Raw genomic sequence first — 186175 nt, forward strand, 5'->3', positions numbered from 1 at the left:
CCCAACGCTATCGCGAGCAGGCTCACTCCTACACGGGGCAGCAGCGTGACTAGGGATTGCGCGCCAAGTGCTCGGGTTGCAGAACGCGCTTGGCGCTCAGGTAAGCCCGTTGCCAATAGGCTTTGGACAAGCTGTCGAGCTTCACCGTGCCGCCCGTGGCGGGTGCATGAACGAAGCGGCCCTCGCCCACGTAAATCCCGGCATGGCTCACCTGAGAACCGCCATTGGTAGCGAAGAAGATGAGATCACCGGTTTGCAGACCTTCCTTGCCCACATTGGCGGCTTGCATGCTGATCATCTCGTGCGTGGTACGCGGCAGGGAAATGCCGGCGGCATCACGATAGACAAAGCCGATTAACCCACTGCAATCAAAACCGGAGTCCGGCGTATTGCCGCCCCAACGGTAAGGCGTGCCCACCAGGCCCAACGCGCGAAAGAGCACCTCTTCTGCTTCAGGGGAAGATGCCTGGGAGGAACCAAAGATGATCGGCGCGCGATTCACCGGCGCAGGAGGCGGTGTGCGGCTGGCGCAGGCGCTGAGCAGCGCTGCGAAGAACATGAGTGCAAGGCGGGCCGACATCGTCATAAGCAGAGCATCCTGATCTGGCTGCGGCTTTTTTCTGCCGGGAGTGCAGAAAAGAAAACCGCCTGCGCGTGACGCAGGCGGTTTGCCATCATTAAGATCAGAATTCTAGCGCCTACGCGGCAAACTTCAAGTAAGACTTTAACTTCGCCTTACAACTTGTACGTTTACTTGCGAGCGGTGACCACTGTCGGTGCCATCGCGAGGGCGCGTTTGGCTTCGATAAAGGTCTTGCTCCAGTAGCTGTCACCCAGGCTGTCGACCCGGACGCCACCGCTTTTGCGGCTGCTGGAGTGGATGAACTGGTTGTCACCCAGGTAGATCCCGGCGTGACTGACGCGACCACGACGACCATTGGTCGCGAAGAACAGCAGATCGCCTGGCTTCAGTGCGCTGCGAGCCACCAGCGGGGCGTCCACGTTGATCATTTCGCGAGTAGAACGAGGCAGGTTCATGCCCGCTTCCTCACGGAAGAGGTAACCGATGAAGCCGCTGCAATCAAAACCGGCTTCAGAAGTGCCGCCGAAACGGTAACGGGTACCGATCAGGGACATGCCACGCTCAAGAATGCTGTCGGCCAGAACCGGTAGCTGGTAGGCCTTGCCGTCGGCAAAGTCAGCCAGTTCTTTATCGGTGGCCAGTTCTTCCTGGAAAAGAACGGAAGAAGATTGTGCGGTAACTGAATTTTTAGCCTGCTGTTGTTGCTCTTGCTGGGACACTGGAGAGTGAGCAGCGCAACCGAACAACAGGGTGACGAGTGCGAGAGGCACGAGGGGTGCGAAGCGCTTTAGCATGGGCACGACCGTGGCTGATAGTTGTAAAGAAGTCGAGACTATGCCCGCTATCATCCTCATTTGCAAATTCAATCGAACTTTATGTGACTTATCGGTTTCTCGTTAACATCTAAGCGCTTAAGCCCATTTTAAACGCTTGCGCAGCCTGCAGCCCTGTAGGAAAGCCGATTTCCTGGCGCCTGAAATATGCCGAAACCCCTGCCAGGCTTTGGTTTTACCAGCCCAGCGTTTCCTTCAGGAAGGGGATTGTCAGCTTGCGCTGAGCTTGAAGAGAGGCCTGATCGAGACGTTCAAGCAGCTCGAAAAGCGCACTCATGCTGCGAGTACCGCGAGTCAAAATAAAATGGCCGACTTCATCGGTCAGGTGTAGGCCGCGACGCGACGCACGCAATTGCAAGGCGCGCAATTTGTCTTCGTCGGAGAGTGGACGCATCTGAAAGATCAGCGCCAGGGTCAAGCGGGACTTCAAGTCTGCCAGCTTCACCGGCAGTTCACGCGGGGATGTCGACGCGGCGATCAGCAAGCGCCGACCACTGTCACGCAACCGATTGAACAGATGGAACAGTGCCTCTTCCCAATCAGCCCGGCCGGCAACCGCCTGCAAATCATCCAGGCAGACCAGTTCGTATTGTTCGAGGTTATCGAGAATCGAGATGCCACGATCCAGCAGCTCGGCCAACGGCAGGTACACCGCCGGCTCCCCCAACTGCTCGAAGCGCAGGCAGGCCGCCTGCAACAAATGCGTACGCCCTACCCCGTCCTTGCCCCAGAGATAAATCAGGCTTTCGGTCCAGCCGGCGTCGGCTTCGCATAGCCGCTCGACATAGCCGAGTGCTGCGGCATTGGCGCCAGGGTAGTAATTGATAAAGGTAGCGTCATCACGCAGACGCACACCTAGGGGCAGCTGAATCGGTTTCATGCTGACTGAACAGTTCCAAAGGAACCGTTAGTGGCCTCTGTGTAAAGTTTGCGAAGTTTATACCCGTGACGCTGGTCGCACAATGCGACAGACCACAAGCAAAATCAAAGGTTTGCGTTAACGCACCGGTTTTATGACAGTTTCTTTGACAGCACCGGCCTCTGGCACACCCGGGATGCAGGCCGACCTGGCACGAAAACAGGCCGACCTCTGTGAACCGTCGACAACCGTTGCAATCAAGGTTTGTCGACACCACCGTACATATCTGAATCCCTATACAAATCTTGTACATGGCGCACCAGCACCATGATCACCGCCGCCACCGGCAATGCCAGCAACACGCCAGTAAAACCGAACAATTCTCCCCCTGCCAGAATCGCGAAGATCACCGCCACCGGATGCAGGCCAATCCGGTCGCCAACCAGCAATGGCGTCAGCACCATACCCTCCAGCGCCTGCCCGACCATAAACACCGCGACGATCCCCAGCATGGGATACAGTTCGCCGCCGAACTGAAACAGACCGGCAATCAATGCCGCGCCAATCCCGATGACAAAGCCCATGTACGGCACGATAGCGGCCAGACCGGCAATCAGGCCGATCAGCAGCCCCAACTCCAGCCCCACCAGCATCAGGCCCGACGCGTAGATCACGCCCAAAGCCACCATCACCAGCAATTGCCCACGCACGAACGCACCGAGCACTTCGTGACATTCACCGGCGAGCTCGACGACGCGCTCTTCACGATCACGCGGCAGCAGGCTGCGGATTTTTGCCATCATCAGGTCCCAGTCCCGCAGCAGGTAAAAACTTACCACCGGGATCAACACCAGATTGGCCAACCAGCCAATCAATGCAAGACCGGACGCTGTGGCCTGGCTCAACACCACACCGACAATATCGCTGGTCTGCCCCATGTGTTCACTGATCGCGGCCTTGAGCTTGTCGAATTTCCAGAACCCCTCCGACAACCCGAACTTCGACTGCGCCCACGGCAATGCGGTGTGCTGCAGCCAATCGAGCATTTGCGGCGCCAGCTCATACAAACGAAACAACTGCCTGGCCAGCAGCGGCACCAACACCAGCAGCAGCGTGGTGAAAATCAACGTGAACAGCGCGAACACCGCCACCACGCCCCACGTCCTTGAAAGTCCGGCTTTCTCCAGCCGATCCACCAGCGGATCGAACAGATAGGCCAGCAGCAACGCCACCAGGAACGGTGTCAGGATCGGATGCAACAGCCAGATAAACGCGCAGAGCAGAACCACTCCACCCAACCAGAACCAACGCCGCGTATCAGCCATGTACCACTCCATATGCATCTATATAAAGAAAGAAAACCTTACCAACGGAAGCGCAATTGCGGCACCGGTGCCGGCGCTGGGGCCACGGCAGGCGTCGCACCCTGCGCCACGGGCTGAACCGGCGCAACGGGCGCGGGCACTTCACCGGCGGGCATTTCCTGCAACTTCGCCAGCGACAACTGCGAGCGCAATTGCTCGGCGCTGCCGTTAACCCGATAAAGAATGCGATCACCGTCAACACTTTGCAGACGCGCGCCAAAAGGGTCGAGCAATCGCCCCAGCGCCGCATAGCGCTCCAGGTTCATGCCCTGCACTTCCAGCAATTGCTCGCCAGAAGCGCCCGGCTTGACAACAAACCGTGGCGCCAGTCGCTCGCTGACCGCCAGCATCACAGCGTCAGCCACAGCGGCCTGATCCGCGCCCTGTACGTTGCCCGCTTCCTTCTTGTCGCCCATCCACAAATTCCATTTGGCCTGCCACTGGCCGCCCTCTTCGCGGGCATGCACGGCGAGCAAGGCGTCAGCGTTGTAACGTTCCGAGACCCCGCGCAGTGGCGTTGCGTCGGTGCCTTCCAGGTTGGGCGCCGTAGCGACCAGTTGCTCACTCAGGTCCGCCAGCGGCAAACGCAGCGGCAAACCACGGTGCTGCGCCGCTCGACGCAACGGTGTAGCGGCGGCCTGGCCATCGCCCACCAAACTTGAACCCTCGGTGGCATCGTTCAACCACCAACCGAGGATCGACGGTCGATTGGCACCCCACAACGACAACCCGGCACGACGCAATGCTTGCTCGGTAGTGTTCGGATCAAAATCGACCTTCAGTACTTCTGGAGGGCCCGCGTCAAAACCAAATTGGCTGATGATTTGCTGCGGATCTTTGCGCAGGGCTGCCAACCCCGGACTCTGCACCGCCTTGGGATCGCCGGTCAGACGCAACACCAGCGTGTCCAGCGCCCGCTGGATCGCTTGATCACGCTCCGCGGGCGCCTGACTGGTGACAGGCTCGCGCACCTGATAAAGGCCTTTCACGTTTTCGGCATGACTCGTGAGGCTGATCAGGGAAAAACAGCTCAAACACAAAAATTTAGAAAAAAAACGCATGGAAGATTCCTGACGACAAGAGCGGCTGGAACAGACCGCATGAAGACGATCGAACAGGGCTGTGACCACTTCCCTGTGCAAAACATTCACACGGCCGCGATAAGTTTTCGCACTGTCATAACGATAGACGGTTAATCGCGTTACCTTATACAGCCCACTAACACGCTCAATATCAATTTTTTTAATAGGATATGCCCCTGCCGTCGGCGTGAGGATGGCCGCTGCCCCTCAAGCCTGATAAAATCGCGCGCCTTCGCAGACCGGCAACAGCCGGGCACATCGAATTTCGCGTGAGGCAATCGCCCCCGTCGATTTCGGCGTCCCCCGCTGGACTCGGTCGTTACCCCTGAATCCCCCCTAAAGGCCTGGATCATGAGCAAGCAACCCTCCCTGAGCTACAAGGACGCCGGTGTAGACATCGACGCCGGTGAAGCATTGGTCGAACGCATCAAGAGCGTCGCCAAGCGCACTGCGCGCCCGGAAGTCATGGGCGGCCTGGGCGGTTTCGGCGCCCTCTGCGAAATCCCGGCTGGCTACAAGCAGCCTGTGCTGGTTTCCGGCACCGACGGCGTGGGCACCAAGCTGCGCCTGGCCCTGAACCTGAACAAGCACGACAGCATCGGCATCGACCTGGTGGCCATGTGCGTGAACGACCTGGTGGTCTGCGGCGCCGAGCCACTGTTCTTCCTCGACTACTACGCTACCGGCAAACTCAACGTCGAAACTGCGACCCAGGTCGTCACCGGCATCGGTGCTGGCTGCGAACTGTCCGGTTGCTCCCTGGTTGGCGGCGAAACCGCTGAAATGCCGGGCATGTACGAAGGCGAAGACTACGACCTGGCCGGTTTCTGCGTCGGCGTCGTGGAAAAATCCGAGATCATCGACGGTTCCAAAGTCGCAGCCGGCGACGCCCTGCTCGCCCTGCCGTCTTCCGGCCCGCACTCCAACGGCTACTCGCTGATCCGCAAGATCATCGAAGTGTCGGGTGCCGACATCGAAAACATCCAGCTCGACGGCAAACCGCTGACCGATCTGCTGATGGCCCCGACCCGTATCTATGTGAAGCCGCTGCTCAAGCTGATCAAGGAAACCGGCGCTGTCAAAGCCATGGCCCACATCACCGGTGGCGGCCTGCTGGACAACATCCCGCGCGTTCTGCCAAAAGGCGCACAAGCCGTGGTTGACGTGGCGAGCTGGAACCGCCCAGCTGTGTTCGACTGGCTGCAAGAGAAAGGCAACGTCGACGAAAACGAAATGCACCGCGTGCTGAACTGCGGCGTCGGCATGGTGATCTGCGTCGCTCAGGAGCACGTTGAAACCGCGCTGAACGTTTTGCGTGAAGCCGGCGAGCAGCCTTGGGTCATCGGTCAGATCGCCACCGCTGCCGAAGGCGCGGCCCAGGTTGAACTGAAGAACCTCAAGGCTCACTGATGTCAAAGACCTGTGATGTCGTGGTGCTGCTCTCCGGCACCGGCAGTAACTTGCAGGCCTTGATCGACAGCACGCGGACCGGCGACAGCCCGGTCCGCATTGCTGCGGTGATTTCCAACCGCGCCGATGCCTATGGCCTGCAGCGCGCCAAGGACGCGGGTATCGACACCCGCGCCCTGGATCACAAGGCTTTCGAAGGCCGCGAGGCCTTCGATGCCGCGCTGATCGAACTGATTGACGCCTTCAATCCCAAACTCGTGGTACTGGCCGGTTTCATGCGCATTCTCAGCGCTGACTTCGTGCGCCACTATGCGGGTCGCCTGTTGAATATCCACCCGTCGCTGCTGCCCAAATACAAAGGGTTACACACTCATCAGCGCGCGCTGGAGGCCGGCGACACCGAGCACGGCTGCTCCGTGCACTTCGTCACCGAGGAACTCGATGGCGGACCACTGGTCGTACAGGCAGTAATACCGGTAGAGTTGCACGATTCGCCGCAAAGCCTGGCGCAGCGAGTCCACGTTCAGGAACACTTGATCTACCCGTTGGCAGTACGCTGGTTTGCCGAAGGTCGCTTAGCACTCAGCGAACAAGGTGCTTTACTGGATGGGAAGTTACTCGCGGCCAGCGGCCACTTGATTCGAACTTAGGAGATATTATGCGTCGCGCCCTGCTCTTCGCTTGCGCTCTGTTTGCCCTGCCCCTGGCACAGGCTTCGGAACTTCAACCTTTCTCCGCCAGCTATACCGCCGACTGGAAGCAGTTGCCCATGAGTGGCACGGCTGAACGCAACCTGACCAAGGAAGCCAACGGCGTCTGGAAACTCAGCTTCAAGGCGTCGATGATGATCGCCAGCCTGACGGAAGAAAGCACCCTGACCGTCGACAAGGAAACTCTGCTGCCTCAGACCTACCACTTTGAACGTGGCGGCCTGGGCAAAGCCAAGAAGTCTGATCTGGATTTCGACTGGGCCACCAAAATGGTCACCGGCACTGATCGCGGTGACGCAGTCAAGGTCCCGCTGAACCCTGGCATGGTCGATAAATCCACTTACCAGTTGGCCTTGCAGCACGATGTCGCCGCCGGCAAGAAAAGCATGAGCTATCAGGTAGTCGATGGCAACGAAGTCGACACCTATGATTTCCGCGTGCTGGGCTCTGAAAAAGTAGACACCAAGGCTGGCAAGATCGATGCAATCAAGGTCGAGCGTGTGCGCGACCCGACACAAAACAAGCGCATCACCGTCCTGTGGTTTGCCAAGGACTGGGATTACCTGCTGGTCCGTCTGCAACAAGTTGAAACCGACGGCAAGGAGTACAACATCATGCTCCTCGATGGCACGGTCAACGGCAAATCGGTCAAGGGTAGCTAATCCGGGATCGACAAGAAAATCCGGAATTCGATAAGGGTTCCGGATTTTTTTTGTCCGCTGAAACTCAGATAATCGCCAGCGCTTGTGCCAGATCGGCACGCAAGTCTTCGACGTCCTCAACGCCCACGGACAACCGCACCAGCGCATCGCCAATGCCAAGTTGTGCGCGGGTATCGGCGGGGATGCTGGCGTGAGTCATGATCGCCGGATGCTCGATCAGGCTTTCCACCCCGCCCAGACTCTCCGCCAACGCAAATATTTGCACGTTCTCAAGGAAGCGCTTGGCGCCGGCCAGGTCGCAGTTCAGGTCGAGGGAGATCATGCCGCCAAAACCGCGCATTTGCCGTTGTGCCAGTTCGTGCTGCGGATGTGACGGCAGGCCTGGGTAGTAGACACGCGCCACTTGCGGCTGTTGTTCCAGCCATTGCGCCAGCGCCAGTGCGTTGCTGCAGTGGCGCTCCATGCGCAACGCCAGGGTCTTCACCCCGCGCAACGTGAGGAAGGCGTCAAACGGCCCGGCGATAGCGCCCACGGCGTTTTGCAGAAAGCCCAGCCGTTCGCCCAGCTCCGCGTTCTGCCCGACCACCGCAATGCCACCGATGACGTCAGAGTGACCGTTCAAATACTTGGTGGTCGAATGCACCACGATATCGAAGCCCAGTTCCAGCGGACGCTGGATCCACGGGCTCGCAAAGGTATTATCGGCCACACAAATGATGCCGCGCTGGCGACAGATGCGCGCGATGGCTTCGAGGTCAGTCAGGCGCAACAACGGATTGCTCGGCGTCTCGACGCAGACCATCCGCGTGTCCTCCTGCAGCGCCGCTTCAAAGGCCGCCAGATCCGTCAGGTCGACGAAACTGAAGCGATGCCCGGCGCTGCGCCGGCGTACTTTGTCGAACAGGCGAAACGTCCCGCCATACAAATCATTGCCCGAGACGATATGCGAGTCGGCATCGAGCAATTCGAGCACGGTGGAGATCGCCGCCAGTCCGGACGCGAACGCGAACGCCTGGGTGCCGCCTTCGAGGTCCGCCACGCAGCGCTCCAGCGCCCAACGTGTCGGGTTGTGCGAGCGCCCGTAGTCGAGGCCTTTGTGTACGCCGGGGCTTTGCTGCAAATAGGTGGAATTGGCGTAAATCGGCGGCATCAGCGCCCCGGTGGAAGGGTCCGGCGTCTGCCCGGCATGAATCACCCGAGTAGCGAACCCACGTGGCGCAGCGTTTTCATCGTGTTGACTCATGCAAGAGATCTCCGTAAATGATTGAGTAGGTCAACGCGGGTAATCAGGCCATGGAAGCCCGAGGCATCGGCAATGATCGCCACCAACCCACGGTCGAGTTCGGCTTGCAGCTCTGCCAGGCTGGCAGCGGCCGGCAAGGTTTGCAGTTTGCCCGTCATGGCGCTGGCGACGGTCAAGCGGAAGTGCGATGGGTCTTGGTGCACACCCAGCAAAATGTCGGATTCGTCGATGACGCCGACCAAACGCTGCCCCTCTACCAGCACGGGCAGTTGCGACACATCGGCCAGGCGCATGCGCTGGAAAGCGGTGAGCAACGTGTCGTCCGGGCCGACGCTGATCACCCGCCCGTCCTCGAAGCGCCGCGAGATCAAATCGCGAAGATCACCGTAGCGCTTGTATTGCAGCAGGCCCTGATCGTTCATCCATTGATCGTTGTAAACCTTCGACAGGTAGCGGGTGCCGGTGTCACAGACAAAACTCACGACCCGCTTCGGCTCGGTTTGCTCACGGCAATAACGCAACGCCGCCGCTAGCAACGTGCCGGTCGATGATCCGCCGAGAATACCTTCGGCGCGCAGCAGCTGGCGGGCATGATCGAAGCTTTCCTCGTCGCTGATCGAATACGCGTGGCGCACGCTGGACAGGTCGGCAATCGAGGGAATGAAATCTTCGCCAATGCCCTCCACCGCCCACGAACCGGGTGTCCCAAGGGTGCCGCTGCGGCTGTATTCGGCCATCACCGAGCCCACCGGGTCGGCCAGCACCATGACCAGGTTTGGCTGCACACGGCTAAAAAACCGGGTCAAGCCGGTCAGCGTGCCGGCTGAACCGACGCCGACGACGATGGCATCGACATCATGCTGGGTCTGTGCCCAGATCTCCGGCGCGGTGCTGCACTCGTGCGCCAGAGGGTTGGCCGGGTTGTTGAATTGATCGGCAAAGAACGCGTCGGGAATTTCCTTGGCCAGCCGCGCGGCCACGTCCTGGTAGTACTCGGGATGGCCCTTGCCGACATCGGAACGGGTGATGTGCACCTCGGCGCCCATCGCCTTGAGGTGCAGGACTTTCTCGGTCGACATCTTGTCCGGCACCACCAACACCACGCGATAACCCTTGGCGCGGCCGACAAGGGCCAAGCCCAGGCCGGTGTTGCCGGCCGTGGCCTCGACGATGGTGCCACCGGGTTGCAGGCGACCATCGCGCTCGGCGGCGTCGATCATCGCCAGGCCGATGCGGTCCTTGATCGAACCGCCGGGGTTTTGTGATTCAAGTTTGAGGAACAGCGTGCACGGGCCGGTATCGAAGCGGCTGACACGCACCAGCGGCGTGTTGCCGATCAGTTCGAGTACGGCGGGGCGGGAGTCGTTTGGCATGTCTTCACCTTGCTCTGGTTTTCGCACTGGATGGACACAAACCTGCGGCGCGTCATTGTGTGACAGTCGCAGGCAATACTTCGCTTGGACCATAGGCCGCGATCGCCTCATTCGCAACCGCGCGCGGCCAGCCGGTAACCCGCTCGTATGAACCCCGCAAGAAAGTGGAACGCGCCGCTGGCGCAATGCTCTATAACTTCACAGTCTTTTTTGATCGAACGACTTTTCCAGCCTGGGAGGCTTTCCATGACCGTTACCGTCAATACCGTTTCCGCCGAAGGTTTTCGCCATAGCGTTCAAATCGATGAACACGAACTGTTTGCCGACGTACCGACCGCTTCCGGCGGCGAAGGCTCGGCGCCCGAACCCCACGATTATTTCGATGCCGCTCTGGGTGCCTGCAAAGCCCTGACCCTGAAGATGTACGCCAAGAAGAAGGACATCCCATTGACCGGCGTCACCGTCGAGGTCAAACGCGACAACAGCCAAGAGCAGAAAGGCAAATACGCCCTGCATGTCAAATTGACCCTCAAAGGCGTGCTCACCGATGCGCAGCGCGAGGAACTCCATCGTGTCGCCGACCGCTGCCCGGTCCACAAACTGATGACGACCACTGACGTCAGCATCGAAACCCACTTGTCCGAAGGGGCGTTCAGCCAATAGCGGCAAGGGCTGCGCAAGCGGGTTATGCTCCACGCATCACCCGCTCAGCCTGGAATGCAGCATGAACACTCCGCTCGTGATCCGCCCCCGCGCCGAAGATGTAGAAGGCCAGCCGATACTTCGCCCGTTGCCGTCCGCCAAATGCCGCAGCGTCGGGCCTTTCGTGTTTTTCGACCACATGCTCGAAACCGTTTACCCGGCGGGCAAAGGCATGAATATCCGACAACATCCGCACATCGGCCTGTCGACCCTCACCTACTTGTTCGAAGGGCAAATCCAGCACAAGGACAGTCTCGGCTCCGACCAGGTGGTGAGCGCCGGTGATGTCAGCTGGATGACTGCCGGCAGCGCAATTGCCCACGTAGAGCGCACGCCTATGGCATTGAAGGAGAGCGGCTTTACGATGCACGGCTTGCAGATCTGGCTGGCCTCACCCAAGGACCATGAGCAGGGTCCAGGCCACTACAGCCATCACCCGGCGGCCACCTTGCCGGTCAGCGATAACCTTGGCGTGAAGATCCGGATGATTGCCGGGTCAGGCTTTTGCCTGGAGTCGCCGGTGCCAGTGCTGTCCCCTACGTTGTACGCGGAACTGAACCTGCAAACGGCGACCACACTGCTGATTCCCACCGAACATGAAGAGCGTGCGTTGTATGTCTTGAGCGGTGAAGCGCAGCTGAATGGCGACACGCTGGAGGTGAATTCGCTGGTGGTGTTGCCTGCGGGGGAAGAAATGACCCTGTTCGCCGAAAGCGACTGCCACGCCGTGTTGTTCGGCGGCGCGCCGCTGGACGGGCCACGGCGGATCAACTGGAATTTTGTGGCCAGCGATCCGGCGGCCATCGATGAAGCGCGGCGGCGCTGGGCGGCCGGGGATTGGCCGACGGTGCCGGGGGAAAGTGAGCGGATCGAACTGCCTTAGCTTTTTGTTCGTTCCCACGCATCATCGTTCCCATGCTCTGCGTGGGAATGCAGCCCGTGACGCTCCGCGTCACTGGACGCAGAGCGTCCCTAGAGGCGTTCCCACGCAGAGCGTGGGAACGATCCGAAAATCAGTGGTCAGCCTTTAAACACTTCATCCAGCAAATTGTGCATCGACGTAAACGCCCGTGCAGCGATCTTCGCGTCGTACATCATCATGCCTGGCACATTGGCATGCGGATCGGTAAAGGAATGCACCGCCCCGCCGTAGCTCAGCAATTGCCAGTCCACGCCCGCCGCATTCATTTCCGCTTCGAATGCCGGCAGTTGCTCCTTGGGCACCAATGGATCGGCGGCACCGTGCAGCACCAGCACCGAGCCCTTGATGTTTTTGGCATCCGCCGGGTTTGGCGAGTCCAGCGTGCCATGGAACGACACCGCCGCCTTCAACGGTGCCCCCGTGCGTGCCAGGTCCAGGGCGCAGCAACCACCGAAGCAAAAACCGAATGCCGCCAGTTTCGAGGTATCGACCGCCACCTCGTCCTGATTTTGCAGTTGTTCAAACGCCGCCTGCAGGCGTTTGCGCAACAACGGACGGTCATGTTTGAGCGGCATCATCGCCGCGCCCGCCTCGTCGCCGTTCTGCGGGCGAACCGACTGACCGTACACATCCGCGATCAGCACCACGTACCCCTTGGACGCCACCGTCTTGGCAATCACTTCGGCCCCGGCGCTCACACCCATCCAGTTCGGCGCCATCAGCAAGCCCGGGCGCGGGCCTTTGTGGTCGGCGTCGAAAGCCAGGCGGCTTTCATACGAGTGGCCATCAATTTGATAAACGACTGAACGAACAGTGATTTGACTCATGACTCTCTCCCAGCAAAAGGCACCAGAATGAAAAAAACCCGCCGAAGCGGGTTTTTTTACAACGCAGTTAAACCGACAGTTCAACCAGCAGCTTGTTCAGACGGCGCACGTAGGCGGCCGGGTCTTTCAAGCTGTCACCGGCAGCCAGTGCCGCCTGATCGAAGAGAATGTGCGACAGGTCGCCGAAACGCTCCTCGCTCTGCTCGTTGTCGAGCTTCTCGATCAGTGGATGGGCCGGGTTGAATTCGAAGATCGGCTTCGAGTCCGGAACCTTCTGACCGCTGGCTTCCAGGATCTGACGCATTTGCATGCCCAGGTCCTGCTCGCCGATGGCCAGAATCGCCGGGGAATCGGTCAAACGGTGGGAAACCCGTACTTCAGCAACCGAGTCACCCAGTGCGGTTTTCAGACGTTCAACCAGACCTTCTTTGGACTTGGCGACTTCTTCTGCGGCTTTCTTGTCCTCTTCCGAGTCCAGATTGCCCAGGTCGAGGTCACCGCGCGCCACGTCAACGAAGCTCTTGCCGTCGAAGTCGTTGAGGTAGCTCATCAGCCACTCGTCGATACGATCGGTCAGCAGCAGCACTTCGATGCCTTTCTTGCGGAAGACTTCCAGGTGCGGGCTGTTTTTGACTTGCGCGTAGGTTTCGCCGGTCAGGTAGTAAATCTTGTCCTGACCTTCCTTGGCGCGAGCCAGGTATTCGGCCAGGCCAACCACTTGCTCGCCTTCCTCACCATTGGTCGAGGCGAAACGCAGCAAGCCAGCGATTTTCTCTTTGTTGGCGAAGTCTTCTGCCGGGCCTTCTTTCATGACCTGACCGAAGTTCTTCCAGAAGCTCTTGTATTGCTCAGGCTCGTTCTTCGCCAGTTTTTCCAGCATGTCCAGAACGCGCTTGGTCAGCGCCGACTTCATCGAATCGATGATCGGGTCTTTCTGCAGGATTTCCCGCGACACGTTCAGCGACAGGTCATTGGAATCGACCACGCCTTTGATGAAGCGCAGGTACAGCGGCAGGAACGACTCGGCCTGGTCCATCACGAACACACGCTGCACGTACAGCTTCAGGCCTTTCGGCGCTTCACGCTGGTACAGGTCGAACGGAGCACGGGCCGGCACGTACAGCAGCGAGCTGTATTCGAGCTTGCCTTCGACCTTGTTGTGGCTCCAGCTCAGCGGGTTCTCGAAATCGTGAGCGACGTGTTTGTAGAACTCCTGGTATTCCTCGTCTTTCACTTCAGTGCGAGGACGAGTCCACAGGGCGCTGGCACGGTTGACGGTTTCCCACTCAACGGCTGGCTGCTCTTCGCCTTCTGCGGCGGCCGCTTCCTTGGGCAACTCGATCGGCAGCGCGATGTGGTCGGAGTACTTCTTGATGATGTTGCGCAGACGCCAGCCATCGGCGAATTCGTCTTCACCGGACTTCAGGTGCAGGACGATGCGAGTGCCGCGCTCGGCTTTCTCAACGGTGGCGACTTCGAAATCGCCTTCGCCCTTGGACGACCAGTGCACGCCTTCGCTGGCCGCATCACCGGCACGACGGCTGAACACGTCGACTTTGTCGGCGACGATGAATGCAGAGTAGAAACCCACACCGAACTGGCCGATCAGGTGCGAATCTTTCTTCTGATCGCCGGACAGGTGTTTCATGAAATCGGCGGTACCGGATTTAGCGATAGTGCCCAGATGGGTGATCGCGTCTTCGCGGGTCATGCCAATGCCGTTGTCTTCGAGGGTGACGGTTTTGGCGTCTTTGTCGAAGCTCACACGGATTTTCAGTTCGGCGCCACCTTCCAGCAACTCAGGCTTGGACAGGGCTTCGAAACGTAATTTGTCGACAGCGTCAGAGGCGTTCGAGATCAATTCGCGAAGGAAAATTTCCTTGTTGGAATACAGCGAATGGATCATGAGGTGCAGCAGCTGCTTCACCTCGGTCTGGAAGCCCAGGGTTTCCTTTTGAGTTTCCACACTCATGGTCATCAAACTCCAATCAGATGGCTAAGCCGCGACCTTGAGGGTCGGCGGCGGGATGTCATCAGAGTTGGGGGCTGTGTTCAGGATTTCAAGGGCTCTTCAATTTTGAAATGCGCGCGGGCCGTGGCAATGGGCTCGGATTCGGTGCTTTGCCAGGCCGTCACGGCCACGTTGGCGACCCGGCGCCCCTGCCGGCAAACCTGACATTTGGCCCAGGTATCGCGAAACTGCCCGGCGCGCAGGTAGTCGAGGGAGAAGTCGATGATTTTCGGCACACCCGGTGAGCCGGTAAAAATCAGCAAGTGCAGCGCAGCCGAGAGTTCCATGAACCCGGCGATCACGCCGCCATGAATCGCCGGCAATAAAGGGTTGCCAATGTTGTCCTTGTTGGCCGGCAGGCGAAACAGCAGGTCATCCCCTACCCGCGAACATTCGACGCCGATCAGTTTGGCGTAAGGAATCAGGTGCAGCAGCGAGGCGTAGTCACCCTGCTCATGGGCCAGTTGAAGTTGTTCCTTGAAAGCGTCCGTCATTGCGCACCTCCGGCAATCGCGCCGCCAAAACTTTTGGTGCCCTTAATGCCTTTGCCCATGCGCATGAATGTACCGACAACATGAGCGATAGGTTGCTCGGGATCATCCTGATAGGCAAAGCCGCGAGCGAAGATCACGTCAGTGGTCACCCGATAGCATTGGGCAAAGCCGTAGACATCTTTATGTGGCTCGGCGGCATGCATGTAATCGATGCGCAAATCGAGGGTCGGGCAGACTTCGAATTCGGGCAGCACACACAGTGTCGACATACCGCACGCGGTATCCATCAACGATGTCAACGCCCCGCCATGAATGACCCCGGTTTCTGGATTCCCCACGATTTCCGGACTGTAAGGCAAGATGACCGTTAGTCCGTCACTGCTGGCGCTGTGAACCCGCAGCCCGAGGACCTGACAATGACGCAGCGCCGACAGGAATCGCGTCGCACGCTCAAAAACGGGGTTTTCGGCCATGTGTTTAAAACTCTTCTTAATGTTCGGTCAAAGTAGCTCGTCAGCGGGGAAAAGTTCCATCACCTAACAAACTTATATATCTGAACGAATTGAGGAACTTAACGCTATGGAGCGTGCTCGAAAGGCCAGTAGTTATTTCCATAAGGAGAAACACCCCATGCGTAAGACTTTAGCTATTGCCTTGATGTTGACCGCTACCCTCGGTCTCGCTGCCTGCGATAAAAAATCCGAGGACAAAGCTCAAGATGCTGCCAAACATGCTGAGCAAGCTCAGCAAGATATGAGCAAAGCTCAGGATAAAGTGAACGACGCGGCAAAAGAAAACGCCGAAGCTGCCAAAGCTCAGGCTGAATCGAACGAAGCTGCTGCAAAAGAAGCACCTAAAAACTAAAACAGTTTTTAGCGTGACAAAAGAAAACCCGCCAAGTGCGGGTTTTCTTTTATTTGTGATTTGGTGCGTTAGAGCAAAACGCTTCTAAAAGTCGGACTAATCATCAGTAACAACGAACAGACGAAACCCACAAACCAGACCAGACTGCGCTGCCAGGCCAAATCCCCCCAGTAACACAGCAAGTAAATAACACGTGTGATCACAAAAATGATCGCCAACACATCGATCAACCATCCTGCAGTTTGTGTGGTGTGCGCCATCAACACGCCCACCGCAAACAATATGAATGCCTCAAAACAGTTTTGATGCGCAGCCACCGCCCTGGCGCCGAAACCGGTAAGTTGTGCCTGTTGCTGGCGTGGCGAGTGATTGTTGTAACCACCCTGCTCTTTCATCGCCTTGGCCACCGGCATGCGGGCCACGTAAATCAGTAGTGCGCTGATAAACACACACCAGAACGGAATACTCATCAAGCGGCCTCTTTGTTCGCCTCAGGCAAGGGTGCCTCTGTAGGGGTATAGACCATCACGTCGAGCACGTCGGAATGGAATTCCCGGCGATACAACACCAGCACCACGCCGGCACTCATCAACATGAACAACCACGGGCTGACAAACCAGGCCAGCATGGTCATGCCGAAGTAATAGGAACGCAGGCCAAAGTTGAACTGGTTCGCCGCCATCGAGATAACGCGAGCCGCTCGGGCAGCAAAGGCTTTGCGCTCCTGTTCGGACACATGGCGCTCACCCACCATCGGCGCCGAGCCAATCAGGATCGCCGCAAAGTTGTACTGACGCATGCACCAGCTGAACGTGAAGAACGCGTAGACAAACACCATCGCCAGGCACAGCAACTTGATCTCGGACATGCCCTGGGACACCTGCTGCACCATCGGGATATCCGCCAGTAACGACACTGCTCTTTCGGATGCACCAAGTACCGTCAAAATACCCGCCAGGATAATCAATGTGCTGGAGGCAAAGAACGAAGCGTTGCGCTCCAGGTTGCCGATCACACTGGCGTCGGCAATGCGGTTATCGCGCAGCAACATGCGACGCATCCAGTCTTCCCGGTAAAGGTGCAACACACTGGCCAGGCACGCGGTGTCGCGACCCTTCCACGAGGCATAGCGGGTGTAACCGCCCCAGCAGATGACAAACCAGAGCGCGGCGAGGATGTGGATCAGGTTGGCGTGGATGAACGACATGCAATTCCTTGTGAGACGTTGGCATTGGTAATCCCCGTAGGAGCAAGGCTTGCCCGCGATAGGGCCTTGGAAATCGCCATCGCGGGCAAGCCTTGCTCCTACAGGTAGTGCTTCGACGTTAGCTCAAGGAAAAAGACACTGCCTGACGCCCATAAAAAATGCCCCGTATCGATTGATACGGGGCATTTCTGTTTTAGCGTGACAGCCCGTTTGTGGCGGGCCATTGCGCGACTTAAGCCAGCACTTCTTCGCGCTTGCCCAGCAGACGATCGCAAACCACTGCGACGACCAGGGTCATGACCGATGGCACCAGCCACGCCAGGCCCTGCTCGCTCAGCGGCAAGTGGGACAACTGAGTCGGCATCCAGTCTGCCAGACCGGCGCCCTTGAGCGCGTCGATCAGGCCGAAGATGAACGACACCAGCATCACCGGACCGACAATGCGGCCCTGCTCATGCCAGAAGTCCTTGCAGAAGCTCAGCGCCACCAGGGCGATGCACGGCGGGTAAATCGCGGTCAGTACCGGGATCGAGAACGCAATCAGCTTGGTGAGTCCCAGGTTGGACACCAGCAAGGAGAACGCCGCCAGGATGATGACCAGGGTCTTGTAGGACAGTGGCAACACGCGGCTGAAGTACTCGGCGCAGGCACAGGTCAGGCCGACCGCCGTCACCAGGCAGGCCAGCGAGATCAGCACCGCCAGGAAACCACTGCCCAACGAACCGAAGGTGTGTTGAACGTAGGCGTGCAACACGGCCGCGCCGTTGGTTGCACCGGCGGCCACTTCATGGCTGCCCGAACCGAGGCGGAACAGGCTGACATAAACCAGCGCCAGGCCCACGCCGGCAATCAGGCCGGCAATGATCGCGTAACGGGTAATCAGCGCCGGCGATTCCACACCGCGGGAACGGATCGCGTTGACGATGACAATGCCAAACACCAGCGCGCCCAGGGTATCCATGGTCAAGTAACCATTGATGAAGCCCTGAGAGAACGGTGCCGCCACATATTCAGGCGTGGCCATGCCGATATCACCGGCAGGCAATGCAAACGCGGCGATACCAAGCGCGGCCAGGGCGATGATCTTCAGCGGCGCGAGGAAACGTCCGACGGTATCCAGCAAACGGCCCGGATAGAGCGAGATGAAGAACACCACAAGGAAGTACACGGCACTGTAGATAAACAACGCCAACGGGCTCTCGCCGGTCAACGGCGCCAGGCCTACTTCGAACGATACGGTGGCGGTACGTGGTGTCGCGAACAACGGGCCGACGGCGAGGTAGCACGCGGCAGCCAGCAGGCCACCGGCGATTTTGCCGATAGGACTGCTCAGGGCATCCATTGCCCCGCCGACTTTTGCCAGCGCAACCACCGTGACCACCGGCAAACCGACTGCGGTGATCAGAAAGCCCAGCGCCGCCATCCAGACATTAGGCCCGGACTGCAAACCGACGATAGGCGGGAAGATGATGTTGCCAGCCCCGACAAACAGGGCAAACGTCATAAAACCAAGTGCCAGGATGTCCTGGCCTTTCAACACTTTCATTAAGGAAATACCACACTACTGAATCGGAATTTAGAGAGGGACTTCCCTTGGGGGTGAGGGAAATGCTGTCGGTCCGTATAGGACTGACCCTTTAGCGCGTAGCAACCTTGTGGGACGCGGACGCAAAAATGGCGAGTAGCCTAACGAATTTGCCCGACAAACGCACTGTTAGAGGGCGAACTATCCGATACGCGACGTTTCTGTGTCGCGTTTATGCATGTAAATGGTGGGTGCCTGTAAATTCGTCTTCGCGAGCAAGCTCGCTCCCACAAGGATTTGGGCCGTTCAACCGATGATTGATCGTTCCCACGCTCTGCGTGGGAATGCATCGTGTGACGCTCTGCGTCACTTTCAAGAGTGGGACGCGGAGCGTCCCCGGCGGAGTTCCCACGCAGAGCGTGGGGACGATCACCCGGAAACGACAAAGGCCACCCGAAGGTGGCCTTTGTTTGGTGAAGCATGAATTAAGCGCGAGGCTTACTTCATCGCCCAACCGGTCAGCTCGGACAAAGCCTTGCCGATGTCTGCCAGCGAACGCACGGTTTTAACGCCTGCGTCTTCCAGGGCAGCAAACTTCTCGTCTGCAGTGCCTTTGCCGCCAGAGATGATTGCGCCAGCATGGCCCATGCGCTTGCCCGGAGGAGCAGTCACACCAGCGATGTAGGAAACAACCGGCTTGGTCACGTGTGCCTTGATGTAGGCTGCCGCTTCTTCTTCAGCCGAACCGCCGATCTCACCGATCATCACGATCGCTTCGGTCTTCGGGTCTTCCTGGAACAGCTTCAGGATGTCGATGAAGTTCGAACCCGGGATCGGGTCACCGCCGATGCCGACGCAAGTCGACTGACCGAAACCGGCGTCAGTAGTCTGCTTCACAGCTTCGTAGGTCAGGGTGCCGGAACGGGAAACGATACCGACCTTGCCTGGCAAGTGAATGTGACCTGGCATGATGCCGATCTTGCATTCGCCTGGAGTGATCACGCCTGGGCAGTTAGGGCCGATCAGGGTGATACCCAGCTCGTCGCACTTGACCTTGGCATCCAGCATGTCCAGGGTAGGAATGCCTTCAGTGATGCAAACGATCAGCTTGATGCCGCCGAAGGCTGCTTCCAGGATGGAGTCCTTGCAGAAAGGAGCTGGAACGTAGATCACGCTGGCGGTGGCGCCAGTGGCAGCTACAGCATCTTTCACGGTGTTGAACACTGGCAGACCCAGGTGCTCGGTGCCGCCTTTACCCGGAGTTACGCCGCCAACCATCTTGGTGCCGTATTCGAGCGCTTGCTGGGTATGGAAACTACCTTGCGAACCGGTAATACCCTGGCAGATAACTTTGGTGTCTTTATTGATCAGGACGCTCATTATTTGCCCTCCGCAGCTTTAACAACTTGTTGAGCAGCGTCGGTCAGGCTGGTAGCAGCGATGATGTTCAAACCGCTTTCTGCCAGTACTTTAGCGCCCAGCTCAGCGTTGTTGCCTTCAAGGCGAACAACAACCGGGATTTTCACGCCGACTTCTTTCACAGCGCCGATGATGCCTTCGGCAATCATGTCGCAACGAACGATGCCGCCGAAGATGTTAACCAATACTGCAGCGACGTTGGTGTCGGACAGAATGATCTTGAACGCTTCGGTAACGCGTTCTTTGGTAGCACCGCCGCCCACGTCGAGGAAGTTGGCTGGTTTGCCGCCATGCAGGTTGACGATGTCCATGGTACCCATGGCCAGGCCAGCACCGTTGACCATGCAACCGATGTTGCCTTCCAGTGCTACGTAGTTCAGTTCGAACTTGGCAGCGTGCGCTTCGCGCGGATCGTCTTGCGACGGATCGTGGAAAGTCTTCAGCTTAGGCTGACGGTACATGGCGTTGGCGTCGATGTTGATCTTGGCATCGAGGCAATGCAGATCGCCGTCAGCCTTGATCACCAGCGGGTTCACTTCCAGCAGAGCCAGGTCGTGATCCTTGAACAGCTTGGCCAGACCTACGAAGATCTTGGCGAACTGAGCAACCTGCTTGCCTTCCAGACCCAACTGGAATGCCAGCTCGCGACCCTGGAATGGCTGAGCGCCAACCAGTGGATCGATAGTGGCTTTCAGAATTTTTTCTGGAGTGTCGTGAGCGATTTTCTCGATGTCCACGCCACCTTCGGTGGAAGCCATGAACACGATACGACGGCTCGAACGGTCAACGACAGCGCCCAGGTACAGCTCTTTAGCGATATCAGTGCACGATTCAACCAGGATCTTGGTGACTGGCTGACCATTGGCGTCAGTCTGGTAAGTCACCAGACGCTTGCCCAGCCACTGCTGTGCGAATGCCTTAGCGTCTTCTTTGCTGCGAACCAGCTTTACGCCGCCCGCTTTACCGCGACCACCAGCGTGGACCTGGGCTTTGACAACCCACTCGGTGCCGCCGATTTTGTCGCAAGCTTCTGCTGCTGCTTCCGGGGTGTCTACTGCATAACCGGTGGAAACTGGCAGGCCGTATTCAGCGAACAGCTGCTTACCCTGATACTCGTGAAGATTCATGCTTATTACCGTCTTCGTTAGGTACTGCGCATTCGGTGCTGCACTCATTCAAGTGCCGCACCACCTGTGACTGCTGCTTGCGTAGCCTTTCCGGGCATCCGGTGCAGCTACGCAAGACTGCGTCCAGCGGATATTCCGCGGTGAGTCTTGCATGCAAGGCTCACGACGGGCCATTCCGCCGTGGTTTCTTATTGTCTTAACGCTTCTTGCGGTTGGCGATGTGGATGGCGCCGCCATTCACTGCCAGAGCAGCTTCGTGCAAGGCTTCAGACAGGGTCGGATGGGAGAAAACCATCATGCCCAGGTCTTCAGCGCTGGTGCCGAATTCCATACCGATCGCGCCCTGCTGAACCAGTTCTGCAGCGCTCGGGCCAATCACGTGGACGCCCAATACGCGGTCGGTCTTGGCATCGGCGATAACTTTTACGAAACCGCCGGTATCGTTGGCAGCCATGGCACGGCCACTGGCTGCGAACGGGAAGGTGCCAACGTTAACTTCAACGCCTTCTGCCTTCAAGGTCTGCTCGGTTTTGCCGACCCACGCGATTTCCGGGTGAGTATAAATAACAGACGGGATCAAATCATAGTTCATCTGGGCTTTGTGGCCCTTGATGCGCTCGACGACCATGATGCCCTCTTCCGAGGCCTTGTGTGCCAGCATCATGCCGCGAACCACGTCGCCGATAGCGTAAACGCCCGGTACGGTGGTGGCGCAGTGATCATCAACGTGCACGAAACCGCGCTCGTCCAGGGTCACGCCGCAATCAGCGGACAGCAGATCAGTGGTCACTGGACGGCGACCAACGGCTACGATCAGCTTGTCAAAAGTGATGTTCTGCTCGCCTTTGGCATCGGTGTAGTTCACAACGACTTCGTCGCCGTTCACTTTGGAACCGGTAACGCGAGCGCCCAGCTTGATGTCCAGACCTTGTTTGGTCAGGGTTTTCAAAGCTTCTTTGGACACAGCAGCGTCGGCAGCCATCAGGAACGTGTCCAGGGCTTCCAGAACAGTGACTTCAGCACCCAGACGGGACCATACCGAACCCAGTTCCAGACCGATCACGCCAGCGCCGATCACGCCAAGACGCTTAGGTACGGACTGGAATTCCAGTGCGCCAGTCGAATCGACGATCACATTCTGGTCAACCGGAGCTGGTGGAATGTCGATCGGACGCGAACCTGGAGCCAGGATCACGTTCTCGGCTTCAATGATTTCTACCGAACCGTCAGGCTTGGTGACTTCGACTTTCTTGCCGGCCAGCAGTTTGCCGTGGCCCTGGATCGAGGTCACGCCGTTAGCCTTGAACAGGGTGGCTACACCCGAGGTCAGGCCTTTGACGATGTTGGCTTTACGGCCGACCATTGCTGGCACGTCCATGGTCACGCCAGCGTGGTTGATACCGTGGATCGCGAAGCCGTCTTGGGCTTCGTGGAACTTCCAGGAGCTGTCCAGCAGCGCCTTGGATGGAATGCAGCCGACGTTCAGGCAAGTACCGCCGAGGGCCAGTTTGCCTTCCTTGTCGGTGTACTTCTCGATGCAGGCAGTGGTGAGACCCAGCTGGGCTGCTTTGATGGCAGCAACGTAGCCGCCAGGGCCCGCGCCGATCACTACTACGTCAAATTTCTGCGACATTCAAAAAATCCTCTTTTTTGCGGCAAGCTTGAAGCCGCAAGCCTCAAGCCAGACTGCCCTTTCGTGCAGCCTGGACCTTGAAACCTGCAGCCGCTTCTATCAGATATCCAGCAACAAACGAGCCGGGTCTTCCAGCAGGTTCTTGATGGTAACCAGGAAGGTCACAGCTTCTTTGCCATCGATCAGACGGTGATCGTAAGACAGAGCCAGGTACATCATCGGACGGATAACGACCTGACCGTTGATCGCCATAGGGCGCTGCAGAATGTTGTGCATGCCCAGGATAGCCGCTTGCGGCGGGTTGACGATCGGGGTCGACATCATCGAACCGAAGGTACCACCGTTGGTGATGGTGAACGTGCCGCCGGTCATTTCGTCCATCGACAGTTTGCCGTCACGAGCCTTCTTGCCGAAGGTGGCGATGCCGCCTTCGATTTCAGCCAGGCTCATCAGTTCGGCGTTACGCAGAACCGGTACAACCAGACCACGGTCGCTGGAAACAGCAACACCGACGTCGGCGTAGCCGTGGTAAACGATGTCGCCACCGTCGATCGACGCGTTGACAGCCGGGAAGCGTTTCAGTGCTTCGGTAGCGGCCTTGACGAAGAACGACATGAAGCCCAGGCGTACGCCGTTGTGGGACTTCTCGAACAGGTCCTTGTACTTCGAACGCAGGGCCATGACTTCAGTCATGTCGACTTCGTTGAAAGTGGTCAGCATCGCCATGTTCGACTGAGCTTCTACCAGGCGCTTGGCCACGGTAGCGCGAACGCGGGTCATCGGTACGCGCTTCTCGACGCGGTCGCCGGCGGCGAACACAGGAGCAGCGGCAGCCGGGGCAGCAGCCTTGGCAGGCGCGGCAGCCGGAGCGGCTTTCTTGGCAGCGACAGCGGCTACTACGTCTTCCTTGGTCACACGACCGCCTTTGCCGGTGCCGGCAACGGAAGCGATGTTGATGCCGTTTTCTTCAGCCAGCTTGCGAGCAGCCGGTGCAGCAACAGGATCGTCTTCGCCATCAGCAGCTGGAGCAGCCGCTTGTGCAGCGGCCGGAGCGGCAGCAGGAGCAGCGGCTGCAGCGCCGCCTTCTACGATGGAGCCCAGAACTTCGTCGGACAGGACGGTCTCGCCCTCGCCCTTGACGATTGCGCCCAACACGCCATCAGCGGTAGCCAGAACTTCCAGTACGACTTTGTCGGTTTCGATGTCGACGATCAGTTCGTCACGCTTGACGGCGTCGCCCGGTTGCTTGTGCCACGTGGCAACGGTGCCATCGGCAACCGATTCCGGGAAAGTGGGGGCTTTGATTTCGATAGCCATTATCTGTGAGTCCTTAAATTCGGTTTCAGGTGCGCGAAGGCGTTAAACAGTAAAGGCGTCTTGCAGCAGTTTTTCCTGCTGTTCGGCGTGCATCGATGCATAACCACATGCCGGTGCAGCAGAAGCCTCACGGCCCGCGTACTCGAGTACGAGAGACTTGTTGAGGGTACTGATGCTGCGACGCAAGTGGTGTTGGCTGCAGTACCAGGCACCCTGGTTCATCGGCTCTTCCTGACACCAAACGGCATGTTTGGCGTTGGTGTAAGGAGCCAGGACTTCTTTCAAGTCGTCCTCAGGGAATGGGTACAGCTGCTCGATACGCACGACGGCGATGTCGTCACGACCTTCGGCACGGCGTTTTTCCAACAGGTCGTAGTAGACCTTGCCGCTACACAGAACAATGCGCTCGACCTTTTTCGGATCTTGAGCATCGATTTCCGGGATCACGGTCTGGAACGAACCTTCGGCCAGATCTTCCAGCGTCGAGATGGCCAGTTTGTGGCGCAACAGCGACTTCGGAGTCAGAACGATCAATGGCTTGCGCAGCGGGCGAATGACCTGGCGACGCAGCAAGTGATAGATCTGAGCCGGCGTAGTCGGTACGGCTACCTGAATGTTGTGCTCGGCGCACAATTGCAGGTAACGCTCCAGACGTGCCGAGGAGTGCTCAGGACCCTGACCTTCGTAACCGTGCGGCAACAGCATGGTCAGACCGCAGAGACGGCCCCACTTGTGTTCGCCACTGGTGATGAACTGGTCGATAACCACCTGGGCACCGTTGGCGAAGTCGCCGAACTGGGCTTCCCAGATCACCAGCGCATCAGGCGTGGTGGTCGAGTAACCGTATTCGAACGCCAGTACGGCTTCTTCGGACAGGAACGAATCGTACAGGTCGAAACGTGGCTGGCCGTTGTACAGGTTTTGCAACGGGATGTAGGTACCCGCGTCTTTCTGGTTGTGCAAGACAGCGTGACGGTGCGAGAACGTACCGCGACCGATGTCCTGACCCGTCATGCGAATCGGGTGACCTTCGAACGCCAGGGTCGCGTACGCCATGGTTTCGGCGTAACCCCAGTTAATCGGCAGGCCGCCGGCTTGCATTTTCTGACGGTCTTCGTAGATTTTTGCGACCTGGCGCTGAACCACGAAACCTTCTGGAATTTCCAGCAGCTTGGCGGACAGTTCCTGCAGGGTCTTGAGGTCGAAACGAGTGTCGTGACGCGCAGTCCAGGCATGGCCCAGGTACGGACGCCAGTCCACGAACAGCTCTTTGTTCGGCTCTTTGACCAGGCTTTTTACAACATGCAGACCGTTGTCCAGTGCGTTGCGGTATTCGTCGATTTTCGACTGCACACGCTCTGCGTCCAGCACACCGCTCTGTGTCAGGCGATCGGCATACAGCTCACGGGTGGTGCGCTGTTTGGTGATCTGCTGATACATGATCGGCTGGGTGCCGCTTGGTTCGTCGGCCTCGTTGTGGCCGCGACGACGGTAGCAGACCAGGTCGATCACCACGTCACGCTTGAACTGCATGCGGTAGTCGATGGCCAGCTGGGTCACGAACAATACAGCTTCCGGATCATCACCATTCACATGGAGGATCGGTGCCTGGATCATTTTCGCAACGTCAGTCGCGTACTCGGTGGAACGCGAGTCCAGCGGGTTGCTGATGGTGAAACCGACCTGGTTGTTGATCACGATGTGCACGGTACCGCCGGTTTTGAAACCGCGGGTCTGCGACATCTGGAACGTTTCCATGACCACGCCTTGACCTGCGAACGCAGCGTCACCGTGGATGGAGATCGGCAGGACTTTTTCACCGGTAGGATCGTTACGACGGTCCTGACGGGCGCGAACCGACCCCTCGACCACCGGGGAAACGATTTCCAGGTGGGACGGGTTGAACGCCATGGCCAGGTGAACTTCACCGCCGGCGGTCATCACGTTGGACGAGAAGCCCTGGTGATATTTAACGTCACCAGAACCCAGCTCGACCTTCTTCTTGCCTTCGAACTCGTCGAACAGCTCGCGCGGGTTCTTGCCGAAGGTGTTGACCAGCACGTTAAGACGACCACGGTGGGCCATGCCGATGACGATTTCCTTGGTGCCGTAGGAACCGGAACGCTGGATCAGTTCGTCGAGCATCGGAATCAGGCTTTCGCCGCCTTCCAGACCGAAACGCTTGGTACCCGGGTATTTGGTGCCCAGGTATTTTTCCAGGCCTTCGCCGGCGGTCACGCGCTCAAGCAAGTGGCTCTTGATGTCAGCGGAGTACGTCGGACGACCGCGCACGCTTTCCAGACGCTGCTGGAACCACTGGCGCTGCTCGGAATCGGTGATATGCGTAAATTCAGCGCCGATGGTGCGGCAATATGTCTGCTGCAACGCTTCGTGAATTTCGCGTAGGCTCGCCTCCTCTTTGCCGATGAACAGGTCGCCGGCACGGTAGGTCGTATCAAGATCGGCATTGGTCAAGCCGTAGTGATTGATTGACAGGTCTGCAGGTGCAGGACGCTGCCACAGCCCCAGCGGGTCAAGCTGGGCTGCCTGGTGGCCACGCATACGGTAGGCCTGGATCAATCGCAGCACTTCAACTTGCTTCTTCTCGTGCTCACTGCTCACGCTGCCGGCGGAAACCGGTTGGGCGCGGCGCTGGTTCTTTGCCAGCAAGACGAAATGATCGCGAATTGTGGAGTGCGAAACATCGGTGGCAGTGTTGCCGTCAGCAGGCAACTTCTGGAAGTAGGTGCGCCACTCTTCTGGCACAGCGTTAGGGTCGTGCAGGTAGAGCTCGTAAAGCTCTTCCACATAGGCAGCGTTACTACCGGACAGGTAGGCGCTGTTCCACATGCGCTGCATCACGCTTTCTTGCATGCTTGGTCACCCTCGGTTAGGGGAACACCACCGGCGTCGACACCGAGCAAACTTGCAGAAGTCCGAATGCAGCGACCAAAACAAGCCACTTAGGATCACGCTGATAGTCCGGGTACCAGCCCGGATGCCCCTGCTTGTCTCATTTCTTCAAAATAAGAGCTGCAGCTTTGTGAGCTGCTGCTCAGGTTAAAACTACGGCGCCGGTTGAAGCCTGCGCCGTAGCATCTACGGGTACAGCGGTCTTACGGGTACAACAGCTGAATCACACGCCGCTTTGCAGAAGCATGTTACGAATGTGACCGATGGCCTTAGTCGGGTTCAGGCCTTTCGGACAAACGTTGACGCAGTTCATGATCCCGCGGCAGCGGAATACGCTGAACGGATCATCCAGCGAAGCCAGACGCTCGGAAGTCTTGGTGTCGCGGCTGTCTGCCAGGAAGCGATAAGCTTGCAGCAGAGCAGCTGGACCCAGGAACTTGTCCGGGTTCCACCAGAAGGACGGGCAAGAAGTCGAGCAGCAAGCGCACAGGATGCACTCGTACAGACCGTCAAGCTTTTCACGCTCTTCAGGGGACTGCAGACGCTCGATGGCCGGAGCCGGCGTGTCGTTCTGCAGGTAAGGCTTAACCTTCTCGTATTGCTTGTAGAAGATGCTCATATCGACGACCAGGTCACGGATAACCGGCAAACCTGGCAGAGGACGAACGATCAACTTGTTACCTTTTACGACGGCGGACAGCGGCGTAACGCACGCCAGACCGTTTTTGCCGTTGATGTTCATGCCGTCGGAACCGCATACACCTTCACGGCAAGAGCGACGATAGGAGAAACCTTCGTCCTGCTCTTTGATCAGGGCCAGCACGTCCAGCACCATCAGGTCTTTACCACCGGTATCGACCGAGAATTCCTGCATGAACGGCGCAGCGTCCTGATCAGGGTTGTAACGATAAACGCTGACTTTCAACATGGCGGCCACCCTTAATAAGTCCGAATCTTAGGTTCAAAAGTCGGAACAGTCTTCGGCGAGAAGTTCACAGCACGCTTGGTCACGCGCTTGTCACCCGGGAAGTACAGGGTGTGGCACAGCCAGTTTTCGTCGTCACGGTCTTCGAAGTCTTCACGGGCGTGAGCACCGCGGGACTCTTTACGTACTTCGGCAGCGATGGCAGTAGCTTCAGCCACTTCCAGCAGGTTCTGCAGTTCCAGAGCTTCGATACGTGCAGTGTTGAACGCCTGCGACTTATCGTTGATCTTGACGTTGGCGATGCGCTTGCGCAGGTCAGCCAGCTGGGCAATACCCTTCTGCATGTATTCGCCAGTACGGAATACACCGAAGTAGTTCTGCATGCAGTTTTGCAGCTCGCGACGCAGGGTTGCCACGTCTTCGCCTTCGGTACGCTCGTTCAGAGCAGACAGACGCGCCAGGGCCGCATTGATGTCGGCGTCGGTGGCGTCGTCGTATTCGATACCGTCGGTCAGTGCTTTTTCCAGGTGCAGGCCGGCAGCGCGGCCGAATACCACCAGGTCGAGCAACGAGTTGCCGCCCAGACGGTTGGCACCGTGAACCGATACGCACGCCACTTCACCCACTGCGAACAGGCCAGGGATGATTTCGTCGACGCCTTCGTCGTTCTGGGTGATTGCCTGACCGTGAATGTTGGTCGGAACGCCGCCCATCATATAGTGGCAAGTCGGAACAACCGGAACCGGAGCAACAACCGGGTCAACGTGAGCGAAAGTCTTGGACAGTTCGCAGATGCCTGGCAGACGGCTGTGCAGCACTTCCTCGCCCAAGTGGTCGAGCTTGAGCATTACGTGGTCGCCATTCGGGCCGCAGCCGTTACCAGCGATGATTTCCTTAACCATCGAACGGGCAACAACGTCACGACCTGCAAGGTCTTTGGCGTTCGGAGCATAACGCTCCATGAAACGCTCGCCGTGCTTGTTGATCAGGTAACCACCTTCACCACGGCAACCTTCAGTAACCAGTACACCAGCGCCGGCGATACCGGTCGGGTGGAACTGCCACATTTCAATGTCTTGTACCGGCACGCCAGCACGCAGAGCCATGCCGACGCCGTCACCGGTGTTGATCAGGGCGTTGGTGGTGGACGCGTAGATACGACCTGCACCGCCGGTAGCCAGTACGGTGGCCTTGGCACGGATGTAGGTGGTTTCGCCGGTTTCGATGCAGATGGCGATCACGCCGACGAACTCGCCTTCGCCGTTCTTCACCAGATCGACAGCGTAGTACTCGTTCAGGAACACGGTACCGGCTTTCAGGTTGCCCTGATAAAGGGTGTGCAGCAGCGCGTGACCGGTACGGTCGGACGCAGCGCAAGTACGAGCAGCCTGCCCGCCTTTACCGTAATCCTTCGACTGACCGCCGAATGGACGCTGGTAGATACGACCTTGCTCGGTACGCGAGAATGGCATGCCCATGTGGTCCAGCTCGTAAACGGCAGCCGGGCCTTCCTGACACATGTACTCGATAGCGTCCTGGTCACCGATGTAGTCGGAACCCTTGACGGTATCGTACATGTGCCAGCGCCAGTCATCGTTCGGATCAGCCGAAGCGATGGCGCAGGTGATGCCACCCTGGGCAGATACAGTGTGCGAACGGGTCGGGAAAACCTTGGTGATCACGGCAGTCTTGTGACCGCCCTGTGCCAGTTGCAGCGCAGCGCGCATGCCGGCACCGCCACCACCAATGATGATGGCGTCGAAAGAAATCGTTGGAATGTTAGCCATGAATCAGATACCCCAGAGAATCTGCACACCCCAGACGAAGTAAGCGAACATCGCAACGCCGCATACTGCCTGGAAAAGGAAACGTACTGCAGTCGCGGACTTGCCCAGCGCCATCGGCGTCAGGTAGTCGGTCGCGATGGTCCACATGCCGACCCAGGCGTGAGCGCCCAGGGCTACAAGGGCCAGCAGACTGAAGATACGCATCCCGTTGTGGGCGAACAGGCCATGCCATTGGTCGTAACCAATGCCCGGATTCGCCGCGAGGTATCCGATCAGGAAGATGAAATAAGCCGCGAGAACAACCGCAGACACACGTTGTGCCATCCAGTCATAGAGGCCCGAACGCGAAAGGTTCGTAACGCTGGTTACCATATCCAAACTCCTGCCAGAACGATCAACACCACGGAAACGGCGATGATAATTTTCGAGCCCAGGCGGCCGCCTTCAAGCGTCTCGCCGATGCCCATATCCATGATCAAGTGGCGCACACCGGCTACCAGGTGATACAGAAGAGCGGACAGGAGGCCCCATGCTACGAACTTGGCCAGCGGGCTGGTCAAGCATGCCTTCACCTCGGCAAAACCTTCCTCGGAACCCAGGGATTTGCCCAATGCATAAAGCATGAAGCCAAGGCCCAGGAAGAGGATGATGCCGGAAACACGGTGAAGAAACGACGTAACGCCGGTGATGGGGAGTTTGATGGTCCTTAGGTCTAGGTTTACAGGTCGTTGGCTTTTCACGGCTTTTTTTTCACACTGAAGAGCCCCTAACAATCAGGGCAAAGTTGTTGGGGAGTGCACTGGTCAGGTAACCACCACCCAGGGATGCGACCCCCAATAAAGCAGGCCCAAAAGCCCCTGGCGGTCGGTGGCCGAGTATAGACAGTTAGGCTACTAATGACAACGCGTTCACCTTCCCCTAATAGCTGATTGCACAAGTTGGATAAAAGGCGTAAATGGCAGTCAATTTCGAGGAAAAAGTCCGGTTAAAGCCTTCTGGAGCAAGACTTTAGGCAAATTGACATTCGAATTTATCTCACTATAGTGGTGCGGGCCCTGCGTGGGGGGTCTGTCTGATGATTTCAAGCATAAATAGGAGGCCACATGGCTGACAAAAAAGCGCAGTTGATCATCGAGGGCGCAGCCCCCGTCGAGCTGCCCATTTTAACCGGCACCGTTGGTCCCGATGTTATCGATGTTCGGGGCCTGACGGCCACGGGCCGTTTCACCTTTGACCCTGGTTTCATGTCGACAGCCTCCTGCGAGTCGAAGATCACCTATATCGACGGCGACAATGGCATCCTGCTGCACCGCGGTTACCCGATCGAACAACTGGCTGAAAAGTCGGACTACCTGGAAACCTGCTACCTGCTGCTTAACGGCGAATTGCCGACCGCAGAACAGAAGGCCCAGTTCGTCAGTACCGTCAAGAACCACACCATGGTTCACGAGCAGTTGAAGACCTTCTTCAACGGTTTCCGCCGCGACGCCCACCCAATGGCTGTCATGTGCGGTGTAGTCGGCGCCCTCTCGGCCTTCTACCACGACTCCCTCGACATCAATAACCCGCAGCATCGCGAAATCTCTGCGATCCGCCTGGTTGCCAAGATGCCGACCCTGGCAGCAATGGTTTACAAGTACTCCATGGGCCAACCCATGATGTACCCGCGCAACGACCTGACGTACGCGGAAAACTTCCTGCACATGATGTTCAACACCCCGTGCGAGATCAAACCGATCAGCCCGGTGCTCGCCAAGGCCATGGACCGGATTTTCATCCTCCATGCCGACCACGAGCAGAACGCATCGACGTCAACCGTACGCCTGGCCGGTTCTTCGGGTGCCAACCCGTTCGCCTGTATCGCCGCCGGCATCGCTGCACTGTGGGGCCCTGCCCACGGCGGTGCGAACGAAGCCGTTCTGACCATGCTGGATGAAATTGGCGATGTATCGAACATCGACAAGTACATCGCCAAGGCCAAGGACAAGAACGATCCGTTCAAGCTGATGGGCTTCGGTCACCGGGTTTACAAAAACCGCGACCCACGCGCCACCGTGATGAAGCAGACCTGCGACGAAGTACTGAAAGAACTGGGCATCAAGAACGACAAGCAGCTCGAACTGGCCATGCGCCTGGAAGAGATCGCCCTGACCGACCCGTACTTCATCGAACGCTCGCTGTACCCGAACGTCGACTTCTACTCGGGGATCATCCTCAAGGCGATCGGCATTCCAACCAGCATGTTCACCGTTATCTTCGCCCTGGCGCGGACTGTTGGCTGGATCTCCCACTGGAAAGAAATGCTCTCCAGCCCGTACAAGATTGGCCGCCCGCGCCAGCTGTACACCGGCTACGAGTCGCGTGACATCACCAAGCTGGAAGACCGCAAATAAGACCTGTCTTGCGATAACGTCTTAACTGCACCGGAAACGGCCTCTATTTATATAGAGGCCGTTTTTGTTTGTGCGCTTTGAAAGTCTTCATCCCACCTCCCTCCTCGCCGCGCCGGAAAAAGCGGGACGCAGAGCATCCCTGGCAGCATTCCCACGCAGAGCGTGGGAACGATCATCCTGCACATCTGTTAGGGATGGGTCGGCTGGCAGGCCGCCATCGCTGGCAAGCCATGCTCCTACAGGGAATGAGTACATCTGCAAAAGGCTGGTCGGCTGGCAGGCCGCCATCGCGGGCAAGCCCGCTCCCACAAAAAGCAAAACAACACACATCCGCTGTTGCCCCTCACCACTCATCAGGCCGAGCGTTAGCTCGCCTACAGCTTTTGATCTTGATCCACCCGCCCCTTCGGGAGGCTGAGTAGAGGTGTTCATCCGGGGAGTGGCGCGCAGCGCCGTTCGACGCAGTCGAACACGCTGCATGTAGGTCGAAGCGAAGCCGACCGGAGGGCAGTGTCCCCGGAGGGATACCGGAGCGAAGGAACGCCGAGCCTTAGCGAGGGGCCGGACGCTCGGGGCGAGCGCTTTTGGTTACTTTTAAGGCGTTTGTTAAAAGTGACTCGCCGTAAGGGCGAAACCCTAAGCCGCCATTACCGCAGCAACGGATATGTACTCAACCAACCAAAACACAGGCCGGCTATCAGGCCGCCTCGACAAAAAACCAAATTCAGACCGATAACCGCCCAATAAAAAATGCCCCGATCTCTCGACCAGGGCATTTCATATTTAACGCAACTTACATAAATACCACTGAAACCTTAGTGCGCAACCGCCCCACTCGCCCCCAACCCAGTCTGCGAACGAACAAACTGCGGGAAGAACAGCGCACGCTCATTGTCAGCTGCGGTCGATTTGTCAGTAACCGAGAAGAACCAGATACCGACAAACGCAATCGCCATCGAGAACAGTGCAGGGTACTCATACGGGAAGATCGCCTTCTCGTGATGCAGGATCTGCACCCAAATGGTTGGCCCAAGCACCATCAAGCCCACAGCGCTGACCAGCCCCAACCAGCCGCCAATCATCGCACCGCGCGTGGTCAGCTTCTTCCAGTACATGGAAAGCAGCAGCACCGGGAAGTTACAGCTCGCCGCGATGGAGAACGCCAGGCCCACCATGAAGGCGATGTTCTGGCTTTCGAACAGAATGCCCAGGCCGATCGCCAACACACCGAGTGCGATGGTGGTGATTTTCGAGACGCGGATTTCATCCTTGTCGTTAGCCTTGCCCTTCTTGATCACACTGGCGTACAGGTCGTGAGATACCGCAGTAGCACCGGCCAGAGTCAAACCAGCCACTACAGCCAGAATGGTTGCAAACGCGACCGCCGAGATAAAGCCCAGGAAAATACTGCCACCCACCGCGTTGGCCAGGTGCACCGCCGCCATGTTGTTACCGCCCAACAGTGCGCCAGCCGCATCTTTAAAGGCCGGGTTGGTGCTGACCAGCAAGATCGCGCCGAAGCCGATGATGAAGGTCAGGATGTAGAAGTAACCAATGAAGCCGGTTGCGTACAGCACGCTCTTGCGAGCTTCTTTCGCGTCACTCACGGTGAAGAAGCGCATCAGAATGTGCGGCAGGCCAGCGGTACCGAACATCAGCGCAAGCCCTAAGGAGAATGCCGAGATCGGGTCTTTCACGAGGCCGCCTGGGCTCATGATCGCTTCACCTTTAGGGTGAACCTTGATCGCCTCGGAAAACAGCGTGCTGAAGTCGAAGTTGACGTGCTTCATCACCATCAGTGCCATGAACGAGGCACCGGACAGCAGCAGCACAGCCTTGATGATCTGAACCCATGTGGTCGCCAGCATGCCGCCAAACAACACATACAGGCACATCAGGATGCCGACCAGAATCACCGCAACGTAGTAGTCGAGACCGAACAGCAGCTGGATCAGCTTGCCGGCACCCACCATTTGCGCGATCAGGTAGAACGCCACCACCACCAGCGAGCCGCAAGCAGACAGCGTGCGGATCTGGGTCTGCCCCAGGCGATAGGACGCCACGTCGGCAAAGGTGTATTTACCCAGGTTACGCAGGCGCTCGGCGATCAGGAACAGAATGATCGGCCAGCCTACCAGGAAGCCGATCGAGTAGATCAGGCCGTCGTAGCCGGAGGTGAATACCAGGGCGGAAATCCCCAGGAAGGACGCCGCGGACATGTAGTCACCGGCAATCGCCAGACCGTTCTGGAAACCGGTGATCTTGCCGCCCGCCGCATAATAGTCGGCAGCAGAATTATTGCGCTTGGAAGCCCAATAGGTGATGCACAGGGTCAAACCGACAAACGCCACGAACATCAAAATGGCGGAAACGTTGAGCGGTTGTTTATGCACTTCGCCGGTCAGGGCTTCACCCGCCCAAACGGCCGGGGCAAAGGCTGCGATGCTCAATAGAGCCATTAGACGCCGGATCATTGCTGAGCCTCCTTGAGAATCGCATTGTTCAGGTCGTCGAATTCGCCATTGGCGCGTCGTACGTAGATTGCAGTCAGGACAAAGGCCGAGACTATCAGCCCGACACCAATGGGTATCCCCCAGGTAATCGAAGACTCAGGGCTGATTTTCGCCCCCAGCAGCTGCGGCCCGTAAGCAATCAAAAGGATGAATCCGGAGTAAAGCCCAAGCATGATTGCCGAAAGAATCCAGGCGAATCGCTCCCTCTTGCTGACCAGCTCCTTGAAGCGCGGGCTGTTTTGAATCGAGAGGTAAATGCTGTCGTTCATTGTTTTTATCCTCGCAGCACAGATTATTGTTAGAACGTTATCCACTCTATGCGGCTGCGGAACAGGTTCCAGACGACCTTAGTATTAGAACGACATGACAGAATCGTCATTTTCCAGCAGACACTAAACAATGTGGGAGCGAGCTTGCTCGCGATAGCGGCGTGTCAGTCAACATCAATATCGACTGATACACCGCTATCGCGAGCAAGCTCGCTCCCACAGAGAAACGCAAAAGGCCGCTTGGCGGTTATGCCAAGCGGCCTTCAGAAGTGCTGACCAGACGCGTCAACTCAAATCATTTGGTCCAGTCGGCAACACGTTCCGGGTGTTTGGCCACCCAATCCTTCGCCGCGGCTTCCGGCTTTGCACCATCCTGGATTGCCAGCATGACTTCGCCGATTTCATCTTTCGACGCCCACTGGAAGTTCTTCAGGAACTTGGCCACTTCCGGTGCCTTGGTGGCGAGTTCTTTGCTGCCGATGCTGTTTACGGTTTCAGCGGCGCCATAAACGCCTTTCGGATCTTCCAGGAAGCGCAGTTTCCACTTGGCAAACATCCAGTGCGGCACCCATCCGGTCACGGCGATGGATTCGTTTTTCTTCTCGGCACGGGTCAGCTCGGCAATCATGCCGGCGCCGGAGCTGGCCTTGAGTTGATACCCGGTCAGGTCGTAGTCCTTGATTGCCTGTTCGGTCTTGAGCATCACGCCTGAACCGGCGTCGATGCCGACAATGCGGTTTTTGAAGCTGTCGTCGGTTTTCAGATCGCCGACGGTTTTGGCTTTGACGTACTCCGGCACGATCAGGCCGATTTTTGCGTCTTTGAAGTTCGGACCGTAATCGACGACCTGATCCTTGTTCTTGGTCCAGTAATCACCGTGTGTTACCGGCAACCAGGCCGACAGCATGGCATCGAGTTTGCCCGTGGCCACACCCTGCCACATGATCCCGGTCGCGACGGCTTGCAGTTTCACGTCATAACCCAGTTTCTGTTTGATCACTTCAGCCGCTACGTGGGTCGTCGCGACGCTGTCGGACCAACCGTCAACGTAACCGATGCTCAGGGTCTTGCTCTCGGCATTGGCCATGGTGGAGCCAATCGCAAGCACCAGAGCGGCACCTGCACCTAAAAGTCGTCGCATCTTCATCGTTACTTCCCCGAAAGTGCTGCGCTCGACGGATGCCGAGTCGCGTCAACGTATTGTTATGGTGCACAGCGCCCTCATCACGCCCACCGCAAACTCGTTCGAACATCAGCGTGATTTATCTATGAGAGCACTGATGCTTCGATAATCAACCTCGCGACAATAGCGACCTGCTCTGCCAGCGACATCAAGGCATCGAGAAACGACATCAGAACGCCATTAATCTTGAGCGGCGCAAACGCCTCGACCGCTCCGCCCGAACTTTGCATGTCAAAACCATGCAGGCCACCTGAGCCGGGAGAAATGCAGGTAACATGCGCGGCTTTGCTCTCAGACGGCCTGACCATGCCCGCGACATCACGCTTTCCTTTTTTTGCTTACCTGTTCGCCTGTCTGCTGGGGTTGTTTGCCTTCGGCGGCTTTTGGTACGGCCTCGGCAAACCGGTGATTCTGCCGGACGTGGCCAGCGCGACACACAAACTGCAATGCGCCTCCTACACCCCGTTCGACAAAGATCAATCGCCGTTCGATGTGCCGTTCAAATTGCGCCCGGAGCGCATGGACGCCGACCTCGCGCTGCTGGCCAAAAGCTTCGAATGCATCCGCACCTATTCCATGACCGGCCTAGAGGCCCTGCCCGACCTGGCGCGCAAACATGGCTTGAAACTGATGATCGGCGCCTGGGTCAACAGCAACCCGGTGGACACCGAGAAAGAAGTCGACCTGCTGATCGCCTCGGCCAATGCCAACGCCGACGTGGTGACCTCGGTCATCGTCGGCAATGAAACCTTGCTGCGCAAAGAAGTCACCGGCGCGCAGCTGGCCAGGCTTATCAACAAGGTCAAAAGTCAGGTCAAGCAGCCGGTCACTTACGCCGACGTCTGGGAGTTCTGGCTCAAGCACCCGGAAATAGCCCCGGCGGTGGACTTCCTGACCATCCACTTACTGCCGTACTGGGAAGATGATCCCTCGAACATCGATGCGGCCCTGCAACATGTGGCCGAAGTGCGTCAGGTGTTCGGCAACAAGTTCGCGCCCAAAGACGTGATGATTGGCGAAACCGGTTGGCCGAGCGAAGGCCGTCAACGGGAAACAGCCCTGCCGAGCCGGGTCAATGAAGCCAAGTTCATTCGCGGTTTTGTCGTGATGGCAGAACAGCATGGCTGGCATTACAACCTGATCGAAGCCTTCGACCAGCCATGGAAACGTGCCAGCGAAGGTGCGGTCGGTGGCTACTGGGGATTGTTTGACGCTGATCGCCAGGACAAGGGCGTGCTCGCAGGCCCGGTGTCGAACGTGCCGTACTGGTCGCAGTGGCTGGCGGTGGGCGTGGTAATTTTTTTCGGCACGTTGATGCTTGGCGGTCGCGTTCGCAGCACTCGCGCCGCGTTGGTACTGCCACTGCTCGGCGCACTGGCGGCTTGTTCGATTGGCGCGTGGGGTGATCTGGCTCGCGTCACCACACGGTTTGCCAGCGAATGGCTGTGGGTGGCGCTGCTGACGGCGTTGAATTTGCTGGTGTTGACCCATGCCGCACTGACGCTGAGCGCCCGCACGGGTTGGCGTGAGCGCGCCTTCAATGCGCTGGAGCGCCGGGCTGGCTGGTTACTCGCGGCGGCAGGATTTGCCGCCGCGGTGATGATGCTGGAACTGGTGTTCGATCCGCGCTATCGCAGCTTCCCGAGTGTCGCGTTCATCCTGCCGGCGTTGGTTTACCTGTGCCGCCCGGTGAGCGTGCCACGTCGCGAGATTGCGTTGCTGACCTTCATCATCGGGGCTGGCATTGCGCCGCAGTTGTTCCGTGAAGGTTTACACAACCAGCAAGCCTGGGGCTGGGCGCTGGTGAGCGGGCTGATGGTTGCAGCGTTATGGCGCAGTTTGCGGGTTCGCAACAGGTAAACGTCAGCGAAGCTTCTGGCCTCATCGCGGGCAAGCCACGCTCCCACAGGACTCTGCAGCGAATGCAGCATTTGTGTACAACAAAATCCCTGTGGGAGCGGGCTTGCCCGCGATGACGATTTATCAGGCGCTACGAGACGCCCGAACCAACCGCAAACCCGCAATCACCACCGCAAAAACAGCCAGCGTCGTGTTGTACAACGCCAGTGCCGGGAACCCGAACACCAGCGCCAGCACCGCCAGCCACCACCCTGCCCGGCCCGGCAACACGAAGCCAAGCACCGCTGCCGAAATCGCCGCCCAGCCCAGCACGTTGAAGTGAATCATCAAGCCCAGATTCGAACGCACCCCACATTCCCAGCGGTTAGCCTCGTCCACGCAGATGCCCACCCACTGCCCATCCTCCATGAAGCCATAACGCGCGCCGTAACTGGCGGCCAGCCATAAAGGCAGCAAAACGAGCAGCAAAAACACGGGCAGACGGCGGGACATGAAACACTCCAATAGGGGAAAACGGCGGCCAGCTTAATCCCCCGACAGCGGTATGCAAACGCGAGCAACAGATAATTGGTAAGGAAACCGCTGCAAAGTGTATCGTCCAGCTACTATTACCCAAAAATAAGCCTCTTTGGTGCCGATGCGTGGCACTTTGGCGCAATACAAGTGGTCTTAGCCTGCGAACTTTATTCAGCACCTTCTTCTAAGGGATCTAGTCATGCTCCGTTCCTTGCGCTTCGCCGCCCTGTTTTGCGGCCTTATATTGAGTGCGTCCGCACTGGCAGTCGATATCGACGCCGCCAGTTATGGCTACCCCTTGACCAACCCGTTCGAGGCGACCATCGCAACGACACCTCCGGACCTGCGTCCGGAATTGCCGCTGGACGACGACATCAATCAGCGGGATGAAACCATCACGCTACGCCCGGAGCGCGCCTTCGAATTGCCAGACAACTTCTGGGCCGTGAAGAAGCTGACCTACCGCATCGCCACGCAAGATAAAGCCGCACCGCTGATCTTCCTGATTGCCGGCACCGGTGCCCGTTATGACAGCACCCTCAACGAATATCTGAAAAAGCTCTACTACCAGGCCGGCTATCACGTGGTGCAACTCTCGTCGCCGACCAGTTTCGACTTCATCGCCGCCGCCTCTCGCTTCGCCACCCCCGGCATTACCAAGGAAGATGCCGAAGACATGTATCGAGTGATGCAGGCCGTGCGGGCACAAAACCCGAATCTGCCGGTCACCGATTACTACCTGACCGGTTACAGCCTGGGCGCCCTCGACGCGGCGTTTGTCGCGCATCTGGACGAAACCCGCCGCAGTTTCAACTTCAAGAAAGTCTTGCTGCTCAACCCGCCAGTCAACCTGTACACCTCGATCACCAACCTGGACAAACTGGTCCAGACAGAGGTCAAGGGCATCACCAGCAGCACTACGTTTTATGAGCTGGTGCTGAACAAGCTGACCCGCTACTTCCAGCAGAAAGGCTACATCGACCTCAACGATGCCCTGCTCTACGACTTCCAGCAGTCCAAGCAACACCTGACCAACGAACAGATGGCCATGCTGATCGGCACTTCATTCCGTTTCTCGGCTGCCGACATTGCCTTCACCTCGGACCTGATCAACCGTCGCGGCCTGATTACGCCGCCGAAATTCCCGATCACCGAAGGCACCAGCCTCACGCCGTTTCTCAAGCGTGCGCTGCAATGCGACTTCGACTGCTACATCACCGAACAGGTCATTCCGATGTGGCGTGCCCGCACTGACGGCGGCAGCCTGCTGCAACTGATCGACCAGGTCAGCCTGTATGCGCTCAAGGACTACCTGCACGACAGCCCGAAAATCGCTGTGATGCACAACGCCGACGACGTGATCCTGGGCCCGGGCGACCTCGGTTTCCTGCGCAAGACCTTCGGCGATCGCTTGACCGTTTATCCACTCGGCGGCCATTGCGGCAACCTTAACTACCGCGTCAACAGCGACGCCATGCTGGAGTTCTTCCGTGGCTAAATATCTCCTGCTTATCGCTGCGTTACTCTGTGCAGGCGTCGCCAATGCCGACAACAGCAAAGCCAACGCCCCCGTCGTGATCGACAATGACGGCTTCAAGGAGCCGCTGAGCAAACTCAAGTTCAACCCCGGGCTGGACCAGCGCGAGTTCGAACGCTCGACGCTCAATGCACTGGCCGTCTATGACCCGCTGGAAGAGTGGAACCGCCGGGTGTATCACTTCAACTACCGCTTCGACCAATGGGTGTTCCTGCCCGTGGTCGACGGCTATCGCTACGTCACGCCAAGCTTCCTGCGTACCGGCGTGAGCAACTTCTTCAACAACCTCGGCGACGTGCCAAACCTGGTGAACAGCCTGCTGCAACTCAAGGGCAAGCGTTCGATGGAAACGTCTGCGCGCCTGCTGCTCAACACCACCATCGGCATTGCCGGCTTGTGGGACCCGGCCACCGCCATGGGCCTGCCGCGCCAGAACGAAGACTTCGGCCAGACCCTGGGCTTCTACGGTGTACCAGGCGGCGCCTACTTCGTCTTGCCAATTCTCGGGCCGTCCAACATCCGCGACACCGGCGGCCTGGCTGTCGATTTCACCGTAGAGTCGGCGATCAACTACCTGAACGTCTCCGAAGTCAGCTCCAATCATCCTGAAGTGTGGATCCTGCGCGGCATCGACAAACGCAACCAGACCCGCTTCCGCTATGGCCAGCTGAACTCGCCGTTCGAGTACGAGAAAGTGCGTTACGTGTATACCGAGTCACGTAAGTTGCAGATCGCCGAGTAATTCCGGCGGCAACAAAAAAGGCCATTCGATGCGAGTCGAATGGCCTTTTTACATTCCCGCCGCACGACAATCCCCCTGTAGGAGTGAGCCTGCTCGCGATGACATCAGCACAGTCAAAATCTCTACTGACTGACCCACCGCAATCGTCGGAACGCCGCCCGGAGCCGGCTCACGCCTACAGGACAGTGTTCGGCTTTAGCCTTTCAGCGCTTTCCAGATTTTGCTGGCTACCAGCACACCCGCCAACACCACCGCGCCGGCCACAATCCCCGCGACCCCATTGAGCAAGGTCGGCACGATAAACCCGGCGCCACCGGCCGCTGCGCCAACACCTTCAATCCAGTGATGAATCACCGGCACCCCGTGAGTCAGGATCCCGCCGCCGACGAGGAACATCGCCGCCGTCCCGATCACCGACAGGCTTTTCATCATGTACGGTGCCGCTCGCAGTATTCCGCCGCCGATGCTTTTGGCCATCTGGCCGGGCTTTTGGGTCAACCACAAACCGAGGTCGTCGAGTTTGACGATGCCGGCGACCAGGCCATAGACGCCGACGGTCATGACGATGGCAATCCCCGAGAGCACGATCACTTGCTGGGTCAGCGAGGCACCCGCCACGGTGCCCAACGTGATGGCGATGATTTCTGCCGACAGGATGAAGTCGGTGCGGACCGCGCCCTTGATCTTGTCCTGTTCGTAAGCCACCAGATCGACCGCCGGATCGGCAACAGCCTCGACCAGCTCTGCATGTTCAGCCTGATCCTCGGCCTTGCTGTGCAAAAATTTGTGGGCAAGTTTCTCGAAGCCTTCGAAACACAGGTACGCGCCGCCGACCATCAACAGCGGTGTGACCAGCCACGGAATGAACGCGCTGATGGCCAACGCCGACGGCACCAGGATCAGTTTGTTGCGAAACGAGCCCTTGGCGACCGCCCAAACCACCGGGATTTCCCGCTCGGCCCGCACGCCGCTGACCTGCTGGGCATTGAGCGCCAGATCGTCGCCCAGTACACCGGCGGTCTTCTTGGCGGCCATTTTGGTCATCAATGCCACATCGTCGAGCACAGCGGCGATGTCATCGATCAGCACCAGCAAACTGCTTCCTGCCATGAATCAGGTTTCCTTCTTGAATGAATGCTGCGCAGCATAGCGCGGCCGAGTGCCACACGGGGCATTCTTGAGCGGCGCGCGAGGCCGGTGATACCATGCGCAACCGCCAGAACAGGCAAGGAACCCCCTGGTTTATGAGCACTATCCGCGAGCGCAACAAAGAACTGATCCTGCGTGCCGCCAGTGAAGAATTTGCCGACAAGGGCTTCGCTGCGACCAAAACCAGCGACATCGCAGCCAAGGCGGGATTGCCCAAGCCCAACGTCTACTACTACTTCAAATCCAAGGAAAACCTCTACCGCGAGGTCCTGGAAAGTATCATCGAGCCGATTCTGCAGGCCTCGACACCGTTCAACCCTGAAGGTGTGCCCAGCGAAGTGCTGAGCGGCTACATCCGCTCGAAAATCCGCATCTCCCGCGACCTGCCTTTCGCTTCCAAGGTGTTCGCCAGCGAAATCATGCACGGCGCCCCGCACCTGAGCGCCGACCTGGTCGAACAGCTCAACAGCCAGGCCAAGCACAACATCGACTGCATCCAAACCTGGATCGACCGCGGCCAAATCGCCGCCATCGACCCCAACCACCTGATGTTCAGCATCTGGGCCGCAACCCAGACCTATGCCGACTTTGACTGGCAGATCACCGCCATCACCGGCAAAGCCAAACTGGATGAGGCCGATTATGAAGCAGCGGCGCAGACGATTATCCGGTTGGTGCTCAAGGGGTGTGAGCCGGATCGGTAGACCGCGTTGTCCCCATCGCGAGCAGGCGCACTCCTACACGGGCTGTCGGCGTACGCAAAATAGGTGAACACCGCTAATCCGTGTGGGAGCGGGCTTGCCCGCGATGGCTGCAACTCGGTACTTGATCAGACCCAAATCGCATCCCACAACGGATAGTCGCCCAGTCGTTCTACCAACCTCGCCCGCAATGGATTGGCCACAACATACCGCGCCATCTTCACCAAATCCTCATCTCGCCTTAACGCCCGGTCGTGATACCCCTGCTGCCAAAGCGGCCCTTTCCTGTTACTGAAAAGGTTTACGTCTCGAGCAATCAATGACTTGGTTTGACGCATCAAATTGCTGAGCGAACACTTCTGCAGCTCGACCAGCCAGTGAAAGTGGTCAGGCATAACGACCCAGGCCAGCGAGTTTACGAAACCCAGTTTTTGAGCCTGACGGAATTGGTGAACCACCAATCGGCCCAAAGCGAAATCGGTAAAAACCGGTTCTCGGTCAAGGGTATTGGTGGTCAGTAAGTAGATTCGATTGGGTTCGGCGTAGCGACCTGTTCGCAGGCGATGTGAAGAAGGTACATCGGGCATTCCTTTGCCACTCTCGTGATGAAGTCATGAAAAGGCTAGACCCGGAATTGGCAGCGGGCGGTACAGACCTTTAGCAGGATGTGTCTGATAGAGAGCCATCGCGGGCAAGCCCGCTCCCACAGTGTTTGATGGCGTACGCAAAAATGTGAGCACCTCCAATTCCTGTGGGAGCGGGCTTGCCCGCGATGGCAATTACTCAAACGCTACAGATCAAGCAGTAACCCCAGCATCCGCCGTCAACCCCAACGCCTCGATCGCACTAATCGCGCACTGTTCATCAACATCCGACAGATCCCCGCTGATGCCGACCGCCCCCAGCACGTTCCCTGCCAGATCGCGAATCAGCACACCACCCGGTGCCGGCACGATGCTGCCCTGCCCCAGGCTGTTCAACGCCGCGATAAACGCCGGGCGTTGTTGTGCGTCCAGCGCCAGCAGACGCGAGCCTTTGCCCAGGGCGATGGCGCCCCAGGCCTTACCGATGGCGACCTGCGGGCGTAGCAGGCTGGCGCCGTCTTCGCGTTGCAGGGTGATCAGGTGCCCGCCGGCATCCAGTACTGCAATGGTCAATGGAGCTGCAGAGATTGCACGCCCGGCAGAGATGGCCTGATCGATCAGGTTGACTGCGACTTTCAAGGTTAAAGCGCTCATGGTGCCGTCCTCATTTTGTTTTTCGGAAAGCCGTTGGGCTGCGCCGTTGTGCCGCAGTCCGATGCAACAAATAGAACACAATGAATTATTTTTTTGTATACAATAATTATCGAAAAGCGCCACATGCGACGAAAAGCCACACGTTAAAGGGCTTCCGACGAATGAAACAGTCGCTTGAGAAAATGGATTGACCTGCGCCGTCCGCCGTGAATACACTCTGCGCAAAGCCACTTGTATACAATTACAAAACGTAAGAGGCACAAAACCATGAGCAAAATGAGAGCAATCGAAGCCGCCGTTCTGGTGATGCGCCGTGAAGGGGTTGATACCGCTTTTGGCATCCCGGGTGCTGCAATCAACCCGCTGTACTCCGCCCTGCAGAAGGTCGGTGGCATCGATCACGTCCTCGCTCGCCACGTTGAAGGCGCCTCGCACATGGCCGAGGGCTACACCCGCACCAAGGCCGGCAACATCGGCGTGTGCATCGGTACTTCCGGCCCTGCCGGTACCGACATGGTCACCGGGCTCTACAGCGCCTCGGCCGACTCGATTCCAATCCTTTGCATTACTGGCCAGGCACCCCGCGCCCGTATGCACAAGGAAGACTTCCAGGCTGTCGACATCACCACCATCGTCAAGCCAGTGACCAAGTGGGCAACCACCGTCATGGAACCGGGCCAGGTGCCTTATGCGTTCCAGAAAGCCTTCTACGAAATGCGCTCCGGCCGTCCAGGCCCGGTGTTGATCGACCTGCCGTTCGACGTGCAGATGGCCGAGATCGAATTCGACATCGACGCTTACCAACCACTGCCGCTCGCCAAGCCCACCGCTAACCGCGTGCAAATCGAGAAGGCCCTGGCCATGCTCGATCAGGCTGAACGCCCATTGCTGGTTGCCGGTGGCGGCATCATTAATGCGGACGCCAGCGAGTTGCTGGTCGAGTTCGCCGAACTGACCGGCATCCCTGTCATTCCAACCCTGATGGGCTGGGGCACCATCCCGGACGATCACCCGTTGATGGTGGGCATGGTCGGCCTGCAAACCTCGCACCGTTACGGCAACGCGACGATGCTCAAATCCGACCTGGTACTGGGCGTCGGCAACCGTTGGGCCAACCGCCACACCGGCTCGATCGACGTGTACACCGAAGGCCGCAAGTTCATTCACGTTGATATCGAACCGACGCAGATCGGCCGCGTGTTCAACCCGGACCTGGGCATCGTTTCTGACGCCGCAGCCGCGCTGACCGTGTTCATTGAAGTCGCTCGTGAATGGCAAGCCGCCGGCAAGCTGAAAAACCGCAGCGCCTGGCTGCAAGACTGCCAGCAGCGCAAAGCCAGCCTGCAGCGCAAGACTCACTTCGACAACGTGCCGGTCAAGCCGCAGCGCGTCTACGAAGAAATGAACCAGGTGTTCGGCAAAGACACCTGCTACGTCAGCACCATTGGCCTGTCGCAGATTGCCGGCGCGCAGTTCCTGCACGTCTACAAGCCGCGTCACTGGATCAACTGCGGTCAGGCAGGTCCCTTGGGCTGGACCATTCCGGCGGCACTGGGCGTGGTCAAGGCGGATCCGACCCGTAAGGTCGTGGCGCTGTCGGGCGACTATGATTTCCAGTTCATGATCGAAGAGCTGGCAGTCGGCGCGCAGTTCAAACTGCCGTACATCCATGTTGTGGTAAACAACTCGTACCTGGGGCTGATTCGTCAGGCTCAGCGCGGTTTCGACATGGACTACTGCGTGCAGCTGTCCTTCGATAACCTGAACGCTCCGGAACTCAACGGTTACGGTGTCGATCACGTCGCAGTGGCCGAAGGCCTGGGCTGCAAGGCATTGCGCGTGTTTGAACCAAGCCAGATCCAGCCTGCCCTGCGCAAGGCTCAGGAACTGATCGAAGAGTTCAAGGTGCCGGTGATTGTCGAGATTATTCTGGAGCGCGTGACCAACATTTCCATGGGCACCGAGATCAACGCCGTCAACGAATTCGAAGACCTGGCGCTGGTCGGCAACGATGCGCCAACGGCGATTTCGTTGCTTGATTAAGAAGACCTGATACCTGTAGCAGCTGCCGAGGCACGAGGCTGCGTTGCGTGTCCGCAGGACCGCCCTCGGGGGCCGCTTCGCAGCCCAACGCAGCCTCGTGCCTCGGCAGCGGCTACAGGCAACTATTTTTACAGGAGACCACCATGCCGCGTTTCGCAGCCAACCTGTCCATGCTGTTCACAGAGCAGGATTTTCTTGCCCGTTTCGAAGCGGCCGCCAAGGCCGGCTTCAGTGGTGTCGAATACCTGTTCCCATACGACTTCAGCTCTGCCGAGATCAAGGCCAAGCTGGATGCCAACGGTCTGACCCAAGTGCTGTTCAACCTGCCGGCCGGTGACTGGGCCAAGGGCGAACGCGGTATCGCTTGCCTGCCGGATCGGGTTGAAGAGTTCCGCGCCGGTGTCGACCTCGCCATTGCTTACGCGCAAGTGCTGGGCAACACCCAGGTCAACTGCCTGGCCGGTATTCGCCCACAAGGCGTGGACGATGTCACCGTGGAAAAAACCTTCGTCGCCAACCTCAAATACGCAGCAGACAAGCTGCAAGCGGTGGGCATCAAACTGGTGATGGAAGCGATCAACACTCGCGACATCCCGGGTTTCTACCTGAACAACACCGCGCAAGCCCTGTCGATTCGCGAACAGGTCGGCAGCGCCAATCTGTTCCTGCAATACGACATCTACCACATGCAAATCATGGAGGGTGACCTGGCCCGCACCATGGCCACGCACCTGGGCGAGATCAACCACATCCAGTTGGCCGACAACCCTGGGCGCAACGAACCGGGCACCGGTGAAATCAACTACCGCTTCCTGTTCGAACACCTTGACCGCATCGGTTATCAGGGTTGGGTGGGTTGCGAATACAAGCCGCTGACCACCACTGAAGCTGGCCTGGGCTGGCTGAAAACCCATAACGCGATCTGACACCGATCCCTGTAGGAGTGAGCCTGCTCGCGATGAAATCACCTTGGTACACCTGATGTACCGCAGCGGCTGAATCGCGAGCAGGCTCACTCCTACAAAAAGCTACGCCCCCTATTTGCTTGAGCAAGACAAAAACAAGAGGATTTTCTCATGGCTAAAATCGGATTTATCGGCACCGGCATCATGGGCCACCCAATGGCGTTGAACCTGCAGAAAGCCGGCCACAGCCTGTTCCTGTCGGCGCACCACGACGCTGCCCCTGCCGACTTGGTTGCTGGCGGCGCCGTTGCTCTGGCGAACCCGAAAGAAGTCGCACAAGAAGCCGAATTCATCATCGTCATGGTGCCGGATACCCCCCAGGTCGATGACGTGCTGTTCCGCGCCGACGGCGTTGCAGCCGGTGTTGGCAAAGGCAAAGTCGTCATCGACATGAGCTCGATCTCGCCTACTGCCACCAAGGCTTTCGCCGCCAAAATCAATGAAAAAGGCGCCCAGTACCTCGACGCACCAGTGTCCGGCGGTGAAGTCGGCGCCAAGGCGGCGAGCCTGAGCATCATGGTCGGCGGCGATGCCGATGCTTTCGAACGCGCCCTGCCGCTGTTCCAGGCCATGGGCAAGAACATCACCCTGGTCGGTGGCAACGGCGACGGTCAAACCGCGAAAGTGGCGAACCAGATCATCGTGGCGCTGAACATTCAGGCGGTGGCTGAAGCCCTGCTGTTCGCTTCGAAGAACGGTGCTGATCCAGCCAAGGTGCGTGAAGCACTGATGGGCGGTTTCGCCTCCTCGAAGATCCTCGAAGTACACGGCGAGCGCATGATCAAAGGCACCTTCGATCCGGGTTTCCGCATCAGCCTGCACCAGAAGGACCTGAATCTGGCCCTGCAAGGGGCCAAGGAACTGAACATCAACCTGCCGAACACCGCCAACACCCAGCAAGTGTTCAGCACCTGCGCAGCCATTGGTGGCAGCAATTGGGACCACTCGGCGCTGATCAAGGGCCTGGAGCACATGGCGAATTTCTCGATTCGCGATAAGTAAGCCCTGCGCTACAGAGGGCCTGACTGGCCCTCTGTAGGAGCAAGGCTTGCCCGCGATGGAATCGCCTCGGTGCAGCAGAAACACCTCAGCGTCTGCATCGCGGGCAAGCCTTGCTCCTACAGGGATCGTGCACGTTCGATAACCCCAATAACAAGAATTCCGGGAGCCCGCCATGTCGGTCGATCCGCAACAATTCCTGCGCGAGCTGTTTGCCACAGCCATCGACGCCGCCCACCCACAGCAAGTCCTCGAAGCCCATTTGCCCAAAGACCGTAGCGGTCGGGTGATCGTCATCGGCGCCGGCAAAGCCGCGGCCGCCATGGCCCAGGTGGTCGAGCGTTGCTGGCAGGGTGAAGTCTGCGGTCTGGTGGTGACCCGTTACGGTCACGGTGCCCCGTGCGAAAAAATCGAAGTGGTCGAAGCGGCCCACCCAGTGCCGGACGCTGCCGGTCAGGCCGTTGCCAAACGGGTCTTTGAACTGGTCAGCAACCTGACCGAAGACGACCGCGTGATCTTCCTGCTTTCGGGCGGCGGCTCTGCCCTGCTGGCATTGCCGGCGGCCGGCATCACCCTCGCCGACAAGCAATCAATCAACAAAGCCCTGCTCAAATCCGGCGCGACCATCGGCGAGATGAACTGCGTGCGCAAGCACCTCTCGGCGATCAAGGGTGGCCGTCTCGGCAAAGCCTGCTGGCCTGCCACTGTTTATACCTATGCGATTTCCGATGTACCGGGCGACCTCGCCACGGTCATCGCCTCCGGTCCGACCGTGGCCGACCCAAGTACCTCTGCCGAAGCACTCGCGATCCTCAAGCGCTACGACATTGACGTTTCGGTCTCTGTGCGCAACTGGCTGCAAAGCCCGGAATCGGAGACGGTCAAACCCGGCGACCCGAGCCTGGCCCGCAGCCACTTCCAGTTGATCGCCCGCCCACAGCAATCGCTTGAAGCGGCCGCCGTGAAAGCGCGGCAGGCCGGTTTCAGCCCGCTGATCCTCGGTGATCTGGAAGGCGAATCCCGTGAAGTGGCCAAGGTTCACGCCGGCATTGCGCGGCAAGTGGTCCTGCACGGCCAGCCACTGGCGGCGCCATGTGTGATTTTGTCGGGCGGTGAAACCACCGTGACCGTGCGCGGCAATGGCCGTGGCGGGCGCAACGCCGAATTCCTGCTGAGCCTGACCGACAGCCTCAAAGGCCTGCCCGGTGTGTATGCCCTGGCCGGTGACACCGACGGCATCGATGGCTCCGAAGACAACGCCGGCGCCCTCATGACCCCGGACAGCTACGCCCGTGCCACGGCGTTGGGCCTGAGCGCCAGCGACGAGTTGGACAACAACAATGGCTACGGTTATTTCGAGGCACTGGACGCCCTGATCGTCACTGAGCCGACCCGCACCAACGTCAACGACTTCCGCGCCATCCTGATTCTCGAGAACCCAAAAAATGACGCCTGACAAGAAGGTTAAAATCCTCGCCACCCTCGGCCCCGCCACCGACGGGATCGACGACATTCGCGAACTGGTGCAGGCCGGGGTCAACATTTTCCGCCTGAACTTCAGCCACGGCGATCACGCCGACCACGCACAGCGCTACCAGTGGATTCGTGAAGTCGAGCGCCAGCTTAATTATCCGCTGGGTATTCTGATGGACCTGCAAGGCCCGAAACTGCGGGTCGGCAAGTTTGCCGAGGGCAAGGTGCAACTGCATCGCGGTCAGGCCCTGCGACTGGACCTGGACCCGACGCCAGGGAACGAGCGCCGCGTTAATCTGCCTCACCCGGAAATCATCGCGGCGCTGGAGCCGGGCATGGACTTGCTGCTGGACGACGGCAAGCTGCGTTTGCGAGTGGTCACCAAGTACTCCGACGCCATCGACACCACCGTGTTGAATGGCGGCGAACTGTCGGACCGCAAAGGCGTGAACGTGCCGCAAGCGGTGCTGGAACTAAGCCCGCTGACCGCCAAGGATCGCCGCGACTTGAGCTTCGGTCTGGAGTTGGGTGTGGACTGGGTCGCGCTATCGTTTGTGCAACGTCCGCAAGACATTCGCGAAGCCCGCGAACTGATCGGCGACAAGGCCTTTTTGATGGCCAAGATCGAGAAGCCATCGGCCGTGACGCAACTGCGGGAAATCGCCGAGTTGAGCGACGCGATCATGGTGGCGCGTGGCGACCTCGGCGTGGAAGTGCCCGCCGAAAGCGTGCCGCAGATTCAGAAAAACATCATCACCCTCTGCCGCGAGCTAGGCAAACCGGTGGTGGTGGCCACGCAGATGCTGGAGTCGATGCGCTTCTCCCCGGCCCCGACCCGGGCCGAGGTTACCGACGTGGCCAACGCCGTGGCCGAAGGTGCGGATGCGGTGATGCTGTCGGCGGAAACCGCCTCCGGCGAGTACCCGCTGGAAGCCGTGCAGATGATGAGCAAGATCATCCGCCAGGTGGAAAACGGCCCGGACTATCAGGCACAACTTGACGTGAGCCGACCGAAAGCCGAGGCGACGGTGTCCGATGCGATCAGCTGCGCGATTCGTCGCATCAGCAACGTGCTGCCGGTGGCCGTGCTGGTGAACTACAGCGAGTCCGGCACCTCGAGCTTGCGCGCGGCGCGGGAACGGCCGACGGTGCCGATCCTCAACCTGACACCGAACCTGCAAACCGCGCGCCGCTTGACCGTGGCGTGGGGCGTGCATTCGGTGGTCAATGACCGACTGCGGCAAGTGGATGAAGTGTGCTCGACGGCGCTGGAAATCGCCCAGGCACAGGGCATGGCCAAGCGTGGCGATACATTATTGATCACGGCAGGTGTGCCGTTTGGGCAGCCGGGATCGACTAACTCACTGCGTATCGAGACATTGATTTAGCGCCTATCCGGCCTCATCGCGAGCAAGCTCGGCTCCTACGGTTCGTTGAGGACCTGTAGGAGCCGAGCTTGCTCGCGATGCAGGCGACACGGTCCCACTGACACACTGAACTAAAATGCCTGCCCACCATTTCAACACCCACTGTCCCGACTGGGCCGAAGCGTTGCTCAACGGCTTCAGTCAGATCTTCCTCCAGCGCAATCCGCTGTGCGGCCTGCTGTGCCTGTTGGCGATTCTGTTTACCGCGCCGACGTTGCTCGGCGGTGCGCTGCTGGGCGGTGTCGCCGGTTTGCTCACTGCGCAACGCCGCAACTATGCCAAGGCTGATCGTCAGGCCGGGTTGTTCAGCTACAACGGCGTTCTGCTCGGTCTGTTGCTGAGTTTGTATTTCCCTTGGTCGGCGATGATGCCACCGCTAATTCTGGCCGCCGGCGGTCTGAGCGCGATGATCACCCAGCAGTGGCTCAAGCGCGTCCGGGTCAGCCAATGCCTGCCGGCCTACACGGCGCCCTTCGTCGGGCTGGGCTGGTTGCTGCTGTGCTTCGCCACGCCCTCGACAACGGCGCATTTGATCGAAATCAACACGCTGAACATGCTCGCCGCCCCCTTCAAAGGCGTGGGTCAAGTGATGTTCCTCGGCCATCCACTGGCCGGTGCGATGATTGCCGTCGGTTTGCTGATCGCAGATCGCCGTGCATTCTGCTGGGCGTTGTTGGCGTCTGTCGCGGGCATGGGCTGGAGTATGTTGCACCACGACTTCTACAGCGCATTGCTCGGTCTCGGGAGCTATAACGCCGTACTCGCCGCCCTCGCCTTCAGCTCACAGCGTCGCCAACCGTGGCTGCCGTTGGTGGGCATCGGCCTGGCGCTGTTACTGACGCCGGTCTTTGCCGCCATCGGCCTGCCCACGCTGACCGCGCCGTTCATTCTCGCAGGCTGGTTGATCCGCACGGTTGTGCAGATGCTCGGCAAAGCCACGGTCGAAAGCGCGCCTTGCGTTCCCGGGGAGAATCAACCTAGGCTGCGCTGATTAGCGGCCAAGGCGATTTGAATGAACAGCAACGACACGTGGCGCAATCGCCTTTACGTGATTATTTTCCAGACCGACACCGTCGCCGGACGGCGCTTCGACTCAAGCCTGCTGCTGATTATTTTCGCCAGCCTGGTGGTGGTGATCCTCGACAGCATCGATGACGTTCATCAGAACTACGCCGGCCTGCTGGCGGCCATCGAGTGGGGCTTCACGGTGATTTTCCTGGGCGAGTACTTCCTGCGCCTGTATTGCTCGCCCAAACCCATGCGTTACGCGTTCAGTTTTTACGGCCTGGTGGATCTGCTGGCCATCGTGCCGGGCATCCTCGCGCTGTATTACAGCGACGCCCAGTACTTGCTGATCATTCGGGTGATCCGGATGCTGCGCATCTTCCGCGTGCTCAAGCTCGGTCCCTACCTCAAGCAAGCCCATTACTTGCTCGATGCCCTGCGCGGCAGCAAGCAGAAAATCCTCGTGTTCCTCCTCAGCGTCTGCACCCTGGTCACGGTGTTCGGCACCCTGATGTATGTGGTTGAAGGCCCGCAACATGGCTTCACCAGCATTCCCAAAGGCATCTACTGGGCGATCGTGACGCTGACCACCGTCGGCTATGGTGACATCGTGCCCAAGACCGCGTTGGGCCAGGTGATTTCGTCGATGGTGATGATCACCGGTTACTCGATCATCGCCGTACCCACCGGGATCTTCACCGCCGAACTGGCCACGGCCATGCGCGGTGGCCAGTTGCATCACGATTGCCCGGTGTGTACCAAAGACAACCATGAACAGGAAGCATCGTTCTGCTCTCGCTGCGGCAATGCGCTGTTCAAAAAACAGGAATAAGCAAAGAGCTTTTTAATCTTTAAGGCTCTATGCGAGCCCAGTTATAGTCGCTGGCAAATTGCCTCAATTTAAATAGAACAAGGACTGCGCAGTGAAAAAACTCTTTGGCGCCTCACTTCTGGCCGCTGGCCTGGCACTGACCAGCATGGCCCAGGCCGCACCGACCCTGCTCAACGTTTCTTACGACGTGATGCGCGATTTCTACAAGGACTACAACACTGCCTTCCAGAAACACTGGCAAGCCGAACACAACGAAAACATCACCCTGCAGATGTCCTTCGGCGGCTCCAGCAAACAAGCGCGCTCGGTCATCGACGGCTTGCCGGCTGATGTCATCACCATGAACATGGCCACCGACATCAACGCCCTGGCAGACAACGGCAAACTGGTGCCGGAGAACTGGGTCACGCGCCTGCCGAACAACAGTGCGCCGTTTACTTCCGCCACGGTGTTCATCGTCCGTAAAGGCAACCCGAAAGCCCTGAAAGACTGGCCTGACCTGCTCAAGGACGGCGTTCAGGTGATCGTGCCCAACCCGAAAACCTCGGGCAATGGCCGCTACACCTACTTGTCCGCCTGGGGTTATGTGCTGAAGAACGGCGGTGACGAGAACAAGGCCAAGGAGTTCGTCGGCAAGCTGTTCAAGCAAGCACCGGTGCTGGACACCGGCGGTCGTGCCGCTACCACAACGTTCATGACCAACCAGATCGGCGACGTCCTGGTGACCTTCGAGAACGAAGCGGAAATGATTGCCCGCGAGTTTGGTCGCGACCAATTTGAAGTGATCTACCCAAGCGTTTCCGCCGAAGCCGAGCCACCGGTGTCGGTGGTCGACAAAACCGTCGACAAGAAAGGCACCCGTGCCGCCGCCGAGGAATACCTGAAGTACCTGTGGTCGCCGGAAGGCCAGGAAATTGCGGCAGCCAATTACCTGCGCCCGCGTGACCCGGCGGTGCTGGCCAAGTACACGGATCGTTTCCCGAAAGTGGACTTCCTGTCGGTGGAGAAGACCTTCGGTGACTGGCGCACCGTGCAGAAGACTCACTTCAATGACGGTGGGGTTTTCGATCAGATCTACACCGGTCAGTAATCACTGAGCGGCCATGAAAAAGGCGACCTTTGCAGGTCGCCTTTTTTGTGGGTTTCAGCGGTTACAGTTTCCTTGTACGACGTCAATCCTGTGGGAGCGGGCTTGCCCGCGATGGCGGTTTATCAGTCACATCAATGCTGAATGTAGCGCCTTCTTCGCGTGCAAGCCCGCTCCCACAAGGATTTCGCCAAGCCCTTACATCGGCGGCGTCACACCCTCCTTACCCGCAGAAATCGACTGAGCCGTCAGCGTCCCGTCCGCACTCTGCGTCACAAATGTCACGATCTTCACCCCCACTTTCAACAAGCTGCGATCCCCCGGCATCAGGTTCACAATCGGCACGTCCTCCGGCACCAGAATCTTCTGCTGGCCGCCCTTGTAGTTGACCGTCAAGACCCGGCCGTTGCTGACCACCAGATCGCCGACGCTGCCGTTGGTCATGCTGCTGCCCTTGACCAGGTCGAACGGTCGATGGCCGTCGCCGCTGCCTGCCAGTTCCGGTGGGAAGACATGGACTTCCAACGCCTTGAGAGTGCCATCCTCCTGAGGAATAGCCGCCGAGCCGATGTAGCTGCCCGGTTTGATGTCGTCGATATTGGCCAACGTAACAGCGCGGACTTTGGTATCTGGGGTCAGGTTGATCACGACGTTTTCGCCGCTGTTGACGTGAACCTTCAACACATCAGGGCTGACGCCGGTGATCTCGCCGCGCACACCTATGCGCAAACCCGGTGCGTCGGCGGCCTGGGCCAGGCCTGTGGTGAACAATGTGATCAGTGTCAGGGCCGAAGCGCCGCGAATCAGGTGACGGAACATCGTATTCATGGAAGTACCTTGCGGTGATGAAACGTGAGAGAGAACATAAGCACGCTATCGAACAGGATGTAAGTGAATGTATCATCGGACCTGATTATTTGGACGCAAGGTGCATTGGCCAACCGCACATGCCGGCGCCACTCATTCCGCAATGGAATGATTACTATCACTTCAATCCCACTTCCGCCGTCCAGGCTTGCCGCTTAGCCTTCGCGCATTCCCTTCTGTTCAGCGAGACACGTTATGAAACCAGCGACGCAGGCGCCTCACGGTGCCACGACAATGACCAAAGGCATGGTGCTGCTCTTCGCCTTCTGTTGCGGCGCCATTGTGGCCAACCTCTACTATGCCCAACCGATCATCGGCCTGATCGCGCCGGACATCGGCCTGACCAGCACCATGGCCAGCCTGATCGTTTCCCTGACACAGATTGGCTACGCACTGGGGCTTTTCTTCCTCGTGCCGCTGGGCGATTTGCTGGAAAACCGCCGACTGATGATCATCACCACCGTGGTGGCGATTGCGAGTTTACTGGGCGCCGCGTTCACCGATCAGCCCAATGTGTTTTTACTGATTTCGTTGCTGGTGGGCTTCAGCTCGGTGTCGGTGCAAATCCTGATTCCACTGGCCGCGCACCTGGCTCCGGAAGAGTCGCGTGGCCGCGTGGTCGGCGGGATCATGGGCGGGTTGCTGCTGGGGATTCTCCTGGCTCGCCCGGTGTCCAGCGTGGTGGCTGACTATTTCGGCTGGCGCGCGATGTTTGTGATAGCAGCGGTGTTGATGGCGGCGATCAGCATCGTGCTGGCGCTGACCATACCCAAGCGCCAGCCTGATCACAGTGCGTCTTATGGGCAATTGCTGGGTTCGCTGTGGACATTGCTGCGCCAACAACCGGTATTGCGTCAGCGTGCGTTTTATCAAGGCTGCATGTTCGCGACCTTCAGCCTGTTCTGGACCGCCGTGCCGCTGGAGTTGGCGCGCAATCACGGCCTGTCGCAAACCCAGATCGCGATCTTCGCCCTCGTCGGCGCCATCGGCGCTATCGCGGCGCCCATCGCCGGGCGCCTGGCGGATGCCGGCCACACGCGCATCGCCTCGCTGCTGGCCCTGCTATTCGCCAGCCTGAGCTTTCTGCCGGCATTCATCCATCCGCTCTATAGCGTCATTGGCCTGGCCGTGACCGGCGTGGTCCTCGACTTCTGTGTGCAGATGAACATGGTGCTCGGCCAACGCGCGGTCTACGCCCTCGACGCCAAAAGCCGCAGCCGCCTGAATGCGCTGTACATGACCAGCATCTTCATCGGCGGCGCCTTCGGCTCTTCGGTGGCCAGCGCCGTGTACGAGCACGGTGGCTGGTTGTGGATCGTGATAGTCGGCAGCGCGTTTCCACTGTTGGCGTTGCTGCGGTTTTTGAGTGTTTCGCAGAAGGGCTCGCTGGCGACGGCTTAAGTGTTCAAAAACAACTTCGCAATGCCGGCCGGAGCAAGATCCGGTCGGTGTTCCGACAAATGTGACGTATCCGCCACCTCATTCCCCCCAAGAATGAATCCTATGCCCCCACCTGCGTTCCGCCCTCCCCGCCTCAAGGTCACCATTGATCCCAGCCAACCGGCTTTCCCACCAAGGATTACGATCATGACCCTGCAAGCAAAACTCGATGCCTTCAAAGCGGACTTCAAGGCTGGCAAGCCGCCCTATAACGCCCCGGCTGACATCCACCCGATCATGGAGCGCGCGACTGCCGAGCTGATCGCCTCGGGTGCGGCGAACAAAGCGCTGAAGGTCGGTGACAAGGCGCCGCTGTTTACCCTGAAAGATCCCGACGGGCATCCAGTGTCCTCCATCGATCTGCTGGCCAAGGGGCCTTTGGTGCTGACGTTTTACCGTGGCGTGTGGTGCCCTTACTGCAACATGGAGCTGCAAGCGTTACAGGATTTTCTACCAATGTTGCAGGACGCCGGCGCCAGCCTGCTGGCGATTTCGCCACAGATCGCCGCCAACAGCCGCAAGTCGATGCGTACCAATGGCCTGACGTTTCCTATCCTCAGCGACACCCACAATGACGTGGCGCATGCATTGGGTTTGCGCTTTGAGTTGCCGGATTACCTGATCGAGCTGTACAAGAATCTGCGTAACGATTTGCCAACTTTCAATGATGATCCGTCGTGGACGCTGCCGATGCCGGCACGCTATGTGATCGGTCAGGACGGTGTGATTCGTTACGCCGAGGTCAACCCGGATTACACTCAGCGTCCTGAGCCTGAAGCGATGCTGGATGCTATTCGCGGCTAACCGATCAAATGCCGCCTGACCCGCGGCATGTTTTTTCAAGGAGTGTGAAATGACCCGTCGTACCTTCCTCATCACCGGCGCCAGCAAAGGCATTGGCCGCGCTGTGGCCGAGCACCTGGATCGTGCGGGCCACCGGGTGGTGGGCATCGCCCGCACGCCCGACCTGACGTTCCCCGGCATCCTGTTTCCGCTGGACCTGAGCGACCGCGTCCTGACCCAGGAAGTGCTGGCCGATCTGGCCCGGACTTACGAATTTGACGGGCTGGTGAACAACGTCGGCCTGGTGCGCCCACAAGTACTGGGCGAGATTGACCTGGACACCTTCGACGACGTGATGCGGGTCAACCTCCATTCGGCGTTGCAGGCCACTCAGGCGCTGCTGCCCCACATGCGCGACAAGGGGTGGGGTCGGGTGGTGAACATCTCCAGCCTGACCGTCCTGGGGATTACCCAACGCACGGCCTACGCGGCGGCCAAAGCAGCGCTGATCAGCTTCACGCGCTCCTGGGCGCTGGAACTGGCAAAAACCGGCGTGACGGTGAACGCCGTGGCGCCAGGGCCGACCGAGACCGAACTGTTTCGCACCAATAACCCGCCGGGCAGTGAAGGTGAAGCACGGTATCTGGCGGGAGTGCCGATGGGTCGATTGGGGCAACCACAAGAAATCGCGGCGGCGATTGCGTTTTTGTTGTCCGAGCAGAGTGGGTTTATTACCGGGCAAACGTTGTTTGTCGACGGCGGCGCCTCAATAGGAAAAGCCGCTTTCTGACCGACAATTTTCGGTGAATTTCAGAACTTCATAAGGACCTTCGATGGACCGCCTCGGCGCAATGGAAACCTTCGTCTACGTGGTGGAAACCGGCTCGTTTTCCGCCGCCGCCCGGCGTCTGAATATCGGCCAGCCCGCCGTGTCGAAAGCCATTGCGCAGCTGGAATCACGTCTTGCCGTGCGACTGCTGTTGCGCTCAACCCGAGGCCTGACACCGACCGAGGCCGGCCTGGCCTTTTTCGAGCGTTCCAAACGCGCCCTCGAAGAAGCCGACGAGGCCGACAACGCCGCCCGCGGTGCCGCCAGCGGACTCACTGGCAACCTGCGCATTTGCGCCGCCGTGACCTTCGGCCGGCTGCACATCGTGCCGCACCTCGGGCCGTTTCTCGAACAGAACCCGGACTTGAACATCGACCTGATGCTCGACGACCGTAACGTCAATCTGGTCGAGGAAGGCGTCGACATTGCCCTGCGCATGGGCGCCCTGAGCGACTCGGGGCTGACGGCCCGCAAAATCGCCGAGTGTCGACGCGTGGTATTGGGCACACCGGCCTACTTCGAAAAATACGGCGAACCCACCTGCCCCGCTGACCTGTGCAAGCATCAGGCGGTCGTCTACTCCTTGGGCGGCGGCGCCAATTGGCAATTTCGAAACGCCTCTGAAGAACAGGCCGTGATCATCAGCGGCCGAATCCGCGTCAACGCCGCCGAGGGATTGCGAGAAGCAGTGCTGGCTCATCAAGGGCTGACCATGGCGTCGCAATGGATGTTTGCCCCGGAGTTGGCCAACGGGGCGGTCAGGGAAGTGATGACCGACTGGACGCTGCCCAACCTGGACCTGTGGGCAGTGTTTCCGACCGGAAGAATGGCCAGCGCCAAGGCGCGGGCGTTTGGGGAGTATGTGCAGGGGTTGCTGACAAAAGAGAACTGAGGTTCGCCGGTTTCGTTTCCTGACAGTACGCGTGGACTGATTTCACGACTGCTTCGCCCGAGCGCGGACCGGCCGAACGCAGGCTTCGCCAGTTGCTACAGGTTTGGGGTGAATCGGGAATTTCAACAGGCACAAAAAAGGCGACCCGAAGGTCGCCTTTGCTTACTGCCCGAATTGCCGTCCCAACCCACCCGGCACGCCGTGAATATCCGTGTCTTCCCATGGCCCGTTGGGGCTGATCGAGCGGCTCCAGCCATTGTTCCAGCGGTAGTAGGTGCGCTGGCGGTAGAAGGTGTTGGTCTGGTCATCCAGCACGTAGACGCCGAGTTTGGCATCCCAATGGCTGTTGCCACCCGGCGGCGGCGCGAAGCTGGCGGAAGTGCGCGGCATCGGTTTGGCAGGCTTGGCCGGAATGCCCGGTTTACCTGGCGTGGGTGTTGGCGACGGAGTAGGCCTTGGCTGTGACGGCGGAATCGGTGGCGGCGATGTTCGCTCCGGCGGCTGGACCGCACAAGCGCTTAACCCCAAGACCAGACTGAGCAGGGTGATACGAGCGATGGCGGTCATGGGGCGTTTTCCTGTTATTTGTCCGGGCTGTCGATGGTCAGTGTCTGCGGCGCCGTCGTGTTGCTGGCCAGAGGCTGGCTGCGACCGACCCATTCACCGGCAGTCGGTTGGCCGGCACGGGAGACGCGCGCAACCAGTTGGACTTCAGGAAAGTTCGACAGTTTCAACTGCGGCATCATGGCGTCGGCATCGCCCAATTCGACGGTCACCGGCAAGTCGGCCACGGTCAGGCGCTTGGCGGCCAACGGTGCAGGTGGACCGGAGGTGGCGCGGGCGAAAATGAACACGCTGTCGCCCGGCTGGACCTTGGCTTTGAGCGCCGGGGCCAGGTCAACGGTGACTTTCAACAACGCTGCAGCTTTGGCCGCAGGTGCCTGAACCACCTTGCCGCCGCTGGCTTCGAGCTTCTCGGTGGCCCGGGCAATCCCGCCTTGCAGCGCAGCGCGGGAGTTGTCATCGGGTGGCAGTTGCGTCAACAGACGATTCCAGTAGTTGATGGCGTCCTGGTAACGCTGGCTTTCAAACGCCGCGATACCGAGCAGGCCCAGGCTGGTGACTTCTTTCGGATCGGCTTTCAGCGCTTCATCGGTCAGGGCCTGAATCTTGTCCGACCACTTTTTACCTTCGGCAAAATACAGCGCCTGAGCCCATTGGCCGAGCAGTTCCGGTTGGCGACCGGCCAGGTTCACGGTGCGTTCGAAAATCTTCGCCGCGTCGCCCGGACGATTCTGAGCCATGTACGTGCGGCCGAGGAAATACAGGCCTTCAGCCGACTCCGGTTGAGCGGCGACGGCGCGTTCCAGCCGACGGGTCATCTCTTCCATCGACTGCGGCGCCTGAGCGAACTCGCGGGTCAGCTCGACTTTGTCGCTGGCACCGAAATGCAGGTACAAACCAAGGCCCAACACCGGAACCAGAACCGCCGCCAGCAAAGGCAACGGCTTGCCCAGGCGGGTCACTCGCGGCGCCCCAACGCCTTCGGTGTCGGCGAGCAGCTCACGGGCCGCTTCGGCGCGGCCGGCGTCCATTTGCGCCGCGTCGAGAACGCCCTCTTCCTGCTGAACCTGCAGCTCAGCCACGCGCTCTTGATACAGCGCGACGTTCAGGGCAGTACGATCCTCTTCACGCTGAGCGCGGCGACCGCGCAGAACCGGGATCAACAGAAAACTCAGGGCAACCAGAAGCAGCAGACCTGCAGCGAGCCAGAAATCAATCATTCTTGGTTTTTATCCAACAGGTGGTCGAGGCGCTCACGCTCATCGGTGGAAAGCTCAGTCTTGGTTTCGGCGCGTTGCACGCGACGACGGCGGACGATCACGGCGATGACCACAAAACCGCCCAAAAGCAGACCGGCCGGGCCGAACCAGAGCAGTGCAGTCTTGGCGTTCAGTGCAGGTTTGTAGCGGACGAAATCGCCGTACCGATCAACCATGAAGTCGATGATCTGCTGGTTGTCCTTACCCTCGCCCAGCATGCGAAAAATCTCTTTGCGCAGGTCGGCGGCAATCGGTGCGTTGGAATCGGCAATGTCCTGATTCTGGCACTTGGGGCAACGCAGCTCTTTGGTCAGCTCGCGAAAACGCTCGCGATCACCTTCTTTGGCGAACTCGTAGGTGTCGATGGCCGCGTGTGCCACGCCGGCCAAGCTCAAGCCCAACACCACGGCGGCTATCCAGCGCTTCATGGCTTGGCCTCATCGACCAGCGCCTGATACTTGGCGGCCAGTTTTTCACGCCAGACTTGCTCGTCGATCACGCCGACGAACTTGTCGCGGATGATGCCCTTGGCGTCGATGAAGAAGGTTTCCGGCGCGCCGTAGACACCGAGGTTCAGACCCAGGGTGCCGGCATCGTCACGAACATCCAGTTGGTAGGGGTTGTGAAACTCCACCAGCCACTTCAAGGCGTCGGCATTGACGTCCTTGTAGTTGATGCCATAAATCACCACGCCCTGCTGGGCCAGCTTATTCAGCACCGGGTGCTCGACCCGGCAGGAAATGCACCAGGTGCCCCAGACATTGACCAGCGCCGGTTTACCGACGATGTCAGCGCGGGTCAGGGTCTTGTCGCCCTGCACCGAAGGCAGGGAAAACTCCGGGAACGGCTTGTTGATCATCGCCGAAGGCAGCTCGGCCGGGTCCAGGTACAACCCACGGTAAAGGAATACAGCGACCACTAGAAAAATCGCCAGTGGCAACAACATCAACCAACGCTTCATGCAGTGGCTCCCGACATGCCCAGTGCTTCACGCACCCGGCTTTTCACCTTGACCCGATAACGACGATCCAGCGCCGCCAGCAACCCACCGAAACCGGTCAGCAGTCCGCCGAACCAGATCCAGCGCACAAACGGTTTGACGTGGACACGAACAGCCCAGGCGCCATCGCCCAGTGGCTCACCGAGGGCGACGTAGAGGTCACGGGTGAAGCCGGCGTCGATCCCGGCTTCGGTCATCACCGAGTTCTGCACGGTGTAGAGGCGCTTTTCCGGATGCAACACGCTGACTTCCTTGCCGTCGCGAATCACTCGAACGGTGCCCTTGTCGGAGGTGAAGTTCGGGCCTTCGAAGTGCTTGGCGCCTTCGAACACGAAGTGATAACCGGCCAGGTCCATGGACTCGCCCGGCGCCAGGCGCAGGTCACGCTCGGCGCTGTTCTGGCTCGACAACACGACGCCCAGTGCGCACACGGCAATGCCCAAATGCGCGACCTGCATGCCCCAATAGCTGCGGGTCAGGGTCGGCAAGCCTTTGATCAGGCCTTTGTGGCGGGTCTTGTCGAAGATGTCGCGCACGCCGGCCAGCAATACCCAGGCCGCGAGCATGAACGTCGCGATCACCGCCCAGTTGAAATCGCCGTAAGCAACGCCGGCCACTACGGCCAGTGCGGCACTGCCGAGCAATACCGGCGTGAGCATGCTGGCCAGCCATTTCACCGGCGTGTCTTTCCAGCGCACGATCACACCGACGGCCATCACCATCATCAGCAACGCCATCAATGGAATGAACAACGCGTTGAAGTACGGCGGGCCGACCGACAGCTTGGCGCCGGTCATTGCGTCGAGGATCAGTGGGTACAAGGTGCCGAGCAGGATCATCGAAGCCGCCACCACCAGCACCAGGTTGTTGCCCAGCAGCAGGGTTTCCCGGGACCAGAGGTTGAAGCCCACCTGACTCTTGACCACAGGCGCGCGCAGGGCGAACAGCGTCAGCGAACCACCGACCACAAACAACAGGAAGATCAGGATGAACACGCCGCGCTCAGGGTCAGACGCAAACGCGTGAACCGACGTCAGCACGCCGGAACGCACGAGGAACGTACCCAGCAAGCTCAACGAGAACGCGGCGATGGCCAGCAGCACGGTCCAGCTCTTGAACACGCCACGTTTTTCCGTGACCGCCAACGAGTGAATCAGCGCGGTGCCCACCAGCCAAGGCATGAACGAGGCGTTTTCCACCGGGTCCCAGAACCACCAGCCGCCCCAGCCAAGTTCGTAATACGCCCACCACGACCCGAGGGTGATGCCGATGCCGAGGAATGCCCAGGCGACGATGGTCCACGGACGCGACCAGCGAGCCCACGCGGCATCCAGGCGACCGCCCATCAGCGCCGCGATGGCGAAGGCAAAGGCCACCGAGAAACCGACGTAACCCATGTACAGCATCGGCGGGTGAACGATCAGGCCGATGTCTTGCAGTAACGGATTGAGGTCGGCGCCATCGCTGGGCATCTGCGGCAGGATGCGCTTGAACGGGTTGGACGTGAGGATCAGGAACAACAGGAAACCGGTGCTGATCATGCCCATCACGGCCAGTACCCGGGCCAGCATGACTTGCGGCAATTGGCGGGAGAACACCGACACCGCGAAGGTCCAGCCGCCGAGGATCAATGCCCACAACAGCAATGACCCTTCGTGGGCGCCCCATACCGCGCTGAATTTGTAGTACCACGGCAAGGCACTGTTGGAGTTGCTGGCGACGTAGCCGACCGAGAAGTCGTCAGTCATGAACGCGTAGGTCAGGCACCCGAAGGCGAACACCAGGAAGGTGAACTGACCCCAGGCGGCCGGCTGCGCCAGGCTCATCCACAAGCGGTCACCGCGCCAGGCACCGAGCAACGGCACCACGGCCTGAACCAGCGCGAAACACAGCGCCAGGATCATGGCCAGGTGGCCCAGTTCGGGGATAAACAGCCCTGAATTATAGAGAGCGGATGTCATCAATTAACCCTCTTTGGCTTGTGTGGGCGCCGACTGGCCGCTGTCTTTCAGGGCCTTGGTCACTTCCGGCGGCATGTACTTCTCATCGTGCTTGGCCAGCACTTCGTCGGCCACCACCACGCCGTCGGCGTTGATTTTGCCCAAGGCCACGATACCCTGCCCTTCACGGAACAGGTCTGGAAGAATGCCGCGATAGGTGATGGTCACGGATTTGTTGAAGTCAGTGACGACAAATTTCACGTCCAGCGAATCACCGGAACGTTGCAGCGAACCTTTCTCGACCATGCCACCGGCACGGATGCGCGTGTCTTGCGGCGCTTCGCCATTGGCGATCTGGGTCGGGGTGTAAAACAGATTGATGTTCTGCTGCAGGGCGCTCAGGGCCAGGCCGACGGCAGCGCCGACACCCACCAGGATCGCGAGAATGATGATAAGACGCTTTTTGCGCAGCGGATTCACTTGCAGTTCTCCCGGCGCAGACGACGCGCCTCTTGTTGCAGATACCGCTTGCGGGCCAGGATCGGCGCCGCCACGTTGAGGGCCAGCACCGCCAGGCAGATGCCATAGGCTGACCAGACATACAGGGCGTGATGGCCCATGGCGAGGAAGTCGCCAAATGAAGCAAAACTCATCGAGCGACCTCCAGACTGTTCTGTACTTCGGCCTTGACCCAACTGGCCCGCGCTTCGCGCTTGAGTACTTCAAGGCGCATGCGCAGCAACAGGACCGCGCCAAAGAAACAGTAGAAGCCCAGCACCGTCAGCAGCAGAGGCAGCCACATTTCGGCCGGCATGGCCGGTTTTTCGGTGAGGGTGAAGGTCGCGCCCTGGTGCAGGGTGTTCCACCACTCCACCGAGTATTTGATGATCGGGATGTTGATCACGCCAACAATCGCCAACACCGCACACGCCTTGGCGGCGCTGTCACGATTGCTGATGGCGTTGCCCAGCGCAATCAGACCGAAGTACAGAAACAGCAGAATCAACATAGACGTAAGTCGCGCATCCCAGACCCACCATGAGCCCCAGGTCGGTTTGCCCCAGATCGCGCCGGTGACCAGCGCCACGGCAGTCATCCAGGCACCGATGGGCGCTGCGCATTGCAGGGCGACATCGGCCAGTTTCATCTTCCAGACCAACCCGACAATGCCGCACACGGCCAGCATCACATAGCAGGATTGCGCCAGCATCGCGGCAGGAACGTGGATATAGATGATGCGAAAGCTGTTGCCTTGCTGGTAGTCGGGCGGCGCGAAGGCCAGGCCCCAGACTACGCCAACGCCGATCAACAGCAACGCCGCGACGCTCAGCCAGGGCAACAGTTTGCCGCTGATGCCATAAAACCATTTGGGCGAGCCGAGCTTGTGAAACCACGTCCAGTTCATACTGTTTCCATCACGGTTGCCCTTCGCTGTGAAGGGCTGGGTCTTTACTGGTCAAATTTTAACCAGACCTCATTATTCGCCGACGCTGATCTTCAGGCCAGCAGCTATTGCAAACGGTGTCAGGGTTATCGCCAGGGCGGTCAGGCTACCAAGCCACAAGAGATAACCGGTCGCCGGCATGCCCATCAAGGCTGCCTGCAAGGCGCCACTGCCGAGAATCAACACCGGGATGTACAGCGGCAGAATCAGCAGCGCCAGCAATAGGCCGCCACGCTTCAATCCTACCGTCAGGGCTGCGCCCACCGCACCGAGCAGGCTCAGTACCGGTGTACCCAGCAATAACGAAAGCAGCAACACCGGCAGACAAGCGGCAGGCAAACCGAGCATCAACGCCAGCAGTGGAGCGAGCAAAACCAGTGCCAGGCCCGAGAAGGCCCAGTGTGCCAGTACCTTGGCCAAAACCAGAAGAGGCAGAGGGTGCGACGAAAGGACCCACTGTTCGAGGGAACCGTCCTCGAAATCACTGCGGAAAAGCCCGTCCAGCGAGAGCAAAACCGATAAAAGGGCCGCGACCCAGACCAACCCCGGAGACAAGGTTTGCAACAATTGAGCCTCGGGGCCGACCGCTAGCGGGAACAGCGCAACCACGATGGCGAAGAATACCAGCGGGTTCGCCAGCTCCGCAGGACGGCGGAACAACAAACGGGCCTCACGGGCGACCAACAGGCCGAAAACACTCATACGGCCCAATTCCCCAGATCAATGTCGCGATAACCGGCCGGCATCCGTGTCAGCGTGTGGTGAGTGGTCAGAACGACCATGCCGCCGCGCTCGCAGTGTGCGGCCAGGTGCTCTTCGAGCTGCGCCACGCCTTGTTTGTCGAGTGCGGTGAACGGTTCATCGAGAATCCACAGCGGCGGGCTGTCCAGGTACAACCGCGCCAGCGCTACACGGCGATGTTGGCCGGCAGACAGCGTGTGACAGGGAACGTCCTCGAAACCGCGTAACCCCACCGCCGCCAAAGCTTGCCAGATGGCGTCATGGGACGCCGGATGATGCAGGGCGCAGAGCCAGCTGAGGTTTTCCTCAGGGGTCAGCAACTCCTTGATACCGGCGGCATGTCCGATCCACAACAGGTTGCGCGCCAGCTCAAAGCGTTGCTCATTGAGCGGCTGGCCATTGAGCAGCACTTGACCGGCGGTCGGTTGCATCAGACCGCACAGCAGGCGCAACAGGCTGGTCTTGCCACTGCCGTTGGGGCCGCTGATTTGCAACATTTCGCCACTGGCCAGTCTCAAATCGAGATTTTCGAAGAGCAGCCGAAGGTCTCGCTCACAAGCGAGGGCAACGGTTTGCAGGACAGGACTGGTCAAGAGATCACGGGCCTTTTGCGGTTCAAGTCGGCAGTAGTACGGCCGCTAAAGAGATGCAGAATAGATGCATTGGCGGCCCGTCATAGAGAGCTGGGTCAAACATTTGCAATGTTTTTAGCGCCCCAGTGATAACGGGGCGGCATTATACATGCCATGCCCTACTCTCAAGAGGGCAATTTCCTCAGGTTGTGACCGCGTATGACAGGCGAAATGAACATCCTCCCGCTACCGCAGACCCCGCCCGCGACTTCGCGGCCGCTGGTGGTGAGTGGCGACCTGCTCAAGTTACTGACGCCGATGGAGGGCCTGATCTCCGTCGGGCAAACCGCCAAGGCTGAAGTGCTGTCGCTCAAGCAGACGGATCAGACCTTTCAATTGTTGCTCAAAGTCACCCTCGACAGCGGTCGCCAGACCACGGTCCAGGCCACCAGCAGCCAGCCTCTGCCCCAAGGCACCAGCCTGGCGATCACCCAACCGTCGGCCAGCAACCTGGCGATCACCGTGCAACAGGCCGTCGCGGCGAGTGTCGCCACCCTCACCCGCATCGACACGGCACAACTGCCCGCTGGCACGCTGTTGCAGGGCAAAGTGCTGACCTCACAAGTCCTGCCACAAGTACCGGGGCAACCCACGGTGTTCCGCTCCATGGTGAGCTTGCTGAACACAGTGCTGAGCGGCAGCACGCTGAGCATCGACAGCCCCACGCCCCTGCGCATTGGCACGTTGTTGAGCGCCATGGTGCAAGACACCCAGACGCTTAAATTCGTCCCGCTGAGCAGCCGTCAGGAACAGTTGGCGGTGACGCAGCAACTGGTCAGCCAGCAAAGCCGCCAAGGTTCGCTGGATGGCTTGATCAAAGCCTTGCAAAACCTGACGCCGACGCCGCAATCGTCACTGCAGCCGCCATTGCAGCCATCGCCACTTGCGTTGGACCCAACCTCCAGCGACCTGCGCCTGGCCGTGGAAAAACTCCTCGCCGGCCTGCCGGACGTTCAGCAACTGAGCACGCCAAAGGGCCTGGCTCAAGCGCTGGCAAACAGCGGACTGTTCCTGGAAGCGAAATTGCTCACCGGGCAAAACCCGACATTGGCGCCGGACATGAAAGGCGATTTGCTCAAGCTGATCGCGCAACTGACACCGGGACTACCGGCCAATACCAACCTCAACGCGATCATCGCCGCCAATACATTGGTGCAGACGATGCCGAGCTTCGTGCGCAGCGCCCTGGGGATGCTCGGGCAAGTCAGCGCCAAGCCGCTGCCGACCAGTTTCCCGCTGCCCGAACGCCTGCTGCAAAGCCATGACGGTGAAGGTGATCTGGAGCATTTGCTGCGTTTGGCGGCGGCAGCCGTTTCGCGCCTGCAAAGCCATCAACTGTCGAGCCTGGAGCAAACCGGCGTGACCGACGATGGTCGGCTGCTCAGCACCTGGCAACTGGAAATCCCGATGCGAAACGCGCAGGACATTGTCCCGCTGCAGGTCAAGTTCCAGCGCGAAGAAGCGCCCGAGAAAGAACACCCCCACGAACGCCGCGACGAACACGAACCCAAGCAACCGCTGTGGCGTGTCGACCTGGCCTTCGACATGGAACCGCTGGGCCCCTTGCAGGTTCACGCGCAACTGATCAAGGGCAGCCTGTCCAGCCAGCTCTGGGCCGAACGGCCGTACACCGCCAGCCTGATCGAAAGTAACCTGGCCGGCCTGCGCGAACGCTTGCTGGCATCGGGCCTGAACGTCGGCGATCTGGATTGCCACCTCGGCACCCCGCCACAAGGACCGCAAACCCGTCTGGAACAACGCTGGGTCGACGAAACCGCATGAAAACCACCAACGCCCCACGCCAGGCCATCGCCCTCAAATACGACGGCAGCCACGCCCCTACCCTCACGGCCAAGGGTGACGAAGAACTGGCCGAAGAAATTCTGCGCATTGCCCGCGACTATGAAGTGCCGATCTATGAGAACGCCGAGCTGGTAAAGCTGCTGGCGAGGATGGAACTGGGGGAAAGTATTCCGCAGGAGTTGTACCGCACGCTGGCCGAGATCATCGCGTTTGCGTGGAGTTTGAAGGGCAAGTTTCCAGCGGGGCATGATCCGCACGCGCCGATGATCGAGAAGGATGTCACCGATCGCGGGGATGATTATTGAATCTTTGTTGAATGCAAAAAATCGCAGCCTCGTTTCACTCGACAGCTCCTACATTGGAATGGCGTACGCCTTGTAGGAGCTGTCGAGTGAAACGAGGCTGCGATCTTTTGATCAGTTCAGTTCAATTCTTGTGCAACTTACGCATCAACTCCGCCTCAGCCTGGGTCAACCCGCAAGACTGAGTCAGTTCATCAACCGTCGCCCCCATTCCCACCAATCGCGCCGCCTGGGCGAACGACAGGCTCGACGGGTCGCGCTGTTCCAGCTGTGCCAGTTTGTCCGGCAAGGGACCAACCACCGCGCGCAGTTCGTGCAGGTCTTCACCCATGCGCACGTTGCCGCTCTGGTAGTCGTCCACGCGTTTGGCCAGGTCCTTGATGCGCTGATCCCGCAGCGCATCGCCCTGGGCCTGTTGAGCGGCGATCAGTCGTTGACCGCGAATGTACGCCAGAAACATCGCCAGCGTGCCTGCCCAGAAGAGGAACAGGACAATGACCGCAACCTCAAGAATCAATCAGATGTTCTCCAGGTCCGACCATTCTTCTTCGCTCATCATCTTGTCCAGCTCGACCAGGATCAGCAGTTCGTTGTTCTTGTTGCACACGCCTTGAATGAACTTGGCGGATTCTTCGTTACCGACGTTTGGCGCAGTTTCGATTTCCGACTGACGCAGGTAAACCACTTCGGCCACGCTGTCGACCATGATCCCGACAACCTGCTTGTCGGCTTCGATGATGACGATACGGGTGTTGTCGCTGATCTCCGCATTCATCAGGCCGAAGCGCTGACGGGTGTCGATCACGGTGACCACGTTACCGCGCAGGTTGATGATGCCCAGCACGTAGGTCGGGGCACCCGGAACCGGGGCGATTTCGGTATAGCGCAGGACTTCCTGGACGCGCATCACGTTGATGCCGTAGGTTTCGTTGTCCAGCTTGAAGGTTACCCATTGCAGGATCGGATCTTCGGAACCCTTTGCAGCCGTCGCCTTATCATTCATACCCTGACCCCTCAAAAAACCGCCCTGGCGGTGTGTGTTCTGTGCAGCGGCATTCACTGCCGTTGCGTGTTTTTTATGCTGGTTTGTGAGCCGGCTTGATACTGCTCATGTGCTTTGCCCCGCCACTGGCGATCAACTCGGCCAGCGCGGAGACGTCGAGCAATGCACACATGTGTTCAATCACAGTGCCCGCCAGCCATGGCCGTTGACCACGGTGGCTGCGCCATTTGATTTCGTTCGGGTCCAGGCGCAACGAGCGGCTGACCTGATGCACCGCCAGCCCCCACTCGTAGCCCTGAACCGAAATAACGTATTGCAGGCCCTGCCGGAAATCGTCGCGGTAGCGGTCGGGCATGACCCAACGTGCGGTGTCCAGGACTTTCAGGTTGCCGGCCTGGCTAGGCAGAATCCCGAGGAACCATTCTGGCTGGCCGAACAGCGGTGTCAGCTCGTGGCCCGCCAACGAATAAATCGAACCCAGGCACACCAGTGGCACCGCCAGGGTCAACCCGGCGACGTCGAATAACAGACACTCGAACGGCTCGGCGGCCCACGACGGGCGACCATCGGTTTCGACCGGTGGCGGCGTGTTGCTCGGTGGCAAGTGGACTTCGACGACGGGCGGCACCAATGTTTGCAGCAGGGGTGCAATGGTCGATACCGGTGCGAAGATCGGTGCCGGCGCCTCCATGACCGGCGCTGGCGCCTTGGCCACGGCGGCGATCACGGGCGCTGCAACCACAGGTGCGGCAACTACAGGCGCAGCAACCGCCGCCGGGCGTGCATCGCGCGCTTGTTCTTCGAGGACCGCGGCCTGGAATTCGTCCAGGGTGTTATCCGGTTCGAGCACTTCGGCGGGCGCTTCGATGATCGGCTCAAGCTCCTCCGTCGCGTCCTGCAGCAAGCTGTCCAGATAATGCTGGAGCGCCAGTTGCGGGCGAGAGGTGATCTTCACCGGCCGATTCATTTAAGCACCACGCAAGGAAGGTTCATCTCACGCCACCTGCGCGACAGATTGCTGCGCCAGCAAATGCTTGAGCAGCGCACGGTAAGCGAGAACTCCACGGCTCTTGCCGTCAAATTGCGAAGGCGTGAGGCCGGCCCGGCTCGCATCCCGCAAGCGGGTGTCGACCGGGATGTAACCTTGCCAGATTTCTTCCGGGTACTTGTCACGCAGCACACGCAGGGTCCCGAGGGACGCCTGGGTACGACGGTCAAACAAGGTCGGGATGATGGTGAACGGCAGCGCCTGTTTGCGTGAACGATTGATCATGTCCAGGGTGTTGACCATGCGTTCCAGGCCTTTGACGGCCAAGTGCTCGGTCTGCACCGGGATCACCAATTGCTGGCTCGCCGCCAAGGCATTGACCATCAGCACACCGAGCAACGGCGGGCTGTCGATCACCGCGTAATCGAAGTCCTGCCACAACTGCGCCAGGCTCTTGGCGATCACCAGGCCCAAGCCACTCTGCCCCGGCGATTGACGCTCAAGCGTGGCCAGTGCGGTGCTCGAAGGCAGCAGCGAAATACTCTCGTGACTGGTGGGCAACAACAACTGACCGGGCAAGCCTTGCGGCACACTGCCCTTATGCAGAAACAAGTCGTAGCTGCTGTGTTCCAGGCTGTCGGGATCGTAGCCGAAGTAGCTGGTCATGGAGCCGTGCGGATCGAGATCGACCACAACCACGCGCTTGCCCGCCTCGGCCAGCAAACCGGCTAAAGCGATAGAGGAAGTGGTTTTACCAACACCACCCTTTTGATTGGCAACGGCCCAGACTCTCATTTGAATGTTTCCTCCCGGCCGACGAGGTCAGCCGAGAAATAGCTCAACGTTTTAATGCGGGTGACGGAGAATTGACGGCGCTCTCTCGTACCGGCGACTTGACCGCTGACGGTGCAGTTTGTGTGCCAGCACGCTTCAACGCGGCGTCCGGTTGCGCATGAGCGGTTCCGGTGCCGGTGAGGCTGCGACGTACATCGAGATTGCGCGAAACCACCAGCACCACACGACGGTTGCGTGCCCGGCCTTCGGCGGTGGCATTGTTGGCCACGGGCTGAAACTCGCCATAACCCACGGAGGCCATTCGGCTCGGGTTCACACCCTGCATCGCCAGAATGCGCACAATGCTCGCCGAGCGGGCCGAGGACAGTTCCCAGTTAGTGGGGTACTGCGCGGTGCGGATCGGTTGATCGTCGGTAAAGCCTTCGACGTGAATCGGGTTGTCGAACGGCTTCAGAATCCCGGCCACCTTGTCGATGATATTGAACGCGTTGTCGCTGGGCATGGCATCGCCGCTGCCGAACAACAGGCTGGAATTGAGTTCGATCTCGACCCACAACTCGTTGCCACGCACGGTCATCTGATTGGAGCTGATCAGGTCGCCGAACGCCGCGCTGATGTCGTCTGCAATGCTTTTGAGCGGGTCGTTGGAACCGGCAACACCGGCATCGACCTGCTCGCTGTCTTTCACCAACGGCTTGGCCGGCGTCACTGTCATCGGTCGCTCTTCACCCACCGGGATCGGTTTGAGAGAGCGATCGGCATCGGTGAAGACCCCGATCAGCGCTTGCGAAATGATTTTGTACTTGCCTTCGTTGATCGACGAGATCGAGTACATCACCACGAAGAATGCGAAGAGCAAGGTAATGAAGTCGGCATAGGAAACGAGCCAACGTTCATGGTTTACATGTTCTTCAGGTTGCCTGCGACGAGCCATAGTCCATCACTCCCTCAATCCATGAAGCCCTGAAGCTTCAACTCAATAGAGCGAGGGTTTTCACCTTCGGCGATCGACAAGATCCCTTCCAGCAACATTTCGCGGTAACGCGATTGGCGCAATGCAACGGATTTGAGCTTGGACGCAATCGGCAGCAACACCAGGTTGGCACTGGCCACGCCGTAGATGGTGGCGACGAAGGCCACGGCAATGCCGCTGCCCAGTTGCGTCGGGTCAGCGAGGTTGCCCATGACATGGATCAGGCCCATCACCGCACCGATAATCCCGATGGTCGGCGCGTAGCCGCCCATGCTTTCAAAGACTTTGGCGGCCTCGATATCGCGGCTTTCCTGGGTGTAGAAATCCACTTCCAGAATGCTGCGAATCGCTTCCGGCTCCGCACCGTCGACCAGCAACTGAAGGCCTTTGCGCGAGTAGCTGTCGGGTTCGGCATCGGCCACCCCTTCCAGGCCCAGCAATCCTTCCTTGCGCGCGGTCAGGCTCCAGTTCACGACTCGATCAATGCCACCGGCCAGATCAACGCGAGGTGGAAACAGAATCCAGCCAACAATTTGCATGGCGCGCTTGAAGGCGCTCATCGGCGACTGCAACAAGGCTGCGCCAATGGTCCCACCGAGAACGATCAGCGCCGCCGGGCCGTTGGCCAGCGCGCCAAGGTGGCCACCTTCAAGGTAGTTGCCGCCAATAATGGCGACGAACGCCATGATGATGCCGATAAGGCTTAAAACATCCATCAGATACACGCCTCGACCAAGTGCTTGCCAATATCTTCCAGCCCATAGATCGCATCCGCGAGATCGGCTTTGACGATGGCCATCGGCATGCCGTAGATCACGCAACTGGCTTCATCCTGAGCCCAGATCGCGCTACCGCTCTGTTTGAGCAGGCGAGCACCTTCACGACCGTCGGCGCCCATGCCGGTGAGTACGACCGCCAGAACTTTGTCGCCGTAGGACTTGGCTGCCGAACCGAAGGTGATGTCCACGCACGGTTTGTAATTGAGACGCTCGTCGCCCGGCAGGATTTTCACCGCGCCACGGCCGTCGATCATCATTTGCTTGCCACCCGGTGCCAGCAACGCCAGGCCCGGACGCAGGATGTCGCCATCCTCGGCTTCCTTGACGCTGATGCGGCAGAGCTTGTCCAGACGCTCGGCGAAGGCCTTAGTGAAGGCTGCCGGCATGTGCTGGACCAACACGATCGGTGCCGGGAAGTTGGCCGGCAACTGAGTCAAGACTCGTTGCAGCGCAACCGGACCGCCCGTGGACGTGCCGATGGCAACCAGTTTGTAGGCTTTGCGCTTGGGTGCAGGCGACGATGGGCCGGGGGACGCAGGGGCATGATGCGTACGTGTCGGGATCGGTGTCGGTACAGGGCGCGAAGGTGTGCTGCTGCCGTAACTGCTGACGCTCGAAGGCGCAGGCGTCGGGGCTGGCGCGGCAACCGGTGCCGGCGCGCTGTAGGCACTGGCGCGACGGTTACTGCGCGAAATGCTGAGAATCTTCTCGCACAGCAGTTGCTTGACCTTCTCCGGGTTACGGGAGATGTCTTCAAAATTCTTGGGCAGGAAATCGACGGCGCCGGCGTCCAGCGCATCAAGGGTGACCCGGGCGCCTTCGTGCGTCAGCGACGAGAACATCAACACCGGCGTCGGGCAGCGCTGCATGATGTGTCGCACGGCAGTGATGCCGTCCATCATGGGCATCTCATAGTCCATGGTGATCACGTCCGGCTTGAGGGCCAGGGCCTGATCGATCGCCTCTTTTCCGTTGGTCGCCGTACCGACGACCTGGATATTCGAATCCGCTGAAAGAATTTCCGAGACGCGGCGGCGGAAAAACCCCGAATCGTCCACCACCAGGACTTTAACTGCCATAAACACTCCGTTAGACGCAGCGGGGCCTCAGTCGCCCCGCTCCACCAGAATCAAATACGCCGTGTGGCGTAACGCTTGAGCATGCTCGGAACATCGAGAATCAGCGCAATACGGCCGTCACCGGTGATGGTGGCGCCCGACATGCCCGGGGTTCCCTGGAGCATTTTGCCCAATGGCTTGATGACCACTTCTTCCTGGCCCACCAGTTGATCGACGACAAAGCCGATCCGCTGCGTGCCCACCGAAAGGATCACCACATGGCCTTCGCGCTGCTCTTCGTGAGCGGCGGAGCTGACCAGCCAGCGCTTGAGGTAGAACAGTGGTAGCGCCTTGTCTCGCACGATCACCACTTCCTGGCCGTCCACCACGTTGGTGGTCGACAGGTCGAGGTGGAAGATCTCGTTGACGTTCACCAGCGGGAACGCAAACGCCTGGTTGCCGAGCATGACCATCAGCGTCGGCATGATCGCCAGGGTCAACGGCACCTTGATGACGATTTTCGAACCCTGGCCCTTGGTCGAGTAAATGTTGATCGAACCGTTGAGCTGGGAAATCTTGGTTTTCACCACGTCCATGCCCACGCCACGACCCGACACGTCGGAGATCTCGGTTTTGGTCGAGAACCCTGGCGCAAAAATCAGGTTGTAGCACTCGGTATCGCTCAAGCGATCGGCCGCATCCTTGTCCATCACACCGCGTTTAACCGCGATGGAACGCAGGACGTTCGGGTCCATGCCTTTGCCGTCATCGGAAATCGACAGCAGGATGTGGTCGCCTTCCTGTTCGGCAGCAAGGACCACCCGGCCGCCACGGGACTTGCCCGAAGCTTCGCGTTCTTCCGGCGACTCGATGCCGTGGTCGACCGCGTTGCGTACCAAGTGGACCAGCGGGTCGGCCAGGGCCTCGACGAGGTTCTTGTCGAGGTCGGTTTCTTCACCGACCAACTCCAGGTTGATCTCTTTCTTGAGCTGGCGAGCCAGGTCGCGAACCAGGCGCGGGAAGCGCCCGAAGACTTTCTTGATCGGTTGCATCCGGGTCTTCATGACCGCGGTTTGCAAGTCAGCCGTGACCACGTCGAGGTTCGACACAGCCTTGGACATGGCCTCGTCGGCACTGTTGGCACCCAGGCGAACCAGGCGGTTACGCACCAGCACCAATTCGCCCACCATGTTCATGATTTCGTCGAGGCGCGCGGTATCGACCCGCACGGTGGTCTCGGCTTCGCTGGCCGGTTTTTCCGGTGGCGGCGCGGCTGGAGCACGGACCGGGGCCGGTGCAGCAGCGGCGGCTGGTTTCGGTGTTTCAGCTTTCGGTTCAGGCGCCTTGGCGATCGGGGCCGGTGCGGCAGCCTTGGCGACGGGTGCCGCGACATTCGATACAGCAGAACCTGTGCCGACTTCGCTGAACTTGCCTTTACCGTGCAATTCGTCGAGCAGCGATTCGAACTCGTGATCGGAGATCAGATCGCCACCCGCCGCCGCTGCAGTTGGCGCAGCAGGAACTGGCACAGAAGCAATGGCCGACTCCAGCGCATCCACCGCAAAGTTGCCTTTGCCGTGCAACTGGTCGAGCAGTGCTTCAAATTCGTCGTCGGTAATGTCGGAGCTATCGCCTGCCGCTTTCGGGGCGGCTGGTGCAGCTGGCGCGGCGGCCACGGCATCGACAGCGAACTGGCCTTTACCGTGCAGTTGATCGAGCAAGGACTCGAACTCGGCATCGGTGATTTCGTCGCTCGCAGCGGCATCGCTGGAAGGCGTTGGTGCAGGTGCAGCCGCCGGAGCCTCAGCTTGAGCCTTGACGGCATTGAGCGAGTCCAGCAGTTGTTCGAATTCGTTATCGGTGATGTCGCCCGATTCGGCTTCAGCGGCAGGCGCTTCAAACACTTCAGCGACCGGTGCAGCTTCATCAGCCGTTTGCGGCTCGGCCAGTCGGGCCAGAGCTGCCAGCAATTCAGGTGTGGCAGCCGTGATCGGGCTGCGCTCGCGGACTTCGCTGAACATGCTGTTCACCGCGTCCAGCGCTTCGAGCACCACGTCCATCAGTTCTGAATCAACGCGACGCTCACCCTTGCGCAGGATGTCGAACACGTTCTCGGCGATATGGCAGCACTCCACCAGCTCGTTGAGCTGGAGGAAGCCGGCGCCCCCTTTTACAGTGTGAAAACCGCGAAAAATTGCATTGAGCAAGTCCGCATCATCCGGTCGGCTCTCAAGCTCGACCAGCTGTTCGGACAGTTGCTCTAGAATCTCGCCGGCCTCAACCAGGAAATCCTGAAGGATCTCTTCATCGGCGCCGAAGCTCATGTATGGGGTGCTCCTAACAGGTTTAAAAACCTAAAAAACCTAGAATGCTAAAACTCTAAAATCCCAGGCTGGATAGCAAATCGTCCACATCGTCCTGACCGGACACAACGTCTTCTCTTTTATCGGCATGAATCTGCGGACCTTCACCCTGAGAGAGATGTTTTTGCGGATCTTTTTCAGCCAGCATCGATTCACGGTCATGTTCGATACCCGCAAAGCGGTCTACCTGGCTGGCCATGAGTACGAGCTTGAGCAAATTGCTTTCAACTTCGGTGACCAATTGGGTCACACGCTTGATGACCTGACCGGTGAGGTCCTGGTAATCCTGAGCCAGCAGGATGTCGTTGAGGTTGCTCGACACCATGCGGTTGTCTTCGATACTGCGAGTCAGAAAACCGTCGACCCGACGGGCCAGTTCACGAAACTCTTCAGCCCCGACTTCACGACGCATGAACCGGCTCCAGTCGGTGCTCAACGCCTGGGCTTCATCGCTCAGGTTGTTGACCAGCGGCGTGGCGCTTTCCACCAGGTCCATGGTGCGGTTGGCCGCGGCCTCGGTGAGCTTGACCACATACCCCAGGCGCTCGGTGGCGTCCGTGATCTGTGACACTTCCTCGGCTTGCGGCATGTTCGGGTCAATCTGGAAGTTGACGATCGCGCTGTGCAGCTCGCGAGTGAGCTTGCCCACTTCCTGATACAGGCCGCGGTCACGGGTCTGATTGAGCTCATGGATCAGTTGCACAGCTTCGCCGAACCTGCCTTTTTCAAGGCTGGCGACCAGTTCGACGGCGTGTTTTTTCAGGGTCGATTCAAAATCGCCCAGTGAAGATTCTTTATGCTCCATAGCTCCCCCGTGGCGCAGTGGATCAACCGATGCGTTCGAAAATCTTCTCGATTTTTTCTTTCAACGCCTGGGCCGTGAAGGGTTTGACCACGTAGCCGTTTACACCGGCCTGGGCTGCTTCAATGATCTGCTCGCGCTTGGCTTCAGCGGTCACCATCAGCACCGGCAGGTGCTTGAGCTTTTCATCGGCGCGCACGTGACGCAGCAAGTCGATACCGGTCATGCCAGGCATGTTCCAGTCCGTTACCAGAAAGTCGATGCTCCCGCTGTTGAGAACCGGAATGGCAGTAGTGCCATCGTCGGCCTCGACCGTGTTGGTGAACCCAAGGTCACGCAACAGGTTTTTTATGATCCGCCGCATCGTTGAGAAGTCATCAACGATGAGGATTTTCATGTTCTTGTCCAATTCGACCTCCAAGCAGTCTTAAACGCGCCCAGCACCTGGACGCGCCATTTCAATCAATCCGGCAATGCATTCGATGACTGTCTGGAGCACAACAGATCGCAACCGGTGCCGTTCAAAACCGCACCAGCCACGTTCGCAGTGTCCCCACACTGCCTTCAGCGCGCTCGCCACTCCCCCAAACGCCCCCGCAAGCGGGCCGCGCACTGGCTGTGTAACTGGCTGACCCGCGATTCGCTGACCCCCAGGACCTCACCGATTTCCTTGAGATTCAACTCTTCGTCGTAGTACAGCGCCAACACCAGTCGCTCGCGCTCCGGCAAATTGGCAATCGCGTCCGCCAGCGCCGCCTGGAAGCGTTCATCTTCCAGATCGCGTGACGGTTCGAGATGAGCACTCGCGCCATCCTCGTGCAGCCCTTCGTGTTCGCCGTCTTGCAACAGATCGTCGAAACTGAATAGGCGGCTGCCCAAGGTGTCGTTCAAAATCCCGTAATAATCGTCGAGACTCAATTGGAGTTCGGCCGCAACCTCGTGATCTTTAGCGTCACGGCCGGTTTTAGCTTCAATAGAGCGAATTGCGTCACTGACCATGCGGGTATTTCGGTGGACCGAACGTGGCGCCCAGTCCCCCTTGCGCACTTCATCGAGCATTGCGCCGCGGATTCGTATGCCCGCGTACGTCTCGAAACTCGCGCCTTTGCTGGCGTCGTATTTGGTCGATACTTCCAGCAGGCCGATCATCCCGGCCTGAATCAAATCTTCAACCTGCACACTGGCTGGCAGACGCGCCAGCAAATGGTAAGCAATGCGTTTGACCAGTGGCGCGTAACGCTCGATCAGCTCGTACTGCGCGTCACGCGCCGACTTCTTGTAGAGGTTGTAGCCACTGGCTGTCATAGGACGGGTCCTGCGGTCTGTTGCACGAGGCGCTCGACGAAAAACTCCAGGTGCCCACGCGGGTTGGCAGGCAACGGCCAGGTATCGACCTTCTGAGCGATGGCCTTGAACGCCAGGGCGCACTTGGAACGCGGGAAGGCTTCGTACACGGCGCGCTGTTTCTGCACGGCCTTGCGCACGCTTTCGTCATAAGGCACCGCGCCGACGTATTGCAGGGCGACGTCGAGGAAGCGATCGGTGACTTTGGTCAACTTGGCGAACAGGTTGCGACCTTCTTGCGGGCTCTGGGCCATGTTGGCCAGGACACGGAAGCGGTTCATGCCGTAATCGCGGTTGAGCAATTTGATCAGCGCGTAGGCGTCAGTGATCGAGGTGGGCTCGTCGCAGACCACCAGCAATACTTCCTGGGCCGCGCGAACAAAGCTGACTACCGAGTCACCAATACCTGCAGCGGTGTCGATGACCAGTACGTCGAGGTTGTCGCCAATATCACTGAACGCCTGGATCAGGCCGGCGTGTTGCGCCGGGCTCAGGTGAACCATGCTCTGTGTACCGGACGCCGCCGGAACGATTCGAATACCGCCCGGCCCTTGCAACAGAACGTCGCGCAGCTCGCAGCGGCCTTCGATCACGTCGGCCAGGGTACGTTTGGGTGTCAGTCCCAGCAGGACGTCAACGTTCGCCAGGCCCAGGTCAGCGTCCAACAGCATGACGCGACGGCCGAGCTCAGCCAGGGCCAGCGACAAATTCACTGACACGTTAGTCTTGCCGACGCCACCCTTGCCGCCGGTCACCGCGATCACCTGTACGGGATGCATGCTGCCCATGTTATTTCTTTACCTTGTCTTGCATAGACGGAGGCCACATTACTGGCTGCGCGTTCGCAATTGGAACAATGCATGGCAGACCATCGATGTAGGTACAAAAACTGTTCATTACTACCTTAGCCAACCTGCTTGGTCGGGCTGTGGTAAATATCAGCGAACATGTCAGCCATGGCTTCTTCGCTGGGTTCTTCCTGCATTTGTACGCTGACGGCACGGCTGACCAGTTGATGACGACGCGGCAGATGCAAATCATCCGGAATCCGCGGACCGTCAGTCAGGTAGGCCACCGGTAACTCATGACTGATCGCCAGGCTTAACACCTCGCCCAGACTTGCCGTTTCATCCAGTTTAGTCAGGATGCAGCCAGCGAGCCCGCAGCGCTTGTAACTGTGATAAGCGGCTGTTAGAACCTGTTTCTGGCTGGTGGTTGCCAATACCAGATAATTTTTTGATTTGATGCCACGTCCGGCCAGGCTTTCAAGCTGCATGCGCAGTGCCGGATCGCTGGCCTGAAGGCCCGCGGTATCGATCAGCACTACGCGTTTGCGCAGCAGCGGCTCCAGTGCCTGAACCAGGGACTGGCCCGGGTCGACGTGGGTTACCGACACATTGAGGATACGCCCCAACGTCTTGAGCTGCTCCTGGGCACCGATGCGGAAGCTGTCCATGCTCACCAGCGCGATGTTCTGCGCGCCATACTTGAGCACGTAACGGGCCGCGAGCTTGGCCAGCGTGGTGGTCTTGCCCATGCCGGCAGGACCGACCATGGCAATCACACCGCCCTCTTCCAGTGGTTCGACTTCCGGCGTGGCAATCATCCGCGCCAGGTGCGCCAGCAACATGCGCCAGGCCTGACGGGGCTCATCGATGTCGGGAACCATCGCCAGCAAATCGCGGGACAACGGGCCGGACAAGCCGATGCGTTGCAGGCGACGCCACAGATTGGCCTGGGCCGGACGGCTGCCTTGCAGTTGATTCCAGGCCAGCGAGCCGAGCTGCACTTCCATCAGTTCGCGCAGGCTGTTGAGTTCGAAACGCATCGAGTCGAACGCACGCGGATCCACGCCGCCCGCGGCAGGTGCCGGTGCTGGCGCAGCGCGACGCGGCTCGGCGTAGGTCGGCTCGATCAGCGGCTCGGCGGCGGTCAGCGGCAGACCGGCGAACAGCTGGCGATTGGTGGTCTTGTCGCCGTCAGTTTCGCCATCGCCACGCAGGCTCAGTTCGGCCTGGGCGGTGACGATCCGCGACTGGGTCTTGCGCAGCTCATCCTCGAGTTCCATGTTCGGAACACGCGGGGCCAGCGCCGACAACTTGTAATCCAGGGCAGCCGTCAGCTCGACACCACCGGCGATCCGGCGATTGCCAATAATGGCCGCATCGGCGCCCAGCTCATCACGAACCAGTTTCATGGCCTGACGCATATCGGCGGCGAAAAAACGCTTAACTTGCATAAACCACTACCTCAGCCGTTGGGCCCTACTGTCGCAACGATGGTCACTTGCTTGTTGTCAGGGATTTCCTGATAAGCCAACACATGCAAACCCGGGACTGCCAGTCGGCCAAATCGCGACAACATTGCGCGAACCGGACCGGCCACCAGCAGAATCACCGGTTGACCTTGCATTTCCTGACGCTGCGCCGCATCGATCAACGAGCGCTGCAGCTTCTCTGCCATGCTTGGCTCCAGCAGAACACCCTCTTCCGAGCCTTGTCCTGCCTTCTGAAGACTATTGAGCAATATCTGTTCCAACCTTGGCTCCAGAGTGATCACTGGTAGCTCGGAGTCAGTGCCTACAATGCTTTGCACGATTGCGCGCGATACGCCGACGCGCACTGCGGCCACCAATGCGGCAGTATCTTGACTCTTGGCCGCATTGTTGGCGATCGCTTCGGCGATGCTGCGAATATCGCGCACGGGCACCTGTTCGGCCAGCAGCGCTTGCAACACTTTGAGCAGCTGCGACAGCGAAACCACGCCCGGCACCAATTCCTCGGCCAGTTTAGGCGAGCTTTTGGCCAGCAACTGCATCAGTTGCTGGACTTCTTCGTGACCGATCAGTTCGCTGGAGTGCTTGTACAGAATCTGGTTCAAGTGGGTTGCCACGACCGTACTGGCATCGACCACGGTGTACCCGAGCGATTGCGCCTGGGCCCGCTGGCTGATTTCGATCCAGACCGCCTCCAGGCCAAATGCCGGATCTTTGGCAGTTATGCCATTAAGCGTACCGTAAACCTGCCCCGGGTTGATCGCCAGTTCGCGATCCGGATAAATCTCCGCCTCGGCCAGGATCACCCCCATCAACGTCAGGCGATAGGCACTCGGCGCCAGATCGAGGTTGTCACGGATATGCACGGTCGGCATCAGGAAGCCCAGATCCTGGGACAGCTTCTTGCGTACGCCCTTGATCCGCGCCAGCAACTGACCACCCTGATTGCGGTCCACCAGCGGGATCAAGCGGTAGCCGACTTCAAGGCCAATCATGTCGATTGGGGTGACGTCATCCCAGCCAAGCTCTTTGGTTTCCATGGCGCGGGCCGGCGAAGGCAGCAGTTCCTGCTGACGCTTGACCTCTTGCAGCGCCTGAACCTTGACCACGTTCTGTTTTTTCCAGAACAGGTAGGCACCACCGGCGGCGACGGCGGCCATGCTCAAGAACGAGAAGTGCGGCATGCCGGGCACCAGGCCCATCACTGCCATCAAGCCAGCGGCCACCGCCAACGCTTTGGGCGAGGCGAACATCTGGCGGTTGATTTGCTTGCCCATGTCTTCCGAACCGGAAGCACGGGTCACCATGATCGCCGCAGCGGTGGACAACAGCAGTGATGGCAATTGCGCCACCAAACCGTCACCGATGGTCAGCAGCGCGTAAACCTTGCCTGCGTCGGCAAATGACATGTTGTGCTGGAAGATACCAACCGCCATGCCGCCGATCAGGTTGATGAACAGAATCAGCAGGCCGGCGATGGCGTCACCGCGCACGAACTTACTGGCACCGTCCATGGAACCGTAGAACTCGGCCTCCTGAGCGACTTCCATCCGGCGCAGCTTGGCCTGGTTCTGATCGATCAGGCCGGCATTGAGGTCGGCGTCGATCGCCATTTGTTTGCCGGGCATCGCATCGAGGGTGAATCGCGCACTCACCTCGGAAATCCGCCCGGCGCCCTTGGTCACCACGACGAAGTTGATAATCATCAAAATCGCGAACACTACGATACCGACCACGTAGTTACCGCCGATCACCACCTCACCGAAGGCTTGGATCACCTTACCGGCGGCAGCATGACCGTCCTGGCCGTGGAGCATCACCACTCGCGTCGAGGCCACGTTCAGCGCCAGCCGCAACAGCGTCGCCACCAGCAGAATGGTCGGGAACACCGCAAAATCCAGCGGCCGCAAGGCGTAGACGCAGACCAGCAACACGACGATGGACAGCGCAATGTTGAACGTGAAGAACACGTCCAGCAGGAACGGCGGCACCGGCAGCATCATCATGGCCAGCATGACCAGCAGCAGCAACGGCACGCCCAGATTGCCCCGACTTAAGTCGGCAACGTTTGTGCGGGCACTGTTGAGTAACTGAGAGCGATCCACCGGTTTTCCCCGTTCCTTTAAAGCAAACTTTTGACGCCTGAAGCAGGCGCAGGGCGGCTACTGCAAGAAGCCTTCCAACTTTTGCAAAGGTCGTAAATAGAGGGGTTTATTAGGGTTTGTAGCAGCTGCCGAGCCTGCGAGGCTGCGTCCGAGGACGGAGTCCTCGCAAAGCCTTACGACTGCTTCGCCCGAGCGCGGACCGAGCCGGACGCAGCCTCGCAAGCTCGGCAGCTGCTACAGGCGTAGGGATCAGGAATCGCGGCGCAGATCCGGTGGAATCGGCAGATCATCCTTGAGCGGCTCCGGCGGCTTGCCCTTGCCCGCACGGTGCTGGCGGATCTGGTAGACGTAGGCCAGGACCTGAGCGACCGCCAGGTACAGCCCGCCGGGAATTTCCTGCTCAAGCTCGGTGGAGTGATAGATCGAACGCGCCAGGGCTGGCGATTCGAGCAGCAGCACTTCGTTGGCCACGGCGATTTCACGGATCTTCAAGGCCAGGAAATCAGTACCCTTGGCCAGCAGCACCGGCGCGCTGCCTTTGTCCGGGTCGTACTTGAGCGCGACGGCGTAGTGGGTCGGGTTGGTGATAACCACATCGGCCTCGGGAATGGCTGCCATCATCCGGCGCTGCGACATCTCGCGCTGCAACTGGCGAATGCGCTGCTTGACCTCCGGCCGCCCTTCCTGATCCTTGTGTTCGTCGCGCACCTCCTGCTTGGTCATCAGCAGTTTATTGTGGCTTTCCCACAACTGCACCGGCACGTCGACAGCGGCGATGATGATCAGCCCACAGGCCATCCACAACGTGCTCCAGCCGACGACTTGCAGACTGTGAATGATCGCCATCTCCAGCGGTTCGTGCGCGATACGCATCAGGTCGTCGATATCGGAAGACAACACCGCCAGCGCCACGAACAGCACGATCAAAAACTTCGCCAGCGCCTTGAGCAGCTCGACGATAGCCTTGGCCGAAAACATTCGCTTGAGGCCCGCACCGGGGTTCATTCGACTGAATTTCGGTGCCATCGAGCCTGCCGCAAATAACCAGCCACCCAGGGAAATCGGGCCAATCAAAGCAGCCAGCAACAAGGTGATCATCACGGGTTGAATCGCGACCAGGGCAATCTGCCCTGAATGCAGCAGGAAGGTCCCCATGTTGCGCTGATCCAGAATGACTTCCCGCGACAGCGTGAAGTTCATCCGCATCAATTCCATCATCTCCTGCGCCAGGGCACCGCCGAAAATCAGCAATCCGCCCGCGCCGGCGAGCATGATCGCCAGGGTATTGAGCTCCTTGGAGCGCGCAATTTCACCCTTGTCCCGGGAGTCCTTTTTGCGTTTCTCCGTGGGGTCTTCTGTTTTGTCCTGACCGCTTTCGCTCTCAGCCATGACTCAGCGCGCCCGTGCCAGTTCGCGTAAAAACTGCAAGGCCTCGCTGGCCAGCGGTTGATACTGATTGATGATGTCCGCCAGCCCGACCCAGACAATGAACAGCCCGAGCACCAGCGTCAGCGGGAAACCGATAGAGAAAATGTTGAGCTGCGGCGCAGCCCGGGTCATCACGCCAAACGCGATGTTGACCACCAGCAGCGCCGTAATCGCCGGCAGCACCAGCAACAACGCGGCACCGAGGACCCAGCCAAGCTTGCCGGCCAGCTCCCAGAAATGATTGACCATCAACCCGCTACCGACCGGCAGCGTGGTGAAGCTTTCCGAGAGAATTTCGAAGACCACCAGATGCCCGTTCATCGACAGGAACAGCAGCGTGACCAGCATGGTGAAGAACTGCCCGATCACCGCCACCGAAACGCCGTTGGTGGGGTCGACCATCGACGCGAAACCCATGCCCATTTGAATCGAGACGATCTGCCCGGCGATCACGAAGGCCTGGAAAAACAACTGCAAGGAGAAGCCCAGCACCGCGCCAATCAGGATCTGCTCGGCAATCAGCAGCAACCCGCTCAGGTCCAGCGCATTGACCGGCGGCATCGGTGGCAGGCCCGGTGCAATCACCACGGTGATTGCCAGCGCGAAGTACAAACGCACTCGCTTGGGCACCAGCGTCGTACCGAACACCGGCATGACCATCAGCAACGACCCGATGCGAAACAGCGGCAACATGAAAGTCGCCACCCAGGTACTGATCTGGATGTCGGTCAGCTGCAACAACGAGGGCATGGTTCAGCCAATGACCTGAGGAATACTGCCGTACAGCTGCAGGATGTATTCCATGAACGTCTGCACCAGCCACGGACCGGCAACGATCAGCGTCACCAGCATGACCAACAGGCGCGGCAGGAAGCTCAGGGTCTGTTCGTTGATCTGCGTCGCGGCCTGGAACATCGCCACCAACAGGCCGACCAGCAGGCTGGGAATCACCAGCACGGCAACCATCATGGTGGTCAGCCACAGCGCTTCGCGAAAGATGTCTACCGCGACTTCCGGCGTCATGGCGATACACCGCCGAAGCTGCTCGCCAACGTACCGATGATCAACGCCCAGCCATCCACCAGCACGAACAACATGATTTTGAACGGCAGGGAAATAATCAGCGGCGAGAGCATCATCATCCCCATCGCCATCAACACACTGGCCACGACCAAGTCGATGATCAGGAACGGAATGAAGATCATGAAGCCGATCTGGAACGCGGTTTTCAGCTCGGACGTGACAAACGCCGGCACCAGAATGGTCAGCGGCGCCTGATCCGGCGAGGCGATATCGGTACGCTTGGACAGGCGCATGAACAGTTCAAGATCACTGCTGCGCGTCTGGGCCAGCATGAAATCCTTGATTGGCACCTGGGCCCTGGTGACGGCGTCCTGAGCGGTGAGTTTTTCCGCCAGATACGGTTGCAAGGCGTCCCGGTTCACCCGATCAAAGACGGGCGCCATGATGAACATCGTCAGAAACAACGCCATGCCCGTGAGAATCTGGTTCGACGGTGTCTGTTGCAGGCCCAGGGCCTGACGCAGAATCGAGAAGACGATGATGATCCGGGTGAAACTGGTCATCAGCATGACGAACGCCGGGATGAAACTCAGCGCCGTCATGATCAGCAGGATTTGCAGGCTGACCGAATATTCCTGAGCGCCATTGGCGTTGGTGCCCAGGGTGATCGCCGGGATCGACAACGGATCGGCGGCGAACGCCAGCGGTGCAGCCAGCATCAGGGCCAGCGTCAAGACGATGCGTAACGCACCCATTACTTCTTATCCTTCTGATCCTTGCCGAGCATCTTCAACAGATGCTGGGCAAACTCGGGGGTCGCTTTCTCAGTCCCGCCCGGCACTTGCACCGGCTCCTTGAGCACATGCAGCGCAGTGATGGTGCCAGGGCTGAGGCCGAGCAGAATCTGTTCGTTACCGACTTGCACCAGCATCAAACGGTCGCGCGGGCCCAGCGCACGGGAACCGATCAACTCGATCACCTGCCCTTTACCGGCCGGCCCGGCCTGCTGGACCCGGCGCAGCAGCCAGGCGAGGAAGAAGATCAACCCCAGCACCAACAGCAAGCCGAACACCAACTGTGTCAATTGCCCGGCCACACCGCTGCTGACGGCGGGCGCTGCGGCCACCGTCGCGGTCGTTACCGGTTCGGCAGCCAGCACGCTGAACGGCAACGCCAGCGCGAATGCCAGCAAAGAACCCAGGACCTTTTTCACTTAGCGCAGCTTCTTGATGCGTTCGCTTGGGCTGATCACGTCGGTCAGGCGAATGCCGAACTTCTCGTTGACCACAACCACTTCGCCATGAGCGATCAATGTGCCGTTGACCAGCACGTCCAGCGGCTCGCCGGCCAGACGATCCAGCTCGATCACCGAACCCTGGTTGAGTTGCAGCAGGTTACGAATGTTGATGTCGGTGCTGCCCACTTCCATGGAAATCGATACCGGGATATCCAGGATCACGTCCAGGTTCGGACCTTCCAGGCTTACCGGATCGTTGCTTTTCGCCACGCCGCCGAACTCTTCCATCGGCACACGGTTGGACGACGAGCCAGCGGTATCGGCAGCCAGCAAGGCGTCGATATCGTCCTGACCGGCGTCACCGGTTTCTTCCAGGGCCGCAGCCCACTCATCAGCCAGCGCCTGGTCGTCCTGGGCGTTCATATCGTCGTTCATCATTTGTCCTCGGCGGGCAACTATTCAATCAAGAGCAGTCAATTAATAGGGAAGTGGAGCGCCGGTCAGCGGCGCTCGATCGGCTCGATCACTTGCAACGCGAGGTTGCCTTTGTGCGAGCCCATCTTGACCTTGAAGGCCGGCACGCCATTGGCGCGCATGATCATGTCTTCCGGCATCTCGACCGGGATAACGTCCCCCGGCTGCATGTGCAGGATGTCGCGCAAGCGCAACTGGCGACGGGCAACCGTGGCGCTGATCGGCACGTCGACATCCAGCACGTCCTGACGCAAGGCATTGACCCAGCGCTCGTCCTGATCGTCGAGGTCGGACTGGAAACCGGCGTCGAGCATTTCACGCACCGGCTCGATCATCGAGTACGGCATGGTGACGTGCAGGTCGCCGCCACCGCCATCGAGTTCGATGTGGAACGTGGACACCACTACCGCTTCGCTCGGGCCGACGATGTTGGCCATGGCCGGGTTCACTTCCGAGTTGATGTACTCGAAGTTCACTTCCATGATCGCCTGCCAGGCTTCCTTCAAATCGACGAAGGCCTGCTCCAGCACCATGCGCACCACACGCAGTTCGGTCGGGGTGAATTCACGCCCCTCGATCTTGGCGTGACGGCCGTCGCCACCGAAGAAGTTGTCCACCAGCTTGAACACCAGCTTGGCGTCGAGGATGAACAGCGCGGTACCGCGCAACGGCTTGATCTTGACCAGGTTGAGGCTGGTCGGTACGTACAGCGAGTGCACGTATTCGCCAAACTTCATGACCTGCACACCGCCGACGGCAACGTCCGCCGAGCGGCGCAGCATGTTGAACATGCTGATGCGGGTGTAACGGGCAAAACGCTCGTTGATCATTTCCAGGGTCGGCATGCGTCCGCGGACGATGCGATCCTGGCTGGTCAGGTCGTAGCTTTTGACGCTGCCGGGTTCAGCAACGTTATCGGTCTGTACCAGACCATCGTCGACGCCATGCAACAGCGCATCGATCTCATCCTGGGACAGCAGGTCCTGCACGGCCATGTCGTGTTCCTACTGCAGTACGAAATTAGTGAAAAGCAACTGTTCGATAACCACTTTGCCGAGCTCTTTCTGCGCCACTTCCTGCACGCTGGCCGTAGCCTTCTGGCGCAACATTTCCTGACCAACCGGCGTTGCCAGCGTGGCGAAATCCTGACCGGAGAACAGCATGACCAGGTTGTTGCGGATCACCGGCATGTGCACCTTGAGCGCTTCCAGGTCGGCCTGATTGCGCCCCTGCATGGTGATGCTCACCTGCATGTAGCGCTGACGGCCATTCTGGTTGTAGTTGGCCACGAAGGCCGGCGCCATGGGTTCGAAGATCGCGGGCTGCTTGCCAACCACTGCGGGTTCCGCGGCAACAGGCTTGCTCTGGGCGCTATTCATGAAGAACCAGGTCGCCCCCACGGACATGCCGATCGCCAGCAGCAAGGCCACCACGATCAAAATGATCAGCTTGATCTTGCCTTTGGTTGCGGGGTCTTTTACTGCTGCTTCGCTCTTCGCCATGCCAATAATCCGTCACTATTCGGGTTTTCACAGTCGCACGGCAAGGCAAGAGCAAGTGTTATGCCAGAAGTGTCGGAGGCAGTAGGGACCGGGAGCTTCAGCCACCCTAAACGACTGTGGGAGCGGGCTTGCGCGCGATAGCGGTGTGACAGTCAATGAAGATTTTGACTGTCAGACCCTCATCGCGGGCAAGCCCGCTCCCACAGGTTTTTGTTGCGTTTGATCAGGCGTAGTAGTCGACCGCGCTTGAGCCGATCACGCTGCTGGTTTCGGCGGCGGCTTCAGTGATGGAAGCCGAAAGCTCCTCATCCATCGAATCAACGCGACCGCCACTGGCGCTGGTGCGTCCACCCTGCCCCTGCTGAGCCTGCTCTTGACCCTGCCCCTGCCAGCCACGGGACTGATCGGACACGTTGACGTCGACCTGCCCCATGCCCTGTTGCGAGAACATGTCACGCAGGCGATGCATTTGGCTGTCCAGCGCTTCGCGAACGCTTGGATGGGCGCTCATGAAGGTGACTTGGGTCTGCTGGTCCGGAACCATGTTCACCCGAATATCCAGGCGACCCAGTTCGGCCGGTTGCAACTGAATGTCCGCCGCCTTGAGATTGGCGCTGGAGAGGTACATGACCCGGTTGACCACTTCTTCGGTCCAGCCACTTTGATGCATGGCGATCGGCTGATTCACCGGCAACGCGTTGGCGGTCTTGGGTGTGGCTGCCTGAGTCAATGCCGCCAGACGGTTGGCGAAGTCGTCGACACGGGTATCGCTGCTGGCGGAGGTCAGGTCTTTCAGGCCATCGTCGATGAGACCGCTGAAGGCTTTCTCGCCGCCTTGGCTGGTGCTGTCTTTATCGACTTGCAGGTCGAGCATGCTCGCCATGCCGGCGGCAAAATTCTGCGCCGACGTCGGCTCGCTGTTGGCCTGGACTTGGGCCTGGGAAGCTTTTGGCTGGGCCTGGCTGGAAGCGGACACGTGACCACTTTGCTCCATGGCCAGACGCACGGCTGGCAGCGCATCAAGTGGATCGGCTTCAGGATCGAACCCGCTGTCAGCGAGAGGAGCGGCCACTTGCGCGGGAGCGGCAACGACGGCTGCAGCCACCGGCGCTTCAACTTTCGGCGCAACGCTCGCCACAACCGGTGCAGGTGCCGGCGTTACCGGCACAGTCACCAACGGCAGCACGGCTTGCATCAAGACAGGATCGAGGGCCGGATCGAGGGTCGGATCTGCCGGTGGAACATCGGCTACCGGCGTATCAATCGTCAGCAGTGGGTCATCGCTGGCCGTCGTGTCATCTGTCGGCGCCGGTTTATCGGCGGGCAAGGAATTGCCGCTATCGGCAACCGCAGGTTCCACGACGGCAGCCGTATCGGTGCTGGCGCCAGGCTTGGCGGCGTCTTGCGGCGCATTGTCAGTCGTCGGCTTGGCCGATTTATCAGCGACCACAACAGGCGTGTCCTGACCCTGTTTGGCGTAAACCTCAGCAAAGCTGGACGCCTTGTCCCCTGGCTCGGCAGCCACCGCCGGGGTATTGGCGGAAGCGGCGGGAGTCTTGGCCGCCGGGCTGGCCTGAAGAAGTGAATTGGGGGTAACGGGCATAAAACGGTCTCCGCTGCACTGGGATCGTAGGTACAGTTGATCGGTATACGTGCAAGTGTCGGGCCAGAATTGCCAGAATAATGTTTAAAACGTCGAGTGGCTGGATAGCCCAGCCAGAGAGCGTTGCTTTTCCGCCCCGTAAAGCACTCGGACGATGGCGAATTCAGCCTCAATTTTCTCCACCAGATTCCCAATGACTTCGGGGCTTTCTTGCTTGGCACGCCGTTCAAGGTCACCGCACAACTCAGCCAGGCGAACGGCGCCCATGTTGCTGCTGCTGCCCTTGAAGCTATGGGCGGTTTCCACGAGCTGCGCGGCATCGCCAGCCTTTTTCAGCAGAAGCAAACGCTCTTCTGAATCGCGAAGGAACGTATCCAGCAATTCGGGATAGTCTTGTTCCATGACCTCTTGCAACGCGCTCAGCACGTTTCGGTCCAGATGTTCGTCAGCCACTTGCTCACTCCTTGATCAAGAATGGGTGAATTATGCCAGAGCCTCCCAGAGAAACTCCACGCGCGCACTTCGACCATCGTCAGACCAGCTCGCGTTACGGCTCAACTGGCGGATAAGACTGATGCCACGACCCGACAGACGGATACCATCAAGCGGTCGCTCCAGCACCCGATCCACATCAAAACCGATACCGCTGTCCTCAACCCGAACAATCAGCCGACCGCCCTCGCCTTCGGGCACCACTTGCAAATGCACCCGCACATAGCCGTCCTGCAGTGCCTCCAGCCGCTCATTTCGCTGAAGATAATAGCGCGCGAACCCCGACGAATCACGCTTGAGGCTTGAATCCAGCCCCAGCACGCCGTGCTCCAGGGCATTGGAATACAGCTCGGCGAGCACGCTGTGAAGCGCGCCACTTTGAGCCCGCAGCCCATGAACCTCAAGCAACAACTGCAAGAGGTATGGCAGCGGGTTGAAACGCTTGAGGGTGGCCGCACGAAACTCGAAACTCACCGACCAGTCCAGCGGGCAGGACTGACCACTGTCGGAATACACCAGTGCCGGCGGGCTCAGTTGCGCCGCCTCCAGCAGACTGACCTCGACCATACTCACGTCATCACGGGCCTGGCCACCGAAATCGCGCAAGGCCTGTTCGATTTCCTCAAACAGCAGGTCAGGCTGACGATTGGCTGCAAACACCTGCTGCAACCGGTCCACGCCAAACAATTGTTCGTGGCTATCGCAGGTGTCGATGACCCCGTCGGACAGCAGAAACACGCGATCCCCGACCGCCATCGGAAACACTTCGGTGCGGTCATCGAAGGTTTGCGGACTCAGCACCCCCAGCGGCAGGTGGCGCGCTTTCAATGGCTTGCGCTCCCCCGTGGCGATGGCATGCAGGTAGCCGTCCGGCATTCCGCCATTCCAGACCTCCACCGAGCGGCGCTGAAAACTCAAACACAGCAGCGTTGCGCAACAGAACATGTCCACCGGCAGAATGCGTTTAAGCTTGGCGTTCATTTCACGCAGGGTTTCGGCCAGCCCGTAGCCCTTGGCGGTCATGCCGTAGAACACTTCCGCCAGCGGCATGGCGCCCACGGCCGCCGGCAAGCCATGGCCGGTGAAATCCCCCAGCAGCACGTGCATGTCGCCGGCCGGGGTGAAGGCCGCTAACAGCAGATCACCGTTGAACAGCGCATAGGGTGATTGCAGGTAGCGGATGTTCGGCGCATTCAGACAGCCCGAATGCGCCACTTTGTCGAACACCGCCTTCGCCACCCGCTGCTCATTGAGCAAATAATCGTGATGTTTGGCGATCAGGTCGCGCTGTTGCAGCACCGTCGCCTGCAAGCGGCGCAAGCGATCCATCGCGTTGATCTTGGCGGCGAGAATGACCGGGTTGTAGGGCTTTGCCAAAAAGTCGTCACCGCCGGCCTCCAGGCATCGGGCCAAGGCTTCACTTTCGGTGAGCGACGTCAGAAAGATGATCGGCACCAGGGTTTCCCCGGCCAACAGTTTGATCTGGCGCGCCGCCTCGAAACCGTCCATCACCGGCATCATGGCGTCCATCAAGACCAGTTGCGGTCGCTGTTCACGAAATGCATCGACCGCTTCGGCGCCATTGGCAGCCGTCAGCACCTCATGGCCCTGGCGACGGACGATAGTCGACAGCAGCATGCGATCGGCCGCGCTGTCTTCGGCGATGAGGATCGTCAGGGGGGCGAGCGATGGAGACATAGCGGTCACGCTACGTCGAAAATCTGTTCAAAGTTGGAGATGGCGAGAATTTTTCGCACATCGGAATTCGCGTTGGTCAACTTGATTTCCGCATTCTCGCCGCCAGCGTGATCTCGCAACAGCAACAGCATGCCGAGCGCCGAACTGTCGAGATAGGTGGCGTCCTTCAGATTGACTTCGAAGGATTCAGGTTTTGGCTGAAGATTTTCGTAAGACTCACGAAACTCCTGATGCTTGGCGAAATCGAATCGTCCCTTGATCGAAATCGTCAGTTTTTGCCCATCTTTGGACACTTCTGAGATGACTGACATTTAACGGCTTCCTTGTCATGGGGTAGCGTGCTGTACAAGGTTTAGCACTTGGTAGAGAGGGGAGCAAGGCGCAGCGATTGTTCAATACGGATTCTGACGCGGCAAGCGCTGGGACAGCTCATCCAGCAATCTCTGCTCGCGCTTGTCCTCCAACTGCCGCGCCTCGTCCATGTAACGTTGTACAAGTTTGCGCAAGCCTTCAACCCGCGCGAACGCCTGCTGCCAGGAATCGCGCGCTTTGCTCAGGTTGTTTTGATGCCAGTTCAGGCTCTGTCGCTGCTGATCGATGGCCGTACCGAGTTGCGCCAGAAAGCCCTGATAGCCCAGCAGCCATTGGCCAGAAACGCCACTGCTGCCGCGCACGATCCATTGTTCCTGGTATTCAAGGCGGAAGGCTTCGAGGTCGGCGAGTTTGCTTTCCGCCACGCGAACCTGACCCTGAAAGTGCCCGAGGCGCATGACGGCGGTTTTCTCGGCCTTTTCGGCCATTTCCACCACCGGCGCCAGGCGCGCGGCTCGACTCAGGGCCATGGTCGGTTAGCCGCCCGCTGCCGGGGCAAAGACGGAGGCGAGATGGTTGACGCTGGCGCCCATGCCAATGTTGTCGTTCAACCCCTGACGCAGGTAAGTGACCATGGCCGGCTGGAGGGAGATCGCGGTGTCGGTTTCACGATCGCCGCCCGGCACATAGGCGCCGACGCTGATCAGATCGCGACTCTGCTGATAGCGTGACCAGTATTGCTTGAACATTTGCGCACGGGTCATGTGTTCCGGGCTGACCACGGACGGCATGACCCGGCTGATGGACGCCTCGATATCGATGGCCGGGTAATGCCCTTCCTCGGCCAGGCGCCGGGACAACACGATGTGCCCGTCGAGCACGCCTCGCGCGGCATCGGCAATCGGGTCCTGCTGGTCATCGCCTTCGGACAACACCGTGTAGAACGCGGTGATCGAACCTCCGCCCTTCTCGGCGTTACCGGCCCGCTCCACCAGTTTTGGCAACTTGGCGAACACGGACGGCGGATACCCCTTGGTGGCAGGTGGTTCGCCGATGGCCAGGGCGATTTCCCGCTGGGCCTGGGCAAAACGGGTCAGGGAGTCCATGAGCAGCAGGACGTTCTTGCCCTTGTCGCGGAAATATTCAGCGATGCGCGTGCAGTACATCGCTGCGCGCAGACGCATCAGCGGTGCATCGTCCGCAGGCGACGCCACCACCACGGAACGCTTGAGCCCTTCTTCACCGAGGATGTGCTCGATGAATTCCTTAACTTCGCGACCCCGCTCACCGATCAGCCCGACGACGATGATGTCGGCCTCGGTGAAGCGCGTCATCATGCCCAACAGCACCGACTTACCGACGCCGGTACCGGCGAACAACCCGAGCCGCTGGCCGCGACCGACCGTCAACAAACCGTTGATGGTACGAATGCCGACGTCCAGCGGTTCGCTGATCGGCTCGCGCTTGAGCGGGTTGATCGTGGGGCCGTCCATCGGCACCCAGTCTTCGGCTTTCATCCCGCCCTTGCCGTCGAGCGCGCGGCCGGCGCCATCAAGCACCCGCCCGAGCATGCTCATGCCCATCGGCAAGCGACCGGTATCGGCCAGGGGAACCACGCGGGCACCGGGCGCAATACCGGCAACGCTGCCGACCGGCATCAGGAAAACTTTGCTGCCGGAGAAGCCCATGACCTCGGCTTCGACCTGCACCGGGTGATACGTGTCGTCGTTGATGACCATGCAGCGGCTGCCCATGGCCGCCCGTAGCCCTTCGGCTTCGAGGGTCAGGCCGACCATGCGCAACAAACGGCCTTCCAGGATCGGCGCGCCGGCAAGCTCCGTGGCCTCGGCGTAACCGCCCAGGCGCTTGGCGAAGCTGGTGCGATCAAGGCGCATCGGGGTCGTCCAGTGTCGGCTCGGCAACAGGTTTTTCGTCGACCGGAACGTCCAGGCTCAGATCCGGCGCAGACGGGTGCAACGCCTGATCGTGCAGTTGATCGAGCAACTTGGCCATGACTTGGGCAACGCGGGTTTCGACGGTGGCATCGATGCGGCTGTGTTCAGTCTCGACGCGGCAACCGCCAGGCAACAGCGACTCGTCTTCGACGATGCGCCAGGTTTCTTCATGGCGTTCGCGCAGAGCTTTGACTTGTTCGAAGTCTTGCGGGTTGATGTACAAGCGCACGTTACCCACGCCCAATGGCAGGAGCTTGAGCGCTTCACGCATGACGTGTTCGATCTGTGTCGAATCGATGGCCAATTCGCGCTGGATCACCTGTTTGGTGATGTGCTGCACGAGGTCGACCAGCGATTTTTCAATCTGGGTGTCCTGCTCGGCGATGGGCTCGAACAGGTTGACCATCAGTTGCTCCAGCCCGGCGATTTTCGGCGCCAGGGCCGCTTCGGCTTCCTGACGGACCTTGAGCGTGGTGCTGTGGAAACCTTCTTTCTCGCCAACGGCGAAGCCTTCGTTGTAGGCCTCCTGGCGAATGGCTTCGAGCTCTTCGAGGGTCAGTGGCTGGACTTCTTCCAGCGGCACTTCTTCCATCTCCGGTGGCTCGGGCTCAGGTTCTGGCTCGGGCTCCGGGACGAAAGGGTCGAAACTGGGCAGCGCCCAGACGTCGAAACCGGCAACGTGCTTACCGCGAATCAGGTCGGTCTGGGACTCATCATGTTTGGACGACATAGTGACCTTAGATCATCTCTTCGCCGCCCTTCCCGCCGAGAACGATTTCTCCGGCTTCGGCCATACGGCGGGCAATGGTGAGGATTTCTTTCTGCGCGGTTTCCACGTCGCTGACGCGCACCGGGCCTTTGGCCTCGAGGTCGTCGCGCAACAGTTCGGCCGCCCGTTTGGACATGTTCTTGAAGATCTTTTCCTTGACGCCTTCGTCCGAACCCTTGAGGGCCAGCACCAGCACGTCGGAGGACACTTCGCGCAGCAACGCCTGAATGCCGCGGTCGTCGACATCGGACAGGTTGTTGAACACGAACATGAGGTCTTCGATCTGACCGGACAGGTCTTCGTCGACTTCGCGGATCGAGTCCATCAGCTGACCTTCGATCGAGCTGTCGAGGAAGTTCATGATGTCGGCCGCGCGCTTGATACCACCCAGGGTGGTGCGCGAGGCATTCGAGTTGCCGGAGAACTGCTTCTCGAGAATCTGGTTGAGTTCCTTCAGGGCCGCCGGCTGCACAGTGTTCAGCGAGGAGACTCGCAGAATGATGTCCAGTCGTACCTTGTGGTCGAAGTTACCCAGCACTTCGCCAGCCTGATCCGGGTCGAGATACGCCACCACGATCGCCTGGATCTGCGGGTGCTCGTAACGGATCACGTCGGCGACGGCGCGCGGTTCCATCCACTTCAGGCTGTCGAGGCCACTGGTGTTGCCACCCAGCAGGATGCGATCGATCAGGCCGTTGGCCTTGTCTTCGCCCAGTGCCTGGGTGAGCATTTTGCGCACGTAGTCGTCGGAGCCGACGCCCAGGCTGGTCTGGTCGCCGACGATGTCGACGAACTCGCTCATGACCTGTTCGACTTGCTCGCGGTGCACGTTGCCCATCTGGGCCATCGCCACACCCACACGCTGAACCTCTTTAGGCCCCATGTGGCGCAACACCTGGGCAGCATCGGTCGAACCGAGGGACAGCAGCAGAATCGCGGCTTTGTCGACCTTGGTCAGTTTGGCGGCAACGGCTCGGTTATCACTCATCTGCGTTAATCCACTCTTTCACGACCTGGGCCACGCGACCCGGGTCTTCTGCCACCAGACTCTTGATTGCATTCAACTGTGCGTCATAGCCTTCGCTCGGGCTCGGCAGCAGGATGCTTTGCGGGCCACCGAGGCTGACGCGATCGTTGGCCAGTTCGCCGTCCAGGCCGCCCATGCCACCGAGTTCTCCGTCGCTGCCCAAGCCAGCCAGTTGCTTGTCTTTGCCGCCACCGGTGATGTTGTTGAGCACCGGACGCAGTACGCCGAACACCAGCACGAGGATGAACAAGACACCCATCACTTGCTTGACGATGTCCCAGAACCACGGCTGCGAGTAGAACGGAATATCGGCAATCACTTCACCGCGTTCTGCGGAGAACGGCATGTTGATCACGCTGACGCTGTCGCCACGGCTGGCGTCGAAACCGACGGCGTCCTGCACCAGGCGAGTGAAGCGCGCCAATTCGTCGGCACTCCACGGCGCACGGGTGGTTTCGCCGTTGGCGGCATTGACCTTGACCTGATCGTCCACCACCACCGACACCGACAGGCGATTCAATCGACCCTGCTGTTGCTTGGTGTGACTGATGGAGCGGTCGAGCTCGAAGTTCTTGGTGGATTGTTGACGCTTGTCTGCCGGGTACGGCGCCAGCATTGGCTGACCGGTGGCAGGATCCATGATTTGCTGGCCGTTGGCATCGATCAACGGCTGGCCTGGCTGCACCATGCCGGCCGAGGCGGTCGTGCCACCAGTGGTTTGCGGTGCCGAGGCTGGCGACGGCGGCTGGTTGCTCAGGGCACCCGGCACACCTTGCGGGCCATTGCTGGCGGTGCGTTGTTCGTTGACCGACTGCTCGCTGCGCAGCGCCGGTTGATCCGGGTTGAACTGCTCGGAGGTCGACTCGACGGCACTGAAATCGACGTCGGCCGACACTTCGGCTTTATAGCGATCATTGCCCAGCACCGGCTGCAGGATGTTGTGCACGCGCTGGGTCAGCATGGTTTCCATGCGGCGGCTGTAATCGAATTGCTTGCCGGCCATCGTCAGTTCGGAGTTCTCCGCCTGATCCGACAGCAGGTTGCCTTTCTGGTCGACGACGGTGATCTGCGACTTGCTCAATTCGGGAACGGAGGTCGCCACCAGATTGATGATCGCGACGACTTGGCCCGGCTCCAGCGAACGACCGCTGTACAGTTCAACAAGAACCGAAGCGCTCGGCTTGCGTTCGTCACGCACGAACACCGAACTCTTCGGAATCGCCAGGTGCACGCGGGCACCCTTAACGTTGTTCAGGCTGGAAATGGTACGTGCCAGTTCGCCTTCGAGGCCGCGACGATAACGGGTCGCTTCCATGAACTGGCTGGTCCCGAGCCCCTGATCCTTGTCGAGGATTTCAAAGCCGATATTGCCATCACTGGGAGTGACACCAGCGGCCGCGAGCTTGAGGCGCGCACGGGACAGGTCATCGGCCTTGACCAGCAAGGCACCGGAATTGGGTTCAACGGTATAAGGAATATCGGCGGAGGCCAGGGTGTCCATGACCTGCTTGGCGTCCATACCGGCAAGGCTGCCGTACAGAGGCCGGTAGTCCGGCTGCTGAGACCACAGCACGACGGCAAAACCAATCGCCACGCTCGCAGCCAGGCCGACCAACAGGCCTACCTGACGCAACATGGTCATCTCGGAGAGGTTTTCCAGGAAGGACAACCCGAACAGCGGCGGTTTGCCGTCTATTGGAGTGACCTTGGCCGGAACGTTATCGGCGACTGCTTCTGCCATGACTCAATTCGTCCTTAAACCGGCATCTGCATGATGTCTTGGTAAGCCTGAACCAGCTTGTTGCGCACTTGCGTCAACGCCTGGAAAGACACGCTGGCCTTCTGCGAGGAAATCATGACGTCCGTCAGGTCGACGCCGCTCTTGCCGATCTCGAAGGCACTGGCCAACTGATTGGACGCCTGCTGGGTGTCGTTCACTTTATTGACGGCCTGACCGAGCATGTCGGAAAAGCTGCTGCCACCCAATTCAGGGACTGCGGCAGTCGATTTCGGCGCAGACATGGCATCCATTTGCATGGAACGCATATCCAGCATCAACCGATTAAATTCAATACCTTGGCTCATGGTCTACTCTCATTGGCGACCCGCAATTTTTTGACACTCACTCGGCGGGTAGTGAGGTGTTAGCAACAAGGGTGCCAGCTCCGTGGCCACTCCAAACAAAACCGCATCCTCACAACCTGTAACGCTATCTGTAGCAGCTGGCGCAGCCTGCGTCCGGCTGCGCAGCAGTCGTAAAATCAGTCAATGCGGTGTTTCAGGAAAATCGAGTACTCAGGCTTTACGACTGCTACGCAGCCGGACGCAGGCTTCGCCAGCTGCTACAGGGATCAGGTGGCGAACAAGTAAGCTTCGACGTCCATGCCGGCGTCGCGCATCTGCGCCAGCTTGTAGCGCAAGGTGCGCGGGCTGATGCCCAGTCGTTCGGCGGCCTCTTTGCGACGGCCGCGCTCGGAACGCAAGGTGTCGACGATCATCTGGTACTCACGGCGACGCAGGTCATCACCCAAAGCGCCAGCCGATTCAGCATCAACCTCCACCGCACGCACCTGCACCGGCGCCATTGCAGGCAACGGCGCGCAGGCGACCGGCCCGGACAGGCAGAAATCCTGCGGCTGAATCAAACCACCCTGCTGCAAAATCAAGGCACGCTGGATCGCATTATCCAGCTCCCGCACGTTGCCCGGCCACGGATATCCCATCAGGCAGGCCTGCGCCTCGGGCGACAGCTTCGCCGCGGCATGCTTCATTTTATTGACGTGCTTGGCCAGAAGGCGCTCGGCCAGCGGCAGGATGTCGGCGGTGCGTTCGCGCAGCGGACGCCAGGCCAGCGGAAACACCGACAGCCGATAGTAAAGGTCTTCACGAAAACGCCCCGCCGCCACCTCACCGGCCAGATCCCGGTTGGTGGTGGCCACCACTCGGATGTCGAGCGTGATCGTTTTGCGTGCACCCACCCGCTCGACTTCGCGCTCCTGCAAAACACGCAGCAACTTGGCTTGAAGCCCAAGGGGCATTTCGGAAATTTCGTCGAGCAGAATCGTGCCGCCGTCAGCCTGTTCGAACTTGCCAGCCTGCGCCGCGATGGCGCCAGTGAACGAACCTTTTTCGTGACCGAACAACGTGGCTTCGAGCATGTTGTCGGGAATCGCCGCACAGTTGATCGCAATGAACGGCTGACTGGCGCGATGGGAATGCTGGTGAATGTAGCGCGCCAACACTTCTTTACCCGTGCCCGACTCGCCAGAGATCAACACCGTGGAATCACTGCGCGCCACTCTGGCGGCCAACTCCAGCAACTGCGCACTGGCCGGCTCGAACGCCACCGGGCCTTCGCCCTCGGCCGTACCGAGATTGCCCAGCGCATGCCGCGCCACCAAATCAAGCAATGCCTTGGGTTCGAACGGCTTGACCAAATAATCCGCCGCGCCCTGGCGCATTGCATCGACCGCCCGCTCGACGGCGCCATGGGCCGTCATCAGCAACACCGGCAATTGCGGCTGACGCGCCCGAAGCAAGCCAAGCAGTTGATGCCCGTCCATGCCCGGCATGTTGACGTCACTGATGACCAGATTGAACGCCTCGACAGCCACAGCCGCCAACGCATCCTCGGCCGAGCCGACTGCCTTGTAGTCGTGACCCGCCAACATCAGCGTATCGGCCAACGCTTCGCGCAGCGCGCGGTCATCTTCGACCAGCAGAACCTTGATTGTCATGCCCTTCACTTCGCTCCCTGAGCATTGCGCTTTTCACCCGAGAACAGCGGCAGGATCACTTGCGCACACGTGCCGCGCCCGGGCCGCGAGTGCAGCTGCAATTCTCCCTGATGCGCACGCGCTACCGCCTTGACCACGGTCAGGCCCAGGCCGGTTCCGGTGGTCTTGGTGGTAAAGAACGGCTCCCCCAGACGCGCCAGCACTTTGCTGTCGATGCCACTGCCACTGTCGCTGACGCACACGCGCAGGTTGTTTTCACGGGTATAAAAATGAACCTTCAAACGGACATCGCCGGTACTGGCCTGAATCGCATTCTCGATCAGATTGAGGATCGCCCCAATCAGCGTGTCGCGATTGCACAGCAACTCTCCGGCGTGACTGTCGCACTGCCAACGCACCGGCAAATCCTGAACATGGGTCAATGCCGCCGCTTGCAGCGACCGCATCAGCTGCCCGGGCGTGAGGCGATCGGTCAACGGTAACTCCCCACGCGCGAACACCAGCATGTCGCGAACCTGATGCTCCAACTCATGCAAGCGCTCTTTCAGGCGACCGGCAAAACGTTGCTGCGTGGCGACGGGGAGTTCCTGCTCAGTCAAGTGACTGGCGTAAAGCAGAGCGGCCGACAACGGCGTACGAATTTGATGAGCCAGCGAGGCAACCATTCGACCCAGGGAAGACAATCGCTCATGACGGGCCAGTTGATCTTGCAGGTGGCGGGTTTCAGTCAGGTCGTTGAGCAACACCAACTGCCCCGGCTCAGCATCAAGCGAGCGAGTGGCGATCGACAGACGGCGACCGTCCTTTAGCGAAACTTCGTGACCGTCGTCTTCGCGAGGCGCGAAGCAACGGGCGATGACATGGCGCCACAGCTCTCCTTCCAGAGGCAACCCAAGCAATTCGCAAGCCGCCGGGTTGGCTTCGCGCACGATGCCTTGGGCATCGATAACGATGACGCCGCCGGGCAATAGATCGAGGAGGTTTTGCAGACGATTAGCCAGGCGTTCTTTTTCCGCCAGCTCTTGCATGCGCTGGGCACTGACCACGGCCAGCTCGCCCTTGAGCTCAGTGACCCGAGCTTCAAGCATGCTGTAGGAATCGGTCAATTGGCTCGACATCTGACTGAACAGTGCAAAGGCCTGCTCAAGGCCTGGCCGGTTTGCCTGCTCTACGGACGACAGTTGCCCCGAGGTGTCAGGGACAGGAGACATCTGGGCGGCTTGGGGCATCGTGCTCTCTCGCTTGGCTGACCGTCAGTTAAACGGAACGTTGCGAGGGACTTAGCAATACCCGTGCCTAAAAAAAACCGCCCAAATATGAAGGACTTGAAAAACAGGCGTCAATCATCCGCCTGTTCATCACCGTCACGACGGCTCATGCCGTACTTGCGCATCTTTTCCACCAGCGTGGTGCGACGAATACGCAGGCGTTCAGCCGCGCGAGCAACGATGCCATTGGCATCATCCAGCGCCTGCTGAATCAGGCCCTGCTCCAGACCACCGAGGTAGTCCTTCAGGTCCAGGCCTTCCGGCGGCAGCATGGCATTGGCGGTGAAGTCCGGGGTATGACCGTTGATGGCCACCCGCTCTTCAAGCTCGCTGCGCAAGCTGTCGACCAGTTGCTCGTCTTCGTCATCGACGTAGCGGAATTTCTTCGGCAACTCGACGACGCCGATTACCCCGTACGGATGCATGATCGCCATACGCTCCACCAGGTTGGCGAGCTCGCGGACGTTGCCCGGCCAACCGTGACGGCACAGCGACATGATCGCGGCGGAGTTGAAACGGATCGAACCGCGCTTCTCGTGCTCCATGCGCGAGATCAACTCGTTCATCAGCAACGGAATGTCTTCGACGCGTTCGCGCAGCGGCGCCATTTCGATCGGGAACACATTCAGGCGGTAGTACAAGTCTTCGCGGAACGTGCCGATCTCGATCATGCTTTCGAGATTCTTGTGGGTCGCGGCAATGATGCGCACGTCGACGCTTTGGGTCTTGTTGCTGCCCACGCGCTCGAAAGTGCGTTCCTGCAGTACGCGCAACAACTTGACCTGCATCGGCAGCGGCATGTCGCCGATTTCATCGAGGAACAGCGTACCGCCATTGGCCAGTTCGAAACGCCCGGCACGGCTGGTGATCGCCCCGGTGAAGGCACCTTTCTCATGACCGAACAATTCGCTTTCCAGCAACTCGGCCGGGATCGCCCCACAGTTGACTGGAACGAATGGCGCATCACGGCGCTTGGAGTGGTAATGCAAGTTGCGCGCAACCACTTCCTTGCCAGTGCCGGACTCACCGAGGATCAGCACGCTGGCGTCGGTGTCGGCCACTTGCTGCATCATCTGACGGACGTGTTGAATCGCCCGGCTGGTGCCGACAAGGCTGCGGAACAGATTGGGTTCACGGTGACGACCGCGCTCGCGAGCCTGGTCGTACATCTCGCGATAGACCTGGGCACGGTGCAGCGAATCGAGCAATTTGCTGTAGCTGGGTGGCATTTCGAGGGTCGAAAGTACCCGGCGACGCTGGTCTTCTGGCAGGTCAACGGAAGAATTATCGCCCATTAACAAAACCGGAAGGAACTCATCCCAGGTTGCGAGTGTCTTTAACAAGCCCGTAAGTGCGCCAGGAGCATTGACCGTCCCGATGAGGACACAGATCACTTCACGACTTGATGACAAAGAGCCGACAGCCTGCTGCCAGTCATGGCTACCACAGGGTAAATTTTCTTCGCCGAGAAAATTTAAAATCACCGCCAAGTCGCGGCGGCGGACGCTATCGTCATCAATCAGCAGAATTTTGGTTTCACGCCACATGCAATAGCAACTTCCCTAGTCAACTCAATGCCCAAAAATGATGGGGCAAGCTAGACGCTTGCAGACACATTCTGCCTGTAGACGCCTGAAATCTGGAACCAGCCACTAGTTAAGTCAAAAAACCGTGCACAGTCAAATTTATGGCGCACTATCATTGGATTAACTGAGGATTAATTAACCGAACAGATGGTAAACCTTTGCCGCGTTCTGTGCTTGATGGATCTGCGACATCTCGTCGACTATCGCTTGCCTCTCCCCCGTCGCGGCCTCAAGAAGCTGCTTGTACACCCCCAGCAACTCCTCAAGATTGTCGCGCAACGCGGCCTCGTCCACCGACGCTTCACTCAAGACGTCTTCCATGCAGGACCGGCACGCCAGGTCCAACTCACCGATGGCCTCCCAATTACGCTCGGCCAATGCACCGACCAGGGCTTCGCGGGTGTGTTCGATTCGCTGCAATACAAGACTCATGGCGACCTCCTTAAAACTGCGGAACAGGTGCGGCAATACCATCCCAACCGTCTTTGACAGTACGAAGCAAATCAGAGACTTCGTCGAGAATCTTCGGATCAGTCTTAATATTGGCTTCTGCCAGACGCTTCATCATGTAGGTGTATAGATTGTCCAGCTCACCGACCGTTTCGATGGAGTTTTCGAGGTCCAGGCCTTCACGCAAACCACCGATGATGCCGATGGCCTTGCCGATCAGAATGCCTTTGTTCGGAATGTCTTTACGCTCCATCGCGCCTTTGGCCTGGGCAATACGATCCAGGCCACCTTCCATCAGCATCTGCACCAGTCGATGAGGACTGGCTTCGGAAGTTTGCGCTTGAGCGCCAATCTTCTGGTACTGGCGAAGGGCTAACATTGGATTCATGTTGTACCTCATCAAAATTCTGTGTTCGTCTAACCAGTGTATCGACGACGCGTCAAAAAACTTTAGATTCAAATGCAAAAAGCCCGGAGCGCTTGAAAACGCTGCCGGGCTTTTGGCGTTTTGGGTGTTACGAGTTCTTCTGCTGAGCAACCATGGCATCGAACATGCTGGTGATATTGCTGGCTGTCGCCTTCAATTTACCAACGAGGGAATCCATGTCGTTGTACTTTTTAGTCAATAGAGCGGTCAGCGTTTCGACTCGACGATCCAAATCAGCCTGATCGGCGGTCAGCTTGGTTTTGGTTTTATTCAGGCTGGCAGTGCGTGTGTCGATAATGCCACCGGTATCGGTGTAGGGCTTGATCACATTGTTCATGCGCTCAAGCAGACCGTTAGTACCGGTAAACAGGGTCTGAACCTCGCCACCAAGCTTCTTGTCGTTCATGGCAGCGGTGAACTTGGTGCCATCAAAGGTCAACGCACCGGTTTTCTGGTCGGTGTTGATCCCCAGCTGCGACAGAACAGTCAGCTTGTCGCCGGCACCGGTCTGGGACAATGGACCACGAATGGCCGCCAACAGGGCACGAGGCATCGGGTCACCGGTCAGCGCAGCCGGTACGGTTGGCTTGCCATCGTCGTCCAGGGACGGTTTGGTCAGCGAGGTCACAGCGTTGGCGACTGCGTTGTAGGCGTCGACGAACTTCTGGATCGACGCTTTCAGACCATCGTTGTTGGAAGCGACGGTTACAGTCGATGTACCTACGGCGACCAGGTTCAGACTCAGACCAGAGATCGTCTTGTCGATGGTATTGGACTTGCTGGTCATCGCCAGACCGTCGACCGAGAACACCGCATCCTTGGCAAGGGCACTAATGGCACCCGAAGACGTCGCCGTCGGGGTGGCGCCCATTGGGAGCGACCCGTTGATTGCCAGTTCCGCAATACCGCTGACAGAGATATCGGAGCCTGCACCGGTCGTGGTAGAGCCCAACACCAGGCGGGAACCGAAACTGTCGGTCACGATGTTGGCGCTCAGACCACTGGCCTGGTACTGGCTGTTGATCGAGTCACGCACCGATTGCAGCGTGGCGCCGGCACCGACGGTAACAGGGTAGCTGGTGCCGTTCTGAGTAATGGTCAGCGTGCCCGGAGTGATCGCACTGGTCGCACCGCCGGCAAATGCCGCAGAGGCTACTTTGGACGCAGTGGCAAGACTGGTGACGTTGACGACGTAGTTGCCGGCAACAGCCGTGTTACTGGACGTGGCGGTCAGCACCTTGGCGTCGGACGACGTGGCCGCATACCCCGTGAACTGAGGGGTTGTCGTGCTGCCCAGATCGGCGAGCGCTTTCTGGAACGTGGCCAGCAGCGACTTCAGGGTACCGATCCCAGAGATGCTCGCGGTATTGGTAGTGGTCCCACGGTCAATCTGACCTTGCTTGGCCGCTTTGTCAGCGTTCACCAAGGCCTTGACGATAGCACCGGTATCAATACCTGAACCTAAACCCGTGCCCGGTAAAATTGGACTTGCCATGTGGAACTCCCTTCAGTGTGTCGCCGGTCTTTTGACCACTACAACGCCCAAAAGAACATAGCAACAAAATTCGTGCCAGCTGTCAGGCTTTAGCGCTGAACAACAGGCTGCTTGCATCATTCAAACTATTGGCCAGCTTCAGGACTTCTTCGTTGGGGATCTGGCGAACCACCTCACCCGACTCACTGGCAATGACTTTCACAACTACTTGCCCGGAAGGCTCATCAATCGAGAATTCCAGGTTACGCTTGACCGACTGAACGAACTTTTCAATTTCCTGGACAGCCATCTTCAGCTTGTCCTGTTCAGCCTGGGCAGTCTGGCGCGCGCCCTTGACGTCGACCACTTTCGCGGGCTCCGCTCGAGGCTTTTCCGCAGGCTTATCGGCAACGGTCGTCGCCTGCTTGGCCGCCGGATAAGACAAGTTCAGCTTCACGCTCATATCCATGTCCATCACCTCTAAAAGTGAAAAAGCGAGAGGGCGCCAACAGCGCGCACCCCTCGCCAAAACTCAATCAGCTATTACTGAAGCAGTTTCAGTACAGACGACGGCAGTTGGTTGGCCTGAGCCAGAATTGCGGTGGAAGCTTGTTGCAGAGTTTGTTGCTTGGTCAGCTGTGCAGTTTCAGCAGCGAAGTCGGTGTCTTGTACACGACCACGAGCAGCTTCAGCGTTTTCGTTGATGTTCTGCAGGTTGGAGATGGTGCTGGTCAGACGGTTTTGTGCAGCACCCAGGTCAGCACGGCTGGCGTTGATGGTTGCCAGAGCAGCGTCGATCTTGGTCACAGCAGCGGTGAACGAAGCCTGAGCAGTAGCCGAGCTGTTACCAGTGATCTGCAGGGCAGCCGAGTTAACGGACAGAGTTGTTGCGTCGAAGCCGCTGGCCAGAGTCAGAGTGATCTGGTTAGCAGTACCGCTGTTGGAACCAACCTGGAAGGTCATGGTGCCGGCGGTGCCGTCGATCAGGTTTTTGCCGTTCAGGTTGGTCGACTGGGCGATACGAGTCACTTCGTCCGACAGAGCCATGAATTCTTTGTTCAGAGCGGCGCGGTCAGCAGTACCGTTCGAGTCGTTTCGTGCCTGAACAGCCAGTTCACGCATACGCTGCAGAATGTTGGTCGATTCCTGCATCGCGCCTTCAGCGGTCTGAGCGATCGAGATACCGTCGTTGGCGTTTTTGATCGCCATGTTCTGACCGCGGATTTGCGAGGTCATACGGGTAGCGATCTGCAGGCCGGCGGCGTCATCTTTAGCGCTGTTGATTTTCAGGCCGGAAGACAGGCGGGACATCGAAGTCGACAGGGCATCGGAAGCGCGGTTCAGGTTTTTCTGAACGTTCAACGACGTGGTGTTGGTGTTTACAGTTAAAGCCATGACGAATTCCTCGTTGGTTGGGTACTGCGGCTTCCGGCCCTGGCAACCGCCGGGTATGGCCTAGAGAACCTTCGTAATAGTTATCGTCGCCAATGCAACTTGCTTTAGGGGATTTTCAAAAATATTTGCCATCACGTTGCCACCCCCCATAAATCAAGGGGTTGGCAACGATTTGATTGCGAAAAAATGACGTCAGGGAACCGTCGGCGACAGATTGGCGAGCGTTCGCCGGCACCGAAAGAAGAGAAAATTGCTTAAATGGACAGGCTTTCGGTCAACAACTCGACCAGTTCGTATTCCAGATAATCGGCCAGCGCGAGCCAGTTCTGCGCTTCCTGACACGCAAACAGCTGGCCGAGCAGAGATACCCACTGCTGCTGCGCTTGCTGCGACGCCGAATCGAATGCTCGGTGGACCGCACCGACCAGGTCGGTCATCGCCAGCCCGGCTTCGACATCTCGCCCAAGTCGGAACAAGGTGGCGCAGTGTTGCGCGTCGGCAATAAAGGATTCACGAACACTCATGACGCAAACTCCGGATGAAACGTGGTCCCGACGATCATCGCCCCTGCCCGGCTGCTGTTATAGAAGCGCACCTGCGGATGGCCGGCAATAAACCGCTCCAGCTCACACAAGTAGCTGCGGAAATTGAGCTGCGTCTTGATCCGCTGACCGTGACCATCCAGCACCCAGTGCTTGGCCGCGCCCAATTGCGGCCCCAGATCGCCATCGCTCCAGCCGGCGTGGGTCTTGTCGCCGGGGAAGGCGAAATCGGCGCCAAACAGCGTGATCTGCGCCGCTCCCATTTTCACCGCCAGGTCTGCCGCCGGATGAATCACGCTGCCACCGACATACAACTCGCCCTTGGGCAATTGTTCGCGCAACGATTGGTAGATCGGGCTGGAGGAGTAAGCGGCATACCGCGCCCCCTGCCAGGCTTGAAGTACCAACGGGTCCAGCATGGGCATGTACACCAGGCGAATGCCGGCCGAGTCTTCAGAAGGCAGATGGCGAGCCGAGATGCGTTGATCGATGCTGACCACTATATCCGGGTGAATCCCGTGTTTAAGCAAGGGTCGGTAAGCGGTATCGACGCAAATGAACAACGGCCGTCCTTCCTGCCCGCGAATCGCACGCAACGTATCGAAGTGCTGCTCCAGGCTTGGGCCGGTGGCAATCACAAAGACCTCCCGCCCCGCTTGCGAGCCAAACAGTTCAGCCACGTCGGCATCGGCGGTCGCGAGCGGCAAACAGGCCTGCAAGCGTTCGATGATCTCAGGCGACTGCGGGTTGAACTCACGATTATTGAACGTCAGATGAGTTTCGCTGATCAACCGGTCGCGGATCTTGGCATTGAAGTCATCCGCCAGCACCAGCTCGGACGGCAAGGCAAAAAACGGCAGTTGGATTTCCGCCAGGTCGCCGGCATACAACAGCTCGACGCGAGGGTCGCTGAGCCATTGATGTTGTTCGAGCAACTGCAACACCAGCGCAAACACCGCGCCATTGAGAATGTGCACATACAATCGCTGCAGACTGGCGCGCTCAAGCAACTCGACCTGCAGATCGCCAAGCCCGGTGCCGTAGACATGCAGCACCGCACTGTCGACGGGCAAGCTATCGGCCTGGACCCTGGCCTCGCGAGTGCGATCGTGGCGGCTGGTCAATTGAATGCCGTTGATGCTCAACGTCGAACCCAGGCCTTCCACCAGATCAGCCTGCAACAGGCTCGTGTCTTCAACCAGCAAACGCACAGCCAGTGCCGGCCAACGCTGCTGGATGACGTCGACGTTGCGCTCAAAGAACTCGCTCATGCAGCCTCGCTTTTCGTTCGGGCAAAAAAATAGCGCTCAAGATTACACCTTGAGCGCTATTTTTGTGTCTGGCTTTCTATGACTGAAGCGCCGCCGTCACGGGCGATAAAGAATCGCCGAACCCCATGACAATCCAACACCGAAACCACTCAGTGCGACACGCTTCCAACTGGAATCCAGTACATGTTTTTCCAGCAGCAACGGAATGCTCGACGACACGGTATTGCCGGTCTCGACCATGTCCTTGATGAACTTCTCCGGCTCGCCTTCGAAGCGGCGTGCCACGGCGTCGACAATCGCCGCACTGCCCTGGTGAATGCAGAAGGCATCGATGTCGTCGGCGGTCAGTTGCGAATCGGTCAGCAGCTCATGCAAATGCGCCGGAACTTTGAGCAACGCAAAGTTGAACACCTGACGACCGTTCATGAAGAACACGCCATCGGTCACTTTCAAGTGCGGTGCACCGGCACCGTCGGTGCCGAACTTGGCCTTGCCCAACTGCCAGGGGGCGTTTTCACCCATCCAGGTCGCGGTGGCGGCATCACCGAACAGCATGGTGGTGTTACGGTCTTCCGGGTCGACGATCTTGGAGTACGGATCGGCGGTGATCAGCAAGCCATTCTTTAGGCCCGCAGCTTCCATGAAGCCCTTGATCGCGTAGATGCCATAGACGTAGCCGGAGCAGCCCAGGGAAATATCGAACGCTGCCACAGTCGTTGGCAGGCCCAATTTGTCCTGAACGATGGCCGCCGTGTGTGGCAAGCCTTCTTCGTCACCGTTCTGGGTGACCACGATCAGCGCGTCGATCGCTTCACGTTTCAAATCAGGGTTATTGGCGAACAGCGCGTTGGCAGCTTCGACGCACAGGTCCGAAGTCTCTTGCCCGTCGCCTTTGCGCGGCAAGAAAGCCGAACCGATTTTGCCGAGGATGAACTCTTCATCCTTCTCGAATTTTGCACCTTGTGCGTAATTGTCTATGCCGGCTACAGGAACGTAGCTCGCAATGCTCTTTATGCCAATCATTACGGCTTCCCAATAATAAACAGCCCAATACCACCGCTCGTAATGATTCGAGGGGCGCCGACAAGCAGAGAAATACGTCGCCCCGAAAAGGCGACGGCGGGAAGAATAAAAGGCTGTCACTGGGCCAAAAAGCAGGCCAGGCGCCACCTTCCCGATTAATACAATACAGTGAAGATGCGCGTTATGACTCGCAGGTCACGCTAATTTGCCGAATCAACCCGATAAGCTGTTATTCGACCAGCGACCAATCCAGCGGGGTTCCACGCGTGATGGCGTGGCGGGCGCGGCGGCCCAGAAGGGTTTCAGCGTGTTTGGGGGCCAGCCCCAGGCCAGGACGGATGGCTCGCAGGTTGGCCGTGGTGAATGGCTCGCCGGCGGCCATGTCCTGGGTGACATACAGCGATCGGCGGTACACCAGCGATTTGCGCTCGGCGTCAGTCACGCCGTAATGCACCTGCCCCATCGCCTGCCAGGCGCGTTCCGTTTCGATCACCAGGCTTTCGAGTTCGGCCGGTTCCAGCGAGAAACTCGCGTCTACACCACCGGCCGCGCGGTCGAGGGTGAAATGTTTCTCCACCACTGTCGCCCCCAGCGCCACCGCCGCCACGGACACCCCGACACCCATGGAGTGATCGGACAAACCGACCTGGCAACCGAACAATTCGCGCAGATGAGGAATCGTGCGCACGTTGCTGTTGGCCGGGGTCGCCGGATACGTGCTGGTGCACTTGAGCAGAATCAGGTCCTTGCAACCGGCCTCGCGGGCGGCACGCACGGTTTCATCGAGCTCGGCGATGCTGGCCATGCCGGTGGAGATGATCAATGGCTTGCCAGTGGCGGCGACCCGGCGAATCAGCGGCAGGTCAGTGTTTTCAAAACTGGCGATTTTGTACGCTGGCACATCGAGGCTTTCAAGGAAGTCGACGGCGGTGTCATCAAACGGCGTGGAGAAGGCCAGCATCCCAAGCTCTTTGGCCCGGGCGAAAATCGGCGCATGCCATTCCCACGGCGTATGCGCCTTCTCGTACAACGCATACAACGAAGAACCGGCCCACAGGCTGTTTGGATCCTTGATGAAGAACTCGCCTTCAGATAAATCCAGGGTCATGGTTTCAGCGGTGTAGGTTTGCAGTTTCAAGGCATGGGCGCCGGCCTTGGCCGCCGCTTCGACGATGCGTAAGGCCATGTCCAGCGACTGGTTATGGTTACCACTCATCTCGGCGATGATGAAGGGTGGCGCATCCGCACCGATCAAGCGGTTGCCGATCTTGAAACTAGTCATTGCAGTGATCCTTCAATACGCGCGTAAACGCGCAGGCACTCTGGGTAAAACCGGCTTCGCGAAAGACTTTCAGCGACGGCTGATTGGTCGGCACTACCTGGGCGGTAATCACCTGCAATTGCGGCCAGTGGGCTTTCACAAACGTTTCGCCCCGCGCCAGCAGCGCCCTGCCCCAGCCCAGCCCGAAACGGCCTTCAAACAGATAAATCGAGACTTCGGCTTCAACGCCGCGCCGGTCATATCGCAGCACACCCACCGGGCCGTCATCCGCCTCGGCGATCAACAACAAGCGCTGGGCGTTGCTCAAGCTGGCGGTCAGCCAGTTTTGATGCGATTGCCAGTCGATGACCCCGGTCTCCAGCGACCAGCGTCGCACGGCCTCGGCATTGCGCCCCTCGAACAGCAACCGGGCATCGGCCGGTGTCGCCGGGCGCATCTGCAAAACAGCACCGGCCAATGCGGCAGCCACGCGTTGCGCGCCCCGGCCATCGACCAGTTGCCGGGAATGTTGCGCGAGACTCTGGCGCAGCCCCTGATTGCCAGCGACAAAGCCAATGGCCTGACGCAACTGTTCAACGCTGACCTGCTCGCGAGGCCCCAGATAGACATGGGCGCCCGCCGTCGCCATCACCTCGCCGTTGGCCTGCTGATTATTCGACACGGCAATGCAAATCGTCGGCAGTCCCAGGGCCGCCCGCTCCCAACTGGTGCCGCCACCGGCTCCGATAAACAGGTCCGCTTCGGTCATCAACCGATAGAAGTCGCTGACGAAACTGTGCAATCGCCAGTTCGGACGCTTGGCCGCCAGCGCCTGCATTGGCTCCCAGGCCGGGTTATCGGCACCGGCAACAAAATCGACTTCCAAGTCATGGAAATCCGTCAGCGCCAACATCGCATGGTGAGTCTGCAGGGCGGCATCGAAACCACCGAAGTTCACCAGCACGCGTTTGGCCTGCGGTTTGATCTCGATGGCCGGGCAGCTGAATTCTTCGCGCAGCATCGCAAACCGTGGGCCGAGCAAGACCTGGCAACCGGGCGATAGCAGCGAGGCGTAAGCCTCAGGTGTACCGGACAGGTTTTGATTGAGCAGCAGATCGACATCGTAGGTGCGCGTCGCGAGATCATCCACGGCCGCAATCCGGGGCGCCCAGCGCCGTGCTGCGCGCTGCCAGTGATGGTCGAGGCCATAGTGATCGACGACGATCCAGTCGAATACCGGCTGGTTTTCCAGCGCCTGCGCCAACGCGTCGATGTCGGCCTGCCACGGCAGCATGGACTCGATGGCTTGCTGCGGGTCTTCATCGGGATAGCGATCGGGCAGCGCAAAGGTTTCGAAGCCTTCGCCCGCCAGCATGTCCAACCGATGTCCCGGCAGCCGCCGGCACGCAAACACCACGTACACCCCCTGCTTGCGCAAGGTTCTGGCCAGTGGCAACAAACGGGCGATATGCCCGCTGCCAATAGTCGGCGAGGCGTCGGAACGAATCAGCACTCTCATTGCAATTCACCGCCGGCTTTCAACGCGGCGTACAAATATTCGGCGCGTTTCCAGTCTTCAGGGGTGTCGATGTCCTGCACCAGATAGCGTGGCAGAATCACCGGCAGGCTTTGTGGCGAGTACAAGGTGTCGCCCCGCAACCATGCCTCGCGGCGGCCCCAGTAAAACTGGCCGGCGTCCTGATAGGCCGGCGGCAAGTCCTGGGAACGCGTATTGCGAAACTGCGGGTACAACGCGGTCACGGCCCCCTGATCATCAATAGTCAGGGCACGCTGTACAGGGAAACCGAAATCGCACACCGAAAACGCGAAAGACTTGGCCGGGTGCTGCTGCAGAAGCGCCAGCCCTTGTTGCAAAAACCGGGCTTGCAGCAGCGGCGCAGTGGCGTAGATGCAACAGGCAAAATCAAAATCCAGCCCCTGTAACGCTTGCAAGGCATGAGCAATCACCGCCGCCGTGCCGGTGTAGTCATCAGCCAGTTCTACGGGCCGCATGAATGGCACCTGAGCGCCGCACGCCAGGGCCAGCTCGGCAATCTCCTCGTCGTCAGTGCTGACCACGACTTGAGTGAACAAACCGGAATCGAGCGCTGTTTGAATCGAGCGGGCAATCATCGGAACGCCATCGAACGGCTTGAGGTTCTTGCGCGGGATACGCTTGCTGCCGCCTCGGGCCGGGATGATCGCGACGCTGTTCAAGGACGTTTTTCCAGAAGAAACCAAGTGATGTCATCCACCGGGAATTGCGGGTCGCGATGATAGCCAAAACCGTAGTCCAGCAATTGCAGGTCGCTGTAACGATCAAGCATTTCACCGGCGAAATCGCGTTTGAACAGCTTGCCGCTGTTGCCGCGATAAGACACCTCCACCGGTGCCGGGTTGTAGTACTCGGCGATCAGGATGTAACGCTCGCTCAGTTCATACAACTGTGCATAGGCGGCGGGCAGCAGCTCGGGCGCCAAGTGAATCAGCACGCCCTTGCTCAAGGTCAGGTCATAGCGGCGTGTCCGGGGGAAGTCGAACAGCGATCCATGCCAGATCTGCGCAATGTCCAACGCCTGGGCCTGGGTGCAGGCGCCGGCATTGATCTCCACACCAAACAGCTCGCACCGGGGCAACAGTTGACGCAGCGCCTGCAAATTGTTGCCGGCATTGGTGCCCAGCTCCACCAGGCTGTCGATCCGCCCGGCCCGGGTCAGTGCCTTGGCAAACAGCGCCAGGTTAGCCGCCACCAGCGGCTGCCCGACGTTGCGGTCAACGTACTGGTGACCAAAATCGCCCTGCCAGAATTTTTCCTGCTCGGTCAGTCCACGCATCACACATTCTCATCAGCCGCTTTCGCAGTGTTTACTCAGTCATTCGTCGCAATTGCTCGACCACATAATCTTGTTCTGCATCCGTCAGGTCGGGATACAACGGCAAGCTGATGGCCTCGGAAAAATACCGTTCAGCCTGCGGAAAATCGCCGTCCTTGAAACCTTGTCCGCGGTAGTACGGCTGCAAATGCACCGGAATGTAATGCAGGTTCACGCCCACACCGGCAGCCCTCAACGTTTCAAAAACCTGTGCCTGGTTGAGCTTGAACCGAGGCAGCTGCAACCTGACCACATACAGGTGCCAAGCCGACTCGGCACCTGGCTGAGCCACCGACAATGTCACTGCAACATCGGCCAGCAGTGTTTCATAGCGCGCGGCCAATTGACGACGCTTGGCGACAAACGCGTCCAGGCGCGCCATTTGCGACAACCCCAGCGCGGCGTGCAGATCGGTCATGCGGTAATTGAAGCCCAGCTCCAGTTGCTGGTAGTACCACAACCCCGTCGCAGGCACATTCATCTGTGCCGGATCACCGGTAATGCCATGGCTGCGCAGGCGCCGTAACCGCTCGGCGAATTCCGGGCGATTGGTCAGCACCATGCCACCTTCGGCACTGGTAATGATCTTGACCGGATGAAAACTGAAAATCGTCATGGCCGCGTATTGACCACAACCGACTGGCCGCCCCAGATACGAAGCACCCACGGCATGCGAGGCGTCTTCGATCAGCGTAAAACCGTAACGCTCGGACAGTTGCGCGATGGCGCGCATGTCGCAACTCTGCCCGGCGAACGCGACCGCGACCACCACTTTAGGCAGTTTACCTGTGGCTTCGGCGATCTCTAGTTTCTCCGCCAGCAACCGCGCATCCATGTTCAGGGTGTGCGGGTCGATGTCGACGAAATCGACATCAGCGCCACAGTAACGACCACAGTTAGCCGACGCGACAAAGGTGTTGGGACTGGTCCAGAGTGCGTCACCCGGCCCTAGCCCGGCAGTCAGACAAGCAATGTGCAGCGCCGCCGTGGCGTTGCACACCGCGACGGCGTATTCAGCCTGACAGTGTGAGGCCAGGGCTTTTTCGAAGCGCTCGATCGTCGGGCCTTGTGTCAGCCAGGGCGACTTGAGCACTTCCATGACTGCATCGATATCGGTCTGATCAATGTTTTGCCGGCCGTATGGAATCCGGTAGGGCATCATGGCCGTGACTCAACACAAGGCCCAGCCAGCGAGCACGCATGAGCGTCCTTGAACATCATTTTGCCGTTGCACATGTGATGAGTCCTTTTGCTATTCAGACAGCTCAAGCCAGCAACTGAGCCCAATTCACACCGGACGCTGCGCCGAGGGTAAAGCCCTTGCCGGTCAAGGCCAGGTTCTGGTTGTACGCCACATCCTGGGTGAAGCGTGCGCGCCACTTGTCTTGCAGGGCGGCAGCCGTTTGCGGTGCATCCGGCAACAGGCCCGGGTGCAGCATCTGGGCTTGAGGGCACCAGACAATCAGGTAACCGGCGTCTGCGGCTTTCAGGCACAGGTCGATGTCGGCAAACGCTTCATCGAAATGTTCTTCGTCCAGCCCACCGACGGCTTCATACAGATCCTTGCGAATCATCATGCAAGCCCCGGACACGGCCGAGTAGTTTTGCTCGACCTGGTGACCGTTCATGTAGCCCTTGGCATCTTTGCGCTCACCGATAAACACCGAACCGACCACACCATTGAAGCCCAGCACCAGACCGCCTTGCGTGGTAACGCCACGGAAATCCATCAGTTTGGCGCCGACGATCCCGACTTCCGGACGCTGGGCCTGGTTCAGCAAACTGTCGAGCCAGTTGGAGTTGACCACTTCGACCTGGGCCGACATCAACACCACATACTTGCCCTTGGCTTCAGCGACCGCGAAGTTGTACAGCGCCGAGGCGCTCAGACGTTCACCGGTGCGCAATATGCGCAAGCGATCACTCTTGCCGTCCAGGCTGGACAGCCAGGCTGCCAGTTCTTCGGACTGACTGTGATTGTCGGCGATCAGAATTTCGTGCTGCTGGTAACGGGTACGTTGCAGCACACTGACCACGGCGCGTTGCAGCGTCTCCAAATTGTCCTGGCTGTGCAGGATGATCGAGACCTTTGGCCGATCGCTGTGCTGGTAATCGATCTGCCAGGTCTGTGCCAGCTCGGAGCTGACCTGACCACGATAGCCGCGGGCCGTCAGGTGTCGGGTCAGGGTTTGACGCTCGTGAGGGTTTTCCTCTGTGGACGGCGCATTGCAGATCAGCAGCGGCTCGGCCAGATGCGCCAGGCCACCGAGGCCGCCGTCTTCGATCAGGCGCAACAGCAGGTCGAACTCCAGCGCCGACATGTATTCAGCCGAGTAGCCACCGGCGCCCACCAACACGTCACGCTGGATCAACCAGTGCCGGGCCATCATCGACGGCACGGTTTGCAGCAGATCAAGATTGACGCCCGGACGGAACACATCCGCCAGGGAACCATTGTCCTGGCGCTGGATTTCGTCCATCGCCACCGCACGAACGCCTTCGGCCCCCATCAGTTCGAGGCTGGCGCGCAGCAGGCCACTGGCGGTGAACTGATCACCAGCCTCGGCCAGTACCAGCCAGTCGGCGGTGGACTGGTTAACGCTCTGGTTGAGGCGTTCGACGTAGTTGTTGGCCGTGACTTTGACAAAGTGCACGGTGTCACGCGACGTGGTGGTCGCCGGCAAATCGCCGGTGGTGAACACCACGACTTTGAACGCCTTGCAGTGACCTCCGACCAGACTGTCGAAGGTGGCCTGCAACTTGACCATGTCCGCATCGAGATCCAACAGCATGATGCCGAACTGCGGGCCACCATTGCGTTTGCGCAGCTGCGCCGCAATGACTTTGAGCTGTTTGGCATCCGGGTTGCGAGCCTCCAGCCAGTTCAGCAGACGCCCGGACGGCATGTTTTCGAACAACGATTGTTCGTCCTGTGCCGGCACCGACGCCAGACGGTCGGCCCAGGCTTGCAGCTTGAGGCCTTCTTCCGCTTCTTCTGTGCCCTTGAGCGACTCGACCAGACGCGAAACCACCGTGCGGTTGAACGCATAGAGGCTCAGGGCTTCCCACAAACGACTGCGCAAAGTGCGCTCGTTGTCGTTGGGATGGACGCGCATCAACTCATGCTGTTTGAGCAAAATGCCTTCCAGTTCCTGCAACTGATAATTGGCGGCCGGCATGGTGTGCAGAAGGAATTCGAACTCAGTCAGCAGATCGAAAACCGGCTGGTTATAGAACGGCATCTCGACAAATTGCAGTTGACCAAACAGACGCTCCGGCTCTTCGCCGGCTTTATGCCAGGCCGAATTGAAAATGGCCGTTCCCTTGAGCGAGCGGGTGTTACTCAGGCAGTCAGCCATGGTGGCGAAACTGTCCAGCGCAACCTGCTTGCCCTCGGCCAGAGTCTTGTGGCTCATACCGGTCGGTAGCGACGCCAGAAACTCGGCAAAACGCTCGCGATCGGCAACGGTTTTGGCGTCCTTGAGCGTCAACACCGTCAGTACGTTGGTGTTGTGCTCCGTGGCACCGTAAGTGATTTCCCGCACAGCGAACGGAATCGGCAGGATCCGCGCCTTGGCGCGCGCGAGCATGTAATAGGCATGCCCGATTTCCTGCCACTCGAAGCTGGTGCCCGGCAGTAACGTGTTGTGCCAGTCCTGCAGCAACTCGGTACGGCTGACCGCGTAGAACGGCGGCAGGAAGTGCCCCATGAATTGCATCAGGCGCTCTTCGGCGCTATCCGAGCAGTAATCTTCCGGCCCCTTGCGGTCACGGCGGAAATAATCCACTTGCGTGGCGCGCGCCAGGTACATGATCCCGTAGCCGTGGCACATGCCGTAGTCGGCGTTGTCTTCCAGAAACTCCAGGGACTCGGTCACCGCGTCGTGAATCAGGAAATCATCGTCGGCCGACAGCACCATGTACGGCGTAGTGACCTGATTGACGCCAAAGGCGAGTTTTTCCTGCAACCCGGTATAGGTGAATTGCGGCAGATGCCGGTAATCAACCATCGGGTAATCACGGGCGATGTTCTCGTCGATTTTCAGCGAAGAGTCCAGCACCAGGATCTGGCAGGGATAGCTGCTGTAATACTGCAAGGTGCGCCGCAGGTAGGCGTTGCGGTTGTGGGAAATCACCACCACCGTCAATCGTTCATTCAGCGGTGCCACATCATTTCGAGCAGTGTTTTGAACGCGCATATTTCTATCCCCACAACCGGCCAGACGCCGAGAACCTACTTTCAATAATGATTAACGAACGCGACGCAGGTAGCCGTCCGGCGCCACGGTGATCAGCAGTTTGTTCTGCAACTGACGGTCGATTTCGAAGTCAGCGTTTTCTTCCAGGTATTTCCATACCGCGGTTTTCGGGTTGTCGCCCGGGCCCCATGGACGGTCCGGGAAGAAGTCGGCAGGCATGTCTTCAACCACGGTGTCCATGACCACGCAGTAGCTGTCCACCGACACCAGTGGTGCGTACAGGCGCAGCTCTTCGAGCACGTGATCGTGGGTGTGGTTGGAATCGAGGACCAGAATGACTTTCTTGCCTTCGGCGGCAGCGCGTACTTGTGCGGCGATGGCCTCGTCGATGCTCGACCCTTCGATCATTTTGATGCGCTTGCTCATCGGGTGGCTTTCGATGGCTTCGCGGTTGTGCGGGCGAATGTCGAGGTCGATGCCCAGCACTTCGCCGTGGCCTTGCAGCTCCAGCAACGAGGCGTAGTAGATGATCGAGCCGCCGTGGGCAATGCCGCATTCAATCACCAGGTCGGGTTTGACCTGCCAAATGATTTCCTGCATGGCCATCATGTCTTGCGGCAACTGGATGATCGGACGGCCCATCCACGAGAAGTGGTAGCTGTACTTGTGCTTGGCCGACTGATTGAAGAAATCCTGGGCCAGGCCGGTGAGTTTCTGGTCGTCGCCCTGAGCTGCGATTTGTTCTGCGCATTCGGCTTCGAAGGCTTTATTGATGGTGTTGTCAGTCATTTTTCTAATCTCAATAGTCACTGGAACGAAGCGCTGTCGACGGCGTGATAGACGTAGCGTCCACCGGTCATCCGCTTGATTTCTTCGAGGTAGTTGGAATTCATCACAAACAGGTTGGCGCCTTCGGGCAGTGCATCCATAGCCTCTTGCGGCGAGGACACACGGGCGCCACTGAGGGGCAGATACCGGCCCTGTTTGGCCGGGTTGATATCCACCACGCGGTCCACCGCCACGCCGGCCCGTTGCAGGAACAGCGAATAGATCACGCCTTTGGATGATGCGCCCCAGATCGCCGAACCTTGCTGCGGCGCGCCTTGAACAATGTGCACCGCACGCTCAAGGCTCGCGGTGAAACCGTCAGGCAGGTCCAGGCGTGGCACCGGTTGTTCCGGGGTCAGGCGCAAGGTTGCAAGGTCTGCAACGATGTACAGGTACTGGCCACCGAAAAGATGGCCGGCCTCATGCACGGTGCCGAACATCCGGCGCAGGTCATCGAGGCGGAAATAATTGACGTGCTCGTAGAACAGGTCGAACCAGGCTTTGTGTTCCAGGATCCAGTCGAAGCACGGCACTTCGATGTAGATCTGCCCGCCCTGATTGGCGTCGGCGATCTCGGCGAGGAAACTCACCGGGTCCTGAATGTGTTCCAGTACATGGCGCAGCACGATGGCGTCCGCCGCCAGACCGAGGCCACGGGTGAACGGTGCCTTGATCACGTCGGCGTTGCTGCCTTCGTAGGCTGGGTCGATGCCGGTGATGGCGTAGCCCAGGCCTTTGAGCAGTTCGAGGAAGTAGCCTTTGCCGCAGCCGACTTCGATCAGTTCCTGGCCCTTGAAGTGGCGGGCAATGATGCCCTCGACATCGTTCAAGTGCTTCTGGAACTGGCCTGAATGCGCCTGCTCGTTCTGATAGTCGGCGTCGTAGCTGAGCTTGTTGGCGTTAAAGGCCTGATTGAAGATCAACCCGCTCTTTTCGTCCTGCACCAGCAGCATGTCGGCGCTGGCCGAAGCCCTGGCTGACGCGGGGTCGGCGAAGGTGCGGTTTTGCAACACCGGCAGGTCGGCGACCCGATACAACTCATGCCTCATGCTCTGCTCCCAGTAGCTGTTGCAAACGGTCCGTCACGCCCCAGAACGCCATCGGTTCGTGAGTCGGGTATGGGTAATGACCGAGGTTCAACCGGATCGATGAACCACGCGCCTGTAGCCGTTGCTCAACCAGCGCCCGCACCGAAATCGGCTGGCCGCTGGCGCAATTGATTACGCCATCGAATTCGCGTTGTTGCAGGATCGCGGCGAGGTAACCCGCTGCGGTTTCAATCGCCAGGTAATCACGCAACTGCTCGCCGGCCGACATGTTGAAACGCTCGTCACCGGCATCGATTGCCCGGTCCAGTGCCGCCAGCAAACTGTTGGGGTTTTGCCCCTCGCCATGCAGGTAAAACAACCGCGCCCATTGCAGGGTGAACGGTTGAACCTGCTGCAGGTTTTGCAAAAACACACGCAGCGTATTTTTTGCCAACCCGTAAGGGTTGCTGGGTTGCGCTGCGGTTTGCTCGCTGAGCGGGCCGCTTTGCAGGCCGTATTCGAAACAGGTGCCGGTGACTAATACCTGCGAGACACCCGCCTCCACCGCGCTTTTGATGAACCGGTAATCGGCCATCAGGTTGTGCTCGAAGTGAAACAGCGCCTGATAGTTCGGCAAGCCCGGCCACGCCAGATGCACCAGCGCATCGACGCCATCGGTCAGTGCCTGGATGTTCAGTGTCGGGGCGTGAATATCCGCCGCAATGAACTCCACCGCATTGATCCACGACAAATCCGCAGCGGTCTCGGCGTTGCGCGCCACGGCGCGGACTTCGCAGCCACGAGCAAGCAAGGCCTGGACCACATGGCGGCCGACAAACCCGGTGGCACCGGTCACGAGCACTTTCACAGGACGGTCAACTCAGGCACGGCGATGACAAAACGGCCATCCCACTGGCGCACCTGCGCCAGTTGCTGACTGACTTCGTGCAGCAGGTTCCACGGCAGCACCAGGACGTAATCGGGCTTTTCAAGATCGATCTGCGCCGGCGACACAATCGGAATGCGGCTGCCCGGCAAGTACTTGCCCTGCTTGTGCGGGTTGGCATCGGCCACCCACGCCAGCAAGTCAGGTTTGACCCCGGCGTAATTGAGCAAGGTGTTGCCCTTGGCGGCGGCGCCATAACCGACCACACGCTTGCCGTCGGCCTTGGCCTGCAACAGGAAGCGCAGCAGTTCGTGCTTGATGCGTTCAGCGGCGGGCGCGAGGGTCGCGTAGTACTCGGCGGTTTTCACCCCGGCGGTGAGTTCGGCTTGCAGTTGCTGTGCAACCGCTGGCTGCACGTCGCGACGCACGCCATCGGCACGCTGGACGAAAACCCGCAGCGACCCGCCATGGGTCGACAACTGACTGACGTCGAACACGTGCAGACCGTTGCGCTCGCACAAGGTCTGCACGGCCGTCAGTGACAAGTAGGAATAGTGTTCGTGATAGAGCGTGTCGAACTGCTGGCCGGCCATCAGCGTCAGCAGTTGCGGAAACTCGAACGTCGCCACACCGGTCGGCTTGAGCAGGGTCGCAAAGCCGCCAAGAAAATCATTGATGTCCGGGACATGGGCCAACACGTTGTTGGCGGCCATCAGGTCGGCGGACCAGCCTTCGCTGACCAGCTGCGATGCGGTGTCGCGACCGAAGAACAGTTCACGAATTTCCAGGCCTTTTTCCCGCGCCGCTTGCGCGGTACTGCGGGTCGGCTCAACGCCCAGGCACGGGATGCCGCGACCGGCGACGTACTGCAACAGGTAACCGTCGTTGGCGGCGATCTCCACCACGCGGCTGTCCGCCGTCAGGCCGAAGCGCTCAGTCATCTCGGCGACGTAACGCTCGGCATGGGCCAGCCAGGTTGTGGAGAACGAACTGAAGTAGGCGTACTCGGCGTCGAACAGGCTGTCGGCGCTGGTGTAATCCTCGGTCTGCACCAGCCAGCATTGCTGACAGACCGCGACCTTGAGCGGCACCCATTGCTCGGCTTGCTCAAGTTGATCGGCACGCACGTAAGCGTTGGACGGCGGCGAGGTGCCGAGGTCGATCAGCGGCAAGGCCAGGGAAGTCCCGCAACCACGGCAGTTCATACACGCACTCCAGCGAAGTGTTGATCGAGCAAGGGATGGCTGGAATCCCGGGCCGACAGATTATTGACAGGCAACGGCCAGGTTATCGCCAGCCGTGGATCGTTCACACTCAAACCACCCTCGTGCGCAGGCGTGTAATCGGTGCTGTGCAGGTAGAGCAATTCGGCATCGTCAGTCAGGGTCTGGAAGCCGTGGGCGAAACCGGCCGGGATCAGCAAGCTGCGTCCGTCGCCGGCACGCAGGTGCTCGGCATGCCAGTGCAGGAAGGTCGCCGAATCAGGGCGCAAATCCACCGCCACATCCCAGACTTCGCCACGCAAGCAGGTGATCAGCTTGGCTTCCGGCGCACTCGCATTTTGAAAATGCAGGCCTCGCACGCTGCCCCGCTCGCGGGTGCAGGAATGGTTGATCTGGCGGATATGAAACGGCTGGCCGAAGGCGCTCAGGCTACCTTCGCAGAACAGGCGCGCGAAGTGTCCGCGCTCATCCTCGAAGCGTTTGTGCTGCACGCAGAACAGACCGGCCAGCGGCAATGGCTTTAACAGAAACTCGCTCACAACGCGCCCCGATACAGGTTCAACTGAGCCAGGGTGATGGCGCGCATGTCGTCCCCGTTTTGCCAGGCCAGGTGCCAGTCCAGCGTGTGGGTCAGGCACTGCTGCAACGACCAGCGCGGTTGCCAGGCCAACAGTTGACGTGCGCGGCTGCTGTCCAGGCGCAGCAGGCCGGCTTCATGCAACTCACTCGGTTCGATGCGCAAACCACGGGCTTGCGGCCAGCGGTTGGCGAGCAACTCGACGACTTCGCCGACGCTGCACATGTCCGTTTCACTCGGGCCGAAGTTCCACGCACCGGCAAACTTGGGGCCATTTTCGTAGAGGCCGGCCGCCAGTTGCAGGTAACCGGCCAGCGGCTCCAGCGCGTGCTGCCACGGGCGCACGGCTTGCGGGTAGCGCAGGGTCACCGGTTCGTCAGCGGACCAGGCCTTGAGCACATCGGGAATCAAACGCTCAGGCGCAAAATCACCGCCGCCCAGCACATTGCCGGCACGGGCCGTGGCCAGGGCCAGACCATGCTCGGCATATTTTTCAGCCGGGAAGAACGAAGCCGCGTAAGACTGCGCCAGCAACTCGCAGCAGGCTTTGCTGCTGCTGTAAGGGTCATGCCCGCCCAGCGCTTCGTTTTCGCGGTACGGCCACGCCCATTCCTGATTGGCGTAGACCTTGTCGGTGGTCACCAGCACGCAGGCGCGCACACCGCCAACCTGACGGATCGCTTCGAGCAGATTGAGCGTACCCATGACGTTACTGGAGTAAGTCCCCAGCGGGTCACGATAACCTTCGCGCACCAGCGGCTGGGCCGCCAGGTGCAGGACGATTTCCGGTTGGGTCTCGGCGATCAGCTCCAGCAACGCGCCCAGGTCGCGCAAGTCGCCGCGCTGATCGTTGATGCCTTCGTGCACGCGCGCCAGTTCAAACAGGCTGGGCTCGGTGGACGGGTCCAGCGAAAACCCGCTGACCTCGGCACCCAGGCTTTGCAGCCACAACGTCAGCCAACTGCCCTTGAAGCCGGTATGGCCGGTCAGCAGAACCCGCTTGCCGCGCCAGAAGTCCTGGCTCAGTCCCATTGCTTCCATGGGGCCTCCCCGCTCTGCCACAGATGCTCGAGGTGGTTTTTGTCGCGCAGGGTGTCCATCGGATGCCAGAAGCCATCGTGCTGGAACGCTTGCAACTGTTGTTCGTTGGCCAGCGCGGCCAAGGGCTCGGCTTCCCAGGAGGTTTGATCGTCGGCGATGTACGGCAGCACTTTGGGCGACAGCACGAAGAAGCCGCCGTTGATCCAGCCACCGTCACCGCGCGGTTTTTCAATGAAGCCCTTGACGCTGTCACCGTCACGCTCCAGGGCGCCGTAGCGTCCCGGTGGCTGCACGGCGGTCACGGTCGCGAGCTTGCCGTGGGTCAGGTGGAAGTCCACCAAAGCGCCAATGTTCAGGTCCGAGACACCATCGCCGTAGGTGAAGCAGAACGCTTGCTCGCCTTCCAGGTAACGGGCGGCACGACGCAGGCGGCCACCGGTCATGGTGTCTTCGCCGGTGTCGATCAGGGTCACGCGCCACGGTTCGCTGTAGTTCTGGTGAACGTCCATGCGGTTGTTGCACATGTCGAAGGTGACATCGGAGGTGTGCAGGAAGTAGTTGGCGAAGAAGTCCTTGATCGCGTAGCCCTTGTAGCCAAGGCAAATCACGAAGTCATGAATCCCGTGGGCGGAGTACTGTTTCATGATGTGCCAAAGAATTGGCTTGCCGCCGATTTCGATCATTGGCTTGGGCTTGAGGTGCGACTCTTCGCTGATCCGCGTACCGAGACCACCCGCCAGAATTACTGCCTTCATCGCTGTCCTCTTGCTCTTCACGCGGCTTGGCCACCCCCGCAAGGGTTGGCGAACCGTCAGATGCACATCATTAACCCGCAGCCACTGGGGCCTTCACGCCTTTGAGGTGAAGGATTTATGGCGATATACGGGGGACTTGCAGGAAGTGAGCCAATTGCTTGGGGTGGGCGACTGATGGGGCTTTGTTGGTTTTTCGGGGCTGGAGTACATATCCGTTGTTGCGGTAATGGCTGCTGGCGGTTTCGCTCTTACAGCGAGTCCCTTTTCCAAACGCCGAAAAGGAACCAAAAGGCTTTGCCCCTCCATTCGGTGCCTCGCCTAGGCTCGGCATGCCCTCACTCCGGCATTGCTCCGGGGGCCCGCCGCCATCGGCCATCCATGGCCGGGGGCGGCTACCGCGGCATCCTTGCCGCGGTGCCCCCTACGCAACGCCTGCGTTCGGCCTCTGGGAAAGGGGCAAAAGATCAAAAGCAAAAGCAAAAGCAACGGCAACGGCAACGGCAACGGCAACGGCAACGGCAACGGCAACGGCAAAATCAAAAGCTTCGCGAGCAGGCTCACTCGCACCCGGAGATGCGTGCTCTGAGCTCAGGCCGGCCCTTAGGCCGCCTCGCTTTTGATTTTGATCTGCTTTTGATCTTTCGCCCCTTCGGCAGGCCGAGTGGAGGTGTTCATCAGGGGATTAGGCGCGTAGCGCCGTGCGGCGAAGCCGCACACATCGAGAGGAGGTCGTCGCGAAGCAGACCGTAGGCGATGCCCCCCGATGAATACCGGAGCGAGGGAACACTGAGCCTTAGCGAAGTGCCGTACGCCGGGGCGAAGCCTTTTGCTTACTTTTTGGCGTCTGAAAAAGTGAGTCGCTGTAAGAGCGAAACCATAAGCCGCCGTTACCGCAGAAACGGATATACGCACAGACCAACGCTTACACACGAAGCCACTGATTTTGATCTGCCTAAACACCCAAACAGAATGGTGAAAAACGAAGTCGTATGCCGATCCATTGTCGGAGTGAACCCGCTCGCGAAGCATTTGATCTTGATCTTGATCTGCTTTTGATCTKTCGCCCCTTCGGCAGGCCGAGTGGAGGTGTTCATCAGGGGATTAGGCGCGTAGCGCCGTGCGGCGAAGCCGCACACATCGAGAGGAGGTCGTCGCGAAGCAGACCGTAGGCGATGCCCCCYGATGRATACCGGAGCGAGGGAACACTGAGCCTTAGCGAAGTGCCGTACGCCGGGGCGAAGCCTTTTGCTTACTTTTCGGCGTCTGGAAAAGTGAGTCGCTGTAAGAGCGAAACCATAAGCCGCCGTTACCGCAGAAACGGATATACGCACAGACCAACGCTTACACACGAAGCCACTGATTTTGATCTGCCTAAACACCCAAACAGAATGGTGAAAAACGAAGTCGTATGCCGATCCATTGTCGGAGTGAACCCGCTCGCGAAGCATTTGATCTTGTTCTTGATCTGCTTTTGATCTTTCGCCCCTTCGGCAGGCCGAGCGTAGGTGTTCATCAGGGGGTTAGGCGCGTAGCGCCGTGCGGCGAAGCCGCACACATCGAGAGGAGGTCGTCGCGAAGCAGACCGTAGGCGATGCCCCCTGATGGATACCGGAGCGAGGGAACACTGAGCCTTAGCGAAGTGCCGTACGCCGGGGCGAAGCCTTTTGCTTACTTTTTGGCGTCTGAAAAAGTGAGTCGCTGTAAGAGCGAAACCATAAGCCGCCGTTACCGCAGAAACGGATATTCACTCAGACCAAAGCGCACACACGAAGCCTTTGATTTTGATCCGCCCCCCATGGACCGAACGCAGAAAATCAGTCCGGCAACCACCCCCACAACCAATGCTGAAGATTATCCCCCCGCAACATGAAGTCCCGATGCACCGCCTCACGCAATTGATCACCCATGCGATAACTGGCATCAGGATCAGCCAGATGCATGCGAATCGCCTGCAACCACTCATCGGTGCTATTGCTCAAAATCTTGGTGCACGGCAAGAAACCGTCATAAGCACGGGTATCCGTGCAAATCACCGGATAACCGCACGCGCCATATTCCAACAACCGCAGGTTACTTTTGCAGTCGTTGAAGATATGGAACTCCAGCGGCGCCAGTGCCAGATCGAGATTCAGGCTCGCCAGTTTGTACGGGTAGTTTTGCAGATCGATGGTGCCATAAAACTCATGAACATACGGGCGCAAGGCGTCCGGGCACATGCCGAAGAACACCCACTCCACTTCATCGGCCAGCTCGCGGACCACCTCGGCAATGATTTCCAGATCACCGGTGTGGCTGGTGCCGCCCCCCCAGCCAACCCGTGGTTTTTTCGACGTGCGGCGTTGACTGGTCAGCGTCGCCCACGGCTCGGGTGGCAGCATGTTGGGCACCACGCGAATTTCACTGTGCATACTCGACAGGGCATCCGCCAGCGCCTGGGTAGTCACCACCACGCGGTCGCATTGGGCAATGCCCTCACGCAGCAACTGCTCGGTGTTGACCGGTTTGTTGCGCGCATGAGTGTTCTTTTTCGGCGTGCTGACGATGTAGTCGTCCAGCTCGAAAATCCGCAAGGCGTTGGAGAATTTCTTTATGCGCAGAATGTCTGCCGCCGAGCCTTCCCCGTAGCGCCCCTGCAAAACAATAGTGTCAGGCGACAGGCGCTCGATTTCCACGGTCGATGGCGACTCGTAGGCCACACGTGAAATAACTCGCCCAGCCGACTCAAGTGCCGCCAGGGGTGCTGTCACGCGGTAATACCCGATCGCCGACTCGTTGACCGGCAACCCGAGAATCACCGGCAGGTCGCGATGACAGAACGGATTCCAGTTATTGCGCAGCGAAGGCTCCAGACTGAAACTCGACACACCGAGTGTCAGCGCCGGATTGTAGGCCGGATCGCGAGATATTTTCGGCAACCACTTTTGGTAGAAAATTTCCTGTTCAAGTACCAGCGCCTGCACATCGCCCGGCGACGCTGCTGGCGGGGCATCCTCCCCAATCACGACGCTCGCAAAAGGCGTCCAGACGATCAAGTAGCCGTTTTTATCCGCCTTGAGGCACAGATCAGTAGCGCCGAGTTCCAGATTGAATTCGGCGTCATCCAACCGACCCAGGCTGTCGAACACTTCTTTACGCACCATCAGGCAATCACTGCTGACCGCGCTCCAGTTCTGCACTACTTGCAGACGCTGCATGTAGCCACGCGCACTGACATGTTCGCCAAGGAACGGCGAGGTGGCGGGCCCGGCCAGCCCCAGAATCAAACCGGCGGAGACAATCGCACCGCTGGGGTTCATCAGGCGCGCGCCGACCACGCCGACTTCCGGACGCTGGGCGTGGTTGAGCAGTTCGGCGAGCCAGTCGCCGGCGCAAATCACACTGCGCGGGTTGAGCGTCAGCAGATACTCGCCACGCGCCTGGCTGGCTGCGAAGTTGACCAGGGACGCTTCACCGGTACGACCGTCAAAAGGCAGCACTCGCAACATCGCGGCGCCCAGCTGAGACATCGCGCCCAGCCAATCGGCCATCGCCGAATCGCCGCGCCCTTCATCGACAATCAGGATTTCGTATTCAGCGTACGTAGTCTGCTCGATCAGGCTTTCCGTGCAGCGTTGCAAGGCGGACAGCGAGGCGCCCGCCACAATGATGATCGAGACCACAGGTCGGTGAGTGTGCAGGTAGTCGATGCGCTTGAGCAGCGGCAGCTCTTGATCGCGAATCCGGTGTTCGAGACCGATGCGGGTCAGGTGCGCGCTGACCAGCGCCTCACTGCCTTCGATCACTTCAGGCAACGACAGCCAATCGGCGTAGGTCTGTGTCGACTCCACCTGAATCTCGCTGATGTGCTCAATGGTGTGCAACCCGGCCTCTTCCACCAGCCGCCAGAGCAAATCATGCGGCGCCAATTCGCCATGAGCCGAATCGAAACCGCCCACCGCCAAAAAGCGCTGGCGCTCAAACGCCAGGGTGCGCCCGACGTATGGGTAGGAACGCATCAGGTCGAGATTGAAGCCTGGCTTGAACACCGGCTCCACGGACTCCCCTTCCACCAACGCGCCTTCGTCACTGTAGGCGCAGAGCATGCCCGGCGTACCGGCAATGCGTTCCGCGAGCACCACCAGTGACGACTCACGCAACGTGTCGCCGGCGCGCAGCAAGTAGAACCAGTGCGCGCCTTCCAGCTGCGGTATCACAGCATTGAGCTGGCGCGACCAATTTGCCTCAAGCGGCAATGGCAGCACGTTATCGGCGGCATCGAATGGCGTGTTGGACAACACCACGATGGCTTGCGGTGCGTAGAGTTGAGTGGCGAGGCTGTCCAGCGTGGCTTTCAGCGCGACGCCATCCGACTCGGTGTCGATGATGATTGGCACCAGGTTCGGACGCACAGCCCAGCGGCTGATTGTTTGCGGCATGTGCCGCGTTTCCGCCGAGGTAAATCGGCGGCTTGCCAGCCATTCGCGATAGAACTCGGCATAGCTGTCGCTCTGCCCGCCGACTCGGCCGTTGACCACGGTGTTGCGGCCGCCCAGCACGCGTACCACGCACAACTCTTCCCACTGACGAGGCTCATCAGCAGCCTTGTTTAAATCAACCATGCGCACCCAACCCGAGGCCGGTGCCGACTCCCCCCCTCGCGAGGTGAGCATTTGAATCAACCATTCCAGTTCCTGAGCGCCGGCGCGGACCATTTCCGACGTCTTGCTCAGACGTTCCGGGTACATACGCTCGGTGCTCATTACCGTGTTGAGCGCCGCCATATTGCCGCGTCGCAGCAGGCACACGAATAAAGCGAAATCGAGCATCGCGACAAAACCGGTGCCTTCCTGGACCAGCGCAGGCAACACTTCCAGCACATCGGCACGGCGCATCAGGGTCGAGCTGAAGTTGCCGATGAAATTCTTCGTCGTGTTCTCGAAAATGGCCAACATGTCATCGCCCTTGAGCAACGCATCACCATACGTGAAACGGCAGTTATCGAGCCGCGGCGGCAGGATGAAGTTACCGGCATCGCTCAACATGCGCAGACCGCAAACGAGGTTGACCTCGGGATGATCGATCAGTACCCGGGCCTGCAACTCGATGCTCGGCGCAAACAGACGGTCGTCGTCGCACAGCACTTTGATGAACTCGCCTCGAGCTTCCTTGACGCAGCGCAATACGTTCTTTTGCAGGCCCAGACGCTTTGGGTTGCGCAAGTAACGAACGGTGTGTGCAGGGTCGGCAAACGACTCGACGATGCGCTGTATCTCGGTGGAGGACGAATCGTCACAAATGACGATTTCAACGTTCTCGTAAGTTTGAGCAAGCGAGCTTTCCAGCGCCTGACTGAAGAAGCGCGGGTTGAAGGCAGGGATGACGATACTGACTAGAGGGCGTTGATTCACGACAGAACTCTCGAGCGGCGAGCCTCTGCCCTTTCAGGCAGAGGCTGCGGAACCGCTTAGGAAAAGACGGCTGGTAGCTCGGCAGCCACAGACTCAGATTTTGTTGAACAAGCCCAGTTGAGCAATCTTGCTGAAAGCCAGTTGCGACGCTTGCAACATGGTTTGCTGCAAGGTCAGGCGGGTCATGACTTCGGCTGGATCAGAATCGCGGATCGCCGACTGGGTCTGGGTGTTGGCCATGACCAGACTCTGATTGGTTTCGCTCTGGGTAGACAGGGCTGCACCACGACCGCCCACCGAACTCAGGGAGCTGGACAACTGATCGCTGCCGCTCGCCAGGTTGCCGATGCCCGAGGCCAACGCAGCCTGAAATTTCTGAATCTGGATCGGATTGCCGCTGATTGGCGTATTCAGCGCAGTCTTCAACTGGTTCACGGTATCCAGGATGTTCTGGGTTTCGTGGGTATTGACGGCCACGCTGAACTGATCGCCCGCGCCCGGCGTACCGGCCAGGGTGAAGCTCACGCCTGAAGCGGTGGCGATGCCAGCCGCTACGGTGCCGGAAGACACTGGCTGGCTGTTGGCGGTCAAAGGTGCGGCGTACAGGTCGAACGCCGTGGCGCTGGTGAACTTCATCACTGCCGATCCCGTAGGGAAACTGGCGTGATAAGCCACTGGGTTGGTGATGCTGCTGCCAGTGACCTGAGTGGCTGTCGGGTTGCCCGGGCTGCGGGTTGCCGTGAAGGTGTCAGGCTTGGCCGCAAGCGTAAAGCTGTGGCCCGGCAGCACGGTGGCTGCGTTGTCACCGACCGCCAGATTGATGTTCAGGTTCAGGTCGACGCCACGGAACGACACGGTCTGGCCAACCGTGGTAGCCGGGTTGAACGCGCCCCCCTGACTGGCTTCAGCGGTCACGTCGTTACCGCCCGAGTCGGTGATTTTCAACTGGGTGCCGCTGACGAAATCGACGGTGTACGGCTCGCCCGAACGGAACTTGCTGTTGTAGGTCACGCTCGACGACACCTGACCATTGGACAGGACCACGCGACCGTCATCCACGGCCGGCGCGGTCATGGTGACCTGGCTGCGGCTGGTGTTGATGGCCTGCTGGAACACTTCCCAACCGGTGCTGTTGGTGGCCATCGACATGGTGTCGCCCACTTTCAGGTCGAGGGTGACCTGGTCGCCGTTGTAGCTGTAGGTACCATCGGCGTTGCGGGTGAACGGCACGGTGTCGCCCTTGGAGCCGGAGAAGATGTACTTGCCGTTCTCGTCCTGGCTGTTCATCAGGCTCAGCAACTGCTCTTCGATCTGCCCCAGCTCCGAAGCGTTAGCCTGACGGTCGGCGTCGGTGTAACCGGCGTTGCCGGCACCGATCGCCAGTTCCTGGGCGCGCTGCAGTACGTTGGTGATGCTGGTCATGACCGACTCGGTCTGACCCAGGGTCGACTTCAAGGTATTGGTGTTGGCTTTGTACTGGTCGAGCATCGAAGCCTGTTGGCCGAGCTGCAACAAACGCGAAGCGCCAACCGGATCATCCGCAGCAGTGTTGATGCGAACCAGGCTGCTGGCCTCTTCGCTGCTCTTGACCACGTTGGAGAAGTTCTTCTGATAGTTGGCAGCAGAGGACTCGTAAAACTGGGCGGTAGAAATGCGCATGGGCTACGACTCCTTAAAGACTGTTGATCAGTGTGCTGAAGATTTCTTGCGCAGCTTTAATGATCTGCGAAGAGGCGGTGTAGTACTGCTGGTATTTGACCAGGTTGCCGGTTTCCTCATCGAGGTCGACACCGGACAGCGAATCGCGAGCGCCCTTGGCGTTGTCCAGGATGGCGCCGGTCGCGGCGCTGTCGAGCTTGCCCTGAGCAGCTTTGGCGCCCACACCCTCGACCAGTTTGCCGTAGGCGTCGGTCAGGGAAATGCCTTTGCTCGCGGAGCCGGTGTCGACCACCTGCTTGGTCTGCAAGCCGGCCAGTGCGGTGCCGTTACGGTTATCCATCGTGCCTGGTTGCGCGATGTTGATGTCCACCGCTGTGCCAGTGGCCGGCGAACCGGCCACGGTCATGTCGAAGCTGACCGTACGCTGCACGGCAGGTGGGCCCGGATCCATGATCGGCGCACCCGTGCCATCTTGCAGCGGCACGGTCAGACTCAGGGTGTTGTTCTGGTTCGGTATGATGGTGCCGGTGCTGATCTGCACGCCTTTGGCATCGAGCAACTGGTAAGGCTGGCTGGCACCACCGGCCGCCGGGGCACCGAACACCACTTTGACCGGCATGGAGGTTTTCATGCCGTTCTGGATGAGTGCGGTGGTGGCCGTGTCGTAGATGTCGAACTTCGTGGTCACGGTTGGCTGACCGCTGGACGAAATGGTCAGGGTACCGCTGCCGCCCGGCGCAATGGCCGCGCTCAACGGTGCCGCGATCGCCAGACGCTTGGAGTCGGTCATCTCGGTCTTGATGTTCGCCGCCGCGTTGCGGGTCGGGGTGATCTTGAACGTGTCACCGGCGGCAGCAGTACCGCCGCTGAGCGTCAACGAGAAACCGTCAATCACTGGCGGCGGCGTGGTCAGGGTGCTGAATGCGCCCATGGACGTGCCGTCCGGCAGACGTTGTACGGTGTAGTTGGTGCCGCTGGTGAAGGTGACTTTGTAATCGTTGATGGTCAGTTTGCCGCTGTCCTCGATGCTCACATCGAAGTCGCCTGAACCGGCGCTGTTGCCGACGGTGGCAACACTGCGATCGGCCATCTGTGCGGCACTGTTGACGCTGTTGAACAGGTTGGAACCGAACGCACCGTTCTTGTCGATGCCCTGGGCCTGGAGGCCGTTCATCTGATCGGCGACGACCAGCGCCACGCGTCCCAGCTCGTTCATGGCCGGATCGAGCACGGTGCTGCGGTAGCGCAGCAGACCGCCAATCTCGCCACCGGTGATCACCGAGGTGATGTCGACAGTGCTGCCGCCACGGTTGAGCTGAATGCCCATGCGCGAAGGATCGGCCAGGCTCGGCACCATTTGCAGGGTGCTGGCGGTGCCGCCCATGACCAGCGGCTGGCCGCTGCCCAGATACACATCAAGGTTGCCGTCGCGCTCGATGACTTGCGCGCCGGTGAAGGTGGAGAGCTGACGCACGGTTTCGTTGCGCGCATCGAGCAACTCGTTCGGCATGCCGCCGGCCTTGGAAACCTCGGAGATTTTCTGGTTCATCTGGGCCACGGTGGCGGCCAGTTTGTTGATCTGGTCGGCCATGTTCGTCAGGTTGCCGTTGATGCTCGCGTTCTGCGCGGTCAACTGGCTGGACACCGAGTTGAAACGGGCGCTCAAGGCCTGAGCATCGCTGAGCAGCAATTGACGAGACGCATCGTCACCCGGCTTGGCGTTGACGTTCTGCACCGAGGCGAAGAACTTGGTCAGCGCGCCGTTGAGGCCGGTGCCGCTGTCCGACAGCAAGGCATCGAGCGGGCTGATCTGCCCGGCGTACGCGGCCGCATCGCTGTTGAGCGAGGTGGTGGTCTGCAGTTGTGCATCGAGGTAGCTGTTGTAGACGCGACGCACATCGGCCAGGGTCGTGCCGGTGCCGATGTAGACGTTGCCGAATTGATTCGAGGCTTTGCTGCTCTGCACGGTTTGCTGACGCGAATAACCGGCGGTGTCGGCGTTGGCAATGTTATTGCCGGTAGTCATCAACGAGGATTGGCCAGCGGCCAGACCCGACATCCCGATATTGAGCAAACTCATGGTTCAGACCTTATGCCTTGTGCCTATAGAGGCGTGGTGGAAGCGCCCGCCGCAGCGTAGTTTTGGTAACTCGTCATCTGCTTGGCTATCTGCGAGATCTTGCTTGCGTAATCCGGGTCGGTTGCATACCCGGCTTTCTGCAACTCGCGTACAAACTGTTCTGGGTTATCGGCCGACTTCACAACATCTTGATAGCGATTGTTGGTTTGCAGCAAAGTCACAAGGTCATGGAAGCTGTCTTTGTACGAGTCGTAGGAACGGAACTCGGCCGTCTCCTTGACCATCTCGCCATTCCTGAATTCGCTGGTGATGGCCCGCGCCGAATCGCCCTTCCAACTGGTGCCGGCCTTGATGCCGAACAGGTTGTGGCTACTGCTGCCATCCTGGGCGCGCATGACCGATTTACCCCAACCGGTTTCCAGCGCCGCCTGGGCTACCAGGTAACGCGGATCGACGCCAATGCGCTCGGCGGCTTCCTTGGCCATCGGCAGCATGGTGTTGACGAATTCGTCGGCGGAACTGAAGGCTTTCTTCGGCGGTGCCAGGGGAATCTGCGCCATGGCACGGCCGTAAACCTGCATGCGTCCGCTCGATTTCGTGTCCGTTTGCGAGGCCAGCCAGTCACCATTGAACAGCGGACCGGCACCGGTCGCTGCCGCAGGCGTCGCGACGCCACGCTCAGGCAACAACGGTTTGTTGGCGGTCGCAGCAGTCGTTGCCGAAGGCACCAGACCGGCGAGCAAGCGATCCGCCAGTTTCGGTGGCAAGGCCAGACGACGCTGATTGATCAGCTCCATGTCATTGCGATGTGTGCCCTCGCCTGCCGGCGCTTTCACCGAGCGCGAAGCCCACAACGGACGCTGACCATTGAGCCGCGACAGCGGACCGTCGGTGGCCACGGTGCCCGCCGCAATCGGCGTCGGCACGGCGGCTTTCGCCGCTTCCTGCTTGGCCGCGGATGCCGCTGCCGCCTCACCCGGCGCCAGTGGTTTGTTCTTCGACATCTGACGCATCAGCACGTCCGCCAGACCAATACCACCGCCCTCACGGGACATGGAAATGGCCAACTGCTGGTCGTACATTTCCTGATACTGCTTGGCCGCCGGCGTGTTGAGCGGATTGTCCTTGCCCAGCGCTTCGGTGGCCGAGCGCATGGATTTGAGCATTTCACCAAGGAACAGCGACTCGAATTCCTGCGCAACCTTGCGCATGTTGCCGTCACTGTTCTTGTCGCCCACCTTGAGCTGATTCAAGCGATTCAAGTCCGAATAGGAACCGGAGTCGCTGCTGCTGACCAGACCGCTCTTGCGCATATCCATGACGACGGTCCCTTAGATCACGATCAGGTCGGCTTGCAATGCGCCAGCCTGTTTCAGTGCTTCGAGGATCGCCATCAAGTCGCCCGGTGCCGCGCCGACCTGGTTCACCGCACGCACGATTTCGTCGAGGGTGGTGCCCGGGCCGAACTTGAACATCGGCTTGGCTTCTTGCTGTGCGTTAACCCGCGAGCGCGGCACAACCGCCGTCTGACCATTGGACAGAGGGCCGGGCTGGCTGACAATCGGGTCTTCGGTAATGGTCACGGTCAAGCTGCCGTGCGTCACGGCGGCCGGCGAAACCTTGACGTTCTGGCCGATCACGATGGTGCCGGTACGCGAGTTGATGATGACTTTCGCCACCGCCTGCCCCGGATCGACTTCAAGGTTTTCCAGGAGCGACAGGTAGTCGACCCGCTGACTTGGATCAAGCGGTGCGCTGACGCGGATCGAACCGCCGTCGATGGCCTGGGCAACGCCCGGACCGAGCATGTTGTTGATCTTGTCGACGATGCGCTTGGCGGTGGTGAAGTCCGAACGGTTGAGGTTCAGCGTCAGGCTGTTGCCTTGGTTGAAACCGCTCGGCACTGAACGCTCGACCGACGCACCACCAGGGATACGACCGGCCGACGGAACGTTGACGGTGATCTTCGAACCGTCACGGCCTTCGGCATCAAAACCACCCACCACCAGGTTGCCCTGGGCGACGGCATAGACGTTGCCGTCGATACCCTTGAGCGGCGTCAGCAACAGGGTACCGCCGCGCAGACTCTTGGAGTTACCGATGGACGACACGGTGATATCGACTTGCTGACCCGGCTTGGCAAACGGCGGCAGGTCCGCGCTGATCGATACCGCGGCCACGTTCTTCAACTGCACGTTGCCCGAACCCGGCGGCACCTTGATGCCGAACTGCGAGAGCATGTTGTTGAAGGTCTGCAGGGTGAACGGGGTTTGCGTTGTCTGGTCACCGGTGCCGTTAAGCCCCACCACCAGACCGTAACCGATCAATTGGTTGGAGCGTACGCCGGAAATACTGGCGATGTCCTTCAGCCGCTCGGCTTGAACGTTGAAGGCTGCCGACAGCAAAAACGCAGCCACCATAAGGCTTTTGAAATTCAACGTAGCCACCTAGAAAGGGAACAGCGGGCTGAGGAAGAAACGGTCGAACCAGCCTGGCTGACTCGCATCGGCAAACGAACCGGTGCCCGAGTAGGTGATGCGTGCATCGGCGACACGAGTCGACGACACAGTGTTATCGGTCGAGATGTCATCGGCGCGCACCAGTCCGGCAATCCGCACCAGTTCATCGCCCGTGTTAAGGGTCATCCACTTCTCGCCACGTACGGCGATGATGCCGTTAGGCAACACGTCGGCAACGGTCACGGTGATCGAGCCGGTCAGGGTGTTGCCCTGCGCCGCCTTGCTGTCACCCTTGGTCGCGCGGTCGCCTTCATAGCTGGCGTCCAGGCTCAAGTCACCACTGCCAAACGGGTTGTTGGTATTGGGGGTGGAACCGAACAGCGAACTCAGGCCGATGCTGGCCTTGCTGTTCTTGCCAATCTGCGAGTTGGCGTTTTTGCTGGCCTGGGTCTTCTCGTTCAGCGTGATGGTGATGATGTCACCCACCCGGAACGCCTTGCGGTCGCTGTACAGGTTCTGTTCGAAACCGGCCTGATAGATCGAGCCATTGTTCGCGGCCGCCGGCAACGGCGTGCGCGGCAACACCGGGGCGTAATAAGGGTCATTGGGCTTGGGCGTCGTTGGGACGCAGCCCGCGAGCACAACAGCCCCACTCAGTGCCAGAACAGATACAAAGCGATTCATGACCCTACCTCACGGTGTTGCAGGCGACCTCATGGCCGCCTCATAGACTTGATTACAGATTCTGCGTTACGAACGAGAGCATCTGGTCGGCGGTGGAGATCACCTTGGAGTTCATCTCGTAGGCACGCTGAGTGGTGATCATGTTGACCATCTCTTCAACGGTGCTGACGTTGGACGTTTCCAGGGTGTTCTGCAGCGTGGTACCGAAACCGTTCAAGCCCGGGGTACCGACTTGCGGTGCGCCGCTGGCCGCAGTTTCCAGGAACAGGTTGTTGCCCACTGCTTGCAGACCGGCCGGGTTGATGAAGTCGGCGGTTTGCAGGTTGCCGATCACCTGGTTGGCCGGGTTACCCGGAACGGTGATGGACACGGTGCCGTCGCGACCGACCGTGAAGGTCTGCGCGTCGTTGGGAATGACAATGGCCGGCTCAAGGGCGAAGCCGCTGGCGTTCACGACCTGACCGTTGGAGTCGAGGTGGAACGTACCGTCGCGGGTGTAAGACGTGGTGCCGTCCGGCTGCAGGATCTGGAAGAAACCGCGACCGTCGACCGCCAGGTCAAGTGGCTGCTCGGTGGTTTGCAGGCTGCCGGCGGTGAAGTTTTTCTGGGTGCCGACGATGCGCACACCGGTACCCACTTGCAGACCCGACGGCAGTTCGCTGTCCTGGGTCGACTGGGCGCCTGGCTGGCGCTTGATCTGATAGAGCAAGTCCTGGAACTCGGCACGATCACGTTTGAAACCCGTGGTCGACACGTTGGCCAGGTTGTTGGAAATGGTGGTCAGGTTGGTGTCCTGGGCGGACAGACCTGTTTTGGCAACCCATAGAGCCGGAAGCATTCGATTCTCCTCGTGCGCCTGTTTTACGGCGCGACGTTCTGATAATTAGCTGATCTGCAAGACCCGAGCCATGGCCTGGTCATCGTCTTTGGCGGTGTTCATCATCTTGATGTGCAGCTCGAACTGCTTGGACAAAGCCAACACCGAGGTCATTTCTTCCACGGCGTTGACGTTGCTCGACTCCAGGAACCCGGACACCAGTTTGACGCCGGAATCGGCTTGCGCCGGCTTGCCGTCCTTGGTGTGGATCGAACCATCCAGGCCTTTGGTCATGTTCTTCAGGTCAGGGTTGACCAGCTTGATGCGGTCGACTTCAGCCATCACGCGCGGGCCTTCGCCCATCGCACGGATGCTGATGGTGCCGTCCTCGCCCACTTCGATTTGCTGCTCGGGCGGCACGGCGATCGGTCCGCCATTGCCCATCACCGGCATACCGTTGCCGGCCCGCAGTACGCCTAGGGCGTCCACGTTCAGGCTGCCGGTGCGCACGTAAGTTTCTTGACCTGCAGGGTTCTGCACGGCGATCCAGCCATTGCCTTGCACGGCGACGTCGAGGTCGCGGCCGGTCTCGACCAGCGAGCCAGGGGAGAAGTCGGTGGCCGGGCGCTCGGTCATGGCAAACGCACGCGCCGGAAAGCTGTCACCAAACACCGGCATCGAACGGGCCTGTTCCAGGTCCTTCTGAAAACCGTTGGTGGAGATGTTTGCCAGGTTGTTGGCATGAGCCTTCTGCGCCAGTGCATTCTGGCTGGCGCCGGTCATTGCCACATAAAGGTACTTGTCCACACTCTTTCCTCTGCATGCCGGACGTTTGCCGCCCACCGCTGTACTTCGCAGGCTGTAGCAATTTGCAGACCAACTTGCACGCAGAGGCTCAAAGCCCTTTAAAACACTGGGCTTGAGGGTTATCAGGGGAGGATGACGGATTGTGTCAAAGTCGAAAAACCGGCGCGGATATGCCGCTTCGCGGCAATACGGTGAAAGCCCTCGGCCGGATTTGCTACCAGCCTTTGACTCCGCTCATGTCGGGCAACTGGTGGGCAATGCCCTTGTGGCAGTCGATACAGGTCGCCTGGCCGCTGGCCAGTGACGTGGAGTGCATATTGGCGGCGCGTTTGCCCTGACGGGTGAAATCCATGAATTCGAAGTTATGGCAATTGCGGCACTCCCGGGAGTCGTTGGCCTTGAGCCGCCCCCACTCGTGTTCGGCCAACTCACGCCGCATATCGAGAAACTTTTCACGGGTATCGATCGTGCCGAACACCTTGCCCCACACTTCCTTGGAGGCCTGCATCTTGCGGGCAATCTTGTGCGTCCATTCATGGGGAACATGGCAGTCCGGGCACGTGGCTCGAACGCCGGAGCGATTGGTGTAGTGAATGGTTTCCTGCAACTCGACAAAAACGTTGTCGCGCATTTCATGGCAGGAAATACAGAACTTCTCGGTATTGGTCGCTTCCAGTGCAGTGTTGAAACCGCCCCAGAAAATCACCCCGGCAATAAACCCGCCAAGCGTCAGGAAGCCCAGGCTGTAATGCACGCTGGGCCGACGCAGAACACCCCAATAATCCTTGAGCAGGGCAAGCAACGATTTCATGTCCTCTCCTCAGGGTTTCGACTGGCCGTTGATTTCGTCTTGCAGCACTTGGTCAATGTTCTTGAAGCTGTTGTTCACCAGAGGTTTCACGTCTTTTTGCGGCACATGGCACTGATTGCAGAAATACCGGCGTGGCGATACCGCGGCCAGCGCCTGACCATCACGGTCCATGTAGTGGGTGATGCTGATCATCGGCGCCTGAGTGCGAGCGCTATTGGCGCGGCTATGACAAGACAGGCACTTGTTGCTGTTCTTGTCGATGCGGTATCCCCGAGTGCTGTGCGGGATGGTGGGCGGTTGCTCGGGATAATTGCGCTCGCGCTTGAGGTCCTTGTTCTCGTCTTCAGCTATCGGCGGGGCCGGGAACTCCTGCGTCAAGGTCCCTCCGGGTCGCCGACCATCCGGCGCCGGGGCGTCCAGCGGGTAACCCGGCTGCGCCGCGAATGCCGCTGGCAACCCAACCAGCAGAGCAGCAAGCAAGGACAGCGAACGACAATTCATCAGAACTCTCCTTATGCCGTCTTGATCACTTCAATCCTGATCGCGCATTTTTTGTAATCAGTTTGTTTGGAGATAGGGTCCGTCGCATCGAGCGTGACTTTGTTGATCAGCCTGTTGGCATCGAAGAACGGTACAAACACCAGGCCTTCGGGTGGCTTGTTACGCCCTCGGGTTTCGATGCGCGCACGCATCTCACCGCGCCGACTGATCAGTTTCACTTCGCTGCCACGGCGGGCATTCAAGGCTTTCGCATCCGCCGGATGCATGTAGACCAAGGCGTCGGGGACCGCTTTATAGAGTTCCTCAACGCGCTGCGTCATGGTCCCGGTGTGCCAGTGCTCAAGGACCCGGCCGGTGCTGAGCCAGAACGGGAAGTCCGCGTCCGGGGACTCTGCTGGCGGCTCGTAAGGGAGCGCGAAGATGATCGCTTTCTTGTCGGGATAGCCATAGAACTGCACACCGCTGCCCTTCTCCACGTAAGGGTCATACCCCTCTCGGAAACGCCAGAGTGTTTCCTTGCCCTCGACGACGGGCCAGCGCAATCCACGTTCGGTGTGATAGCGATCAAACGGAGCAAGGTCATGACCGTGGCCACGGCCGAACTGGGCATATTCTTCGAACAGCCCTTTTTGCAAGTAAAAACCAAAATCCCGGGCCTCGTCGTTTTGATAACCCGCCGCCATCTGATCCAGTGGGAACTGATCGACCTGACCGTTCTTGAACAGCACCTCATACAGGGTCTTGCCCTTGTACTGCGGTGACGTGGTCAACACCTCTGCCGACCAGACCTCATCGGTTTTAAAGCGCTTGGAAAACTCGACCAGTTGCCACAGATCAGACTTGGCCTCACCCGGTGCCGAGACCAATTGATGCCAGAACTGCGTACGCCGCTCCGCGTTGCCATAAGCGCCCTCTTTCTCGACCCACATCGCGGTGGGCAGAATCAGATCGGCCGCTTGGGCGGAGACCGTGGGGTACACGTCCGAGACCACCACAAAGTTCTCGGGGTTGCGCCAGCCCGGCAACACTTCCTGCATGATGTTCGGACCGGCCTGCATGTTGTTGCTGGCCATCGTCCAATACACGTTGAGCACACCGTCCTTGAGCATGCGGCTCTGCTGCACGGCGTGAAACCCGACCTTTTCATTGATGGTGCCCGGCGGCACTTTCCAGATCTGCTCGGCCTTGGCGCGATGCGCCGGGTTGGTGACCACCAGGTCGGCGGGCAAGCGATGGGAGAACGTGCCCACTTCGCGCGCCGTCCCGCAGGCCGAAGGCTGGCCCGTCAGGGAGAATGGACTGTTGCCCGGCTCGCTGATCTTTCCGGTCAACAGGTGGATGTTGTAAATCAGGTTATTGGCCCACACGCCACGCGTGTGCTGGTTGAAGCCCATGGTCCAGAACGAAACCACTTTGCGCTTGGGGTCAGCATACAGTTCGGCCAACGCCTTGAGGCGCTCGGCTGGCACGCCGGTTTCCTTGGCCGTGCGCTCAAGCGTGTAAGGTTTTACGAACGCCGCGAATTGCTCAAAATCGATATCGGTCCAGGTATTCGCCTTGGCGGCATTGCGCGCCTTCATCTCCAGCGGATTATCGGCACGCAAGCCGTAGCCGATGTCATCCGTACCTTTGGCGAACTTAGTGTGCTTGCTGACAAAGTCCTTGTTGACCGAGCCGCTTTCAATAATGTGATTGGCAATGTAGTTGAGGATAAACAGGTCAGTCTGTGGCTTGAACACCATGGGAATGTCGGCCAACTCAAAACTGCGATGCTCGAAGGTAGAAAGCACCGCGACCTTGACGTTGGGCTGGCTCAATCGGCGATCCGTCACCCGACTCCAAAGAATCGGATGCATCTCCGCCATGTTTGAACCCCACAACACGAACGCGTCGGTGACTTCGATATCGTCATAACAGCCCATCGGCTCATCGATACCGAACGTACGCATAAACCCCATGACCGCGGACGCCATGCAATGACGTGCATTGGGATCAATGTTATTTGTGCGAAACCCGGCCTTCATCAACTTGTTGGCCGCATACCCTTCCCAGACGGTCCACTGACCAGAACCGAACATGGCGATTGATTCAGCCCCTTTGTTTTTTATCGCCTCCTTAAACTTCAATTCCATCACATCAAACGCTTGATCCCAGGACACCGGCTGAAACTCGCCCTGCTTGTCATACTGCCCGTTGGTCATGCGCAACAGTGGCTGAGTCAGGCGATCAACGCCGTACATGATCTTTGACAAGAAGTAGCCTTTGACGCAGTTCAGCCCGCGATTGACCTCGGCTTTCACATCACCGTGAGTGGCGACCACCCGATTGTCCTTGGTCGCCACCATCACGCTGCACCCGGTACCGCAAAAACGGCAGGGTGCCTTGTTCCAGTCCAGGGCCACCCGGTCTTCTTCGGTGATGAGATTACTGGCAGAGGTAAATACCGGAAGTCCCGCAGCCGCCGCAGCAATCCCGGCAGCCTGGGCTTTGACAAATTCTCGCCGCGTCATAGGCATGTGCTTTCTCCCGTCACATCGAGAATCTCGTGATAAACGAGGGAGGCATTGAGCACACCCGGCAAGTTGTTGATCTGGTTTATGCGCTGGGAAATCTCGCTTTCCTTTTCCATCTCCAGCACCACCACCAGTTTGCCGGCGAGACTTTCCTGATGCAGTTCAACGCCATTGAGCAAACGCAAGTTAGCCTTCACCGCCTCGAACAACTCAGGACGAGCAAGCACTACCAGACTGGCAATATGCAGCGTCTTTTCCATGATCAGTACTCCCCGTCATGCCACTAAGAGGGACAACAATCAATTGGGTGGTCCGGGAGGGCCAAGCAGCATTTGCAGAAACCAGACAAAGAAACCGTAACCACCCACTATCGCCACCGACAGCACTGGAAAAAGAACAACAATCAGAAAAAAGAACAGGCGAGTTTCTTTGCGCACTTGCTGGGTAGAGTCATCCGCTGATGGCATGGTGATCGCTCCTGCCAAACTTTGAATTGAGCCTAGATGGCCTGCCTGGGAAGCTCTACGATTCGGATCAACGGTAAGGGTAAAGCGCTTCCAATGCGATTTAGAAGCGCTAGAGAACAACTAACAGCCGATAATTATTCTTGTTTTGGTTGCTCGCCGACTAACGTTAACGCTCAACTTTGCCAATTTCATAATCACGCAACTTGTTGGCAATGGTGGTATGAGAAACACCCAGGCGCTTGCCCAATTGCCGGCTGCTGGAATGCTCCGAATACAGGCGTTCCAACACCGCTTTCTCGAAACGCCCGACAATCTCGTCAAGCCCGCCTTCCAGCGAAAAATCGCCAAGCGGCTGACGCACACCGTAATCCGGCAGACGAATATGTTCGGCCTTGACCGTCCCGCCCTCACACAACGAAACCGCCTGGAACAACACGTTTTCCAATTGCCGGACGTTACCCGGCCAGTGGTAATGACTGAGCCGCTCCATCGCGGCCGGTGCCAGTTTCGGCAGCGGGCATCCGATTTGCCGGCTGGCCTGATCGAGGAAGTGCTCCACCAGCGGCGTCAAACCATCAAGGCATTCACGCAGTGGCGGGATGTGCAGCGACAACACATTCAAGCGGTGATAAAGGTCTTGGCGAAACTCGCCCCGCGCGCACAGTTCGGACAAATCCACTTGGGTCGCGCAGATCACGCGCACATCGAGGTAGACCTCTTCATCACTGCCCACACGACGGAAGCAACCGTCCTGCAGGAAGCGCAGCAATTTCACCTGCAAGCGCGGGCTCATTTCTCCCACGCCATCGAGAAACAGCGTACCGCCCGCCGTCAGTTCCAGCAGCCCGAGCTTGCCTTCGGCGCGTGCGCCTTCGAAGGCACCGGGGCCATAGCCGAACAATTCGGTCTCGGCCATCGACTCCGGCAGCCCGGCGCAGTTGAGTGCCATCAGGGGTGACTGCCCGCGCGGGCTGGCCAAATGACAGGCCCGGGCCAACAATTCCTTGCCGGTGCCGGTTTCGCCTTCTATCAAAAGCGGCGCATCCAGCGGCGCCATGCGCCGGGCTTCGCGCACCACGGCCGCCATGACTTTCGAGCTTTGGAAGATGCTGTCGAACCCACGCAGTTCCTGCTTGCGCACGTTATAGATGCGCTCCCCTACCCGGTCCGCGCGGTGCAGCGTCAGGACCGCGCCGGCCATGGCTTCGCTGTCGTCATGTTCCGATTGCAGCGGCGCGATGTCCGCCAGAAACACGTCGCCCTTGACCTTGACCCGCAGCCCGTTGATTCGCGACTTGTTGGCGCGCACCAGTTCCGGCAAATCGAAATCCTCGGCATAACGCGACAGCGGAATCCCCGGCACTTCATCCACCCGCACCCCGAGCAACTGCGCCGCCGCGCGGTTGGCCGCAACGATGGAACCGCCCATGTCGATCGACAACACCGGAAACTCCAGGGCACCGAGCAACGCATTGAGTTCCATGTGCCGACGCTCGCTGGGCATCAGCCCTACGCGCTTGACGCCGAATACGCCGGCAATCGATTCAAATTTCGGACGCAGCGCCTGGAACTGAATGTTGATCAGGTTCGGGCAATGCAGGTAGATCGCGTTGCCATGTTCGCCGCCGACCTCACCGCGGGCGACGTTGATCCCGTATTCAACCAGCAAGTTGAGAATGTCGCGCAGGATACCGATACGGTTCTGGCAGTGGACTTTGATACGCATATAAATGGCCCGAAAAACGATAAATGAGGTCAGTGCCTGCACACATTCCCTGTGGGAGCCGAGCTTGCTCGCGATAGCGGTGTACCAGCCGACATCCATGCTGAATGTGGCCCCCTCATCGCGAGCAAGCTCAGCTCCTACAGGGGAATCGCAGCGCTCAACTGAACGTGCCGGCAGAATTTTTCTGTCGCGCGTGAAGATAGTCGTCAAGATTATGTGACACCTTTGCACCATTTCAAACCCGCGAATCTCAACAGCTAGGCCATAGCCGTCAATCCGTAACGAATTCTTTACGAAAAATGGCGAATTTTCCTACGCAACAAGCCGTCACCCTGCTGCAACGCAGCAATCCTTGGGGTATTTCTAGGTCCATAGCAGTACATAACAAGAACGAATCCCCTCGCAGGAGAGCAGCATGAAGCAGACGCAATACGTGGCTCGCGAGCCCGATGCGCAAGGTTTTATCGACTACCCCGCTGAAGAGCATGCGGTGTGGAACACGCTGATTACTCGTCAACTGAAAGTGATCGAGGGTCGTGCGTGCCAGGAGTACCTGGACGGTATCGAAAAACTCGGTCTGCCCCACGACCGCATTCCGCAACTGGGCGAGATCAACAAAGTCCTCGGTGAAACCACCGGCTGGCAAGTGGCCCGGGTTCCGGCGCTGATTCCCTTCCAGACTTTTTTCGAGTTGCTGGCCAACAAGCAGTTTCCGGTGGCGACGTTTATTCGTACCCGCGAAGAGCTGGATTACCTGCAAGAGCCGGACATTTTCCACGAGATTTTCGGGCACTGCCCGCTGCTGACCAACCCTTGGTTTGCCGAATTCACCCACACCTACGGCAAACTGGGCCTGCAAGCGACCAAGGAAGAACGCGTTTACCTGGCGCGCCTGTACTGGATGACCATCGAATTCGGTCTGGTCGATACCGCTGAAGGCCTGCGCATTTACGGCGGCGGCATTCTTTCTTCTCCAAAAGAAACCGTTTACTGCCTGTCGAACGAACCTGAGCATCAGGCGTTCGATCCGCTGGAATGCATGCGCACGCCGTATCGCATCGACATCCTGCAACCGCTGTACTTTGTCCTGCCGAACCTCAAGCGTCTGTTTGATGTGGCTCATGAAGACATCATGAGCATGGTCAAACAAGGCATGCAGCTGGGCTTGCACACCCCGAAATTTCCGCCAAAGGCTGCGTGATCCGCTGCTTTTAGAAACAAGTGAGCCTGTCAGGAACCGACGCTTTGGTTTAGCGTGGTGTTACTGACGGCCGATTTCCAATCATTCGATTTCAGGTACACATCATGTCCACATTGAACCAAGCCCACTGCGAAGCCTGCCAAGCCGGTGCCCCTCAGGTCAGCGACGAAGAGTTGCCGGTACTGATCAAGCAGATCCCAGACTGGAACATCGAAGTACGCGACGGCGTGATGCAGCTGGAAAAGCTGTTCCTGTTCAAAAACTTCAAACACGCGCTGGCGTTCACCAATGCCGTTGGCGAGATCTCCGAGGCCGAAGGTCACCACCCGGGCCTGCTGACCGAATGGGGCAAAGTCACCGTCACCTGGTGGAGCCACTCCATCAAGGGCCTGCACCGCAACGACTTCATCATGGCTGCGCGCACTGACGAAGTGGCCAAGGACGCCGAGGGCCGCAAATAATGCATTTCGACGCCATAGGTCGAGTCCCCGGCGACCCGATTCTCGGCTTGATGGAGGCTTATGCGCAGGACCCCAACCCGCGCAAATTCGACCTCGGCGTGGGCGTCTATAAAGATGCCCAGGGCCTGACGCCGATTCCGCAGTCGGTGAAGCTTGCCGAGCAGCGTCTGGTGGATCGTCAAACCACCAAGACCTACATTGGCGGTCACGGCGAACCGGCCTTCGGCAAAGCCATCAATGAGCTGGTGTTGGGTGCCGATTCCGCCTTGATCGCCGGGCAACGGGCCGGGGCGACCCAGACCCCGGGCGGCACCGGTGCATTGCGCTTGAGCGCCGACTTCATCGCCCAGTGCCTGCCGGGCCGTGGCGTGTGGCTGAGCAACCCGACCTGGCCGATCCACGAAACGATTTTCGCGGCGGCCGGGGTCAAGGTCAGTCACTACCCGTACGTGGGCAGCGACAACCGCCTCGACGTCGACGCTATGCTCGCGGTACTCAGCGAAGCGCCGAAGGGCGACGTGGTGTTGCTGCACGCCTGTTGCCACAACCCGACCGGTTTCGACTTGTCCCACGACGACTGGCACCGAGTGCTGGACGTGGTGCGCAGTCGAGACCTGTTGCCGTTGATCGACTTCGCTTACCAGGGCTTCGGCGATGGCCTGGAGCAGGATGCCTGGTCGACCCGGTTGTTCGCCGCGGCGTTGCCGGAAGTGCTGATCACCAGTTCCTGCTCGAAGAACTTCGGTTTGTACCGCGACCGCACCGGCGCACTGATTGTCTGTGCAAAAACCGCTGAAAAGCTCGTGGACATCCGCAGCCAGCTGGCCAACATCGCGCGCAACCTGTGGTCGACACCACCGGATCATGGCGCGGCCGTAGTCGCGACCATTCTTGGCGATCCGGAGCTGAAAAGCCTCTGGGCCGACGAAGTGGAAGCCATGCGTTTGCGCATCGCCCAATTGCGCAGCGGCCTGGTCGAAGCGCTGGAGCCACATGGCTTGCGCGAGCGCTTTGCCCACATCGGCGTGCAACGCGGGATGTTTTCCTACACCGGGCTGTCGCCGGAGCAGGTTAAACAGCTGCGTGATCATCACAGCGTGTACATGGTCAACTCTGGCCGGGCCAACGTGGCAGGGATTGATGCTACGCGTCTGGATCTGTTGGCCGAGGCAATCGCCAAGGTTTGCAAATAACCCCCGCCTTACGCTGATCGTTCCCGCGCTCTGCGTGGGAATGCAGCCCGGGACGCTCCGCGTCCCTTCCAGAGCCGAACGCGGAGCGTCCGTTGAGGCATTCCCACGCAGAGCGTGGGAACGATCAGCGCAGGCTGCGCCAACTCCTACACAGACCTGTCTAGACAACCCCTTCCGTCGCAACAATTGGATATAAAAGTCCGATTGTCATTTTTACTGCTGTATTCTGCCCAAGCTTTTTAAAAGCGCGGATCTACCAGATCTATCAACAGACTTTGCGAGGAGCGCGAAACATGCACGAGATTCCTAATCTCCCCTTCCCAAGCCTGCACGAAACTGAGCAGACAACCACGCAACAAGCCGGCGCCCAACAGCCCGAGCCAAAAAAAGAAGCCACTGAACGCCGCCAGGCCGACAGCGAAGACTGAAACACCTGCAATGCCAGACCGTGTGGAAAGCGCTAACATGCGCTTTCCACACCGCCTGAACCCTTGAGCTACACACCATGACCGATGAATTCAGCGAGACCCAAGCCAGCGTCCTGATCGGCACTGCCGAGAAGATGATCGAGATCTGGAATCGCCTTTCCCCCGAGAAACAAGCCGCGTTGCTCGCCCGTTTCGGCAGCGAAGAAAACGCCTTGGCCGCCTTGGTCACGACGCAACTGGTTGCCCCCGCCAAGCCCTGATTCACCCCGTCCGGCAAATAGTTTTACTTTTTCCACGACCCGCAGCCGCTCGCGCCGCTATCATAAGCAGCCTATCTATCCTGCTTTCCCGTGGACCTTTACCCATGTCTGAAAACCAGCGCCCCCTGGCGGTCACGCTGCAAGTCGTTTCCATCGTTCTGTTTACCTTCATCGGCTACCTGAATATCGGCATCCCCCTGGCCGTATTGCCCGGCTACGTCCACAGCGACCTGGGTTTCGGCGCAGTCATCGCCGGCCTGGTAATCAGCGTGCAATACCTGGCCACCCTGCTCAGCCGCCCTTATGCCGGAAAAATCATCGACAATAAGGGCAGCAAACTGGCGGTGATGTACGGCCTCGCCGGTTGCGGCTTGAGCGGCGTGTTCATGTTGATTTCGGCCTGGACCCAGAGCCTGCCGACCCTGAGCCTGATCAGCCTGCTGATCGGCCGCCTGGTACTCGGCAGCGCGGAAAGCCTGGTCGGTTCAGGCTCGATTGGCTGGGGCATCGGCCGGGTTGGCGCGGCGAACACCGCCAAGGTGATTTCCTGGAACGGCATCGCCAGCTACGGCGCATTGGCCGTCGGCGCGCCGTTGGGTGTGCTGTTGGTCCATCAATTAGGCTTGTGGAGCATGGGCGTGAGCATTGTGCTGCTGGCCATTCTTGGCCTGGCACTGGCCTGGCCAAAAACCGCTGCGCCAATCGTGGTCGGCGAACGCCTGCCGTTCATGCATGTGCTGGGGCGCGTGTTGCCGCATGGTTGCGGCCTGGCGCTGGGCTCGATTGGCTTCGGCACCATCGCCACCTTCATCACCTTGTATTACGCCACGCAACACTGGGACAACGCGGTGTTGTGCCTGAGTTTGTTTGGCGCCAGCTTCATTGGTGCACGCTTGCTGTTCGGCAACTTGATCAACCGCCTCGGCGGCTTTCGCGTGGCGATTGCCTGCCTGTCCGTGGAAACCCTGGGCTTGTTGCTACTGTGGTTGGCACCGGACGCCCATTGGGCGTTGGCCGGCGCGGCGCTGAGCGGTTTCGGGTTCTCGCTGGTGTTTCCAGCGCTGGGCGTGGAAGCGGTCAACCTGGTGCCGGCCTCCAGCCGTGGCGCGGCCGTCGGTGCTTATTCGTTGTTCATTGATTTGTCGCTGGGGATTACCGGACCGCTGGCGGGGGCCATTGCCGCCGGATTTGGTTTTGCCTCGATCTTCCTGTTCGCCGCCCTCGCCGCGTTGAGCGGTTTGATGCTGAGCATTTACTTGTACCGGCAAGCACCGAAGCAACGCGAAGCGCGTGAGTCGCGTTAAAAATCGACCTTGCCGCGTCCGGCCTTGATACTCCCGCGCTGGCTCTTCGATTCGAGCCGACGCTTTTTTGAACCCAGCGTCGGTTTGGTCGGGCGGCGCTTCTTTTCGACTTTGGTCGCGCTGAGGATCAGTTCGGTCAACCGTTCCAGCGCATCGGCGCGATTGGCCTCCTGCGTGCGGTATTGCTGAGCCTTGATGATCAACACGCCTTCGCTGGTGATGCGACTGTCGCGCAGTGCCAGCAACCGCTCCTTGTAGAACTCGGGCAAGGACGAGGCCGGAATGTCGAAACGCAGATGCACGGCGCTGGAAACCTTGTTGACGTTCTGGCCGCCGGCACCCTGAGCGCGAATGGCCGTCAACTCGATCTCGGCATCCGGCAGATGCACGTTGTTGGAAATTACCAGCATGTAAAAGCGTCCGGGTTCAGAGTGCGCAGGATACCGCGAATAGACCGGTGCAACGCGCCCCTGTAGGAGCATGGCTTGCCCGCGGTGAACGAAAACGCGGTGTACCTGGTAAACCACGGTGTCTGAATCGCGGGCAAGCCATGCTCCTACAGGGATTTTGTGTGAACCCTGAAAACAACAAACCCGGCACATGGCCGGGTTTGTTGTTTCTGCGCCCTGCGCTTATTTAGCGCTGGAGCCTGTCGCCTGCAGCGCATGCTGCGCACTGCGCTTGTTCTTGATGCCGTAGCAAATCCACATGAACACGACCCACACCGGAATCGCGTACACCGAGATCTGGATCCCCGGAATCAGCAGCATCACGCACAGGATAAACACCACGAACGCCAGGCAGATGTAGTTCCCGTACGGGTACCACAGCGCCTTGAACAGCGGCGTTTGTTTGGTCTTGTTCATATGCTGGCGGAATTTGAAGTGCGAGAAACTGATCATCGCCCAGTTGATGACCAGGGTCGCGACGACCAGTGACATCAACAGTTCCAGCGCATTTTGCGGGATCAGGTAGTTCAGCAACACCGCAATCAGCGTCACCGCGGCCGAAGCGAGGATCGAACGCACAGGCACGCCGCGCTTGTCGATCTTCGACAAGGCTTTCGGCGCATCGCCCTGCTCGGCCATGCCCAGCAGCATGCGGCTGTTGCAATAGGTGCCGCTGTTGTACACCGACAACGCCGCGGTCAATACCACGAAGTTGAGGATGTGCGCGGCGGTGTTGCTGCCGAGCATCGAGAACACTTGTACGAACGGGCTGCCGCTGTAGGAATCACCTGATGCATTCAGGGTGGTCAGCAGGGCGTCCCATGGCGTCAGCGACAACAGAATGACCAACGCGCCGATGTAGAAAATCAGAATCCGGTAGATCACCTGGTTGATGGCTTTCGGGATCACGGTTTTCGGCTTGTCCGCTTCTGCTGCGGTGAAACCGAGCATTTCCAGGCCACCGAAGGAGAACATGATGATCGCCATGGCCATCACCAGACCGCTGACACCGTTCGGGAAGAAACCACCGTGGGACCACAGGTTGCTGACCGACGCTTGCGGGCCGCCGTTACCGCTGACCAGCAAGTAGCTGCCCAGGGCAATCATGCCCACGATGGCCACAACCTTGATGATCGCGAACCAGAATTCGGCCTCGCCAAAGACTTTGACGTTAGCCAGGTTAATCAGGTTGATCAGGACGAAGAACCCGGCTGCCGAAACCCAGGTCGGGATCTCCGGTGCCCAGTAGTGGATGTATTTGCCGACTGCGGTCAGCTCCGACATGCCCACCAGGATGTACAGGATCCAGCAGTTCCAGCCCGACAGGAAGCCGGCGAAACCACCCCAGTATTTGTGCGCGAAGTGGCTGAAGGATCCGGCCACGGGCTCTTCGACGATCATTTCGCCGAGCTGGCGCATGATCATGAAGGCAATGAAGCCGCAGATGGCGTAGCCGAGGATCATCGACGGGCCGGCGGACTTCAGCACCCCGGCAGAGCCGAGGAACAAACCGGTGCCGATCGCGCCACCGAGGGCAATCAATTGAATGTGGCGGTTTTTCAGGCCGCGCTTCAGCTCGCCTGAATTCGAGTTTTGTCCACTCATGAAAAGGCTCTCACGTTCTGCATAGTTACAACGGTCATGCGTCACCTGTTTGTTTTTATCTGTGACGAAATCGAACCCGACACACTCGTGGCGTGGCGGAGTGAACAAGACGGGTAGCCTTGAGGTTTGCGCATTTGCGCAGGAGGTCACAGTTAAAACGCGGCGCATTGTACACCCGTAACCCCCTGCTGCCAGACCCGCTGGATCAGCGTGTTGTAAGCCGGGATTGCCTGTGTCCGCCCCGAGTGTCCCGGGCGGCTGCAAATAGAGAGTCAGACCCTTGCGGGCCATCGACGGGAACGATTGAAAAATCGCCCCACGGGGAGAGATGGAGATGAATCACGGCGTACATTGCGCCTCCTTCTTGTTATGCACCTGCACGACAGGCATGCGGCGCATCTGACCCTGCATGGCGTGCTGAAACAAGCGGGGGAGAGCCTTGGAGCGAGAATGGAGCGGTCACGAAATGGAAGAATTTTCTTACAGTTCCCGGGAGAAGGGAGTTTCATGGGGTTAATGGGTGGTTTTCGTAAAGTATTCGTTACAGGGCGTAACGACGGTTTTCCATTCTGGAAATGGCGGAGCCTGAGTTGACGCCTTCGCGGGCAAGCCCGCTCCCACCATTGGCGCGATCGTTCCCATGCTCCGCGTGGGAATGGCTCACCGGAGGCTCCGCGTTCGGCTTTGAAGGGACGGGCTGCATTCCCACGCGGAACGTGGGAACGATCAGTCAGCCAAAAAAAAACGCCATCCCGAGGGATGGCGTTTTTATGCAGCACTTACCGATTACTCAGGCTTGCGACGACCGAAACCCGGACGCTGGCCCGAACCGGCTGGCGCGCCGCGGCGCTTGCCCGATGGTGCGTCCTTGTCGACCAGGACGATGCCCGGGCGTTTCTTCGGCGCAGGCTTGGCCGGGCGCTTGGTATCAGCAGGACGGTCTGCCACTGGCGTTCCGCGACCGGCTGGAGCACCGCGATCGCTGCGGCCGCCGCTTGGCGCACCACGGCCTTCGCCACGTTCAGTGCGGCCGTTGGCCGGGCGTGGAGTGCGTGGACCGCGCTCGCCGTCTGCACGAGGTGCAGCAGGTTTGCGGGCCGGGCGCTCGCCTTCGATCTGCGGCTCGCGAGAATCACGCGCCGTGGCCGGGGCACCCGCCGCAGGACGCAACGTACGCACGCGCTCGGTCTTGCCCATCGGACGCGACGATTTACGCTGCATACGATCGAGCTTGTCTTTGCTCTTGGCGTTCAACTGTGGCATCGCGACCGGCGTCAGGCCAACCTCGGCACTCAGAATGTCGACTTCGTACTGGCTCATTTCGCGCCAGCGGCCCATCGGCAGGTCGGAGTTGAGGAACACCGGACCGAAGCGCACGCGCTTCAGACGGCTGACCACCAAGCCCTGGGATTCCCACAGGCGACGAACTTCGCGGTTACGACCTTCCATCACCACGCAGTGATACCAGTGGTTGAAACCCTCACCACCTGGCGCTTGCTTGATGTCGGTGAACTTGGCCGGGCCGTCTTCGAGGACAACGCCTGCTTTCAGACGCTCGATCATCTCGTCATCAACTTCGCCACGTACACGTACCGCGTATTCACGATCCATTTCATAGGAAGGGTGCATCAGGCGGTTGGCCAATTCACCGTCGGTGGTGAACATCAGCAAGCCGGTGGTGTTGATGTCCAGGCGACCGATGTTGATCCAGCGACCTTCTTTCGGACGCGGCATCTTGTCGAATACGGTCGGACGGCCTTCGGGGTCGACACGGGTGCAGATTTCACCGTCGGGCTTGTTGTACATGATCACGCGGCGTACCGACTCGGCGGCTTCTTCGCGCTTGATCACCTTGCCATCAATGGTGATGGCGTCATGCATGTCGACACGCTGACCGAGCGTGGCGTCTTTGCCGTTGACCTTGATGCGGCCGTGGCTGATCCAGGCTTCCACGTCACGGCGCGAGCCGACGCCGATACGGGCGAGGACTTTCTGCAGTTTTTCGCCTGCTGGGCCGATTTCCTGGTCGTCTTTCTGGTCGTTGATACTCATCTGGGCACCTCCCGGTGTGGTCTGTTCAGGCTTTGCCTGAAGCGATGTAAATCTGTGCACTTGGGCGAAGGGATCGCCGAAGGGTCGCGAATCATACGCTCATGCGGGCGATTTCGCATCAGAGACTAGCTGATGATCACAGCGTTACTGGTTTTTCCGCCGACCGGTGGCACCGTACGCGTATTGAGCTTGTGTAGGAGCCGAGCTTGTTCGCGATAGCGGACGTCCATTCACTTTGATGTTGAATGTGCTGACGTCATCGCGAGCAAGCTCGGCTCCTACAGGACTGGGGTCAGTCGTCGAATTCGCGGCGTTCGGCTTCGATGGCCTCGGCGAGTGCCCGGGCTTCGGCTTCTTCGTCGCTCAACTCGGGCTCAGGCTCGGGTTTCGGCTGTTCAAGGGCCGCGACGGCAGCCAGGAGTTTTTCGCGAGCTTCGGCGACGCCTAGCACGTCGTCTTCAAGCTCTGGCTCCGGCTCCGGCTCCGGCTCCGGCTCTTCTTCGACTGTGGCTTCTGGCTCTACCTGAAGTTCATTGTCGATTGGCGGCTCAACCGCGGTCATCTCGCCGTCACGCAACAAATCATCGAAATCAGTCTTGAGCCCCTCCTCCATGGTGTCCAGTTCCAGCAACAATGTGTGGAAACTGGTTTCTTCCTTGGGTTCTTCCGGCTCGGCGCTGGCGTCCGCCAATTCCTGCAGGCTGGCAGGCACGGGGGCGTCGTCGAAATCGAGAACCGGGTCCGGTTCAAGTTCGCGCAGTTCGGCCAGCGGCGGCAGATCGTCGAGGTTCTTCAGGTTGAAGTGGTCGAGAAATGCCTTGGTGGTGGCAAACATCGCCGGTTTGCCGGGCACATCGCGGTAGCCAACAATGCGAATCCACTCGCGTTCCAGCAGCGTCTTGACGATTTGGCTGTTGACCGCCACGCCCCGCACGTCTTCGATTTCGCCCCGGGTGATCGGCTGGCGATAGGCAATCAGGGCAATGGTTTCGAGCATGGCGCGGGAATAACGCTGCGGGCGCTCCTCCCACAAGCGCCCGACCCACGGCGAAAATTTCTCGCGGATTTGCAGGCGGTAGCCCGAAGCCACTTCCTTCAGCTCGAAAGCGCGGCCGTCGCAGGACTTGGCCAAAATCGTCAGCGCTTTCTTGAAGACCGGCGGCTCTGGTCGCTCGCCCTCTTCGAAGAGTTCGAACAGACGTTCAAGCGATTGCGGTTTTCCCGAGGCCAACAGAAAGGCTTCAAGCAGTGGCGCCAGCTCGCGGGGTTCAGTCAGGTTCATGATTCAACTCGTTATTCGGCTCGGGCCCGCACATGGATCGCTGCGAACGGCTCATTCTGCACCAGCTCGACCAAGGATTCCTTGACCAGTTCGAGGATTGCCATAAAGGTCACCACCACCCCGAGCCGCCCTTCCTCCGCCGTGAACAGCTCGACAAAGGGCACGAAACCACCACCCTTGAGCCGATCCAGCACATCGCTCATGCGTTCGCGGGTGGACAGCGCCTCGCGGCTGACCTGGTGACTTTCGAACATGTCGCCACGGCGCAGGACCTCGGCCATGGACAACAGCAATTCCGACAGACGCACATCCGGCAAGAGCTTGCGCGCCCGGGCTTCGGGGGCATCCAGCTTGGGCACGACGACATCGCGACCGACCCGGCTCAGGCCGTCGATGCCTTCGGCGGCCGCCTTGAAGCGCTCGTATTCCTGCAAACGACGGATCAGCTCGGCGCGCGGGTCGTCTTCTTCGTCTTCAATGGTTTCGGCGCGGGGCAAGAGCATCCGCGACTTGATTTCGGCCAGCATCGCGGCCATCACCAGGTATTCGGCGGCCAGTTCCAGGCGCACCGACTGCATCAACTCGACATACCCCATGTACTGACGGGTAATTTCCGCCACCGGGATGTCGAGGATGTTGATGTTCTGTTTACGGATCAGGTACAGCAACAGGTCGAGCGGGCCTTCGAAGGCTTCGAGAAACACTTCGAGCGCATCCGGCGGGATGTACAGGTCCAGCGGCATTTCCAGAACCGCCTGGCCATAGACCATCGCGAAGGGCAGCTCTTGCTGGGCTCCGGCTTGACTGTCGACAACGGGTTCTACTGCAGACATCTACGCCTCGGCCATGAACGGCGAAGGGTCGCCGCAACCGACACGGATCACTTCCGGCTCGCCGTCGGCGAGATTGATCACGGTGGACGCCTTGATCCCGCCGAAACCGCCGTCAATGATCAGGTCGACCTGATGCTCAAGCAATTGACGCATTTCGTATGGGTCGGTCAACGGGTCGATGTCGCCGGGCATGATCAGGGTCACGCTCATCAGCGGCTCACCCAGCTGTTCCAGCAGCGCGAGGGCAATCGGATGGCTCGGGACACGCAGGCCGATGGTGCGCTTTTTCGGGTGCAGCAACAGGCGCGGGACTTCGCGGGTAGCGTTGAGAATGAACGTGTACGGCCCCGGCAGGTGCGCCTTGAGCAAGCGGAACGTGCCAGTATCGATTTTGGCGAACAGCCCCAGCTGGGAAAGGTCGCTGCAAATCAACGTAAAGTTGTGTTTGTCATCCAGCCCGCGCAAACGGCGCACGCGATCCACGGCATTCTTGTCGCCGATCTGGCAACCAATGGCATAGGACGAGTCTGTGGGATATACCACCACTCCGCCGCTGCGAATGATCTCGACGGCCTGTTTGATCAGGCGTGCTTGTGGGTTTTCCGGATGAATCTGGAAAAATTGACTCACATTCTCTACCTGTTCAGACGGCGGCAATATTTGGGTCATGTTTGAATCGACACCACAGTGGTGGCAGATCCTCCGGCAGAGGTCGGTATTCACCGATCTCGGACCAGCCTCCAGGGCCATGAAAATCACTGCCGGCGCTGACCAGCAGACCGAACTCGCGAGCAAGAATCGCCAGGCTGCCCACTTGCTCGGCGGGCTGATGGCCATTGACCACTTCAATCGCATGGCCCCCGGCTTGAATATAGTCAGAAATCAGCCGACGACGCTTGCTGCGTGTGAAATCGTAATGCCAGGGATGCGCCAGGCTGACCCAAGCCTTTGCCGCGCGCAGGGTTTCGACGGTCTCTTCCAGGGTCGGCCAGTGTTGCTTGACGTCGCCCAGCTTGCCGGCGCCCAACCATTTGCGGAAGGCTTCGGCGCGATCCTTTACATACCCTTCACGCACCATCCAGTCGGCGAAGTGCGGGCGGGCCGGCGCGTTGCCGCTGTCGCCCAGTTCCTGCTGTATGGCCCGGGCACCGTCCAGCGCGCCCGGCATGCCTTTCAATGCAAGTTTTCGGCCAATTTCCTCGGATCGCAGCCATCGGCCATCGTGCAACTTTGCAATCGCCTCGACCAACGCCGGCGCGTTTACATCAAACCCGTAACCCAATACGTGAATGGTCGCGCCGCCCCAGGTGCAGGACAATTCGACGCCGTTGACCAGCTGCATCCCCAGCGCCGTTGCCGCGGTGCGGGCCTCATCAAGGCCCTCGAGGGTATCGTGATCGGTCAAGGCCAGGACTCGCACGCCTTTCTCGAACGCACGCGCAACCAGTACCGCAGGCGCCAGGGCGCCATCGGAGGCCGTGCTATGGCAGTGCAAATCAACATTCACAGGACTTTGTTACCTCAAATCAGCTGGCGCTATCGCGCGCCCATATGTTTGTTATTATGCCGCCACATCCTGCTTCTGGCTGCCACTGTGAAACAATTCATCGATTTCATCCCGCTTCTTCTGTTTTTCATCGTCTTCAAACTCGATCCACGGGTCGTCGACATCGGCGGTCATGAATTGACTGTAGGCGGTATTTACAGCGCCACCGCGATGCTGATCATCAGCTCCCTGGTGGTGTACGGCACGCTGTTCATCAAGCAGCGCAAGCTTGAAAAGAGCCAGTGGCTGACGCTCATCGCCTGCCTGGTCTTCGGTAGCCTGACCCTGGCGTTCCACAGCGAAACCTTCCTGAAGTGGAAAGCGCCGGTGGTGAACTGGTTGTTTGCCCTGGCATTCATTGGCAGCCATTTCATCGGCGACAGCCTGTTGATCAAACGCATCATGGGCCACGCGCTGACCCTGCCGGAACCGGTCTGGACGCGTCTGAACATCGCCTGGATCGCCTTTTTCCTGTTTTGCGGTGCCGCCAACCTGTTCGTCGCGTTTACCTATCAGGACTACTGGGTCGACTTCAAAGTCTTCGGCAGCCTGGGCATGACGCTGCTGTTCCTGGTCGGCCAGGGCATTTACCTGTCCCGCCACCTGCACGACGCCGATACCACAACGCCAAAAACCGAGGACTGACATGCTTTACGCAATCATTGCCACAGACGTCGCCAACTCCCTGGAAGCCCGACTGGCCGCGCGCCCTGCCCACCTTGAGCGCCTGCAAGTGCTCAAGGGCGAAGGCCGCATCGTATTGGCCGGTCCACACCCGGCGGTCGACAGCAATGATCCGGGCGCGGCGGGTTTTACCGGCAGCCTGATCGTTGCCGAATTCGATTCCCTGAGCGCCGCACAGGCCTGGGCCGACGCAGATCCGTACATCGCGGCAGGCGTCTACGCCAACGTTCTGGTCAAGCCGTTCAAGCAAGTCCTGCCGTAACTTTCCCCCACAAATGCCCCCGCGCGGTGAACCTTGTCGGTTCATCGCGCTCTCAATCGCTCATTATTCTCGTTTGCCTGCCGATAACCTGCCCAATTACTCGATTGGAATCAGGAGTCGCGATGCGCAAGGGTCCGTTGTGTCTGTTGTTGGTGACGTTGTCGATCATGGCCCCGGCTCATGGTGAAGAAGGCGTCGAGGGCGGTAATTCGACGCCGCTGTCCCTGAGCGCCGGCAGCCAGATCAGCGAGTTGCAGCAGCGCTTGAAGGCAAGCGAACAACAACGAGAAGAACTGAGCAAACAATTGCAAACTACCGATGGCGAACGCGAAAGCGCTCAACTGAGCCGGTTGCGCCAAGAGAATCAGCGCCTCAAGCTGCAACTCAAGGAAGCGCAGGCCAGCAGTCCGCTGCCACGCTTTCTGTCTGATCAGCAGCAGTGGTTTGTTATCGGCGGTGGAGTAGCGCTATTGGCCCTGCTCTGCGGTATCTTCGCCAGTGGTGCCACCAGAAAACGTCGGCAATGGCTGAATTGAGTGATTCATGAGCGAGCTGTTACTAATTGATGATGACCAGGAACTGTGCGAGCTCCTGGTCAGTTGGTTGAGCCAGGAAGGCTTTCAGGTCCGCGCTTGCCACGATGGCCAGAGTGCCCGCCGCGCGCTGGCCGAAACCTCCCCGGCCGCCGTGGTGCTGGACGTCATGCTGCCGGATGGCAGCGGTCTGGAATTGCTCAAGCAATTGCGCAGCGACCACCCGGACTTGCCGGTGCTGATGCTTTCAGCACGCGGTGAGCCACTGGACCGCATTCTCGGTCTGGAACTGGGCGCCGATGATTATCTGGCCAAACCCTGCGACCCACGAGAACTGACAGCCCGTCTGCGCGCCGTGTTGCGCCGCAGCCATCCGGCGGCCGTGTCTAGCCAGATGGAACTGGGAGATCTGTGTTTCAGCCCGGTGCGTGGCGTGGTCAGCATCGATGAACAGGAGTTCACCCTCACCGTCTCCGAAAGCCGCCTGCTTGAAGCCCTGCTCAAGCAACCCGGCGAGCCGCTGGACAAACAGGAGCTGGCGCAGATTGCCCTGGGCCGCAAGCTGACCCTGTACGACCGCAGTCTGGACATGCACGTCAGTAACCTGCGTAAAAAAATCGGCCCACACCCCGACGGCCGTCCTCGCATCGTTGCCCTGCGTAGCCGCGGCTACTACTACAGCCTCTGAAGCGTGTAGCAGCTGCCGAGCCTGCGAGGCTGCGTCCGGTGGCGCAGCCGTCGTAAACCCTGAGAGCGCGGTTTTCCTGAAAAACCGCAGCGGCTGATTTCACGACTGCTTCGCAGCCGAACGCAGCCTCGCAGGCTCGGCAGCTGCTACGTCTTGTGTTGTCAGTGAAGTGTTGGTTTTGTCAGGTCAGTACAAACCCGTCTTTACCCAAGCTTTACGCTCAGCTGACCGCCGCTGACCTTGATCTGCGTAATCTGTACTCATCCGGAACGTACCGGGAACGAGACAAGGAGATTCACCATGCGCAAGACTCTTATCGCTCTGATGTTTGCTGCCGCCCTGCCGACCGTTGCCATGGCCATGCCTGAAGGCACCGGCCCGATGGATGGCTCGATGGACGGCTCGCGCCACGGCGGTCAGATGCACGGCATGCACGGTAAAGGCCCGTACAGCCAGCTGGACCTGAGCCGCGAACAGCGCGAGCAGATCCGCAAGATCATGGGCGAACAGATGCACGAGCGTAAGCAACTGGTCGACAAATACCTGGAGAAACTCTCCCCGGCTGACCAGAAAGCCTTGAAAGACGAAATGACCGCCAAACATCAGAAAGCCGAAGCCGATGTGCGCGCCGTACTGAAGCCGGATCAACAGAAGAAATTCGACGAGATCCAGAAAAAACAGGCTGAGCATCGCGCCGAATGGGCCGAATTCAAGGCGTGGAAAGCGCAACAACCGCAAAAAGCGCAATAATGCGCTAACCCCGGACCCAACGGCTCAACCCCGTTGGGTCTGATTCCACTTAGTCAAATGTGGGAGCGGGCTTGCTCGCGAAGGCGGTGTGTCAGTCAACAGTGATTTGCCTGAGACACCGCCTTCGCGAGCAAGCCCGCTCCCACATGGATTTGCGTTTGTTTGAGGATTTTCTGTGCGCTCATTGTTCTGGCGTATCCTGGCCAGTTTCTGGCTGGCCATCGCTCTGGTGGCAGGGCTTTCCATTCTGCTGGGGCATATGCTCAACCAGGACGCGTGGATTCTCAGTCGCCATCCGGGCCTCAATACCTTGGCCGAACAATGGACGCAAACCTATGAATCCCAGGGTGAAGAAGCCGCTCAGGACATTCTGGAACAGCGCAAACGTCAATATCACATTGACGTTCAGGTGCTGAACGAGAGCGGTGACCCGGTGGTTCGAGGCACCTTCCCTCGTCGTGCTGCGGCGTTCGAAGCGCGGCAGAACAACGATGACCGGCGCCTGCCATGGCGTCGTTTGACCGCGGAATACACCAGCGAAAAGACCGGCGATACCTACCTGCTGATCTATCGCATCCCGCACCCTGAACTGGATTCATGGCACCGCGAAAGCCTGTTGTGGCCGTTGAGTGCCTTGGGCATTGCTCTGGTGGTGCTGACCTTGTTCAGCTTGTTCGTCACGCTGTCGATCACCCGCCCGCTCAGTCGTCTGCGCGGCGCAGTGCATGACCTGGGGCAAACGACCTATCAGCAGAACAGCCTGGTGAAACTGGCCAATCGCCGCGATGAATTCGGCGTACTGGCCAACGACTTCAATCGCATGGGCTCACGCCTGCAAAGTCTGATCGGTAGCCAACGGCAACTCCTTCGCGATGTATCGCACGAATTGCGCTCTCCGCTCGCCCGGCTGCGCATTGCACTGGCGCTGGCTGAACGGGCCACCCCTGAAGAACGGGAGAAGCTCTGGCCGCGCCTGACCCGAGAATGTGACCGGCTGGAAGCGTTGATCAGCGAAATTCTGGTGCTGGCGCGAGTCGACGCCGACAACGCCAGCGCCGAAGAGGTCGACCTCAACGCGCTACTCAATACGCTACACAAAGATGCGCAACTGGGCTCGCCGGAGCAGAGCGTGCGACTTGAAGCTGAGCCGCAACTGAACCTCAAAGGCTGGCCGACGATGATCGAGCGCGCCCTCGACAATCTGCTGCGCAATGCTCAGCGTTTTAACCCGGTTGGGCAGTCGATTGAAATGCAGGCCGTGCGTCAGGGCGAGCGGATTGTGGTCAGCGTGCGTGACCATGGGCCGGGTGTAAGCGCCGAGTATTTGAACCAGTTGGGTGAGCCGTTTTATCGGGCTCCAGGGCAGACAGCCGCCGGGCATGGCCTTGGATTGGCCATTGCGCGCCGCGCGGCAGAACGGCACGGCGGGAGCCTGGTGCTGGCCAATCATCCGCAGGGCGGGTTTATTGCCAGCCTGGAGCTGCCGTTGGTGCCGGGTGCTGTCGTCCAGCCATAAATGCAGTGATGATGCAAAAAGCACACAGCCTCGTTTCACTCGACAGCTGCTACAGGTGTACACATATCTCTGCAGCAGCTGTCGAGTGAAACGAGGCTGCGATTTTTTGAACGTCAGGATTTAGCGGGCCAGGCGCTGACAAATTCGGCCAGATCGACTTTCTCCGCCACTCGCGGTTCTTTCTGCGGCGTGCCCAGGTAGAGGAACGCAATCACCTCCTCCCCTTGCGCCAACCCCAACCCATTGGCCACATGCGCGGAATACGCCAAATCACCGGTGCGCCACACCGCGCCAATCCCCTGCGCATACGCCGCCAGCAAAATCCCGTGTGCCGCGCAGCCCGCTGCCAGCAGTTGTTCGGATTTCGGATATTTGACGTGATCCTGTAACCGCGCGATCACCACCACAACCAGTGGCGCCCGGAGTGGGCCGTTGCGCGCCTTGTCCAGCGCGGCCTCGGACACCTCGGCGTCTTGTAGCCTGGCGGCTTCAGCCAGCAACTCGCCCATCTGCTCACGCGCCGCACCCTCGACCGTCAGGAAGCGCCACGGCTGCAAATGACCATGGTCCGGTGCACGCATGGCGGCGCCAAACAGAACTTCGCGCTGCGCTGCGGTCGGTGCCGGGTCAAGCAGTCGTGGAACGGAAACACGGTTGAGCAAAGCGTCGAGAGCCTGCATCGGCCACCTCCTGAAAAAATGTTTGGCTATTCTAGCTGCAAGTGCGCAAGCGGCGTCGGTTTACATGCCCTGCCCCGCAGGTAGAATGGCGCCCTCCTCCACAACAGCCCGAGCGGATTTCATGGCGTTGCCGACCTTACGGATTATTGGTTTTATCATCGGCATCTTCCTGATCACGCTGGCGATCTCCATGATCGTGCCCATGGCGACCCTGGTGATCTTCGACCGCACCAACGACCTGCCGTCGTTCCTGTGGTCGAGCATGATTACGTTTGTGGCTGGCCTGGCGCTGGTCATCCCCGGACGTCCCGAGCATGTTCACCTGCGTCCACGGGACATGTATTTGTTGACCGTCAGCAGTTGGCTGGTGGTGTGCATCTTCGCCGCGCTGCCATTTTTGCTGACCCAGCACATCAGCTACACCGACTCCTTCTTCGAAAGCATGTCCGGCATCACCGCCACCGGCTCCACAGTACTCAGTGGCCTGGACACCATGTCGCCCGGCATTCTGATGTGGCGCTCGCTGCTGCACTGGCTCGGCGGCATCGGCTTTATCGGCATGGCAGTCGCCATTTTGCCGCTGTTGCGTATCGGTGGCATGCGCCTGTTTCAGACCGAATCGTCGGACCGCTCCGAAAAAATCATGCCTCGCTCGCACATGGTGGCGCGCTTGATCGTGGCCGCCTACGTCGGCATCACCATTGTCGGCAGCCTGGCGCTGTGGTGGGCCGGAATGAGTCTGTTTGATGCGATCAACCATGCGATGTCCGCGATCTCGACCGGAGGGTTTTCCACGTCGGACCAGTCACTGGCCAAGTGGACACAACCGGCGGTGCACTGGGTGGCGATCGTCATCATGATTCTCGGCAGCCTGCCCTTCACCCTGTATGTGGCGACCTTGCGCGGCAACCGCTGGGCGTTATTCAGGGATCAGCAGGTTCAAGGGATGCTCGGCATGCTGCTGGTGACCTGGCTGGTGCTCGGCACCTGGTACTGGTGGACCACCCAACTGCATTGGCTCGAAGCCTTGCGGCACGTGGCGTTTAACGTGACGTCGGTGGTCACCACCACCGGTTTTGCGCTGGGGGATTACAGCCTGTGGGGCAATTTCTCGCTGATGCTGTTCTTCTACCTGGGCTTTGTCGGCGGCTGCTCCGGCTCGACGGCCGGCGGGATCAAGATATTCCGCTTCCAGGTCGCCTATATCCTGCTCAAGGCCAACCTTAACCAGTTGATTCACCCGCGCGCGGTGATCAAGCAAAAGTACAACGGTCACCGTCTCGACGAAGAAATCGTGCGTTCGATCCTGACGTTTTCGTTCTTCTTTGCCATCACCATCTGCGTCATCGCGTTGCTGCTCTCACTGCTCGGCGTGGACTGGATGACCGCCCTGACCGGTGCGGCCAGTACCGTGTCCGGTGTCGGGCCGGGGTTGGGTCCGACCATCGGGCCGTCGGGTAACTTTTCATCGTTGCCGGACGCCGCCAAGTGGATTCTGTCGTTCGGCATGCTGCTCGGCCGACTGGAGATCATTACGGTGTTTGTTCTGTGCATTCCTGCGTTCTGGCGGCACTGACCAGCCCTGCCGCGTCCGTCAGATGCGCCCGGTACTCGCCGGGCGTGGCGTCAAACCAGCGGCGGAAGGCGCGGAAGAAGTTGCTCGGATCGGCGAACCCCAGCAAGTAGGCAATTTCAAGCAGGGTCATGGTGGGCTGGGCAAGGTATTGCTCGGCCAATTCACGTCGCGTGTCATCGAGCAACGCCTGAAAACTGGTGCCCTCCTCCTGCAAGCGCCGCTGCAAGGTGCGCTGTGACAAGTGCAGCGTTTGCGCCACGGTATCGCGCTTGGGTTCGCCCTGCGGCAGCAGACGACACAACACTTGACGCGCATTGTGCGTCACGCGGCTCTCGGAGAACCGTGCCAGGTACTCGCCGGCAAACCGGTCATGCAGCAGCGCCATCGCTTCGTTGGCAGTTGGCAGGGGGGCTTCCATGTCGGCACGTTCAAAGATCAACGCATCGTAAGCCGCGTTGAACACCAACGGCGCATGAAAGGCTTGTTTATACGGTTCGAGGTCGACGGGTTGATCGCCCTGCACCAGCACCTTGCGCGGTTGCAGCGTGCGCCCGGTCAACCAGCCGCACAACGCCAACGCACAGGCCAGCGACGCTTCGGCACTTTGCCGGGTGGGTGGCAAGTGGTCGCCATGCACCGTCAGAATCAGCGCATAACCCTCATCCAGCAGGCGGAAACTCAAATCGGCACTTTCGGCAATGATCCGCTGATAGCGCACCAGTCGCTGAAAGCCTTCGGCCAGGGTCTGGCTGGACATCAAGGCGTAACCCGCCACATGGAAGGAGGCCGGTCGCACCACTTTGCCCATGTTCAGGCCTATCGCCGGGTTGCCGGACAGCTCGACCGCGCGCTGCCACAGACGCGTCATGGAATCTTGCGTGAAGCGCGCATCCGGATCATCCAGCGATGCGTAGTCGAGCCCTAGCTGCTTGAACAGAGCCCGGCAATCCAGACCGTCCATCTCCAGTGCTTTGACAATCCCCATCGCCCAGCTTGCAGAAGTCGTTCGTTCGCTCATGGCGTTTACTTCACGTTCGGTGAGCCGTCTGACGCGGCTGATTTCCAAAGGATACTAAAGTGGCGCCTATTGTCACTGGCTGATGCCATTGATCACTCTAGACTCAAATAAGCTACCCGCAGAACAACTTGCAATCAGAACAATAACCACAGAGATCGCAGTCGTGGAAAACATCAAACGTTTCAACAGTTTTGCTGAGTTCTACCCGTATTACCTCAGCGAACACAGCGACAGTACTTGCCGACGACTGCACTTTATCGGCACGACGCTGGTCATTTTCATCCTGGCCCTGACCATTGGCAAAGGCGCATGGCTGTTGCTTTGGGCCCTTCCGCTGGCCGGTTACAGCTTCGCCTGGGTCGGGCATTTCTTCTTTGAGAAGAATCGACCTGCAACCTTCCAACATCCTCTTTATAGCCTGCTTGGCGACTTTGTCATGTACCGCGACATGATTCTGGGTCGCGTGCCCTTCTAGGCTCCACTGGCCATAAAAGCGACCTGTGTGGCCAATGCAATACTGGATCCAAGTTCTACACTCAAGACATCCCATTCGATTAGAACAAGAGGATAGCTGATGAATGCCCATGCCCGATTCACGCACATGCAGGATGGCACGCAGGAGGACTGGGCGATCATCGCCGCCGACTTCAGTGCCTACGCCAAACAATTACCGGCACGGATTGTGGCGCACCTGAAGTTGCTGGCGGGTGATTTTGGCGGCTTCCCGGTAGATCGCCTGACCCATTCGCTGCAAACCGCCAGCCGCGCCTGGCGCGATGGCCGTGATGAAGAATACGTGGTCTGTGCACTGCTGCACGACATCGGCGACACCCTTGGCTCCTACAACCACCCGGACATTGCAGCGGCGATCCTCAAGCCGTTCGTCAGCGCCGACAACTTATGGATGGTGGAGAAACACGGGATTTTCCAGGGCTACTACTTCTTCCATCACCTGGGGATGGATCGGCACCTGCGCGAGCAATTCAGCGGACACCCGCAATATCAGGCGACCATCGAGTTCTGTGCCAAGTACGATGCGGCGGCGTTCGACCCTGAGTATGAGACGCTGCCATTGAGTTTCTTTGAGCCGATGATGGAGCGGGTGTTCGCCCAACCGAAGAACTCGATTTATACAGCGGCGATGGAGCAACATTCGCCAGCCTGACAGACCTCAAGGGACCGCTGCGCGGGCCATCGCGGGCAAGCCCGCTCCCACAGGCTTTTCTAGCAGTCACAAATCTAGTGTTCACCTTGCTCAATGTGGGAGCGGGCTTGCCCGCGATGAGGCCTGCCCAGACACCGTATTCCTAGGCCGGTTCGGCGACCTTGATGGCCCTCAATTCAGCTTCCCGCGCCTGAGCATCTGCCAGGCGATACAGCTCGATCGTCCCGTCCCAATGCTCGATCAGCGCCGTGCACGACTCCACCCAGTCCCCGCAATTGAGGTAATCCACCTCGCCGACCTTGCGAATCTCGGCGTGGTGAATGTGCCCGCACACCACGCCATGCAACTCGCGTTTCAGGCATTCGTGAGCGATAGCTTCCTCGAAGTCGCTGATGAAGCTGACCGCGGTTTTCACCTTGTGCTTGAGGTACGCCGACAGCGACCAATAGCCATAGCCATAACGGGCGCGCCAATGGTTGAGCCAGCGGTTGAGGGTCAGGGTGAATTCGTAGGCCGAGTCGCCGAGAAAGGCCAGCCAGCGGTGATACCGGGTGATGACATCGAACTGATCGCCATGGATAACCAGCAGGTGACGGCCATCGGCGGTCACGTGCACGGCTTCATCCACCAGTTGGATGTTGCCCAGAATCAGCTTGGAATAGCGACGCAGGAATTCGTCGTGATTGCCGGTCACATAAATGACTTCGGTGCCGCGCTTGCTCATGGTCAGCAAGCGCCGGATCACGTTGGTGTGCGCCTGCGGCCAATACATGCCGCCGCGCAGTTTCCAGCCGTCGATGATGTCGCCGACCAGGTAAATCTTGTCCGCGTGGTAGCCCTTGAGAAACTGCGACAGGTGTTCGGCCTGGCAATCCCGAGTGCCGAGGTGCACATCGGAAATCCATAAGGTGCGCACACGTTGCTTACGACTGGGTTTGGCGAGCTCGGCGCTGGTCATGGGCAACCCTCTGCGATGGTTTTTCCAAGGTTGCGCCGATCGGGTTAATTGAGCATGACAGTGGCGAGTCATTCCTGTGACAGCGGCAGGCCGGTGTAGACTGGCCCCATCTTGCCAGGAGACCTGTGATGAGACCGATCCTCACACTACGCCAGTACACCGAAGACTTGATCGTCCACAGCCACGACCACGCTCAACTGGTGTTCGGCTTGTCGGGTGCGCTGGACTTCGAAGTCGATGGCCATGGCAGCCAGGTGGTGCAGCAGAGTTTCGTGGTAGTCCCGTCCGGTTTCCATCACGCGTGCGGCAGTAGCAATGGCAGCCGTTGCCTGGTGCTGGATGTGCCGAGCGATCAATGGATTTCACAGTCTCTGGGTGACCACGCCGAAGCCAGTCACCGCCTGCTCGGCAACGCCGGGCGCCTGCCGCTGGATGCAGGGCAAAGCCAATTGGTCAATTGGCTGGCAGGCAGTCAGGTCAACGATCCGTTGATCGCGCAACAAGGTGCGGTGCTGTTGCTGGCCAGCCTTAATAACGCCAAACCTGACAGCGTCGGCGGACGGCGCCTGCCGTATGCGGCGATGAATGCGCACATCGATCAATACGCGGCGTATCCGCTGCAAGTGGCAGATCTGGCCCAGGTGGCCGGGCTGTCCAGCGCTCGCTTGCACGCACGGTTTATCGCCGAATGCGGGCAGACGCCAATGGACTACATCCGCAGCCGGCGGCTTCATCTGGCGGTGGGATTGCTGCGCGATTCACCATTGCCCATCGGCGAGATTGCCAGCCGGGTCGGCTATAGCTCCCAGAGTGCTTTCGCCGCGGCGGTATTGCGCGAGTTTGGCGCTTCCCCCGGCAAACTGCGGCGCGAGGCTGGCGATAAATGACGCGAGTCTGACGACAGACACGCCAAGCCTCACGCGATTTAATGTAGCAGCTGGCGAAGCCTGCGCCAGCTGCTACAAGCCCGTGGACTCTGTCGGTTTGGCTTACTACGTTAATCAAGGATTGTAATGACTCCCCGTACCGCCCTTGGCGCTTTGCATATCGGCGCACTGATGTTCGGCCTGACCGGTGTGTTCGGCAAACTCGCTGCCGCCTCCCCCGCTGTCATCGTCTTTGGCCGTGCCGCGTTTGCGGTGCTGGCCCTGGCGGTGTTTGCGCGCTTCGCCAGCAACACCCGCTGGCAAAAGCTTGAAGCCGTGGACTGGCGCCGTCTGCTGCTCAGCGGTTTGTTGCTGGCCGGGCACTGGGTGAGTTTCTTCATTGCGGTGAAGGTGGCGGGTGTGGCGATTGCGACCCTGGGTTTTGCCAGTTTCCCGGCGTTTACCGTCATTCTCGAAGGGCTGGTTTTCCGCGAGCGGATTCGCGCCAACGAAATCCTGCTGGTCGTGCTGGTGAGTGTCGGGTTGGTGCTGGTCACCCCGGACTTCGATCTGGCCAGCGGCGCTACCACCGGCCTGCTTTGGGCCGTCGGTTCCGGGCTGTTGTTTGCCTTGCTGTCACTGACCAACCGGGCCAGCTCCGGGCGAATCCCGCCGGTGCAGGCCGCGCTGTGCCAGAACGTGGTGGTCGCGGTGTGCCTGCTGCCCGTGGCGGCACCGCAATTGAGCGAAGTGCGCGGCATCGACTGGCTGTGGATCGGTCTGCTCGGGGTGTTCTGCACCGGCGTTGCACACAGCCTGTTCGTCGCCAGCCTGGCGGTGATCAAGGCACGCACTGCGGCGGTGGTGTTCGCCCTGGAACCGGTTTACGGGATCTCCATGGCCTGGCTGCTGTTCAATGAAAACCCGACGCTGCGCATGCTGATCGGCGGCGCGTTGATCATCGTCGCGATCGTGGTGTCCAGCCGGTTGTCGGGTGGCTCAAGCAAAAAGACCGTGGTCGCTGAAGCGGCGTCTCACTGAGTCCGGTCGTTGTGGCCCAGGTCGCGGTCCGGGTCAATCTGATCGCGGACCCGCTGCTTGAGCACCTTGGCCTCCGGGAAACCGCCATCAGCCTTGCGCTCCCAAAGCTGCACCTCGTCACAGAAAATATGGAACACCCCGCCGGTGCCGGGCACCAGCGACACTTTGCCCAAGTCATCGCCAAAGGTACTGAGCAGTTCCTGGGCCAACCAGGCGGCACGCAATAGCCATTGGCATTGCGTGCAGTAGGTGATGACGATTTCCGGTTTGTGCGCGGTCATGACGGGCGAGTCTCTGAATCTGAGGGCGTCGCTATCATAGAGCCTCAGCGGATACCGGCCAACAGACTGCGGGCGGTCTGGCGAAGTGGCTCGTCGCCGTCCTTGAGCAATTCATTCAGCAGCGCGATGGCGTTGTCGAGATCACCATCGTCAATGCAGGTCTGGGCCTGCTCGAGTTTACCGGCGTTGTTCGGCTCCAGCGGCGCAAGGCTCAGCGGTTCAAGTTGCAGCGGCTCATGTTGCAATGACTGACCGACGTCGCTGAATTCATCGAGAAAATCGACAGCCTGCAACGGCAGATCAGGTACCGGGTCCCATTCCAGTTCGGGTTCCGGCAGCAATGACGCGTCGGGCAATGGGTGCACGTCGGGCGTCGAACTGTCGAAGGGACTGACGAGATCCCAACTGGAATCCATCGACAAATCATCCAGGTTCAACTGGAAACAGTCGTTGGGTGAGGCTTGCTCAGGGGCGACGACCGGTGCCGCGACCGCAGGTACCGCACTGTTCAGTTTCGGGTGACGGGTGCGGATGTCCTGAAGTTTTTGTCGGTCAAACCCGGCTTGTCGCAGGCTGTTTTCCTGTGCCTCATAGGCGGGCACATCACCTTGTTTACCGAGCACCTCCAGCAGTTGCACGGCCAGGTCCGAGCGTTGAGGCTCTTTGCTAAGCGCCTCTCGCAACAAGGCTGCGGCTTCGGAAAAACGACCATAGGTCAGGTAGATGCCGACACCTTCCAGCACATCGCCTGCTGACGTTGCTTCACGGTGGTCGGTGGCCGGTTTAAGCATGGCGGTGTGTGCCAATGGTTGTGCTGGACGATCGTGTACCAGCTCCTGCCGTGACGGCAAATCGGTGAAAGCCTCGGGCAACACCAGAACTTGCTGGCGTCGATGACGAACGAACCACCCCAGCAGTGCCAACGCCACCAGCGCCAGCAATCCAATGATCAACTGCCAGTGGGTCGCTCCCTGCTCCTCGACAACGACGGGTGTGGGCGCGACAGGCACTGGCGCCACGGGCTCGGCGGCGGCGTGAGTGACTTCAGCCAATCGGGTTTGCAACTCGGTCACCTGTTTTTTCTGACCGGTGATCTGCTCGTCCTGTGCTTGAAGCTTTGAATTCAACTCGTCGACAGTGGTTTGCAGCTGCTGGATGTGCAGCACGCTGGCGGCCAGTTGTTCGGCAATAACGGGATCATTCACGGGGACGGTGGCAGGTGGCACCGCTACCGGGACTGCGGCGGATTTCTTCACCGGGTTTGATGGCGCGCTGGGTTTGACGACGGGGAAGGCAGAAGACTGAGACGTGGTGACCGGCTCATCCGCGACGGGTTCGACACCCGGAGTACCCGGTGGATCAATCAGTACCGTGTACTCACGCAACACGCGCCCGTTGGGCTGATTGAGCTGCACCACAAAATTCAGGAAAGGTTCGCTGACCGCTTTGCTGGAGGTGACCCGGATCAGGCTTCGATTGCCCCGCAGGATCGGGGTGAACTTCAGGTTGTTGAGGAAGAACAACCGCTCCACGCCAGCGCGACTGAATTCATCTGCCGTCGCCAGACTGACGGACAACTCGCCCTCCTCCAGCCCGCCGACATCCACCAGGGCGATGTCGGCACTCAATGGCTGATTCAGCGCGGAGTGAAGCGTGATATCCCCCAATCCCAGCGCGGGCGCCAATGCAGAGTAAGTGATCGCACCACCGACCAGAAACAACCTGGCGCCACACCGTAAAACCAACGGCCAACTCTCAAGCATGAGCATCCCTTAGATAACAGAACCAACCTATGCGTGTTCGCACATCCGTTACGAACACGATATTGCGTAGTAGTTCTTTATAGTCTGCCCAGCGGGGGTATCTCAAAAGTCTGGCGAGGGGTTATGCATCAAGATTTTTCCAGGTTGGCCAGAATGTGCCCGTGAACCCGCATGCAGACCTTTAGATCGGCCTCGTCGACGCCTGCGAACAGTTCTTGGCGCAGTTGGGTGGCAATAGTTTCAATTTGTTCGATCAGGGGAAGGGCCGGCGCGCAGAGAGCGATTTTTTTCGCCCGGCGGTCTTCCAGCACCGCTTGGCGCTGCACCAGTCCCTGGGTTTCCAGGCTGTCGAGCAATCGGGCCAGGGTCGGCCCTTCAACACCGACGCTTTGCGCCAGTTCACGCTGGGTGGGGGCTTGTTCGAAGCGTGCCAGGTGCAGCAGCACTAGCCAGCGAGCCTGGGACAATCCCAGCCCCGCCAGTCGACGGTCCAATTCGGCACGCCAGCCTCGCGACATCTGGGCCAATTGCATGCCAAAGCGGTGTTGATCGGTTAACGGCATAAAACACTCATGATTAGACTGAAGTAATAAAAACTAATTATTAGCCAGCTAAGCATGACCCTTGGCTTGAGGCAAGGCTCGGTCTGTAGTGAATCGTTACATCAACCTACAAAACCGCTTAAACCTCAAACTCCGATTGCAGGGCCGCCCGCACACAGTACAGAACACCTTCTGGCACTCGCCCGGCAAACAGCGCGGCAATCTCAGAAACTGCCGGCAACTCACCTTCGCCGTCGAGGAAGGCATCCTGGACTTCGCCCATCAGTTCTTCAGGCAAATCCAGCGCCTGCTCCAGCGACAACTGCTGCTTGCCGATGGCCTCGGCGAGCATGGTGTAGACGTTCTTCTCCGAACACTGCAACTGACCGGCGATTTGCAGCGGCGTCATGCCGGCTCGGGCCAGGGTGATCAGTTCGTGGCGCACGTCGGCCACGACTTTCGGCGCTTCGACCTGACCGCCGAGCACTTCGAGGAACGCTTCGCCGTAACGCTCCAGCTTGCGTGCACCGACGCCGCTGACCGTGGCCATTTCCGAGAGTGAGGTGGGCTGGCTGCGGAGCATTTCCAACAATGTCGAATCGGGGAAAATGACATACGGCGGCACGCCATGTTCTTCGGCGAGTTTGCGGCGCAGGGCGCGCAAGGCTTCCCACTGCTCGCGCTCTTCGCCCCGCACCAGTTGGCTCGCCTGGCTCTTGCTGCTTTTGGCGGTGGTTTGCGGCTTGAGGTCGCGGCGCAGTTCCAGGGTCACTTCGCCCTTGAGCAGGGGGCGACATGTGTCGCTCAGGCGCAGGCCGCCGTAGCCTTCGAGGTCGATGTCGGCCAGACCACGGGCAACCAGCTGTCGGAACAGCGAGCGCCATTCGCTCTCGCCCATCGCCTTGCCGACCCCGAACACTGAAAGATGCTGGTGACCAATGCTGCGGATTTTTTCGTTGTCCTTGCCCAGCAACACATCGACCAGATGCCCGACACCATAACGCTGGCCGGTACGGTAAATCGCCGAGAGCGCCTGACGGGCCGGCTCGGTGGCGTCCCAGGTCTGCACGCCGTCGACACAGTTGTCGCAATGGCCGCATGGCTCGGGCATGTCTTCGTCGAAGTAGGCGAGCAACGTCTGGCGACGGCAGCGGGTTTCTTCACAGAGCGAGAGCATCGCGTCGAGCTTGTGCTGCTCCAGACGCTTGTGGCGCTCGTCGCCTTCGGAGTTCTGCAACATTTGCTTGAGCATCACCACGTCTTGCAGGCCGTAAGCCATCCAGGCGTCTGCCGGAAGGCCATCACGGCCACCACGACCGGTTTCCTGGTAATAGGCCTCAAGGGACTTCGGCAAATCGAGGTGAGCGACAAACCGCACGTTGGGCTTGTCGATGCCCATGCCGAACGCCACGGTGGCGACCATGATCAAGCCTTCCTCGTTGAGGAAGCGTTTCTGGTGATGGGCCCGGGTTTCGTTGGGCAAACCTGCGTGATACGGCAGCGCAGGGAAGCCTTGTTCACTGAGGAACACCGCCACTTCGTCGACCTTTTTGCGCGACAGGCAGTAAACAATGCCGGCATCGCTGCGCCGCTCGGCCAGGAACGCCAGCAACTGCTTGCGCGGTTGTTCCTTGGGCACGATGCGGTAGAAGATGTTTGGACGGTCGAAACTCGACAGAAAACGTTCGGCATTGTGCAAGTGCAGGCGATCGACGATTTCTTCGCGGGTACGTTTATCGGCGGTGGCCGTCAGGGCGATACGCGGGACGTTCGGGAACAATTCCGCCAATTGGCCCAGTTGCAGGTATTCACGGCGGAAGTCGTGACCCCACTGCGATACACAGTGCGCTTCGTCGATGGCGAACAGGGCAATTTCAAGGCTTTGCAGGAACGCCAGCATGCGCGGCTGGACCAGACGCTCGGGCGCCAGGTAGAGCATTTTCACTTCGCCGCGCTTGATGCGGGCCGCCAGGTCGCGCTGTTGTTCAGCGCTCAGCGTGGAGTTCAATGCAGCCGCCGCGACACCCAGCTCTTCGAGGGTAGCGACCTGGTCGTCCATCAGTGCGATCAGCGGCGAAACCACCACCGCCAGGCCTTCACGCAGCAGTGCCGGGACCTGGAAACACAAGGATTTGCCGCCACCGGTAGGCATCAGTACCAGGGCGTCGCCGCCACTGGCCACGCGCTCAATGATTGCACCCTGACGGCCACGAAAACTGTCGTAGCCGAAGATGTCCTTGAGGACGCGTTGAGCCTGTTCGAGCATAAAAACTCCAAAAATCACAAAAACATCCCTGCAAGGCTGGTTCAGAACCACGCACGCTGCACCGAAAAATCGTAAGGGCGCGTTGCATGACGCTTCACATTTCAGCCGGGACGCCAGCAGGGCATCACAAAACGCGCGAGTATACCCGAGGCCTCCCTCGCACAGGGCACCGCTGATAAGACACATGAAGCAAATCCAATGAAGAACCCTGTGGGAGCGAGCTTGCTCGCGATGGCGGTGGGCCAGTCAACATTGATTTTGAATGTGGCACCGCTTTCGCGAGCAGGCTCACTCCTACAGGGATTGCGGGGTTGCCTGTTCTTACGAGGGTGCAAATATGCCGCGCGGCTGGCCTGAGCGCTCAAGAAGGCCTAGAATTCCCGCATCGAACATTCCCCAAGGTAGCCCTTTAATGTCCTTCGCTGAGCAACTAACCCGTTTGCAAGTCTTCCTCGACGCCGACGAACTGCATGACGAGGCGCTGGACTATGTGGCCGCTCACGGCTACCTCACCGCGCTGTCGATCTGTTCCGAAACCGTTCCTGACCGTGAGTGGATCGACGCCCTCTTCGCCGAAGAACCGCATTACAGCAGCGAAGCGCAGCGCGAAGAGATCGAAGCCACACTGATCGGCCTCAAGGCTCACATTGCCCGCCAACTGGCGTCCGATGAAGAATTCGAACTGCCATGCGACCTGGACCTGGGCGAAGAGCCGGATGATTCCGACCTGCGCGGCTGGTGCATCGGTTTCATGGAAGGTGTGTTCCTGCGCGAAGCAGCCTGGTTCGAAAGTGCCGAAGATGAAGTCAGCGAAATGCTGCTGCCGATCATGGTCGGCTCGGGCCTGTTCGACGAACAGCCAGAGTTCGAAGACATCGCCAAGGATGCCAACCTGATGGACGACATGATCGTTCAGATCCCGGAAGCCCTGACTGCGCTGTACCTGCTGTGCAACGCACCAGACGAAAAACCGGCGATCCTCAAGCCACGTCACCACTAAGGTCTTGCCTATGGACAACCCCATAGGCAACCGCCCCCTGATGTTGCGCTATGTGCTGCTGGCCATCGGCTGGTTGAGCGTAGCGCTGGGGGTGATCGGGATTTTCCTGCCAGTTTTGCCCACCACCCCCTTCCTGTTGCTGGCCGCCGCGTGCTTCGCCCGCAGTTCGCCGCGTTTTTATCAGTGGCTGGTGGAGCATCCACGGCTCGGCCCGTGGATTCGCGACTATCTCGACGGTAACGGCATCCCGCTCAAGGGCAAGGTCTACGCCATCGGACTGATGTGGGCGAGCATCCTGTTCTCCTGCTATCTGGTGCCCCTGCCGTGGGCGCGCGGGTTCATGCTGACCAGCGCCGTGCTCGTCACGGCCTACATCCTCAAGCAAAAAACCCTGCACAAACCCTGAACACCCCCGCCCCTGTAGCAGCTGGCGAAGCCTGCGTTCGGCTGCGAAGCAGTCGTGAAATCAGGCAATGCGGTCGTTCAGTTGAATCCGGGGTTCTGGGTTTACGACTGCTTCCCAGCCGAACGCAGGCTTCGCCAGCTGCTACAGGTCCGTGTATGCAGGTCCGTGCACCCACCCGACAATTTGTCCGCCCTCGCTGAAAACTCCGCCTAGACTTCAGGCATCTGCACGCGAGCAGCCAGACATGTCCCGTCGTCCGCGAAGTCCAGGATGGTCAACGCTCCGACTTCGGCTCGGCGGGTGGCTACTGCTGGCCAGTTTTCTGCTGGCGGGGCTGGGCACAGTCCTGGCCGACTGGGACTTTACGCAGATCCTGCAAACCGCCGAAAAGCGCTATGGCCCCCTCGGCCCGGCCCAGGGAAGAATCGAGGCCTGGAGTCAAATGCTCAAAAGCGAACAGCAGCAGCCCGAGCGCGAGCAACTGAATGCGGTCAATCGGTTCTTCAATCAGCAGCTGAATTTTCAAGACGACACGCGCATCTGGCGTCAGACCGATTACTGGGCCACGCCAGAAGAATCGTTGATCAAGGGCGCCGGCGACTGTGAAGACTACGCGCTGGCGAAATATTTCAGCCTGCGCTACCTCGGGATTCCCAGCGAAAAACTGCGCATTACTTACGTCAAGGCGCTGGCCCAGAATCAGGCGCACATGGTGCTGACCTTCTACAGCACCCCAACGGCCGAACCGCTGGTGCTGGACAACCTGATCAGCGAAATCCGCCCCGCGTCCCAACGCAAGGACCTGTTGCCGGTGTACGCCTTCAATGCCGAAGGCCTGTACTTGCCGGGGGCCAATGGCGGTAAACGCAGCGGCGACACTAAAAAACTGTCGCGCTGGCAAGACGTGTTGAAAAAGATGCAAGCCGAAGGATTCGCCGTAGGCGAAGGCTAGCCGTCACAGCAAGGAGCGATTTATGTCACTGCGCAAACAGTTATTTCTCGCCATTTGCCTGTTCCTGCTGGTGGCCTTCAGTGGCAGTTTTTTTGTCAGCCTGGAAAGCTCCCGCGAACAAACGCTCGGCCAGTTGCGCTCCCACGCCCAGGACGCCGCCACCGCGCTGGGTTTGTCGCTGACCGCACAAATCGACGACCCGGCCATGACCGAACTGATGGTCAGTTCGATTTTCGACAGCGGCTATTTCCGCAGCATTCGCGTGGTCAACATCGTCGATGAAACGGTGTTGGTGGAGCGCAATGCCTCCGCAAAAATCGACGGCGTTCCGCGCTGGTTTGTCCGCCTCGTCAACCTGAGCCCGGAAGGGGGCGACGCGCTGATCATGCGTGGCTGGGAACAGGTAGCGCGGGTCGAAGTGTTGAGCAATCCGCAGTTCGCCCTGGCCAAACTCTGGGACAGTACGCTCGGCAGTCTGATCTGGCTGCTGCTCTGTGGATTGCTCAGCGCGGTGTTCGGTGGCTGGTTGTTACGCCGGCAATTGCGCCCGCTCGACAAAATGGTCAAACAGGCCGAAGCCATCAGCAAACGCGAGTTCCTGAGCCTGCCGAAACTGCCACGCACACCGGAATTGCGGCGCGTGGTGCTGGCGATGAACCAGATGGTCGAGAAACTCAAGGCGCTGTTCGCCGAAGAAGCCACCCGCAGTGAAAAACTGCGGGCCGAGTCCTATCAGGACAGCCTCACGGGCCTGGCCAATCGCCGTTTGCTGGATGAACAATTGGCCGATCAGTTGCTGATCAGCGAACAGAGCAGCGCCGGCCATTTACTGATGTTGCGGGTCAACGACCTGATCGGCCTCAACCAGCGCCTGGGTGGTCAACGCACCGATGCATTGATCAGCGCTGTCGGCGAACTGCTCAAGCGTCTGACGCATTTGCCGGAACGTCGCACCTGGTTGGCGGCACGCAATCGCGGCGGGGAGTTCAGCCTGCTGACGCCGGGCCTGGATGGCGCCGACGCCGAACGCCTGGCCTCGGAAATCAGTGCGACCCTGGAAAACCTGCGCCTGACCGGCGCCAGCGATTGCATGCCGGTGGCGCATTTGGGCATCGTCCCCTACCACCCCGGCGAACCGGCCAGCGACGTGCTGCTGCGCCTCGATCAAGCACTGACGCAAGCCCGGCAACATCCCGAGCGGCCGTGGGTCCATCTGGCCGACACCGCCACCGCGAATAACCACTCCCAGCATGACTGGCGCAGCTGGATCGACGACGCCCTGACCCACGGCAAACTGCAACTGTATTTCCAACCGGTCGTGCAATGCGCCGACACCAGCCAGGTGCTGCACCACAAAGTCCTCGCGCGTCTGCTCGACCCGCAGGGCGAGGCGATTGCGGCCGGGCATTTCCTGCCGTGGATCGAGCGTCTCGGCTGGTCCGCGCGGTTCGACCTGACGATGCTCGAAGCGACCCTCGACTATCTTGTCGTCAACCGCTGGCCCCTGGCGTTGAGCCTGTCCGGTAGCACCCTGCGTGACCCGGCGCAGCTGCGACAAATCATCGACCTGCTTGATTCACTGCCGGAACTGGCACCCCTGCTGACCCTGGAGATCGACGAACGCCAACTGCCGCCGCCGGAAGAGTTGCAGCGCCTGAGCCATAGCCTGCTCGATACCGGCTACCGCATCGGCTTGCAGCACTTTGGTGGCAGCTTCAGCCAGATCGGCAACCTGACGCAGCTCGGGTTGGCGTATTTGAAAATCGATGGCGCGTACCTCCGCAGCATTGACGTGCAGCCTGACAAGCGGCTGTTTATCGATGCGATTTATCGGGCGACCAACAGCATTGATCTGCCATTGATTGCGGAGATGGTGGAGACGCAGGGGGAGTTGGAGGTGATTCGGGAACTGGGGTTGTTTGGGGTGATGGGGCGGTTGATCGGGCCGCCGGAGCCGATGTGAGCGGTATGACCGCACGTCTTAAATCTGTGTGTACCTGTCAGATCTGACAGTAGCCGGCTGCTCCGGACCGGGTGTCTGATACCCATCAGCCCATCCTATCCTTCAGGAGTTACCCCATGACCAGCGTTCAAGCCGACGCTTTCGATAACACGGTTTTGGTGCTCTATGCCCCCAGAGTGCCCGAAGCCACCGAGCCGGTCGTGGGCGCAGATGTTGGCGTACCCCTGCGTATTTATGACCTGGCCCCCATGGGCGCTACTGTTTTGATTGATCCCTACCTGGGTCAAGAACCGGGCGATACCGTCTCCCTCAATCTGAACGGTCAGCCCGGCATCGACAGTCAACTCACTCAGGCCGAGGACGACACCGTCACCCTCTACATTCCGAAAAAGTTGCTATTCGCCGACATCATCAATCGCCTGACCTATACCGTCACGCGCAGCAGCCAGAACATGGGCACTTCCGAGCCACCGCTGGAGCTACTGTACAACGCCATTCGGCCCGGCAATCAGGACACGGATCCCGGCGAGGATGGCCACTCCCGGCTGGAGCTGATTTTGCCGGATGCCATTAAAAATGGTGTCGGCCCGGACTTTCCCGCAACGGGCGCTCAAGTGTGCGTCTCCTACCCGTTTTGCCGGGCCCACGACCTCATCCGCCTGAACTGCAATGGCCACGATGTGTTTCACAAGGTCACGGAACTGCAAGCGCCCAGTCCCGGTTCCGACGAGCCTGTCACCGTGTGTTTCACTGTGAGCCGCGTCGATCTGGAGACTGCCAGGGACCATCCGCAATTCAAGTTTTCCTACACGGTCACCGACCAGCTCGGTAATGGGCCCGATACCGATTCCCCCTGGTCGGCGACGCAGATCGTGGATGTGGACCTGGCCGGCAGCCGCTTGCCGATGCCCATCCTGCGGGAAATCCAGAGCGACGCGGCAGACGACCCCAGCCTCATCGACCTGGAAAAACTGGGCAAGAATCCGCTGCTGCTGATTGTGCTGACCAACGATCCGCGCTTCCTGCCCGGCGATACTCTCAGTGCGACCTACACCGCCAAAGTCACCGGCCAGCCAGACGTGGTGGTGACGGCAAATGGCGTCGTCGACGCGGACGAGTTCGGGCAGAAAAAACCTTGCGTGTTGCAAGTGCCCAACGACAGCGTCATTGCCGGCAGCCTGGTGACGGCAACGTATCAGTTGTTCAGAAACGGCACGCCGATCGGCACCTCCCGAGTGGCCTCGGCCCGGGTCATCGGCGAAGGCTTGCCGGACCTGTTCGCGCCAAGGCTGCAGAAATCCGTCAATGCCGTGCTCGATCCGCTGGACGTCGCCAACCTGCAAGGCGCCAACGGCCAGGTTGAAGTGCTTGGCCACCGCGTGGGCGACACAGTCCAGCTCATTGTGGAGGGCGCCCCCGGTGCGGGCTCTCCCACCTTCACCGCCCAGCCTCTGAACGCCAATAGCCGCGCCAACTTCCCGCTGGACAAGGCGTTCGTTGCGGCGAACATGGGTAAACCGGTCAAGCTCAGTTACCTGCTGTTTCGTGACGGCAAGTCCTATGTGTCGCCAGTGTTGAACGCGTCCATTGGCCGGATCCCGGATAGCCATCCCGGTTTACCGACACCGCACGTCGACGGTTCACCGGGTACGACACTGGATGTGAGCAAACTGCAGGCCACGGATCAGCTCCGGGTGGCTGAGTGGCCCCATCAGGTGCTGGGGCAAAATGTCTGGTTGCGGTATGACGGATTCGATATGAATGGCGCCCCGGTTTACTTCGACGACCGCACTGGCGAGCCCCATGGCACGCTTCCCGGGTTGGGTCGGCCAGTGCCGCTTGATTGGTTGAAAACACTGAAGGATGGCAGTGCGCTGACGATCAGTTTCAGGGTGAATTTTGAGGGTGTTGCCGACAATGCAACAGCAGTGTCATTTCCGTCACGCGGGTACATCGTTAAATCCGCTGTCCTGATCATCGACCCATCCGACATGATTCTGGACGGCTTCGCAGTTCATGCCGATGTCACCTGGACATTTTCTGGCTTAGACGCACCGAACAATACCGCTACTCGCATTCCAACGGGGGGACCCCCTCCTTACACCTATACCTCCGACAACCCAACGATTGCATCAGTCATGGATGGCAAGGTGGTTGGGACGGGCAATGGCCGCACAACGATACGGATCACGGACAACAGCGGTATTACCGCCAATTTCCAGGTGCAAGTATCCAATGTGTATCGATTGATCGTTAGTCCCAAAAAAATGAACCATGCCGAAGGCACCGCCTGGGCAGCGAGCCACGGCCAAATTGTCGATTTCCAGGATGTCAGCCTAAGAGAGATCCTGTTAACCGATATCTACAGAAAATGGCCAAAAACATCCGAATACCTGGATAACACTGGGGCTAATACAATCCGAATCGCTCGCATTCCGGTACCGGCACAAGGTAATCAAGATTCGCACCTGTCGATTAGGTACAACACAAACGAACGACCCGTTTGGTACTTTCATTCAACTCCACTCCCCTACACCGTCACCACATGGGTGTTGAAGCAATAACCCCTCTGCATGGCGTTATGGATATTGGGCAAATAAAAACGAAATGTTTAAAAGACATCTCCAGACACTCACTCAGGCTACACATCCTTGCGCCGTTACCTACGACTGCGCCAGAATCCGCCGGCTTGTGCGCCTAAGGGCCGGGCTCTATTGTTTCCCGGTCGCTGACGAATCAGCGATCGGGTTTAGCGACCCGAACCTTTGTAGGCGCAACAGCGCTCCAAACACTCTTGCAGACAGTTCATGTTTGCGATTGTTGTCATGGCGGCTGTGCGCGGGAGATCTTTGGATCTGCCGGGCGCCTACACCCGGTTCGCTAACCTGCGTGCAGCCGCCACCCTCACTTGTTTAGCGACAAGTATTGGTGGCTCCATTTTCTGTAGGAGTTTCACCATGTTCAAAATCACACCCAACCCACCCGAAACCGACGACGTTTCCCCCTACGAATCCACCGATTCCAAAAAGCTCAACAACGCCGTCGACCGCGCCCTCGATTACTACCTCAAACCGGTCATTCCCAAAGACACGCCGCGCAAGCCCAGCACCATTTTCTTCATTGCTCCCGAGACCGATGACGAAACCTTGCTGGTCAACGCCTGTGAGTCATTGGCGTCCGCCAGCATCATGCTGAGCGATTTCGCCGGGCAACTGAACGGTACACAACGCCACACCCTGCTCGGCATTCAACACTCCGTGATGTTGGGTGAACTGGCAGTGAACCGGATGCTGGATAACGTCGACCCGCAAGGCTAACGAAGTCTCTGTACCGAACGGACAACAAAAAACCCGCCATTCCTTACCCAGGAATGGCGGGTTTTGTCGTTTCAGACGTCAGGTCACACGGTGTCCACCTTCAACGAATGGTCATTGAGCATGCCAGTGATGATGGTCGCCGTGTCATGCCCCCCGGCCACCACACCGCCCGCCCCCGGCGTGACACCGTAGTGGCTGGCGAGGTCGACGCCCGCCAGGTCGATGGTCTGGTTCGGCGTGGCGCCGGCCATGGCGCTGACATCAATGCTGGTGATTACCGAGGCACCGCTGCCGACCACTTTGAAATGCAGGTAGTCATCCAGCGAGGCCGTGGTGCTGTTTTCTCCTTGCAACAGTTGCGACAAATCGAGTTTGTCGGTGCCTGGGGTGAAGTCGGTGACGACGTCGTGGCCGCTGTTGCCTTTGAGCCACTGGAAGGTGTCGGCCCCTGCCCCGCCCGTGAGGGTGTTGTTACCCAACCCGCCAATCATGAAGTCGTCACCACCGCCACCCTTGAGGATGTCGTCGCCCAACCCGCCGTTGATGACGTTGCTGTTGTTGTCACCCGTGAGGGCATCATTGAAATTGGAGCCGACCAGGTTTTCGATGCCGGTGAGGGTGTCAGTGCCAGCGCCTCCTGTGTTTTGCGGGGTGAGCAAGCTCAGGTCAACCGTGACCCCGGCAGTGGCGTGGGTGTAATTCACGGTGTCAATACCCGTGCCGCCGTCGAGCAGGTCATTGCCCGTGCCGCTGAACAGCAAGTCATTGCCAGCGCCGCCATGCAGTTCGTTGTTGCCGGTGCCAGCGGTGAGCACGTCGTTGCCGTCGCCAGCGTTGATGATGTTATTGCCGGTGCCCGCCACCATGACGTCGTCGCCCGCAGTGCCGGTGAGGGTGTGGCCGTCCTGGTAGGTGATGGTCACGGCCGCGGTATCGCTGCCGCCGTGGTTGTCGCTGGCGGTGTAGGTGCCGTGGGCGTCCGGTGTGCTGTCATGGGCGCCGGCGTAGTTGACGGTCATGGTCAGCTGGTAGTTCTCGTCTCCTTTGGCGTTGCCGCCACTGGTGTTTTCGATGTTGGTGATGTGGACCCGGTAAGTCCCATCCGCCGAGGCGGTGATCGTCTCTCCGTCCCCGATGCTGATGAAGGCGCCGCCATTGAGGGAGTACTCCATGGTGATGTGCCCGGCCGCCAGGTTGTGATCCAGATTGAGGGTTTCACCCGCTTTCAGCTTCACGGTGATGAGGTCTTCATCGTTGGCGTTGTTGCCAGTCACCTGCCCCAGATAACCGCTGACCACCAGCAATGCCGTCATCGCCGCAGTATTGCCCGCAAAGGCATTGCGCACGTCGGCCAGGTTCTGGTTGGCCGCGGTGTCATTGGTGCCTTTGAAATTGATCGCGCCGGTGCCGGTGAAGTCCGCGCCCTTGGCCACCCAACCGGTAGCGAAGTTGGTGGGCGATGCGGTCAGCGGATCCTTGTCGGCATCGGTGTCGTTGGCCAGCAGCAACTCGCCCGGCACCACGATATTGCCCGACATCACGTTGGTGATGATGTGGTCATCGACGGCCACCGGTGCCGCGTTCGGAATGACTTTGACCGTCAGCGTGGAGCTTGCCAGGTCGCCGTCGTTGTCGCTGACGGTGAAGCCGATGTTTTCGGTGATTACCACCGACGTGAATTTTTGCGAGGTGTAGGTGTATTCACCGGTGTCGAGGTTAACCACCAGCGTGCCGCCATTGTTGGTGGCGATACTGATGCTGTTGTTCACCGTGTTGAACGTGCCGTGGTTGACGCCGCCACTGAAGGTCAGCGAACCCTGGTTGGTGTTGCCTTTAGGGTCGAAGGTGTACGTGGTGCCGTCAACCGTAAGGGTTTTGATGAAGCCGCCATCAGCGCCGAATGTGCCGCCCTCCAGCAGCGTACCGGTGACCGGCGCGCCGACCACTGTGCCCGAGAGCACCGAGTTGAGTTGGTTGAGGTCGGTTACCACCACCGCGTTGTTGTCGGTGTGGGTGCTGCCGTCATAGGCGATCGGGTTGAGGTTGGCGTTGCTCACGCCGCTGCCCAGGCCGATCGCATAGTTCTTGATGCCGTTGGCGTCGAGGAAGGCTTTCAACGTTGCCTCGTCCGACGCACCGATGTCCTGGCCGGTGGTCGGTTTGCCATCCGAGAAGAAGTACCCGACGTTCTGCGCACCGGTCAGTTTGCCGGACGTATTGAACGCTGTCTGAAGCATTGCCACGGCAGCATCGTAGTTGGTGCCACCGCCCGCGGACAGCCCGGCAAGCAGTGTCTTGGCGGTTGCCACGTCGACCCACACCGACGTCCTGTCAGAGGCGGTGCTGCTGAAGGTGACAAGCTGCACTTTCACATCGCCCAGGTCATCGTATTTGTCGAGCAAGGCGCTGATGGCCTGCTTGGCCAACTCCAGCCGCGACAGGCCCGGCACGCCGGAGTCGTCGGCCATACTGCCGGAGATGTCGAGCACGATCAGAATGTTGGAGTCGATCTCCACCGCTGCCACAGAGCGATCCGAGGCCACCGCTGTGGGCACGTCATCGACAATGTTGACGATGATGGTGCTGGTGACGCTGTTGCCCGCGGCATCGGTGGCTTTGTAGGTGAAGCTTTCGCTCAGGGTGTTTGGCCCGTCATTGGCGTTCGGCGAGGTTTTGGGCGCCGAGGTGAGCGTATAGGTGTAAGTGCCGTTGGCGTTGAGCAGGATCTGCCCGTACGAGCCAGTGGCGCTGCCGACCAGGCTGTAGGTGAGCCCGCCGATGCCGCCGGTGACTGAACCGACCAGCGTGCCGGCGGCGGTTTCCCCGGTGTTGCCCGGGTCGCTGCCGGTGACAGTGCCCGCCGCCAGGTCCTGAACGTCCTGGTTCAGGTCGAGGGCTTTTTCGTAGACCGTCACGTCCTGGTCAATCACCGCTTTGAGGCTCGTGTCAGTGATATTGATGGTGATGGTGGTGGTGCTTTCGTCGCCATCGGAATCGCGAATGGTGTAGGTGAACGTGTCGGTGGCACCTGCGTCACCCACTGAGTTCGGGTTGCTGTGGTACACGGCGTTACCGGCCGCATCCAGCGTCAGGTAGCCGTAGGTGCCATTGATATTGAGGCCCACTCCCCCGCTCGCCGGGGTCCCTGTGTTGCCGCCGGCCCGTACACCCACCACCGCCCCACCCGCTGCGGCACCATCGGCGCCGAGGACGTCGTTGCCCAGGACGCTGATGTTGACCGTTGAACCTTCGGCCGCGTTGGCGGTGTTCGGGGCAGCGGTAGGCAAGTCATCGACAATGTTGACATTGATCTGACCCGACGCAGTGCTGCCGTCGCCGTCCGTGGCCACCACGTTGAAGTTCTCGGTGAGGCTGTTGGCGCCGTTGGCGTTTGGATGCGCTTCGTTGTCGACCAGGGTGTAGCTGTAGCTGACCACGCCTGTCGTCGGGTTGTAGCCAGTGATGGTCAGCGTGCTGCCCAACGGCGTGACGATCGATTGTGGGAAGCCGGCGGCGACACCACCGACCACCACATGAATACCGCCGACGTCGAGGGTTTGCAGTCCATCGAGCGCGGTCACGGTGAAGGTGCCGTTTTGAGTCAGCGCCGGAGTGTTCGGGTTGCTGCCGTCGCTGAGGTTTTTCTCGTAGACGGTGAGTTCGCCGCCGTAAACATCCAGCCCACTGATGGTCACCGGATCGTCGTTGTTGTGGATGTTCAACACCAGATTGGCGGTGCTGGTATCGCCGTCRGCATCGGTGATGGTGTARGTGAAGKTYTCGGTGCCGTTGCCATTGCCGTGCAGCGCTTTGAAGTCGGCATCGCTGGTGTTCAGGGTGTAGGTGTACGTGCCGTTGGCATTCAGCACCAACGTGCCGTAAGTGCCGGTGAAGGTGCCGGCAGTGATCGGCCCGGCGTTGGGGCCGGTCGGCACGCGGTCGGCGCCCTGSACGTCGTTGGTCAGCACGTTGCCGTTGAGGGTGAGCAGGGTTTCCGAGGCRGTCCCGGCGTTGCTGTCGTTCACGCCTTTTGGCAGGTCATCGACGATGTTGACGTCGAGGTTGGCATTGGCGGTGGTGCCGTTGTCGTCGACTACGGTGACGGCGAACTGCTCGGAGAGCGTGTTGGCGCCGTTGGCGGTTGGGCTGTAACTGACCACGCCGGTGGTGGCGTCGAACCCGGTGATGGTCAGCGTACTGCCCAACGGGGTGACGATCGATTGYGGGAAACCGGCGGCCACGCCACCGACGACCACATGCAGACCACCGATATCCAGCGTCTGCACACCGTCGAGGGCAGTGATAGTGAAAGTGCCGTTTTGCGTCAGCGCCGGGGTATTCGGGTTGCTGCCGTCGCTGAGGTTTTTCTCGTAGACGGTGAGYTCGCCGCCGTAAACATCCAGCCCACTGATGGTCACCGGATCGTCGTTGTTGTGGATGTTCAACACCAGATTGGCGGTGCTGGTATCGCCGTCAGCATCGGTGATGGTGTARGTGAAGGTTTCCGTGCCATTGCCATTGCCGTGCAGGGCTTTGAAGTCGGCATCGCTGGTGTTCAGGGTGTAGGTGTACGTGCCGTTGGCGTTGAGCACCAAGGTGCCATAAGTGCCGGTGAAGGTGCCGGCAGTGATCGGGCCAGCGTTGGGACCGGTCGGTACGCGGTCGGCGCCCTGCACGTCGTTGGTCAGCACGTTGCCGTTGAGGGTGAGCARGGTTTCCGAGGCCGTGCCGGCGTTGCTGTCGTTCACGCCTTTTGGCAAATCGTCGACGATGTTGACGTCGAGGTTGGCGTTGGCAGTGGTGCCGTTGTCGTCGACCACGGTGACGGCGAACTGCTCGGASAGCGTGTTGGCGCCGTYRGCGGTTGGGTGCGCTTCGTTATCGACCAGGGTGTAGCTGTAACTGACCACGCCGGTGGTGGCGTCRAACCCGGTGATGGTCAGCGTGCTGCCCAATGGGGTGACGATGGATTGCGGGAAACCGGCGGCGACACCACCGACGACCACATGCAGACCACCGACGTCGAGGGTTTGAACGCCATCGAGCGCGGTGATGGTGAAGGTGCCGTTTTGCGTCAGCGCCGGGGTATTCGGGTTGCTGCCGTCGCCGAGGTTTTTYTCGTAGACGGTGAGCTCGCCGCCGTAAACATCCAGCCCACTGATGGTCACCGGATCGTCGTTGTTGTGGATGTTCAACACCAGATTGGCGGTGCTGGTATCGCCGTCAGCATCGGTGATGGTGTAAGTGAAGTTCTCGGTGCCGTTGCCATTGCCGTGCAGCGCTTTGAAGTCGGCATCGCTGGTGTTCAGGGTGTAGGTGTASGTGCCGTTGGCATTCAGCACCAACGTGCCGTA

At 59.4% G+C, this 186175-nt stretch carries 175 protein-coding genes; 48 read left to right on the top strand and 127 right to left on the bottom strand.

What is annotated here, in order from left to right; all coding sequences use genetic code 11:
• Positions 1-49: 49 nt before the first annotated feature.
• The 5 genes from BMS17_RS06275 to BMS17_RS06295 all read right to left on the bottom strand — a co-directional run bounded on the left by BMS17_RS06275 (position 50) and on the right by BMS17_RS06295 (position 4700).
• Positions 50-586 (bottom strand): C40 family peptidase, encoded by a 537-nt coding sequence (locus BMS17_RS06275; RefSeq protein ID WP_077430640.1) that lies wholly within the window; start codon positions 584-586, stop codon positions 50-52.
• Between the two features lie 164 nt (positions 587-750).
• Positions 751-1377 (bottom strand): C40 family peptidase, encoded by a 627-nt coding sequence (locus BMS17_RS06280; RefSeq protein ID WP_046032907.1) that lies wholly within the window; start codon positions 1375-1377, stop codon positions 751-753.
• 214 nt (positions 1378-1591) lie between these two features.
• Positions 1592-2296, bottom strand: coding sequence for a DnaA regulatory inactivator Hda (hda, locus tag BMS17_RS06285; RefSeq protein WP_010456804.1), 705 nt, complete (start codon positions 2294-2296; stop codon positions 1592-1594).
• 236 nt (positions 2297-2532) lie between these two features.
• Positions 2533-3600, bottom strand: coding sequence for an AI-2E family transporter (locus tag BMS17_RS06290; protein WP_046032906.1), 1068 nt, complete (start codon positions 3598-3600; stop codon positions 2533-2535).
• 38 nt (positions 3601-3638) lie between these two features.
• Positions 3639-4700, bottom strand: a complete 1062-nt coding sequence (locus BMS17_RS06295; protein WP_077430641.1) for a DUF2066 domain-containing protein — start codon at positions 4698-4700, stop codon at positions 3639-3641.
• Positions 4701-5072: 372 nt separating this feature from the next.
• Here BMS17_RS06295 and purM point away from each other — a divergent pair, with 372 nt between their 5' ends.
• From purM to BMS17_RS06310, 3 genes are read left to right on the top strand one after another with little or no spacing between them, the layout of a single operon-like run.
• On the top strand, positions 5073-6131 hold the full coding sequence (gene purM, locus BMS17_RS06300; protein ID WP_008033526.1) for a phosphoribosylformylglycinamidine cyclo-ligase: 1059 nt from the start codon (positions 5073-5075) through the stop codon (positions 6129-6131).
• Positions 6131-6781: a phosphoribosylglycinamide formyltransferase gene (gene purN, locus BMS17_RS06305; RefSeq protein ID WP_046032904.1), complete on the top strand. Its 651-nt coding sequence runs from the start codon at positions 6131-6133 to the stop codon at positions 6779-6781. Before purM ends, purN begins: the two co-directional genes overlap by 1 nt.
• An 8-nt stretch (positions 6782-6789) precedes the next feature.
• On the top strand, positions 6790-7503 hold the full coding sequence (locus BMS17_RS06310) for a DUF3108 domain-containing protein (RefSeq protein ID WP_046032903.1): 714 nt from the start codon (positions 6790-6792) through the stop codon (positions 7501-7503).
• A gap of 64 nt (positions 7504-7567) precedes the next feature.
• Here BMS17_RS06310 and BMS17_RS06315 read toward each other — a convergent pair whose 3' ends face one another.
• A complete protein-coding gene (locus BMS17_RS06315; protein ID WP_046032902.1) occupies positions 7568-8746 on the bottom strand; it encodes a PLP-dependent aspartate aminotransferase family protein in 1179 nt (392 codons plus the stop codon).
• The gene (locus BMS17_RS06320) at positions 8743-10119 is read right to left on the bottom strand and encodes a cystathionine beta-synthase (RefSeq protein WP_046032901.1); all 1377 of its coding nucleotides are present in this window, start codon (positions 10117-10119) and stop codon (positions 8743-8745) included. The genes BMS17_RS06315 and BMS17_RS06320 overlap by 4 nt, the downstream gene beginning before the upstream one ends.
• A 246-nt stretch (positions 10120-10365) precedes the next feature.
• On the opposite strand from BMS17_RS06320, the gene BMS17_RS06325 reads away from it, so the two are divergent.
• Positions 10366-10782, top strand: a complete 417-nt coding sequence (locus tag BMS17_RS06325) for an OsmC family protein (protein ID WP_046032900.1) — start codon at positions 10366-10368, stop codon at positions 10780-10782.
• A 61-nt stretch (positions 10783-10843) separates the two neighbouring features.
• Positions 10844-11704, top strand: a complete 861-nt coding sequence (locus BMS17_RS06330; RefSeq protein WP_077430642.1) for a pirin family protein — start codon at positions 10844-10846, stop codon at positions 11702-11704.
• A gap of 137 nt (positions 11705-11841) precedes the next feature.
• Here BMS17_RS06330 and BMS17_RS06335 read toward each other — a convergent pair whose 3' ends face one another.
• The 4 genes from BMS17_RS06335 to BMS17_RS06350 form a co-directional block, all read right to left on the bottom strand.
• Entirely contained in the window at positions 11842-12570 is a 729-nt protein-coding gene (locus tag BMS17_RS06335) for a dienelactone hydrolase family protein (RefSeq protein ID WP_046032898.1), read from the bottom strand.
• A 67-nt stretch (positions 12571-12637) separates the two neighbouring features.
• Positions 12638-14542: a molecular chaperone HtpG gene (gene htpG / locus BMS17_RS06340; protein WP_046032945.1), complete on the bottom strand. Its 1905-nt coding sequence runs from the start codon at positions 14540-14542 to the stop codon at positions 12638-12640.
• Between the two features lie 80 nt (positions 14543-14622).
• A complete protein-coding gene (locus BMS17_RS06345; RefSeq protein ID WP_046032897.1) occupies positions 14623-15075 on the bottom strand; it encodes a PaaI family thioesterase in 453 nt (150 codons plus the stop codon).
• A complete protein-coding gene (locus BMS17_RS06350; RefSeq protein WP_077430643.1) occupies positions 15072-15548 on the bottom strand; it encodes a PaaI family thioesterase in 477 nt (158 codons plus the stop codon). The genes BMS17_RS06345 and BMS17_RS06350 overlap by 4 nt, the downstream gene beginning before the upstream one ends.
• Positions 15549-15705: 157 nt before the next feature.
• Between BMS17_RS06350 and BMS17_RS06355 the strand changes: the two genes are divergently transcribed.
• Positions 15706-15939, top strand: a complete 234-nt coding sequence (locus BMS17_RS06355) for a hypothetical protein (protein WP_046032895.1) — start codon at positions 15706-15708, stop codon at positions 15937-15939.
• A gap of 68 nt (positions 15940-16007) precedes the next feature.
• Here the strand turns inward: BMS17_RS06355 and BMS17_RS06360 are convergent, their stop codons facing one another.
• The 12 genes from BMS17_RS06360 to sdhC form a co-directional block, all read right to left on the bottom strand.
• On the bottom strand, positions 16008-16409 hold the full coding sequence (locus BMS17_RS06360) for an MAPEG family protein (RefSeq protein ID WP_046032894.1): 402 nt from the start codon (positions 16407-16409) through the stop codon (positions 16008-16010).
• Positions 16409-17146 (bottom strand): DUF599 domain-containing protein, encoded by a 738-nt coding sequence (locus BMS17_RS06365; RefSeq protein ID WP_077430644.1) that lies wholly within the window; start codon positions 17144-17146, stop codon positions 16409-16411. The genes BMS17_RS06360 and BMS17_RS06365 overlap by 1 nt, the downstream gene beginning before the upstream one ends.
• A gap of 232 nt (positions 17147-17378) precedes the next feature.
• On the bottom strand, positions 17379-18692 hold the full coding sequence (gene brnQ, locus BMS17_RS06370; protein ID WP_046032892.1) for a branched-chain amino acid transport system II carrier protein: 1314 nt from the start codon (positions 18690-18692) through the stop codon (positions 17379-17381).
• 477 nt (positions 18693-19169) lie between these two features.
• On the bottom strand, positions 19170-20051 hold the full coding sequence (gene sucD / locus BMS17_RS06375) for a succinate--CoA ligase subunit alpha (protein WP_046032891.1): 882 nt from the start codon (positions 20049-20051) through the stop codon (positions 19170-19172).
• A complete protein-coding gene (sucC, locus tag BMS17_RS06380) occupies positions 20051-21217 on the bottom strand; it encodes an ADP-forming succinate--CoA ligase subunit beta (protein WP_007898980.1) in 1167 nt (388 codons plus the stop codon). The genes sucD and sucC overlap by 1 nt, the downstream gene beginning before the upstream one ends.
• 196 nt (positions 21218-21413) lie before the next feature.
• The gene (gene lpdA, locus BMS17_RS06385; protein WP_046032890.1) at positions 21414-22850 is read right to left on the bottom strand and encodes a dihydrolipoyl dehydrogenase; all 1437 of its coding nucleotides are present in this window, start codon (positions 22848-22850) and stop codon (positions 21414-21416) included.
• A 99-nt stretch (positions 22851-22949) separates the two neighbouring features.
• Positions 22950-24167, bottom strand: coding sequence for a 2-oxoglutarate dehydrogenase complex dihydrolipoyllysine-residue succinyltransferase (gene odhB, locus BMS17_RS06390; RefSeq protein WP_046032889.1), 1218 nt, complete (start codon positions 24165-24167; stop codon positions 22950-22952).
• A 42-nt stretch (positions 24168-24209) separates the two neighbouring features.
• Positions 24210-27041, bottom strand: a complete 2832-nt coding sequence (locus BMS17_RS06395) for a 2-oxoglutarate dehydrogenase E1 component (RefSeq protein WP_046032888.1) — start codon at positions 27039-27041, stop codon at positions 24210-24212.
• Positions 27042-27303: 262 nt separating this feature from the next.
• Positions 27304-28008 carry a succinate dehydrogenase iron-sulfur subunit gene (locus BMS17_RS06400; RefSeq protein ID WP_046032887.1) on the bottom strand — a complete coding sequence of 235 codons (705 nt, stop codon included), beginning with the start codon at positions 28006-28008 and terminating at the stop codon, positions 27304-27306.
• Between the two features lie 11 nt (positions 28009-28019).
• Positions 28020-29792 (bottom strand): succinate dehydrogenase flavoprotein subunit, encoded by a 1773-nt coding sequence (sdhA, locus tag BMS17_RS06405; protein ID WP_046032886.1) that lies wholly within the window; start codon positions 29790-29792, stop codon positions 28020-28022.
• A 3-nt stretch (positions 29793-29795) separates the two neighbouring features.
• On the bottom strand, positions 29796-30164 hold the full coding sequence (gene sdhD / locus BMS17_RS06410) for a succinate dehydrogenase, hydrophobic membrane anchor protein (protein ID WP_007977503.1): 369 nt from the start codon (positions 30162-30164) through the stop codon (positions 29796-29798).
• Positions 30158-30532, bottom strand: coding sequence for a succinate dehydrogenase, cytochrome b556 subunit (gene sdhC / locus BMS17_RS06415; protein WP_015096190.1), 375 nt, complete (start codon positions 30530-30532; stop codon positions 30158-30160). The genes sdhD and sdhC overlap by 7 nt, the downstream gene beginning before the upstream one ends.
• Positions 30533-30895: 363 nt before the next feature.
• On the opposite strand from sdhC, the gene gltA reads away from it, so the two are divergent.
• Positions 30896-32185: a citrate synthase gene (gene gltA / locus BMS17_RS06420; protein WP_007945132.1), complete on the top strand. Its 1290-nt coding sequence runs from the start codon at positions 30896-30898 to the stop codon at positions 32183-32185.
• 815 nt (positions 32186-33000) lie between these two features.
• Here the strand turns inward: gltA and BMS17_RS06430 are convergent.
• The 4 genes from BMS17_RS06430 to BMS17_RS06445 all read right to left on the bottom strand — a co-directional run bounded on the left by BMS17_RS06430 (position 33001) and on the right by BMS17_RS06445 (position 36380).
• The gene (locus BMS17_RS06430; RefSeq protein ID WP_046032885.1) at positions 33001-34659 is read right to left on the bottom strand and encodes a cation acetate symporter; all 1659 of its coding nucleotides are present in this window, start codon (positions 34657-34659) and stop codon (positions 33001-33003) included.
• The gene (locus tag BMS17_RS06435) at positions 34656-34967 is read right to left on the bottom strand and encodes a DUF485 domain-containing protein (protein ID WP_046032884.1); all 312 of its coding nucleotides are present in this window, start codon (positions 34965-34967) and stop codon (positions 34656-34658) included. Before BMS17_RS06435 ends, BMS17_RS06430 begins: the two co-directional genes overlap by 4 nt.
• A gap of 295 nt (positions 34968-35262) precedes the next feature.
• The gene (locus tag BMS17_RS06440; RefSeq protein WP_046032883.1) at positions 35263-36114 is read right to left on the bottom strand and encodes a glycine betaine ABC transporter substrate-binding protein; all 852 of its coding nucleotides are present in this window, start codon (positions 36112-36114) and stop codon (positions 35263-35265) included.
• A gap of 119 nt (positions 36115-36233) precedes the next feature.
• Complete coding sequence (locus tag BMS17_RS06445) at positions 36234-36380, bottom strand: hypothetical protein (RefSeq protein WP_256577147.1); 147 nt, start codon at positions 36378-36380, stop codon at positions 36234-36236.
• A 34-nt stretch (positions 36381-36414) separates the two neighbouring features.
• Here BMS17_RS06445 and BMS17_RS06450 point away from each other — a divergent pair, with 34 nt between their 5' ends.
• Positions 36415-38010 carry a beta (1-6) glucans synthase gene (locus BMS17_RS06450; protein ID WP_077430645.1) on the top strand — a complete coding sequence of 532 codons (1596 nt, stop codon included), beginning with the start codon at positions 36415-36417 and terminating at the stop codon, positions 38008-38010.
• A gap of 123 nt (positions 38011-38133) precedes the next feature.
• On the opposite strand, the gene BMS17_RS06455 is transcribed toward BMS17_RS06450, so the two are convergent.
• Positions 38134-38502, bottom strand: coding sequence for a hypothetical protein (locus BMS17_RS06455; protein WP_046032881.1), 369 nt, complete (start codon positions 38500-38502; stop codon positions 38134-38136).
• A gap of 223 nt (positions 38503-38725) precedes the next feature.
• Here BMS17_RS06455 and BMS17_RS06460 point away from each other — a divergent pair, with 223 nt between their 5' ends.
• On the top strand, positions 38726-40024 hold the full coding sequence (locus tag BMS17_RS06460) for a serine/threonine protein kinase (protein ID WP_046032880.1): 1299 nt from the start codon (positions 38726-38728) through the stop codon (positions 40022-40024).
• The gene (locus BMS17_RS06465; protein WP_046032879.1) at positions 40017-40805 is read left to right on the top strand and encodes a VacJ family lipoprotein; all 789 of its coding nucleotides are present in this window, start codon (positions 40017-40019) and stop codon (positions 40803-40805) included. The genes BMS17_RS06460 and BMS17_RS06465 overlap by 8 nt, the downstream gene beginning before the upstream one ends.
• Before the next feature lie 195 nt (positions 40806-41000).
• On the opposite strand, the gene BMS17_RS06470 is transcribed toward BMS17_RS06465, so the two are convergent.
• A complete protein-coding gene (locus BMS17_RS06470) occupies positions 41001-41915 on the bottom strand; it encodes a DUF808 domain-containing protein (RefSeq protein ID WP_077430646.1) in 915 nt (304 codons plus the stop codon).
• A gap of 134 nt (positions 41916-42049) precedes the next feature.
• Between BMS17_RS06470 and BMS17_RS06475 the strand changes: the two genes are divergently transcribed.
• Positions 42050-42658, top strand: a complete 609-nt coding sequence (locus BMS17_RS06475; RefSeq protein ID WP_046032877.1) for a TetR/AcrR family transcriptional regulator — start codon at positions 42050-42052, stop codon at positions 42656-42658.
• Between the two features lie 125 nt (positions 42659-42783).
• Here BMS17_RS06475 and BMS17_RS06480 read toward each other — a convergent pair whose 3' ends face one another.
• Together BMS17_RS06480 and BMS17_RS06485 are read right to left on the bottom strand one after the other, a co-directional pair.
• Positions 42784-43242, bottom strand: coding sequence for a transposase (locus BMS17_RS06480; RefSeq protein WP_077430647.1), 459 nt, complete (start codon positions 43240-43242; stop codon positions 42784-42786).
• Positions 43243-43452: 210 nt separating this feature from the next.
• A complete protein-coding gene (locus tag BMS17_RS06485) occupies positions 43453-43893 on the bottom strand; it encodes a heme-binding protein (RefSeq protein WP_046032875.1) in 441 nt (146 codons plus the stop codon).
• Positions 43894-44160: 267 nt separating this feature from the next.
• On the opposite strand from BMS17_RS06485, the gene gcl reads away from it, so the two are divergent.
• The 8 genes from gcl (at position 44161) to BMS17_RS06525 (ending at position 53727) form a co-directional block, all read left to right on the top strand.
• Positions 44161-45936 (top strand): glyoxylate carboligase, encoded by a 1776-nt coding sequence (gcl, locus tag BMS17_RS06490; protein WP_077430648.1) that lies wholly within the window; start codon positions 44161-44163, stop codon positions 45934-45936.
• Between the two features lie 143 nt (positions 45937-46079).
• Entirely contained in the window at positions 46080-46862 is a 783-nt protein-coding gene (hyi, locus tag BMS17_RS06495) for a hydroxypyruvate isomerase (RefSeq protein ID WP_077430649.1), read from the top strand.
• 150 nt (positions 46863-47012) lie between these two features.
• Positions 47013-47903 (top strand): 2-hydroxy-3-oxopropionate reductase, encoded by an 891-nt coding sequence (locus BMS17_RS06500; protein ID WP_077430650.1) that lies wholly within the window; start codon positions 47013-47015, stop codon positions 47901-47903.
• Between the two features lie 172 nt (positions 47904-48075).
• Positions 48076-49356: a glycerate kinase gene (locus BMS17_RS06505; RefSeq protein ID WP_077430651.1), complete on the top strand. Its 1281-nt coding sequence runs from the start codon at positions 48076-48078 to the stop codon at positions 49354-49356.
• Complete coding sequence (pyk, locus tag BMS17_RS06510) at positions 49346-50761, top strand: pyruvate kinase (protein ID WP_046032870.1); 1416 nt, start codon at positions 49346-49348, stop codon at positions 50759-50761. Before BMS17_RS06505 ends, pyk begins: the two co-directional genes overlap by 11 nt.
• A 115-nt stretch (positions 50762-50876) precedes the next feature.
• Positions 50877-51791 (top strand): urea transporter, encoded by a 915-nt coding sequence (locus tag BMS17_RS06515; protein ID WP_046032869.1) that lies wholly within the window; start codon positions 50877-50879, stop codon positions 51789-51791.
• A gap of 21 nt (positions 51792-51812) precedes the next feature.
• Complete coding sequence (locus BMS17_RS06520; protein ID WP_046032868.1) at positions 51813-52637, top strand: ion transporter; 825 nt, start codon at positions 51813-51815, stop codon at positions 52635-52637.
• A gap of 91 nt (positions 52638-52728) precedes the next feature.
• On the top strand, positions 52729-53727 hold the full coding sequence (locus BMS17_RS06525; RefSeq protein ID WP_046032867.1) for a sulfate ABC transporter substrate-binding protein: 999 nt from the start codon (positions 52729-52731) through the stop codon (positions 53725-53727).
• A 195-nt stretch (positions 53728-53922) separates the two neighbouring features.
• Here BMS17_RS06525 and BMS17_RS06530 read toward each other — a convergent pair whose 3' ends face one another.
• Positions 53923-54552: a hypothetical protein gene (locus BMS17_RS06530; RefSeq protein ID WP_175648954.1), complete on the bottom strand. Its 630-nt coding sequence runs from the start codon at positions 54550-54552 to the stop codon at positions 53923-53925.
• A 234-nt stretch (positions 54553-54786) separates the two neighbouring features.
• Between BMS17_RS06530 and BMS17_RS06535 the strand changes: the two genes are divergently transcribed.
• The 4 genes from BMS17_RS06535 (at position 54787) to BMS17_RS06555 (ending at position 58535) form a co-directional block, all read left to right on the top strand.
• Positions 54787-55992, top strand: a complete 1206-nt coding sequence (locus tag BMS17_RS06535) for an MFS transporter (RefSeq protein ID WP_046032865.1) — start codon at positions 54787-54789, stop codon at positions 55990-55992.
• A 186-nt stretch (positions 55993-56178) separates the two neighbouring features.
• Positions 56179-56835, top strand: a complete 657-nt coding sequence (locus tag BMS17_RS06545; protein WP_046032864.1) for a peroxiredoxin-like family protein — start codon at positions 56179-56181, stop codon at positions 56833-56835.
• Between the two features lie 49 nt (positions 56836-56884).
• Positions 56885-57604 carry an SDR family oxidoreductase gene (locus BMS17_RS06550; protein ID WP_046032863.1) on the top strand — a complete coding sequence of 240 codons (720 nt, stop codon included), beginning with the start codon at positions 56885-56887 and terminating at the stop codon, positions 57602-57604.
• Positions 57605-57647: 43 nt separating this feature from the next.
• Positions 57648-58535 (top strand): LysR family transcriptional regulator, encoded by an 888-nt coding sequence (locus BMS17_RS06555; protein WP_077430653.1) that lies wholly within the window; start codon positions 57648-57650, stop codon positions 58533-58535.
• Between the two features lie 162 nt (positions 58536-58697).
• On the opposite strand, the gene BMS17_RS06560 is transcribed toward BMS17_RS06555, so the two are convergent.
• The 10 genes from BMS17_RS06560 to ccmA form a co-directional block, all read right to left on the bottom strand.
• A complete protein-coding gene (locus tag BMS17_RS06560) occupies positions 58698-59102 on the bottom strand; it encodes a hypothetical protein (RefSeq protein ID WP_046032861.1) in 405 nt (134 codons plus the stop codon).
• A gap of 14 nt (positions 59103-59116) precedes the next feature.
• On the bottom strand, positions 59117-60319 hold the full coding sequence (gene ccmI / locus BMS17_RS06565; RefSeq protein ID WP_077430654.1) for a c-type cytochrome biogenesis protein CcmI: 1203 nt from the start codon (positions 60317-60319) through the stop codon (positions 59117-59119).
• Entirely contained in the window at positions 60316-60786 is a 471-nt protein-coding gene (locus BMS17_RS06570) for a cytochrome c-type biogenesis protein (RefSeq protein WP_046032859.1), read from the bottom strand. Before BMS17_RS06570 ends, ccmI begins: the two co-directional genes overlap by 4 nt.
• Entirely contained in the window at positions 60783-61319 is a 537-nt protein-coding gene (locus BMS17_RS06575; protein WP_046032858.1) for a DsbE family thiol:disulfide interchange protein, read from the bottom strand. The genes BMS17_RS06570 and BMS17_RS06575 overlap by 4 nt, the downstream gene beginning before the upstream one ends.
• Positions 61316-63319, bottom strand: coding sequence for a heme lyase CcmF/NrfE family subunit (locus tag BMS17_RS06580; RefSeq protein ID WP_046032857.1), 2004 nt, complete (start codon positions 63317-63319; stop codon positions 61316-61318). The genes BMS17_RS06575 and BMS17_RS06580 overlap by 4 nt, the downstream gene beginning before the upstream one ends.
• A 3-nt stretch (positions 63320-63322) precedes the next feature.
• A complete protein-coding gene (gene ccmE / locus BMS17_RS06585; protein ID WP_027922384.1) occupies positions 63323-63778 on the bottom strand; it encodes a cytochrome c maturation protein CcmE in 456 nt (151 codons plus the stop codon).
• A complete protein-coding gene (gene ccmD / locus BMS17_RS06590; protein ID WP_077430655.1) occupies positions 63775-63951 on the bottom strand; it encodes a heme exporter protein CcmD in 177 nt (58 codons plus the stop codon). The genes ccmE and ccmD overlap by 4 nt, the downstream gene beginning before the upstream one ends.
• On the bottom strand, positions 63948-64703 hold the full coding sequence (locus tag BMS17_RS06595; RefSeq protein ID WP_046032856.1) for a heme ABC transporter permease: 756 nt from the start codon (positions 64701-64703) through the stop codon (positions 63948-63950). The genes ccmD and BMS17_RS06595 overlap by 4 nt, the downstream gene beginning before the upstream one ends.
• A gap of 72 nt (positions 64704-64775) precedes the next feature.
• A complete protein-coding gene (gene ccmB, locus BMS17_RS06600) occupies positions 64776-65444 on the bottom strand; it encodes a heme exporter protein CcmB (protein WP_046032855.1) in 669 nt (222 codons plus the stop codon).
• A complete protein-coding gene (ccmA, locus tag BMS17_RS06605; protein WP_046032854.1) occupies positions 65441-66076 on the bottom strand; it encodes a cytochrome c biogenesis heme-transporting ATPase CcmA in 636 nt (211 codons plus the stop codon). Before ccmA ends, ccmB begins: the two co-directional genes overlap by 4 nt.
• 198 nt (positions 66077-66274) lie before the next feature.
• On the opposite strand from ccmA, the gene BMS17_RS06610 reads away from it, so the two are divergent.
• Positions 66275-67897 (top strand): flagellar hook-length control protein FliK, encoded by a 1623-nt coding sequence (locus BMS17_RS06610; RefSeq protein ID WP_077430656.1) that lies wholly within the window; start codon positions 66275-66277, stop codon positions 67895-67897.
• Complete coding sequence (locus tag BMS17_RS06615) at positions 67894-68223, top strand: EscU/YscU/HrcU family type III secretion system export apparatus switch protein (protein ID WP_046032852.1); 330 nt, start codon at positions 67894-67896, stop codon at positions 68221-68223. The genes BMS17_RS06610 and BMS17_RS06615 overlap by 4 nt, the downstream gene beginning before the upstream one ends.
• Positions 68224-68344: 121 nt before the next feature.
• On the opposite strand, the gene BMS17_RS06620 is transcribed toward BMS17_RS06615, so the two are convergent.
• From BMS17_RS06620 to BMS17_RS06970, 70 genes are all read right to left on the bottom strand, one after another.
• Positions 68345-68737, bottom strand: coding sequence for a DUF2802 domain-containing protein (locus BMS17_RS06620; RefSeq protein WP_046032851.1), 393 nt, complete (start codon positions 68735-68737; stop codon positions 68345-68347).
• Positions 68738-69223 carry a chemotaxis protein CheW gene (locus BMS17_RS06625; RefSeq protein ID WP_046032850.1) on the bottom strand — a complete coding sequence of 162 codons (486 nt, stop codon included), beginning with the start codon at positions 69221-69223 and terminating at the stop codon, positions 68738-68740.
• Between the two features lie 73 nt (positions 69224-69296).
• Positions 69297-70190: a CheW domain-containing protein gene (locus tag BMS17_RS06630; RefSeq protein ID WP_077430657.1), complete on the bottom strand. Its 894-nt coding sequence runs from the start codon at positions 70188-70190 to the stop codon at positions 69297-69299.
• Between the two features lie 27 nt (positions 70191-70217).
• Positions 70218-71006 carry a ParA family protein gene (locus BMS17_RS06635; RefSeq protein WP_046032848.1) on the bottom strand — a complete coding sequence of 263 codons (789 nt, stop codon included), beginning with the start codon at positions 71004-71006 and terminating at the stop codon, positions 70218-70220.
• A 43-nt stretch (positions 71007-71049) separates the two neighbouring features.
• Positions 71050-71940: a flagellar motor protein MotD gene (gene motD / locus BMS17_RS06640; RefSeq protein WP_046032847.1), complete on the bottom strand. Its 891-nt coding sequence runs from the start codon at positions 71938-71940 to the stop codon at positions 71050-71052.
• A 14-nt stretch (positions 71941-71954) separates the two neighbouring features.
• Positions 71955-72695, bottom strand: coding sequence for a flagellar motor protein (locus BMS17_RS06645; protein WP_046032846.1), 741 nt, complete (start codon positions 72693-72695; stop codon positions 71955-71957).
• Positions 72695-73837 carry a chemotaxis response regulator protein-glutamate methylesterase gene (locus tag BMS17_RS06650; protein ID WP_077430658.1) on the bottom strand — a complete coding sequence of 381 codons (1143 nt, stop codon included), beginning with the start codon at positions 73835-73837 and terminating at the stop codon, positions 72695-72697. The genes BMS17_RS06645 and BMS17_RS06650 overlap by 1 nt, the downstream gene beginning before the upstream one ends.
• 50 nt (positions 73838-73887) lie before the next feature.
• Positions 73888-76140, bottom strand: a complete 2253-nt coding sequence (locus tag BMS17_RS06655; protein ID WP_077430659.1) for a chemotaxis protein CheA — start codon at positions 76138-76140, stop codon at positions 73888-73890.
• Positions 76141-76195: 55 nt separating this feature from the next.
• On the bottom strand, positions 76196-76984 hold the full coding sequence (locus BMS17_RS06660; RefSeq protein ID WP_046032843.1) for a protein phosphatase CheZ: 789 nt from the start codon (positions 76982-76984) through the stop codon (positions 76196-76198).
• A gap of 22 nt (positions 76985-77006) precedes the next feature.
• Positions 77007-77378: a chemotaxis response regulator CheY gene (locus tag BMS17_RS06665; protein WP_003183998.1), complete on the bottom strand. Its 372-nt coding sequence runs from the start codon at positions 77376-77378 to the stop codon at positions 77007-77009.
• A gap of 167 nt (positions 77379-77545) precedes the next feature.
• Entirely contained in the window at positions 77546-78286 is a 741-nt protein-coding gene (gene fliA, locus BMS17_RS06670; protein WP_007894214.1) for an RNA polymerase sigma factor FliA, read from the bottom strand.
• Positions 78283-79113, bottom strand: a complete 831-nt coding sequence (fleN, locus tag BMS17_RS06675) for a flagellar synthesis regulator FleN (protein ID WP_003222917.1) — start codon at positions 79111-79113, stop codon at positions 78283-78285. Before fleN ends, fliA begins: the two co-directional genes overlap by 4 nt.
• A 116-nt stretch (positions 79114-79229) precedes the next feature.
• Positions 79230-80564 (bottom strand): flagellar biosynthesis protein FlhF, encoded by a 1335-nt coding sequence (flhF, locus tag BMS17_RS06680; protein WP_046032842.1) that lies wholly within the window; start codon positions 80562-80564, stop codon positions 79230-79232.
• Positions 80565-80575: 11 nt separating this feature from the next.
• Positions 80576-82705 (bottom strand): flagellar biosynthesis protein FlhA, encoded by a 2130-nt coding sequence (gene flhA, locus BMS17_RS06685; RefSeq protein WP_046032841.1) that lies wholly within the window; start codon positions 82703-82705, stop codon positions 80576-80578.
• Between the two features lie 249 nt (positions 82706-82954).
• On the bottom strand, positions 82955-84094 hold the full coding sequence (gene flhB / locus BMS17_RS06690; RefSeq protein ID WP_046032840.1) for a flagellar biosynthesis protein FlhB: 1140 nt from the start codon (positions 84092-84094) through the stop codon (positions 82955-82957).
• Positions 84095-84097: 3 nt separating this feature from the next.
• Positions 84098-84883 (bottom strand): flagellar biosynthetic protein FliR, encoded by a 786-nt coding sequence (fliR, locus tag BMS17_RS06695; protein ID WP_046032839.1) that lies wholly within the window; start codon positions 84881-84883, stop codon positions 84098-84100.
• 3 nt (positions 84884-84886) lie between these two features.
• On the bottom strand, positions 84887-85156 hold the full coding sequence (gene fliQ / locus BMS17_RS06700) for a flagellar biosynthesis protein FliQ (protein WP_007948918.1): 270 nt from the start codon (positions 85154-85156) through the stop codon (positions 84887-84889).
• Positions 85153-85911, bottom strand: coding sequence for a flagellar type III secretion system pore protein FliP (gene fliP / locus BMS17_RS06705; protein ID WP_077430660.1), 759 nt, complete (start codon positions 85909-85911; stop codon positions 85153-85155). The genes fliQ and fliP overlap by 4 nt, the downstream gene beginning before the upstream one ends.
• Positions 85911-86369, bottom strand: a complete 459-nt coding sequence (gene fliO / locus BMS17_RS06710) for a flagellar biosynthetic protein FliO (RefSeq protein ID WP_046032837.1) — start codon at positions 86367-86369, stop codon at positions 85911-85913. The genes fliP and fliO overlap by 1 nt, the downstream gene beginning before the upstream one ends.
• Positions 86370-86828, bottom strand: coding sequence for a flagellar motor switch protein FliN (gene fliN / locus BMS17_RS06715; protein ID WP_046032836.1), 459 nt, complete (start codon positions 86826-86828; stop codon positions 86370-86372).
• 65 nt (positions 86829-86893) lie between these two features.
• The gene (gene fliM / locus BMS17_RS06720; protein ID WP_046032835.1) at positions 86894-87862 is read right to left on the bottom strand and encodes a flagellar motor switch protein FliM; all 969 of its coding nucleotides are present in this window, start codon (positions 87860-87862) and stop codon (positions 86894-86896) included.
• Between the two features lie 9 nt (positions 87863-87871).
• Positions 87872-88369 (bottom strand): flagellar basal body-associated protein FliL, encoded by a 498-nt coding sequence (fliL, locus tag BMS17_RS06725; RefSeq protein ID WP_046032834.1) that lies wholly within the window; start codon positions 88367-88369, stop codon positions 87872-87874.
• Between the two features lie 223 nt (positions 88370-88592).
• The gene (locus BMS17_RS06730; RefSeq protein ID WP_077430661.1) at positions 88593-89972 is read right to left on the bottom strand and encodes a flagellar hook-length control protein FliK; all 1380 of its coding nucleotides are present in this window, start codon (positions 89970-89972) and stop codon (positions 88593-88595) included.
• Between the two features lie 84 nt (positions 89973-90056).
• A complete protein-coding gene (locus BMS17_RS06735) occupies positions 90057-90425 on the bottom strand; it encodes an Hpt domain-containing protein (protein WP_046032832.1) in 369 nt (122 codons plus the stop codon).
• Between the two features lie 30 nt (positions 90426-90455).
• Positions 90456-92162, bottom strand: a complete 1707-nt coding sequence (locus BMS17_RS06740; RefSeq protein ID WP_046032831.1) for a fused response regulator/phosphatase — start codon at positions 92160-92162, stop codon at positions 90456-90458.
• 5 nt (positions 92163-92167) lie between these two features.
• Positions 92168-92473 (bottom strand): STAS domain-containing protein, encoded by a 306-nt coding sequence (locus BMS17_RS06745; RefSeq protein ID WP_046032830.1) that lies wholly within the window; start codon positions 92471-92473, stop codon positions 92168-92170.
• An 81-nt stretch (positions 92474-92554) separates the two neighbouring features.
• Entirely contained in the window at positions 92555-93004 is a 450-nt protein-coding gene (fliJ, locus tag BMS17_RS06750) for a flagellar export protein FliJ (protein WP_046032829.1), read from the bottom strand.
• A 6-nt stretch (positions 93005-93010) separates the two neighbouring features.
• On the bottom strand, positions 93011-94369 hold the full coding sequence (fliI, locus tag BMS17_RS06755; RefSeq protein ID WP_046032828.1) for a flagellar protein export ATPase FliI: 1359 nt from the start codon (positions 94367-94369) through the stop codon (positions 93011-93013).
• Positions 94359-95159: a flagellar assembly protein FliH gene (gene fliH, locus BMS17_RS06760; protein WP_046032827.1), complete on the bottom strand. Its 801-nt coding sequence runs from the start codon at positions 95157-95159 to the stop codon at positions 94359-94361. Before fliH ends, fliI begins: the two co-directional genes overlap by 11 nt.
• Positions 95160-95166: 7 nt before the next feature.
• Positions 95167-96186 carry a flagellar motor switch protein FliG gene (gene fliG / locus BMS17_RS06765; protein WP_007894195.1) on the bottom strand — a complete coding sequence of 340 codons (1020 nt, stop codon included), beginning with the start codon at positions 96184-96186 and terminating at the stop codon, positions 95167-95169.
• On the bottom strand, positions 96179-97966 hold the full coding sequence (gene fliF, locus BMS17_RS06770; protein ID WP_046032826.1) for a flagellar basal-body MS-ring/collar protein FliF: 1788 nt from the start codon (positions 97964-97966) through the stop codon (positions 96179-96181). Before fliF ends, fliG begins: the two co-directional genes overlap by 8 nt.
• A gap of 14 nt (positions 97967-97980) precedes the next feature.
• The gene (gene fliE / locus BMS17_RS06775) at positions 97981-98310 is read right to left on the bottom strand and encodes a flagellar hook-basal body complex protein FliE (protein WP_008072611.1); all 330 of its coding nucleotides are present in this window, start codon (positions 98308-98310) and stop codon (positions 97981-97983) included.
• Between the two features lie 266 nt (positions 98311-98576).
• Positions 98577-99962, bottom strand: coding sequence for a sigma-54 dependent transcriptional regulator (locus BMS17_RS06780; protein WP_046032943.1), 1386 nt, complete (start codon positions 99960-99962; stop codon positions 98577-98579).
• Between the two features lie 5 nt (positions 99963-99967).
• Positions 99968-101173, bottom strand: coding sequence for a PAS domain-containing sensor histidine kinase (locus BMS17_RS06785; RefSeq protein WP_175649013.1), 1206 nt, complete (start codon positions 101171-101173; stop codon positions 99968-99970).
• 128 nt (positions 101174-101301) lie between these two features.
• Positions 101302-102777 carry a sigma-54 dependent transcriptional regulator gene (locus BMS17_RS06790; RefSeq protein ID WP_046032824.1) on the bottom strand — a complete coding sequence of 492 codons (1476 nt, stop codon included), beginning with the start codon at positions 102775-102777 and terminating at the stop codon, positions 101302-101304.
• A gap of 174 nt (positions 102778-102951) precedes the next feature.
• On the bottom strand, positions 102952-103248 hold the full coding sequence (locus BMS17_RS06795) for a hypothetical protein (RefSeq protein ID WP_046032823.1): 297 nt from the start codon (positions 103246-103248) through the stop codon (positions 102952-102954).
• Between the two features lie 10 nt (positions 103249-103258).
• On the bottom strand, positions 103259-103654 hold the full coding sequence (gene fliS / locus BMS17_RS06800; RefSeq protein ID WP_046032822.1) for a flagellar export chaperone FliS: 396 nt from the start codon (positions 103652-103654) through the stop codon (positions 103259-103261).
• 127 nt (positions 103655-103781) lie between these two features.
• On the bottom strand, positions 103782-105188 hold the full coding sequence (gene fliD / locus BMS17_RS06805; RefSeq protein ID WP_077430662.1) for a flagellar filament capping protein FliD: 1407 nt from the start codon (positions 105186-105188) through the stop codon (positions 103782-103784).
• An 82-nt stretch (positions 105189-105270) separates the two neighbouring features.
• Positions 105271-105636 carry a flagellar protein FlaG gene (locus tag BMS17_RS06810; RefSeq protein ID WP_046032820.1) on the bottom strand — a complete coding sequence of 122 codons (366 nt, stop codon included), beginning with the start codon at positions 105634-105636 and terminating at the stop codon, positions 105271-105273.
• A gap of 74 nt (positions 105637-105710) precedes the next feature.
• On the bottom strand, positions 105711-106562 hold the full coding sequence (locus BMS17_RS06815; RefSeq protein ID WP_077430663.1) for a flagellin domain-containing protein: 852 nt from the start codon (positions 106560-106562) through the stop codon (positions 105711-105713).
• 254 nt (positions 106563-106816) lie between these two features.
• Positions 106817-107086, bottom strand: coding sequence for a hypothetical protein (locus BMS17_RS06820; RefSeq protein ID WP_046032818.1), 270 nt, complete (start codon positions 107084-107086; stop codon positions 106817-106819).
• Complete coding sequence (locus BMS17_RS06825; RefSeq protein WP_046032817.1) at positions 107083-108375, bottom strand: motility associated factor glycosyltransferase family protein; 1293 nt, start codon at positions 108373-108375, stop codon at positions 107083-107085. Before BMS17_RS06825 ends, BMS17_RS06820 begins: the two co-directional genes overlap by 4 nt.
• 96 nt (positions 108376-108471) lie before the next feature.
• On the bottom strand, positions 108472-109398 hold the full coding sequence (locus tag BMS17_RS06830; protein WP_046032816.1) for a ketoacyl-ACP synthase III: 927 nt from the start codon (positions 109396-109398) through the stop codon (positions 108472-108474).
• Positions 109399-109627: 229 nt separating this feature from the next.
• Entirely contained in the window at positions 109628-110680 is a 1053-nt protein-coding gene (gene pseI / locus BMS17_RS06835; RefSeq protein ID WP_046032815.1) for a pseudaminic acid synthase, read from the bottom strand.
• Positions 110673-112178, bottom strand: coding sequence for a UDP-2,4-diacetamido-2,4,6-trideoxy-beta-L-altropyranose hydrolase (gene pseG / locus BMS17_RS06840; protein WP_046032814.1), 1506 nt, complete (start codon positions 112176-112178; stop codon positions 110673-110675). Before pseG ends, pseI begins: the two co-directional genes overlap by 8 nt.
• Positions 112175-112876 carry a pseudaminic acid cytidylyltransferase gene (gene pseF / locus BMS17_RS06845; protein WP_046032813.1) on the bottom strand — a complete coding sequence of 234 codons (702 nt, stop codon included), beginning with the start codon at positions 112874-112876 and terminating at the stop codon, positions 112175-112177. Before pseF ends, pseG begins: the two co-directional genes overlap by 4 nt.
• The gene (locus tag BMS17_RS06850; RefSeq protein WP_046032812.1) at positions 112873-113493 is read right to left on the bottom strand and encodes a pseudaminic acid biosynthesis-associated methylase; all 621 of its coding nucleotides are present in this window, start codon (positions 113491-113493) and stop codon (positions 112873-112875) included. The genes pseF and BMS17_RS06850 overlap by 4 nt, the downstream gene beginning before the upstream one ends.
• A gap of 31 nt (positions 113494-113524) precedes the next feature.
• Positions 113525-114694 carry a UDP-4-amino-4,6-dideoxy-N-acetyl-beta-L-altrosamine transaminase gene (pseC, locus tag BMS17_RS06855; RefSeq protein WP_077430664.1) on the bottom strand — a complete coding sequence of 390 codons (1170 nt, stop codon included), beginning with the start codon at positions 114692-114694 and terminating at the stop codon, positions 113525-113527.
• A 103-nt stretch (positions 114695-114797) separates the two neighbouring features.
• Complete coding sequence (locus BMS17_RS06860; protein WP_077430665.1) at positions 114798-117731, bottom strand: TIGR00180 family glycosyltransferase; 2934 nt, start codon at positions 117729-117731, stop codon at positions 114798-114800.
• 51 nt (positions 117732-117782) lie between these two features.
• Positions 117783-118520, bottom strand: a complete 738-nt coding sequence (locus tag BMS17_RS06865; protein WP_027922337.1) for a cephalosporin hydroxylase family protein — start codon at positions 118518-118520, stop codon at positions 117783-117785.
• Between the two features lie 17 nt (positions 118521-118537).
• Positions 118538-119608 (bottom strand): class I SAM-dependent methyltransferase, encoded by a 1071-nt coding sequence (locus BMS17_RS06870; RefSeq protein ID WP_046032809.1) that lies wholly within the window; start codon positions 119606-119608, stop codon positions 118538-118540.
• On the bottom strand, positions 119598-120455 hold the full coding sequence (locus BMS17_RS06875) for an NAD(P)-dependent oxidoreductase (protein ID WP_077430666.1): 858 nt from the start codon (positions 120453-120455) through the stop codon (positions 119598-119600). The genes BMS17_RS06870 and BMS17_RS06875 overlap by 11 nt, the downstream gene beginning before the upstream one ends.
• Entirely contained in the window at positions 120452-121678 is a 1227-nt protein-coding gene (locus BMS17_RS06880; RefSeq protein WP_046032807.1) for a class I SAM-dependent methyltransferase, read from the bottom strand. Before BMS17_RS06880 ends, BMS17_RS06875 begins: the two co-directional genes overlap by 4 nt.
• The gene (locus tag BMS17_RS06885; protein ID WP_077430667.1) at positions 121675-122235 is read right to left on the bottom strand and encodes a dTDP-4-dehydrorhamnose 3,5-epimerase family protein; all 561 of its coding nucleotides are present in this window, start codon (positions 122233-122235) and stop codon (positions 121675-121677) included. The genes BMS17_RS06880 and BMS17_RS06885 overlap by 4 nt, the downstream gene beginning before the upstream one ends.
• A complete protein-coding gene (gene rfbG, locus BMS17_RS06890; RefSeq protein WP_077430668.1) occupies positions 122232-123314 on the bottom strand; it encodes a CDP-glucose 4,6-dehydratase in 1083 nt (360 codons plus the stop codon). The genes BMS17_RS06885 and rfbG overlap by 4 nt, the downstream gene beginning before the upstream one ends.
• Positions 123296-124069: a glucose-1-phosphate cytidylyltransferase gene (rfbF, locus tag BMS17_RS06895; protein WP_046032804.1), complete on the bottom strand. Its 774-nt coding sequence runs from the start codon at positions 124067-124069 to the stop codon at positions 123296-123298. Before rfbF ends, rfbG begins: the two co-directional genes overlap by 19 nt.
• Positions 124070-125883: 1814 nt before the next feature.
• Entirely contained in the window at positions 125884-129456 is a 3573-nt protein-coding gene (locus tag BMS17_RS06905; RefSeq protein ID WP_077430669.1) for a glycosyltransferase, read from the bottom strand.
• A 93-nt stretch (positions 129457-129549) separates the two neighbouring features.
• On the bottom strand, positions 129550-131115 hold the full coding sequence (locus BMS17_RS06910) for a flagellar hook-associated protein 3 (RefSeq protein WP_046032802.1): 1566 nt from the start codon (positions 131113-131115) through the stop codon (positions 129550-129552).
• Positions 131116-131128: 13 nt separating this feature from the next.
• Positions 131129-133195 (bottom strand): flagellar hook-associated protein FlgK, encoded by a 2067-nt coding sequence (gene flgK, locus BMS17_RS06915; protein ID WP_046032801.1) that lies wholly within the window; start codon positions 133193-133195, stop codon positions 131129-131131.
• A gap of 23 nt (positions 133196-133218) precedes the next feature.
• Complete coding sequence (gene flgJ / locus BMS17_RS06920) at positions 133219-134514, bottom strand: flagellar assembly peptidoglycan hydrolase FlgJ (protein ID WP_077430670.1); 1296 nt, start codon at positions 134512-134514, stop codon at positions 133219-133221.
• Positions 134515-134526: 12 nt separating this feature from the next.
• Complete coding sequence (locus BMS17_RS06925; protein ID WP_046032799.1) at positions 134527-135615, bottom strand: flagellar basal body P-ring protein FlgI; 1089 nt, start codon at positions 135613-135615, stop codon at positions 134527-134529.
• 27 nt (positions 135616-135642) lie between these two features.
• Entirely contained in the window at positions 135643-136338 is a 696-nt protein-coding gene (gene flgH / locus BMS17_RS06930) for a flagellar basal body L-ring protein FlgH (RefSeq protein ID WP_046032798.1), read from the bottom strand.
• 52 nt (positions 136339-136390) lie between these two features.
• On the bottom strand, positions 136391-137176 hold the full coding sequence (flgG, locus tag BMS17_RS06935) for a flagellar basal-body rod protein FlgG (protein WP_046032797.1): 786 nt from the start codon (positions 137174-137176) through the stop codon (positions 136391-136393).
• 45 nt (positions 137177-137221) lie between these two features.
• Positions 137222-137962 carry a flagellar basal body rod protein FlgF gene (locus BMS17_RS06940; RefSeq protein ID WP_046032796.1) on the bottom strand — a complete coding sequence of 247 codons (741 nt, stop codon included), beginning with the start codon at positions 137960-137962 and terminating at the stop codon, positions 137222-137224.
• Positions 137963-138176: 214 nt separating this feature from the next.
• Positions 138177-138773, bottom strand: coding sequence for a cytochrome c3 family protein (locus BMS17_RS06945; RefSeq protein WP_046032795.1), 597 nt, complete (start codon positions 138771-138773; stop codon positions 138177-138179).
• A 9-nt stretch (positions 138774-138782) separates the two neighbouring features.
• Entirely contained in the window at positions 138783-139274 is a 492-nt protein-coding gene (locus BMS17_RS06950) for a nitrate reductase cytochrome c-type subunit (RefSeq protein WP_046032794.1), read from the bottom strand.
• Positions 139275-139285: 11 nt separating this feature from the next.
• Entirely contained in the window at positions 139286-141790 is a 2505-nt protein-coding gene (gene napA / locus BMS17_RS06955; RefSeq protein WP_077430671.1) for a nitrate reductase catalytic subunit NapA, read from the bottom strand.
• Entirely contained in the window at positions 141781-142047 is a 267-nt protein-coding gene (locus BMS17_RS06960; RefSeq protein ID WP_046032792.1) for a chaperone NapD, read from the bottom strand. The genes napA and BMS17_RS06960 overlap by 10 nt, the downstream gene beginning before the upstream one ends.
• A gap of 39 nt (positions 142048-142086) precedes the next feature.
• On the bottom strand, positions 142087-142254 hold the full coding sequence (locus BMS17_RS06965; protein ID WP_046032791.1) for a periplasmic nitrate reductase, NapE protein: 168 nt from the start codon (positions 142252-142254) through the stop codon (positions 142087-142089).
• A 166-nt stretch (positions 142255-142420) separates the two neighbouring features.
• On the bottom strand, positions 142421-143980 hold the full coding sequence (locus BMS17_RS06970; protein WP_046032942.1) for a sigma-54-dependent phenylalanine hydroxylase transcriptional regulator PhhR: 1560 nt from the start codon (positions 143978-143980) through the stop codon (positions 142421-142423).
• 415 nt (positions 143981-144395) lie between these two features.
• Here BMS17_RS06970 and phhA point away from each other — a divergent pair, with 415 nt between their 5' ends.
• The 6 genes from phhA to BMS17_RS06995 all read left to right on the top strand — a co-directional run bounded on the left by phhA (position 144396) and on the right by BMS17_RS06995 (position 148827).
• Entirely contained in the window at positions 144396-145181 is a 786-nt protein-coding gene (phhA, locus tag BMS17_RS06975; protein ID WP_027922317.1) for a phenylalanine 4-monooxygenase, read from the top strand.
• A 104-nt stretch (positions 145182-145285) separates the two neighbouring features.
• Complete coding sequence (locus BMS17_RS06980) at positions 145286-145642, top strand: 4a-hydroxytetrahydrobiopterin dehydratase (RefSeq protein WP_046032790.1); 357 nt, start codon at positions 145286-145288, stop codon at positions 145640-145642.
• Entirely contained in the window at positions 145642-146835 is a 1194-nt protein-coding gene (locus BMS17_RS06985) for an amino acid aminotransferase (protein ID WP_077430672.1), read from the top strand. Before BMS17_RS06980 ends, BMS17_RS06985 begins: the two co-directional genes overlap by 1 nt.
• 293 nt (positions 146836-147128) lie before the next feature.
• Positions 147129-147263 carry a hypothetical protein gene (locus tag BMS17_RS30620; RefSeq protein ID WP_256577151.1) on the top strand — a complete coding sequence of 45 codons (135 nt, stop codon included), beginning with the start codon at positions 147129-147131 and terminating at the stop codon, positions 147261-147263.
• Positions 147264-147340: 77 nt separating this feature from the next.
• Entirely contained in the window at positions 147341-147523 is a 183-nt protein-coding gene (locus BMS17_RS06990) for a hypothetical protein (protein WP_077430673.1), read from the top strand.
• 104 nt (positions 147524-147627) lie between these two features.
• Positions 147628-148827, top strand: coding sequence for an MFS transporter (locus BMS17_RS06995; protein ID WP_077430674.1), 1200 nt, complete (start codon positions 147628-147630; stop codon positions 148825-148827).
• Here BMS17_RS06995 and arfB read toward each other — a convergent pair.
• The 7 genes from arfB to BMS17_RS07030 form a co-directional block, all read right to left on the bottom strand.
• Positions 148824-149237 (bottom strand): alternative ribosome rescue aminoacyl-tRNA hydrolase ArfB, encoded by a 414-nt coding sequence (gene arfB, locus BMS17_RS07000; RefSeq protein ID WP_046032786.1) that lies wholly within the window; start codon positions 149235-149237, stop codon positions 148824-148826. The genes BMS17_RS06995 and arfB overlap by 4 nt on opposite strands.
• A gap of 222 nt (positions 149238-149459) precedes the next feature.
• Positions 149460-150881, bottom strand: coding sequence for an amino acid permease (locus BMS17_RS07005; RefSeq protein ID WP_046032785.1), 1422 nt, complete (start codon positions 150879-150881; stop codon positions 149460-149462).
• Between the two features lie 786 nt (positions 150882-151667).
• Positions 151668-152933, bottom strand: coding sequence for a 23S rRNA pseudouridine(2605) synthase RluB (rluB, locus tag BMS17_RS07010; RefSeq protein WP_046032784.1), 1266 nt, complete (start codon positions 152931-152933; stop codon positions 151668-151670).
• Positions 152934-153225: 292 nt separating this feature from the next.
• A complete protein-coding gene (scpB, locus tag BMS17_RS07015; RefSeq protein ID WP_077430675.1) occupies positions 153226-154215 on the bottom strand; it encodes an SMC-Scp complex subunit ScpB in 990 nt (329 codons plus the stop codon).
• A gap of 11 nt (positions 154216-154226) precedes the next feature.
• Positions 154227-155048: a ScpA family protein gene (locus tag BMS17_RS07020; protein ID WP_046032782.1), complete on the bottom strand. Its 822-nt coding sequence runs from the start codon at positions 155046-155048 to the stop codon at positions 154227-154229.
• Entirely contained in the window at positions 155049-155678 is a 630-nt protein-coding gene (locus BMS17_RS07025; protein WP_033049013.1) for an L-threonylcarbamoyladenylate synthase, read from the bottom strand.
• A 13-nt stretch (positions 155679-155691) separates the two neighbouring features.
• The gene (locus BMS17_RS07030; RefSeq protein WP_046032780.1) at positions 155692-156555 is read right to left on the bottom strand and encodes a PHP domain-containing protein; all 864 of its coding nucleotides are present in this window, start codon (positions 156553-156555) and stop codon (positions 155692-155694) included.
• Between the two features lie 87 nt (positions 156556-156642).
• Here BMS17_RS07030 and BMS17_RS07035 point away from each other — a divergent pair, with 87 nt between their 5' ends.
• From BMS17_RS07035 to BMS17_RS07060, 6 genes are all read left to right on the top strand, one after another.
• Positions 156643-157239 (top strand): septation protein A, encoded by a 597-nt coding sequence (locus tag BMS17_RS07035; RefSeq protein ID WP_046032779.1) that lies wholly within the window; start codon positions 156643-156645, stop codon positions 157237-157239.
• A 1-nt stretch (position 157240) separates the two neighbouring features.
• The gene (locus BMS17_RS07040) at positions 157241-157540 is read left to right on the top strand and encodes a YciI family protein (protein WP_007984134.1); all 300 of its coding nucleotides are present in this window, start codon (positions 157241-157243) and stop codon (positions 157538-157540) included.
• Positions 157541-157662: 122 nt separating this feature from the next.
• Positions 157663-158076, top strand: a complete 414-nt coding sequence (locus tag BMS17_RS07045) for a translation initiation factor 2 (RefSeq protein WP_077430676.1) — start codon at positions 157663-157665, stop codon at positions 158074-158076.
• 7 nt (positions 158077-158083) lie between these two features.
• Entirely contained in the window at positions 158084-158761 is a 678-nt protein-coding gene (locus BMS17_RS07050) for a response regulator transcription factor (protein ID WP_046032776.1), read from the top strand.
• Between the two features lie 300 nt (positions 158762-159061).
• Positions 159062-159511 (top strand): Spy/CpxP family protein refolding chaperone, encoded by a 450-nt coding sequence (locus tag BMS17_RS07055; RefSeq protein ID WP_046032775.1) that lies wholly within the window; start codon positions 159062-159064, stop codon positions 159509-159511.
• A 175-nt stretch (positions 159512-159686) separates the two neighbouring features.
• On the top strand, positions 159687-161027 hold the full coding sequence (locus BMS17_RS07060) for a HAMP domain-containing sensor histidine kinase (RefSeq protein ID WP_046032774.1): 1341 nt from the start codon (positions 159687-159689) through the stop codon (positions 161025-161027).
• Between the two features lie 113 nt (positions 161028-161140).
• On the opposite strand, the gene BMS17_RS07065 is transcribed toward BMS17_RS07060, so the two are convergent.
• Positions 161141-161707, bottom strand: a complete 567-nt coding sequence (locus BMS17_RS07065; protein WP_046032773.1) for a nitroreductase family protein — start codon at positions 161705-161707, stop codon at positions 161141-161143.
• Positions 161708-161828: 121 nt separating this feature from the next.
• Between BMS17_RS07065 and BMS17_RS07070 the strand changes: the two genes are divergently transcribed.
• Positions 161829-163283, top strand: coding sequence for a TrkH family potassium uptake protein (locus BMS17_RS07070; protein ID WP_077430677.1), 1455 nt, complete (start codon positions 161829-161831; stop codon positions 163281-163283).
• Here the strand turns inward: BMS17_RS07070 and BMS17_RS07075 are convergent.
• Positions 163240-164301: an AraC family transcriptional regulator gene (locus tag BMS17_RS07075; RefSeq protein WP_077430678.1), complete on the bottom strand. Its 1062-nt coding sequence runs from the start codon at positions 164299-164301 to the stop codon at positions 163240-163242. The genes BMS17_RS07070 and BMS17_RS07075 overlap by 44 nt on opposite strands.
• A gap of 163 nt (positions 164302-164464) precedes the next feature.
• On the opposite strand from BMS17_RS07075, the gene BMS17_RS07080 reads away from it, so the two are divergent.
• Complete coding sequence (locus BMS17_RS07080) at positions 164465-164776, top strand: DUF962 domain-containing protein (RefSeq protein ID WP_046032770.1); 312 nt, start codon at positions 164465-164467, stop codon at positions 164774-164776.
• Positions 164777-164875: 99 nt separating this feature from the next.
• Positions 164876-165466: an HD domain-containing protein gene (locus BMS17_RS07085; protein WP_046032769.1), complete on the top strand. Its 591-nt coding sequence runs from the start codon at positions 164876-164878 to the stop codon at positions 165464-165466.
• 142 nt (positions 165467-165608) lie between these two features.
• On the opposite strand, the gene BMS17_RS07090 is transcribed toward BMS17_RS07085, so the two are convergent.
• On the bottom strand, positions 165609-166424 hold the full coding sequence (locus tag BMS17_RS07090) for a UDP-2,3-diacylglucosamine diphosphatase (protein WP_046032768.1): 816 nt from the start codon (positions 166422-166424) through the stop codon (positions 165609-165611).
• A 128-nt stretch (positions 166425-166552) separates the two neighbouring features.
• On the opposite strand from BMS17_RS07090, the gene BMS17_RS07095 reads away from it, so the two are divergent.
• Together BMS17_RS07095 and BMS17_RS07100 are read left to right on the top strand one after the other, a co-directional pair.
• Complete coding sequence (locus BMS17_RS07095) at positions 166553-167311, top strand: AraC family transcriptional regulator (protein ID WP_046032767.1); 759 nt, start codon at positions 166553-166555, stop codon at positions 167309-167311.
• A gap of 126 nt (positions 167312-167437) precedes the next feature.
• Positions 167438-168331, top strand: coding sequence for a DMT family transporter (locus tag BMS17_RS07100; RefSeq protein ID WP_077430679.1), 894 nt, complete (start codon positions 167438-167440; stop codon positions 168329-168331).
• On the opposite strand, the gene BMS17_RS07105 is transcribed toward BMS17_RS07100, so the two are convergent.
• The 4 genes from BMS17_RS07105 to recQ form a co-directional block, all read right to left on the bottom strand.
• Positions 168325-168612: a SelT/SelW/SelH family protein gene (locus tag BMS17_RS07105; protein ID WP_046032765.1), complete on the bottom strand. Its 288-nt coding sequence runs from the start codon at positions 168610-168612 to the stop codon at positions 168325-168327. The two genes, BMS17_RS07100 and BMS17_RS07105, sit on opposite strands and share 7 nt — an antisense overlap.
• A gap of 44 nt (positions 168613-168656) precedes the next feature.
• A complete protein-coding gene (locus BMS17_RS07110; protein ID WP_046032764.1) occupies positions 168657-170375 on the bottom strand; it encodes a FimV/HubP family polar landmark protein in 1719 nt (572 codons plus the stop codon).
• A 128-nt stretch (positions 170376-170503) separates the two neighbouring features.
• Entirely contained in the window at positions 170504-170938 is a 435-nt protein-coding gene (locus BMS17_RS07115) for a MarR family transcriptional regulator (protein ID WP_046032763.1), read from the bottom strand.
• 118 nt (positions 170939-171056) lie between these two features.
• Complete coding sequence (recQ, locus tag BMS17_RS07120; RefSeq protein WP_046032762.1) at positions 171057-173183, bottom strand: DNA helicase RecQ; 2127 nt, start codon at positions 173181-173183, stop codon at positions 171057-171059.
• Between the two features lie 412 nt (positions 173184-173595).
• Here recQ and BMS17_RS07125 point away from each other — a divergent pair, with 412 nt between their 5' ends.
• The 6 genes from BMS17_RS07125 (at position 173596) to BMS17_RS07150 (ending at position 180821) form a co-directional block, all read left to right on the top strand.
• A complete protein-coding gene (locus tag BMS17_RS07125) occupies positions 173596-174183 on the top strand; it encodes a YecA family protein (RefSeq protein ID WP_046032761.1) in 588 nt (195 codons plus the stop codon).
• Positions 174184-174193: 10 nt separating this feature from the next.
• On the top strand, positions 174194-174589 hold the full coding sequence (locus BMS17_RS07130; protein WP_046032760.1) for a YbaN family protein: 396 nt from the start codon (positions 174194-174196) through the stop codon (positions 174587-174589).
• Between the two features lie 244 nt (positions 174590-174833).
• Positions 174834-175541 carry a cysteine protease LapG gene (lapG, locus tag BMS17_RS07135; protein ID WP_046032759.1) on the top strand — a complete coding sequence of 236 codons (708 nt, stop codon included), beginning with the start codon at positions 174834-174836 and terminating at the stop codon, positions 175539-175541.
• A gap of 22 nt (positions 175542-175563) precedes the next feature.
• A complete protein-coding gene (lapD, locus tag BMS17_RS07140; RefSeq protein ID WP_046032758.1) occupies positions 175564-177504 on the top strand; it encodes a cyclic di-GMP receptor LapD in 1941 nt (646 codons plus the stop codon).
• A gap of 116 nt (positions 177505-177620) precedes the next feature.
• On the top strand, positions 177621-180068 hold the full coding sequence (locus tag BMS17_RS07145) for a hypothetical protein (RefSeq protein WP_077430680.1): 2448 nt from the start codon (positions 177621-177623) through the stop codon (positions 180066-180068).
• Positions 180069-180461: 393 nt separating this feature from the next.
• On the top strand, positions 180462-180821 hold the full coding sequence (locus BMS17_RS07150; protein WP_077430681.1) for a DUF6124 family protein: 360 nt from the start codon (positions 180462-180464) through the stop codon (positions 180819-180821).
• A gap of 83 nt (positions 180822-180904) precedes the next feature.
• On the opposite strand, the gene BMS17_RS07155 is transcribed toward BMS17_RS07150, so the two are convergent.
• Positions 180905-186175, bottom strand: a 5271-nt coding sequence (locus BMS17_RS07155; protein ID WP_139348131.1) for an Ig-like domain-containing protein, incomplete at its 5' end; no start/stop codon positions are given.

This window comes from Pseudomonas sp. C9, from assembly GCF_002000165.1.
Classification (GTDB): Bacteria; Pseudomonadota; Gammaproteobacteria; order Pseudomonadales; family Pseudomonadaceae; genus Aquipseudomonas.

Excerpts from the sequence above, each read along its gene's own strand:
- BMS17_RS06275 (WP_077430640.1), bottom strand. The coding sequence starts at position 586 with ATGACGATGTCGGCCCGCCTTGCACTCATGTTCTTCGCAGCGCTGCTC.
- BMS17_RS06280 (WP_046032907.1), bottom strand. The coding sequence starts at position 1,377 with ATGCTAAAGCGCTTCGCACCCCTCGTGCCTCTCGCACTCGTCACCCTG.
- hda (WP_010456804.1), bottom strand. The coding sequence starts at position 2,296 with ATGAAACCGATTCAGCTGCCCCTAGGTGTGCGTCTGCGTGATGACGCT.
- BMS17_RS06290 (WP_046032906.1), bottom strand. The coding sequence starts at position 3,600 with ATGGCTGATACGCGGCGTTGGTTCTGGTTGGGTGGAGTGGTTCTGCTC.
- BMS17_RS06295 (WP_077430641.1), bottom strand. The coding sequence starts at position 4,700 with ATGCGTTTTTTTTCTAAATTTTTGTGTTTGAGCTGTTTTTCCCTGATC.
- purM (WP_008033526.1), top strand. The coding sequence starts at position 5,073 with ATGAGCAAGCAACCCTCCCTGAGCTACAAGGACGCCGGTGTAGACATC.
- purN (WP_046032904.1), top strand. The coding sequence starts at position 6,131 with ATGTCAAAGACCTGTGATGTCGTGGTGCTGCTCTCCGGCACCGGCAGT.
- BMS17_RS06310 (WP_046032903.1), top strand. The coding sequence starts at position 6,790 with ATGCGTCGCGCCCTGCTCTTCGCTTGCGCTCTGTTTGCCCTGCCCCTG.
- BMS17_RS06315 (WP_046032902.1), bottom strand. The coding sequence starts at position 8,746 with ATGAGTCAACACGATGAAAACGCTGCGCCACGTGGGTTCGCTACTCGG.
- BMS17_RS06320 (WP_046032901.1), bottom strand. The coding sequence starts at position 10,119 with ATGCCAAACGACTCCCGCCCCGCCGTACTCGAACTGATCGGCAACACG.
- BMS17_RS06325 (WP_046032900.1), top strand. The coding sequence starts at position 10,366 with ATGACCGTTACCGTCAATACCGTTTCCGCCGAAGGTTTTCGCCATAGC.
- BMS17_RS06330 (WP_077430642.1), top strand. The coding sequence starts at position 10,844 with ATGAACACTCCGCTCGTGATCCGCCCCCGCGCCGAAGATGTAGAAGGC.
- BMS17_RS06335 (WP_046032898.1), bottom strand. The coding sequence starts at position 12,570 with ATGAGTCAAATCACTGTTCGTTCAGTCGTTTATCAAATTGATGGCCAC.
- htpG (WP_046032945.1), bottom strand. The coding sequence starts at position 14,542 with ATGAGTGTGGAAACTCAAAAGGAAACCCTGGGCTTCCAGACCGAGGTG.
- BMS17_RS06345 (WP_046032897.1), bottom strand. The coding sequence starts at position 15,075 with ATGACGGACGCTTTCAAGGAACAACTTCAACTGGCCCATGAGCAGGGT.
- BMS17_RS06350 (WP_077430643.1), bottom strand. The coding sequence starts at position 15,548 with ATGGCCGAAAACCCCGTTTTTGAGCGTGCGACGCGATTCCTGTCGGCG.
- BMS17_RS06355 (WP_046032895.1), top strand. The coding sequence starts at position 15,706 with ATGCGTAAGACTTTAGCTATTGCCTTGATGTTGACCGCTACCCTCGGT.
- BMS17_RS06360 (WP_046032894.1), bottom strand. The coding sequence starts at position 16,409 with ATGAGTATTCCGTTCTGGTGTGTGTTTATCAGCGCACTACTGATTTAC.
- BMS17_RS06365 (WP_077430644.1), bottom strand. The coding sequence starts at position 17,146 with ATGTCGTTCATCCACGCCAACCTGATCCACATCCTCGCCGCGCTCTGG.
- brnQ (WP_046032892.1), bottom strand. The coding sequence starts at position 18,692 with ATGAAAGTGTTGAAAGGCCAGGACATCCTGGCACTTGGTTTTATGACG.
- sucD (WP_046032891.1), bottom strand. The coding sequence starts at position 20,051 with ATGAGCGTCCTGATCAATAAAGACACCAAAGTTATCTGCCAGGGTATT.
- sucC (WP_007898980.1), bottom strand. The coding sequence starts at position 21,217 with ATGAATCTTCACGAGTATCAGGGTAAGCAGCTGTTCGCTGAATACGGC.
- lpdA (WP_046032890.1), bottom strand. The coding sequence starts at position 22,850 with ATGTCGCAGAAATTTGACGTAGTAGTGATCGGCGCGGGCCCTGGCGGC.
- odhB (WP_046032889.1), bottom strand. The coding sequence starts at position 24,167 with ATGGCTATCGAAATCAAAGCCCCCACTTTCCCGGAATCGGTTGCCGAT.
- BMS17_RS06395 (WP_046032888.1), bottom strand. The coding sequence starts at position 27,041 with ATGCAAGAAAGCGTGATGCAGCGCATGTGGAACAGCGCCTACCTGTCC.
- BMS17_RS06400 (WP_046032887.1), bottom strand. The coding sequence starts at position 28,008 with ATGTTGAAAGTCAGCGTTTATCGTTACAACCCTGATCAGGACGCTGCG.
- sdhA (WP_046032886.1), bottom strand. The coding sequence starts at position 29,792 with ATGGCTAACATTCCAACGATTTCTTTCGACGCCATCATCATTGGTGGT.
- sdhD (WP_007977503.1), bottom strand. The coding sequence starts at position 30,164 with ATGGTAACCAGCGTTACGAACCTTTCGCGTTCGGGCCTCTATGACTGG.
- gltA (WP_007945132.1), top strand. The coding sequence starts at position 30,896 with ATGGCTGACAAAAAAGCGCAGTTGATCATCGAGGGCGCAGCCCCCGTC.
- BMS17_RS06430 (WP_046032885.1), bottom strand. The coding sequence starts at position 34,659 with ATGATCCGGCGTCTAATGGCTCTATTGAGCATCGCAGCCTTTGCCCCG.
- BMS17_RS06435 (WP_046032884.1), bottom strand. The coding sequence starts at position 34,967 with ATGAACGACAGCATTTACCTCTCGATTCAAAACAGCCCGCGCTTCAAG.
- BMS17_RS06440 (WP_046032883.1), bottom strand. The coding sequence starts at position 36,114 with ATGAAGATGCGACGACTTTTAGGTGCAGGTGCCGCTCTGGTGCTTGCG.
- BMS17_RS06445 (WP_256577147.1), bottom strand. The coding sequence starts at position 36,380 with ATGCAAAGTTCGGGCGGAGCGGTCGAGGCGTTTGCGCCGCTCAAGATT.
- BMS17_RS06450 (WP_077430645.1), top strand. The coding sequence starts at position 36,415 with ATGCAGGTAACATGCGCGGCTTTGCTCTCAGACGGCCTGACCATGCCC.
- BMS17_RS06455 (WP_046032881.1), bottom strand. The coding sequence starts at position 38,502 with ATGTCCCGCCGTCTGCCCGTGTTTTTGCTGCTCGTTTTGCTGCCTTTA.
- BMS17_RS06460 (WP_046032880.1), top strand. The coding sequence starts at position 38,726 with ATGCTCCGTTCCTTGCGCTTCGCCGCCCTGTTTTGCGGCCTTATATTG.
- BMS17_RS06470 (WP_077430646.1), bottom strand. The coding sequence starts at position 41,915 with ATGGCAGGAAGCAGTTTGCTGGTGCTGATCGATGACATCGCCGCTGTG.
- BMS17_RS06475 (WP_046032877.1), top strand. The coding sequence starts at position 42,050 with ATGAGCACTATCCGCGAGCGCAACAAAGAACTGATCCTGCGTGCCGCC.
- BMS17_RS06480 (WP_077430647.1), bottom strand. The coding sequence starts at position 43,242 with ATGCCCGATGTACCTTCTTCACATCGCCTGCGAACAGGTCGCTACGCC.
- BMS17_RS06485 (WP_046032875.1), bottom strand. The coding sequence starts at position 43,893 with ATGAGCGCTTTAACCTTGAAAGTCGCAGTCAACCTGATCGATCAGGCC.
- gcl (WP_077430648.1), top strand. The coding sequence starts at position 44,161 with ATGAGCAAAATGAGAGCAATCGAAGCCGCCGTTCTGGTGATGCGCCGT.
- hyi (WP_077430649.1), top strand. The coding sequence starts at position 46,080 with ATGCCGCGTTTCGCAGCCAACCTGTCCATGCTGTTCACAGAGCAGGAT.
- BMS17_RS06500 (WP_077430650.1), top strand. The coding sequence starts at position 47,013 with ATGGCTAAAATCGGATTTATCGGCACCGGCATCATGGGCCACCCAATG.
- BMS17_RS06505 (WP_077430651.1), top strand. The coding sequence starts at position 48,076 with ATGTCGGTCGATCCGCAACAATTCCTGCGCGAGCTGTTTGCCACAGCC.
- pyk (WP_046032870.1), top strand. The coding sequence starts at position 49,346 with ATGACGCCTGACAAGAAGGTTAAAATCCTCGCCACCCTCGGCCCCGCC.
- BMS17_RS06515 (WP_046032869.1), top strand. The coding sequence starts at position 50,877 with ATGCCTGCCCACCATTTCAACACCCACTGTCCCGACTGGGCCGAAGCG.
- BMS17_RS06520 (WP_046032868.1), top strand. The coding sequence starts at position 51,813 with ATGAACAGCAACGACACGTGGCGCAATCGCCTTTACGTGATTATTTTC.
- BMS17_RS06530 (WP_175648954.1), bottom strand. The coding sequence starts at position 54,552 with ATGAATACGATGTTCCGTCACCTGATTCGCGGCGCTTCGGCCCTGACA.
- BMS17_RS06535 (WP_046032865.1), top strand. The coding sequence starts at position 54,787 with ATGAAACCAGCGACGCAGGCGCCTCACGGTGCCACGACAATGACCAAA.
- BMS17_RS06545 (WP_046032864.1), top strand. The coding sequence starts at position 56,179 with ATGACCCTGCAAGCAAAACTCGATGCCTTCAAAGCGGACTTCAAGGCT.
- BMS17_RS06550 (WP_046032863.1), top strand. The coding sequence starts at position 56,885 with ATGACCCGTCGTACCTTCCTCATCACCGGCGCCAGCAAAGGCATTGGC.
- BMS17_RS06555 (WP_077430653.1), top strand. The coding sequence starts at position 57,648 with ATGGACCGCCTCGGCGCAATGGAAACCTTCGTCTACGTGGTGGAAACC.
- BMS17_RS06560 (WP_046032861.1), bottom strand. The coding sequence starts at position 59,102 with ATGACCGCCATCGCTCGTATCACCCTGCTCAGTCTGGTCTTGGGGTTA.
- ccmI (WP_077430654.1), bottom strand. The coding sequence starts at position 60,319 with ATGATTGATTTCTGGCTCGCTGCAGGTCTGCTGCTTCTGGTTGCCCTG.
- BMS17_RS06570 (WP_046032859.1), bottom strand. The coding sequence starts at position 60,786 with ATGAAGCGCTGGATAGCCGCCGTGGTGTTGGGCTTGAGCTTGGCCGGC.
- BMS17_RS06575 (WP_046032858.1), bottom strand. The coding sequence starts at position 61,319 with ATGAAGCGTTGGTTGATGTTGTTGCCACTGGCGATTTTTCTAGTGGTC.
- BMS17_RS06580 (WP_046032857.1), bottom strand. The coding sequence starts at position 63,319 with ATGACATCCGCTCTCTATAATTCAGGGCTGTTTATCCCCGAACTGGGC.
- ccmD (WP_077430655.1), bottom strand. The coding sequence starts at position 63,951 with ATGAGTTTTGCTTCATTTGGCGACTTCCTCGCCATGGGCCATCACGCC.
- BMS17_RS06595 (WP_046032856.1), bottom strand. The coding sequence starts at position 64,703 with ATGAACTGGACGTGGTTTCACAAGCTCGGCTCGCCCAAATGGTTTTAT.
- ccmB (WP_046032855.1), bottom strand. The coding sequence starts at position 65,444 with ATGAGTGTTTTCGGCCTGTTGGTCGCCCGTGAGGCCCGTTTGTTGTTC.
- BMS17_RS06610 (WP_077430656.1), top strand. The coding sequence starts at position 66,275 with ATGACAGGCGAAATGAACATCCTCCCGCTACCGCAGACCCCGCCCGCG.
- BMS17_RS06615 (WP_046032852.1), top strand. The coding sequence starts at position 67,894 with ATGAAAACCACCAACGCCCCACGCCAGGCCATCGCCCTCAAATACGAC.
- BMS17_RS06625 (WP_046032850.1), bottom strand. The coding sequence starts at position 69,223 with ATGAATGATAAGGCGACGGCTGCAAAGGGTTCCGAAGATCCGATCCTG.
- BMS17_RS06630 (WP_077430657.1), bottom strand. The coding sequence starts at position 70,190 with ATGAATCGGCCGGTGAAGATCACCTCTCGCCCGCAACTGGCGCTCCAG.
- BMS17_RS06635 (WP_046032848.1), bottom strand. The coding sequence starts at position 71,006 with ATGAGAGTCTGGGCCGTTGCCAATCAAAAGGGTGGTGTTGGTAAAACC.
- motD (WP_046032847.1), bottom strand. The coding sequence starts at position 71,940 with ATGGCTCGTCGCAGGCAACCTGAAGAACATGTAAACCATGAACGTTGG.
- BMS17_RS06645 (WP_046032846.1), bottom strand. The coding sequence starts at position 72,695 with ATGGATGTTTTAAGCCTTATCGGCATCATCATGGCGTTCGTCGCCATT.
- BMS17_RS06650 (WP_077430658.1), bottom strand. The coding sequence starts at position 73,837 with ATGGCAGTTAAAGTCCTGGTGGTGGACGATTCGGGGTTTTTCCGCCGC.
- BMS17_RS06655 (WP_077430659.1), bottom strand. The coding sequence starts at position 76,140 with ATGAGCTTCGGCGCCGATGAAGAGATCCTTCAGGATTTCCTGGTTGAG.
- BMS17_RS06660 (WP_046032843.1), bottom strand. The coding sequence starts at position 76,984 with ATGGAGCATAAAGAATCTTCACTGGGCGATTTTGAATCGACCCTGAAA.
- BMS17_RS06665 (WP_003183998.1), bottom strand. The coding sequence starts at position 77,378 with ATGAAAATCCTCATCGTTGATGACTTCTCAACGATGCGGCGGATCATA.
- fliA (WP_007894214.1), bottom strand. The coding sequence starts at position 78,286 with ATGACAGCCAGTGGCTACAACCTCTACAAGAAGTCGGCGCGTGACGCG.
- fleN (WP_003222917.1), bottom strand. The coding sequence starts at position 79,113 with ATGGGCAGCATGCATCCCGTACAGGTGATCGCGGTGACCGGCGGCAAG.
- flhF (WP_046032842.1), bottom strand. The coding sequence starts at position 80,564 with ATGCAAGTTAAGCGTTTTTTCGCCGCCGATATGCGTCAGGCCATGAAA.
- flhB (WP_046032840.1), bottom strand. The coding sequence starts at position 84,094 with ATGGCTGAGAGCGAAAGCGGTCAGGACAAAACAGAAGACCCCACGGAG.
- fliR (WP_046032839.1), bottom strand. The coding sequence starts at position 84,883 with ATGCCCTCGTTGTTGCAGCTGACCGACATCCAGATCAGTACCTGGGTG.
- fliQ (WP_007948918.1), bottom strand. The coding sequence starts at position 85,156 with ATGACGCCGGAAGTCGCGGTAGACATCTTTCGCGAAGCGCTGTGGCTG.
- fliP (WP_077430660.1), bottom strand. The coding sequence starts at position 85,911 with ATGGGTGCGTTACGCATCGTCTTGACGCTGGCCCTGATGCTGGCTGCA.
- fliN (WP_046032836.1), bottom strand. The coding sequence starts at position 86,828 with ATGAACGACGATATGAACGCCCAGGACGACCAGGCGCTGGCTGATGAG.
- fliM (WP_046032835.1), bottom strand. The coding sequence starts at position 87,862 with ATGGCCGTGCAGGACCTGCTGTCCCAGGATGAGATCGATGCGCTGTTG.
- fliL (WP_046032834.1), bottom strand. The coding sequence starts at position 88,369 with ATGGCGAAGAGCGAAGCAGCAGTAAAAGACCCCGCAACCAAAGGCAAG.
- BMS17_RS06730 (WP_077430661.1), bottom strand. The coding sequence starts at position 89,972 with ATGCCCGTTACCCCCAATTCACTTCTTCAGGCCAGCCCGGCGGCCAAG.
- BMS17_RS06740 (WP_046032831.1), bottom strand. The coding sequence starts at position 92,162 with ATGTCTCCATCGCTCGCCCCCCTGACGATCCTCATCGCCGAAGACAGC.
- BMS17_RS06745 (WP_046032830.1), bottom strand. The coding sequence starts at position 92,473 with ATGTCAGTCATCTCAGAAGTGTCCAAAGATGGGCAAAAACTGACGATT.
- fliJ (WP_046032829.1), bottom strand. The coding sequence starts at position 93,004 with ATGGCCCTGAGTCGAGCCGCGCGCCTGGCGCCGGTGGTGGAAATGGCC.
- fliI (WP_046032828.1), bottom strand. The coding sequence starts at position 94,369 with ATGCGCCTTGATCGCACCAGCTTCGCCAAGCGCCTGGGCGGTTACGCC.
- fliH (WP_046032827.1), bottom strand. The coding sequence starts at position 95,159 with ATGTCGTCCAAACATGATGAGTCCCAGACCGACCTGATTCGCGGTAAG.
- fliG (WP_007894195.1), bottom strand. The coding sequence starts at position 96,186 with ATGAGTGATAACCGAGCCGTTGCCGCCAAACTGACCAAGGTCGACAAA.
- fliF (WP_046032826.1), bottom strand. The coding sequence starts at position 97,966 with ATGGCAGAAGCAGTCGCCGATAACGTTCCGGCCAAGGTCACTCCAATA.
- fliE (WP_008072611.1), bottom strand. The coding sequence starts at position 98,310 with ATGAGCCAAGGTATTGAATTTAATCGGTTGATGCTGGATATGCGTTCC.
- BMS17_RS06780 (WP_046032943.1), bottom strand. The coding sequence starts at position 99,962 with ATGACAATCAAGGTTCTGCTGGTCGAAGATGACCGCGCGCTGCGCGAA.
- BMS17_RS06785 (WP_175649013.1), bottom strand. The coding sequence starts at position 101,173 with ATGTCTCCTGTCCCTGACACCTCGGGGCAACTGTCGTCCGTAGAGCAG.
- BMS17_RS06790 (WP_046032824.1), bottom strand. The coding sequence starts at position 102,777 with ATGTGGCGTGAAACCAAAATTCTGCTGATTGATGACGATAGCGTCCGC.
- BMS17_RS06795 (WP_046032823.1), bottom strand. The coding sequence starts at position 103,248 with ATGAGTCTTGTATTGCAGCGAATCGAACACACCCGCGAAGCCCTGGTC.
- fliS (WP_046032822.1), bottom strand. The coding sequence starts at position 103,654 with ATGAATCCAATGTTAGCCCTTCGCCAGTACCAGAAGATTGGCGCTCAA.
- fliD (WP_077430662.1), bottom strand. The coding sequence starts at position 105,188 with ATGGCAAGTCCAATTTTACCGGGCACGGGTTTAGGTTCAGGTATTGAT.
- BMS17_RS06810 (WP_046032820.1), bottom strand. The coding sequence starts at position 105,636 with ATGGATATGAGCGTGAAGCTGAACTTGTCTTATCCGGCGGCCAAGCAG.
- BMS17_RS06815 (WP_077430663.1), bottom strand. The coding sequence starts at position 106,562 with ATGGCTTTAACTGTAAACACCAACACCACGTCGTTGAACGTTCAGAAA.
- BMS17_RS06820 (WP_046032818.1), bottom strand. The coding sequence starts at position 107,086 with ATGAGTGTTCGTGAATCCTTTATTGCCGACGCGCAACACTGCGCCACC.
- BMS17_RS06825 (WP_046032817.1), bottom strand. The coding sequence starts at position 108,375 with ATGAGCGAGTTCTTTGAGCGCAACGTCGACGTCATCCAGCAGCGTTGG.
- BMS17_RS06830 (WP_046032816.1), bottom strand. The coding sequence starts at position 109,398 with ATGATTGGCATAAAGAGCATTGCGAGCTACGTTCCTGTAGCCGGCATA.
- pseI (WP_046032815.1), bottom strand. The coding sequence starts at position 110,680 with ATGACTAGTTTCAAGATCGGCAACCGCTTGATCGGTGCGGATGCGCCA.
- pseG (WP_046032814.1), bottom strand. The coding sequence starts at position 112,178 with ATGAGAGTGCTGATTCGTTCCGACGCCTCGCCGACTATTGGCAGCGGG.
- BMS17_RS06850 (WP_046032812.1), bottom strand. The coding sequence starts at position 113,493 with ATGCGTGGACTGACCGAGCAGGAAAAATTCTGGCAGGGCGATTTTGGT.
- pseC (WP_077430664.1), bottom strand. The coding sequence starts at position 114,694 with ATGATGCCCTACCGGATTCCATACGGCCGGCAAAACATTGATCAGACC.
- BMS17_RS06860 (WP_077430665.1), bottom strand. The coding sequence starts at position 117,731 with ATGCGCGTTCAAAACACTGCTCGAAATGATGTGGCACCGCTGAATGAA.
- BMS17_RS06865 (WP_027922337.1), bottom strand. The coding sequence starts at position 118,520 with ATGACTGACAACACCATCAATAAAGCCTTCGAAGCCGAATGCGCAGAA.
- BMS17_RS06870 (WP_046032809.1), bottom strand. The coding sequence starts at position 119,608 with ATGAGGCATGAGTTGTATCGGGTCGCCGACCTGCCGGTGTTGCAAAAC.
- BMS17_RS06880 (WP_046032807.1), bottom strand. The coding sequence starts at position 121,678 with ATGAACTGCCGTGGTTGCGGGACTTCCCTGGCCTTGCCGCTGATCGAC.
- rfbG (WP_077430668.1), bottom strand. The coding sequence starts at position 123,314 with ATGGAAGCAATGGGACTGAGCCAGGACTTCTGGCGCGGCAAGCGGGTT.
- rfbF (WP_046032804.1), bottom strand. The coding sequence starts at position 124,069 with ATGAAGGCAGTAATTCTGGCGGGTGGTCTCGGTACGCGGATCAGCGAA.
- BMS17_RS06910 (WP_046032802.1), bottom strand. The coding sequence starts at position 131,115 with ATGCGCATTTCTACCGCCCAGTTTTACGAGTCCTCTGCTGCCAACTAT.
- flgK (WP_046032801.1), bottom strand. The coding sequence starts at position 133,195 with ATGAGTTTGCTCAATATCGGGATGTCGGGTCTGGCCGCTGGCCAATCC.
- flgJ (WP_077430670.1), bottom strand. The coding sequence starts at position 134,514 with ATGGATATGCGCAAGAGCGGTCTGGTCAGCAGCAGCGACTCCGGTTCC.
- BMS17_RS06925 (WP_046032799.1), bottom strand. The coding sequence starts at position 135,615 with ATGGTGGCTGCGTTTTTGCTGTCGGCAGCCTTCAACGTTCAAGCCGAG.
- flgH (WP_046032798.1), bottom strand. The coding sequence starts at position 136,338 with ATGAATCGCTTTGTATCTGTTCTGGCACTGAGTGGGGCTGTTGTGCTC.
- flgG (WP_046032797.1), bottom strand. The coding sequence starts at position 137,176 with ATGCTTCCGGCTCTATGGGTTGCCAAAACAGGTCTGTCCGCCCAGGAC.
- BMS17_RS06945 (WP_046032795.1), bottom strand. The coding sequence starts at position 138,773 with ATGAAATCGTTGCTTGCCCTGCTCAAGGATTATTGGGGTGTTCTGCGT.
- BMS17_RS06950 (WP_046032794.1), bottom strand. The coding sequence starts at position 139,274 with ATGAATTGTCGTTCGCTGTCCTTGCTTGCTGCTCTGCTGGTTGGGTTG.
- napA (WP_077430671.1), bottom strand. The coding sequence starts at position 141,790 with ATGCCTATGACGCGGCGAGAATTTGTCAAAGCCCAGGCTGCCGGGATT.
- BMS17_RS06960 (WP_046032792.1), bottom strand. The coding sequence starts at position 142,047 with ATGGAAAAGACGCTGCATATTGCCAGTCTGGTAGTGCTTGCTCGTCCT.
- BMS17_RS06965 (WP_046032791.1), bottom strand. The coding sequence starts at position 142,254 with ATGCCATCAGCGGATGACTCTACCCAGCAAGTGCGCAAAGAAACTCGC.
- BMS17_RS06970 (WP_046032942.1), bottom strand. The coding sequence starts at position 143,980 with ATGCGTATCAAAGTCCACTGCCAGAACCGTATCGGTATCCTGCGCGAC.
- phhA (WP_027922317.1), top strand. The coding sequence starts at position 144,396 with ATGAAGCAGACGCAATACGTGGCTCGCGAGCCCGATGCGCAAGGTTTT.
- BMS17_RS06980 (WP_046032790.1), top strand. The coding sequence starts at position 145,286 with ATGTCCACATTGAACCAAGCCCACTGCGAAGCCTGCCAAGCCGGTGCC.
- BMS17_RS06985 (WP_077430672.1), top strand. The coding sequence starts at position 145,642 with ATGCATTTCGACGCCATAGGTCGAGTCCCCGGCGACCCGATTCTCGGC.
- BMS17_RS30620 (WP_256577151.1), top strand. The coding sequence starts at position 147,129 with ATGCACGAGATTCCTAATCTCCCCTTCCCAAGCCTGCACGAAACTGAG.
- BMS17_RS06990 (WP_077430673.1), top strand. The coding sequence starts at position 147,341 with ATGACCGATGAATTCAGCGAGACCCAAGCCAGCGTCCTGATCGGCACT.
- BMS17_RS06995 (WP_077430674.1), top strand. The coding sequence starts at position 147,628 with ATGTCTGAAAACCAGCGCCCCCTGGCGGTCACGCTGCAAGTCGTTTCC.
- arfB (WP_046032786.1), bottom strand. The coding sequence starts at position 149,237 with ATGCTGGTAATTTCCAACAACGTGCATCTGCCGGATGCCGAGATCGAG.
- BMS17_RS07005 (WP_046032785.1), bottom strand. The coding sequence starts at position 150,881 with ATGAGTGGACAAAACTCGAATTCAGGCGAGCTGAAGCGCGGCCTGAAA.
- rluB (WP_046032784.1), bottom strand. The coding sequence starts at position 152,933 with ATGAGTATCAACGACCAGAAAGACGACCAGGAAATCGGCCCAGCAGGC.
- scpB (WP_077430675.1), bottom strand. The coding sequence starts at position 154,215 with ATGAACCTGACTGAACCCCGCGAGCTGGCGCCACTGCTTGAAGCCTTT.
- BMS17_RS07020 (WP_046032782.1), bottom strand. The coding sequence starts at position 155,048 with ATGTCTGCAGTAGAACCCGTTGTCGACAGTCAAGCCGGAGCCCAGCAA.
- BMS17_RS07040 (WP_007984134.1), top strand. The coding sequence starts at position 157,241 with ATGCTTTACGCAATCATTGCCACAGACGTCGCCAACTCCCTGGAAGCC.
- BMS17_RS07045 (WP_077430676.1), top strand. The coding sequence starts at position 157,663 with ATGCGCAAGGGTCCGTTGTGTCTGTTGTTGGTGACGTTGTCGATCATG.
- BMS17_RS07050 (WP_046032776.1), top strand. The coding sequence starts at position 158,084 with ATGAGCGAGCTGTTACTAATTGATGATGACCAGGAACTGTGCGAGCTC.
- BMS17_RS07055 (WP_046032775.1), top strand. The coding sequence starts at position 159,062 with ATGCGCAAGACTCTTATCGCTCTGATGTTTGCTGCCGCCCTGCCGACC.
- BMS17_RS07065 (WP_046032773.1), bottom strand. The coding sequence starts at position 161,707 with ATGCAGGCTCTCGACGCTTTGCTCAACCGTGTTTCCGTTCCACGACTG.
- BMS17_RS07070 (WP_077430677.1), top strand. The coding sequence starts at position 161,829 with ATGGCGTTGCCGACCTTACGGATTATTGGTTTTATCATCGGCATCTTC.
- BMS17_RS07075 (WP_077430678.1), bottom strand. The coding sequence starts at position 164,301 with ATGAGCGAACGAACGACTTCTGCAAGCTGGGCGATGGGGATTGTCAAA.
- BMS17_RS07085 (WP_046032769.1), top strand. The coding sequence starts at position 164,876 with ATGAATGCCCATGCCCGATTCACGCACATGCAGGATGGCACGCAGGAG.
- BMS17_RS07090 (WP_046032768.1), bottom strand. The coding sequence starts at position 166,424 with ATGACCAGCGCCGAGCTCGCCAAACCCAGTCGTAAGCAACGTGTGCGC.
- BMS17_RS07095 (WP_046032767.1), top strand. The coding sequence starts at position 166,553 with ATGAGACCGATCCTCACACTACGCCAGTACACCGAAGACTTGATCGTC.
- BMS17_RS07100 (WP_077430679.1), top strand. The coding sequence starts at position 167,438 with ATGACTCCCCGTACCGCCCTTGGCGCTTTGCATATCGGCGCACTGATG.
- BMS17_RS07105 (WP_046032765.1), bottom strand. The coding sequence starts at position 168,612 with ATGACCGCGCACAAACCGGAAATCGTCATCACCTACTGCACGCAATGC.
- BMS17_RS07110 (WP_046032764.1), bottom strand. The coding sequence starts at position 170,375 with ATGCTTGAGAGTTGGCCGTTGGTTTTACGGTGTGGCGCCAGGTTGTTT.
- BMS17_RS07115 (WP_046032763.1), bottom strand. The coding sequence starts at position 170,938 with ATGCCGTTAACCGATCAACACCGCTTTGGCATGCAATTGGCCCAGATG.
- recQ (WP_046032762.1), bottom strand. The coding sequence starts at position 173,183 with ATGCTCGAACAGGCTCAACGCGTCCTCAAGGACATCTTCGGCTACGAC.
- BMS17_RS07125 (WP_046032761.1), top strand. The coding sequence starts at position 173,596 with ATGTCCTTCGCTGAGCAACTAACCCGTTTGCAAGTCTTCCTCGACGCC.
- BMS17_RS07130 (WP_046032760.1), top strand. The coding sequence starts at position 174,194 with ATGGACAACCCCATAGGCAACCGCCCCCTGATGTTGCGCTATGTGCTG.
- lapG (WP_046032759.1), top strand. The coding sequence starts at position 174,834 with ATGTCCCGTCGTCCGCGAAGTCCAGGATGGTCAACGCTCCGACTTCGG.
- lapD (WP_046032758.1), top strand. The coding sequence starts at position 175,564 with ATGTCACTGCGCAAACAGTTATTTCTCGCCATTTGCCTGTTCCTGCTG.
- BMS17_RS07145 (WP_077430680.1), top strand. The coding sequence starts at position 177,621 with ATGACCAGCGTTCAAGCCGACGCTTTCGATAACACGGTTTTGGTGCTC.
- BMS17_RS07150 (WP_077430681.1), top strand. The coding sequence starts at position 180,462 with ATGTTCAAAATCACACCCAACCCACCCGAAACCGACGACGTTTCCCCC.